The organism is Streptomyces sp. NBC_01077 (genome assembly GCF_045162855.1).
Taxonomy (GTDB): Bacteria; Actinomycetota; Actinomycetes; order Streptomycetales; family Streptomycetaceae; genus Streptomyces.
Genome location: NZ_CP108669.1, coordinates 2,922,468 through 3,149,845 on the forward strand (window position 1 = coordinate 2,922,468; position 227,378 = coordinate 3,149,845).

The 227,378-nt window shown below is 72.0% G+C and carries 205 protein-coding genes and 2 riboswitches (2 of these 207 cut by a window edge); of the genes, 78 read left to right on the forward strand and 127 right to left on the reverse strand.

The window, feature by feature from the left end; translation table 11 throughout:
* On the forward strand, nucleotides 1-554 hold the 3' portion of the coding sequence (locus OG462_RS13030; RefSeq protein ID WP_406057494.1) for a transcriptional regulator. 229 nt of this gene lie to the left of the window's left edge; 554 of the gene's 783 nt are visible here — the last part of the coding sequence; its start codon lies beyond the left edge, outside the window; its stop codon occupies nucleotides 552-554.
* Here OG462_RS13030 and pyk read toward each other — a convergent pair whose 3' ends face one another.
* Entirely contained in the window at nucleotides 555-1,982 is a 1,428-nt protein-coding gene (gene pyk, locus OG462_RS13035) for a pyruvate kinase (RefSeq protein WP_406057496.1), read from the reverse strand.
* Nucleotides 1,983-2,128: 146 nt separating this feature from the next.
* Nucleotides 2,129-2,812: an SIMPL domain-containing protein gene (locus OG462_RS13040; RefSeq protein ID WP_406057498.1), complete on the reverse strand. Its 684-nt coding sequence runs from the start codon at nucleotides 2,810-2,812 to the stop codon at nucleotides 2,129-2,131.
* 158 nt (nucleotides 2,813-2,970) lie between these two features.
* On the opposite strand from OG462_RS13040, the gene OG462_RS13045 reads away from it, so the two are divergent.
* Nucleotides 2,971-4,770: a bifunctional metallophosphatase/5'-nucleotidase gene (locus OG462_RS13045; RefSeq protein WP_406057500.1), complete on the forward strand. Its 1,800-nt coding sequence runs from the start codon at nucleotides 2,971-2,973 to the stop codon at nucleotides 4,768-4,770.
* A gap of 14 nt (nucleotides 4,771-4,784) precedes the next feature.
* On the opposite strand, the gene OG462_RS13050 is transcribed toward OG462_RS13045, so the two are convergent.
* The 6 genes from OG462_RS13050 to OG462_RS13075 all read right to left on the reverse strand — a co-directional run bounded on the left by OG462_RS13050 (nucleotide 4,785) and on the right by OG462_RS13075 (nucleotide 12,751).
* Entirely contained in the window at nucleotides 4,785-6,197 is a 1,413-nt protein-coding gene (locus OG462_RS13050; protein WP_406057502.1) for a lysine N(6)-hydroxylase/L-ornithine N(5)-oxygenase family protein, read from the reverse strand.
* The gene (locus OG462_RS13055; protein ID WP_406057504.1) at nucleotides 6,194-7,573 is read right to left on the reverse strand and encodes a pyridoxal phosphate-dependent decarboxylase family protein; all 1,380 of its coding nucleotides are present in this window, start codon (nucleotides 7,571-7,573) and stop codon (nucleotides 6,194-6,196) included. Before OG462_RS13055 ends, OG462_RS13050 begins: the two co-directional genes overlap by 4 nt.
* A 410-nt stretch (nucleotides 7,574-7,983) precedes the next feature.
* On the reverse strand, nucleotides 7,984-10,470 hold the full coding sequence (pepN, locus tag OG462_RS13060) for an aminopeptidase N (protein WP_406057506.1): 2,487 nt from the start codon (nucleotides 10,468-10,470) through the stop codon (nucleotides 7,984-7,986).
* A 72-nt stretch (nucleotides 10,471-10,542) separates the two neighbouring features.
* The gene (locus tag OG462_RS13065) at nucleotides 10,543-11,529 is read right to left on the reverse strand and encodes an asparaginase (RefSeq protein WP_406057508.1); all 987 of its coding nucleotides are present in this window, start codon (nucleotides 11,527-11,529) and stop codon (nucleotides 10,543-10,545) included.
* Nucleotides 11,529-11,852: a chorismate mutase gene (locus OG462_RS13070; protein ID WP_406057509.1), complete on the reverse strand. Its 324-nt coding sequence runs from the start codon at nucleotides 11,850-11,852 to the stop codon at nucleotides 11,529-11,531. Before OG462_RS13070 ends, OG462_RS13065 begins: the two co-directional genes overlap by 1 nt.
* Nucleotides 11,853-11,863: 11 nt before the next feature.
* Nucleotides 11,864-12,751: a helix-turn-helix domain-containing protein gene (locus tag OG462_RS13075; protein ID WP_406057511.1), complete on the reverse strand. Its 888-nt coding sequence runs from the start codon at nucleotides 12,749-12,751 to the stop codon at nucleotides 11,864-11,866.
* A gap of 119 nt (nucleotides 12,752-12,870) precedes the next feature.
* Between OG462_RS13075 and OG462_RS13080 the strand changes: the two genes are divergently transcribed.
* Entirely contained in the window at nucleotides 12,871-14,631 is a 1,761-nt protein-coding gene (locus tag OG462_RS13080; protein WP_406057513.1) for a glycoside hydrolase family 35 protein, read from the forward strand.
* A 112-nt stretch (nucleotides 14,632-14,743) separates the two neighbouring features.
* Here OG462_RS13080 and OG462_RS13085 read toward each other — a convergent pair whose 3' ends face one another.
* A complete protein-coding gene (locus tag OG462_RS13085) occupies nucleotides 14,744-15,511 on the reverse strand; it encodes a S1 family peptidase (protein ID WP_406066519.1) in 768 nt (255 codons plus the stop codon).
* Between the two features lie 175 nt (nucleotides 15,512-15,686).
* On the opposite strand from OG462_RS13085, the gene OG462_RS13090 reads away from it, so the two are divergent.
* Together OG462_RS13090 and OG462_RS13095 are read left to right on the forward strand one after the other, a co-directional pair.
* The gene (locus OG462_RS13090) at nucleotides 15,687-16,571 is read left to right on the forward strand and encodes a hypothetical protein (protein ID WP_406057515.1); all 885 of its coding nucleotides are present in this window, start codon (nucleotides 15,687-15,689) and stop codon (nucleotides 16,569-16,571) included.
* A 120-nt stretch (nucleotides 16,572-16,691) separates the two neighbouring features.
* Nucleotides 16,692-18,272: an ankyrin repeat domain-containing protein gene (locus tag OG462_RS13095; RefSeq protein WP_406057516.1), complete on the forward strand. Its 1,581-nt coding sequence runs from the start codon at nucleotides 16,692-16,694 to the stop codon at nucleotides 18,270-18,272.
* A 15-nt stretch (nucleotides 18,273-18,287) separates the two neighbouring features.
* On the opposite strand, the gene OG462_RS13100 is transcribed toward OG462_RS13095, so the two are convergent.
* A complete protein-coding gene (locus OG462_RS13100; RefSeq protein ID WP_406057518.1) occupies nucleotides 18,288-18,713 on the reverse strand; it encodes a ribonuclease domain-containing protein in 426 nt (141 codons plus the stop codon).
* Nucleotides 18,714-18,902: 189 nt separating this feature from the next.
* Nucleotides 18,903-20,291 (reverse strand): MFS transporter, encoded by a 1,389-nt coding sequence (locus OG462_RS13105; protein WP_406057520.1) that lies wholly within the window; start codon nucleotides 20,289-20,291, stop codon nucleotides 18,903-18,905.
* A 115-nt stretch (nucleotides 20,292-20,406) separates the two neighbouring features.
* Between OG462_RS13105 and OG462_RS13110 the strand changes: the two genes are divergently transcribed.
* Complete coding sequence (locus OG462_RS13110; protein ID WP_406057522.1) at nucleotides 20,407-20,895, forward strand: MarR family winged helix-turn-helix transcriptional regulator; 489 nt, start codon at nucleotides 20,407-20,409, stop codon at nucleotides 20,893-20,895.
* 21 nt (nucleotides 20,896-20,916) lie between these two features.
* Here OG462_RS13110 and OG462_RS13115 read toward each other — a convergent pair whose 3' ends face one another.
* Together OG462_RS13115 and OG462_RS13120 are read right to left on the reverse strand one after the other, a co-directional pair.
* A complete protein-coding gene (locus OG462_RS13115) occupies nucleotides 20,917-21,792 on the reverse strand; it encodes an SDR family oxidoreductase (protein ID WP_406057524.1) in 876 nt (291 codons plus the stop codon).
* On the reverse strand, nucleotides 21,779-22,558 hold the full coding sequence (locus tag OG462_RS13120) for an SDR family oxidoreductase (protein ID WP_406057526.1): 780 nt from the start codon (nucleotides 22,556-22,558) through the stop codon (nucleotides 21,779-21,781). The genes OG462_RS13115 and OG462_RS13120 overlap by 14 nt, the downstream gene beginning before the upstream one ends.
* Before the next feature lie 67 nt (nucleotides 22,559-22,625).
* On the opposite strand from OG462_RS13120, the gene OG462_RS13125 reads away from it, so the two are divergent.
* From OG462_RS13125 to OG462_RS13145, 5 genes are read left to right on the forward strand one after another with little or no spacing between them, the layout of a single operon-like run.
* Complete coding sequence (locus OG462_RS13125) at nucleotides 22,626-23,375, forward strand: enoyl-CoA hydratase family protein (protein ID WP_406057528.1); 750 nt, start codon at nucleotides 22,626-22,628, stop codon at nucleotides 23,373-23,375.
* Nucleotides 23,372-24,235, forward strand: a complete 864-nt coding sequence (locus OG462_RS13130) for a CoA transferase subunit A (protein WP_406057529.1) — start codon at nucleotides 23,372-23,374, stop codon at nucleotides 24,233-24,235. The genes OG462_RS13125 and OG462_RS13130 overlap by 4 nt, the downstream gene beginning before the upstream one ends.
* Nucleotides 24,232-24,945, forward strand: a complete 714-nt coding sequence (locus OG462_RS13135) for a CoA-transferase subunit beta (RefSeq protein ID WP_406057531.1) — start codon at nucleotides 24,232-24,234, stop codon at nucleotides 24,943-24,945. Before OG462_RS13130 ends, OG462_RS13135 begins: the two co-directional genes overlap by 4 nt.
* A gap of 43 nt (nucleotides 24,946-24,988) precedes the next feature.
* Nucleotides 24,989-26,041, forward strand: coding sequence for an NAD(P)H-dependent flavin oxidoreductase (locus tag OG462_RS13140; RefSeq protein WP_406066521.1), 1,053 nt, complete (start codon nucleotides 24,989-24,991; stop codon nucleotides 26,039-26,041).
* 54 nt (nucleotides 26,042-26,095) lie between these two features.
* Nucleotides 26,096-26,998, forward strand: coding sequence for a tyrosine-protein phosphatase (locus tag OG462_RS13145; protein WP_406057533.1), 903 nt, complete (start codon nucleotides 26,096-26,098; stop codon nucleotides 26,996-26,998).
* Here the strand turns inward: OG462_RS13145 and OG462_RS13150 are convergent.
* The 5 genes from OG462_RS13150 to OG462_RS13170 form a co-directional block, all read right to left on the reverse strand.
* Nucleotides 26,923-28,653: a DEAD/DEAH box helicase gene (locus OG462_RS13150; protein WP_406057535.1), complete on the reverse strand. Its 1,731-nt coding sequence runs from the start codon at nucleotides 28,651-28,653 to the stop codon at nucleotides 26,923-26,925. The two genes, OG462_RS13145 and OG462_RS13150, sit on opposite strands and share 76 nt — an antisense overlap.
* A gap of 333 nt (nucleotides 28,654-28,986) precedes the next feature.
* Nucleotides 28,987-30,144: an acetyl-CoA C-acetyltransferase gene (locus OG462_RS13155; RefSeq protein WP_406057536.1), complete on the reverse strand. Its 1,158-nt coding sequence runs from the start codon at nucleotides 30,142-30,144 to the stop codon at nucleotides 28,987-28,989.
* Nucleotides 30,145-30,197: 53 nt separating this feature from the next.
* Complete coding sequence (locus OG462_RS13160; protein ID WP_406057538.1) at nucleotides 30,198-30,842, reverse strand: TetR/AcrR family transcriptional regulator; 645 nt, start codon at nucleotides 30,840-30,842, stop codon at nucleotides 30,198-30,200.
* 15 nt (nucleotides 30,843-30,857) lie between these two features.
* Complete coding sequence (locus OG462_RS13165) at nucleotides 30,858-31,652, reverse strand: SDR family oxidoreductase (protein WP_406057539.1); 795 nt, start codon at nucleotides 31,650-31,652, stop codon at nucleotides 30,858-30,860.
* Nucleotides 31,649-32,785: an acyl-CoA dehydrogenase family protein gene (locus OG462_RS13170; RefSeq protein ID WP_406057541.1), complete on the reverse strand. Its 1,137-nt coding sequence runs from the start codon at nucleotides 32,783-32,785 to the stop codon at nucleotides 31,649-31,651. The genes OG462_RS13165 and OG462_RS13170 overlap by 4 nt, the downstream gene beginning before the upstream one ends.
* Before the next feature lie 57 nt (nucleotides 32,786-32,842).
* Here OG462_RS13170 and OG462_RS13175 point away from each other — a divergent pair, with 57 nt between their 5' ends.
* Both OG462_RS13175 and OG462_RS13180 read left to right on the forward strand, forming a co-directional pair.
* Nucleotides 32,843-33,988 carry an acyl-CoA dehydrogenase family protein gene (locus tag OG462_RS13175; RefSeq protein WP_406057542.1) on the forward strand — a complete coding sequence of 382 codons (1,146 nt, stop codon included), beginning with the start codon at nucleotides 32,843-32,845 and terminating at the stop codon, nucleotides 33,986-33,988.
* Nucleotides 33,988-34,992, forward strand: coding sequence for an acyl-CoA dehydrogenase family protein (locus tag OG462_RS13180; protein ID WP_406057544.1), 1,005 nt, complete (start codon nucleotides 33,988-33,990; stop codon nucleotides 34,990-34,992). The genes OG462_RS13175 and OG462_RS13180 overlap by 1 nt, the downstream gene beginning before the upstream one ends.
* On the opposite strand, the gene OG462_RS13185 is transcribed toward OG462_RS13180, so the two are convergent.
* From OG462_RS13185 to OG462_RS13195, 3 genes are all read right to left on the reverse strand, one after another.
* Nucleotides 34,987-35,511 carry a pyridoxamine 5'-phosphate oxidase family protein gene (locus OG462_RS13185; protein ID WP_406057545.1) on the reverse strand — a complete coding sequence of 175 codons (525 nt, stop codon included), beginning with the start codon at nucleotides 35,509-35,511 and terminating at the stop codon, nucleotides 34,987-34,989. The genes OG462_RS13180 and OG462_RS13185 overlap by 6 nt on opposite strands.
* Nucleotides 35,512-35,590: 79 nt before the next feature.
* Complete coding sequence (locus OG462_RS13190) at nucleotides 35,591-35,971, reverse strand: VOC family protein (RefSeq protein WP_406057547.1); 381 nt, start codon at nucleotides 35,969-35,971, stop codon at nucleotides 35,591-35,593.
* Nucleotides 35,972-36,022: 51 nt separating this feature from the next.
* The gene (locus tag OG462_RS13195) at nucleotides 36,023-36,388 is read right to left on the reverse strand and encodes a MerR family transcriptional regulator (protein WP_406057549.1); all 366 of its coding nucleotides are present in this window, start codon (nucleotides 36,386-36,388) and stop codon (nucleotides 36,023-36,025) included.
* Nucleotides 36,389-36,456: 68 nt separating this feature from the next.
* Here OG462_RS13195 and OG462_RS13200 point away from each other — a divergent pair, with 68 nt between their 5' ends.
* A complete protein-coding gene (locus OG462_RS13200) occupies nucleotides 36,457-37,362 on the forward strand; it encodes an aldo/keto reductase (RefSeq protein ID WP_406057551.1) in 906 nt (301 codons plus the stop codon).
* Nucleotides 37,363-37,431: 69 nt separating this feature from the next.
* Here the strand turns inward: OG462_RS13200 and OG462_RS13205 are convergent, their stop codons facing one another.
* On the reverse strand, nucleotides 37,432-38,151 hold the full coding sequence (locus tag OG462_RS13205; RefSeq protein ID WP_406057553.1) for a VWA domain-containing protein: 720 nt from the start codon (nucleotides 38,149-38,151) through the stop codon (nucleotides 37,432-37,434).
* On the reverse strand, nucleotides 38,142-38,759 hold the full coding sequence (locus OG462_RS13210; protein WP_406057555.1) for a PadR family transcriptional regulator: 618 nt from the start codon (nucleotides 38,757-38,759) through the stop codon (nucleotides 38,142-38,144). Before OG462_RS13210 ends, OG462_RS13205 begins: the two co-directional genes overlap by 10 nt.
* A 133-nt stretch (nucleotides 38,760-38,892) precedes the next feature.
* Here OG462_RS13210 and OG462_RS13215 point away from each other — a divergent pair, with 133 nt between their 5' ends.
* From OG462_RS13215 to OG462_RS13240, 6 genes are all read left to right on the forward strand, one after another.
* The gene (locus tag OG462_RS13215; protein ID WP_406057557.1) at nucleotides 38,893-40,020 is read left to right on the forward strand and encodes an LLM class flavin-dependent oxidoreductase; all 1,128 of its coding nucleotides are present in this window, start codon (nucleotides 38,893-38,895) and stop codon (nucleotides 40,018-40,020) included.
* A 20-nt stretch (nucleotides 40,021-40,040) separates the two neighbouring features.
* Entirely contained in the window at nucleotides 40,041-40,793 is a 753-nt protein-coding gene (locus tag OG462_RS13220) for an SDR family NAD(P)-dependent oxidoreductase (RefSeq protein ID WP_406066523.1), read from the forward strand.
* Nucleotides 40,790-41,716, forward strand: coding sequence for an alpha/beta hydrolase (locus OG462_RS13225; protein ID WP_406057559.1), 927 nt, complete (start codon nucleotides 40,790-40,792; stop codon nucleotides 41,714-41,716). Before OG462_RS13220 ends, OG462_RS13225 begins: the two co-directional genes overlap by 4 nt.
* 67 nt (nucleotides 41,717-41,783) lie before the next feature.
* Nucleotides 41,784-46,994 (forward strand): caspase family protein, encoded by a 5,211-nt coding sequence (locus tag OG462_RS13230; protein WP_406057561.1) that lies wholly within the window; start codon nucleotides 41,784-41,786, stop codon nucleotides 46,992-46,994.
* Nucleotides 46,991-47,317, forward strand: coding sequence for a hypothetical protein (locus OG462_RS13235; protein WP_406057563.1), 327 nt, complete (start codon nucleotides 46,991-46,993; stop codon nucleotides 47,315-47,317). Before OG462_RS13230 ends, OG462_RS13235 begins: the two co-directional genes overlap by 4 nt.
* A complete protein-coding gene (locus OG462_RS13240) occupies nucleotides 47,314-47,769 on the forward strand; it encodes a hypothetical protein (RefSeq protein ID WP_406057565.1) in 456 nt (151 codons plus the stop codon). The genes OG462_RS13235 and OG462_RS13240 overlap by 4 nt, the downstream gene beginning before the upstream one ends.
* 124 nt (nucleotides 47,770-47,893) lie before the next feature.
* On the opposite strand, the gene OG462_RS13245 is transcribed toward OG462_RS13240, so the two are convergent.
* The 3 genes from OG462_RS13245 to OG462_RS13255 all read right to left on the reverse strand — a co-directional run bounded on the left by OG462_RS13245 (nucleotide 47,894) and on the right by OG462_RS13255 (nucleotide 55,172).
* Nucleotides 47,894-49,354 (reverse strand): glutamate synthase subunit beta, encoded by a 1,461-nt coding sequence (locus tag OG462_RS13245; protein WP_406057567.1) that lies wholly within the window; start codon nucleotides 49,352-49,354, stop codon nucleotides 47,894-47,896.
* A complete protein-coding gene (gltB, locus tag OG462_RS13250; RefSeq protein WP_406057569.1) occupies nucleotides 49,347-53,918 on the reverse strand; it encodes a glutamate synthase large subunit in 4,572 nt (1,523 codons plus the stop codon). The genes OG462_RS13245 and gltB overlap by 8 nt, the downstream gene beginning before the upstream one ends.
* Nucleotides 53,919-54,443: 525 nt before the next feature.
* A complete protein-coding gene (locus tag OG462_RS13255) occupies nucleotides 54,444-55,172 on the reverse strand; it encodes a VIT1/CCC1 transporter family protein (RefSeq protein WP_406057571.1) in 729 nt (242 codons plus the stop codon).
* 255 nt (nucleotides 55,173-55,427) lie between these two features.
* On the opposite strand from OG462_RS13255, the gene OG462_RS13260 reads away from it, so the two are divergent.
* From OG462_RS13260 to OG462_RS13290, 7 genes are all read left to right on the forward strand, one after another.
* Nucleotides 55,428-56,423, forward strand: coding sequence for an ADP-ribosylglycohydrolase family protein (locus OG462_RS13260; RefSeq protein WP_406057573.1), 996 nt, complete (start codon nucleotides 55,428-55,430; stop codon nucleotides 56,421-56,423).
* 131 nt (nucleotides 56,424-56,554) lie between these two features.
* Entirely contained in the window at nucleotides 56,555-57,943 is a 1,389-nt protein-coding gene (locus OG462_RS13265) for an ADP-ribosylglycohydrolase family protein (RefSeq protein WP_406057575.1), read from the forward strand.
* Entirely contained in the window at nucleotides 57,900-59,078 is a 1,179-nt protein-coding gene (locus OG462_RS13270; protein ID WP_406057577.1) for an ADP-ribosylglycohydrolase family protein, read from the forward strand. The genes OG462_RS13265 and OG462_RS13270 overlap by 44 nt, the downstream gene beginning before the upstream one ends.
* The gene (locus OG462_RS13275; protein ID WP_406057579.1) at nucleotides 59,075-60,550 is read left to right on the forward strand and encodes an ADP-ribosylglycohydrolase family protein; all 1,476 of its coding nucleotides are present in this window, start codon (nucleotides 59,075-59,077) and stop codon (nucleotides 60,548-60,550) included. Before OG462_RS13270 ends, OG462_RS13275 begins: the two co-directional genes overlap by 4 nt.
* Nucleotides 60,547-61,485, forward strand: coding sequence for a ribokinase (gene rbsK / locus OG462_RS13280; RefSeq protein WP_406057581.1), 939 nt, complete (start codon nucleotides 60,547-60,549; stop codon nucleotides 61,483-61,485). Before OG462_RS13275 ends, rbsK begins: the two co-directional genes overlap by 4 nt.
* Nucleotides 61,482-62,717 (forward strand): CaiB/BaiF CoA transferase family protein, encoded by a 1,236-nt coding sequence (locus tag OG462_RS13285; protein WP_406057583.1) that lies wholly within the window; start codon nucleotides 61,482-61,484, stop codon nucleotides 62,715-62,717. Before rbsK ends, OG462_RS13285 begins: the two co-directional genes overlap by 4 nt.
* 38 nt (nucleotides 62,718-62,755) lie before the next feature.
* Entirely contained in the window at nucleotides 62,756-63,592 is an 837-nt protein-coding gene (locus OG462_RS13290) for an HpcH/HpaI aldolase/citrate lyase family protein (protein ID WP_406066524.1), read from the forward strand.
* A gap of 90 nt (nucleotides 63,593-63,682) precedes the next feature.
* Here the strand turns inward: OG462_RS13290 and lgt are convergent, their stop codons facing one another.
* The 11 genes from lgt to hisI all read right to left on the reverse strand — a co-directional run bounded on the left by lgt (nucleotide 63,683) and on the right by hisI (nucleotide 73,074).
* Nucleotides 63,683-64,678, reverse strand: a complete 996-nt coding sequence (gene lgt, locus OG462_RS13295) for a prolipoprotein diacylglyceryl transferase (protein ID WP_406057585.1) — start codon at nucleotides 64,676-64,678, stop codon at nucleotides 63,683-63,685.
* 86 nt (nucleotides 64,679-64,764) lie between these two features.
* Nucleotides 64,765-65,607, reverse strand: a complete 843-nt coding sequence (locus tag OG462_RS13300) for a DsbA family protein (protein WP_406057587.1) — start codon at nucleotides 65,605-65,607, stop codon at nucleotides 64,765-64,767.
* Nucleotides 65,608-65,670: 63 nt separating this feature from the next.
* The gene (gene trpA / locus OG462_RS13305; RefSeq protein WP_406057589.1) at nucleotides 65,671-66,504 is read right to left on the reverse strand and encodes a tryptophan synthase subunit alpha; all 834 of its coding nucleotides are present in this window, start codon (nucleotides 66,502-66,504) and stop codon (nucleotides 65,671-65,673) included.
* Nucleotides 66,501-67,739 (reverse strand): tryptophan synthase subunit beta, encoded by a 1,239-nt coding sequence (gene trpB / locus OG462_RS13310; RefSeq protein ID WP_406057591.1) that lies wholly within the window; start codon nucleotides 67,737-67,739, stop codon nucleotides 66,501-66,503. Before trpB ends, trpA begins: the two co-directional genes overlap by 4 nt.
* Nucleotides 67,740-68,196: 457 nt before the next feature.
* The gene (gene trpM / locus OG462_RS13315) at nucleotides 68,197-68,457 is read right to left on the reverse strand and encodes a tryptophan biosynthesis modulator TrpM (protein WP_406057593.1); all 261 of its coding nucleotides are present in this window, start codon (nucleotides 68,455-68,457) and stop codon (nucleotides 68,197-68,199) included.
* Nucleotides 68,458-68,464: 7 nt separating this feature from the next.
* On the reverse strand, nucleotides 68,465-69,274 hold the full coding sequence (gene trpC, locus OG462_RS13320; RefSeq protein ID WP_030314603.1) for an indole-3-glycerol phosphate synthase TrpC: 810 nt from the start codon (nucleotides 69,272-69,274) through the stop codon (nucleotides 68,465-68,467).
* Between the two features lie 155 nt (nucleotides 69,275-69,429).
* A complete protein-coding gene (locus OG462_RS13325) occupies nucleotides 69,430-69,819 on the reverse strand; it encodes a DUF2752 domain-containing protein (RefSeq protein WP_406057595.1) in 390 nt (129 codons plus the stop codon).
* Between the two features lie 329 nt (nucleotides 69,820-70,148).
* The gene (locus OG462_RS13330) at nucleotides 70,149-70,397 is read right to left on the reverse strand and encodes an HGxxPAAW family protein (RefSeq protein ID WP_406057597.1); all 249 of its coding nucleotides are present in this window, start codon (nucleotides 70,395-70,397) and stop codon (nucleotides 70,149-70,151) included.
* Nucleotides 70,398-70,556: 159 nt separating this feature from the next.
* Nucleotides 70,557-71,207 (reverse strand): TIGR02234 family membrane protein, encoded by a 651-nt coding sequence (locus tag OG462_RS13335; RefSeq protein ID WP_406057599.1) that lies wholly within the window; start codon nucleotides 71,205-71,207, stop codon nucleotides 70,557-70,559.
* A gap of 14 nt (nucleotides 71,208-71,221) precedes the next feature.
* The gene (locus OG462_RS13340) at nucleotides 71,222-72,712 is read right to left on the reverse strand and encodes an anthranilate synthase component I (RefSeq protein ID WP_406057601.1); all 1,491 of its coding nucleotides are present in this window, start codon (nucleotides 72,710-72,712) and stop codon (nucleotides 71,222-71,224) included.
* A gap of 11 nt (nucleotides 72,713-72,723) precedes the next feature.
* Nucleotides 72,724-73,074: a phosphoribosyl-AMP cyclohydrolase gene (gene hisI, locus OG462_RS13345; protein WP_406057603.1), complete on the reverse strand. Its 351-nt coding sequence runs from the start codon at nucleotides 73,072-73,074 to the stop codon at nucleotides 72,724-72,726.
* Nucleotides 73,075-73,158: 84 nt separating this feature from the next.
* Here hisI and OG462_RS13350 point away from each other — a divergent pair, with 84 nt between their 5' ends.
* Nucleotides 73,159-73,794, forward strand: coding sequence for a TIGR03085 family metal-binding protein (locus OG462_RS13350; protein ID WP_406057605.1), 636 nt, complete (start codon nucleotides 73,159-73,161; stop codon nucleotides 73,792-73,794).
* Between the two features lie 67 nt (nucleotides 73,795-73,861).
* Here OG462_RS13350 and OG462_RS13355 read toward each other — a convergent pair whose 3' ends face one another.
* The 10 genes from OG462_RS13355 to hisD form a co-directional block, all read right to left on the reverse strand.
* A complete protein-coding gene (locus OG462_RS13355; protein WP_406057607.1) occupies nucleotides 73,862-75,103 on the reverse strand; it encodes an MFS transporter in 1,242 nt (413 codons plus the stop codon).
* A complete protein-coding gene (locus OG462_RS13360; RefSeq protein ID WP_406057609.1) occupies nucleotides 75,100-75,687 on the reverse strand; it encodes an ArsR/SmtB family transcription factor in 588 nt (195 codons plus the stop codon). Before OG462_RS13360 ends, OG462_RS13355 begins: the two co-directional genes overlap by 4 nt.
* A gap of 115 nt (nucleotides 75,688-75,802) precedes the next feature.
* Nucleotides 75,803-76,558, reverse strand: a complete 756-nt coding sequence (gene hisF / locus OG462_RS13365) for an imidazole glycerol phosphate synthase subunit HisF (RefSeq protein ID WP_406057611.1) — start codon at nucleotides 76,556-76,558, stop codon at nucleotides 75,803-75,805.
* Nucleotides 76,555-76,953, reverse strand: a complete 399-nt coding sequence (locus tag OG462_RS13370) for a RidA family protein (RefSeq protein ID WP_406057612.1) — start codon at nucleotides 76,951-76,953, stop codon at nucleotides 76,555-76,557. Before OG462_RS13370 ends, hisF begins: the two co-directional genes overlap by 4 nt.
* Nucleotides 76,950-77,681: a bifunctional 1-(5-phosphoribosyl)-5-((5-phosphoribosylamino)methylideneamino)imidazole-4-carboxamide isomerase/phosphoribosylanthranilate isomerase PriA gene (gene priA, locus OG462_RS13375; RefSeq protein WP_406057614.1), complete on the reverse strand. Its 732-nt coding sequence runs from the start codon at nucleotides 77,679-77,681 to the stop codon at nucleotides 76,950-76,952. The genes OG462_RS13370 and priA overlap by 4 nt, the downstream gene beginning before the upstream one ends.
* 2 nt (nucleotides 77,682-77,683) lie before the next feature.
* Nucleotides 77,684-78,331 carry an imidazole glycerol phosphate synthase subunit HisH gene (gene hisH, locus OG462_RS13380; protein WP_406057616.1) on the reverse strand — a complete coding sequence of 216 codons (648 nt, stop codon included), beginning with the start codon at nucleotides 78,329-78,331 and terminating at the stop codon, nucleotides 77,684-77,686.
* Nucleotides 78,328-78,492: a hypothetical protein gene (locus OG462_RS13385; RefSeq protein ID WP_406057618.1), complete on the reverse strand. Its 165-nt coding sequence runs from the start codon at nucleotides 78,490-78,492 to the stop codon at nucleotides 78,328-78,330. Before OG462_RS13385 ends, hisH begins: the two co-directional genes overlap by 4 nt.
* 2 nt (nucleotides 78,493-78,494) lie before the next feature.
* Nucleotides 78,495-79,088: an imidazoleglycerol-phosphate dehydratase HisB gene (hisB, locus tag OG462_RS13390; RefSeq protein WP_015032911.1), complete on the reverse strand. Its 594-nt coding sequence runs from the start codon at nucleotides 79,086-79,088 to the stop codon at nucleotides 78,495-78,497.
* Entirely contained in the window at nucleotides 79,085-80,194 is a 1,110-nt protein-coding gene (locus tag OG462_RS13395; RefSeq protein ID WP_406057620.1) for a histidinol-phosphate transaminase, read from the reverse strand. Before OG462_RS13395 ends, hisB begins: the two co-directional genes overlap by 4 nt.
* A complete protein-coding gene (gene hisD, locus OG462_RS13400; RefSeq protein WP_406057622.1) occupies nucleotides 80,191-81,528 on the reverse strand; it encodes a histidinol dehydrogenase in 1,338 nt (445 codons plus the stop codon). The genes OG462_RS13395 and hisD overlap by 4 nt, the downstream gene beginning before the upstream one ends.
* A 237-nt stretch (nucleotides 81,529-81,765) precedes the next feature.
* Here hisD and OG462_RS13405 point away from each other — a divergent pair, with 237 nt between their 5' ends.
* From OG462_RS13405 to ybaK, 4 genes are all read left to right on the forward strand, one after another.
* Nucleotides 81,766-83,391, forward strand: a complete 1,626-nt coding sequence (locus tag OG462_RS13405) for an oxidoreductase (RefSeq protein WP_406057624.1) — start codon at nucleotides 81,766-81,768, stop codon at nucleotides 83,389-83,391.
* 147 nt (nucleotides 83,392-83,538) lie between these two features.
* Entirely contained in the window at nucleotides 83,539-84,579 is a 1,041-nt protein-coding gene (locus tag OG462_RS13410) for a hypothetical protein (protein WP_406057626.1), read from the forward strand.
* A gap of 10 nt (nucleotides 84,580-84,589) precedes the next feature.
* The gene (locus OG462_RS13415; protein ID WP_406057628.1) at nucleotides 84,590-85,327 is read left to right on the forward strand and encodes an LON peptidase substrate-binding domain-containing protein; all 738 of its coding nucleotides are present in this window, start codon (nucleotides 84,590-84,592) and stop codon (nucleotides 85,325-85,327) included.
* A 12-nt stretch (nucleotides 85,328-85,339) separates the two neighbouring features.
* Nucleotides 85,340-85,837 carry a Cys-tRNA(Pro) deacylase gene (gene ybaK / locus OG462_RS13420; RefSeq protein ID WP_406057629.1) on the forward strand — a complete coding sequence of 166 codons (498 nt, stop codon included), beginning with the start codon at nucleotides 85,340-85,342 and terminating at the stop codon, nucleotides 85,835-85,837.
* Between the two features lie 110 nt (nucleotides 85,838-85,947).
* On the opposite strand, the gene OG462_RS13425 is transcribed toward ybaK, so the two are convergent.
* From OG462_RS13425 to OG462_RS13440, 4 genes are all read right to left on the reverse strand, one after another.
* On the reverse strand, nucleotides 85,948-86,589 hold the full coding sequence (locus OG462_RS13425) for a DUF2567 domain-containing protein (protein ID WP_406057631.1): 642 nt from the start codon (nucleotides 86,587-86,589) through the stop codon (nucleotides 85,948-85,950).
* Nucleotides 86,590-86,623: 34 nt separating this feature from the next.
* Nucleotides 86,624-87,454 (reverse strand): ABC transporter permease, encoded by an 831-nt coding sequence (locus OG462_RS13430; RefSeq protein ID WP_406057633.1) that lies wholly within the window; start codon nucleotides 87,452-87,454, stop codon nucleotides 86,624-86,626.
* 103 nt (nucleotides 87,455-87,557) lie between these two features.
* Nucleotides 87,558-88,538, reverse strand: coding sequence for an ABC transporter ATP-binding protein (locus OG462_RS13435; RefSeq protein WP_406057635.1), 981 nt, complete (start codon nucleotides 88,536-88,538; stop codon nucleotides 87,558-87,560).
* A gap of 11 nt (nucleotides 88,539-88,549) precedes the next feature.
* Nucleotides 88,550-89,941, reverse strand: a complete 1,392-nt coding sequence (locus OG462_RS13440; RefSeq protein WP_406057637.1) for an NYN domain-containing protein — start codon at nucleotides 89,939-89,941, stop codon at nucleotides 88,550-88,552.
* A 216-nt stretch (nucleotides 89,942-90,157) separates the two neighbouring features.
* Between OG462_RS13440 and OG462_RS13445 the strand changes: the two genes are divergently transcribed.
* Nucleotides 90,158-90,331 carry a hypothetical protein gene (locus OG462_RS13445; RefSeq protein WP_406057639.1) on the forward strand — a complete coding sequence of 58 codons (174 nt, stop codon included), beginning with the start codon at nucleotides 90,158-90,160 and terminating at the stop codon, nucleotides 90,329-90,331.
* A 92-nt stretch (nucleotides 90,332-90,423) separates the two neighbouring features.
* Here OG462_RS13445 and dnaE read toward each other — a convergent pair whose 3' ends face one another.
* Nucleotides 90,424-93,963, reverse strand: coding sequence for a DNA polymerase III subunit alpha (gene dnaE, locus OG462_RS13450; protein WP_406057641.1), 3,540 nt, complete (start codon nucleotides 93,961-93,963; stop codon nucleotides 90,424-90,426).
* A 190-nt stretch (nucleotides 93,964-94,153) separates the two neighbouring features.
* Here dnaE and OG462_RS13455 point away from each other — a divergent pair, with 190 nt between their 5' ends.
* From OG462_RS13455 to OG462_RS13465, 3 genes are all read left to right on the forward strand, one after another.
* Entirely contained in the window at nucleotides 94,154-95,479 is a 1,326-nt protein-coding gene (locus OG462_RS13455; RefSeq protein WP_406057643.1) for a DUF2252 domain-containing protein, read from the forward strand.
* A gap of 70 nt (nucleotides 95,480-95,549) precedes the next feature.
* Nucleotides 95,550-96,236, forward strand: coding sequence for a hypothetical protein (locus OG462_RS13460; RefSeq protein WP_406066526.1), 687 nt, complete (start codon nucleotides 95,550-95,552; stop codon nucleotides 96,234-96,236).
* A 62-nt stretch (nucleotides 96,237-96,298) separates the two neighbouring features.
* Entirely contained in the window at nucleotides 96,299-97,114 is an 816-nt protein-coding gene (locus OG462_RS13465; protein WP_406057645.1) for a thioredoxin domain-containing protein, read from the forward strand.
* 64 nt (nucleotides 97,115-97,178) lie between these two features.
* Here the strand turns inward: OG462_RS13465 and OG462_RS13470 are convergent, their stop codons facing one another.
* On the reverse strand, nucleotides 97,179-98,720 hold the full coding sequence (locus OG462_RS13470) for a PQQ-binding-like beta-propeller repeat protein (protein WP_406057646.1): 1,542 nt from the start codon (nucleotides 98,718-98,720) through the stop codon (nucleotides 97,179-97,181).
* Between the two features lie 193 nt (nucleotides 98,721-98,913).
* Here OG462_RS13470 and OG462_RS13475 point away from each other — a divergent pair, with 193 nt between their 5' ends.
* Both OG462_RS13475 and OG462_RS13480 read left to right on the forward strand, forming a co-directional pair.
* A complete protein-coding gene (locus tag OG462_RS13475) occupies nucleotides 98,914-100,563 on the forward strand; it encodes an alkaline phosphatase D family protein (RefSeq protein WP_406057648.1) in 1,650 nt (549 codons plus the stop codon).
* Nucleotides 100,564-100,899: 336 nt separating this feature from the next.
* A complete protein-coding gene (locus OG462_RS13480) occupies nucleotides 100,900-101,886 on the forward strand; it encodes a zinc metalloprotease (protein ID WP_406057650.1) in 987 nt (328 codons plus the stop codon).
* A 66-nt stretch (nucleotides 101,887-101,952) separates the two neighbouring features.
* Here the strand turns inward: OG462_RS13480 and OG462_RS13485 are convergent, their stop codons facing one another.
* The 6 genes from OG462_RS13485 to OG462_RS13510 form a co-directional block, all read right to left on the reverse strand.
* Nucleotides 101,953-102,531: a dienelactone hydrolase family protein gene (locus OG462_RS13485; RefSeq protein ID WP_406057652.1), complete on the reverse strand. Its 579-nt coding sequence runs from the start codon at nucleotides 102,529-102,531 to the stop codon at nucleotides 101,953-101,955.
* Nucleotides 102,532-102,560: 29 nt separating this feature from the next.
* Nucleotides 102,561-104,147, reverse strand: coding sequence for a Na+/H+ antiporter (locus OG462_RS13490; RefSeq protein ID WP_406057654.1), 1,587 nt, complete (start codon nucleotides 104,145-104,147; stop codon nucleotides 102,561-102,563).
* A gap of 98 nt (nucleotides 104,148-104,245) precedes the next feature.
* Nucleotides 104,246-104,713 (reverse strand): GNAT family N-acetyltransferase, encoded by a 468-nt coding sequence (locus OG462_RS13495; protein ID WP_406057656.1) that lies wholly within the window; start codon nucleotides 104,711-104,713, stop codon nucleotides 104,246-104,248.
* A complete protein-coding gene (locus tag OG462_RS13500; protein ID WP_266890835.1) occupies nucleotides 104,710-105,651 on the reverse strand; it encodes an RluA family pseudouridine synthase in 942 nt (313 codons plus the stop codon). Before OG462_RS13500 ends, OG462_RS13495 begins: the two co-directional genes overlap by 4 nt.
* A 41-nt stretch (nucleotides 105,652-105,692) precedes the next feature.
* A complete protein-coding gene (gene lspA, locus OG462_RS13505) occupies nucleotides 105,693-106,316 on the reverse strand; it encodes a signal peptidase II (RefSeq protein ID WP_406057658.1) in 624 nt (207 codons plus the stop codon).
* A gap of 124 nt (nucleotides 106,317-106,440) precedes the next feature.
* Entirely contained in the window at nucleotides 106,441-107,265 is an 825-nt protein-coding gene (locus OG462_RS13510) for a TraR/DksA C4-type zinc finger protein (protein WP_406057659.1), read from the reverse strand.
* Nucleotides 107,266-107,806: 541 nt separating this feature from the next.
* Between OG462_RS13510 and ileS the strand changes: the two genes are divergently transcribed.
* Nucleotides 107,807-110,950: an isoleucine--tRNA ligase gene (gene ileS / locus OG462_RS13515; protein WP_406057661.1), complete on the forward strand. Its 3,144-nt coding sequence runs from the start codon at nucleotides 107,807-107,809 to the stop codon at nucleotides 110,948-110,950.
* Nucleotides 110,951-111,541: 591 nt separating this feature from the next.
* Here ileS and OG462_RS13520 read toward each other — a convergent pair.
* The 16 genes from OG462_RS13520 to rsmH all read right to left on the reverse strand — a co-directional run bounded on the left by OG462_RS13520 (nucleotide 111,542) and on the right by rsmH (nucleotide 129,232).
* A complete protein-coding gene (locus tag OG462_RS13520) occupies nucleotides 111,542-112,651 on the reverse strand; it encodes a DivIVA domain-containing protein (protein ID WP_406057663.1) in 1,110 nt (369 codons plus the stop codon).
* 55 nt (nucleotides 112,652-112,706) lie between these two features.
* Nucleotides 112,707-112,997, reverse strand: coding sequence for a YggT family protein (locus tag OG462_RS13525; RefSeq protein ID WP_017238790.1), 291 nt, complete (start codon nucleotides 112,995-112,997; stop codon nucleotides 112,707-112,709).
* 80 nt (nucleotides 112,998-113,077) lie between these two features.
* Nucleotides 113,078-113,698, reverse strand: a complete 621-nt coding sequence (locus tag OG462_RS13530; protein WP_266890847.1) for a cell division protein SepF — start codon at nucleotides 113,696-113,698, stop codon at nucleotides 113,078-113,080.
* 139 nt (nucleotides 113,699-113,837) lie between these two features.
* Nucleotides 113,838-114,557: a YggS family pyridoxal phosphate-dependent enzyme gene (locus tag OG462_RS13535; protein ID WP_406057666.1), complete on the reverse strand. Its 720-nt coding sequence runs from the start codon at nucleotides 114,555-114,557 to the stop codon at nucleotides 113,838-113,840.
* Nucleotides 114,557-115,333, reverse strand: a complete 777-nt coding sequence (gene pgeF / locus OG462_RS13540; protein ID WP_406057668.1) for a peptidoglycan editing factor PgeF — start codon at nucleotides 115,331-115,333, stop codon at nucleotides 114,557-114,559. Before pgeF ends, OG462_RS13535 begins: the two co-directional genes overlap by 1 nt.
* Nucleotides 115,330-116,544, reverse strand: a complete 1,215-nt coding sequence (ftsZ, locus tag OG462_RS13545) for a cell division protein FtsZ (RefSeq protein WP_406057670.1) — start codon at nucleotides 116,542-116,544, stop codon at nucleotides 115,330-115,332. Before ftsZ ends, pgeF begins: the two co-directional genes overlap by 4 nt.
* Nucleotides 116,545-116,822: 278 nt before the next feature.
* Nucleotides 116,823-117,626: a cell division protein FtsQ/DivIB gene (locus OG462_RS13550; RefSeq protein ID WP_406057672.1), complete on the reverse strand. Its 804-nt coding sequence runs from the start codon at nucleotides 117,624-117,626 to the stop codon at nucleotides 116,823-116,825.
* A 28-nt stretch (nucleotides 117,627-117,654) separates the two neighbouring features.
* A complete protein-coding gene (murG, locus tag OG462_RS13555) occupies nucleotides 117,655-118,749 on the reverse strand; it encodes an undecaprenyldiphospho-muramoylpentapeptide beta-N-acetylglucosaminyltransferase (RefSeq protein ID WP_030314515.1) in 1,095 nt (364 codons plus the stop codon).
* 6 nt (nucleotides 118,750-118,755) lie between these two features.
* Nucleotides 118,756-120,096 carry a putative lipid II flippase FtsW gene (gene ftsW / locus OG462_RS13560; protein ID WP_406057674.1) on the reverse strand — a complete coding sequence of 447 codons (1,341 nt, stop codon included), beginning with the start codon at nucleotides 120,094-120,096 and terminating at the stop codon, nucleotides 118,756-118,758.
* A 55-nt stretch (nucleotides 120,097-120,151) separates the two neighbouring features.
* Nucleotides 120,152-121,591: a UDP-N-acetylmuramoyl-L-alanine--D-glutamate ligase gene (gene murD / locus OG462_RS13565; RefSeq protein ID WP_406057676.1), complete on the reverse strand. Its 1,440-nt coding sequence runs from the start codon at nucleotides 121,589-121,591 to the stop codon at nucleotides 120,152-120,154.
* On the reverse strand, nucleotides 121,573-122,643 hold the full coding sequence (gene mraY, locus OG462_RS13570; protein ID WP_406057678.1) for a phospho-N-acetylmuramoyl-pentapeptide-transferase: 1,071 nt from the start codon (nucleotides 122,641-122,643) through the stop codon (nucleotides 121,573-121,575). Before mraY ends, murD begins: the two co-directional genes overlap by 19 nt.
* Complete coding sequence (gene murF, locus OG462_RS13575) at nucleotides 122,640-124,064, reverse strand: UDP-N-acetylmuramoyl-tripeptide--D-alanyl-D-alanine ligase (protein ID WP_406057680.1); 1,425 nt, start codon at nucleotides 124,062-124,064, stop codon at nucleotides 122,640-122,642. The genes mraY and murF overlap by 4 nt, the downstream gene beginning before the upstream one ends.
* A 4-nt stretch (nucleotides 124,065-124,068) precedes the next feature.
* Nucleotides 124,069-125,757, reverse strand: a complete 1,689-nt coding sequence (locus OG462_RS13580; RefSeq protein ID WP_406057682.1) for a UDP-N-acetylmuramoyl-L-alanyl-D-glutamate--2,6-diaminopimelate ligase — start codon at nucleotides 125,755-125,757, stop codon at nucleotides 124,069-124,071.
* 16 nt (nucleotides 125,758-125,773) lie between these two features.
* Entirely contained in the window at nucleotides 125,774-127,756 is a 1,983-nt protein-coding gene (locus OG462_RS13585) for a peptidoglycan D,D-transpeptidase FtsI family protein (RefSeq protein WP_406057684.1), read from the reverse strand.
* A 7-nt stretch (nucleotides 127,757-127,763) separates the two neighbouring features.
* Nucleotides 127,764-128,279, reverse strand: coding sequence for a septum formation initiator family protein (locus OG462_RS13590; RefSeq protein ID WP_406057685.1), 516 nt, complete (start codon nucleotides 128,277-128,279; stop codon nucleotides 127,764-127,766).
* Nucleotides 128,276-129,232, reverse strand: coding sequence for a 16S rRNA (cytosine(1402)-N(4))-methyltransferase RsmH (gene rsmH, locus OG462_RS13595; RefSeq protein ID WP_406057686.1), 957 nt, complete (start codon nucleotides 129,230-129,232; stop codon nucleotides 128,276-128,278). Before rsmH ends, OG462_RS13590 begins: the two co-directional genes overlap by 4 nt.
* Before the next feature lie 328 nt (nucleotides 129,233-129,560).
* On the opposite strand from rsmH, the gene OG462_RS13600 reads away from it, so the two are divergent.
* The 4 genes from OG462_RS13600 (at nucleotide 129,561) to OG462_RS13615 (ending at nucleotide 135,050) form a co-directional block, all read left to right on the forward strand.
* A complete protein-coding gene (locus OG462_RS13600; RefSeq protein ID WP_406057687.1) occupies nucleotides 129,561-130,112 on the forward strand; it encodes a beta-class carbonic anhydrase in 552 nt (183 codons plus the stop codon).
* 146 nt (nucleotides 130,113-130,258) lie between these two features.
* The gene (locus OG462_RS13605) at nucleotides 130,259-131,275 is read left to right on the forward strand and encodes an AAA family ATPase (protein ID WP_406057688.1); all 1,017 of its coding nucleotides are present in this window, start codon (nucleotides 130,259-130,261) and stop codon (nucleotides 131,273-131,275) included.
* Nucleotides 131,275-132,627 (forward strand): DUF58 domain-containing protein, encoded by a 1,353-nt coding sequence (locus OG462_RS13610; protein ID WP_406057689.1) that lies wholly within the window; start codon nucleotides 131,275-131,277, stop codon nucleotides 132,625-132,627. Before OG462_RS13605 ends, OG462_RS13610 begins: the two co-directional genes overlap by 1 nt.
* Entirely contained in the window at nucleotides 132,624-135,050 is a 2,427-nt protein-coding gene (locus tag OG462_RS13615) for a DUF3488 and DUF4129 domain-containing transglutaminase family protein (protein ID WP_406057690.1), read from the forward strand. Before OG462_RS13610 ends, OG462_RS13615 begins: the two co-directional genes overlap by 4 nt.
* Nucleotides 135,051-135,532: 482 nt before the next feature.
* Here OG462_RS13615 and OG462_RS13620 read toward each other — a convergent pair whose 3' ends face one another.
* From OG462_RS13620 to OG462_RS13635, 4 genes are all read right to left on the reverse strand, one after another.
* Nucleotides 135,533-135,943, reverse strand: coding sequence for a DUF3040 domain-containing protein (locus OG462_RS13620; protein ID WP_266890881.1), 411 nt, complete (start codon nucleotides 135,941-135,943; stop codon nucleotides 135,533-135,535).
* A gap of 271 nt (nucleotides 135,944-136,214) precedes the next feature.
* Nucleotides 136,215-137,003: a class I SAM-dependent methyltransferase gene (locus OG462_RS13625; protein WP_406057691.1), complete on the reverse strand. Its 789-nt coding sequence runs from the start codon at nucleotides 137,001-137,003 to the stop codon at nucleotides 136,215-136,217.
* 47 nt (nucleotides 137,004-137,050) lie between these two features.
* Nucleotides 137,051-138,004 carry an IS481 family transposase gene (locus OG462_RS13630; RefSeq protein WP_406055974.1) on the reverse strand — a complete coding sequence of 318 codons (954 nt, stop codon included), beginning with the start codon at nucleotides 138,002-138,004 and terminating at the stop codon, nucleotides 137,051-137,053.
* A gap of 178 nt (nucleotides 138,005-138,182) precedes the next feature.
* Entirely contained in the window at nucleotides 138,183-138,701 is a 519-nt protein-coding gene (locus tag OG462_RS13635; protein WP_406057692.1) for an SAV_6107 family HEPN domain-containing protein, read from the reverse strand.
* Nucleotides 138,702-138,865: 164 nt separating this feature from the next.
* On the opposite strand from OG462_RS13635, the gene OG462_RS13640 reads away from it, so the two are divergent.
* From OG462_RS13640 to OG462_RS13660, 5 genes are all read left to right on the forward strand, one after another.
* The gene (locus OG462_RS13640) at nucleotides 138,866-139,816 is read left to right on the forward strand and encodes an ATP-binding cassette domain-containing protein (protein ID WP_406057693.1); all 951 of its coding nucleotides are present in this window, start codon (nucleotides 138,866-138,868) and stop codon (nucleotides 139,814-139,816) included.
* The gene (locus OG462_RS13645; RefSeq protein ID WP_406057694.1) at nucleotides 139,788-141,875 is read left to right on the forward strand and encodes a YhgE/Pip family protein; all 2,088 of its coding nucleotides are present in this window, start codon (nucleotides 139,788-139,790) and stop codon (nucleotides 141,873-141,875) included. Before OG462_RS13640 ends, OG462_RS13645 begins: the two co-directional genes overlap by 29 nt.
* Before the next feature lie 43 nt (nucleotides 141,876-141,918).
* Entirely contained in the window at nucleotides 141,919-142,527 is a 609-nt protein-coding gene (locus OG462_RS13650; protein WP_406057695.1) for a TetR/AcrR family transcriptional regulator, read from the forward strand.
* Nucleotides 142,528-142,842: 315 nt separating this feature from the next.
* Nucleotides 142,843-143,490 (forward strand): DUF4126 domain-containing protein, encoded by a 648-nt coding sequence (locus tag OG462_RS13655; protein WP_406057696.1) that lies wholly within the window; start codon nucleotides 142,843-142,845, stop codon nucleotides 143,488-143,490.
* 42 nt (nucleotides 143,491-143,532) lie between these two features.
* Complete coding sequence (locus OG462_RS13660) at nucleotides 143,533-144,975, forward strand: phytoene desaturase family protein (RefSeq protein ID WP_406057697.1); 1,443 nt, start codon at nucleotides 143,533-143,535, stop codon at nucleotides 144,973-144,975.
* Nucleotides 144,976-145,079: 104 nt separating this feature from the next.
* Here OG462_RS13660 and OG462_RS13665 read toward each other — a convergent pair whose 3' ends face one another.
* The 5 genes from OG462_RS13665 to OG462_RS13685 all read right to left on the reverse strand — a co-directional run bounded on the left by OG462_RS13665 (nucleotide 145,080) and on the right by OG462_RS13685 (nucleotide 149,470).
* Nucleotides 145,080-145,901, reverse strand: a complete 822-nt coding sequence (locus OG462_RS13665) for a hypothetical protein (RefSeq protein ID WP_406057698.1) — start codon at nucleotides 145,899-145,901, stop codon at nucleotides 145,080-145,082.
* A 54-nt stretch (nucleotides 145,902-145,955) separates the two neighbouring features.
* Nucleotides 145,956-146,873 carry a methylenetetrahydrofolate reductase [NAD(P)H] gene (gene metF / locus OG462_RS13670; RefSeq protein ID WP_406057699.1) on the reverse strand — a complete coding sequence of 306 codons (918 nt, stop codon included), beginning with the start codon at nucleotides 146,871-146,873 and terminating at the stop codon, nucleotides 145,956-145,958.
* A gap of 208 nt (nucleotides 146,874-147,081) precedes the next feature.
* Entirely contained in the window at nucleotides 147,082-147,735 is a 654-nt protein-coding gene (gene thiE, locus OG462_RS13675) for a thiamine phosphate synthase (RefSeq protein WP_406057700.1), read from the reverse strand.
* Between the two features lie 102 nt (nucleotides 147,736-147,837).
* Nucleotides 147,838-148,203, reverse strand: a complete 366-nt coding sequence (locus OG462_RS13680) for an Rv2175c family DNA-binding protein (RefSeq protein WP_406057701.1) — start codon at nucleotides 148,201-148,203, stop codon at nucleotides 147,838-147,840.
* 43 nt (nucleotides 148,204-148,246) lie between these two features.
* The gene (locus tag OG462_RS13685) at nucleotides 148,247-149,470 is read right to left on the reverse strand and encodes an NAD(P)/FAD-dependent oxidoreductase (protein WP_406057702.1); all 1,224 of its coding nucleotides are present in this window, start codon (nucleotides 149,468-149,470) and stop codon (nucleotides 148,247-148,249) included.
* 82 nt (nucleotides 149,471-149,552) lie between these two features.
* Nucleotides 149,553-149,666: riboswitch (TPP riboswitch) on the forward strand.
* Between OG462_RS13685 and thiO the strand changes: the two genes are divergently transcribed.
* The 6 genes from thiO to OG462_RS13715 all read left to right on the forward strand — a co-directional run bounded on the left by thiO (nucleotide 149,664) and on the right by OG462_RS13715 (nucleotide 155,945).
* Nucleotides 149,664-150,908, forward strand: coding sequence for a glycine oxidase ThiO (gene thiO, locus OG462_RS13690; protein ID WP_406057703.1), 1,245 nt, complete (start codon nucleotides 149,664-149,666; stop codon nucleotides 150,906-150,908). (Overlaps the previous riboswitch by 3 nt.)
* Nucleotides 150,905-151,105, forward strand: a complete 201-nt coding sequence (gene thiS / locus OG462_RS13695; protein WP_406057704.1) for a sulfur carrier protein ThiS — start codon at nucleotides 150,905-150,907, stop codon at nucleotides 151,103-151,105. The genes thiO and thiS overlap by 4 nt, the downstream gene beginning before the upstream one ends.
* Nucleotides 151,106-151,110: 5 nt before the next feature.
* The gene (locus OG462_RS13700; RefSeq protein WP_406057705.1) at nucleotides 151,111-151,905 is read left to right on the forward strand and encodes a thiazole synthase; all 795 of its coding nucleotides are present in this window, start codon (nucleotides 151,111-151,113) and stop codon (nucleotides 151,903-151,905) included.
* Between the two features lie 596 nt (nucleotides 151,906-152,501).
* Entirely contained in the window at nucleotides 152,502-154,403 is a 1,902-nt protein-coding gene (gene pknB, locus OG462_RS13705; RefSeq protein WP_406057706.1) for a Stk1 family PASTA domain-containing Ser/Thr kinase, read from the forward strand.
* A gap of 5 nt (nucleotides 154,404-154,408) precedes the next feature.
* Complete coding sequence (locus tag OG462_RS13710; RefSeq protein WP_406057707.1) at nucleotides 154,409-155,260, forward strand: deoxyribonuclease IV; 852 nt, start codon at nucleotides 154,409-154,411, stop codon at nucleotides 155,258-155,260.
* 85 nt (nucleotides 155,261-155,345) lie between these two features.
* Complete coding sequence (locus tag OG462_RS13715; RefSeq protein WP_406057708.1) at nucleotides 155,346-155,945, forward strand: DUF4396 domain-containing protein; 600 nt, start codon at nucleotides 155,346-155,348, stop codon at nucleotides 155,943-155,945.
* 43 nt (nucleotides 155,946-155,988) lie between these two features.
* On the opposite strand, the gene OG462_RS13720 is transcribed toward OG462_RS13715, so the two are convergent.
* Nucleotides 155,989-156,633 (reverse strand): sulfite oxidase-like oxidoreductase, encoded by a 645-nt coding sequence (locus tag OG462_RS13720; RefSeq protein WP_406057709.1) that lies wholly within the window; start codon nucleotides 156,631-156,633, stop codon nucleotides 155,989-155,991.
* Between the two features lie 177 nt (nucleotides 156,634-156,810).
* Here OG462_RS13720 and bfr point away from each other — a divergent pair, with 177 nt between their 5' ends.
* On the forward strand, nucleotides 156,811-157,287 hold the full coding sequence (gene bfr, locus OG462_RS13725) for a bacterioferritin (protein ID WP_030314454.1): 477 nt from the start codon (nucleotides 156,811-156,813) through the stop codon (nucleotides 157,285-157,287).
* 23 nt (nucleotides 157,288-157,310) lie between these two features.
* Here the strand turns inward: bfr and OG462_RS13730 are convergent, their stop codons facing one another.
* Nucleotides 157,311-157,556: a bacterioferritin-associated ferredoxin gene (locus tag OG462_RS13730; protein ID WP_406057710.1), complete on the reverse strand. Its 246-nt coding sequence runs from the start codon at nucleotides 157,554-157,556 to the stop codon at nucleotides 157,311-157,313.
* A gap of 132 nt (nucleotides 157,557-157,688) precedes the next feature.
* Nucleotides 157,689-159,041, reverse strand: a complete 1,353-nt coding sequence (locus tag OG462_RS13735) for a class II 3-deoxy-7-phosphoheptulonate synthase (RefSeq protein WP_406057711.1) — start codon at nucleotides 159,039-159,041, stop codon at nucleotides 157,689-157,691.
* Between the two features lie 153 nt (nucleotides 159,042-159,194).
* On the opposite strand from OG462_RS13735, the gene OG462_RS13740 reads away from it, so the two are divergent.
* The 3 genes from OG462_RS13740 to OG462_RS13750 all read left to right on the forward strand — a co-directional run bounded on the left by OG462_RS13740 (nucleotide 159,195) and on the right by OG462_RS13750 (nucleotide 164,098).
* Complete coding sequence (locus OG462_RS13740) at nucleotides 159,195-161,972, forward strand: N-acetylmuramoyl-L-alanine amidase (protein WP_406057712.1); 2,778 nt, start codon at nucleotides 159,195-159,197, stop codon at nucleotides 161,970-161,972.
* 97 nt (nucleotides 161,973-162,069) lie between these two features.
* Entirely contained in the window at nucleotides 162,070-162,126 is a 57-nt protein-coding gene (locus OG462_RS13745) for a trp operon leader peptide (RefSeq protein WP_406066528.1), read from the forward strand.
* Nucleotides 162,127-162,226: 100 nt separating this feature from the next.
* Nucleotides 162,227-164,098 (forward strand): anthranilate synthase family protein, encoded by a 1,872-nt coding sequence (locus OG462_RS13750; protein ID WP_406057713.1) that lies wholly within the window; start codon nucleotides 162,227-162,229, stop codon nucleotides 164,096-164,098.
* A 42-nt stretch (nucleotides 164,099-164,140) separates the two neighbouring features.
* On the opposite strand, the gene OG462_RS13755 is transcribed toward OG462_RS13750, so the two are convergent.
* From OG462_RS13755 to OG462_RS13770, 4 genes are all read right to left on the reverse strand, one after another.
* Complete coding sequence (locus OG462_RS13755) at nucleotides 164,141-165,142, reverse strand: 2-hydroxyacid dehydrogenase (RefSeq protein ID WP_406057714.1); 1,002 nt, start codon at nucleotides 165,140-165,142, stop codon at nucleotides 164,141-164,143.
* A gap of 100 nt (nucleotides 165,143-165,242) precedes the next feature.
* The gene (locus tag OG462_RS13760; protein WP_406057715.1) at nucleotides 165,243-165,917 is read right to left on the reverse strand and encodes a response regulator; all 675 of its coding nucleotides are present in this window, start codon (nucleotides 165,915-165,917) and stop codon (nucleotides 165,243-165,245) included.
* Nucleotides 165,914-167,128 carry a MacS family sensor histidine kinase gene (gene macS, locus OG462_RS13765; RefSeq protein WP_406057716.1) on the reverse strand — a complete coding sequence of 405 codons (1,215 nt, stop codon included), beginning with the start codon at nucleotides 167,126-167,128 and terminating at the stop codon, nucleotides 165,914-165,916. The genes OG462_RS13760 and macS overlap by 4 nt, the downstream gene beginning before the upstream one ends.
* A 33-nt stretch (nucleotides 167,129-167,161) precedes the next feature.
* Complete coding sequence (locus tag OG462_RS13770; protein WP_198955977.1) at nucleotides 167,162-167,908, reverse strand: 1-acyl-sn-glycerol-3-phosphate acyltransferase; 747 nt, start codon at nucleotides 167,906-167,908, stop codon at nucleotides 167,162-167,164.
* 186 nt (nucleotides 167,909-168,094) lie between these two features.
* Here OG462_RS13770 and OG462_RS13775 point away from each other — a divergent pair, with 186 nt between their 5' ends.
* Nucleotides 168,095-168,877 (forward strand): alpha/beta hydrolase, encoded by a 783-nt coding sequence (locus tag OG462_RS13775; RefSeq protein ID WP_406057717.1) that lies wholly within the window; start codon nucleotides 168,095-168,097, stop codon nucleotides 168,875-168,877.
* Nucleotides 168,870-169,553, forward strand: a complete 684-nt coding sequence (locus OG462_RS13780; RefSeq protein ID WP_406057718.1) for a hypothetical protein — start codon at nucleotides 168,870-168,872, stop codon at nucleotides 169,551-169,553. The genes OG462_RS13775 and OG462_RS13780 overlap by 8 nt, the downstream gene beginning before the upstream one ends.
* A gap of 120 nt (nucleotides 169,554-169,673) precedes the next feature.
* On the opposite strand, the gene OG462_RS13785 is transcribed toward OG462_RS13780, so the two are convergent.
* The 6 genes from OG462_RS13785 to OG462_RS13810 all read right to left on the reverse strand — a co-directional run bounded on the left by OG462_RS13785 (nucleotide 169,674) and on the right by OG462_RS13810 (nucleotide 174,658).
* Nucleotides 169,674-170,420: an endonuclease/exonuclease/phosphatase family protein gene (locus OG462_RS13785; protein ID WP_406057719.1), complete on the reverse strand. Its 747-nt coding sequence runs from the start codon at nucleotides 170,418-170,420 to the stop codon at nucleotides 169,674-169,676.
* Between the two features lie 71 nt (nucleotides 170,421-170,491).
* Entirely contained in the window at nucleotides 170,492-171,433 is a 942-nt protein-coding gene (locus OG462_RS13790; protein ID WP_406057720.1) for an ROK family glucokinase, read from the reverse strand.
* Between the two features lie 66 nt (nucleotides 171,434-171,499).
* On the reverse strand, nucleotides 171,500-172,009 hold the full coding sequence (locus tag OG462_RS13795) for a DUF5304 domain-containing protein (protein WP_406057721.1): 510 nt from the start codon (nucleotides 172,007-172,009) through the stop codon (nucleotides 171,500-171,502).
* Nucleotides 172,010-172,052: 43 nt separating this feature from the next.
* Nucleotides 172,053-173,183 carry an ArsA family ATPase gene (locus tag OG462_RS13800; protein WP_406057722.1) on the reverse strand — a complete coding sequence of 377 codons (1,131 nt, stop codon included), beginning with the start codon at nucleotides 173,181-173,183 and terminating at the stop codon, nucleotides 172,053-172,055.
* 174 nt (nucleotides 173,184-173,357) lie between these two features.
* Entirely contained in the window at nucleotides 173,358-173,801 is a 444-nt protein-coding gene (locus tag OG462_RS13805; protein ID WP_383861691.1) for an SRPBCC family protein, read from the reverse strand.
* 89 nt (nucleotides 173,802-173,890) lie between these two features.
* Complete coding sequence (locus OG462_RS13810) at nucleotides 173,891-174,658, reverse strand: metallophosphoesterase (RefSeq protein ID WP_406057723.1); 768 nt, start codon at nucleotides 174,656-174,658, stop codon at nucleotides 173,891-173,893.
* Nucleotides 174,659-174,914: 256 nt separating this feature from the next.
* Here OG462_RS13810 and OG462_RS13815 point away from each other — a divergent pair, with 256 nt between their 5' ends.
* Entirely contained in the window at nucleotides 174,915-176,711 is a 1,797-nt protein-coding gene (locus OG462_RS13815; RefSeq protein ID WP_406057724.1) for an AMP-dependent synthetase/ligase, read from the forward strand.
* A 116-nt stretch (nucleotides 176,712-176,827) separates the two neighbouring features.
* On the opposite strand, the gene OG462_RS13820 is transcribed toward OG462_RS13815, so the two are convergent.
* Nucleotides 176,828-177,970, reverse strand: coding sequence for a glycosyltransferase family 4 protein (locus tag OG462_RS13820; RefSeq protein ID WP_406057725.1), 1,143 nt, complete (start codon nucleotides 177,968-177,970; stop codon nucleotides 176,828-176,830).
* Between the two features lie 88 nt (nucleotides 177,971-178,058).
* Between OG462_RS13820 and OG462_RS13825 the strand changes: the two genes are divergently transcribed.
* Entirely contained in the window at nucleotides 178,059-179,333 is a 1,275-nt protein-coding gene (locus OG462_RS13825; protein ID WP_406057726.1) for a glycosyltransferase 87 family protein, read from the forward strand.
* Here the strand turns inward: OG462_RS13825 and OG462_RS13830 are convergent.
* Nucleotides 179,294-180,820: an MATE family efflux transporter gene (locus OG462_RS13830; protein ID WP_406057727.1), complete on the reverse strand. Its 1,527-nt coding sequence runs from the start codon at nucleotides 180,818-180,820 to the stop codon at nucleotides 179,294-179,296. The two genes, OG462_RS13825 and OG462_RS13830, sit on opposite strands and share 40 nt — an antisense overlap.
* Between OG462_RS13830 and OG462_RS13835 the strand changes: the two genes are divergently transcribed.
* Nucleotides 180,731-181,273 carry a helix-turn-helix transcriptional regulator gene (locus OG462_RS13835; RefSeq protein ID WP_406057728.1) on the forward strand — a complete coding sequence of 181 codons (543 nt, stop codon included), beginning with the start codon at nucleotides 180,731-180,733 and terminating at the stop codon, nucleotides 181,271-181,273. The genes OG462_RS13830 and OG462_RS13835 overlap by 90 nt on opposite strands.
* On the opposite strand, the gene OG462_RS13840 is transcribed toward OG462_RS13835, so the two are convergent.
* The 5 genes from OG462_RS13840 to OG462_RS13860 all read right to left on the reverse strand — a co-directional run bounded on the left by OG462_RS13840 (nucleotide 181,270) and on the right by OG462_RS13860 (nucleotide 186,758).
* Nucleotides 181,270-182,496 carry a hypothetical protein gene (locus OG462_RS13840; protein WP_406057729.1) on the reverse strand — a complete coding sequence of 409 codons (1,227 nt, stop codon included), beginning with the start codon at nucleotides 182,494-182,496 and terminating at the stop codon, nucleotides 181,270-181,272. The genes OG462_RS13835 and OG462_RS13840 overlap by 4 nt on opposite strands.
* Nucleotides 182,497-182,599: 103 nt before the next feature.
* Nucleotides 182,600-183,610, reverse strand: a complete 1,011-nt coding sequence (locus tag OG462_RS13845; protein ID WP_406057730.1) for an NlpC/P60 family protein — start codon at nucleotides 183,608-183,610, stop codon at nucleotides 182,600-182,602.
* 200 nt (nucleotides 183,611-183,810) lie between these two features.
* Nucleotides 183,811-184,860, reverse strand: a complete 1,050-nt coding sequence (locus OG462_RS13850; protein ID WP_406057731.1) for an NlpC/P60 family protein — start codon at nucleotides 184,858-184,860, stop codon at nucleotides 183,811-183,813.
* 257 nt (nucleotides 184,861-185,117) lie between these two features.
* Nucleotides 185,118-186,482, reverse strand: a complete 1,365-nt coding sequence (locus OG462_RS13855) for an NYN domain-containing protein (RefSeq protein ID WP_406057732.1) — start codon at nucleotides 186,480-186,482, stop codon at nucleotides 185,118-185,120.
* A gap of 33 nt (nucleotides 186,483-186,515) precedes the next feature.
* Entirely contained in the window at nucleotides 186,516-186,758 is a 243-nt protein-coding gene (locus OG462_RS13860) for a hypothetical protein (RefSeq protein WP_030314394.1), read from the reverse strand.
* Between the two features lie 158 nt (nucleotides 186,759-186,916).
* On the opposite strand from OG462_RS13860, the gene OG462_RS13865 reads away from it, so the two are divergent.
* Together OG462_RS13865 and OG462_RS13870 are read left to right on the forward strand one after the other, a co-directional pair.
* Entirely contained in the window at nucleotides 186,917-187,651 is a 735-nt protein-coding gene (locus OG462_RS13865; RefSeq protein WP_406057733.1) for a rhomboid family intramembrane serine protease, read from the forward strand.
* Nucleotides 187,648-187,929 (forward strand): Lrp/AsnC family transcriptional regulator, encoded by a 282-nt coding sequence (locus OG462_RS13870; protein WP_406057734.1) that lies wholly within the window; start codon nucleotides 187,648-187,650, stop codon nucleotides 187,927-187,929. Before OG462_RS13865 ends, OG462_RS13870 begins: the two co-directional genes overlap by 4 nt.
* Before the next feature lie 71 nt (nucleotides 187,930-188,000).
* On the opposite strand, the gene OG462_RS13875 is transcribed toward OG462_RS13870, so the two are convergent.
* The 6 genes from OG462_RS13875 to OG462_RS13900 form a co-directional block, all read right to left on the reverse strand.
* Entirely contained in the window at nucleotides 188,001-189,428 is a 1,428-nt protein-coding gene (locus tag OG462_RS13875) for an aminotransferase class V-fold PLP-dependent enzyme (RefSeq protein WP_406057735.1), read from the reverse strand.
* Between the two features lie 236 nt (nucleotides 189,429-189,664).
* Nucleotides 189,665-189,781, reverse strand: a riboswitch (SAM riboswitch).
* Between the two features lie 82 nt (nucleotides 189,782-189,863).
* The gene (gene trpD, locus OG462_RS13880; RefSeq protein WP_406057736.1) at nucleotides 189,864-190,928 is read right to left on the reverse strand and encodes an anthranilate phosphoribosyltransferase; all 1,065 of its coding nucleotides are present in this window, start codon (nucleotides 190,926-190,928) and stop codon (nucleotides 189,864-189,866) included.
* Between the two features lie 132 nt (nucleotides 190,929-191,060).
* Nucleotides 191,061-192,683 carry a cytochrome bc complex cytochrome b subunit gene (locus OG462_RS13885; protein ID WP_406057737.1) on the reverse strand — a complete coding sequence of 541 codons (1,623 nt, stop codon included), beginning with the start codon at nucleotides 192,681-192,683 and terminating at the stop codon, nucleotides 191,061-191,063.
* A complete protein-coding gene (locus tag OG462_RS13890) occupies nucleotides 192,680-193,732 on the reverse strand; it encodes a Rieske 2Fe-2S domain-containing protein (RefSeq protein ID WP_406057738.1) in 1,053 nt (350 codons plus the stop codon). The genes OG462_RS13885 and OG462_RS13890 overlap by 4 nt, the downstream gene beginning before the upstream one ends.
* Nucleotides 193,729-194,538, reverse strand: coding sequence for a c-type cytochrome (locus OG462_RS13895; protein WP_406057739.1), 810 nt, complete (start codon nucleotides 194,536-194,538; stop codon nucleotides 193,729-193,731). The genes OG462_RS13890 and OG462_RS13895 overlap by 4 nt, the downstream gene beginning before the upstream one ends.
* A gap of 74 nt (nucleotides 194,539-194,612) precedes the next feature.
* The gene (locus OG462_RS13900) at nucleotides 194,613-195,233 is read right to left on the reverse strand and encodes a heme-copper oxidase subunit III (RefSeq protein ID WP_406057740.1); all 621 of its coding nucleotides are present in this window, start codon (nucleotides 195,231-195,233) and stop codon (nucleotides 194,613-194,615) included.
* 202 nt (nucleotides 195,234-195,435) lie between these two features.
* Between OG462_RS13900 and OG462_RS13905 the strand changes: the two genes are divergently transcribed.
* Entirely contained in the window at nucleotides 195,436-195,837 is a 402-nt protein-coding gene (locus tag OG462_RS13905) for a hypothetical protein (RefSeq protein ID WP_406057741.1), read from the forward strand.
* Between the two features lie 5 nt (nucleotides 195,838-195,842).
* Here OG462_RS13905 and OG462_RS13910 read toward each other — a convergent pair whose 3' ends face one another.
* The 4 genes from OG462_RS13910 to coxB form a co-directional block, all read right to left on the reverse strand.
* Nucleotides 195,843-197,096: an Ig-like domain-containing protein gene (locus OG462_RS13910; protein WP_406057742.1), complete on the reverse strand. Its 1,254-nt coding sequence runs from the start codon at nucleotides 197,094-197,096 to the stop codon at nucleotides 195,843-195,845.
* 122 nt (nucleotides 197,097-197,218) lie between these two features.
* Nucleotides 197,219-197,617: a cytochrome c oxidase subunit 4 gene (locus tag OG462_RS13915; RefSeq protein ID WP_329277949.1), complete on the reverse strand. Its 399-nt coding sequence runs from the start codon at nucleotides 197,615-197,617 to the stop codon at nucleotides 197,219-197,221.
* Nucleotides 197,614-199,350: a cytochrome c oxidase subunit I gene (gene ctaD, locus OG462_RS13920; RefSeq protein ID WP_406057743.1), complete on the reverse strand. Its 1,737-nt coding sequence runs from the start codon at nucleotides 199,348-199,350 to the stop codon at nucleotides 197,614-197,616. The genes OG462_RS13915 and ctaD overlap by 4 nt, the downstream gene beginning before the upstream one ends.
* A complete protein-coding gene (coxB, locus tag OG462_RS13925) occupies nucleotides 199,347-200,312 on the reverse strand; it encodes a cytochrome c oxidase subunit II (RefSeq protein ID WP_406057744.1) in 966 nt (321 codons plus the stop codon). The genes ctaD and coxB overlap by 4 nt, the downstream gene beginning before the upstream one ends.
* A gap of 356 nt (nucleotides 200,313-200,668) precedes the next feature.
* On the opposite strand from coxB, the gene OG462_RS13930 reads away from it, so the two are divergent.
* Nucleotides 200,669-202,054: a cysteine desulfurase/sulfurtransferase TusA family protein gene (locus OG462_RS13930; RefSeq protein ID WP_406057745.1), complete on the forward strand. Its 1,386-nt coding sequence runs from the start codon at nucleotides 200,669-200,671 to the stop codon at nucleotides 202,052-202,054.
* A 288-nt stretch (nucleotides 202,055-202,342) separates the two neighbouring features.
* Here OG462_RS13930 and OG462_RS13935 read toward each other — a convergent pair whose 3' ends face one another.
* Nucleotides 202,343-203,317, reverse strand: coding sequence for a carbohydrate kinase family protein (locus OG462_RS13935; protein ID WP_406057746.1), 975 nt, complete (start codon nucleotides 203,315-203,317; stop codon nucleotides 202,343-202,345).
* Between the two features lie 133 nt (nucleotides 203,318-203,450).
* Between OG462_RS13935 and OG462_RS13940 the strand changes: the two genes are divergently transcribed.
* Both OG462_RS13940 and OG462_RS13945 read left to right on the forward strand, forming a co-directional pair.
* Entirely contained in the window at nucleotides 203,451-203,657 is a 207-nt protein-coding gene (locus tag OG462_RS13940) for a hypothetical protein (RefSeq protein ID WP_406057747.1), read from the forward strand.
* Nucleotides 203,658-203,723: 66 nt separating this feature from the next.
* Nucleotides 203,724-205,280, forward strand: a complete 1,557-nt coding sequence (locus OG462_RS13945) for a hypothetical protein (protein ID WP_406057748.1) — start codon at nucleotides 203,724-203,726, stop codon at nucleotides 205,278-205,280.
* Nucleotides 205,281-205,358: 78 nt separating this feature from the next.
* On the opposite strand, the gene OG462_RS13950 is transcribed toward OG462_RS13945, so the two are convergent.
* On the reverse strand, nucleotides 205,359-205,715 hold the full coding sequence (locus tag OG462_RS13950; RefSeq protein WP_351220748.1) for an iron-sulfur cluster assembly accessory protein: 357 nt from the start codon (nucleotides 205,713-205,715) through the stop codon (nucleotides 205,359-205,361).
* A gap of 248 nt (nucleotides 205,716-205,963) precedes the next feature.
* On the opposite strand from OG462_RS13950, the gene nadA reads away from it, so the two are divergent.
* Nucleotides 205,964-207,160 (forward strand): quinolinate synthase NadA, encoded by a 1,197-nt coding sequence (nadA, locus tag OG462_RS13955; RefSeq protein ID WP_406057749.1) that lies wholly within the window; start codon nucleotides 205,964-205,966, stop codon nucleotides 207,158-207,160.
* 73 nt (nucleotides 207,161-207,233) lie between these two features.
* On the opposite strand, the gene OG462_RS13960 is transcribed toward nadA, so the two are convergent.
* The 5 genes from OG462_RS13960 to OG462_RS13980 all read right to left on the reverse strand — a co-directional run bounded on the left by OG462_RS13960 (nucleotide 207,234) and on the right by OG462_RS13980 (nucleotide 213,859).
* Nucleotides 207,234-210,356 (reverse strand): efflux RND transporter permease subunit, encoded by a 3,123-nt coding sequence (locus tag OG462_RS13960; RefSeq protein ID WP_406057750.1) that lies wholly within the window; start codon nucleotides 210,354-210,356, stop codon nucleotides 207,234-207,236.
* Nucleotides 210,357-210,543: 187 nt separating this feature from the next.
* Complete coding sequence (locus tag OG462_RS13965) at nucleotides 210,544-211,233, reverse strand: response regulator (protein ID WP_406057751.1); 690 nt, start codon at nucleotides 211,231-211,233, stop codon at nucleotides 210,544-210,546.
* Nucleotides 211,230-212,492, reverse strand: a complete 1,263-nt coding sequence (locus OG462_RS13970) for a sensor histidine kinase (RefSeq protein WP_406066529.1) — start codon at nucleotides 212,490-212,492, stop codon at nucleotides 211,230-211,232. The genes OG462_RS13965 and OG462_RS13970 overlap by 4 nt, the downstream gene beginning before the upstream one ends.
* A 243-nt stretch (nucleotides 212,493-212,735) precedes the next feature.
* Nucleotides 212,736-213,014 carry a PspA-associated protein PspAA gene (gene pspAA, locus OG462_RS13975; RefSeq protein WP_406057752.1) on the reverse strand — a complete coding sequence of 93 codons (279 nt, stop codon included), beginning with the start codon at nucleotides 213,012-213,014 and terminating at the stop codon, nucleotides 212,736-212,738.
* 44 nt (nucleotides 213,015-213,058) lie between these two features.
* Nucleotides 213,059-213,859: a PspA/IM30 family protein gene (locus OG462_RS13980; RefSeq protein ID WP_406057753.1), complete on the reverse strand. Its 801-nt coding sequence runs from the start codon at nucleotides 213,857-213,859 to the stop codon at nucleotides 213,059-213,061.
* Between the two features lie 271 nt (nucleotides 213,860-214,130).
* Here OG462_RS13980 and OG462_RS13985 point away from each other — a divergent pair, with 271 nt between their 5' ends.
* From OG462_RS13985 to OG462_RS13995, 3 genes are all read left to right on the forward strand, one after another.
* Nucleotides 214,131-214,733, forward strand: coding sequence for a DUF3043 domain-containing protein (locus tag OG462_RS13985; protein ID WP_406057754.1), 603 nt, complete (start codon nucleotides 214,131-214,133; stop codon nucleotides 214,731-214,733).
* A gap of 65 nt (nucleotides 214,734-214,798) precedes the next feature.
* Nucleotides 214,799-215,575, forward strand: coding sequence for a class I SAM-dependent methyltransferase (locus OG462_RS13990; protein WP_406057755.1), 777 nt, complete (start codon nucleotides 214,799-214,801; stop codon nucleotides 215,573-215,575).
* A 91-nt stretch (nucleotides 215,576-215,666) separates the two neighbouring features.
* Nucleotides 215,667-216,752, forward strand: coding sequence for a S1C family serine protease (locus OG462_RS13995; RefSeq protein WP_406057756.1), 1,086 nt, complete (start codon nucleotides 215,667-215,669; stop codon nucleotides 216,750-216,752).
* A gap of 509 nt (nucleotides 216,753-217,261) precedes the next feature.
* Here the strand turns inward: OG462_RS13995 and OG462_RS14000 are convergent.
* Nucleotides 217,262-217,468 carry a hypothetical protein gene (locus OG462_RS14000; protein WP_189830705.1) on the reverse strand — a complete coding sequence of 69 codons (207 nt, stop codon included), beginning with the start codon at nucleotides 217,466-217,468 and terminating at the stop codon, nucleotides 217,262-217,264.
* 91 nt (nucleotides 217,469-217,559) lie between these two features.
* Here OG462_RS14000 and OG462_RS14005 point away from each other — a divergent pair, with 91 nt between their 5' ends.
* The 4 genes from OG462_RS14005 to OG462_RS14020 all read left to right on the forward strand — a co-directional run bounded on the left by OG462_RS14005 (nucleotide 217,560) and on the right by OG462_RS14020 (nucleotide 222,526).
* A complete protein-coding gene (locus OG462_RS14005; protein WP_406057757.1) occupies nucleotides 217,560-218,762 on the forward strand; it encodes a bifunctional adenosylcobinamide kinase/adenosylcobinamide-phosphate guanylyltransferase in 1,203 nt (400 codons plus the stop codon).
* Between the two features lie 45 nt (nucleotides 218,763-218,807).
* The gene (gene cobT / locus OG462_RS14010; RefSeq protein ID WP_406057758.1) at nucleotides 218,808-219,887 is read left to right on the forward strand and encodes a nicotinate-nucleotide--dimethylbenzimidazole phosphoribosyltransferase; all 1,080 of its coding nucleotides are present in this window, start codon (nucleotides 218,808-218,810) and stop codon (nucleotides 219,885-219,887) included.
* Between the two features lie 138 nt (nucleotides 219,888-220,025).
* A complete protein-coding gene (locus OG462_RS14015) occupies nucleotides 220,026-221,804 on the forward strand; it encodes a phosphatidylglycerol lysyltransferase domain-containing protein (protein ID WP_406057759.1) in 1,779 nt (592 codons plus the stop codon).
* Entirely contained in the window at nucleotides 221,801-222,526 is a 726-nt protein-coding gene (locus tag OG462_RS14020; RefSeq protein ID WP_406057760.1) for a hypothetical protein, read from the forward strand. Before OG462_RS14015 ends, OG462_RS14020 begins: the two co-directional genes overlap by 4 nt.
* Here OG462_RS14020 and OG462_RS14025 read toward each other — a convergent pair.
* Nucleotides 222,466-223,230 (reverse strand): hypothetical protein, encoded by a 765-nt coding sequence (locus OG462_RS14025; protein ID WP_406057761.1) that lies wholly within the window; start codon nucleotides 223,228-223,230, stop codon nucleotides 222,466-222,468. The genes OG462_RS14020 and OG462_RS14025 overlap by 61 nt on opposite strands.
* Nucleotides 223,231-223,297: 67 nt before the next feature.
* On the opposite strand from OG462_RS14025, the gene OG462_RS14030 reads away from it, so the two are divergent.
* Nucleotides 223,298-224,062, forward strand: coding sequence for an adenosylcobinamide-GDP ribazoletransferase (locus OG462_RS14030; protein ID WP_406057762.1), 765 nt, complete (start codon nucleotides 223,298-223,300; stop codon nucleotides 224,060-224,062).
* A 28-nt stretch (nucleotides 224,063-224,090) separates the two neighbouring features.
* Here OG462_RS14030 and OG462_RS14035 read toward each other — a convergent pair whose 3' ends face one another.
* The 4 genes from OG462_RS14035 to OG462_RS14050 form a co-directional block, all read right to left on the reverse strand.
* On the reverse strand, nucleotides 224,091-225,191 hold the full coding sequence (locus tag OG462_RS14035; protein ID WP_406057763.1) for a sensor histidine kinase: 1,101 nt from the start codon (nucleotides 225,189-225,191) through the stop codon (nucleotides 224,091-224,093).
* Nucleotides 225,184-225,879 (reverse strand): response regulator transcription factor, encoded by a 696-nt coding sequence (locus OG462_RS14040; protein WP_406057764.1) that lies wholly within the window; start codon nucleotides 225,877-225,879, stop codon nucleotides 225,184-225,186. The genes OG462_RS14035 and OG462_RS14040 overlap by 8 nt, the downstream gene beginning before the upstream one ends.
* Nucleotides 225,880-225,888: 9 nt before the next feature.
* Nucleotides 225,889-226,590: a VanZ family protein gene (locus OG462_RS14045; protein ID WP_406057765.1), complete on the reverse strand. Its 702-nt coding sequence runs from the start codon at nucleotides 226,588-226,590 to the stop codon at nucleotides 225,889-225,891.
* Nucleotides 226,591-226,773: 183 nt separating this feature from the next.
* Nucleotides 226,774-227,378, reverse strand: partial view of a spherulation-specific family 4 protein gene (locus OG462_RS14050; protein ID WP_406057766.1) — the 3' portion only. It continues 13 nt past the right edge of the window; 605 of the gene's 618 nt are visible here — the last part of the coding sequence; its start codon lies off the right edge, out of view; it ends in the stop codon at nucleotides 226,774-226,776.

Genomic DNA, 227,378 nt, shown 5'->3' on the forward strand with positions numbered 1-227,378 from the left:
ATCTGGGCGACGGCTGCATCAGCGATCACCCACGAGGTGGTCACCATCTCCGCATCGCATGCGCGGACGCCTGGCCCGGACTGATCGAGGAGTGCCGCTCGGCGATCTTGGCCGTACGTCCCGAAGGAAGCGCCTGCATACTGCAGAAGCAGGGGTGCGTCATGGTCGCAAGCTACGGTCGACACTGGAAGTGCCTCTTCCCGCAGCACGGTCCCGGAAAGAAACACGAGCGGCGCATCGGCCTCGAAGCATGGCAGCAGGCAATCGTCACCGAGCACCCTTGGGAATTCATCCGCGGCCTCATCCACTCCGACGGATGCCGGATCATCAACTGGACCACCCGCCTCGTCGGTGGCGAGCGTAAGCGGTACGAGTACCCCCGCTACTTCTTCACCAACAAGTCCGACGACATCCGAAAGCTGCTCGGTGACACCCTCGACCGGGTCGGCGTCGAATGGAGGACCACCAAGCGCGGCACCGACCCGTACAACATCTCCGTCGCCCGCAAGGCCTCCGTCGCGCTCATGGACCTGCACGTGGGGCCCAAGCACTGACTACGTCAGTGGATCCCCGATGTGGTGGACCCGCACCAGGTTCGTCGAGCCCGCGACTCCCGGCGGGGAGCCGGCGGTGATGACCACGACGTCGCCCGGCTGGCAGCGGCCGATCCGCAGCAGCTCCTCGTCGACCTGCGCCACCATCGCGTCCGTCGAGTCGACGTGCGGGCCGAGGAAGGTCTCGACGCCCCAGGTGAGGTTGAGCTGGGAGCGGGTGGCCGGGTCCGGGGTGAAGGCCAGGAGGGGGATCGGGGAGCGGTAGCGGGAGAGTCGCTTGACCGTGTCGCCGGACTGGGTGAAGGCGACGAGGAACTTGGCGCCGAGGAAGTCGCCCATCTCGGCGGCGGCGCGGGCCACGGCGCCGCCCTGTGTGCGGGGCTTGTTCCGGTCGGTCAGCGGCGGGAGGCCCTTGGCGAGGACGTCCTCCTCCGCGGCCTCGACGATCCGGCTCATGGTGCGGACGGTCTCGATCGGGTAGCGGCCGACGCTGGTCTCGCCGGAGAGCATGACGGCGTCGGTGCCGTCGATGACCGCGTTCGCCACGTCGCTCGCCTCGGCGCGCGTGGGGCGGGAGTTGTCGATCATCGAGTCGAGCATCTGGGTGGCGACGATGACCGGCTTGGCGTTCCGCTTGGCGAGCTTGACGGCACGCTTCTGGACGATCGGCACCTGCTCCAGGGGCATCTCGACGCCCAGGTCGCCGCGGGCGACCATGATGCCGTCGAAGGCGGCGACGATCTCCTCGATGTTCTCGACGGCCTGCGGCTTCTCGATCTTGGCGATGACGGGCAGCCGGCGTCCCTCCTCGTCCATGATCCGGTGGACGTCGATGATGTCCCGGGCGCTGCGGACGAAGGAGAGGGCGATGGCGTCGGCGCCGATGCGCAGTGCCCAGCGGAGGTCCTCGATGTCCTTCTCGGACAGGGCGGGGACGGAGACGGCGACGCCGGGCAGATTGAGGCCCTTGTTGTCGGAGACCATGCCGCCCTCGATGACCAGGGTGTTCACCCGGGGCCCGTCGACGGAGGTGACTTCCAGGGTGACGCGGCCGTCGTCGACGAGGATGCGCTCACCGGCGGTGACGTCGGCGGCGAGGCCGGAGTAGGTCGTTCCGCAGCAGTGGCGGTCGCCTTCCGTCGGCTCGACGGTGATGGTGAACTCGTCGCCGCGTTCAAGGAGTACGGGACCTTCTCGGAAGCGGCCGAGGCGGATCTTCGGGCCTTGAAGGTCGGCGAGGACACCGACGCTGCGTCCGGTCTCGTCGGAGGCTTTGCGTACGCGCTGGTAGCGCTCCTCGTGCTCGGTGTACGAGCCGTGGCTGAGATTGAGGCGGGCCACGTCCATTCCGGCCTCGATCAACGCCTTGATCTGGTCGTATGTTTCGGTGGCGGGCCCAAGGGTACAAACGATTTTCGCTCGGCGCATGGTTCGAGCCTAGGCCTTACCCACCAGTAGCGAGTTGGCGGGACATGACTACTCAACAACCTTTCCGTGAAAGGCTGTTGACAAGTCTTGAATCTGTGCGCCGGGGTGCTCCGATGAGCGATTTTCGCGCCCCGGCGCGCTCCGTCTCAGAGTGCGGGCGGCCGCATCGTGAAGCGTGCCACGACCTCGGCGGTGACGGTCTGGCGCTGCGGTTCGAGGTCCAGCGGCGGGGCCTCCCCTGCCGCCTCGGCCGAGTAGGCCATCGCCGCCGAGCCGAAGGCGGCGCGCCTCGGCATCAGGGGCTCCGCGAGCCCCGCGTCCGACAGTTCGAGGAGTGAGGCGAGCGAGGTGCCGAGCGCCTCCGCGTAGGCCCGCGCCCGCTGGACCGCCTCCGTCACGGCGAGCCGGCGCGCCTCCGCGTACGCCGGGGAGTCCGGCCGCAGGAACCACCACGGTCCGTCGACGCTCGTCAGTTCCAGGTCGGCGAGCCGGGTCACCAGCTCCCCCAGCACGGTGAAGTCGGTCAGCTCGGCCGTGATCCGCACCCGTCCGTGGAAGGCGTGCACCCGTTCCCCCCGTCCCTTGCGGGTGAGCTCGGGAGAGATGGAGAAGCTGCCGGTCTCCAGTTTCTCCACCGCGGAGCCCTGCGCCTTGACCAGATCGAGCACCTGAGCGTTGCGCCGGGTCAGGTCCGCGAGTGCCGCCGACCGGTCGGTCCCTCGTGCGGAGACCGTCACCCAGATCCTGGCGAGCTCCGGATCCACCTCGAGCCGCCCCTCTCCACGGACCGTCACCTGGGGCGCTTCCGGGGTCGCGTGTTCCTGCGTCACGTCCTGGCTCCTCCGTGTTCGGTAACGATCGTCCACCGAACACTTTCCCACTCCGTAACCCGAAAGGTCTGTTGCCGACGTGCTGTCTGAGCCAGAATCTACGCGCGTTGTGCGCCACGGTCGGCGCCGGCGTCACAGAACCAAAGGGGAGAAAACACATGCCGCTGAACCGCAGGACGTTCCTGGAGCGCTCGGCCGCCGCCGGGGCCGGAGTGGCCATCGCCGGAGCCGTCGCCGTTCCCGCCGAGGCCCACGGCCACGGCCGCCCGCGTCCGCAGAAGCGGTACTCCTTCACCGTGATGGGCACCACCGACCTGCACGGCAACGTCTTCAACTGGGACTACTTCACGGACAGGGAGTTCGACGACAAGGCGCACAACGACGTCGGCCTCGCCAAGATCTCCACCCTGGTCGACCAGGTCCGTGAGGAGAAGGGCCGCCGCAACACCCTCCTCATCGACGCCGGCGACACCATCCAGGGCACCCAGCTGTCGTACTACTACGCCAAGGTCGACCCGATCACCGCCCGTCGCGGCCCGGTCCACCCGATGGCCCAGGCCATGAACGCCATCGGGTACGACGCCGCCGCGCTCGGCAACCACGAGTTCAACTACGGCATCCCGGTGCTGCGCAAGTTCGAGGAGCAGTGCGACTTCCCGCTGCTCGGTGCCAACGCGCTCGACGCCAGGACCCTGCGCCCGGCCTTCGCCCCGTACAGCATGCACCGGCTGCGCACCCCGCACGGCAAGGACGTCAAGGTCGCGATACTCGGCCTGACCAACCCCGGCATCGCCATCTGGGACAAGGCGAACGTCAGCGGCAAGATGGTCTTCCCCGGTCTTGAGGAGCAGGCCGCGAAGTGGGTGCCGAAGCTGCGCTCGATGGGCGCGGACGTGGTCGTCGTCTCGGCGCACTCCGGCTCCAGCGGCACCTCCTCGTACGGTGACCAGCTCCCCCACATCGAGAACGCGGCCGGGCTCGTCGCCGAGCAGGTGCCGGGCATCGACGCCATCCTCGTCGGCCACGCGCACACCGAGATCCCCGAGTACCGGGTGAAGAACAAGGAGACGGGCAAGGACGTCGTCCTGTCCGAGCCCCTGAAGTGGGGCCAGCGCCTCACCCTCTTCGACTTCGACCTGGTGTGGGCGAAGGGCCGCTGGACCGTCGAGAAGGTGGCCGCGCAGGTCCTCAACTCCAACACGGTGGCGGAGGACCCGGAGATCACCGGGCTGCTCGGGGACGAGCACAAGAAGGTCGTCGCGTACGTCAACCAGGTGATCGGCACCTCCACCGCCGCCATGACCACGGCCGACGCGCCGTGGAAGGACGAGCCGATCATCGACCTGATCAACATCGTCCAGGCCGAGACCGTGAAGGCGGCCCTCGCGGGCGGCGCCCACGCGGCCCTGCCGGTCCTCTCGCAGGCCTCCTGCTTCTCCCGCACGGCCCGCATCCCGGCCGGCCAGGTCTCCATCAAGGACGCCGCCGGCCTGTACCCCTTCGAGAACACCCTGGAGGCCCGTCTGATGACCGGCGCCCAGCTCAAGGACTACCTGGAGTTCTCGGCGCGGTACTACGACCAGACCCCGGCGGGCGCTCCGGTCGACACCGCGAAGCTCACCAACGCGGACAACACCCCGGACTACAACTACGACGCCGTCTCCGGGCTCACGTACGAGATCGACATCGCGAAGCCGGCCGGCTCGCGGATCGTGAACCTGTCCTTCGAGGGCAGGCCGCTCGACCCGGCGGCGAAGTTCGTCCTCGCGGTCAACAACTACCGGGCGAGCGGCGGCGGCGCGTTCCCGCACATCGCGGGCGCCCAGCAGCTGTGGGCCAACTCGGACGAGATCCGCAACACGATCATCCAGTGGGTGCAGGCGAAGGGGACGGTCGACCCGTCCCTGTTCGCCTCGGTGGACTGGAAGCTGACCCGGGACGGCGTCCCGGTCTTCTAGGACTCGATCGGTTCTCACTGCTGTACGAGAGGCGTCAGCTTCTGGCCCTGGGCCGGGATGCTCGGCGCCTCTCGTGGCTCCAGGCCGAAGCTGGTGAAGGCCGTCCGGCGGGGCAGCGGGTACGGCTCCTTGCCGGTGATCGAGTTGAGGATGGCCGCGCTCCGCCAGGCGGCCAGGCCGAGGTCGGGGGCGCCGACGCCATGGGTGTGCTTCTCGGCGTTCTGTACGTGGACGGCGCCGGTCACGGACGGGTCGAGGACCAGCCGGTACCGCTCGTCGACGCGGGCGCGCCCGGCGGAGTCGTGGCGCAGATACGGGGCGAGGCCGGCGAGCATCCGGTCCACCGGGCGCTCCCGGTAGCCGGTCGCGAGGACGACGGCGTCGGTGGTGAGGCGGGAGCGGGTGCCCTGCTGGAGGTGTTCCAGGTGGAGCTCGACCTGGGTGGTGGCGACGCGGCCGGCCGTACGGACCCGGACGCCGGGGGTGAGGACGGCGTCGGGCCAGCCGCCGTGCAGGGTGCGGCGGTACAGCTCGTCGTGGATGGCCGCGATGGTGTCGGCGTCGATGCCCTTGTGCAACTGCCACTGCCGGGGCACGAGTTCACCGCGTACGGGCTCGGGCAGGGAGTGGAAGTAGCGGGTGTAGTCGGGGGTGAAGTGCTCCAGACCCAGTTTCGAGTACTCCATCGGCGCGAAGGCCTCGCTGCGGGCCAGCCAGTGGATCTTCTCGGCTCCGGCAGGGCGGGCTCTGAGGAGGTCGAGGAAGATCTCGGCGCCGGACTGACCGGAGCCGATGACGGTGACGTGCCCGGCGGCGAGGAGGGTCTCGCGGTGGGTGAGGTAGTCGGCCGAGTGGAAGACGGGGACACCGGGGGCGTCGGCGAGCGGCTTGAGCGGCTCGGGGACGTACGGCTCGGTGCCGACGCCGAGGACGACGTTCCGGGTGTACGCGCGGCCCAGCGCCTCGGCCTCGCCGTCCGGGTCGACCTGGGTGAAGTCGACCTCGAACAGGCGCCGCTCGGGGTTCCAGCGGACCGAGTCGACCTGGTGGCCGAAGTGCAGACCGGGGAGCTGCTCGCTGACCCAGCGGCAGTAGGCGTCGTACTCGGCGCGCTGGATGTGGAACTTCTCGGCGAAGTAGAAGGGGAAGAGGCGTTCGCGGTTCTTCAGGTAGTTGAGGAAGGTCCACGGGCTGGCCGGGTCGGCCAGGGTCACCAGGTCGGCGAGGAACGGGACCTGGAGGGTGGCGCCCTCGATGAGGAGGCCCGGGTGCCAGTGGAAGGCGGGCCGCTGCTCGAAGAAGGTGGCGGCGACGCCACCGGGGACACCGTGCGCGAGGGCGGCGAGCGAGAGGTTGAAGGGGCCGATGCCGACGCCCACGAGATCGTGGGGCCGGTCGAGGTCGTCCTTGGGGGTGCTGCCGGTCATCGCTGCGTGCTGCCTTCCACGAGGGTGATGAGCTGAGCCAGGTCGCCGGGGGTGGCGTGGGGGTTGAGCAGGGTGGCCTTGAGCCAGAGGCGGCCGTCCACCGCGGCGCGGCCGAGGACGGCACGGCCCTCGGCGAGGAGGGTGCGGCGGATCGCGGCGACGGTCTCGTCGTCGGCGCCGCGCGGCCGGAAGAGAACGGTGGTGAGCGTGGGCCGGGCGCGCAGATCGAGGCCCGGCGCCTTCTCCACCAGATCGGCCAGGTCCTGGGCCCGGTCCATGCACGCGTCGACGAGCGCGCCGAGGCCGGTGCGGCCGAGGGCGCGGAGGGTGACGGCGGTCTTGAGGACGTCGGGGCGGCGGGTGGTCCGCAGGGAGCGGCCGAGGAGGTCGGGGAGGCCTGCCTCGGTGTCGTCGTCGGCGTTGAGGTAGGCGGCGGTGTGTCCGAGGACGGCGAGGTCGGCGGCTTCCCGTACGGCGAGGAGCCCGGCGGCGGCCGGCTGCCAGCCCAGTTTGTGCAGGTCGACGGTGACGGTTCGGGCGCGGGCCAGGCCGTCGAGGAGGGGGCGGTGGGTACGGCTGAAGAGGAGGGGGCCTCCGTAGGCGGCGTCGATGTGGAGGTCGGCGTCGCGCTCCTCGCAGAGGCCGGCCAGGGCCGGGATCGGGTCGACGAGGCCCTCGTCGGTGGTTCCGGCCGTGGCGGCGACCAGGACCGGGCCGGTGAGGGTGGTCAGTACCTCGTGGAGAGCGGCGGGGGCGATCGTCCCTCGGGGGGTGGGCACCACGACGGGCTGGGGGAGGCCGAGGAGCCAGGCGGCGCGCTGGAAGGAGTGGTGGGCGTTCGCGCCGACGACGGTACGGACCGCCGGGCCGAGTCGCTCCCGCGCGAGCAGCAGGGCGAGCTGGTTGGACTCGGTGCCGCCGGTGGTGACGAGCGCGTCGGGGTGGGTGGCGTCCGGATAGACCTCGGCGGCGAGGGCGGCCGTGACCAGGGCTTCGACGGCGGAGGCGGCGGGGGCCTGGTCCCAGGAGTCCATGGACGGGTTCAGCGCGGAGGCCGCCAGGTCGGCGGCGACGGCGAGGGCCAGGGGTGGGGTGTGGAGGTGGGCGGCGCAGAGGGGGTGGGCGGGGTCGGCGGCGCCGGCGGCCAGTGCCCGGACGATCGTGGCCAGCGCCTCGTCCGCGCCGGTGCCGGTCTCCGGGAGCGCGGTGCCGAGTGCGCCGACGCGGCGAGCCACCGCTTCCGGGCCACCGGCCGGGAGCGGGCCGCCGCGGTCCTCCGCCCCTGCTCGGAGGGCGTCGAGGACGGTGCGGAGGAGAGGACCGAGGGCATCGGGTCCGGGGGCGCCTCCGGCGAGGGGTGGGGGTGCGGCACGCATGGACGACAGAGTGCCGGGGGTTGTCGGGGAATGTCCGGGGAGTCCGTGGTTGTGACCCGAACGAGGGACCCGCCGCCCCCGCCCCACCCCGTGTGGGCAATCGTCCCGCATGGGGGTCCCCCCTGGACGAAGTCCTTGGGGGAGGGACGGGTGGGCACACGGGACGGCGCCCTCTGGCGGCGCCTCCACCTCTTGTGCCTGGACCCGCACCACCTGGCACGGCGCACCTGTGGTGCGGGTTCAAGCGCGGAAGCCTGGGCCCGGCAAGGGGCGCCGTTCCGTTGTGCCCACCCGTTCCGCCCTGGGGGTCCCCCCGGACGGAGTCTGGGGGAGGAACAGTTGCCCACAACGGGGGGACGGGGGCCCGTGCCCACAACGGGGGTGGGTGGGGGCCCGTGCCCACAACGGGGTCAGGCGTTGCGGGCCGTCAGGGCTCGGTGGAGGTCGTCGAGTTGGTCGATGAGCTTGCGGCGGAGGGCCGGGATCATGGTGTCGTCGGTGAGGTGGGACTCGCCGAGGGCCAGGGAGTCGGCGTCGATCGCGTACGACGGGAAGGCGTAGCGGCCGGCCGCTTCGGCCATCACGGCGCCCCTGCGGGCGCCCAGGGCGATGGCGGCCGGGTAGAAGCGGGGGACGTACTCGCGTACGAGGTCCGCCTGTTCCGGCTGCCAGAAGCCCTGTGCCGTGGCGGTGAAGAGGTAGTTGGAGAGGTCGTCCGTGTCGAAGAGCGCCGACCAGGCCGTCGCCTTCGCCTCTGCCGTGGGGAGCGACGCACGGCAGCGGGCCGCGCCCTCCTGGCCCGTGGCGCTCGGGTCCCGCTCCAGTTCGGCGGTGATCGTGGGCTCGTCGGTGGCGCCGAGGACGGCGAGGCGGGCCAGGATGCGCCAGCGCAGCTCCGGGTCGAGCTCCGGTCCGCCGTGGACGGTGCCCTCGTCGAGCCAGGAGGTGATCTTTTCGGGGGTGCCGGTGCTGTCGATGTACGCGCGGACGGCGGTGAGCCGCAGTCCGGGCGCTTCGCCGTCCTCGGTGCGGCGAAGGAGCGCGCGGGCGATCTCGCAGATGGTGGCGAGGGCGGCGGGCCGCTCGTCCTCGGTGACGTAACGGTCGGCGATCTGGGTCCGGGCGAAGCCGAGGACGCCCTGGACGAGGGCGAGTTCGGTCTCCTCGGTGAGGTGCGCGAGGGCGATCTCCAGGTACTCGCGCGGGGCGAGGTCTCCGTCGCGGACCATGTCGCGGAGCGCGTTCCAGACCACGGCGCGGGTCAGTGCGTCGGGGATGCGGGAGAGGCCGCGCAGGGCGGACTCCTCGGACACCTCGTCGAAGCGGAGCTTGGCGTAGGTGAGGTCCTCGTCGTTGAGGACGATGAGGGCCGGGCGCGGGCCGGTGAGTTCGGCGGGCGCGGTCTGGGGCACGTCGAGTTCGCGGCGCTCGCGCAGGACGAGTTCGCCGGAGGGGTCGCGGTCGTAGAGGCCGGCGGCGATCCGGTGCGGGCGGCTGCCGTCGCGGTCGATCGCGAGCTGCCAGCGGAGGCCCTCGCCGGTGAGGGCGGGCGTCAGGGTGTCGACGCCGGTGGTGCGGAGCCATTGTTCGGCCCAGGCGTGGACGTCGCGTTCGGTGGCGGCGGCGAGGTTGTCGATGAAGTCGGCGAGGGTCGCGTTGCCGAACTTGTGGCGCTTGAAGTGGATGTTGATGCCGGCGAGGAAGTCCTTCTCGCCGAGCCAGGCGACGAGCTGGCGGAGGGCGGAGGCGCCCTTGGCGTACGAGATGCCGTCGAAGTTGAGGAGTGCGGAGGCGGTGTCGGGGACGGACTCCGGGGCGGGGGCGACGGGGTGGGTGGAGGGCCGCTGGTCGGCCTCGTACCCCCAGGCCTTCCTGGTGACGCCGAAGTCGACCCAGGTGTCGGGGAAGAGGTCGGCGCAGGCCTCGTTGATGGTCTGGTAGCCCATGTACTCGGCGAAGGACTCGTTCAGCCAGATGTCGTCCCACCAGCGCAGGGTGACGAGGTCGCCGAACCACATGTGGGCCATCTCGTGGGCGATGATCATGGCGCGGGTCTGCCGCTCGGTGACGGTGACGGCGGAGCGGAAGACGAACTCGTCGCGGAAGGTGACGAGGCCGGGGTTCTCCATGGCGCCCGCGTTGAACTCGGGGACGAAGGCCTGGTCGTAGGAGTCGAAGGGGTACGGCTCCTCGAACTTCTGGTGGAAGCGGTCGTAGCAGGCCTTGGTGACGGCGAGGATCTCGTCGGCGTCGGCGTCGAGGTGGGCTGCGAGGGAGCGGCGGCAGTGGATGCCGAAGGGCAGCCCGGCGTGCTCGGTGCGGACCGAGTGCCAGGGGCCGGCGGCGACGCAGACGAGGTAGGTGGAGAGCGGCGGGGTGGGGGCGGCCTGCCAGCGGCCGTCGGGACCCTGCTCGGTGATGCCGTTGGAGAGGACGGTCCAGCCCTCGGGGGCCGTGACGGACACCTCGAAGACGGCCTTCAGGTCGGGCTGGTCGAAGGCGGCGAAGACGCGCTGGATGTCTTCCATGAAGAGCTGGGTGTAGACGTACGACTCGCCGTCGCTGGGGTCCGTGAACCGGTGCATGCCCTCGCCGGTGCGGGAGTACCGCATGGCCGTACGGATCCGCAGGACGTGCTCGCCCTCGCTCAGGCGCAGCGGGAGGCGGTTGCCCTCCAGGGTGGTGACGTCGAGGGGCTCGTCGTCCAGGAGGGCGGAGTGCAGGGTTTCGGGCTTCAGCTCGACGAAGGTGTCCCCGGCGGTGCGGGCGGTGAACCTGACGAGGCTGGTGGACTCGAAGGTCTCGTCGCCGGTGGTGAGGTCGAGGTCCACGCTGTAGTGCTGGACGTCGAGGAGCTGGGCACGGGTCTGCGCTTCGTCGCGCGTCAGTACGGACATGGCCCTATGCTGCCCGATGCCTTCGGCGCCGGGCAGGGGTGGTGGGGTCAAGACCGTCCGTTCCCGCCGTTCTCAGGCGAGTCCCGAACCGTTCAGGTGGGCGAAGGCGGCGGTGATCCGGGGGCGGTCGTAGCCGGCCGGGCCGGCCGCGCCGCTGGACAGCAGGGTGTGGAGCAGGATCCGGGCCTTGGCGGGGTCGAGGGGGCCGGCCGGGATCAGTCCGTGGTGCAGCAGGTCGTACTCGGATCCGGGGCCGCGGTAGGTGCTCGAGAGGGTCGCGCCGCCGCCCGTACGGGAGGCGAGGACGACCGGGATGCGGCGGGCGATTTCGGCGAGCGGTTCGACCAGCCAGGCGGGGGCGTGACCGGCGCCGAAGGCGGCGACGACGAGGCCCTGGAAGCGGTGGTCGACGGCGTCGAGGAGTTCGCCTCGGTCGCCCAGGGAGAGGGTCACCAGGGCCACCCGTACTTCGGGGTCGAGCTTCAGGGTGCAGAACGCGGCCGGGACGGCGGGGCGGAGCAGGATGCGGGGCTCGCCCTCGACGACCGTGCCGAGCGGCCCCGCGCCGGGTGAGGCGAAGGTGGCGACGGAGGTGGTGTGGGTCTTGCGGACGAGGCGGGCCGCGTGGATCTCGTCGGCGAGGACGACGAGGACGCCGAGGTTCCGGCAGGCCGGGTGGGCGGCGACCGCGAGCGCGGCGGCCAGGTTGGCGGGGCCGTCGGCGCCCGGCAGGTCGGGGCGGCGCATGGCGCCGGTGACGACGATCGGCTGCTCGGTGGTGCAGAGCAGGTCGAGGAGGAAGGCGGTCTCCTCCAGGGTGTCGGTGCCCTGGACGACGACCACGCCGGAGCCGGCGGCGACGGTGGCGCGGACCTCGGCGGCGAGGGCGGCGAGGTCCGCGTGGGTGAGGGTGGAGCTGGGGACGCGGCGGAAGTCGTTGAGGACGACGTCGTGGTCCCCGCCCAGCTCGGCGAGGACCTCCTGGCCGCTCATCCGGGCCGCGTCGCCGCCGCGTGCGGAGATCGTCCCTCCGAGGGTGAAGACCGTGACGCGGGCCATCAGCGTGCTCCGTCCGCAATCGTCTCGTGGTGGCGGATGACCTCGGCGATGATGAAGTTCAGGAGCTTCTCCGCGAAGGCCGGGTCCAGTTTCGCGCTCCCGGCGAGTTCCCGCAGCCGGGCGATCTGCCGGGCCTCGCGGGCCGGGTCGGCGGGCGGCAGCTGGTGCTGGGCCTTGAGGACGCCGACCTGCTGGGTGCACTTGAAGCGCTCGGCGAGCATGTGCACGACCGCCGCGTCGATGTTGTCGATGCTTTCGCGCAGCCGGGTCAGTTCGGCCCGTACGGACTCGTCGACGGGCTGGGACGGGGTGGAGTCACTCATGATCTGCGAGCTTAGACGGATCTCGGGAGGATCGTGGGCGGGTGTTCGGGATCCGGAACGGTGTTGCTCCAGCCGCCGTGCACGGACCGGCCCTGCTGTTCGCGGAAGCGGATGGGGGCGGTGCCGACCCGGCGGGTGAACAGCCGGGAGAAGTAGGCCGGGTCGTCGTAGCCGACGCGGCGGGCGACGGCGGCGACGGGCAGCTCGGTGGCGGCGAGGAGTTCCTTGGCGCGGCCGAGACGCACGGTGAGCAGGTAGTCCTTGGGGCTGCACCCGGCGGCCCGGCGGACGGCCGTCCGCAGTTCGGCGGCGGTCATGCCGTGCCGGGCGGCGTGTTCGGCGACGGAGAGCGGCTGGAAGGCGTCGCGGGCGAGGGCGGCGAGGACGGGGTCGCCGTCGGCGTTGGTGTCGGCACGGGCCCGGCGCAGTGCGACGAGCAGTTCGTGGACGGCGGCGCCGGTCTCGACCTCCAGGAGGGGGTTGCCGGGGCGGGCGGCGCGGGCGATCCGGCTGATGGCGGCGCGGGCGGGGGCCGCGTCGGCGAGGGGGACGACGGGCCGGTCGGGTTCTATGTAGCCGAGCTCGGTGTAGGTGGTGGTGGCCGGTCCGGTGAAGTCGACGAAGGACTCGTCCCAGCCGGTGCCGGGGTCGGCGCCGTAGTGGTGGGGGGTGCCGGGCGTCAGCCAGAGCAGCGCGGGCGCGGTGACGGTGGTGCGGCGTCCGTCGGCGCCCCGGTACCAGCCGCTGCCGGCGGAGACGACGACGGCCACGTGGTGGTCGAGGGTGCGGGGCCCGACGGTCGGCAGGGTGCCGTGCTGGAGTCCGACGCCGAGGCAGACGAGGCCGAGGCGGTGGTGGACGGGGCTGGGCGTGAAGTAGCGCATCCAGGTGTGGTACATGCGGTGGTGCCCCTCCCCAGGGCCGGTCCGGCGGTTCGGGGCCGGGCCGACTCTAACGTCCAAACTGCGACGATCTTTGTCCATGGACCGGTTCGCCGCCAGAGGGCGAGGGTGAGGCCATGAGCACGTTCGCTGTGGGTGACGAGGACTTTCTGCTCGACGGGCGGCCGGTGCGGCTTCTGTCGGGGGCGCTGCACTACTTCCGGGTGCACGAGGAGCAGTGGGAGCACCGGCTCGGGATGCTGCGCGCGATGGGCCTCAACTGCGTCGAGACGTACGTCCCCTGGAATCTGCACGAGCCGGAGCCCGGCCGGTACGCGGACGCGGACGCCCTCGGCCGGTTCCTGGACGCGGTGGCGCGGGCCGGGATGTGGGCGATCGTGCGCCCGGGGCCGTACATCTGCGCAGAGTGGGAGAACGGCGGCCTTCCGCACTGGCTGACCGGCCCGCTGGGGCGGCGCGTGCGGACTCTCGACCCGGAGTTCCTGGCGCCGGTGGAGGACTGGTTCCGGCGGCTGCTTCCGCAGGTGGTGGAGCGGCAGATCGACCGGGGCGGGCCGGTGGTCCTGGTGCAGGTGGAGAACGAGTACGGGAGTTACGGCAGCGACCTGGCCTATCTGGAATGGGTGGCGGAGCTGCTGCGCGGCTGCGGGGTGAGCGTTCCGCTGTTCACCTCGGACGGTCCCGAGGACCACATGCTGACGGGCGGCTCGGTGCCGGGGGTGCTCGCCACGGCGAACTTCGGCTCGGGGGCCCGGGAGGGCTTCGCGACGCTGCGGCGCCATCAGCCCTCGGGGCCGCTGATGTGCATGGAGTTCTGGTGCGGCTGGTTCGACCACTGGGGCACGGAGCACGCGGTGCGGGACGCGGCGGACGCGGCGGAGTCGCTGCGGGAGATCCTGGAGTGCGGGGCCTCGGTGAACGTCTACATGGCGCACGGGGGCACGAACTTCGGGGGCTGGGCGGGCGCGAACCGGGCCGGTGACCTGCACGACGGGCCGCTGCGGGCGACGGTGACCTCGTACGACTACGACGCGCCGGTGGACGAGGCGGGGCGGCCGACGGAGAAGTTCTGGCGCTTCCGCGAGGTGCTCGCGGCGTACGCGGAGGGGCCGCTGCCGGAGCTTCCGGAGCCGCCGGCCCGGCTGGCGGGCCCGGTGCGGGGTGGCTTCGACGGCTGGGCGCCGCTGGGCGGGGTCCTGGGGGTGCTCGGTGGCGAGGAGTCGGTGACGCCGGTGCCGCCGACCTTCGAGCAGCTCCGGGTGGACCGGGGCCTGGTCCGCTACCGGGTGACGGTGCCGGGCCCCCGGCAGCCGTACCCGCTGGGGGTGACGGGGCTGCGGGACCGGGCCGTGGTGTGGGTCGACGGGCTTCCCTCGGGGGTCCTGGACACCGCGGACGGCGAGGACGTGACGCTCGCGGAGCCGGTGGGCGGGTCGGCGGTGGTGGACCTGTGGGTGGAGTCGCTCGGGCGGGTCAACTACGGGCCGCGGCTGGCGGAGTCGAAGGGGATCACGGGCGGCGTACGGCACGAGCGGCAGTATCTGCACGGGTTCCGGGCCCGGGGGCTGCGCCTGGATGCCTTCGAGGCGGCGGCCGTGGACAAGGTGCGGTTCGAGTCCGTGGCGGACCGGAGCGGACCGGGCCTCTACCGGGGGACGCTGGAGGTGACCGGGGCCGGGGACGCGGTGCTGCGGCTGCCGGGTGCGACCCGGGGCTTCGTGTGGGTGAACGGCTTCTGTCTGGGCCGGTACTGGACGGCCGGCCCGCAGGACGCGCTGTTCGTGCCGGGCCCGGTGCTCCGGGAGGGTGCGAACGAGGTGTGGGTCCTCGAAGTGGAGGGGGGCGGGGTGCCGGGCGTCGAGCTGGGCGTCCTCTGAGTCTTCCCACCGGAGATCGGCGTCAGGCGGGGCTTTCCCACCGGACCACGGCGTCAGGCAGGACGGTGCCCCGGAGCCGAGGCCGCTCCGGGGCACCGGTTCGTGCGTTCCGCTACAGCGTGGCCGCCGCGGACTTGATCGCGGCGGCGAAGGTCGAGACCTCCGTGTAGACGCCCGGGTAGCCGGCGCGGGCGCAGCCCTCGCCCCAGCTCACGATGCCGACCTGGGTCCAGGCACCCGCGTTGTCCTTGCGGAACATCGGGCCGCCGGAGTCACCCTGGCAGGTGTCGACCCCGCCCTGGCTGTAGCCGGCGCAGATCTCCTCCGCCGGGACGAGGTCGCTGCCGTACGAGTTCTGGCAGGAGGCGTCCGAGACGAACGGCACGTTCGCCTTGAGCATGTAGCGCTGCTGCCCGCCGCCCTCACGGGCGGCGCCCCAGCCGGCCACGGTGAAGGTGCCGCTGTTGTACGCCGTGGTCTCGGCGATCTTCAGGGTGGGCAGCGAGGTGATCGGGCTGGCGAGCTTGATCAGCGCCCAGTCCTTGCCCTTGCCGTTGTAGCCCGGGGCCTGGAGGACCTTGGTGGACTTGACCTTGATCGCGCTGCTGCTCTGCAGGTCCACGACTCCGGCGGTGGCGGTGATGCTGGTGTTGTTGCCGGAGCCGCTCACACAGTGGGCCGCGGTGAGGACGACCTGCGGGGTGATCAGCGAGCCGCCACAGCCCATGGAGAGCCGGACCATCCAGGGGAACTCGCCCTGGGCGGCGCGGGTGCCTCCGACGACGGGGGCGGGGGCGGCGGAGGCGGTGGTGGGCTGGAGGCTGACGGCCGCCAGGACGACGGCGCCGGCCGCGGCCAGCTTCTGGAGCGCACGGACCATTCGGTTCTGATTCACGTGTCTGCCTTCTTTCATGGGGGGTTGCCTCGACGGGTGATGACATGCGCCCGTCAAGTCATGTCCGGATTATGGACAACGCTCAACTGCCCCCACAAGGAAGCCTTTTCGGCCACACCGAACGGCGGGATCGTACAGTGGACGAGAGGGGGGATCCGGTATGTCGAACCGTCAGGAGGGCGACCGTGTCGCCCACGGCTTCCCGCACCGCACCACGGTCGGGGCCTCGCTCACGGCGCTCTACCGTCGCCTCTCCCCCGACGGCGTACACCGCTACCCGGCGAGCGTGCTCGCCGCCGATGTGGCCCTCGGCGACGACGAGGACCTGCACCTGGGCACCCAGCGGGTGGCCCGCGCCCTCGTCCGGCACCTGCGGCTGCCCGAGGCGCGCCTGGTGGTGAGCTTCCGGCCGATGGAGTACGCGGCGGCCGTCGACCTCGCCGCGGGACCCGAGTACTTCGTGGAGCTCAACGACCGCTTCAGGACCCGCCGCCGGGACATCGGCGCGGCCCTCGCCCACGAGATCACCCATGTCCTGCTGCACCGGCTCGGCCTCGGCTTCCCCGGCACCGCCGAGAACGAGATCCTCACCGACGTCGTCACCACGTACCTGGGCGCGGGCTGGCTGCTGCTCGACGCGTTCCGGCAGGACGGCGTGGAGAGCCAGAAGCTCGGCTATCTGACCCCGGAGGAGTTCGGCTACGTCCTCGCCAAGCGGGCCGAGGTGTTCGGCGAGGACCCCTCGCCGTGGTTCACCAGCGCGGTGGCGTACGAGGCGTGGGTACGGGGCCGGGCCGAGGCCGACCGGGAGCGGGCGGTGCCGCCGCTCGCCGGGGCGGGCTGGGCCGAGCGCCGGCGGTACGGCTGGGAGCGGCGCCGGGGGCGGGCCGGCGAGGAGGCCCCGTACTCCTTCCAGGGCGGGGCGCCCGCGACCGGCGTCTCGTTCCTCTGCCCGGTCTGCCGACAGCGCCTGCGGGTCCCGGCGGGACGGGCGCTGCGGGCCCGGTGCGGGGTGTGCCGCTCGGTCCTGGAGTGCGCGGGTTAGGGGTGTCCGGCGGATGAGGCCGATCGCGCCCGGCTTCGAGCAGCGGGGGCGGCAGCCGTTCGCCGCGCCGGGGCGGGAATCGATTTGCGCCAGGGCCGGACGGCGGGTCAGGGTCGGCGCATGAGCACGCTGTTCGACGCCATCCGTGACGGGGACGAGGACGGGGCCGTACAGGCCCTGCGGGACGGGGCCGACCCCGAGGACCGGGAGGACGGGGAGACCGCTCTGTACCGCGCGGCCGTCGGCGACGAGGCCGGAATCGTCCGGGTGTTGCTGGCCGCCGGGGCGGACCCGGGCCGGGGCAGCGGCGAGGACGGCGACGATCTGCCACTGTGCGGGGCGGCCGTCGGCGGGCACACCGCGGTGGTGCGAGCGCTGCTCGCGGCGGGCGCCGCGCCCGACCAGGAGGAGGCGTACGGCTTCACGGCCCTGGCCTGGGCCCTGCGGCTCGGGCACGCCGACACGGCCCGGGTGCTCCTGGAGTACGGGGCCGATCCCGACCGGCGCGGACCCGACGGGGTCCTGCCGCTCGTGGCCGCCGCCCGGCGCGGCTCCACCGGCTGTGTACGGGCGCTCCTCGATCACGGGGCGAACGCCCGGGAGGCCGCGCTGCGGGAAGCGCGGCGCTGGATCGGCGCCGACATGGCGGCCGAGCTGCGGCGTGGACTCGTCGCCGGGAACGAGGGCGGGCAGACGTACGAGGCGGTGATCCGCCGGGTCCGCGAGGACGGCGGGGTGACGGTCGTCGTCGAACTGCTGCGGGAGGACGGCGCGCCGGGGCGCGGCGACGACCGCCAGACCGGGCACGCGGCGATCTCCACGCTCATCGAGGCGGCGCTCGGCCTGCACACCTCGCACGAGGAGCTGGCGGCGCGGGCGTTGCGCTGTGGCGATCCGGAGCTCGACGACTGGACGACGGCGGTGGCGGAACTGGCGGGCCGGGCCGACGAGGAGACCTTCGTGGCGGCGGCCGCGTGGTGCGCGTACCGCGACCCCCTGCGCCGGGCGCTCGGCGCGCGCGTGCTCGGCGCCCTGCCGGGCTTCGCGCCGAGCGCGGTCCCGGTGCTGCGCCGGCTCGCGGCGGAGGTCGTGGTGGCGGGGCCGTCACGGGAGTCGTCACGGGATCGGGGGCTTTCGGGGCGCCGGCAGGTGCCGTCGGCGCGCGAGCCGGGGCGGGAGCCCGCGGCGCCGGGGCTTGCGGTGGTGTCCGCGCGGGAGCCGGTCCTGTCGGTGGTGTCGGCGCTCGGGGAGTGCGCGGACCCGGCCGCCGTGCCCGAACTCCTCGCTGCGGCCGGGCATCCCGACGCGGCCGTCCGGCGGGCGGTCGCGGGGGCCCTCGCCGGGATCGTGCCGGCCGGGCACATGGAGGCGCTCGGGGTGCTGCTCGCGTTGAGCCGGGACGGTGACGCGCGGGTGCGGGACTGGGCGACGCTCGCGCTCGCCGAGCTGCCCGACGACACCCCTCTCGTACGGGAGGGGCTCGCCGAGCGGCTCGGCGACACCGATCCGGAGACGGCGGCGGAGGCGGCGCGCGGGCTCGCGATCCGTCAGGACCCGCGCGCCGTCGACGCGCTGGCCTCGGTCCTCGCGGACGGCGACCCGGAGGGCGCGGCGCGGGAGACGGCACTCGCCGCCCTGGAGCACGTCCACGATCCCCGGGTCAGGACCCGTCTGGAGTGGACGTCCCCGCGCCGCGGCTGACCTGCTCGGACGTGCTCAGCAGCCGTAGTCGATCAGGTCGAAGGACGCGTAGTGGTCGGCGGTGTAGTAGTCCTCCTGCGCCGAGTTACCGGTCACGACGCGGCGGGCGCCACGGGTGGAGGACCCCGGGGTCTTGACCGTGTACTCGTGGTAGTAGCCCAGCGAGTGGGACGGCAGGACCCCCTCCCGGTTCTGGAAGACGGAGCCGTCCTGGCTGTACGGGAAGGGCCCGCCCGCGTCGATCAGGCGCAGGGTCGTGTACGCCTGGCTGGGGAGGTCGGAGTAGCAGATGTCCCCGACGGCCGCGGTCGCCGCGACGGAGCTCACGACGGTGGCGGGCGCGGGGGCCGGTGCGGCGGTGGCCGGGGCACCGAGGAGGAGGGAGGAGACGAGGGCGGCGGCGACACCGCCGGCGAGGGTGAATCGAGGGGGGATTCGCATGGCTGAGATTTTGACGCGCGTAGATCCGGCCCGGAAGGCCGATTCCCTTCAATTCGCCGGACGTTAACTCCTTGCCCGCGAACGTGCGGATCCCGTGTGCACGCGTGTGACCGGGGGTCGGCGGGGAACGCGGGGCGGCCGCCGAAGCCCTCTCGGACCCGGCGGCCGCCCCGCCTGCACGGCCGGACCTCAGCGACCGCCCGCCGGGAGCCGCAGGCTCAGCAGGGCAGCCGCCGCGTAGGCGGCGAGGACCCACGGCATCGCCGCGCCGAGCGAGAGGTCCGCGAACCAGGCGGTGCCGATGGCCGCCGCGCCCAGGGCGCCGCCGAACTGCTGGGCCGTGGAGAAGACTCCGGACGCGCCGCCGGCCAGTTCGGCCGGGGCGGCCGACAGGACGATGCCGACGAGCGGGACGACGAGGAGGCCGAGGCCCGCGCCCGCGACGGCGAGGCCGGGGACCAGGGGCCAGGCGCCGGTGTGCGTGGGGGCCGCGGCCTCCATGGCGTACCAGACCCAGCCGTAGCCGCCCGCCATGAGGAGCGCGCCCGCGGTCGGGACGTACCGGCCGAGCTTGGCCGCGAGGGGTTCGGCGGCGGGTGCGGTGAGGAAGCCGCCGGCCGAGAAGGCCGCCAGCAGGACGCCGGCCTGGGTCGGGGTGTAGCCCTGGCCGCCCTGCAGCCAGATCGCGAGGACCAGGAAGAAGCCCTGCATGCCGAAGGCGAAGAGGAGTTGGACGGCGAGGCCGTACGAGAAGGCGGGCACGGTGAACATCCGGCCGGGCAGCACCGAGCCGCGTGCCGCGAGCGCGACCACCGCGAGCACTCCGGCGGCGAGGAGGGCCCAGCCCCAGAGCGGCCAGCCCCAGGTGCGGCCCTGGACGAGCGGCAGGACGACGGCGACGAGTCCGGCGGCGAGGACGAGGCTGCCGAGCAGCGGAGGCCGGACGGCGGCGCGTTCACGGGTGCGGGGCACGAGGACGACGGCGGCGGCCAGGGTGAGGAGGGAGACGGGCACGTTGACGAGGAAGACGCTGCGCCAGCCGAGCCCGAAGAGGTCCGCGTCGGTGAGGACGCCGCCGAGCAGCAGCCCGATCGCGGAGGCGAAGCCGGCCACGGCCCCGTACATCCCGAAGACCTTGCCCCGGTCCTTGCCGCGGAAGAGGCTGTGGAAGGAGCCGAGCACCTGGGGCATGAGGACGGCGGCGGTGACGCCCTGCACGGCGCGGGCCGCGATCAGCTGGCCGGGGCTCTGGGCGAGGCCGCAGGCGAGGCTCGCGAGGCCGAAGCCCGCGGTGCCGGCGAGGAAGAGGGCCTTGCGGCCGTAGCGGTCGCCGAGCCGGCCGGCGACGACGAGGGTGGAGGCGAAGCCCAGGAGGTAGGCCGAGACGGTCCACTGGAGGGCGCTCTCGGAGGCGCCGAGGCCTTCCCCGAGGGAGGGCAGGGCGACGTTGACGATGGTGACGTCCACCAGGTCCATCAGGGCGGCGACCATCATCACGACGGCGGCGGCCCAGCGGCGCGGGTGGACGGGGTGCGGGTCGCCGGTGGCGGTGGTGTCGGTCGTGGCTGTCGCGGACATGTCGGCCCCTCCTTTTATTTCGTTCGGCCTAACGAAATAAAAAGTGGCATGAGTCCGCTCGTGATCGCAAGTCTTTCGTTCGGCCGAACTAAATAAATTTTGCTAGGCTGCGGCCATGCCCACGAGCGAGCGGTCGAGCCGGCCGGACACAGGACGACGTGCCGAGGTCGTCGCCGCCCTCACCGCCGCCGGCCGGGACTCCAGCGCCGCCTCCGTCGCCTTCCACTCCGCCGTGGCGGCCCAGCAGGACCTCGGCGCCACCGAGACCAAGACGCTCGACCTGCTGCAACGGCACGGCGCCCTCACCGCCAAGGAGCTGGCCGAGCACTCGGGTCTCGCCCCCGCCTCCGTCACCGGGCTCGTCGACCGCCTCGAACGCAAGGGCTTCGTCCGCAGGGTGAAGCACCCGACGGACAAGCGCCGGGTGCTCGTCGAGCCCCGCCCCGAGAAGCTGGCCGAACTCGCCCCGCTCTTCGACGACTGGGCGCGCGAAGTGCACGAACTCTACGAGGAGTTCACGACCGAGGAACTGGCGACGATCACCCGCTTCCTCACCGGGGCGACCGAACGCCAGCGCGCCGCGACCAGGCGCCTCACGGAATAGCGCCTCCTCGGTACCGGCCGGTCAGGCCCCGTACACCGGGTGCGGCGGCTCCGCCTCCGCGAGGAGGCGCCGGGCCGTCTCCCCCGCCTCCGCCGGGGTCCGGCGCGTGCCCTTGTCCGCGGTCGGGCCGGGTCGCCAGCCCTCCATGACGGTGAGGCGGCCGCCCTCGGCCTCGAAGACCCTGCCGGTCACGCCCTCCGACGCGGCCGAGCCCAGCCACACCACGAGCGGCGAGACGTCCTCGGGCGGCGCGTCGAGACCGCCGAAGACCTGCTCGGTCATCCGGGTCCTGGCCGCCGGGGCGATCGCGTTGACCTGGACCCCGTACCGGGCGAGCTCCGCCGCCGCGACGAGGGTGAGGCCGACGATCGCGGCCTTGGCGGCCGCGTAGTTGCCCTGCCCGACGCTGCCGAGGAGCCCGGCACCCGAGGTGGTGTGGACGACCCGCGCCACCGGCGTGCGCCCGGCCTTCGCCTCGGCCCGCCAGTACGCACCCGCGTGCCGCAGCGGCAGGAAGTGGCCCTTGCCGTGGACCCGCATGACCGCGTCCCAGTCCTCCTCGTCGAGGTTCACGAGCATCCGGTCGCGGAGGAAGCCCGCGTTGCTGACGAGGGTGTCGAGGCGGCCGTACATGTCGAGGGCGGCCGCGACCAGGGAGGCGGCGCCCTCCGTGGTCGCGATGTCGCCACCGTGGGCGAGGGCCTCGCCGCCCGCCGCCCTGATCTCCTCGGCGACCGCCGCCGCCGGACTGTCGGGCCCCGGGCGCCCGTCGAGGCCGACCCCGAGGTCGTTGACGACGACCCGGGCCCCCTCGGCGGCGAAGGCGAGCGCGTGCGCCCGCCCGAGTCCACGACCCGCTCCCGTCACGATCACCACTCGCTCGTCACACAGACCCATCTCGACTCTCCTTGTTGACGGTTGCGACATCCAGGAAGGCGGGGCGCTCCCCGCCGCCGTGCACGAGGAGCGAGGCTCCCGAGACGTAGGCCGCCCGGTCGGAGGCGAGGAAGACGGCCGCCTCCCCGATCTCGTCCGGTGCGGCGAGCCGGCCCAGCGGTACGGTCCGGCCGACGGCGGCGATCCCGGCCTCGTCGCCGTAGTGCAGATGGGACAGCTCGGTCCTGACCATGCCGAGGACCAGGGTGTTGACCCGTACCTCGGGGGCCCATTCGACGGCCATCGAGCGGGCGAGGTTCTCCAGGCCCGCCTTGGCCGCGCCGTAGGCGGCCGTGCCCGGGGAGGGCCGGGTGCCGCTGACGCTGCCGATCATGACGACGGCGCCGCGCGAGGCCCGGAGGAGCGGGTGGGCGGCGAGGCTGACGGTGAGCGGGGCGGTGAGGTTCAACTCGACCACGCGCGCGTGCCGTTCGGCCTCACCCTCCCCCAGGAGGCGGTACGGCGTGCCGCCCGCGTTGTTGACGAGGGCGTCGAGCCGTCCGTACCGCGCGGTGAAGTCGGTGAAGAACTCCCGTACGACGGCGGGTTCCCGCAGGTCGAGGGGGTGGAACTCGGCGGTGCGGCCCGCCGCTTCGACCGGTGCGTCCGGGGGTCTGCGGGCGCAGACGGCGACCCGGGCGCCGGCCCGCAGAAAGGCGCGTGCGATGCCCGCGCCGACTCCGCGGGTTCCGCCGGTGACGAGCACGACCCTCCCGTCCAGCTCCATCGGCTGCTACCTTCCTCCTCAAGAGGGTACCTAACAAACGTTTGGTGGAAAGGTAGCTGATCCACTCATGGGTGTCTGCACCTCGCGCCCCACGACGGGCGTGGCCCTGGTCACCGTCGACTTCCCGCCCGTCAACGCCCTGCCCGTCAAAGGCTGGTACGCGCTCGCCGACGCCGTCCGCGCGGCGGGCCGCGACCCCGAGGTCCGCTGCGTCGTCCTCACCGCCGAGGGCCGCGGCTTCAACGCGGGCGTCGACATCAAGGAGTTGCAGCGCGACCCCGGGCACGCGTCCCTGATCGGCGCCAACAGCGGCTGCGCCGAGGCCTTCGCCGCCGTGTACGAGTGCGAGGTGCCGGTCGTCGCGGCGGTCGCCGGACACTGCCTCGGCGGCGGCATCGGGCTCGTCGGCAACGCCGACGCGATCGTCGCCGCCGAGGACGCCGTCTTCGGACTGCCCGAGCTGGACCGGGGCGCACTCGGCGCCGCCACCCATCTCGCCCGGCTCGTGCCGCAGCACCTGATGCGGGCCCTCTACTACACCTCGCGGACCGCGACCGCCGCCGAACTGCACGCCCACGGCTCGGTGTGGAAGGTGGTCCCGCGCCCCGGACTGCTCGACGCGGCGCTCGACCTGGCCGGGGAGATCGCCGCCAAGGACGGCAGTCTCCTCCGGCTCGCCAAGGCCGCCCTCAACGGCATCGACCCCGTGGACGTACGGCGCAGCTACCGCTTCGAGCAGGGCTTCACCTTCGAGGCCAATCTCAGCGGGGTCGCCGACCGGGTCCGCGACACCTTCGGGAAGGAGAACTCCCCGTGACCGACAAGACGATGACCCCCGAGGACGTCGTGGGCCGGCTCCGCTCCGGCATGACGATCGGGATCGGCGGCTGGGGCTCCCGGCGCAAGCCGATGGCCCTGGTCAGAGCGCTGCTCCGGTCCGAGATCAGCGATCTCACGGTGGTCTCCTACGGTGGCCCCGACGTCGGCCTGCTCGCCGCCGCGGGCCGGATCCGGCGGCTCGTCGCGCCGTTCGTGACCCTGGACTCCATCCCTCTCGAACCCCATTTCCGGGCGGCCCGTGAGCGCGGTGCCTTCGAGCTCACCGAGCTCGACGAGGCGATGTTCATGTGGGGGCTGCACGCCGCCGCCAACCGGCTGCCGTTCCTGCCGGTCCGGGCCGGCCTCGGCTCCGACGTGATGCGGGTCAACCCGGGCCTGCGGACCGTCACCTCCCCCTACGAGGACGGCGAGGAGTTCGTCGCCGTGCCCGCGCTGCGCATGGACGCCGCCCTCGTCCACGTCAACCGCGCCGACCGGCTCGGCAACGGCCAGTACCTCGGCCCCGACCCGTACTTCGACGACCTGTTCTGCGAGGCCGCCGACACGGCGTACGTCTCCTGCGAGCGCATCGTCGACGGCACCGACCGTTTCGGGCCGGACACTGTGCCCCAGACCCTCCTCGTCAGCCGCCACAGCGTCACCGGCGTCGTCGAGACCCCGAACGGGGCCCACTTCACCTCCTGCGTCCCCGACCACGACCGCGACGAGCCCTTCCAGAAGCTCTACGCCACCACCCCCTGGCCCGAGTTCGCCGAGCGCTTCCTGTCGGGCAAGAGCGAGGACGACTACCAGGCGGCCGTACGGGCCTGGCACGACGAGCGCAAGGAGCAGCGGTGACCACCCGAGCCGAATACTGCGTGATCGCCTGCGCCGAGGCCTGGCGCGACAACGGCGAGGTGCTCGCCAGCCCCATGGGCCTGATCCCCTCGTTCGGCGCCCGCCTCGCCAGACGCACCTTCTCCCCCGACCTCCTCCTCACCGACGGCGAGGCCCTGCTCGTCGGCCTCGACGGGGAGCCCGAGGGCTGGCTGCCGTACCGCAGGCACCTCGCCATGGTCACCGGCGGCAAGCGGCACGTGATGATGGGCGCCAGCCAGATCGACCGGTACGGCAACCAGAACATCTCCTGCATCGGCGACTGGCAGCGCCCCACCCGCCAGCTCCTCGGCGTGCGCGGGGCACCCGTCAACACCCTCAACAACCCCGTCAGTTACTGGATCCCCAAGCACTCGCCCCGGGTCTTCGTCGAGCAGGTCGACATGATCAGCGGCGTCGGCTACGACCACGCCGTCGGGCCGTACCACCGTCTCCCCCGGGTCGTGACCGACCTCGCCGTCCTCGACTTCGAGACGTCCGGCCACGCGATGCGGCTCGCGTCCGTCCACCCGGGCGTCACCGTCGACGAGGTCCGGGCGGCCACCGGCTTCGAGCTGGTCATCGGCGACGACGTGCCGTACACCCGCGAACCCACCGCCGACGAACTCCGGCTGATCCGCGAGGTCATCGACCCCCGGGGGCTGCGGAACCGCGAGGTCGCGCCCCGATGAGCGCCCCCATGAATGCCTCCATGAGCGCCCGATGGGCGCCCCGATGAGGACCGCGCTCACCGAACTGACCGGAGTCCGCCACCCGATCGTGCAGACGGGCATGGGCTGGGTCGCCGGTCCCCGGCTCGTCTCGGCGACCGCGAACGCGGGCGCGCTCGGCGTCCTCGCCTCCGCCACGATGACCGTGGACGAGCTCCGCGCCGCCGTCCGCGAGGTGAGGTCCCGCACCGACCGGCCCTTCGGGGTGAACCTGCGCGCCGACGCGGGGGACGCCCGCGAACGGGTCCGGATCATCGTCGACGAGGGGGTTCGGGTCGCCTCCTTCGCCCTCGCGCCCTCCCGGGACCTGATCGCCGAGCTCAAGGACGCCGGGGTCGTCGTGATCCCCTCGGTCGGTGCCCGACGGCACGCCGAGAAGGTCGCGGGCTGGGGCGCGGACGCGGTGCTCGTCCAGGGCGGGGAGGGCGGCGGCCACACCGGCGAGGTCGCGACGAGCGTCCTGCTGCCGCAGGTGGTGGACGCCGTCGACATCCCGGTGATCGCGGCGGGCGGCTTCCGCGACGGGCGGGGCCTGGTCGCCGCCCTCGCCCACGGGGCGGCGGGCATCGCCATGGGCACCCGCTTCCTGCTGACCTCCGACTCGACCGTGCCGGACGCGGTGAAGGCCCGCTATCTGGCCGCCACGGTCAAGGACGTCACGGTGACGACGGCCGTCGACGGGCTGCCGCACCGGATGCTCCGTACCGACCTCGTCGCGTCCCTGGAGAACGCGGGGCGGGTACGGTCCCTGGCCCGGGCCCTGCGCCGGGCGGCCGGCTTCCGCCGGATCTCCGGGCTCTCCTGGCCCGCGATGGTCCGCGACGGCCTGGCCATGCGCCACGGCAAGGACCTGTCCTGGAGCCAGGTCCTGCTCGCCGCGAACACCCCGATGCTCCTGCGGGCCTCGATGGTCGAGGGCCGCACGGACCTGGGCGTCATGGCCGCCGGTCAGGTCGCGGGAGTCATCGACGACCTGCCCAGCTGCGAGGAACTGGTCACCCGGATCATGACGGAGGCCGCGCAGGTCCTGCGGACGCTTCCGCACCCCGAGGAGTGACCCACACGCCGCACCGCCCACCCTCAACCCCTTGAGCCGCAAAGGAGTCCGGCCGTGCACCTGTCTCGACGCGCGCTGCTCACCGCCACCGGCGCCACCGCCCTGCTCACCGCCCTGCCCACGGAGGCGACCGCCCGCCCCCGGTCCGCGCAGGCGCCCCCGATCCGGCAGATCCCGCTCCAGGGCGCCGTCAACGTCCGTGACCTCGGCGGCTACCCCACGTACGACGGGAGCCGGGTCCGGTACGGCCTCGCCTACCGGGGCGACCACCTCGCCAAGCTGACCGACGCCGACGTGACCACGCTCGCCGGGCTCGGCCTCGGCACCGTGGTCGACCTGCGGATCCCGCTGGAGGTCGGGTACGACGGCGCCGACCGGCTGCCGGCCGGTGCCGTCCCGGTCCCCCGGCCCGTCACCGACAACGGCCTGTTCGGGCAGCTGCTCACCGCGATCGGCTCGCGCGACCCGGTGCGGCAGGAGGAGATGCTGGGCGGCGGACGTTCCGCCGCCTTCATGCGCGAGGTCTACCGCACCTTCGTCACCGACCCCGCGAACCGGGCCGCCTTCGCGGCGACCCTGCGGGACCTGGCCGACCCCCGCCGGGGGCCGCTGCTCCTGCACTGCACCTCGGGCAAGGACCGCACCGGCTGGACCGGCTGGCTCCTGCTCACGCTCCTCGGCGTGCCCGACTCCCTCGCCCGCGCGGACTACCTGGCCTCCAACACCTTCCGCGCCACGTACGACGCACGACTGCGGGAGGGATTGAAACAGGCCGGGCTCATGCAGAACCCGGCCCTGATCATTCCGCTCCAGGAGGTGCGGGCGGAGTACCTCGACACCGCCCTGGAGCAGCTGCGCTCCTCGTACGGGAGCGTGTTCCGTTACGTGTCGGTCGGCCTCGGCCTGGAGTTCCGCGAGCTGCTGGCGCTGCGCGAACGGCTGGTGCCCGCGGCCTGACGCCCGGTGCGACCGGCACCGGCGCCCGCGGCGGCACCGCGTCCGCCGCCCGTGCCGGAGCCGGCGCCCCGGCCACCGCCGGACGCGCGGCCCGAGCCACCGGCGGAACCGGCGGTACGGCCGGCGGAGCCCGACGTGCGGCCGGAGGAGCCCGAGGTGCGGCCCGAGGCCGTACCCGTGGCTCCGGAACGGCCGGAGCCCGTGCCCGTACCTGCCGCGCCGCCGGCCGGGGCCGGGCGGCGGCGTCGGCCGGAGGAACGGCCACCGCCGGCACCGGAGCCGGCCGCCTTGCGCGGCTGGGTCGGCTGCGGGGTCTCGACGACGACCGGGACGCCCGAGGGCTCCCGGGCGCCGGTCAGCTCGACCAGCTGGTCGTCGCTGGACTTGATCTGCGCCGTACGGGGGCTGATGCCCGCGTTCGACATCAGACGGCCCATGTCGCGCTTCTGCTCGGGCAGGACCAGGGTGAAGACGCTGCCGGACTCACCGGCGCGGGCGGTACGGCCGCCGCGGTGCAGGTAGTCCTTGTGGTCCATCGGCGGGTCGACGTTGACGACCATGTCGAGGTCGTCGACGTGGATGCCGCGCGCGGCCACGTTCGTGGCGACGAGCGTGGTGACCTGACCGCTCTTGAACTGGTCCAGGGTCCGGTTGCGCTGCGGCTGCGAGCGGCCGCCGTGCAGGCCGGAGGCCCGTACACCGTTGGCGAGGAGCCGCTTGACCAGCCGGTCCACGGACCGCTTGGTGTCCAGGAAGAGGATCGTCCGGCCGTCGCGGGCCGCGATCTTCAGCGTGACGGCCTTCTTGTCGGTCTCGTCCATCACGTACAGGACGTGGTGCTCCATGGTGGTGACCGCGCCGGCCGACGGGTCGACCGAGTGCACGACCGGGTCGTCGAGGAACATCTTGACCAGACGGTCGATGTTCCGGTCGAGGGTGGCCGAGAACAGCAGGCGCTGCCCGCCCGGCTCGACCTGCTTCAGCAGCTTCGTGACCTGCGGCAGGAAGCCCATGTCGGCCATCTGGTCGGCCTCGTCGAGGACGGTGACGGCGACCTGGTCGAGCCGGCAGTCGCCGCGGTCGATGAGGTCGTGCAGCCGGCCGGGCGTGGCGATGAGGATCTCGGCGCCGCGCCGCAGCGCGGAGGACTGCCGGCTGATCGACATGCCGCCGACGACGGTGGTGATGCGGAGCCGCAGCGCGGAGGCGTACGGGGTGAGCGCGTCGGTCACCTGCTGCGCGAGCTCACGGGTGGGCACCAGGACGAGCGCGAGCGGCGCGCCCGGCTCGGCGCGGCGGCCGGCCGAACGGGCCAGGATCGCGAGTCCGAACGCGAGGGTCTTGCCGGAGCCGGTACGCCCCCGGCCGAGCACGTCACGGCCGGCCAGCGAGTTCGGGAGGGTCGCGGCCTGGATCGGGAACGGCTCCGTGACGCCCTGCTCGCCCAGGGTCCGCAGCAGGCCCTCGGGCATGTCGAGGTCGGCGAAGGCGGCCACCGCGGGAAGGGCGGGCGTCACCGTCTCCGGCGGCGTGAACTCGCTCGGCGGCGGCGGCGTGGCGGGACGGCGCCCGCCACGGGAGGCCTTCGGCTGTGACGTGGACTTCGCCTGGGCGGTGCGGGGGCTGCGCTTGTGGGGGCGTTCGGAGCGGGTCATGCGTGCCTTTCTGGCCGGTGCTCGCGGCACAGCCAGGGCCCGCACCTGCACGGTGCGGGCCCCGGCTGCTCTACCCGGAACACGAGATACGGGCCCCGGCTGTTTTCCCGGAACGCGCGATACGAGCCCCGGATGTCTCTACCGGAACAATAGTGCGCCCCGGGACCTTCCCGCCCCGCCCGATCGATCCCCGGACGGATCAGACCTGCCCAGCGCGGTGCGACGTGGGCGACCTCACAGCGAGGCGGTGGTCCATCACCGGCCCGGTCACGGCGGGGCAGTGATCCGTCACCGGCCCGGTCACGGTGAGGCAGTGATCCGTCACCGGCCCGGTCACAGCCTTTCGATGATCGTCACGTTCGCCTGCCCGCCCCCCTCGCACATCGTCTGGAGGCCGTAGCGGCCGCCCGTGCGTTCCAGCTCGTGGAGGAGCGTCGTCATCAGTTTCGCGCCGGTCGCGCCGAGCGGGTGGCCCAGGGCGATCGCGCCACCGTTGACGTTGACCCGGGCGGGGTCGGCGCCGGTCTCCTTCAGCCAGGCGAGGACGACCGGCGCGAAGGCCTCGTTGATCTCGACGAGGTCGATGTCGTCGATGGTCAGGCCGGTCTTCTTGAGCGCGTGGGCGGTCGCGGGTATCGGCGCGGACAGCATCCGGATCGGGTCCTCGCCGCGCGCCGACAGGTGGTGGACGCGGGCCCGGGGGGTGAGCCCGTGCTCCCGTACGGCCCGCTCGCTCGCGAGGAGCAGCGCCGCCGCCCCGTCCGAGACCTGGGAGGAGCAGGCGGCGGTGATGGTGCCGCCCTCGACGACCGGCCGGAGCCCGGCCATCTTCTCCGCGCTGGTGTCGCGGCGCGGTCCCTCGTCGACCCCGACCTCCCCGTACGCCACGGTCTCCCGCGCGAAGCGGCCCCCGTCGATCGCCCGGAGCGCCCGCTCGTGCGAGCGGAGGGCGAATTGCTCCTGGTCATGGCGGGTGATCCGCCATTTCTCGGCGATCAGCTCGGCGCCGTGGAACTGGTTCACGGGCGCGTCGCCGTAGCGGGCGCGCCAGCCCTCGCTGCCGTGGAAGGGGCCGCCGGTGAGGCCGAGGGGTTCGGCGGCCTGCCGGGAGGCGAAGGCGATGGGGATCATCGACATGTTCTGCACGCCGCCGGCGACGACCAGGTCCTGGGTGCCGGACATGACCGCCTGGGCGGCGAAGTGCACGGCCTGCTGGGACGAGCCGCACTGGCGGTCGACGGTCACCCCGGGGACCTCCTCGGGGAGGCCCGCGGCCAGCCATGCCGTCCGGGCGATGTCGCCGGCCTGCGGCCCGACGGTGTCGAGGCAGCCGAGGACGACGTCGTCGACGGCGGCCGGGTCGATCCCGGAGCGGGCGACGAGGGCCTTCAGCACATGGGCGCCGAGGTCCGCCGGGTGGACGGCCGAGAGCCCGCCCCCTCGGCGCCCCACGGGTGTGCGGACCGCTTCGACGATGTAGGCCTCGGGCATGGCGACTCCTCCGGTCGGTCGGTGGGACGCACGGCACCGGGGCCGTACCTCCCTTACGCGTGTGTCTCCTGCGTACGTACGGCGATTCCGTCCAGGACCATGGACAGGTACTGGCGGGCGATCTCCTCGGGGCTGTGCAGGCCGCCCGGGCGGTACCAGGACGCGGCGACCCAGACGGTGTCGCGGACGAACCGGTAGGTCAGGCGGACGTCCAGGTCGGCGCGGAAGACCCCGGCGGCGACCCCGCGCTCCAGGGTGCCGAGCCAGGCCCTCTCGAACTTGCGCTGCGAGTCGGCCAGGTAGTGGAAGCGGGGCTGGTCGGTGAGGTGCCGGGACTCCTTCTGGTAGATGGCGACGGCGGCGCGATGCCGGTCGATCTCGCGGAAGGACTCGGTGACGAGGGCCTCGATGGTCTCGCGGGGCCCGAGTCCGGCGTCGAGGACGGCGTCGTACCCCTCCCACAGCTCGCCGAGGAAGGTGGAGAGGATCTCGTCGAGCATCGACTCCTTGGAGTCGAAGTGGTAGTAGAGGCTGCCGGCGAGCATGCCGGCGGCGTCCGCGATCTTGCGGACGGTGGTGGCGTTGTACCCCTGGGCGGCGAACACCTCGGCCGCCGTGTCGAGGAGTTCACGGCGCCGCTCGGGCCCGCCGCTCACCGGGGTCTTCTTCTTGCTTGAGCTCTGGGGAGTGTTCGGCACGCGTCCATTCTGGTCCTACGGGTGCTGGCTGCTGACGGAGACCGTCTCGCCGGTCATGTAGGAGGAGTAGTCGCCGGCGAGGAAGACGATGACGTTGGCGATCTCCCAGGGCTCGGCGTAGCGCCCGAAGGCCTCGCGCCGGGTGAGCTCGTCGAGGAGTTCGGTGGTGGTGACCTTGGCCAGGTGGGGGTGCATGGCGAGGGACGGGGAGACCGCGTTGACGCGGACGCCGTAGGCGGCGGCCTCGACGGCCGCGCAGCGGGTGAGGGCCATGACGCCGGCCTTGGCGGCGGCGTAGTGGGCCTGCCCGGCCTGGGCGCGCCAGCCGACGACGGAGGCGTTGTTGACGACGACGCCGCCGGTGCCGGTCTCGCGGAAGTGGCGGAGGGCGGCGCGGGTGCAGCGGAAGGTGCCGCCGAGGGTGACGTCGAGGACCCGGCTCCACTGCTCGTCGGTCATGTCGGCGAGGTCGGCGGTGCCGCCGAGGCCGGCGTTGTTGACGAGGATGTCCAGGCGTCCGTGGAGCCGTACGGCGGTGTCGTACAGCGCCTGGACCTGGGCCTCGTCGGTGACGTCGCAGGGCTGGGAGGCGACGGAGCCGGCGCCGAACTCGGCGGCGAGGGCGGTCTCGGTCTCCTTGAGGCGCCGGGTGTGGGCGTCGCTGACGAGGACGCGGGCGCCTTCCTCCAGGAAGCGGCGGGCGGTGGCGCCGCCGATCCCGGCTCCGGCGGCGGCGGTGATCACGGCGGTCCGCCCGCGGAGGAGTCCGTGGCCCGGCACATAGGGGGGCGGAGACGGTGGCGGTGTCACGGTCGCGGCTCCTTCGGGAGGCCGAGCACCCGCTCGGCGATGATGTTCCGCTGGATCTCGCTGGACCCGGCGTAGACGGTGTCGGCGCGGGAGAAGAGGAACAGCCGCTGCCAGTCGTCGAGTTCGTACGGGGCTCCCGCGGCGAGCGTGGCGTGGGGGCCGCACACCTCCAGGGCGAGTTCGCCGAGGTCGCGGTGCCAGTGGGACCAGTACAGCTTGGCGGCGGAGGGGTCGGTGCCGCGCAGGGCGCCGGCGCGGAGGGCTTCGAGGCCGGCCCAGGCGCGGGTGAGGCGGTCGCGGATGTCGGGGTCGGCGGCGGCGCCGTTGCGGCGGGCGAGGGCGACGAGGGCATCGAGTTCGCGGCGGAAGCCGACCTGCTGGCCGAGGGTGGAGACGCCGCGTTCGTAGCCGAGGGTGGCCATGGCGATCCGCCAGCCGTCGCCGGGCGCTCCGACGACGTTCGCCGCGTCGGTCCGGGCCCCGTCGAAGAAGACCTCGTTGAACTCGCTGGTGCCGGTGAGCTGGACGATGGGCCGGATGTCGACGCCCGGCCGGTCGAGGGGGACGAGGAGATAGGAGAGTCCGGCGTGGCGCCGGGAGCCCGCTTCCGTCCGCGCCAGGACGAAGCACCACTGGGCCTCGTGGGCGAGGGAGGTCCAGATCTTCTGGCCGTCGACCACCCACTGCCCCTCATCCAGGGTCGCGCGGGTGCGGACGGCGGCGAGGTCGGAGCCGGCGCCGGGTTCGCTGTAGCCCTGGCACCAGAGTTCCCGGGCGGCGCGGATCGGGGGCAGGAAGCGGGCCTTCTGCTCCTCGGTGCCGTGGTCGATGAGGGTGGGGCCGAGGAGCTGTTCGCCGATGTGGTTGACGCGGGCGGGGGCGTCGGCGAGGGCGTACTCCTCGTGGAAGGCGATCTGCTCCTCGATGCTCGCGCCGCGTCCGCCGTACTTCTCCGGCCAGCCGACGCAGGTCCAGCCGTGGGAGGCCAGGTGCCGCTCCCAGGCGAGGCGTTCGGCGAAGGCCTCGTGCTCGCGGCCGGGTCCGCCGCGGCCCTTGAGGGCGGCGAAGGAGCCGCTGAGGTGGGTCTTCAGCCAGCCCCGTATCTCCGCCCGGAACTCCTCGACGCTGCTCATGGCCGTACGTTAACCTACCAAACACTTGTTAGGGAACGGGTGAGGGCGGGGTGACCGATGGATCTCTCGTACACACGGACCGAGGAGGCCTTCCGGGCGGAGGTCCGGGAGTGGCTGCGGGACCACGTCCCCGCAGTGCCGCTGCCCTCCCTGGAGACGGCCGAGGGCTTCGCCGCCCACCGCGCCTGGGAGGCCGAACTGGCCGCCGCCCGCTGGTCGGTGGTCTCCTGGCCCGAGGAGTACGGAGGCCGGGGCGTCGACCTTGCCCGGTGGCTGGTCTTCGAGGAGGAGTACTGGGCGGCGGGGGCGCCCGGCCGGGTCTCGCAGAACGGCGTCCAGCTCCTCGCCCCCACCCTCTTCGACCACGGCACGGCGGAACAACGGGCCCGGATCCTGCCGTCGATGGCGACCGGCGGGACGATCTGGGCACAGGCCTGGTCCGAACCCGAGGCCGGCTCCGACCTGGCATCCCTCACCTCCCGGGCGGTCCGTGGAGACGGCGGCTGGCTGCTCTCCGGGCAGAAGACCTGGTCCTCCCGGGCCGCCTTCGCCGACCGGGCCTTCGGCATCTTCCGCAGCGATCCGGCGGCCGACCGGCCCCACCGGGGGCTCACCTATCTGATGTTCGACCTGCGGGCGCCGGGGGTGACCGTCCGGCCCATCGGCCGGCTCGACGGGAAACCGGCCTTCGCCGAGCTGTTCCTCGACGAGGTCTTCGTCCCGGACGAGGACGTGATCGGGGAGCCGGGCCAGGGCTGGCGCATCGCGATGTCCACGACGGGCAACGAGCGCGGGCTGATGCTCCGCTCCCCCGGCCGGTTCCTCGCCGCCGCCGACCGGCTCGTACGGCTCTGGCGGACCGAGGGTGACCCGGCCGACTCGGCCCTGCGGGACCGGGTGGCGGACGCGGCGATCGGGGCGCGCGCGTACCAGCTGTTCACGGCGGGCGCGGCGGCCCGGCTCGCGGCGGGGGCGCCGTCGGGGGCCGAGTCCAGCCTCAACAAGGTGTTCTGGTCGGAGTACGACCTGGCCCTGCACGAGACGGCGCTCGATCTCCTGGGCGCGGACGGCGAGTTGACGGACAGCGCCTGGGCCGAGGGGTACACCTTCGCCCTCGCGGGCCCCCTCTACGCGGGCACGAACGAGATCCAGCGCGACATCATCGCCGAGCGGCTGCTCGGCCTCCCGAAGGGGCGCCGCTGATGAGCTTCCTGCCGACCGACGAACAGCGCGCCTTCGCCCGCTCCCTGGACGCGATGCTCACCGCCGCGGACACCCCGGCGGCCGTACGGGCCTGGGCGGGCGGTGACCCCGACCCGGGACGGGCACTGTGGGGGCGGCTCGCGGAGGCGGGCGTGTTCGCGCTCGCGGTACCGGAGGCGTACGAAGGTGTGGGACCACTCCCCGTCGAACTCACCCACGCCTTCGTCGAGTTGGGCCGCCACGCGGTCCCCGGCCCGGTGGTGGAGACGGTGGCGACGGCGGTCCTTCTCGGGGAACTGGCGCGCCTGGGCGAGCCGGGCCCGGCGAAACGGCTCCTGCCCGCCCTGGCGGCGGGCGAGCGGACGGCGACGCTGGCCGTCGCCCGGGCGGAGGCCGTACGGCATGCGGTGCCGTACGCCCTCGACGCCGACCGGGCGGACGCGGTGCTCGTCGTACGGGGTGAGGAGCTGTGGCGGGCGCCCGGTCACGGGCCGGTCCGGGTCTCCGCCGACCCCGCGCGGCGCCTCGCGCGCCCGGCACCTGGCGGGGAACTCCTCGCCGAGGGCCCCGCGGTGGCCGCCGCGGCCGGACAGGCCCGGCGCTGGGCGACGCTGGCGACGGCGGCGCAGTCGCTGGGCGTGGGCCTGGCGCTGCTCGACCGCACGGTCGCGTACGCCCGGCAGAGGACCCAGTTCGGCACCCCGATCGGCGCGTTCCAGGCGGTCAAGCACCGGCTGGCGGACACGCTGCTCGCCCTGGAGTTCGCGCGGCCGCTGCTGTTCGGGGCGGCGGTGACGCTGACGGCCGGAGACGTGGCCGCCGCCAAGGTGACGACCGGCGAGGCGGGGTACGCGGCGGCCCGCACCGCCCTCCAGATCCACGGCGCGGTCGGCTACACGGAGGAACTGGACCTCTCGCTGTGGCTCCGCAAGGCCCGCCCACTGAGGGACGCCTGGGGAGACCCGGCCGCCTGCCGGGCGACCGTCCTCGACCCTCGCTCATGACTCCTGGCGGGGTGGGCTCTCGTCGTTGCCGCGCCGGAAGGTCCGAGCCGGGCGCCCGGCGGACCAGGTGCGGACGACGAGCTCGTCGCCGTCCACCCAGGTCCGTACGACCTCGGTCGGGTCCACCCGGAAGAGGTGGAACGGCTGGGGCTCGCCCGCGTCGGCGACGTACCGGGCGACGGTCTCGGGGTCGGTGATCTCGACCGCCCGCCCGGAGACACGGACGTCGCCGCCGCCCATGTCCGTGCCGGCGCCCAGGTTGGCGAGGAGTGCGAGCCGGGGGTCGCGGCGCAGGTCGCGGGCCTTGCGGGAGCCGGGCATCATGCCGAGCCAGAGCTCGCCGAAGCGGAAGCCCGCCTCGATGCCGCTGAGCCGGGGCGAGCCGTCCTCCCGGACGGTGGCGAGGGCGTGGTGGGTGTACTGCCCGAAGCGCTCGCGCACGGTCGCGGCGAACTCGGGTTCGGCGGCCTCGAAGGCCGACCAGGTGGTTGCGGTTCCGGTGTCTCCCATGTCTCCCATGGATCCAGGAAACACCGGATACCCGACATCCACTGTCCGGATTACTCCGTACGTCTCAGGGCCGGGAACAGCATCGGGATCAGGCGGTGGCGGCGCGCTCGGCGGCGCTGCGCTCGACGCAGAACTCGTTGCCCTCGGGGTCGCCCATGGTCGCCCAGCCGGTCCCGTCCGCGTTCCGGCGGTCGTCGAGCAGGGTGGCGCCGAGGCCGAGCAGCCGCTCGACCTCCTCGTCGCGCGTACGGTCCTGCGGCTGGAGGTCGAGGTGGACGCGGTTCTTCACGGCCTTCGCCTCGGGCACCTGGATGAAGAGGAGACCCGCTCCGGGAGAGACGACGAGCGCCTCCTCGTCACCGGGCTGATCGTCGTCCGAGACCTTGGAGTCCAGGACCTTCGCCCAGAAGGTCGCCAGGGCGTAGGCGTCGGCGCAGTCGATGGTCACGTGTCGTACCAGAGAAGTCATGGGCGTCATGATCGCCCACGGCCACGACCGGAGCCACCGGATTCCCAGCACTCAGTCGGCGGTGGCGAGTTGCCTGCCCTCGGTCGCCGCCACGAGCGCGGCGAGGGAGGAGCGGGCGCCCTGGAGGTCGTGGATCTGCCCGTCGATGGCGTCGAGCCGGGCGACGAGCAGCGGGCTGAGGCAGGGCTCGATCTCCGCCTCGCTGCCGCAGACGCAGTCGAGCACCTCGGCGATGACCCGGGTCGGCAGTCCGGCGTCGAGGAGGGCCCGGATGCGGCGCACGACGGCGGGGGCGTCGGGGCCGTACACCCGCTGCCCGCCGGGGGTGCGCTCCGAGCCGAGGAGACCCTGCTCCTCGTAGTAGCGGAGCAGCCGGACGCTCACCCCGGTCTCGCGCGCCAGTGCACCGATCTTCATGTGACCCCCCTCACCTTCGCCCCTGCGGGCTTGAACCTCACACCCGTGTGAGCTCCTACGGTCCGAGCATGACGAACCACACGAACTCCTCGGACACGACGATATTCCAGCTCGGCGGCGACCTCCCGGTCCGGCGTGTCGGATACGGCACGATGCGACTCGCCGACGGTCCCGGCGACCCGACCGGCCCGGAGGCCCGCATCTGGACGGCCCCGGCCGACCGGGCGGCGGCGGTGAACCTGCTGCGGACGGCCGCCGAGGCGGGCGTCACCCTCTTCGACACGGCGGACGCGTACGCCCTCGGGGCCGGGGAGGAACTGCTCGCCGAGGCACTGCATCCGTACGGCGACGGGATCGCGGTGGCCACCAAGGTCGGTGTGGTCCGGCCGTCCCCCACCGAGTGGGTGCCGCTCGGCCACCCCGCCTATCTGCGCCAGCAGGCCGAGCTGAGCCTGCGCCGGCTGCGCACCGAGCGGATCGACCTCCTCCACCTGCACCGTCTCGACGAGAACTTCCCGGTCGCCGAGCAGGTCGGCGCCCTGCGGCGGCTCCAGGAGGAGGGCAAGGTCCGGCACATCGGGCTCTCGGAGGTGACGGTCGCCCAGCTGGCGGAGGCCGAGACGGTCGCGCCGATCGCGGCCGTGCAGAACCTCTACAACCTGGCGACCCGCGACCACGAGGCCGTCGTCGAGCACACCGCCGGGCGCGGGATCGCGTTCGTCCCCTTCTTCCCGGTCGCCATGGGCGGGCACGCGGGCCCGGACGGGCCGGTCGCCCGGGTCGCCCGGGAGATCGGCGCCACCCCGTCACAGACGGCCCTGGCCTGGCTCCTGCACCGGGCCCCGCACATCCTCCCGATCCCGGGTACGTCCTCGGCCGCCCACCTCGTGGAGAACCTGGGCGCGCTCGACGTCACCCTCACCGAGGAGCAGTTCACGCGGCTCGGCGAGGAGGTGAGGGCAGACGCCTCGTGAACGGACGGCTCACGGCCGGGTGGCTCGCGACCGGACGGCTCACGCCCGGACGGCTCACGACGGGACGGCTCACGACCGGACGATGCCCTGGGCCCGGGCCGCGGCGAGCCAGGCGGGGAAGTCGGCGACGAGCCTGTCGTACAGCTCCGCGTCCGGGACCCGGCTCGGGTCCCGGCCCGCGTGGAAGAACCCGGAGTTGTCGATGGGCCGCTTCGTCGGCACGTCCAGTTCGTCGAGCCGGCGCAGGAACTCGAACTGCCGGCTGCCGGGGTCGCCGAAGCCGATGAACTGCCAGAAGATCGGCAGCCGGGCCGCCTTGCACACGTACCGCTCGGCCGCGAGCTTGTTGATCGGCCCGCCGTCGGTCTGGAAGACGACGAGCGCGGGGGCGGTGGAGCCGCTGTCGAGGTAGTGGTCGATGACGGCGTCCATGGCGAGGTGGTAGCTGGTCTTCCCCATGTGGCCGAGGCCGGCGACGATCCGGTCGATCCGGCCGGCGTGGTCGTCGAGCCGGATCTCGGTCTCGGCGTCGATGTCGGTGGAGAAGAAGACGACCGGCACCCGGCCGTCGTCGTCGAGGTGCGCGGAGAGCCCCAGCACCCGGTCGGCCAGGGCCTGTACGGCACCACTGGTGTAGTACGGCTTCATCGACCCCGAGTAGTCGACGACGAGGTGGACGGCGACGCGCTCCCCGTCGATCCCGGACCGCCGCAGCGACTCCCCCGCCTGCTGGTAGAGGCTCACCAGGGCGGGCGCGGTCTCCTCGACCTTGCGCAGGCTCAGCGCCATGGACGGTTCCTCTCCAGCTCCTCGATGTCCGCGAGCATGGCGTCGGCCAGGTCGCGCTCGGCGGTGTAGTAGCGCTCGGCCCAGGTGAGGGTGAGCCGGGGGTACGCCCATGCCTCGTCCGCCGCCGAGTCCGCCACGTCCGCCTCGGCGCGCAGCCGCATGCTCTCGGCGTACTCCCGGTGCGCGGCGAGGATCTCCCGCATCCGGTCGGGTTCGAGGAGATGGCCGAGCCAGAGCCGCAGCATCGGACCGTGCTTGAGGACGGGCGGGTCGAGGGGGGCCGTGCGGGCCCAGAGCCTGACGGCGGCGAGGCCCTCGTCGGTGATCCGGTACACGCGCTTGTCGCGCGAGCCGGCCTCCGGGGCGACCAGGCGCGATTCGGCGTATCCGGCCTTCTCCAGGCGCTTGAGCTCGCTGTAGATCTGACTGAACGACGGGCTCCAGTAGAAGAGTCCCAGCGACCGGTCCGACCATTTCTTGAGGTCGTAGCCGGACAGCTCACGCCCGAAGGAGAGCAGTCCGAGCACGGCCCAGCTCGTCGCGGGGAGCCCGGGCAGTTCCGCCGGTTCCCGCGACTCCGGCCCTGGGGCCGTCAACTCGTCTGCCACGGACGGCAGTCTACGGCTCTTCCTTCCTCCTCCTATGCCTGCTAGAAGTATTTCGATTAGGCATAGTCGCCGTCAGCGCCTCCGCAGCCGGAGCCGCCGTCGGTGACTCCGCAGCCGCTGGGAGGAGCTCCCGTTGAAGTTCTCCATGATCTTCGAAGCACAGCTCGTCGACCCCACCCCCGCCCGCGAACACCGCGTCATCCACGACTGCGTCGAACAGGCCGTCCTCGCCGAGGAGATGGGCTTCGACCGGATCTGGGCGGTCGAACACCATTCCCTCAGCCAGTACGCCCACATGAGCGCGTCCGAGATCTTCCTGACCTGGGTCGCCGCCCGCACCCGGACCATCCGCGTCGGCCACGGCGTGGTCACCATGCCCTTCGGCTACCAGCACCCCGTGCGGGTCGCCGAACGCGCCGCCATGCTCGACGTGCTCTCCGGCGGCCGGGTCGACGTCGGCGCCGGACGGGGCGCGACCCGCCAGGAGATGCGGATGTTCGGGGTACACCCCGAGGACACCCGGCCGCAGACGGAGGAGGCCCTGCGGATCTTCGCCGCCGCGTGGCGCGAGCCGGAGTTCGAGTGGCACGGCTCGCTCGACATCGGCCCCGGCGCGGTCCTGCCCCGCCCCGCCCAGCACCCGCACCCGCCGCTCTTCATGGCCTGCTCGCAGCACGAGTCGCTCCGGCAGGCGGCCGAACTCGGCATCGGCGCCCTGGTGATGGGGTTCGCGGGCGCCGACGACGTCCGCGCGATGCGCACCGTGTACGACGAGGCCGTCGCCGCGCGGGACGGATCGCGGTTCGTCTCGACCGAGGTCAACGACCACTTCTCCGCCCTCTGCCCGACGATCGTCCTGGACGACGCCGACCGCGCCCTCCGGCTCGGCACCCGCGGCCAGCGCTTCTTCGCCGAGTCGATCGCCCACTGGTACGGCGGTGCGCCCGCCCCCACCGGCTACGCGGAGGACGAGGACCACGCCGGCGCCCTCGCCCGCGAACGGGACGAGCTGATCGCCCGCCTGCACGAGGCGAACGTCCCCGCCCGGCCGGTCGACACCGGCACCTACAACACCGACCACGCCTACGGGGACTCCGCCACGGCGATCGCCTACGTCGAACGGCTCCGGGAGATCGGCATCGACGAGGTGATGTGCCTGATCCAGATGGGAACCGTGCCGCAGGAGGACTGCCTGGAGACCATCCGCCAGTGGGGCACGAAGGTCATCCCGCACTTCCGCGCGCTGGAGATGCAGGCGTGAACGGCGGCCCGGCGACCGGCCTGACGTCCGGCCCGACGTCCGGCCCGACCACGAGCCGCCTCCACGGCAAGGTCGTGATCGTGACGGGCGCGGCGCGCGGCCAGGGCGCGGCCGAGGCCCGGCTCCTGGTGGCGGCCGGGGCGCGCGTCGTCCTCACCGACGTGCGGGAGGAGGAGGGGAGGGCGGTCGCGGCGGACCTCGGCGGGTCGGCCGTCTTCGTCCGCCACGACGTGACGTCGGCCGAGGACTGGCGGACCGTGACGGACAGGGCGGTCGCCGCGTACGGCAGGCTCGACGGGCTCGTCAACAACGCGGCGCTGTGGCGCACGGCGCCCGTGGAGTCGGAGACGTACGAGAACTTCGAACTCCTCCTCCGGGTCAACCTGTTGGGCCCGTTCCTCGGCATCCAGGCCGCTCTCCCGCGGCTCCGGGAGTCGGGCGGCGGCTCGATCGTGAACGTGTCGTCCACGGCCGGCCTGACCGGTGTCCCGGGCCACGCGGCCTACGGCGCGGGCAAGTTCGGCCTGCGGGGCCTCAGCCGCTCGGCAGCACGTGATCTCGCCCCGTACGGCGTCCGCGTCAACTCGGTCCACCCGGGCGCCGTCGACACCCCCATGACCGCGGCGGTCGCGGAGAAGGACTGGTCGCACGTGCCGCTCGGCCGGATGGGCCGCCCGGAGGAGGTCGGGGAGCTGGTCGCCTTCCTGCTCTCGGAGGCGTCGTCGTACGTGACGGGCGCCGAGTTCACGATCGACGGAGGTCTCACCGCATGACGACCGATCCGCTCACCCCGGCCGACCCCCTTACCCCAGCCGACCCCCTCACCCCGACCGATCCCCTCACCCCGGCCGCCCGCGCGCTCTGCGACGCGATGTCGGCCGGCTTCCCCCGCCCGGAGGCGGGCGCGGAAGCGCTCCGGGCAGCGGCCCGGGCCCACCTCGGCGAGATACCGCCCGCCCCTTCCGCCTCGGTGAGCGGAGTCCCGGTCCGCGTGTACGAGGGCACGGACGACCTGGTCGTCGTCTTCGCCCACGGCGGTGGCTGGGTCCTCTGCGACCTGGACACCCACGACCGGACGTGCCGCGCGCTCGCCTCCCGTACCGGCGCCACCGTCGTCTCCGTCGACTACCGGCGCGCGCCCGAGCACCGCTTCCCGGCGGCCGAGGACGACGTGTGCGCGGCCTTGGGGTGGGCGGCCGACAGGTATCCGGGCCGCCCCCTCGTCCTGGCGGGCGACTCCAGCGGCGGCAACCTGGCCGCGGCGGCCGCCCTGCGGGCCCGCGACCGTGGCGGCCCGGTGGTCGCGGGTCAACTCCTCGTGTACCCGGCCCTGGACCACCGCCTGGAGGGGCCCTCGGCGCGGGCCTTCGCGGAGGGCTTCTTTCACACCACGGCCCATATGCGCTGGTACTGGCAGCAGTACGTGGGCCCGGAGGGCGACCCCGCCGCCGCCTCCCCCGGCCTGACGGCCGACGTCACCGGACTGCCCCCGGCCCTCCTCGTCCTCGCCGACTGCGACCCGCTGCGCGACGAGGGCCTCGCCTACGCCCGCCGCCTCTCCGCCGCGGGCGTCCCGGCCCAGGCCCACCTCCACACGGGCATGTTCCACGGCTTCCTCGGCGGAGCGGGCCTGCTCCCGGAGGCGGACGCGGCCCTGGACACGGCGGCGGCCTGGCTGAGGACTCTGCGGCGATGAGCCCCCTGCGACAGTGAGACCGCCGCATCACCCCGGGGCCCCGAGCCCGGCCGGACGTTCTGGAATCATGTCCTTCCAGGGGCGCCACACAGGGGAGTTGGGGGTACGGGTGAGCTCGACGACGGCCGCGCCGGCGGACACGACCGAGGAGCCGGAGACCGGCAGGCGACGGGCGCTGCTCATCGGAGTGGGCCGCACCGCGTTCCTGGAACGGGACGACACCCTCTCCCGCCGCTTCCCCCCGCTCGGCTTCGTCGACCGGGACGTCGAACTGGTCGGGGACGCCCTCGCCGAGTCCGGCTACACGGTCGAAGCGCTGCACCCCGGCCACCGCCTCCCGGAACGGCAGGACACGAGCGTCGGCTCGATCGTGAGCGCCGTGGAGGAGTTCCTCCTCTCCTGCGAGGCCGGCGACACCGCCTTCCTGTACGTCTCCTGCCACGGGGTGACCGTCGGCGAGCGCGAGTACCTGATCACCTCGGACACACGGCCCCGCGCCGACGGTTCCCTGATCGCGCAGACCACTCTCGAGGTCAGCCCCGAGGTCCTGCTCGGCCCCGTACCCGACGGCGTCACGGTCGTCCTCTGCCTCGACACGTGCCGTACCGACCAGCCGCCCTCACCGGCGGACTCCCGCGAGACGCCCCTCGCGACCTCCTCCCACCTCGACGTGGCGTGGCTGCGCGCGAGCGGACGCGGACAGCCGGCCTACGCCGACCCCGAGAAGGGCAGTCACTTCGGCATCGCCCTCTCCGAGGCCCTGTCCCGCAACAGTCCCCCGAAGACCTTCAGGGAGGTCCACGCCTTCGTCCGGGACCGGGTCAAGCGGCTCACCTCCCGGCTCACCGAAGCCCCGCCGACGGTCGACTTCCACTGCGTGGAAGGCCTCGGTGACCGGCTGGTCCTCTGCCGGGGCTCCCGGGTGACCGAGCGCTGGGCCGAGGCCATCGACGCTTCCGCGCTCTGGCAGCACACCTCGCACGAGGCCGGCACGCACGAGCGGGTCAAGGAGAAGCTCGCCGACCTGGCGCGCGAGGTCGCGAAGAGCCGCCTCGTCACGGACTCGGCCCTGGCCACCCCGTGGAGCGATCCGGAGTACCCGATCCGGGTCGTGGAGCGCCTCGGCAGCCTGGTCGAGGCCGCCCGCCTCACCGGCCCCGAACGCCTCTCCCCCGCCGAGACCGCGGCGCTGCTCGCCGCTCCCCTGCTGCACGAGGGCGTCGTCGCCATCGCCCTGAGCGAGCTGGCGGCCCTGCGGCCGGACCGGATCGACCGGCGCGAGGACGGCCGGGGACGGGACGCCGTCACCCCGCACGACCACCTGGTGTGCGACGCCGCACGGGACGTGTCCCGGGCGCACTCGCAGGTCAGTCTGGCGGCCGAGACACTGCGTCGACGCCACCTCCCCGAAGCGGCCACAGCGGCCGACCACTGGCTGCGGCACCGTTTCATCGCCGACTGGGACCGTCTGTGGGACCGTACGGGCGACTACGCGGCGGTCGACCACCTGATCGACATGGTGGTCGGCGCCGTCGCCGTCGGATCCGCCGGCGAACTCACCGCACGAAGCCTGACCCTGATCAGTCGTCAGTTGCGTCAGGTCCTGGCCCACGTCACCGTCGCGCCCGGCAGCAGCCCCCGCATCGACGACAGCGGCGAACTCCGCTGGAGCGAGCACCCCGCGGTGCCCGGCAACGCGTGGCGCGCCCGTGACCTCGCGTATCTCGTCTGGCTGGCCTCCCTCCTCGCCGCGGACCCCCGGCGCATGTCCAGCGTCCTCGTCGACCATCTGGGCGCCCACCGCCGCCTCGTGCCGTCGGACGTCATCGCGGCCCTCTCCGAGTACCGCCTCGACCCCCCTGGCGAGCACACGGGGACCGGCGGCAGCGGCGGGTACGACCTGGCGGTCAACTTCCTCTGCCCGCACCCCGCGCTGCACGCGGCCGTGGAGGAGCTGGCCGCGACCGCCGACGCGTCGGTCCGGGCGCGCCACAAGGGCTGGAAGGAGGCGCGCACGAACGCCCCCGACCTGCTGCGCGGCATCCCGCGCAAGGTGACCACGGAGTTCCTGGAGCCGCTGGAACAGCAGTACACGAAACCGCTGGAACGCTTCCGGCTCGCCGAGGACGAGATCCGCCCGCTGCTCATGGGCACCCAGCTGTACGGTGACAAGATGCTCGCCGTCCGGGAGCTGTACCAGAACGCCCTGGACGCCTGCCGCCACCGGCAGCTGCGCGTCGCGTACGGGCAGCGGCTGAGCAAGTGCGGGGCGAAGGGCCCGGATCCGGAGATCACCTTCGTCCAGGGGTACGACGACGAGGACCGTCCGTACATCGAGTGCCGCGACACGGGAACCGGCATGAGCCGCCGGAAGCTCACCTCGATGTTCGCCCGCGCCGGCAAGCGGTACGAGCAGGACCCGGACTTCGTCCAGGAGCGCCGGAACTGGCGGCGCGCGGGCATCGAGCCGATCCCCTTCAACAGCCGTTTCGGCATCGGTGTGTTCAGCTACTTCATGCTGGCCGAGGAGGTCGTGGTCACCACCTCCACCATCGACCTCCACGGCAACCCGTCCCGCACGGAGGCCCCGCTCCAGGCCACCATCCAGTCCGGCTCGGGCCTCCTGGAGATCGTCGAGGCCCCCACCGCCCCGGAACGCGGCGGCACGGTGGTCCGCCTCTACCTGAGCGCGGACGGCGAGACACCGCCGTCCCTGGTGCAGACGCTGCGGAAGCTGCTGTGGGTGAGCGACCACCGGGTGACGGCGGTGGAACTGGACCGTGAAGGCGACCGGATCCGCTCTGCGGAGTGGACGCCGGGCGAGCTCCACCCCTCGGAGGACTGGCCGGCCTCACCGGCCAGAGCGGGGAAGGACGCGTGGCTCACCCAGGGCAAGGGCCGGCTCCTCCTGGACGGCGTGGTGATCAGGAACGCGCCGGAAGTCGACGGCTACGTCTTCAACCTGCGCGAACGCGACCAGCCGGTCCCGACGGTGGACCGCAACGGGCTGATCGACTACGACGAGGAGGGCGTGGAACGCCGCCTCCTCGCGGCCGTTCCCGAGGCCGTCGGCGCGTTCGAGGAGGTGTCGCTGCGCTGGCTGTGGGACCTCGCCCTGAGCGAACCGAAGCTGGCGGTGAAGATCTTCGACTCACTCGACGAGGACGCGGTGGGGGTCCTGCACACGACGCACGAGGAGCACAGCCTCGCCTCGCCGACCCTTCGCCTGCGCGACGTGGGCTGCCTGCCGTCGGACCGCATGGTGATGCACCGCAATACCTACAACCACCCATACGAAAGCGGCGGGGTGTACGCAGGGACGGCATTGCATCGCTGGAGGCTCTCCTCCCTCGGGGTGGAACGCCAGAGGGACGACCTCTTCGCCCCGGACGGATACCCCAAACCCATCGGCCTGGACACCCTGCTCTTCGCCACCCGCACGCTCAACGGTTCCTGGGCGGCGGCCCTCCGCGCGTCCGCACTGACGGGCGAGTCCCTCGCCGTGAGCGTGCGTGCTCAGCGCCGCTTCGCCGTCGCCGGGGTGCACGTGCCGGAGGTCCCCGAGGTCCGCGCGTTGAGAGAGGTCTTCCCGACCTTGGTGATGGCCGACCTCGCCCACATCCACGATGCCGTGAGTCGTTTCGGTGCCGGGCGCGCAACCCCGAGCCCCGCCGTCTTCGCCCCGCTCCTGGTGATCGCCCTCGACCACGGCATCACCCTGGCCGAGGCGCTTTCCTCTGTGCGGGAACTGACCCGCACCGTGCCGTTGCCCTCTTGGGAGGACGCGCCCCGGGTCTCCGTGGGCGTCGTCTCGGAGACCGAGGTCAGCACACTGGCCACTTCCGAGGAACGGTATCCACGGCACAGGCTGCAGTCCTGGCAGGAGGGGGTCGTCCACCCGGTCGACCTCCTGGTGCGGGCCCCGTCCGTCGCGCAGCGCGAGCACTTCGTCGAGCGGATCGAGCAGCTGAAGGAACTGGGATTCTCCTTGGGCCCCGGGGTCTCCGACGCGACGCTCGGCCATCGGGCCCTGAGCGGCGAAGAGCGCCGCCTCCTCTCACAGAGGATCGACGGCGAGCCTCCCTGGGTCACCGCTCCGCTCACCATGCTGGACGTCCTCGCGCGCTCCGCGACCATGAACATCCCGGTCGGTCGCGTGGCGGCACGGATCAACAGCCTCGCCGCCGCCACCGGCGTGTCGGCACCCCCGGTACCCGACGGGGCCGCCGACTGGACGGCGCCTCCGTGGATCCGTGGCCTCCTTCCCGGCCCTGAGGAGAATCCCGGCCCCATCGGCCCCTGGCGTGTCGTCACGGCGCTCCACCAGTCGCCGCCCGCCGTCGAATCGGCAGAGCAGGATCTACAGCACCTGGATGCCTGTGGTGTCCTCGCCGCCGGCTGTTTCGACCTCGTCGGAGCGAACGCCCAGCAGATCGCCGAGGACCCTCGGCTCGAACGGCTGCTCCTTCTCGTGCGGCCGAACTCGGCCCGCGGCCTGGTTCGATGGGACCTCGACGCGGACGGTTTCGCCTTGGAGCCGCTGATCCACCTCGCCGCCCGGGAACGCACCACCCTGGCTGCTCAGGCCGAGCTGATCGCGGCGCTCCCGCTGCCCCTCCCCCTGAAGGTCGTCGACCTCCCGGAATCGCTCCGGTCGCTGCCCCCGATCGCCAGGATCGGTTTGCTCTTCCCGCCGGTAACCAGCGGGAGAATGGCGTTCGCGGCCACACTCACGTGGCAACGCCTCCTGAGGCATGCCCTTGCCCCGGGCAGCAGCCTCGGCGAGACCGTCCGCACCGTCCTCGCCTTCCAGCCGTTCGGCGGGCCGGTCCTCCCGGGCCCCTTCACCGGCCCCGACGCCGACCTCCTCAAGGACTTCACCCCCGACGAGTTCGACCTGACGGCCTTCGAGGACGGCCTGCTCGGCGCCGGCACCCTCGGGCCCCTCGAACTCGTCCTCGTCGCCGGCCGGTTCGACCGGACGCTCGCGGAGACGTACGAGCGCTACGCACCCTTCCGCTGCCTCGGGCTCGACGTCACGGTCCAGGAGCCGGTCGGCGCCGAGCGGGACCTCGTGCCCGACTGGCGCGACGTCATCGTGCTCACGGCCCGCCTGACCGGGCGTGGCCCCGCTCTCGAGGGCGCCGTCGACCCCGACCACATCACCCTGTGCGCCGAGGAGACGGACCTCTCCGAGACGCAGGTCCTGGACCGGCTGAGCAGGTACGACCGCCTTTTCGACCTCACCCTTCCCGCCATCGGAGACCGCAGCTCATGAGTTCCGCCACCCCCTACCGCCCCAAGGATCTCCCCCTCACCCAGCCCGTCACCACCTTCCTCTGGCAGAACGACGGAACCGGCCGCACGGAGGCCACCGGCGAGTGTCCCGAGTGCCGGTGTGTGACCACCCGGGAGTGGAGGGACATCCAGTACGTCGCCAAGGGCCCGTCCGCACCGGACAAGCACGCGTTCGACAACGGTGAGCCGAAGTTCGCCCAGTGTCATTGCCCCACCTGGCACGTGAACCGGCCCGCCGAGGTCCCCGACGGCTGCGGTACCTCGTTCTGGATCGCGCTCCCGCCGCAGGGCCTTTCGCTGTGAACGAGTTCACCGCCGCGGAACTGCGGGACGCCGACAACCGCGTACGGGCCATGGCGACCCCGCCCGAGCAGCTGCGGGCGGCGCTGCATCAGGCGGAGGGGTACCGGAACTTCCTGACCACGCTCACCGGGCTGCTCACCGTCGTCTTCGTGCTCAAAGGGCAGGAGAACCTGAGCAAGATGACGACCGGCCCGAGGTGGTGGGTGATCGGGCTGCTCACCGGGGCGTTCCTGCTGCTGCTCCTTGCGTCCTGGCTGATGGTCTCGGCCGTCCACGAGCGCCCGGGGAAGAAGCTGCGGTCGGGGGCGGAGTACCTCCTGCGGTACGAGCGGCGGCGGGCCAGAACTGTACGGCGCATGACCTCCTGGGCCCGCTGGATGGGCCTCGTCGGCGTCCTCGCCGTATCGGCCGCCTCGCTGATCACCTGGATCTTCCCGGGCCCGACCGCCTGACCCGCTGTCCACGTCCGCACGCGCAACAGCGCCCACCCAGTCGTCCGGTCGGGGACATTCGGGGGGCGCCGCGCTCAGTTCCGTACGTCGTTGTACGGGACGTTTTCGGGGTGATCCGGTCGGATCAGACCATCAGCGAACGGTCCGTCGGGCGGATCGGGGCCGGCAGGGAGCTGGCTCCGGTCAGGTAGCGGTCCACGCCTCGGGCGGCCGAGCGGCCCTCGGCGATGGCCCAGACGATGAGCGACTGACCGCGGCCGGCGTCGCCGGCGACGTACACGCCATCGACATTGGTGGCGAAGTCCGCGTCTCGGGCGATGTTACCCCGCTCGTCGAGGTCCAGACCAAACTGGGCGACCAGGCCGTTCTCCACGTCCGTGCCGGTGAAGCCCATCGCGAGCGTGACCAGCTGGGCGGGGATCTTGCGCTCCGTGCCCGGCTTCTGGGTCAGCTTGCCGGCGACGAACTCGACCTCGACGAGGTGGAGGAACTGCACGTTGCCGTCCTCGTCGCCCTCGAAGTGGGTGGTGGAGACGGAGTAGACCCGCTCGCCGCCCTCCTCGTGCGCGGAGGTGACCTTGTACAGCATGGGGAAGGTCGGCCAGGGCTGGCCGGCCGCCCGGTCCTCGCCCGGCCGGGGCATGATCTCCAGCTGCGTGACGGAGGCCGCGCCCTGGCGGTGGGCCGTACCGACGCAGTCGGCGCCGGTGTCGCCGCCGCCGATGACGACGACGTGCTTGCCCTCGGCGGTGATCGGCGGGGCCACGAAGTCACCCTCGACGACCTTGTTGGCCAGCGGCAGGTACTCCATGGCCTGGTGGATGCCGGAGAGCTCGCGGCCCGGGACGGGCAGGTCGCGGGCGGTGGTGGCGCCGGCGGCGATGACGACCGCGTCGTAGCGGTTGCGGAGCGCCGTCGCCGGCATGTCGCGGCCGATCTCGACGCCCGTGCGGAACTTGGTGCCCTCCGCGCGCATCTGCTCGATGCGGCGGTTGATGTGCCGCTTCTCCATCTTGAACTCGGGGATGCCGTACCGGAGGAGTCCTCCGATGCGGTCCGCGCGCTCGTAGACGGCGACGGTGTGGCCGGCCCGGGTCAGCTGCTGGGCGGCGGCGAGACCCGCCGGACCGGAGCCGATGACGGCGACGGTCTTGCCGGAGAGGCGCTCGGGCGCCTGCGGCTTGACGTCGTTGGCGTCCCACGCCTTGTCGATGATGGAGACTTCGACGTTCTTGATGGTGACGGCCGGCTGGTTGATGCCGAGCACGCACGCGGACTCGCACGGTGCCGGGCACAGACGGCCGGTGAACTCCGGGAAGTTGTTGGTGGCGTGCAGGCGCTCCTGCGCCGCCGACCAGTCCTCGCGGTAGGCGTAGTCGTTCCACTCGGGGATCAGGTTCCCGAGGGGGCAGCCGTTGTGGCAGAACGGGATGCCGCAGTCCATGCAGCGGCCGGCCTGCTTGCTGATGATCGGCAGCAGGGAGCCGGGAACGTAGACCTCGTTCCAGTCCCTGACACGCTCGCCCACGGGGCGGGTCTTGGCGACCTCGCGACCGGTGGTCAGGAAGCCCTTGGGGTCAGCCATGGGTCGCCGCCTCCATCATCTTCTCGGTGGTCTCGGCCTCGGAGAGACCGGCGAGCTCAGCGGCGTCCTTGGCGGCGAGCACTGCCTTGTACGTGGTGGGGATGATCTTGCTGAACCGGTCCGCGTTCACGGCCCAGTCGGCGAGCAGCTTCTCGGCGACCGTGGAGCCGGTCTCCTCGTGGTGGCGGCGCACGACGTCGTGCAGCCACGCCTTGTCGGTGTCCGACAGGGCCTCGATCGCGCCCAGGTTGCCGGAGTTGACGTTGTCCCGGTCGAGGTCGACGACGTAGGCGACACCGCCCGACATGCCGGCCGCGAAGTTGCGTCCGGTCTCGCCGAGGACGACCGCCGTACCGCCGGTCATGTACTCGCAGCCGTGGTCGCCCACGCCCTCCGAGACGACCAGGGCGCCGGAGTTGCGGACGCAGAAGCGTTCGCCGGTGCGGCCGCGGAGGAACAGTTCGCCGCCGGTCGCGCCGTACCCGATGGTGTTGCCCGCGATGGTCGAGTACTCGGCGAGGTGGTCGGCGCCCCGGTCGGGGCGGACGACGACCCGGCCGCCGGAGAGGCCCTTGCCGACGTAGTCGTTGGCGTCGCCCTCCAGGCGGAGAGTGACACCGCTCGGCAGGAAGGCGCCGAAGGACTGGCCCGCGGAGCCGGTGAAGGTGATGTCGATGGTGTCGGCCGGGAGGCCGGCGCCGCCGAACTTCTTCGTCACCTGGTGGCCGAGCATGGTGCCGACCGTGCGGTTGATGTTGCGGATGGCGACCTGGGCGCGGACCGGCTGGGCCTCCTCGGCGGAGGCGGCGTTGAGGGCCTCGGCGGCGAGCTGGATCAGCTCGTTGTCGAGGGCCTTCTCCAGACCGTGGTCCTGCTCGATCAGGGCGTGGCGGACCGCGCCCTCGGGCAGCTCCGGCACGTAGAAGAGCGGCTCCAGGTCGAGACCCTGCGCCTTCCAGTGCGTGACGGCGCGGCTGGTGTCGAGCAGCTCGGCGTGGCCGACGGCCTCTTCGATGGTGCGGAAGCCCAGCTCGGCGAGGATCTCGCGGACCTCTTCGGCGATGAACTCGAAGAAGTTGACGACGTACTCGGCCTTGCCGGAGAACCGGTCGCGCAGGGCGGGGTTCTGGGTGGCGATGCCGACCGGGCAGGTGTCCAGGTGACAGACGCGCATCATGACGCAGCCGGAGACGACGAGCGGCGCGGTCGCGAAACCGAACTCCTCGGCGCCGAGCAGCGCGGCGATGACGACGTCGCGGCCGGTCTTGAGCTGGCCGTCGGTCTGGACGACGATGCGGTCGCGCAGGCCGTTGAGCAGCAGGGTCTGCTGCGTCTCGGCGAGGCCGAGCTCCCAGGGACCACCGGCGTGCTTGAGGGAGGTGAGCGGCGAGGCGCCCGTACCGCCGTCGTGGCCGGAGATGAGGACGACGTCCGCGTGGGCCTTGGAGACACCGGCGGCGACCGTGCCGACGCCGACCTCGGAGACCAGCTTCACGTGGATGCGGGCGACCGGGTTGGCGTTCTTGAGGTCGTGGATCAGCTGAGCCAGGTCCTCGATGGAGTAGATGTCGTGGTGCGGCGGCGGCGAGATGAGGCCGACGCCGGGCGTCGAGTGACGCGTCTTGGCGACCCACGGGTAGACCTTGTGGCCGGGCAGCTGGCCGCCCTCGCCGGGCTTGGCGCCCTGGGCCATCTTGATCTGGATGTCGTCGGCGTTGACCAGGTACTCGCTGGTGACGCCGAAGCGGCCGGAGGCGACCTGCTTGATCGCGGAGCGGCGGGCCGGGTCGTAGAGGCGGTCCGGGTCCTCGCCGCCCTCACCGGTGTTGGACTTGGCGCCCAGCTGGTTCATGGCGACGGCGAGGGTCTCGTGGGCCTCGCGCGAGATGGAGCCGTACGACATGGCGCCGGTGGAGAAGCGCTTGACGATCTCGGCGACCGACTCGACCTCGTCGATCGAGATCGCGGGACGGTCCGAGGTGAAGCCGAAGAGGCCGCGGAGCGTCATCAGCCGCTCGGACTGCTCGTTCACCCGGTCCGTGTACTGCTTGAAGATGTCGTACCGCTTGTTGCGCGTGGCGTGCTGCAGGCGGAAGACGGTCTCCGGGTCGAACAGGTGCGGCTCGCCCTCGCGGCGCCACTGGTACTCGCCGCCGATGTCCAGGGCGCGGTGCGCCGAGGGGACGCCGGAGACGGGGTACGCCTTGGCGTGGCGGGCGGCGACCTCCTTGGCGACGACGTCGAGACCGGCGCCGCCGATCTTGGTGGCCGTGCCGTTGAAGTACGTGGCGACGAAGGTCTCGTCGAGGCCGACGGCCTCGAAGACCTGGGCGCCGCGGTAGGAGGCGACGGTGGAGATGCCCATCTTGGACATGACCTTGAGGACGCCCTTGCCGAGGGCGTAGATCAGGTTCCGGATGGCCTCTTCGGGCTCCAGGCCCTCGATGAAGGTGCCGGCGCGGACCAGGTCCTCGACGGACTCCATGGCGAGGTACGGGTTGACCGCCGCGGCGCCGTAGCCGATGAGCAGGGCGACGTGGTGGACCTCGCGGACGTCACCGGCCTCGACGAGCAGACCCACCTTGGTGCGCTGCTTGGTGCGGATGAGGTGGTGGTGGACGGCCGCGGTGAGCAGCAGCGAGGGGATCGGCGCGTGCTCGGCGTCGGAGTGCCGGTCGGAGAGCACGATGAGGCGGGCGCCGCCCTCGATGGCGGTGTCGGCCTCGGCGCAGATCGCGTCGATGCGGGCGGCGAGGGCCTCGCCGCCGCCGGAGACCCGGTAGAGGCCGGAGAGGGTCGCGGCCTTCATGCCGGGCATGTCGCCGTCGGCGTTGATGTGGATGAGCTTGGCCAGCTCGTCGTTGTCGATCACCGGGAAGGGCAGGGTGACGCTGCGGCACGACACGGGGGTCGGCTCAAGCAGGTTGCCCTGGGGGCCGAGCGAGGAGCGCAGCGAGGTCACGAGCTCTTCGCGGATGGCGTCGAGCGGCGGGTTGGTGACCTGCGCGAACAGCTGGGTGAAGTAGTCGAAGAGCAGCCGCGGGCGGGCGGACAGGGCCGCGATCGGCGAGTCCGTGCCCATGGAGCCGAGGGGCTCGCCGGCGGTGCGGGCCATCGGGGCGAGGATGACGCGGAGCTCTTCCTCGGTGTAGCCGAAGGTCTGCTGGCGGCGGGTGACCGAGGCGTGGGTGTGCACGATGTGCTCGCGCTCGGGGAGGTCGGAGAGCTCGATCTCGCCGGTCTCCAGCCACTCCGCGTACGGGTTCTCGGCGGCGAGGGCGGCCTTGATCTCGTCGTCCTCGACGATGCGGTGCTCGGCGGTGTCGACGAGGAACATCTTGCCGGGCTGGAGGCGGCCCTTGCGGACGACCTTGGCGGGGTCGATGTCGAGGACGCCGACCTCGGAGGAGAGGACGACGAGGCCCTCGTCGGTGACCCAGTAGCGGCCGGGGCGCAGACCGTTGCGGTCGAGGACCGCGCCGACCTGGACGCCGTCGGTGAAGGTGACGCAGGCCGGGCCGTCCCAGGGCTCCATCATCGTGGAGTGGTACTGGTAGAACGCGCGGCGGGCCGGGTCCATCGTCTCGTGGTTCTCCCACGCCTCCGGGACCATCATCAGGACCGCGTGGGGCAGGGAGCGGCCGCCGAGGTGGAGCAGCTCCAGGACCTCGTCGAAGGAGGCCGAGTCGGAGGCGTCCGGGGTGCAGATCGGGAAGATCCGGGAGAGGTCCTTGCCCTCGCCGCCGAAGACCGTGGAGTCGAGCTGGGCCTCGCGGGCGGTCATCCAGTTCCGGTTGCCCTTGACGGTGTTGATCTCACCGTTGTGGGCGACGAAGCGGTACGGGTGGGCCAGCGGCCAGCTCGGGAAGGTGTTGGTGGAGAACCGGGAGTGGACCAGGGCCACGGCGGTGGCGCAGCGGCGGTCCGACAGGTCCGGGAAGAAGGGCTCCAGCTGGCCGGTGGTCAGCATGCCCTTGTAGACGATGGTGCGGGCGGAGAGCGACGGGAAGTACGTCGCGGCCTCACGCTCGGCGCGCTTGCGCAGGACGAAGGCCTTGCGGTCCAGCGCGATGCCCGTGGCGTCGCCGGCCGCGTCCGAGACGAAGAGCTGGCGGAAGACCGGCATGGTGGAGCGGGCGGAGGCGCCGAGCAGCTCGGGGGCGACGGGGACCTCACGCCAGCCGAGGACGTTCAGGCCCTCGTCGGCGGCGATCGTCTCGATCTTCGCGGCGGTCTCGTCGGTGCCGTCCTCGGGGAGGAAGGCGATGCCGACGGCGTACGCGCCGGCTTCGGGAAGGTCGAATCCGGCGGCCTCGCGGAGGAAGGCGTCCGGGACCTGGAACAGGATGCCGGCGCCGTCACCGGAGTCGGGCTCGGAGCCGGTGGCGCCGCGGTGCTCGAGGTTGCGCAGTACGGTCAGCGCCTGCTCGACCAGCGCGTGGCTGGCTACACCGGTGAGGGTGGCCACGAACCCGACACCACAGGCGTCGTGTTCGTTACGGGGGTCGTACATCCCCTGCGGAGCAGGGCGACCGTCCATGGGCGACCAGGCGTCGGAACGCATCGGCTCTCCCGTCGTCGTCGTGGCTGGGGGCACCTCCCAGACGACGTCTGGGGGAGCTACTGCCGAGGGACGACGTTGGCCCTCCGCGAAATTTCGTGCAGGTTACATCATGGCTGGCTTCTCGCTAAGTGGATAGCTCGTTCCAGCATGCGGACACCACCGACACGGAGCGGTGGTGTGGGTTCACCTGTGGTTTGCGAGGTCAGAGGCCTGCCCCGCGGGGACGGATCGAAGTGATCCGGAGGATCTCCGGGTTTTCGGCGACCCGTCACTGTGTGGGCTTCATTGCCCAGCGACGCTCATGCCTCATTCCCGTTGGTCATGGGTTCGAAACCGCCGAGTAACCGGCTACATATGTGGCGTCCTGCATAGTGTCTCATCGCTGCGGCGGATCGGACCAGGGATATACGTCACAGCCGTTCCGGGGCTTACGTCCCGAAAAGGGGCCACGAAAAGACCGAGAGATCCCCTTTGGGAGCCTCTCGGTCTTCTGCGGAGGTACGGAATCCGCACCGGCCCCGCGGGCTACAACGCGGCCCCGAGGAGCACGCCGAGGCCGTACGTGACGGCCGCGGCGGCACCGCCGAGGACGAGCTGGCGCAGTCCGCTGAAGAGCCAGCCGCGGGCGGTCACCCGGGCCACGAGGGCACCGCAGGCGAAGAGTCCGACCAGCGCGAGCAGCACGGCGGGCCAGAGCGCGGTCGCCCCGAGCAGATACGGGAGCAGGGGGAGCAGCGCGCCGAGCGCGAACGAGCCGAAGGACGAGACCGCGGCGACCATCGGCGACGGCAGGTCGTCCGGGTCGATGCCGAGCTCCTCCCGGGCGTGGATCTCCAGGGCCTGCTCGGGGTCCTTCGACAGCTGCATCGCGACCTCGCGGGCGAGCGCGGGCTCGACGCCGCGGGAGACGTAGAGCGCGGCGAGCTCTTCCATCTCGTCGATCGGGTGCTTGCGCAACTGGCGGCGCTCGACGTCCAGTTCGGCCTGGACGAGTTCGCGCTGCGAGGCGACGGAGGTGTATTCGCCGGCCGCCATGGAGAAGGCACCGGCCGCGAGTCCGGCGAGGCCGGTGATGACGACGGTCTGCGTGGAGACCGCGCCGCCGGCGACACCGGTCATCAGGGCGAGGTTGGACACGAGTCCGTCCATCGCGCCGAACACCGCCGGACGCAGCCAACCGCCGTTCACGTCGCGGTGCGTGTGGTTGTCGCGGTGGGCCTCGTGCAGTGGCGCCTGAGCTTCGATGATGGACATGGCTCTCCCCTCGTTCCGGCGGGCCGGGTTGCACCCGCCGCCCCCAACACCCTCGAAAATACGCGCGATGTAAGGGGCCCGCCAGCAAGGCAGGCCGTACTTACTAAGGCGTGCCTTGCTGCGTGAACCGGGTTCTGGCGTGGTGTCAGGCGGGTGACAGAGACGTTTCTTCGGCGAGTTCGCGGCCCGTGGTGGCACAGATCCAGGCATCGGGGCGCCATCGATGCGCCCCCACCGAGGAAGGGGCCACGAACCATGGTGACCACCACGGCATGCGACACGCGCGAACGGGCGAGAGGGGCACTGCTCGGCCTCGCCGTAGGCGACGCGCTCGGCGCGCCCGCCGAGAACATGCGGCCCTCCGAGATCCGTCGCCGCTGGGGCCGGATCGAGGGCTTCGTGACGGACAGCCCGGCGGGCACCGACGACACCGAGTACGCCATCTTCTCGGCGCTGCTCCTCGCCCGGCACGGCTCGGCGCTCACCGTCCACCACGTCGAACGGGCCTGGCACCACTGGATCGCCGACCTCGACGAAGGCCCGTTCCGCGGCGCGGGCTTCTCGGAGCGCGGCACCCTGGAGAACCTCCGACGGGGCCTCGCCGCGCCGATCTCCGCCCAGCATCGGCACGCCTGGAGCGACGGTCTCGCCATGCGGGCGGCGCCCTTCGGGGTGTTCGCGGCCGGCCGCCCCGCGGAGGCGGCCCGCCTCGTCGCGATCGACGGCAGCGTCAGCCACGACGGCGAGGGCATCTACGGAGGCCAGGCGGTCGCGGCGGGCGTCGCGGCCGCGATGGCCGGGGCGGGCGTGACCTCGGTGATCGCGGCGGCGCTCTCGGCCGTCCCGATGGACTCGTGGACGGCCCGCTCGCTGCGCCGCGCGGTGGTCGCGGCCCAGCGCGTCCAGCCGGACCCGCTCACCCGCGAACGCCAGGTCCGCTCGGCTGTCGTCATCGGCGGCTACCCGTGGACGGACCTGGCCCCGGAGGCGGTGGGCCTGGCGTTCGGCGCCTTCGCGGCGGCGCGGGGCGACTTCCGTACGGCGGTCCTGACGGCCGTCAACATGGGCCGCGACGCCGACACCACGGCGGCGGTGGCGGGCGCGCTGGCCGGTGCGGCCGGCGGACTGCGGTCGATCCCCGAGGAGTGGGCCTCGGCCATCACCCCGGTCACGGGCAGCTGCCTCCCCTCCATGCGCGGCTACCACGTCCTGGACGTGGCAGACCTCCTGACCCCGGACGGAGAGTCCTGATGAGCGGTGACACGACGACTGCTGCTGCTGCAGCTGCTGTGGGCAACGACCCCGCCGCTGTGGGCAATCGTTCCGCAGGGCGGTCGGGGCACCCCCGGACGGAGTCTGGGGGAGGGCGGGCACAGCACCCGTTGCCGGATACCGGCCCCCTGCTCGGCGCCCACCAGGACCTGGCGGCGCCGGTGCCGGACGCCGACTCGCTGGACCTCGCGCCGCGGGACCTCCCATCGGTGCCGGTCACGGACGTACTGGACCTCGCACCACAGGCTCCCGCCCCGCCCCACGGCACCGGTTCATGGGGAGCCGCCCACCAGGTCCCGGTCGAACACCCCACGCCGGCCGCACAGGCCAGAGCCGACCGCGACGCAGTCGAGGGCCTCCTCCTCGGCCTGGCCGCAGGCGACGCCGCCGGATGGCCCGCCGCCAGGCACCGCGCCGCCCGCATGCCCGAGTGGACCCGCCGTCTCACCCGCGAGCTCGACACCTTCGCCGAGCAGAACGCCACGACCACCCTCCCCGTCCCCATCGCCCTCAACCAGCCCCCCGAGCCCCTCCGTCTCGGCCCCTCCGACGACGCCGAGTGGGCGGCCTTCACCGCCGAGGCGATCCTCACCGCCTCCGGCCCGGTCTTCACCGGACTCCCCCCGGAGCGCCGTCTCCGCGCCGCCGTCGACCTCGCCTGGAACGCCCTCGCCGGACAGGTCGCCGCCGCCGCGGACCGCGCCCCCGAGGTCGAGTCCGCCGTGCTCCCGCTCCGCGCCCGGATCTCCGTCCGCGCCGGCCTCGGCAATCTCGCCACCGGTCTGCGGCCGCCCGCCACCGGCCACGACAACCCGCACTTCTTCGACGACGCCGCCTGCGTCCGGGCCGTCGTCCTGGCCGTCGCCCACCCCGGCGACCCCCGCGCCGCCGCCCAACTCGCCGAGTTCGACGCCCGGTACACCCAGGACGGTGACGGAGTCCACGGCGCCCGCGCCATGGCGGCGGCCGTCGCGGCGGCGCTCGGCGGGGCGACGGTCGACGAGGCCGTCGAGGCGGCGCTCGCCGAACTCCCGCCCGTCACCGAGATCGGCCGCAACGCCCGGTACGCGGTGAAGCTGGCCCAGACCGCCGGTTCGGCCTTCGAACTGGTCCCGCTCCTGGAGCACCAGATCGTGGACCACGTGTACAGCTACGGCATCGCCGCCGCCGAGACCGTCCCGGTGGCGCTCGCGCTCGCCACCGCCGCCCGGGGCGAGACGGCGGCCGCCGTCCCGGCCGCCGTCTGTCTCTCCCGGGTCGCCGACTCCGCCCCCGCCCTGGCGGGCGCGCTCACCGGGGCGCTGGGCGGGGGCCGTTCGGTGCCGGCGACCTGGCGCGAGGCGTGCCGGACGCTGGCGGGCTGCGCGCTGCCCCGGCTCGCGGGCACGGATCTGGTCGAACTCGCCGGGCTGCTCGCAGCCACGGAACCGGCCACCCCGGGTGGACAATTCCGACATGACACCCACAGTGGCACCCCCAGTGACACCCACGCTGGATGACCGGATCACCGGAAGTCTCCTCGGGGCCGCCGTCGGCGACGCGCTCGGCGGCCCCGTCGAGGGCTACACCCCCGAGCAGATCGTGGAACGCCACGGCGGCCGCGTCACCGGGATCGTCGGCCCCTGGAACGGCGGCGAGTGGCGCACCGCCCGCCCCATCGCCCCGTACCACAAGGGCGACGGGCACGTCACCGACGACACCTTGATGACCCATGCGCTGATCCGGGTGTACGAGAAGGTCCGCGGCCACCTGGACGCGTACGCGGTCGCGGACCATCTCGTCCCCGACCTGATGGGCTCCCCCGTCTGGATCCCCGAACTGGAGGCGGAGGCCCTCCCGCTCCAGCGGATCTTCCTGGCCGAGAAGTGGCTGGTGGCTCGCCTCCACTACGGCCATGTGGACCCGCGGGAGGCCGGCAGCGGCAACATCGTCAACTGCGGCGCCGCGATGTACATGGCGCCGGTCGGGCTCGTCAACGCCGCCCACCCGGAGGCCGCGTACGCCGAGGCCCTCGACGTCGCGGGCGCGCACCAGTCCTCGTACGGCCGAGAGGCGGCGGGCGTGTTCGCGGCGGCGGTGGCGGCGGCGTGCGTGCCGGGCGCCACACCGTCGTCGGTGGTCGATACGGCCCTGGCGCTGGCGAAGGACGGGACGCGGGCGGCGATCGAGGCGGTGGCGGAAGTGGCCTCACGGCACCGGGACTTCGAGTCGGCGCTGAGCCCGCTCCGCAAGGCGGTGGCCCCCTTCGACTCGGTGGGCCCCGACTACCGCGCGCCGGGCCTGGGCGCCCGGCGCCCGTCCCGTCTCCACGCGATCGAGGAACTCCCGATCGCCCTCGGGATGCTGCTGGTCGGAGAGGGCGACTTCCGGCGTACGGTCCTGGGCTCCGTCAACTACGGCCGTGACTGCGACTCGATCGCCACGATGGCGGGCGCGATCGTGGGCGCGCTGCACGGGGAGCCGGCGGTGCCGTCCGAGTGGGCGAAGCAGGTGGCGGAGGCAAGTCGTCTGGACCTCCACGCCCCGGCGAGGGCCCTGACGCAGGTGACCCACGAGATCTTCGCTCAGGACCTGGCACGCCGCCGAGCCCACGAGTCGGCGTTCACGACCCTGACGAGCGCGGCCGACCGATGAACCTCCGCCTGACGTGGGTCCAGCCGGAGGACCTCCTGGGCCACGAACTCCGCCAGGCGTCGGAGGACGGCCGCGACGCGCGCGCCCTCGCGGCCCGCTGGGCGGCGGCGGGCGGTCGGCCCGCCCCGGAAACGGCCGGGGCTTCCGTCGCCCCCCGCCCGGACCTCCGCCCCCTGGCAGAGGAACTCCTGGACACCCTGGCATCCCTCCCGACCCCCCTGTCGGACAGCGAACCGACCCCCCTCCCCGAGATCCAGAAACTGACGGCCCCCCACACCGTCTCTCCCGCAGGCCCGTTGCCGGATTGCGGCTTCCCGCGCGCAGCGCAGGGTACCCGGGGCTTCGGGAGCGGAGCCCCCGGTCCCGTCAGGGTTTCGGGAAGGGGCGGGGTGGGGGAGAGCGACGCCCTGCGCAACCGACTGCACGCCGCCTGGCTGGGCCGCGCCGCCGGCTGTCTCCTCGGCAAACCTGTCGAGAAACTCCCCCTGTCCGCCATCCGCGCCCTCGCCCGCGCCACCGGCAACTGGCCCCTCTCCACCTGGTTCACCGCCCGCGGCGTCCCGCCCGAGCTGCTCGCCGCCCACCCCTGGAACCGCCGCTCCGCCCCCACCTCCCTCGCCGAGAACATCGACGGGATGCCCGAGGACGACGACCTCAACTACCCCCTCCTCAACCTGCTGCTCCTCCAGCGCTACGGTCGCGACTTCAGCACCGCCGACGTCGCCCGCCTCTGGCTCGACGAACTTCCCGCCGGCCGCACCTTCACGGCCGAGCGCGTCGCCTACCGCAATCTCCTCGACGGGATCGAACCCCCGCTGACCGCCGTCCACCGCAACCCGTTCCGCGAGTGGATCGGCGCCCAGATCCGGGCCGACGTCCATGGCTGGACGCACCCGGGCGACCCGGTCGCCGCCGCCGAGCAGGCGTACCGGGACGCCACCCTCACCCACACCGCGAACGGCGTCTACGGCGCCATGTTCGTCGCCGCCACCCTCGCCACCGCCGCCACCGGCACCGCCGACGTCCATCAGGCGCTCGCCGAGGGACTCGCCGTGATCCCCCCGCGCTCCCGCCTCTCACAGGCCGTCCGCCGGGGAATCGGACTCGCCCGCACCGCACACTCCGAGGGCGCCGACTTCGACACCGTGGTCGACCGCCTGCACGCCGAACTCGGCGGGTACCACTGGGTGCATGCCGTCCCCAACGCCGCTCTGCTCGCCGCCGCCCTCACCCACGCCGACGGCGACTTCACCCGCTCCATCTGCGCGGCGGTCTCCGGCGGCTGGGACACCGACTCCAACGGCGCCACCGCCGGTTCGGTCGCCGGGCTGCTCGCGGGGCACCCGGACCGGCTGCCCGAGCGCTGGACCTCCCCCCTCAAGAACCGTCTCGCGACCTCGGTCCCGTCCTTCGACGGCATCGGCTTCGACACCCTGGCCGAACTGACCCACCTGGAGGCAGTACGCCCATGACCAGCATCGTCGTACTCGGCAGCACCAACATGGACCTCGTCGCCTACGTCCCGAAGGCCCCGGCCCTCGGCGAGACCGTCACCGGCCGCTCCTTCCGTACGATCCCGGGCGGCAAGGGCGCCAACCAGGCCGTCGCCGCCGCCCGCGCCGGCGGCGAGGTGTCGATGATCGGCGCCGTCGGCGCGGACGACTTCGGCGCCCGACTCCGGGCCACACTGGAGCACTGCTCGGTGGACACCGACCTCCTGCGCACCTCCGAGGGCGCCTCCGGCACCGCCCACATCGTCGTCGACGACGAGGGCGGCAACGCGATCGTCGTCGTCCCCGGCGCGAACGGCACCGTCACCTCCCTCAGCCACGGCGACGAGGCCCTCATCGGCACCGCCGACGCCCTGCTCCTCCAGCTCGAACTCCCCTTGTCCGTCGTCGTGGAGGGCGCAGCGACCGCCCGCCGCCTCGGCGTCCGCACCGTCCTCACCCCCGCCCCCGCCCAGCCACTTCCTCCCGAGCTCCTCGCCTCCATCGACCTGTTGGTCCCCAACGAGCACGAGGCCGCCGCGCTCACCGGCCTGACCGACCCCCGCGAGGCCGCCCTTGCCCTGCTCCGGGACGTCCCCGAGGTGGTCGTCACCCTCGGGGCGGCCGGCAGCCTGTACGCGGTACGCGGCGCCGATCCGGTGACGGTGCCCGCGCCCCGCGTCCGGGCCGTGGACACCACCGGGGCCGGTGACACCTTCGTCGGCGCACTGGCGGTCGCCCTCGGCGAGGGCCGCCCCGCGCCCGAGGCCCTCGCCTGGGCGGGGACCGCCGCCGCGCTCTCCGTCCAGCGCGAGGGCGCGTCGACGTCGATGCCGTACCGCGCCGAGATCGAGGCCGCCTTCGGCTCCCTCGACGAGAACGAGGACGAGGACAAGAGGGAGACCGACCGCGTATGACGCCCACGCCGCACACCCCCACGGCACCCACCGCCACTCCCCCGCCCCAAGCACCCCTGCACGGCCTGCGCGTCCTGGATCTCGCGACCCTCTTCGCCGGCCCGCTCGCCGCCACGATGCTCGGCGACTTCGGCGCCGACGTCGTCAAGGTCGAGCACCCCCGCAAGCCCGACCCGTCCCGCGGCCACGGCCCCGCCAAGGACGGCATCGGTCTCTGGTGGAAGGTCCTCGGCCGCAACAAGCGGGCGATCACCCTCGATCTGTCGTCCCCCGGCGGCCGCGACACCCTCCTCGCGCTCGCCGCCGACGCCGACGTGATCGTGGAGAACTTCCGCCCCGGCACCCTGGAACGCTGGGGTCTGGGCTGGGAGGAGCTCTCCACCGTCAACCCGCGTCTGGTCCTCGCCCGGGTCACCGGCTTCGGCCAGTTCGGCCCGTACGCCCACCGCCCCGGTTTCGGCACCCTCGCCGAGGCGATGAGCGGTTTCGCCGCCATCACCGGCGAGCCCGAGGGCCCGCCCACCCTGCCCCCTTTCGGCCTGGCCGACTCGATCGCCGCCCTGGCCACGGCGTACGCCGTGATGACGGCGCTCACCGCGAGGACGACGACCGGTCGCGGCCAGGTCGTCGACATGGCGATCATCGAACCGATGCTCGCGGTCATCGGGCCCCACCCCCTCTGGTACGACCAACTCGGCTATGTCCAGCCCCGCACGGGCAACCGCTCCCGCAACAACGCCCCGCGCAACACGTATCGGACCTCCGACGGCTCCTGGGTCGCCGTCTCCACGTCCGCCCAGTCGATCGCCGAGCGGGTGCTGCGGCTCGTCGGCCGTCCGGAGCTGATCGACGAGCCGTGGTTCGCCGACGGCACGGGCCGGGCCGAGAACGCGGACGTCCTGGACGAGGCGGTCGGCTCGTGGATCGCCCGCCACACCCGGGACGAGGCGATGGCGGCCTTCGAGAAGGCGGAGGCGGCGATCGCCCCGGTCTACGACATCCGGGACGTCGTCGCCGATCCGCAGTACCGGGCGCTCGGCACCGTCACCGAGGTGCAGGACCCCGAACTCGGCCCGATCAAGATGCAGAACGTCCTCTTCCGCCTCTCCGAGACGCCCGGAGCCATCCGCTGGCCCGGCCGCCCCCACGGCGCCGACACCACCGCCGTCCTCTCCGAACTCGGCCTCAGCCCCGCGGAGATCGGCACCCTCCGCGAGCAGGGAGCGGTATGAGCAACGTGAGTGAAGTGAGTGACGTGAGGAGCGCCGCCCTGGCCCGCGCGCACGGCACGGATCGACCCCTGGCCGCCCCCCGCACCCCTCTCACCTGGCTGTACGCCCCGGGCGATCGTCCCGAGATCGTCCGCAAGGCTCTGGCCTCCGGCGCCGACGTCGTGATCGTCGACCTGGAGGACGCGGTCGCCCCGCACCGCAAGGCGTACGCCCTCGACGCCACGGTCGATCTGCTCGGCGACTCCCACCCCGTCCCGATCCACGTCCGCGTCCACACCCCGCGCGACATCCCCACCCTGGCCCTCCTCCCCGGCCTCCGCGGTCTTCGTGTACCCAAGGTGACACACGCCACTGACATCCACCGGATCGCCGAACTCGCCCCCGGCCTCCCCCTCTACCCGCTCCTGGAGAACGCCCTCGCCGTGGAGCACGCGTACGCCATCGCCACCGCCCACCCCGCCGTGCGCGGCATCGCGCTCGGCGAGGCCGATCTCCGCGCCGACCTGGGGCTACGGGAGGACAGCGGCCTCGACTGGCCGCGCGGCCGGGTGGTGGTCGCGGCCCGCGCGGCCGCCCTCCCGCCCCCGGCCCAGTCGGTCCACCCGGACATCGGCGACCTGGACGCGCTGGCCGCCGGCTGCGCCCGGGGCCGGGCCTTGGGCTTCTTCGGCCGGGCGGCGATCCACCCCCGCCAGCTCCCGGTCATCGAGCGCGCCTACCTCCCCACCCGGGAGGAGATCGACGCGGCGCGGGAGGTCGTCGCGGCGGCCGGGACCGAGCGGGGCGCGCTCGCCCTCCCGGACGGGCGCTTCGTCGATGCGGCCGTGGTGGAGGGCGCCCACCGGGTCCTCGCCCTCGCGGCCCGGACGGCCTGACACCCGTACCCCCGACGCCCGTACCCGGGCATGCGAAAGGGCCGCCGGGACCTCTCGGTCCCGACGGCCCTTCGACCGGCTACAGGGGGATCAGCTCTTGGCGGCGGACCCGGCGCCGTTGTCGGCCCCGTGCTCCACGTCCTCGTTCTCGTCCTCGTCGGAGGTGTCGGTGTCGGTGTCCGGAGCGGCGTCCTCGGACTCGCCGTCCTTCGGCCCGTTCTTCGGGGCGTCCGTCTCGTCGGCGTCCTCGGACTTCGCTGCGGTGTCCTTGGCGGCCTTCGGCTCCACGATCTCCTCGCGGCCCGGGCGGATCCGCGCCGAGATCGCCATGTAGAGCACGGCGAGCACGAAGACGATGATCGCGGTCCACACGTTCAGGCGCAGGCCGAGGATGTGGTGGGCCTCGTCGACGCGCAGGTACTCGGTCCAGACGCGGCCCGCGCAGTACGCGGCGACGTACAGCGCGAAGGCGCGGCCGTGGCCGAGCTTGAAGCGGCGGTCGGCCCAGATGACCAGCACGGCGACGCCGATGCACCAGAGCGACTCGTACAGGAAGGTCGGGTGGTAGTACCCGGCCTCGCGGTTCGCGCTCTCGGTGATCTTCAGGGCCCAGGGGAGATCGGTCTCGCGGCCGTACAGCTCCTGGTTGAACCAGTTGCCCCAGCGGCCGATGGCCTGGGCGAACGCGATTCCGGGAGCGATGGTGTCGGCGTACGCCGGGAGCGGGATGCCCCGCCGGCGGCAGCCGATCCAGGCACCCACCGCGCCGAGCGCGATGGCGCCCCAGATACCGAGGCCGCCCTCCCAGATCTTGAAGGCGTCGACCCAGTTCTCACCCTCGCTGAAGTACAGCTGATAGTCGGTGATCACGTGGTAGAGGCGTCCGCCGACGAGGCCGAAGGGCACCGCCCAGACGGCGATGTCGGCCACGGTGCCGGCGGTACCGCCCCGGGCGATCCACCGCTTGTTGCCGTACCAGACGGCGACGAAGACACCGATGATGATGCAGAAGGCATAGCCGCGCAGCGGGATCGGTCCGAGGTTGATCACGCCGGTCGACGGGCTGGGAATGTAGGCAAGGTCCATGGCAGGACCGACGCTACCCTGCCGGGGGGGCGGGACGGCAGCCCACCCGGCAACGTATGGGTAACTAACCCGGCGGAATCGGCGGCTCAGCCCGCCGAAGGGGAGGCCGGGGCGGCCGGAGAAGCCGTGCCGGGCTTCTTGCCCTTGTTGGCCTCGGCGACCCACTTCTTCAGGTTCTCCGGGGAGATCTGCTCGTTGCCCTTCTGCGGGAAGATCGATTCTCCGTTGAGCAGGACGGACGGTGTGCCGCGGAAGCCGCCGTTCTGGAAGGCCTCGTTCGACTTGGCCACCCAGCTGTCGTGCGTACCGTCGTTGACACAGCTGCGGAAGGCGGGGGTGTCGAGCCCCGGGACCTTCGCCGCAAGCTCGATGAGCTTGCTGTTGTTCCCGAAGGCGTCGTCCGTCTCCGGCGGCTGGTTGATGTAGAGCGTGTCGTGGTACGCGGTGAACTTCCCCGCGTCCTGGGCGCACGCGGCCGCGTTCGCCGCGCGCAGGGAGCCGCTGCCGCCCATGTTCCCGTCGATGAGGGTGGCGAGGTGGTACTCGGCCCTGACCGCGCCCGCGGCCTCCAGCTCGTGGATCGTGTCCCGGAACGCGTTCTCGAACTGGGCGCACGCCGGGCAGCGGAAGTCCTCCCAGATCGCCAGCGTCGACGGGGCGTCCGCCTTCCCGGTGGGAATGGCGGGCTTGCCGTCCTCCTCGGTCGCTCCGGTCGGCGCGACGACCGGGCCGGCCTTGTCGGATCCGCTGTCCTTGTCGCCGCCCGCGGCGATCACACCGACGACCGCGGCCAGGCCGAGGACGCCGACCACCGCCGCCGACACGATCAGGATCCGCCGCTGCTTCTCGCGGGCCTTCTCGCGCTCGCGCTGCTGCTGGAGGCGCTCCCGCGCGCTCCGATTACCGTCACCACTGTTCTTCTCGCTCACGCCTCGGAAACGAACCGGGGAGGCACGTGCGCGCCTCCCCGGTCCCAGATCCACCCAAATGGGTTACGAAACGCGCCGGACACCCTCGGAGAGTTCGGCCGCCAGTTCCCTTACGGCGGCGAGTCCCGCGGTCTCGTCGCCGTCCGCGTCGAGAATCCGCTTCACGAACGCCGAGCCGACGATGACGCCGTCGGCGAAGACGGCGACCTCCTTGGCCTGGATGGCGTTGGAGACTCCGAGGCCGACGCAGACGGGGAGGTCCCGGCCGGGTTCGGCCGTCGCGCGGGTGCGGCGGACCAGGTCGGCGGCCTGCTCGCCGACCGACTCGCGGGTGCCGGTGACACCCATGAGGGAGGCCGCGTAGACGAAACCGGAGCCGGCCGCCGTGATGGTGGCGAGCCGCTCGTCCTTGCTGCTGGGCGCGACGACGAAGACGGTGGCGAGACCGTGCTTGTCGGCGTTCTCGCGCCAGACCGCGGACTCCTGGACCGGCAGGTCGGGCAGGATGCAGCCCGCGCCGCCGGCCGCGGCGAGCTCCTCGGTGAAGCGCTCGACGCCGTACCGGTCGATCGGGTTCCAGTACGTCATGACGAGGACCGGCTTGCCGGTGGCCTCGTGCGCCTCGCGGACCGTCCGCATGACGTCGGCGATCTTGACGCCGCCGCGCAGGGCGATGTCGTCGGCGGTCTGGATGACCGGCCCGTCGAGCACCGGGTCGCTGTGCGGGAGGCCGACCTCGACCACGTCCGCGCCGCCGTCGAAGACGGCCTTGATCGCCGCGATGCCGCCGTCGACCGTCGGGAAGCCCGCCGGGAGGTACGCGATGAGCGCGGCCCGGTTCTCGGCCTTCGCCTTGGCGAGGGTGTCGCTGAGCAGCTGGATGTTGCCGGTCGTCACTTGGAGCCCTCCCCGTCGTACAGGCCGAAGTAGCGGGCGGCCGTGTCCATGTCCTTGTCGCCGCGCCCGGAGAGGTTCACGAGGAGCAGGGCGTCCTTGCCGAGCTCCTTGCCGACCTCGATGGCCCCGGCGAGGGCGTGCGCCGACTCGATGGCCGGGATGATGCCCTCGGTGCGGGAGAGCAGCCGCAGCGCCTGCATGGCCGCGTCGTCGGTGACCGCGCGGTACTCGCCGCGCCCGCTGTCCTTGAGGTACGCGTGCTCGGGGCCGATGCCCGGGTAGTCGAGGCCCGCCGAGATCGAGTACGGCTCGGTGATCTGGCCCTCCTCGTCCTGGAGGACGTACGACCGCGAACCGTGCAGGATGCCGGGCTCGCCTGCGGTGAGGGTGGCCGCGTGCTCGCCGGTCTCGACGCCGTGACCGGCCGGCTCGCAGCCGATCAGGCGGACGCCCGCGTCGGGGACGAAGGCGTGGAAGAGGCCGATGGCGTTGGAACCGCCGCCGACGCAGGCGATCGCCGCGTCGGGGAGGCGTCCGGCGCGCTCCAGGATCTGGCGGCGGGCCTCGACGCCGATGACCCGGTGGAAGTCGCGGACCATCGCGGGGAAGGGGTGCGGTCCCGCCACGGTGCCGAACAGGTAGTGCGTCCGGTCGACATTGGCCACCCAGTCGCGGAACGCCTCGTTGATGGCGTCCTTGAGGGTACGGCTGCCGGACGTCACGGCGACGACCTCGGCGCCGAGCATCCGCATCCGGGCCACGTTGAGGGCCTGGCGCTGGGTGTCGACCTCGCCCATGTAGATGGTGCAGTCGAGGCCGAAGAGGGCACAGGCGGTGGCGGTCGCCACGCCGTGCTGACCGGCGCCGGTCTCGGCGATGACCCGGGTCTTGCCCATGCGCTTGGTCAGCAGGGCCTGACCGAGCACGTTGTTGATCTTGTGCGAGCCGGTGTGGTTCAGGTCCTCGCGCTTGAGGAAGATCCGGGCGCCACCGGCGTGCTCGGCGAACCGGGGCACCTCCGTGAGGGCGCTCGGGCGGCCCGTGTAGTTGACCATCAGGTCGTTGAGCTCGCGGGCGAACTCCGGGTCGGACTTGGCCTTGTCGTACTCGACGGCGACCTCGTCGACGGCGGCGACGAGGGCCTCCGGGATGAACTTGCCGCCGTAGGCACCGAAGTAGCCCTCGGCGGTCGGGACCTGACCCTCCGGGTCGGGAATGAAGAACTCGCTGGACATGCGGATGCTCCTCGCGGGGCGGGTGCCCCGTGTTTTACGTGCGGTCGATGGTCACGGTATGCGCACGACCCACTCCCGTCCGCCAACGCCATGGCCGGGCTCACACCCGCGGCGGCCGCCCGCCGTGGGCTACGCCCCCGCCCCCGTTGTGGGCAACTGTTCCGCTGGGCGGAACGGGTGGGCACAACGGAACGGCGCCCGTTGCCGGGCCCAGGCTTCCGTGCCTTGACCCGCCCCCCTTGTGCGCCGCACTTGGTGGTGCGGGTTCAGGCACAGGGGCGGAGGCGCCGCCAAGGGCGCCGTCCCGTGTGCCCACCCGTCCCGCCCCGCGGGACGATTGCCCACACGGCGGGGGTGGCGGCAGCGGTGCGGTGCCCACACGGCGGTGTCGGGCAACGGCGGGGCCACGGCTCGGCGGCCGGGGCACCTGAGGCCTCGGCGACTGGGCGTTGCTGCGTCAGTTCGTGGAGGTGCGCGCGAGGCGCCGGCGCCATCGCATGCCGTTGACCTGGCCCGGCTCGTCCCCGATGACGTACCGCACCCGGCGGCCGTGGACACGGCGGGCGGGTGCGCGGCAGCCACGCGGACGGCAGCCCCGGGCCAGTGGGGCGTGCGGCGCGGGTACGGACGCGGCGGCGATGCGCGGCCTGCCGCCGGGCACGCCGACGGACCCCCGGGCGGTGCCCGGAGGGGTCGGCGTGGCGCGGCGGCGGGTCATGGTGCGGTCAGCTCCGGCCGTGCCGGAGGGCCGGGTGGGCGCCGGCGGCGACCAGGTCGGCGACGGCGGCCTTCGGGTCGCGGCCGGTGACGAGCGACTCGCCGACCAGGACCGCGTCGGCGCCCGCGTTGGCGTAGGCGATGAGGTCGTGCGGGCCGCGGACGCCGGACTCGGCGATCTTGACGATGTGCGCGGGGATCTCGGGTGCGACGCGCTCGAAGGTGGAGCGGTCGACCTTGAGGGTCTTGAGGTTGCGCGCGTTGACGCCGATGATCCGGGCGCCCGCGTCGACGGCGCGCTCGACCTCGTCCTCGTCGTGCACCTCGACCAGCGGGGTCAGCCCGATGGACTCGGCACGCTCGATGAGGGAGACCAGCGCCTCCTGCTCCAGGGCGGCGACGATGAGGAGCGCGAGATCCGCTCCGTACGCCCGTGCCTCCCAGAGCTGGTACGCGGTGACGATGAAGTCCTTGCGCAGGACCGGGATGTCGACCTTGGCCCGAACGGCTTCCAGGTCCGCGAGCGAGCCGCCGAAGCGGCGCTGCTCGGTGAGGACGGAGATGACGGCCGCGCCGCCCGCCTCGTAGTCCGCGGCGAGTCCGGCGGGGTCGGCGATCGCGGCGAGCGCGCCCTTGGACGGGCTGGAGCGCTTGACCTCGCAGATCACCTTGACGCCGTCGCCGCGCAGTGCGGCGACGCCGTCCTTGGCCTGCGGCGCCTTGGCGGCGCGCTCCTTGAGCTCGTCGAGGGTGACCCGCGCCTGCCGCTCTGCGAGGTCGGCGCGTACGCCTTCGATGATCTCGTCGAGCACACTCACGCGAGGGGCCCCCTTCCGGGACGGTGATGGTGATGATGAACCAGGTTCAGCCACATCGATCCTATCCGCAGGACGGCCCCGGACTCGCATCGGCCGGAGTGGCGTCCCACCTGCTGGGACTCCCGTCGGGGTCCCTTCGGCGCCGTACGGGGCCCTCAGGGGGCCAGAGCGGAGCCGAAGGGAAGGTTCCGGACCAGGGTGAAGAGGGCGAGGACGGCCCCGATCCCCCACCACAGGACCGGGGAGACGGCGAGGCGCATCGGCACCCCGCGGATGGCACGAATCAGCCAAAGAACCATGAGGACGCCGAAGAGTCCGTAGCCGATGACGGCGAGGGCATTGGCACCGAGGGCGGCCGGGAGGTCGCCGTGGATGAAGGCGTGGGCGCTGCGGAGTCCGCCGCAGCCGGGGCAGTAGATGCCGGTGAAGCGGAGCAGGGGACAGACGGGGTAGTGCCCGGGTTCGTTGGGGTCGACGGTCCCGACGTACGCGAAGGCGGCGGCCACGCCGGCGAGCGTGGCGACGGGCGGGAACAGCCGTCGCACGGGCGACCGGGTCGGGGGTGGCGACGGTACGGGGCCCCCTGGCGGCCATGCCGGTCCGTGCGGCGGTACGGGACCCCCTGGCGGCCACGCATGCGCGTGCGGCGGCGGTACAGGGCCGCCACCCGGCCACGCGTGCGCGTCCGGCGGCGGTACCGGAGCCTCCTGCCGCGCCGGTTCGCCCGGTGGCACAGGTTCACCCGGTCGGGTGCTGGATGTGTCGGTCACGGCTCCGGCCGTCGGCTGCGGGTCCACCCGGTGATTCTCGCCCCGGACGCGCGAGAGCGCAGCCCGGCACGGCCGGACTGCGCTCTCGGATGCGTCGTGTCGCGTCAGGAACGGGCCTGCGCGGTCGCGGCCTCGCGGGCGGCGGCGACGGCGGCCGACTCCTTCGGCATGCCGAGGCCCGCGGCCTTCATCGCGCCGCCGACGATGCCGCCGAGCACGATGACACCCATGCCGGCCCAGAAACCGGGCTGGTTGGCGGCCACCATGAAGACGCCGGCGATGCAGAAGCCGATGAAGGAGATGATGACACCGGTCCAGGCGGCCGGGGTGTGTCCGTGGGCGCTGCCCGCCATGAGTTGCTCCTCGTTGCAGTTGCTCGATGGTGAGGTCTCGCGTGCGCGGACTCTCGGCGCTCATTGTCCCGCACGCGGGCGCGCGAGGGTGAATCGGGGGTACCGGGACGATCACGCGTCGCGGTCGGCGACGCCGTCGAGCCCAGCGGGTCGGCTCCGTCAGGCGCCGTGCGTGGGGTCCTCGCCGCGGTCCAGGGCCTTCCACAGGTCCTCGGGCCGGTCCGGGTCGGTGGCGGGCGCCTTGCGTCCGGCGCGCGGGGTTCCGGAGCGCTCGTAGCGGCCGCCCATCGCGGGCCAGCTCTTGCCGAATCGCAGCGCGAAGAGACCGGCGAGCAGGATGAGGACGGCGCCCGCGGCGGTCACGTACGGCCAGGCGGTGTGGCTCAGGCCGGCCACGGCGGCGGCGGTGTCGCCGCTGATCCGGGCTGCCTCGGCGTCCAGGGCGGCGCTGTCGGAGGCGCCGAGGACCGCGGCGAGCGCGGCGCCCGCGCCGCTGAGCGCGAGGAGCGCGGCGACGAGGGTGCGGCCGGTGCGGCGGACGGCGAAGACGGCGAAGAGCGCGGCGAGACCGACGATCGCGAGGGCGGTCGGCACACCGGTGACGGTGCCGCCGTCGGCCTCGACGGGGACGGTGCCGCCGCCGACGGACGCGGTGCCCTCCGCCCAGATCTGGCCCGCGGAGAGCAGGACGACGGTGGCGCCGAGGGCGCCGAGGAGGAGGGCCGCGGCCAGGCTGCGGCGGCCGCCGGTGGGGACGGCCGCGCGGGCGGCACGGGGCTGGGGTACGGGTACGGCACTCACGTACCCCACTATCCCCTACGTGCTCAGTTGCCGTTCATCCGGTTGGCGGTGTGGACGGCGCGGAGGACGGCCGCGGCCTTGTTACGGCACTCGTTGTCCTCGGCGACGGGATCGGAGTCGGCGACGACACCCGCTCCGGCCTGCACATACGCGGTTCCGTCGCGGAGCAGGGCGGTACGGATGGCGATGGCCGTGTCCGCGTCGCCGGCGAAATCGAGATAACCGACACATCCGCCGTACAGGCCGCGCCGGGAGGGTTCGAGCTCCTCGATGATCTGCATGGCGCGGGGCTTGGGCGCGCCGGAGAGCGTGCCGGCCGGGAAGCAGGCGGTGAGGACGTCGAAGGCGGTCCTGCCCTCGGCGACCTCGCCGGTCACGGTGGAGACGATGTGCATGACGTGCGAGTAGCGCTCGACGGACATGAAGTCGACGACCTCGACGGAGCCGGGCGCGCAGACGCGGCCGAGGTCGTTGCGGCCGAGGTCGACGAGCATGAGGTGCTCGGCGCGCTCCTTGGGGTCGGCGAGCAGTTCCTCGGCGAGGTCGTGGTCCTCCTGCGGGGTGGCGCCGCGGTGCCGGGTGCCGGCGATGGGGTGGAGCAGCGCGTGCCCGTCCTCGACCTTGACGAGGGCCTCGGGGCTGGATCCGACGACGTCGAAGCCGTTCTCGAAGCGGAAGAGGTACATGTACGGGGAGGGGTTGGTGGCCCGCAGGACCCGGTAGACGTCGAGCGCGGAGGCGGTGCAGGGGGTCTCGAACCGCTGCGAGGGGACGACCTGGAAGGCCTCGCCGGCGCGGATGCGCTCCTTGATGTCCTCGACGGCGTCCTGGTAGGCCGGCCCGCCCCAGAGGGCGGAGAACTCGGGAAGCTCGGAGGCGGGCAGGGCGGTGGGGACGGTGGCGACCGGGCGGGCCAGATCGGCCTCCATGGCGTCGAGGCGGGCGACGGCGTGCGCGTACGCCTCCTCGATGCCGGTCTCCAGGTCGTTGTGGTTGATCGCGTTGGCGATCAGCAGGACCGTGCCGTCCCAGTGGTCCAGGACCGCGAGGTCGCTGGTGAGGAGCATGGTGAGCTCGGGGAGCTCCAGGTCGTCGCGGGTGGAGTCGCCGATCTTCTCCAGGCGGCGGACGATGTCGTAGCCGAGGTAGCCGACCATGCCGCCGGTGAACGGCGGCATCCCGGAAGCGAGGTCGCGCGGGGTGTGGAGGGTCTCGACGGTGGCGCGCAGGGCCTGGAGCGGGTCGCCGTCCGTGGGGACGCCGACGGGCGGGGTGCCGAGCCAGTGGGCCTCGCCGTCCCGGACGGTGAGGGTGGCGTCGCTGCGGACTCCGATGAAGGAGTAGCGGGACCAGCTGCGGCCGTTCTCCGCGGATTCGAGGAGGAAGGTGCCGGGGCGTTCGGCGGCGAGCTTGCGGTAGAGCCCGACCGGGGTGTCGCCGTCCGCGAGGAGCCTGCGGCTGACGGGGATGACGCGGCGGTCGGCCGCCAGCTTGCGGAAGGTCTCGAGATCCATGGCGCCAGACCTTACTGGGAGAGCGGGAGCACATCGGCGTCGAAACAGGTGCGGTCGCCGGTGTGGCAGGCGGCTCCGACCTGGTCGACCTTGACGAGGACGGTGTCGGCGTCGCAGTCGAGGGCGACGGACTTGACGTGCTGCACGTGCCCGGAGGTGTCGCCCTTGACCCAGTACTCCTGGCGGCTGCGGGACCAGTAGGTGCAGCGGCCGGTGGTGAGGGTGCGGTGGAGGGCCTCGTCGTCCATCCAGCCGAGCATCAGCACCTCGCCGGTGTCGTACTGCTGGGCGATGGCGGGGACGAGCCCGTCGGGGCTGCGCTTGAGCCGGGCGGAGATGGCCGGGTCGAGATTGCTGCTCATGTCGCCATTGTGCCGCGACCCGGGGTGGTGTCCGGCGGGGCGTCCACTGGGCGGACGGGCGCGACCCGCCGTACGCTGGCGGTCATGTCGACCCATGCCAAACGTGAACGGCTTCTGCTCGCCGACCTGTTGGAGGCGGCCGGCCCGGATGCGCCGACGCTCTGCGAGGGCTGGCGGACCCGGGACCTCGCGGCCCATGTGGTGGTGCGGGAGCGGCGTCCGGACGCGGCGGCCGGTTCGCTCGTACCGGCGCTGAAGGACCGGCAGGACCGGGTGCAGGCGGAGTTCGCCGACAAGCCGTACGAGGAGCTGATCCAGCTCATCCGAACGGGGCCGCCGCGGTTCTCGCCGTTCACCATCAAGCAGGTGGACGAGGGCGCGAACGTCGTCGAGTTCTATGTCCACGCCGAGGACGTACGCCGTGCCCAGCCCGATTGGTCGGCGCGCGAGCTCGATCCGGTCTTCGCCGACGCCCTGTGGTCCCGTCTGGAGCGCACGGCCCGCCTGCTCGGCCGCAAGGTCCCGGTGGGCCTGGTGCTGCGCCGCCCGAACGGCCAGACGGCGGTGGCGCACCGCGGCACCCCGGTGGTGACGGCCTCCGGGGAGCCGGGCGAGCTGACGATGTACCTGTACGGCCGCCAGGCCTCGGCCAAGGTGGAGCTGGACGGGGAGCCGGAGGCGATCGAGCGGCTGCGCGAGACGAAGCAGCTGGGGCTCTGAGCGGAGCGGGGGCGGCCCCGCCCGCCCTGTACCGGGCGGCCCGCCCCTGAGCTGCCGGACACCCCCGCTAGGCCGGCAGCTCCGCGCGGCGCACGGCCTTGACCGAGAGGCCGTAGACGCCCGCGAGCGCGCAGACCGCCGCGCTGACGGTGAAGACCGGGCCGACGCCCCACAGGCCGATCGCGGCGCCCGTGAGCGGGAAGCTGAGCGGGGCGAGGCCCAGGCTCATCAGGCTGGAGACGGCCGAGACGCGGCCGAGGTAGGCGGGGTCGCACTCGGTCTGGACGAGGGCCCCGCAGAGCGCTCCGGAGAGGCCGGCGAACAGGCCTATGGAGAGGGCGACGGCCGCGGCGACGGGCAGCTGCGGGATGAAGGCGAGCGCGCCGATCGAGACGGCGCCGACGGTCATGGTCCAGCCGAGGACGGCTCCGGCGCGCGGCACCCGTCCCTTGACGCTGAGCAGCAGTGAGGCGCCTCCGGCGCCGACGCCGAAGCCGGCGAGGACCCAGCCGATGCCGGAGGCTCCCCAGCCCCGCTGGTCGGACAGGAGCGCGAGGCCGACGTTGAGGGGTCCGACGAAGCCGAGGTCGCTGAGGGCGATGACGATCATCATCGGCCCGAGGACGCGGTGGCCGCGCAGATAGCGCAGACCGTCGGCGAGGTCGCCGAACGCGGTGCCGTTCTGCTTCTCGGCCTCGCCGGTGAGCGGGCGGAGCCGGAGGGCGAGCAGCAGGGGCAGGGAGAGGGCGAAGAGCACTCCGGCGACGGCGAACGCGACGCCCGGTCCGCCGAGGGCGACCGCGAGGCCGCCGAGGGGGGCGCCGAGGACGGCTCCTGACCGGTAGGCGAGGCCGCGCATGCCCTGGACGCGGGCGAGCTGGTCGCGCGAGGCGATCCGGGGCGGCAGGGCGCCGACGGCGGGCAGGAAGAGCGCGTCGACGATGCCGAAGACGAGGGCCACTCCGGCCAGCATCCAGAGGGTGGGCGAGGTGACGAGGACGAGCGCGGCGACGCCGAGGACGACGACGCAGCGGACGGTGTCGGAGGCGATGACGACCCTGCGCGGGCCGAAGCGGTCGGCGACCACTCCCCCGCCGAGCATCAGCAGGGCGCGCGGTACGGCGCTGACGGCCATGACGAGCCCCGCCTCGGCCGGGGTGCCGCCGCGGACGGCGGCCCAGGACAGGGCCAGGTGGTAGATGCTGTCGCCGAGCGTGGAGGCGGTGTAGGCGCCGAGCCAGCGCAGTACCTGGGGGTCGCGGTGGGCGGGCCGCTCGACCGCGGCGGGCGCCGGGGCGGTGGCGGTCATGAGCGGTAGGGGAAGCCGTTGAGGTGGATGGCGACGTTCTCGCGGCCCTCGATGTCGCCGGCGGCCTCGGCGGCGCGGGCCTGCTGGTCGTACTTGCGCAGGACGCCGTCGAGCTCGGCTCCGAGGGCGGTGAGCTCGTCGGCGGTGAGGCGCGGGAGCCACTCGGCGCTGAGGGAGGCGGAGCGCCACGCGTCGGACCAGGTGTGCCGCTCGTCGAGGAAGCGGGCGTACATCTGCGTGCGCTGCTCGTCGATCGTACGGTTGAAGGCGGCGCTCGCGGCGGCGAGCTCGGGGGCGTCGCGGAGGTCCTCGTCGTGGATGCTGAAGCCGTACGAGGCGGGCTGCCACCACCGCTCCCGGCCGTCCGTCGACTGGGTCTCGGCCTCCTCGATGAGGCCGTGGTCCGCGAGTTTGCGCAGGTGGTAGCTGACCAGCGAGACCGCCTCGTCGACCTGCTCCGCGAGCTGGGACGCGGTGGCGGTGCGGGCCACGAAGAGGGCGCGGTAGAGGCGCATCCGCAGCGGGTGCGAGATGGCTTTCAAGGTGCCGAGATCGGTGATCCGGCGGTTCTCCGGCGAGGTCATGTCCATGACCCTAGATGCGAAAGAAAACTTGCGCAATGAAAATTGCACAACTAATCCTGCGCATCCGGGGAAAGCGAAGGGCCCCCGAGGGGGCCCTTCGTGACATCGGGTCAGATCAGCGGACCGGGTGGCCCGCCCGCCGCAGCTCGTCCTTGACCTGCGAGATCCGCAGATCGCCGAAGTGGAAGACGGAGGCCGCGAGCACCGCGTCCGCGCCCGCCGCCACGGCCGGCGGGAAGTCGGAGAGCTTGCCCGCACCGCCGGAGGCGATGACCGGGACCGTGACGTGCTCGCGTACGGCCGCGATCATCTCGGTGTCGTAGCCGTCCTTGGTGCCGTCCGCGTCCATCGAGTTGAGCAGGATCTCGCCCGCGCCCAGCTCGGCGGCCCGGTGCGCCCACTCGACGGCGTCGATGCCGGTGCCCTGGCGGCCGCCGTGCGTCGTCACCTCGAAGGAGCCCGATGCCGTGCGCCGGGCGTCGACCGACAGGACGAGCACCTGGCGCCCGAAGCGCTCCGCGATCTCCTGGATCAGTTCGGGGCGCGCGATGGCGGCGGTGTTGACGCCCACCTTGTCGGCGCCGGCCCGCAGCAGCTTGTCGACGTCCTCGGCCGAGCGGACGCCGCCGCCGACCGTCAGCGGGATGAAGACCTGCTCGGCGGTGCGGCGCACCACGTCGTAGGTGGTCTCCCGGTTGCCGGAGGAGGCGGTGATGTCGAGGAAGGTCAGCTCGTCGGCGCCCTCGGCGTCGTACAGCTTGGCCATCTCGACGGGGTCACCCGCGTCCCGCAGGTTCTGGAAGTTGACGCCCTTGACGACCCGGCCGTTGTCGACGTCCAGGCAGGGGATCACCCGTACGGCGAGGGTCATGCCGCACCACCCCGGTAGGCCTCGACCTCGACCTCGACGACCAGGCTCGGGTCGACGAAGCCGGAGACGATGATCATCGAGGCCGCCGGGCGGACGGCGTCGAACAGCTCCTTGTGGGCGCGGCCGACCTCGTCCACGTCCCGGGCGTGGGTGATGTACATCCGGGTGCGGACGACGTCCTCCGGGCCCAGGCCGAGCTTCCCCAGCGCGTCGAAGGCCACGTTGAAGGAGTTGATCGTCTGGTCGTACGGGCCGCCGCCGGCGATCTGGCCGCCGATCACTGACGTACAGCCGGCGACCAGGACCAGGCCGTTCGGCAGCTCCACCGCGCGGGAGTAGCCGAACTGCTCCTCCCAGGGAGCCCCGGTGACGACCTTGCGTACGGAATCGGTCATGCCGACGCCACCGCCTCCAGGGCCTCCTCCAGGGTGAACGCCTTGGCGTACAGCGCCTTGCCGACGATCGCGCCCTCGACGCCGAGCGGGACCAGGCCGGACAGGGCCCGCAGGTCGTCCAGGGAGGACACGCCTCCGGAGGCGACGACGGGCTTGTCGGTGGCCGCGCAGACGTTCTTCAGGAGCTCCAGGTTGGGGCCCTGGAGGGTGCCGTCCTTGGCGATGTCGGTGACGACGTAGCGGGAGCAGCCCTCGGAGTCGAGGCGGGCGAGCGTCTCGTAGAGGTCGCCGCCGTCACGGGTCCAGCCGCGGCCGCGCAGGGTCGTGCCGCGTACGTCGAGGCCGACGGCGATCTTGTCGCCGTGCTCGGCGATGACCTTGGCGACCCACTCGGGAGTCTCCAGGGCGGCGGTGCCGAGGTTGACGCGGGTGCAGCCGGTGGCGAGGGCGGCCGCGAGCGAGGCGTCGTCGCGGATGCCGCCGGAGAGCTCGACCTTGATGTCCATGGCCTGCGCGACCTCGGCGATCAGCTGCCGGTTGTCACCGGTGCCGAAGGCGGCGTCGAGGTCGACCAGGTGGAGCCACTCGGCGCCGGAGCCCTGCCAGGCGAGGGCGGCTTCGAGCGGGGAGCCGTAGGAGGTCTCGGTGCCGGACTCGCCGTGCACGAGGCGGACGGCCTGCCCGTCGCGGACGTCGACGGCGGGGAGGAGTTCAAGCTTCTGAGCCATGATCAGAGGGTCTCGATCCAATTGGTGAGGAGCTGGGCTCCGGCGTCGCCGGACTTCTCGGGGTGGAACTGGGTCGCCCACAGGGCGCCGTTCTCGACGGCCGCGACGAAGGGCTCGCCGTGCGTGGCCCAGGTGACCTTGGGGGCGCGGATGTTCTTGTTGCCGACCTCGAGGGTCCACTCGCGCACCGCGTAGGAGTGCACGAAGTAGTACCGGGCGTCGGCGTCGAGGCCCGCGAACAGCTCGCTGTCCTGCGGCGCGTCGACCGTGTTCCAGCCCATGTGGGGGACGACGGGGGCGTTCAACGGCTCGACCGTACCGGGCCACTCGTCGAGGCCCTCGCTCTCCACGCCGTGCTCGAAGCCGTGGGCGAAGAGGGTCTGCATGCCGACGCAGATGCCCATGACCGGGCGGCCGCCGGAGAGCCGGCGGCCGATGATCCAGTCGCCGCGCGCGTCCTTGAGCCCGCGCATGCAGGCGGAGAAGGCGCCGACGCCGGGGACGAGGAGTCCGTCGGCGTTCATCGCGGTGTCGTAGTCGCGGGTGATCTCGACGTCCGCGCCGACCCGGGCGAGGGCGCGCTCGGCGGAGCGGACGTTGCCGAAGCCGTAGTCGAAGACGACGACCTTCTTGGGGGCGGTCACGCTCATGACCACACGTCCAGCCGCAGCACGCCGGCGGAGAGACACATCGCGGCGCCTACGGCGACGAGCACGACGAGGCCCTTGGGCATCTGCTGCTTGACGAAGGAGTAGATGCCGCCGAGCAGGAAGAGCCCGACGACGATGAGGATGGTGGAGAGGCCGTTCACGTTTAGAGCGCGCCCTTCGTGGAGGGGAGGATTCCGGCGGCGCGCGGGTCGCGCTCGGAGGCGTAGCGGAGGGCGCGGGCGAAGGCCTTGAACTGGCACTCCACGATGTGGTGGGCGTTGCGCCCGTACGGCACGTGGATGTGCAGCGCGATCTGGGCCTGGGCGACGAAGGACTCGAAGATGTGCCGGGTCATCGTCGTGTCGTACGAGCCGATCATCGGCGCCATGTTCTCGGGCTCGGTGTGCACGAGGTACGGGCGGCCGGAGAGGTCGACGGTCACCTGGGCGAGCGACTCGTCCAGCGGGACGGTGCAGTTGCCGAAGCGGTAGATGCCGACCTTGTCGCCGAGGGCCTGCTTGAAGGCGGCGCCGAGGGCGAGGGCGGTGTCCTCGATGGTGTGGTGCGAGTCGATGTGCAGATCGCCGTCGGTCTTGACCGTCAGGTCGAACAGACCGTGCCGGCCGAGCTGGTCGAGCATGTGGTCGTAGAAGCCGACCCCGGTCGACACGTCGACCTTTCCGGTGCCGTCGAGGTCGATCTCGACGACGACGGAGGTCTCCTTGGTGGTGCGCTCAACGCGGCCTACGCGGCTCATCGCTCCTGCTCCTTCATCAATTCACGAACCGCGTCGAGGAACGCGTCGTTCTCTTCGGGGGTGCCGGCGGTGACCCGCAGCCATCCCGGTACGCCGTTGTCCCGGACCAGGACGCCCCGGTCGAGGATCCGCTGCCAGGCCGCGTGCGTGTCGGGGAACTTCCCGAACTGCACGAAGTTGGCGTCCGAATCGGTGACCTCGCAGCCGATCCCGCGCAGCTCGGTGACGAGCCGGTCGCGCTCGGCCTTGAGCTGCTCGACGTACCCGAGGAGGGTGTCGGTGTGCTCCAGGGCGGCGAGCGCGGTCGCCTGGGTGACGGCGGAGAGGTGGTACGGCAGCCGGACCAGCTGAACGGCGTCGACCACGGCCGGGTGGGCGGCGAGGTAGCCGAGCCGCAGTCCGGCGGCGCCGAAGGCCTTGGACATGGTCCGGGAGACCACCAGGTTCGGGCGGCCCTCGATGAGGGGCAGCAGCGAGTCCCGGTGGCTGAACTCCACGTACGCCTCGTCGACGACCACCATGGAGGGCTTGGCCGTCTGGGCCGCCTCGTACAGGGCGAGGACGGTGTCGGCGGCGACCGCGGTGCCGGTGGGGTTGTTGGGCGAGGTGATGAAGACGACGTCCGGCGCGTTCTCGGCGATGGCCTGCTCGGCCGCCGCCACGTCGATCGTGAAGTCCTCGTTGCGCGGGCCGGAGATCCAGCCGGTGCCGGTGCCGCGGGCGATCAGGGCGTGCATCGAGTACGAGGGCTCGAAGCCGATCGCGGTACGGCCCGGGCCGCCGAAGGTCTGCAGCAGCTGCTGGAGGACCTCGTTGGAGCCGTTGGCCGCCCACACGTTCTCGACGGCGACCGGGTGCTTCCCGGTGCGGGAGAGGTAGCGGGCGAGCTCGGTGCGCAGCTCTACCGCGTCCCGGTCGGGGTAGCGGTTGAGGCCGCGGGCGGCCTCGGCGACGCGCTCCGCGATCCGGGCGACGAGCGCCTCGGGCAGCGGGTAGGGGTTCTCGTTGGTGTTCAGCTGGACGGGGACGTCGAGCTGGGGCGCGCCGTACGGGATCTTGCCCCGCAGCTCGTCCCGGACGGGCAGGTCGTCGATTCCGAAGCTCACCGGGGCACCTTCCAACCGAACCGGGCCTTGATCGCCGCGCCGTGGGCCGGGAGGTCCTCGGCCTCGGCGAGGGTCACGACGTGGTGGGCGACGTCGGCGAGCGCGTCGCGCGTGTAGTCCACGATGTGCACCCCGCGCAGGAAGGACTGCACGGAGAGGCCCGAGGAGTGGCAGGCGCAGCCGCCGGTGGGCAGGACGTGGTTGGAGCCGGCGCAGTAGTCGCCGAGCGAGACGGGCGCCCAGGGGCCGACGAAGATAGCGCCGGCGTTGCGGACGCGGTCGGCGACGGCGGCGGCGTCGCGGGTCTGGATCTCCAGGTGCTCGGCGCCGTACGCGTCGACGACCTTGAGGCCGTCGGCCAGGTCGCGGACGAGAACGATCGCGGACTGGCGGCCGGCGAGGGCCGGGACGATCCGGTCGTCGACGTGCTTGGAGGCGGCGACCTGCGTCTTCAGCTCGGCCTCGGTGGCGGCGGCCAGCTCCTCCGAGTCGGTGACGAGGACGGAGGCGGCCATCGGGTCGTGCTCGGCCTGGCTGATCAGGTCGGCGGCGACGTGCACGGGGTCGGCGGTGGAGTCCGCGAGGATCGCGATCTCGGTGGGGCCGGCCTCGGCGTCGATGCCGATGCGGCCCTTGAGGAGGCGCTTGGCGGCGGCCACGTAGATGTTGCCGGGGCCGGTCACCAGGTTGACGGGTTCGCAGCCGGGCTCGTCGGCGGTGCCTTCGGTGCCGTACGCGAACATGGCGATGGCCTGGGCGCCGCCGGCGGCGTACACCTCGTCCACGCCGAGCAGGGCGCAGGCGGCGAGGATCGTCGGGTGCGGCAGTCCGCCGAACTCCTTCTGCGGGGGCGAGGACACGGCCACGCCCTCGACACCGGCCTCCTGGGCCGGGACGACGTTCATCACGACGGAGGACGGGTAGACGGCGCGGCCGCCCGGCACGTACAGGCCGACGCGGTCGACCGGGATCCACTTCTCCGTGACCGTGCCGCCGGGGACGACCTGGGTGGTGTGCGTGGTGCGGCGCTGCTCGCGGTGGACGAGGCGGGCGCGCCGGATGGACTCCTCCAGGGCGGCCCGGACGGCCGGGTCGAGCTCTTCGAGGGCGCGGCTGATCTCCCCGGCGGGCACGCGGAGGCCGGTGAGCCGCACGCCGTCGAATTTCTCCCCGTAGTCGATCACTGCCGCCGCGCCATGATGCCGGACGTCCTCGCAGATCGGCCGCACCGTCTCCAGGGCGGCTTCCACGTCGAACTCGGCACGGGGCAGCAGGTCGCGCAGGGCGGAACCCTCGGGGAGGGCCTCGCCGCGCAGATCGATTCGAGAGATCACGGGTCAATTCTCGCAGACGGCCCACAGCGTCGGACGCCCGTATCACTGGCTGATACACGACACACTGGCGTCTTGTCGCCACTCCTGACCGTTAGCGTTCAGCCCGTCACTCAGCGGGAAGAACGGCTGTACGAATCCACGAGACCGCGGGGTGGGGCTGGTGCACGGCCCCGAAACGGATCGAATCCGGAATCGCGGAATCGTGGGAACGGATCGTGGAAAGCGAGGGGGGCGGCAGTGACCGAGCCGCACGAGGACGGGATGCCGGACGGTCTCACAGGCCCGGAGCGGGCTGTGTGGCGGGCGTTCGGCGTCGGCAGGACATGCGATCTGACGGAGGGGATCGCGGAGCGGGACGACCCCTTCGGGGGACGGGAATGGGGGGAGGAGCGGAGTGTCCGCGCGGACGTGGTGGCGCTGCTGCTGCTCGCCGGGCCGCCGGCGAGGTCCGGGCGGGTGGCCGCGCTGAAGCTGCGCGGTGTCCGGATCACCGGCGTGCTGAACCTGGCGGGCGGGACGATAGGGCCGTACGTCGAGCTGCACGGCTGCCGGTTCGACGGCGAGGTGGTGCTGCCCGAGGCCCGGTTCGGCACGCTGCGGATGGTCGAGTGCGCGCTGCCCCGCCTCGAGGCGGCCCGGCTGCACACCGAGGGGGACCTGCATCTGCCGCGCTGCCGGGTGCGGTGGGGCATCCGGCTCACCGACGCGCAGATCGGCACGGACCTGCTCGTCAACCAGATCCAGGTGTGGCCGGACCGAAGGGGACGGGCCATCACGGCGGACGGGATGGTGGTCGCCCAGGACCTCCAGGCCGAACTGATCGAGACGCACGGGGAGCTGAGCCTGCGCGGGGCGAAGGTCGGCGTGTCGCTCAGCCTGCGGGGCAGCGTGCTGCGCGGCGCGCAGGGCCGCCGCGCGCTCAACGCACCGCAGCTGACGGTGGAGCGCTCGCTCTATCTGAACTCGGCCTGGGTGTACGAGGACGCGGGGGCGTACGGGAACTCGGGGTACCCGGGCGGCGGCTCGACGTCCACCCCGCCGTACGGGGTGACGCCCGCCCAGGGCGCCCGCCGCAAGCCCGTCGAGTTCCACGGCGGGGTGCGGCTCGACGACGGCCGCTTCGGCGACGCGGTGGACCTGCACCACGCCCGGTTCCTGCTGAGCGGGGCGCGCCGGGAGGAGGTCTCGCTGCGCCGGATCGTCACGCCTGAGCTCCGGTTCAACGGCGAGCGGCCGGAGGAGGGCCGCGTCGTGCTCAACGGCGCGAAGGTCGTCACCCTGATCGACCTGTCGACCAGCTGGCCGGGCCCCGGCGGGCTCGCGATGGGTGGCTTCGCCTACGAGAACCTCGTGCCGTACGGACACTTCCCGCTGGCCCGGCGCCTGGAGTGGGTCGCGGCGGCGACCCCGGAGTACGCCCCCGAGCCGTACGAGCGGCTCGCGACGGTCCTGCGCAACAGCGGGGAGGACGCCGACGCCCGCGAGGTGCTGCTGGCCAAGCAGCGGCGCAGACGGGAGACGCTGCCGGTGGCGGGGAAGCTCTGGGGCTACCTCCAGGACTGGACCGTGGCCTACGGCTACCGGCCGGGCCGGGCAGCGCTGTGGATGGCGGTCCTGTGGGCGGCGGGCACGGTCGTCTTCTCCCACTACCGTCCGATACCGCTGAAGGCGGAGGAGGCCCCCGCGTGGAACGGCACGCTGTACGCGCTCGACCTCCTGCTCCCGGTGATCAACCTCGGCCAGGACGGCTACTGGCGTCTTGAGGGGATCTGGCAGTGGGTGGCCGCGGTACTGATCCTGCTGGGCTGGATCCTGGCGACGACGGTGGCGGCGGGAGCGACGCGACTGCTGAGCAGGGGGTGAGGCGAGGCGGCGGGGTGACCTCGGTGCCGCGCAGGGGGTGAGTCAGCGGAGGTTCGGTGTACGCGGTGTGCGGCGGCGGAGGTTTGGTGAGCGGGGTGTGAGGCATGCTGCCGGGGCGGCGGGAGGCGGGGGAGAATACGTCGCACCATGTCCTTGCTCCGTGTCCTGATCGGCGCCGTCCGCTCGGCCCGGCACACCCCGCGGCTCGCCGCCGGGTTCGTGCCGGACGACGACGTGCTGCTCGACGCCCCGGACGAGCGGCTCGCTCCCGCCCTGGTCGCCGCCGCCCTCGCCGATCCGGAACCTGCCGCGAAGCTGCTCGCCACCACCCGGGACGCCGGCGAGTGGGAGGACCGCGACCGGTACGTCACCCGGCTCGCCACCTTCGCGTACAGCAGGGGCGACTGGCTGACCCACTGGCTCTCCGTCGCACCCCGCGACCCCGACGCCCTGCTCGTCACGGCGCAGCTCGCCGTCCGCCGGGCCTGGGAGTCGCCCGCGCGGGCCGAGCGGCTGCGCGAACTCGGCCCGCTGATCCACGCGATCGCCGAGGAGGCACCGCACGACCCCGTGCCGTGGCGGCTCGCCCTGGACCACGCGCGCGGGGCGCACGCCGGACCCGCCGTCTTCGAGTCGCTCTGGGAGCAGGCCGTGCGCCGCTCCCCGCACCACTACGGCAGCCATGTGGCGGCGCTCAAGTACCTCTCCGCGCAGTGGTACGGCTCGCACCGGGCCGCCTTCGACTTCGCCGAGCAGGCGGCCGACGACGCCGCCCCGGACTCGCTCGTACGGGCGCTGCCGGTCCGCGCGGCCTACGACCGGCTCCGGGTGCCGCCGGACCGGGACGCGTCCGTGCCGGAGGCACGGATCGACCGGGCCGTGGACCGTGCCCTGGCCGTGTCGGCGGTCTTCCCGACGGGCGACCCGTGGCCGGCCGAGGTCCGCAACCTGCTGGCGTACGTGCTGGTGGAGCGGGCGCGGTGGGCGGAGGCGCGGGAGGAGTTCGACCGGATCGGGGTCCACGCGACCTCGTTCCCGTGGGGATCCGCGCGGAGCGCCGTACGGGAGGATCCGCTGCGCCGGTTCCTCGGCGCGCGGGACCGGGTCAGGACCGAACTGGCCCGCCGTACGCCTCTCTGGGACACCGGAGACGGACGGGCCGGACGGGGCGGGCCCGGCGGCCATTAGGCTGACCGCTGTGACCACCGCTCGCCTGCCTCTCTTCCCGCTCAACGCGGTGCTGTTCCCGGGCCTCGTGCTGCCGCTGAACGTCTTCGAGGAGCGTTATCGCGCCATGATGCGCGAGCTGCTCACGATCGACGACTCGGAGCCGCGCCGCTTCGCCGTCGTCGCCATCCGTGACGGCCGCGAGGTCGCGCCGACCGCCCCCGGCATGCCGGACCAGACGGCGCTGCCGGAGAAGGGCCCGGCCGCGGGCTTCGGCTCCGACCCCATCCAGTCCTTCCACCGGGTCGGCTGTATCGCCGACGCGGTGCAGATCCGGGAGCGCGCGGACGGCAGCTTCGAGGTGACCGCCACCGGCACGACCCGGGTGAAGCTGCTGTCCGTCGACGCGAGCGGGCCGTTCCTGGTCGCCGAGGTCGAGGAGATCCCGGAGGAGCAGGGCGAGGAGGCCGGCACCCTCTCCGAGGGGGTGCTGCGGGCCTTCCGCAGCTACCAGAAGCGGCTCGCGGGGGCGCGCGAGCGTTCGCTGACGACGAGCGAGCTGCCGGACGACCCCTCGGTGGTGTCGTACCTGGTCGCGGCGGCGGCGGTGCTCGACACGCCGTCGAAGCAGCGGCTCCTCCAGGCCCCGGACACGGCGACCCGGCTGCGCGAGGAGCTGACGCTGCTGCGTGCGGAGACGGCGGTCCTCCGGCATCTGCCGTCGCTGCCGGTGGTGGACCTGACGCAGGCCCCGACGTACCCGAACTGAGGAGGAGCGCGCGTGGCGAAGAAGCAGAAGAAGAACAACGGCGGCACCCCGGCGACGGTGGCCCTGACGGCGGCCGGTACCCCGTTCACCCTGCACGCGTACGACCACGACCCGGCCTCCGCCTCGTACGGCGAAGAGGCCGCGGAGGCCCTCGGTGTCTCCCCGGACCGGGTCTTCAAGACCCTCGTGGCGGACGTCGACGGCGAGCTGACGGTCGCGGTTGTCCCGGTGGCGGGCCAGCTCGACCTGAAGGCACTGGCCTCGGCGGTCGGCGGCAAGCGCGCGGCGATGGCGGACCCGGCGGCGGCCGAGCGCACCACGGGCTACGTGCGGGGCGGCATCTCCCCGCTCGGCCAGCGCAAGCGGCTCCGTACGGTCCTCGACGCCTCGGCCTCGGACCACGCGTCCATCTGCATCTCGGCGGGCCGGCGCGGCCTTGAGGTGGAGCTCTCCCCCACCGATCTGGCCGCCCTCACCTCGGCGGTCGTGGCCCCGATCGGCCGCGCCTGACGTATCCGGCGCGGCCGCCGTGAAGGCCGGGGCCGTGCGAGCCGGGGCAAGGCGACCGGGGCGTGCGAGCCGGGGTCATATGCAGACCGCGGCCACACAGCCCGGGACCGTCAGCCGGAGCTCGGGCCCTGCGTGTACGTCTTCGGCGGGCCCCACGGTTCGGGTTCCGGGTCGCGCGGGCCGAAGAGGGCCGTGAGCGCCAGGTGCACGATCATCGCGGCGAGCGGCCAGGCCAGCATCGCGGCGGCCGCCAGGTTCAGTTCGAGCGGTGCCTCGAAGGTGATGTTGGGGCCGACCGCCTTGGCGTGGGCGACCACGTCGCTCGTCGGGCCGAAGGACGTGCCGAGGCCCCAGGCGAGCAGCGAGCCGAGGACGCCGCCGAGCGCGAGACCGAGGACGAGCGGGACGCCGCCCTTGCGGCGGGCGAGGAAGACGACGAGCGCGGCGGCCGCGCCGAAGGCCAGCGCGAGGAGCACAAACGTTCCGTCGGCGCCGATCGCCGCCTCCCCCTCCGAGTTGCGGAGGTAGACGCCCTTGCCGTCGGAGATGAGCAGGACCCGCGGGGCCAGATTCAGCCACAGCACTCCGAGCAGCGCCCCGGCGATCGCCGAGACGACGGTCACCAGGACGCCCTGCAGGACCTCGGCCGCCGTGATCGGGTCTCCGGCCGCGCCGGGCATCGGCGGGGGCGGCGGGGGCCAGTCGGGGTCGTGCGGCGGTGGCTGGTGAGGCGGAGTCAGGGGTGCGGTCACCCCGCCATCGTGCCAGGTGTGTCTGTGGCCCGCCTCAGCGGACGGCGGCCCGCCGGTACGCCCAGGTGGCGACCGCCAGGGAGACCACGCCGACCACCCCGCACACGGCGAGGTCGAGGGCGACGACCGCCCAGTCGGGATGCGGGTCGAAGGTGCGGGCCAGGGCCTCCACGCCGTACGTCGACGGCAGCAGGTCCCGGGCCCAGCCGATGGGCTCCGGCAGCCGCTCCGCCGGGAGCACGCCGAGGAGGAGTGCGGCCGACATGCCGAGCTGGCCGAGGAGGGTGGCCAGTTCCTGACGGGGCGCGAGGAGCCCGAGGGCCGCGCCGAGCCCGGCGAGCGCGGCTCCGGCGAGCGGGACGACGGCGGCGAGGATCCAGAGATGGCCGAGCGGCAGGCCGAAGAGCACGGAGCCCGCGACGGCGGTGACGGCGGTCCCCGGCACGGTGAAGGAGGCGTACGCGCCGGCGGCGCCGAGCACGACGGCGGCGGGCGGCACGGGCAGGGTGGCGTAGTGGTCGAGGCCGCCGGTGGCCCGCAGCTGACCGAAGTACTGGGCGAGCAGGTTGAGCGCGACGAAGGCGACGACGAGGACGGTGGAGCCTGCCACGACGGCGCGCGCCTCGGAGCCCCCGTCGACGACCCCGCGCATCAGGACCATGATCCCGATGGACTGGAAGGTGGCCACGAAGAGCAGCGGGATGCGGGCGACCCGGGCGCGGGAGAGCTGCGCGCGGTAGACGGCGGCCAGGGCCGGCAGCAGTCGGGCGCGCGGGGCGAGGGGCGAGGCGGCCTCGTCGTCGGTGGCGCGGGCCCCGGCGGAAGGCGCGCCGGTCGGCAGGACCTCGGCGGGCACGGTGCTCACTGCGTACAGCTCCTGGGGGTGACGTGCGGTACGGGCAGTACGTGCGGTGCACGGGCCACGTGCGGTGCGTGACGAACACGGGTCACGTGCGAGGCGGGGAGGGTCACGCCTTCACCAGTCCCTCGGTCGCGCCGCCCAGCGCCAGATACACGTCCTCCAGGCTGGGCGTGGCCAGGGTGAAGTCGTCGAGCGCGGCGAACGCGGCCCCGCCGGTGACGGTGGCGACGGCCGCGCGGGCCGCCTCGGGGGCGAGCCGGAGGATCCACCGCCGTCCCGTCTCCTGGGCGAGTCCGCTCAGCGCGGCGACCTCGGGCAGGTGGAGCGGCGCCGACTCGCGCCAGACCAGCTCCACACGGATCTCGCCCGCGACGCGCTCCTTGAGTCCGTTGGGGGTGTCGCAGGCGATGACCCTGCCGTGTTCGAGGACGGCGACCCGGTCGAGGACGGTCTCGGCCTCGATGACGTTGTGGGTGACGAGCAGCACGGTGGTGCCGTGTTCGGCGCGCCGCCGGTCGACGGACGCCCAGACTGCGCGGCGGGCGACGGGGTCCATGCCCGTCGTGGGCTCGTCGAGGACGAGGACGGGGCGCTCGCCGACGAGCGCGGCGGCGAAGCAGGCGAGTCGGCGCTGTCCGCCGGAGAGCTTCCTGAGCGGCCGTGAGGCGAGCGCGCCGAGGCCGAGCTCGTCCAGGACGGCGTCGCGCTCGGCGCGCGCGTCGCGGGCGGTGAGGCCGCGCAGCCGCCCGGTGGTCTCGGCGGCGAGGGCGACGGTCAGCTCGTCGAGGGCGGTGGACTCCTGGCCGAGGTACGCGAGGAGCCGGGCCGCCCGCTCGGGGTGGCGAACGAGGTCGTGGCCGAGGAGCCGGACGCTGCCGGAGTCGGGGCGCATGAGCCCGGTGAGCTGGCGGACGAGGGTCGACTTGCCGGCGCCGTTGGGGCCGAGCAGGCCGAAGATCTCGCCGCCGCGCACGTCGAGACTGATCCCGTCGGTGGCCCGCACCTCGGGTGTCGCGGGCGCACCGCGCCTGCCGCGCGTGGCGGGGTACGTCTTGACCAGATCCCGCACCACGCACACCGTACTCACGGGGGGAGAGCCTACGGGGTCGCCGGGCCCGCTCCGGGCGCGGGGGCGTGTTCGGCGGCGGCCCGGACGTCGATCTCGCGCCAGAATCCCGCCCGGATCGCATATCGGTCGTGCTCGTCGATCTGGTCGTCCTTGTGTGCGAGCAGCCCGAATCGGGCGGCGTAGCGGAGAAGTTCGCCGTCGATGCGGTGCGGGATGCGGGGGTAGAGGGTGGACAGCTTCTGGACGTGGCTCTGCTCGGGGAGCCGTTCCATCCACCGGCGGGCGAACACCTGTCCGACCTCGAACGGATCGCCGCCGACGGTGGTGATGTCCTCCTCGCGGTCCGCCCAGCGCTGCTCGGCGCTCGTGAGGGCGGCGAGGGTGGGCAGGGAGGCGGTCTCGGCCGGCTCGCCGAGGGCGGTGGCGGGGCGCTCGACCCAGCCCCGGTCGGAGGACCAGCGGAGCGCGCTGGCGCCCTGGGGCACGGGGGCGCCCGGAAGGGCGGGGGTGGCGCCGGGGGCGCGCAGCCCTGCCAGGTCCTTGGGGGTGGGGACGCCCCTGCCGGCGGCGGGGGCGGGGACGCCGGTCCCGGCGCGGTGGTCGTGGTCGTGGCCGTCCTCACGGAGGTGGCCGTCCTCACGGAGGTGGCCGTTGCCGTGGTGGACGTGACCGTTGCCGCCGTGGAGGTGACCGTTGCCGCCGTTGCCGTTGGCGGTGGAGACCTCCCCGGGGGAGCCGGAGGCGGCCGCGGCCTCTGCGGCCCGTTCGGCGGAGGCCGCGAGGGCCGCCTCGGGCAGCGGCGCGGAGAGGATGGCGGCGATCTCGGGGCGCGGGGCGGGCGGGGGTGAACAGATCCCGGTGAGGTCCTTGGCGCGGACGGCCCGGGTGATCCAGGCCCGGTCGAGGACCCGCCGTTCGTCGGCCTCGGCGACCAGGTCCTCGGACTGGTTGTAGTCGCCGTCGGCGGCCTGGACGGCCCAGAGGTGGACGGCGACGCCGTGCTCCTTGGCCGACATCAGTCCGGGCAGCAGGTCGCCGTCGCCGGTGACGAGCACGATGTCGGAGCAGGCCCGGTTCCTGGCGAGCTCGGTCAGCTCGGTGTGCATCGCCGCGTCGACGCCCTTCTGGGCCCAGCGTCCGTCGCTCCTCGTCAGGGCGCCCAGTCGGACGGTGACCCGGGGCATCACGCGCAGTCTGCGGTGCTCGGGCTGGGGCACCCGGTCGGGTGCGCCGTCGAACCAGTAGATCCGCAGGAGGGGCAGCGCGGTCTCGGCCTCGGCGCGCTGGCGCAGCTGCTGGATGAGTCCGGCGTGATCGACGGTGATCCTGGAGCGGGCCGGTTCCCCGGCGAGAAGACTGGCGGCGGCTCCCAGCAGGTAGCCGGCGTCCACCAGGACGACGCAGCGGTCCACGTGTTCCACCCTCTTTCGGGAACCTCGGGATCGGAAGTTGCTTCGGATTTCCTTCGAGTCTGCCCGAAGGCCGGGGGCTCGACGGTCGGAACTGGATCATCGGCGTGGCGGATGTCACGTTCCCGGGGTCCTTACACTCCGTAATGATCCAACATGCGGCGGTTCGTACGGTATGTGAGTCTGACAGCGGCCCTGGCCCCTAGGTCCCTTTGAGGAGGCATCCCCATGGCCAAGAACCGCAACCAGAACCGCAGTCAGAAGCAGCAGTCCCCGGCCGAGCGCGGCGCGCAGGAAGCGCAGCAGTCGGCGATGGAGTCCCAGGCCGAGCAGCGCGCCAGCCAGGTCACGCCCGGTGACATGGCGCGCAAGGGCCGTCAGAAGCGCTTCGGCCACAACTGACGGATCCCGAGTACGGCAAAGGGGCGCGCCCGTGACGACGGGCGCGCCCCTTGCGCGCGGACGGAGCGGACGGAGACGGGCTCCGGTGCCGGTCAACCAGCCAGGCAGGACGGGCCGAGCAGCACCTTCAGGTCGCCGAAGAGTGCCGGATCGGCCTGCACCCGGTGCCGGTCGAGCCGCAGCACGGTCGTGGTCCGGGGGCCCTGGAGCTTGATCCGTACCTCGGTGTTGCCCTTGTGGTGGCCCAGGATCTCGCCGAGCCGGGTGACCATCGGCGGGGTCACCTTCACGGTGGGGATGGTGAGGATCACCGGCGCGTTGGTCCCGGCGTTCGACAGGTCGGGGACCATCAGCTCCATGGCGACGAGCCGGGGGATGTCCTCGCGCTTGTCGAGCCGGCCCTTGACGAAGACGACCGTGTCCTCGACGAGCTGGGTGGAGACCAGCTGGTACGTGGCCGGGAAGAACATGCACTCGATGGAGCCGGCCAGGTCCTCGACGGTGGCGATGGCCCAGGCGTTGCCCTGCTTGGTCATCTTCCGCTGGAGGCCGGAGATGATGCCGCCGATGGTGACGACGGCGCCGTCGGAGTGCTCGCCGCCGGTGAGCTGGGAGATCGCCGCGTCCGTCTTGTCGGACAGGACGTGCTCGATGCCGAAGAGCGGGTGGTCGGAGACGTACAGGCCGAGCATCTCGCGCTCCTGGGCGAGCAGGTACGACTTCTCCCACTCGACGTCGGAGAACTCGACGTCGAGGCCGAAGCCGGGCTCGTCCGTCGCCTCGTCGCCCATGCCGCCGAAGAGGTCGAACTGCCCCTCGGCCTCCTTGCGCTTGACCGCCACCACGTTGTCGATCATCGGTTCGTGGTGGGCGACCATGCCCTTGCGGGTGTGGCCCATCTCGTCGAAGGCGCCGGCCTTGATCAGCGACTCGATGGTCCGCTTGTTGCAGACGACGGCCTCGACCTTGTCGAGGAAGTCGGGGAAGGTCGAGTACTTCCCCTTCGCCTTGCGCGACTTGATGATCGACTCGACGACGTTGGTGCCGACGTTCCGGACGGCGGAGAGGCCGAAGAGGATCACGTCGTCGCCCTGGGCGGCGAAGTTCGACTCGGACTCGTTCACGTTCGGCGGGAGCACCTTGATGCCCATGCGGCGGCACTCGTTCAGGTAGACCGCGGACTTGTCCTTGTCGTCCTTGACCGAGGTCAGCAGACCGGCCATGTACTCGGCGGGGTAGTTCGCCTTGAGGTAGGCGGTCCAGTAGGAGACCAGGCCGTACGCGGCGGAGTGCGCCTTGTTGAAGGCGTAGCCGGCGAAGGGGACCAGGACGTCCCAGAGCGCCTGGATGGCCTCGTCGCTGTAGCCGTTCTTCTTCGCGCCCTCCTGGAAGATGACGAAGTTCTTCGCCAGCTCCTCGGGCTTCTTCTTGCCCATCACGCGGCGCAGGATGTCGGCCTCGCCGAGCGAGTACCCGGCGATGATCTGGGCGGCCTTCTGCACCTGCTCCTGGTACACGATCAGGCCGTAGGTGACCGCGAGCACCTCTTCGAGCGGCTTCTCCAGCTCGGGGTGGATCGGGGTGATCTCCTGCTGCTTGTTCTTGCGCAGGGCGTAGTTCGTGTGCGAGTTCATGCCCATCGGGCCCGGCCGGTACAGGGCCGAGACGGCGGAGATGTCTTCGAAGTTGTCGGGCTTCATCAGCCGCAGCAGCGAGCGCATGGGGCCGCCGTCGAACTGGAAGACACCGAGCGTGTCACCACGGCAGAGCAGTTCGTACGTCTTGGGGTCGTCCAGCGGCAGGGCCAGCAGGTCGAGGTCGATGCCCTTGTTGGCCTTCACCATCTTGACGGCGTCGTCCATGATCGTGAGGTTCCTGAGGCCCAGGAAGTCCATCTTGATCAGGCCGAGCGACTCGCACTGGGGGTAGTCCCACTGCGTGATGGTCACGCCGTCCGTGTGCCGCACCCAGATCGGGGCGTGGTCGACGATGGGCTCGCTGGACATGATCACGCCTGCCGCGTGCACGCCCATCTGCCGGACCAGGCCCTCGACGCCGCGGGCGGTGTCGATGACCTTCTTGACGTCCGGCTCGTTCTCGTACATCGCGCGGATCTCGCCGGCCTCGCTGTAGCGCGGGTGCGAGGGGTCGGTGATGCCGTTGAGGTCGATGCCCTTGCCGAGGACGTCGGCGGGCATGGCCTTGGTGAGCCGGTCGCCCATGGCGTACGGGTAGCCGAGGACGCGCGCGGAGTCCTTGATGGCGTTCTTCGCCTTGATCTTGCCGTACGTGCCGATCATGGCGACCTTGTCGGAGCCGTACTTCTCCGTCACGTACCGGATCACCTCGACGCGCCGGCGCTCGTCGAAGTCGATGTCGACATCGGGCATCGAGACGCGCTCGGGGTTGAGGAAGCGCTCGAAGATCAGTCCGTGCGGGATCGGGTCGAGGTCGGTGATGCCCATGGCGTACGCGACGATCGAGCCGGCCGCGGAGCCTCGGCCGGGGCCCACGGCGATGCCCTGCTTCTTCGCCCACATGATGAAGTCGGCGACGACGAGGAAGTAGCCGGGGAAGCCCATCGAGATGATGGTGTCCATCTCGTACTCGACCTGCTTCATGCGGTCCTCGGGGATGCCCCCGGGGAAGCGGCGGTGCATGCCCCGCATGGTCTCCTCGCGGAACCAGGTGGTGTCGGTGTACCCCTCCGGGATGTCGAACTTCGGCATGAGGTTCTTCTCGACGAACATGCCGTCGGTGTTGATCTGCTCCGCGACCAGGAGGGTGTTGCGGCAGCCCTCCTGCCAGGCGTCCGAGGAGTCGATGGCGTACATCTCGTCCGTGGACTTGAGGTAGTAGCCGGTGCCGTCGAAGCGGAAGCGGTCCGGGTCGGAGAGGTTCTTGCCGGTCTGGATGCACAGCAGGGCGTCGTGCGCGGTCGACTCGTGCGCGTACGTGTAGTGCGAGTCGTTGGTGACCAGCGGCGGGATGCCGAGCTTCTTGCCGATCTCCAGGAGTCCGTCGCGGACCCGGCGCTCGATCTCGATGCCGTGGTCCATCAGCTCCAGGAAGTACCGGTCCTTGCCGAAGATGTCCTGGTACTCGGAGGCGGCCTTCAGGGCCTCGTCGAACTGGCCGAGGCGGAGCCGGGTCTGCAGCTCGCCGGAGGGGCAGCCGGTGGAGGCGATGAGCCCCTCCGACCACTTGGAGATGGTCTCCTTGTCCATCCGGGGCCACTTCTGGAGCCAGCCCTCGGCGTACGCGTCGGAGGAGAGCTTGAAGAGGTTGTGCAGTCCGGTGGCGTTGGCCGCCCAGATCGTCTTGTGGGTGTAACCACCGGAACCGGAGACGTCGTCCCGCTTCTGGTGCGGCTGTCCCCACTGGATCTTCCGCTTGTTCCGCCGGGACTCGGGGGCGACGTACGCCTCGATGCCGATGATCGGCGTCACCCCGGCCTTCTTCGCCGTGTGGAAGAAGTCGTACGCCCCGTGCAGGTTGCCGTGGTCGGACATCGCGATGTGGGTCATGCCCATCTCGTTGCACGCGTTGAACATGTCCTTGAGCCGCGCGGCACCGTCCAGCAGCGAGTACTGGGTGTGGACGTGGAGGTGCGTGAAGGGCGGCTTGGTCACGGCGGGAGGCCTCCGGAAAACGGGAGTCGACAGGCTGCGGACAGTCTGGGGGGACAGCGTGGAAGTCTACGTCGGCCGACTGACAGCCGCCGGGCACTCGAAGCTAAGGTCGCGCGTTGAGGGACAGGGAACACCTGTCCCAATTGTCGTGAACATTCTTGCAGCACGTCCGGTACCAGGAGGCACCTCGATGTCGGTCCCCCAGCCCACCGCCGCGGAGCGCGGTGAGCACATTCTCGCCGTCTTCGACACCGCCTTCGGCGAGCTCCTCGCCGCCGACCCCGCGGCCTTCCGCGTCAAGTTCCGGAAGATGGCCGGCTCCGCCTTCGCCTTCTACCGGGGCACGGCCTGCCTGTTCTACGCGGACCTTGAGCGGGAGGCCCACGGCGGCCCCTACCTGGACGAGCGCACCGGCCGGGTCTGGATCCACGGCGATCTGCACGCCGAGAACTTCGGCACGTACATGGACGCCACCGGGCGGCTGATCTTCAACGTCAACGACTTCGACGAGGCGTACGTCGGCCCCTTCACCTGGGACCTCAAGCGGCTCTCGGCCTCGCTCGCCCTCATCGGCTATGCGAAGGCGCTGAGCGACGAGCAGATCACCCACCTGGTCCGGATCTTCGCGGCGTCCTACCGTGAGCGGATCCACTCCCTCGCGACCGGCGCGAAGAACGACGAGCTGCCGCCGTTCACGCTGGACACGGCCGAGGGCGCGCTGCTCGACGCGCTGCGCGACGCCCGCTCCATGACCCGCTTCGGACTCCTCGACTCGATGACGGAGATCCGGGACTTCGAGCGCCGCTTCTCCGCGGGCGGCGGCTCGATCGAACTGGACGCCGCCGCCCGGTACAAGGTCCTGGCGGCCTTCGACGGCTATCTGGAGACCCTGCCGGAGTCCAGCCTCTCCCGCCCCGACTCGTACCGGGTCAAGGACGTCGTCGGGCGGCGCGGGATCGGCATCGGCTCGGCCGGCCTCCCCTCCTACAACATTCTCCTGGAGGGCAACAGCGACGCCCTGGAGAACGACGTCGTGATCTACCTCAAGCAGGCGCAGACCCCGGCGGTCTCCCGCCATGTGACGGACGCGGCCGTACGGGAGTACTTCCAGCACGAGGGACACCGCACGGTGATCTCGCAGCGGGCGCTCCAGGCCCACGCCGACCCGTGGCTCGGCTGGACGGAGCTGGACGGCGCCGGGCAGCTGGTCGCGGAGGTCTCGCCGTACGCGGTGGACCTGGACTGGTCGGACATCGACGACCCCCAGGACATCGCGGCCACGGTCGCCGACCTGGGCCGGGCGACGGCGACCATGCACGCGGCGGCGGACGACTCCAGCGGGCACTCGCTCGTGCCGTTCTCCACGGAGCGGGCCATCGACGCCGCGATCGCCGCCGACGAGGAGGGCTTCGCGGACCTCCTGGTGGACTTCGCGCACAGCTACGGGGCACGCGCGCGGGCCGACCACCAGATCTTCGTGGACCTCTTCCGCAACGGCCGGATCCCGGGGCTGTAGGGACCGCCGGGACCGTTCACAGACTCCCTTTAGGGACGTCTTACGGACCGACATGGGACACTCCACGACGATGGACATGGCAGGGACGCAGCTGAGGGCGCTGCGGGCGGCGTTCTTCACGGCACTGGTCGTGACGCTGTCCGTGGCGTCCCACGTGCTGCTCTCGCGCGTGCCGCTGCCGCTCGGGACGGTCGTCCCGGTCGCGGTCGGTGTCTTCGCCGTGGCGTACGCCCTGGCGGGCCGCGAGCGGGGCCTCGGCCCGATCGCCGGGCTCCTCGTCCCGCTGGAGCTGGCGGCGGACACGCTCTTCACCAGCGGCCAGGCGGTCTGTTACGGCGCTGCCGGCGGCCCGGTCGCCGGTTCGCTGCGCGCGGTGGGCGTGGAGGTGTTCTGCGGCGGCGCCGTCGGCACCCCGCTGCCCGGTGTGGCGGCCCCCGAGAGCGGCACCGCCGCCGCCCTGCTCGACTCCCCCGACCCGGCGCTGCCGTGGCTGCTGCTCCTGGCCCATGTGGGCGTCGGGCTCTTCGCGGCCGTCTGGCTGCGCGGCGGGGAGCGGGCCCTCGCCCGGCTGCTCGGCGCCGTGGCCGCCCTCGCGTTCCGGCCGCTGCTCCTGGTGGCGGCCTTCTTCCGTACCGGTGGTCCGGCGCCGCGGCGCGCCGGGCGGCCCGAGGGACGGCCCCGGCCCTCCCGCACCCGGCTCCTCACGCACTCCGTGGGACTGCGGGGACCGCCGTGCCCGCGATTCGCTCTCGTCTGAGCAGCGCGATCACACAGGCACGCGGTACCCCTCTCCTCCTCACTCCCACGGAGATCACGATCATGAGTGCACGCAACAACCAGGCCAACAAGGCTGCCGCCCGCGAGCGTCTGCGCGTCGAGCGCGAGCGCCAGGCGAAGAAGGACCGGGCGCGCCGGCAGCTCGTCGTCGGCGTCTCGGCCGTGGCCGTCCTGGCCGCCGCCGGCGGCATCGGCTACGCCGTGGTCCAGTCGAACAAGCCCTCCCAGTGGGAGGCGGCGGCGAAGGCGACCACCGTGACCGCCCCGAAGAACACCACGGGCACGAACGGCACGACCGTCGTCGTCGGCAAGTCGACCGCGAAGAAGACCCTGGAGCTGTACGAGGACTCGCGCTGCCCGGTCTGCGCGACCTTCGAGCAGTCCGTGGGCTCCACGGTCGAGAAGGACGTCGAGGCCGGCAAGTACAGGATCAAGTACGTCGGTGCCACCTTCATCGACGACGCCGCCACGGGTGAGGGCTCGAAGAACGCCCTCTCGGCGCTCGGCGCGGCCCTGAACGTGAGCCCCGAGGCCTTCCTGAAGTACAAGGGAGCGCTCTACTCGGCGGACTTCCACCCCGAGGAGAACGACGACAAGTTCGCCGAGGACTCCTACCTCCTCAAGGTGGCGGACTCGGTGCCGGCCCTCAAGGGCAACGCCGAGTTCAAGAAGAACGTCGAGAACGGCACGTTCGACGCCTGGGCGATGAAGATGTCGAAGGCCTTCGACGACAGCGGGGTGACGGGCACCCCGACCCTGAAGATGGACGGCAAGCCGGTGACGGTGGCGGGCACCGACAATCCGCCGATGACGCCGGCCGAGTTCACCACCGCGATCGACACGGCCCTCAAGGGCTGACGCCGCTCCGCTCCTCCGACCCGCCTCCTCGGCGGGTCAGAGGTGGCGGGTCAGAGGAGGCGGGTCAGGGAGCGAAGGAGAGCATGCGGGGCTCGTGCCGGGCGTCGTCGCCGCTCAGACCTGCGGGCGTGATCACGAGCCGGTCGCCCACGTAGGCGTTCTCCCCGACGACCCCCATCCCGAACTCGAGCCGCGCGGTGGACGCGGGGAGCCGCAGCATGTCCTTGACCGTGTCCGCACCGCCGGGGCCGACCCTGAAGACGCGTCCGGGGGCACCGAGGGTGCCCGGCTGGTAGACGAATCCCGTCCTGCCCGGTCCGACGCGCAGGGGGAAGTAGCCGTACGAGGTCCCCTCGGCCTTCACACCCCAGACCAGTTTCCCGGTGCCGAGGTCGTAGGCGCCGACGCGGTCGGTGCCGCCCAGGAGCACGAGGCCCCCGCCGACGAAGGCCTCCCGGCACGACTGGGCGTTGCCGCTGGTGTCCACGGAGTCACCGCAGTGGGTGAATCCCTTCCCCCGGGGGTCGATGGTCCTGCTGACCTTGCCGTCGGGTCCGAGGGCGACGACCCGCCAGTCCTCGGCGGACTTCTCCTTGTACACGGTGGTGATCACGACCGGATCGACGGAGAGCACCTGCCCGACCTGCCGGCCCGGCTCGGTCCGCTGGCGCCACCGGACCTTGCCCGTCGCCGGGTCGAGCTCCCGGACCTGGCTGTACGCCTTCTCCAGCGAGGTGATCGCGCAGTCCGCGATCACCAGCAGCCGGCTGCCGCCCGCCACCCTGCCCGGGTAGCACTTGCCGGGGTTCTCCATGGGGATGTCGTACAGCTTCCTTCCGTCCGCGACGCGGTACGCGGCGGCCTTCAGGCTCTGGACGATCGCGAAGGTGCCACCGCTGACGGCGCTGTCCACCATGATCGTGCCGTCCCCCGAGCCCGTCTCGGTCAGCTCCTTGCGCCAGCCCGCCCTGCCGGTACGCAGGTCGATCATCTGGAGCTGGTTGCACCGGGCACCGGTCCAGGCCTCGACGTTCTGGAGCACGATGACGACCCGGCCGTCGGGGGTCGCGTTGACCGGGGTCTCGCAGACGGGGGTCGGGAGGGCGACGCTCCACAGCTGGGCGCCGTCGCTGAGCCGGTGGGCGACGACCCTTTTGTAGATGGCCTGGACGGCGGTGTCGCCGACGATCCAGAGGTCCTCGGTCGGGATGTTCCGGTGGGGCAGGTCGGTGCGGTCGTCGACGATCCAGGCGCTCGCCTCGCCGGACCGGCGCCGCTGCGCGATCTCCGCGGTGGTGGGGATGCGGGTGGGCGAGGGGGTGGGACGCGCGGTCGTCCTCGGCGGTGCCGTGGTCGTCTTCGGCGGTGCCGTGGCCGGCGGGGCGCCGCTCTCCGGTCCGGCGCGGTCCGACCCGGAGCGCTCACCGAGGACGTAGGCTCCGGCGCCGACGAGGAGTAGCAGCGCGAGGGCCGCGCCGATCAGCGGCCACCGGCGGCGGCGTGGGCGAGGCGGTGGCGGGCCGTAGCCCTCGGGGGCGTACGGATTGTCCGGTACGGGCCAGGACGGCGGATGGTGCCTGTACCAGGGCTCGTGCGACTGCGACATCCGGTTCCCCCCGTGACGTTGCGAGCGGCCTCCCTCTGGAACTGCTTCACGGGAAGCCGTTCTGATCCCGAGTCAGGTTAGCGACCTCCTGGGCGGCCCCTCCGCTGCGGGGGTGCGACCGGCGGGCGACGGCCCGGCGAACTTCCGGGTATCACCTGCCCATCGGGCCTACCAGTCAGTAATCTGACTGCCCGTGACCAGTCGTTTCATATCCTCCGCCCCCACTCGGCGCACGGTCGTCAAGGCCGCCGCCGTCACCGCCGTCACGGCGCCCGCCCTCCTCGGCGCGGCCACCACGGCCCACGCGACCCCCGGGGCACCCGCGTTCCTCCACGGCGTCGCCTCCGGCGACCCGCTGCCCGACGGCGTCCTGCTCTGGACGCGCGTCACCCCCACCCCCGAAGCAGCGCCCGGCTCCGGCCTCGGCCCGGACCTGCAGGTCGGCTGGGAGCTCGCCGAGGACCGCGCCTTCGCGCGGGTCGTGGCCTCCGGCACGACCACGGCGAGCGCCGGCTCCGACCACACGGTGAAGGCGGACGTCCGGGGCCTGCGCCCGGCGACCTCCTACTGGTTCCGCTTCACCGCGGGATCCACCGTCTCCCCCACCGCCCGCACCCGCACCGCGCCGGCCGTCGACGCGGCCGCGCCCGGCGTCCGCTTCGGCGTCGTCTCCTGCGCGAACTGGGAGGCCGGCCACTTCTCCGCGTACCGCCATCTCGCCTCCCGCGCCGACCTGGACGCGATCCTCCACCTCGGCGACTACCTGTACGAGTACGGGAGCGGCGTCTACCCGGAGGCGAAGTACACCGTCCGGCAGCACGAGCCGCGCCACGAGATCGTCTCGCTGGCCGATTACCGCACCCGGCACGGCAACTACAAGACGGACGCCGACCTCCAGGCGCTGCACGCGGCCCACCCGGTCGTCGCCATCTGGGACGACCACGAGTTCGCCAACGACGCCTGGGCGGGCGGGGCCGAGAACCACACCCCCGGCGCCGAGGGCGACTGGGCGGCCCGGGTCGCCGCGGCCAAGCAGGCCTACTTCGAGTGGATGCCGGTCCGTACCTCCACCGAGGGCACGGTCTTCCGGCGCCTGCGCTTCGGCAAGCTGGCCGATCTGCACCTGCTCGACCTGCGTTCGTTCCGCTCCGCCCCGGCGAAGGCCGGCAGCGGCTCGGTCGACGACCCGGAGCGCAGCATCACGGGCCGCGCGCAGCTCGACTGGCTCAAGTCCGGGCTCGCGGGCTCGGACGCGACCTGGCAGCTGGTCGGCACCTCGGTGATGATCTCGCCGGTCGCCTTCGGTGCCCTGCCCGCCCACCTCCTGGAGCCGCTCGCCGAGCTGATGGGCCTGCCGAAGGAGGGGCTCGCGGTCAACGTCGACCAGTGGGACGGCTACACGGACGACCGCAAGGAGCTGCTCGGGCACCTGACCTCGCGGGCGATCCGCAACACGGTCTTCCTGACCGGCGACATCCACATGGCCTGGGCCAACGACGTACCCGTGAAGGCGGCGACGTATCCCTTCTCGGCGTCCGCCGCGACCGAGTTCGTGGTCACCTCGGTGACCTCGGACAACCTGGACGACCTGCTGCACGTGGCCCCGGGGACGCTCTCGGTGGTGGCCGCGGGCGCCGTCAAGGCCGCCAACCGGCATGTGAAGTGGGTGGACATGGACCACCACGGCTACGGCGTGCTCGACGTGACCGCCGAGCGCTCGCAGATGGACTACTACACGGTCTCCGACAAGGCGGATCCGGACGCGACGACGGCCTGGGCGCGCTCGTACCGGACGCTCAGCGGTACGCAGCGTGTCGAGCGGGTGTACCAGCCGGTCCGCTGATGTTTTCCTGACGGTTCATCATGGGCGATTTTCAGCCATGATCTCTTCTGTTAACGGGAGATCACATCGCTACGGCGGGTGGCCGGTTTCGGAGATCGAATCCGGACACACCACCCGCCTCCGTCACCTCACCTGTTACGTCGAGATCTCAAACTCCGGGAACGGCGCAAGAATTTCTTCCCGATGACCCGAATTGCCCCATGGATGATTGGGCTTGATCACTCCTCAACAGTGTCTGACATGGACGCGTAATCTCCCCGGCGTGGCGGAGGAAGTTCCTCCCCCCACCCCCCACGAGGAGTCACCATGCGTGCTCTTGCCCGTATATCCCCGCGTATGTCACGTCGGATGCTCGGTACGGCTGTCATGGCCGGAACCCTGGCCCTTGCCCCGCTCTCCGCTCCGGTCGCGAGCGGAACCACCACGGCCACCCTGGCCGGCGCGTCGGCCGAGGAGTGCGCCGACGGCACCGCCGACGCCACCGCTCTTTCCGGCGCCCGCAAGGCGCGCGGCGCCGACAGCCACGCCGCCGAGCCGAACGAGGTCACGGCCGCCAAGGCCGCGGCCATGGACGCCGACTTCAAGAAGAAGCTGTCCGCGGCCCGTTCCGAGGCCCGCCTCGGCGCCTCCGCCGGCAGAGCCGCCGCGGTGGTGAACATCCCCGTCTACTTCCACGTCATCCACTCCGGTACGACGGGCAAGCTCTCCGCGACCGCGATCAACAACCAGATGAACGTCCTGAACGCGGCCTACTCGGGCCAGGGCACCGGCAACGTGAACTCCAACTTCCAGTTCACGCTGGCCGCCACCGACTACACGGACAACGCCTCCTGGTACAACCTGTCCTCCGGCTCCACCGCCGAGAAGCAGATGAAGCAGACCCTCCGCAAGGGTGGCGCGGGCGCGCTGAACTTCTACACCGCGAACCTGGGCGGCGGCCTCCTCGGCTGGGCGACCTTCCCGTCCTCGTACGCCTCGAGCCCGTCCATGGACGGTGTCGTCGTCCTCGACGCCTCGCTCCCGGGCGGCTCCGCGACCAACTACGACGAGGGCGACACCGCGACCCACGAGGTCGGCCACTGGATGGGGCTCTACCACACCTTCCAGGGCGGCTGTAACGGCGCCGGCGACTCCGTGGCCGACACCCCGGCCGAGAAGACCCCCGCCTACGAGTGCCCGACCGGCCGTGACTCCTGCACCAGCAAGGCCGGCGTGGACCCGATCCACAACTTCATGGACTACACGTACGACGCCTGCATGTACCAGTTCACCTCGGGCCAGGTGACCCGGATGAACGACTACTGGACGGCGTACCGCGCCTGATCCGGCCGAACAGAGGTGTGGCCCCCGGGGGAACTCCCCCGGGGGCCACACCCGTTCGACACGGTCCTACAGATCCTCGATGAAGGCCAGCGCCACCGACCAGGTCTGCTCGGCCGCCTCCTCGTCCCAGTCGGGCAGCTCCGGGTCCGTGAACACGTGCCCCGCGCCCGGGTAGCGGTAGATCTCCACATCCGCCCCCGCCTTGCGCATCTGGAGGTACCAGGACGACAGCCAGTCGTGCGTCTCGAACGGGTCGGGATCGGCCACGTGCAGCTGCACGGGCAGCTCGTCCACCGAGGCCGACTCCGCGAGGTCCGAGGTGCCGTGGAACAGCAGCAGCCCGCGCGCCTTCTCGTCCCCGAGCGCCAGGGTCTGCGCGATCGAGGCCCCGAGGGAGAGGCCCATGTAGACCAGGCCGCGCTCGGAGTACGGCGCGGCGGCGAGGACCGCCCGCTTCAGCAGCTCGTCCTTGCCGATCTCGTCCCGGAGCTCCACGCCCTCCTCGACCGTCCCGACCGTCCGGCCCCCGTAGAGGTCCGGGGTCCAGACCTGGTGCCCGGCAGCGCGGAGGCGCTCGGCAGCGGCCGCGACGGAAGGGGTCAGCCCGTAGGCCGAGTGGAAGAGCATGATGTCCATGCGTCCCATCCTGCCACCCGGCCCGCGGGGCACCGGCCTCACCGCATGCTGCGCACGTCCAGCTGCCGCAGCACCCGGTCCACCACCTCCGGATCGGCGCCCGGCTCGCTGCGGGCCGAGAGCACCTCGTGCCGGGCGGCCGACATCAGCTCCCGCTGGATCCGCTGCACCGCCTTGAACCGCTTCGTCCGCTCGACGAACGCGGCCCTCCGCTCCTCGTCGACCATGTCCGGACTGATCCGCGCCCCGATGTCGTACGCCCCGCGCAGCAGCCGCTCCTGGACCTCCTCGGGCAGCTCCTCGACCTCCTCGATCTCCTTGAGCCTGCGCCTGGCGGCCTTCGCGGCGCGGATGGCCAGATCTCGCTCAAGGGCCCGCTCGGCGTCCGCGTCGGCCCGTACGCCGAGCCGTTTCACCAGCCACGGCAGGGTGAGGCCCTGGAAGACGAGCGTGGCGATGATCACGCAGAAGGCGATGAAGATGATCTCGTCACGGCCGGGGAAGGGCGAGCCGTCGTCGGTGCGGAGCGGGATGGCGAGCGCGAGCGCCACCGAGGCCACTCCGCGCATCCCCGCCCACCACATGACGATGGTCTCCCGCCAGCTGGTCGGGATCTCCTCGTCGATGTCCCGGCGGGTGTGCAGCCGTTTCGCGAGCCAGGTGGCCGGAAGCAGCCACAGCAGCCGGACGCCGACGACCACCCCGACCACGGCGGCGCCCCAGCCGAGCATCTCCCAGCCGCGCCCCTCGGCCACGCCGAAGACATGAACGAGTTCGAGGCCGATGAGGCCGAAGGCGATACCGGTGACCAGGGTGTCGACGATCTGCCAGAACGTCTGACCGGCGAGCCGGCCCATGACGTCGTCGGCGTCGGCCGCGTGCTCGGCGAGGAAGAGCGCGGTGACCAGGACGGCGAGGACGCCGGAGCCGTGCAGCTCCTCGGCGAGGACGTAGCTCACGAAGGGCACGAGGAGGGTGAGGCCGGTCTGGAGGGTGGCGTCGCCCAGGAGCCCGATGAGCTTGTTGGCGAGCCAGCCGAGCGCCAGACCGAGGACCATGGCGACCACCGCGGACAGGACGAGTTCGCCGACCGCCTCGGGCCAGGAGAAGGAGCCGCTTACGGCGGCGCCGATGGCCACGTGGTAGAGCACGATCGCGGTCACGTCGTTGAAGAGGCCCTCGCCCTCCAGGATCGACACGAGCCGCCGCGGCAGCCCGAGCGAGCCGGCGACGGCGGTCGCCGCGACCGGGTCGGGCGGAGCGACGAGGGCGCCGAGCGCGATCGCGGCGGCCAGCGGGAGACCGGGCACGAGGGTGTTGGCGACCGCGCCGACGGCGGCCGTGGTCACGAACACGAGGGCGACCGCGAGCAGGAAGATCGGCCGCCTGTTGGCCGCGAACTGACGCCAGGAGGTGCGCTGCACGGAGGCGTAGAGGAGCGGCGGCAGCACCAGCGGGAGGATGAACTCCGGCGGGACCTCGACGTTCGGTACGAAGGGCAGGAAGGCCAGCGCGATCCCGATGAGGGTCATCAGGACGGGCGCGGGCAGTCCGAGCCGGTCACCGAGGGGGACGGTGAGCAGGGCGCCGAGCAGCAGCAAGAACAACAGGGCCAATTGATCCACGGGCACACCCTGCCACGTATGTCCGTTTTAGCTGCGACTGCCCCCTGTGCACGCCCGCACGCGGCGGGTGTCAGGGGCAGCAGGCGCCACCGGTACCGCTACAGCGAGCGCCTCATGGCCCGGTGCGGCATGTCCGCGTCCGGGAACTCGGGGCCGTACGCCTCGTAGCCGAGCCGCTCGTAGAAGCCGAGCGCGTGGGTCTGCGCGTGCAGGTCGACGGCGGACAGACCGCGCTCGCGCGCCACGACCTCGATTCCCCGCACGAGGGCCGCGCCGACGCCGAGACCGCGCGCGGCCTTGGAGACCGCGAGCCGGCCGAGCGAGCCCACCGAGGCGTCTGAGCCGGTCTTGCCGACCGCGTCCGCCCCGAACAGCAGACGGCCGGTGCCCAGCGGCAGGCCGTCCTCGCGCAGGGCGAGGACGTGCACCGCGGTGGCGTCGTACGTGTCGTACTCCAGCTCCTGCGGGACGCCCTGCTCCACGACGAAGACCTCGCGGCGGACCGCGAAGCAGGCCTCCCGGTCCTCGGCGCCGAGCGCCTCACGGACGCTGTACGCGGTGCTCACTGGCTCTCCGCCGCGATCCGGTCCAGGGCCTTCTGGAGGTCCTCGGGGTACGTGCTGGCGAACTCGACCCACGAACCGTCGCCCGGGTGCTCGAAGCCCAGCCGGACGGCGTGCAGCCACTGCCGGGTCAGACCCAGGCGCTTGGCGATCGTCGGGTCGGCACCGTAGGTGAGGTCACCGACGCAGGGGTGGCGGTGGGCGGACATGTGCACCCGGATCTGGTGGGTGCGGCCCGTCTCCAGCTTGATGTCGAGCAGCGAGGCCGAGCGGTACGCCTCGATGAGGTCGTAATGCGTGACGGAGGCCTTGCCGTCGGCGGTGACCGCCCACTTGTAGTCGTGGTTGGGGTGCCGGCCGATGGGGGCGTCGATGGTGCCGCTCATCGGGTCGGGGTGACCCTGCACCAGCGCGTGGTAGCGCTTGTCGACCACGCGCTCCTTGAACTGGCGCTTGAGCGAGGTGTACGCGTACTCCGACTTGGCGACCACCATCAGACCGGAGGTGCCGACGTCGAGGCGGTGCACGATGCCCTGGCGCTCGGCGGCGCCGGAGGTGGAGATGCGGTACCCGGCGGCGGCGAGGCCGCCGATGACCGTGGTGCCGGTCCAGCCGGGGCTGGGGTGCGCGGCCACGCCGATCGGCTTCATGATGACGACGATGTCGTCGTCGTCATGGATGATCTCCATGCCCTCGACGGGCTCGGCGACGATCTGCACGGGCGCAGCCGCGCCGGGCATCTCGACCTCGAGCCACGCGCCGCCGCTCACCCGCTCGGACTTGCCGACGACGGAGCCGTCGACCTGGACCTTCCCTGCGGCGGCCAGCTCGGCCGCCTTCGTACGGGAGAACCCGAACATACGGGCGATGGCGGCGTCGACGCGCTCGCCCTCCAGGCCATCGGGAACGGGCAGCGTGCGGATCTCGGGACTCGTACTCACTCGTCGAGTATGCCTTGTGCCGGACGCACTCGGTTCTGGGCTCAGTCCTTGTGGACGGTGCCGTCGGGGTCCAGACCCCGGAACGACAGGATCACAATGAGGATGCCGCCGCAGACGATCGCCGAGTCGGCGAGGTTGAAGACGGCGAAGTGCGCGGGGGCGATGAAGTCGACGACCGCGCCCTCGAAGACGCCCGGGGAGCGGAAGATCCGGTCCGTGAGGTTGCCCAGCGCGCCGCCGAGCAGCAGACCGAGCGCGATCGCCCAGGGCAGGCTGTAGAGCTTCCGGGCCAGCCGGATGATCACGACGATCACGGCGGCCGCGATGCAGGTGAAGATGATCGTGAAGGCCTCGCCCATGCCGAACGCCGCACCCGGGTTCCGGATGGCGTCGAAGCGCAGCAGATCGCCGACCACCCGGATCGGCTCGCGGCCCTCCAGCTTGGCGACCACGAGCATCTTGCTGCCCAGGTCGAGCAGGTAGGCGAGCACGGCCACGACGAACAGGGCGAGGATCCTGCGCCTGCCCCTGGGCCGCTCCTCGGGAGCGGCCGACCCGTCGTCGGGCGTGGCCGCAGCGTCGGCGGCCACCGTCTCGTCGGAGGAAGCCGGCTCCTCGGCCCCTGCTGAATCCGGCGTACCGATGATGCGCTCCGCCTCTGCCACGTGAGTGAGTCCCTCGACCTCGATGCCTGACCGTGCCCCGAGGGTACGGCACAGGCGTGCGAGACCGGCAGCCGAGATCGCCGGCCGCGCCGCTCCCGATCGACGGCCGCGCCGCCCCGGCCCGTCAGCCGCGCCGCTCCTGTCGCTGCTTGTCCTCGACGCAGAGCGTGGCGCGGGGGAAGGCCTGCATCCGCGCCTTGCCGATCGGCTTCCCGCACACCTCGCAGAGGCCGTACGTGCCGGAGTCGAGCCGTTCCAGGGCGTGCTCGGTCTGTTCCAGCATCTCCCGGGCGTTGGCGGCCAGGGCCAGCTCGTGCTCCCGGGTGATGTTCTTGGTGCCGGTGTCGGCCTGGTCGTCCCCGGCGCCGTCGCCCGAGTCCCGCATGAGGCCGGTGAGCTCCTCCTGGGAGTGCGCGAGCTCGCTGCGGAGCCGCAGCACCTCGGACTGGAGCTCGTTACGGGCCTCGGTGACCTCTGCGGGGGTCCATGGGTCCTCGCCGGGACGCACCGCGAGCTCACCGGTACGGGCGGGAGGCACGGCGGCCTCGTCGCCGGCGGTCGTGACGCCCCCCGCGGTCTTCTTCGCTGCCACCGTCCTGGCTCCTGTCTGCTTCTTGGCGGCGGGCGCCTTCTTGGCGGCCACCTTCTTCGCCGCGGCCTTCTTGGCGGGCGTCTTCCTGGCGGCGGCCTTGGGGGCAACCGTCTCCCCGGCGACCGGTTCCGCGGCGACCGACGCGTCGGTCGCCGCCTTCTTCCCGGCGGTCTTCTTCACGGCGGTCGTGTTCGCCGTTCTCTTGGCGACCGCCTTCCGGGCGGCGGGCGTTTCCCTCGCGACCGTCGGCGGCTCCGCGACCGTCGTCTTCTTCCCGGCCACGTCCTTGGCGCCCTCCGCCGAACCGGTGGAACCGGCGGCCGAGGGCTTCTTCGCGGCGGTCTTCTTCGCCACCATGTCGCGGCCCCTTCACATTTTGTGATCTTGCTCGCGAATCGTGCTGGGACGATAAATCGGCCCAAGGCCCGCGGCAACGGGGCACGCCGCCGTTCCCACCCGCCCCCCGCACCCCTCGGGGCAGGCCTGCCTCCGTTGTGCCCAGCTCCCCGCCGGGTAATCCGTCCCACCCCTCCCCCACATGGCCGCACACCAAGTCCGAGCCGCCCCTATGGCCATTCGGGTCACGGGAAAACCGGTCTGCCACCCTGCGTCGGGCCCCGTACACTGGGCCTAGCGAAAGGCTTGGATGGGGACGAGTAGCGTCGTACGCAGTCATGAGCGACCCGGGGACGGTGAGAGCCCGGGGGCGAGCCCGATGTGAAGCATCACCCCGGAGCCGTCGGAAGAAAGCCGCAGGACAATGCGGTGACTAGACCCGGCGTCGCGACCCCAATGAGGGGGCTCAGGGCATGCGTGCCCGGGGCCAAGGAGGGTGGTACCGCGGGAGCAGCGCTCTCGTCCCTCCGACGGAACGACGACAGTCCGCCGGAGGAACTCGATGACACCGCCGCAGTACCGCCAGGTGCCCGCCCAGGTCGACCTGCCCGCGATGGAGCACGCCGTGCTCGATTTCTGGCACGAGAACAAGGTCTTCGCCAAGACCCTTGAGCAGTCCGAAGGACGCCCCGAGTGGGTGTTCTACGAGGGCCCGCCGACCGCCAACGGCATGCCGGGCGCGCACCACATCGAGGCCCGTGTCTTCAAGGACGTCTTCCCCCGCTTCCGGACCATGCGCGGCTACCACGTGGCCCGCAAGGCCGGCTGGGACTGCCACGGCCTCCCGGTCGAGCTCGCCGTCGAGAAGGAGCTCGGCTTCTCCGGCAAGAAGGACATCGAGGAATACGGCATCGCCGCGTTCAACGACAAGTGCCGCGAGTCCGTGACCCGGCACACCGACGCGTTCGCCGAGCTCACGACCCGTATGGGCTACTGGGTCGACCTGGACGACGCGTACCGGACGATGGACCCCTCGTACATCGAGTCGGTCTGGTGGTCCCTGAAGCAGATCTTCGACAAGGACCTGCTCGTCCAGGACCACCGGGTCGCCCCCTGGTGCCCGCGCTGCGGCACCGGCCTCTCCGACCACGAGCTGGCGCAGGGCTACGAGACGGTCGTCGACCCCTCGGTCTACGTCCGCTTCCCGCTGACCTCCGGCCCGCTGGCCGGCAAGGCGGCGCTCCTCGTCTGGACGACGACCCCGTGGACCCTGGTGTCCAACACGGCGGTCGCCGCCCACCCCGAGGTCACCTACGTGGTCGCCACCGACGGCGACGAGCGGGTCGTCGTCGCCCAGCCGCTGGTCGAGAAGGCGCTCGGCGAGGGCTGGGTCACCACGGGCGAGTCCTTCACCGGCGCGGAGATGGAGCGCTGGACCTACCAGCGCCCCTTCGAGCTGGTTCCCTTCGACGCCCCGGCGCACTACGTCGTCAACGCCGACTACGTGACGACCGAGGACGGCACGGGTCTGGTCCACCAGTCCCCCGCCTTCGGTGAGGACGACCTCAAGGTCTGCAAGGCGTACGGCCTGCCGGTCGTGAACCCCGTCCGCGCCGACGGCACCTTCGAGGAGGACGTGCCGCTGGTCGGCGGCGTCTTCTTCAAGAAGGCCGACGAGGCGCTCACCGCCGACCTGGACGCGCGCGGGCTGCTCTTCAAGCACATCGCGTACGAGCACAGTTACCCGCACTGCTGGCGCTGCCACACGGCGCTGCTGTACTACGCGCAGCCGTCCTGGTACATCCGCACGACCGCGGTCAAGGACCGCATGCTGGCGGAGAACGAGAAGACGAACTGGTTCCCGGAGTCGGTCAAGCACGGCCGCTTCGGCGACTGGCTCACCAACAACGTCGACTGGGCGCTCTCCCGGAACCGCTACTGGGGCACCCCGCTGCCGATCTGGCGCTGCGAGGACGACCACCTGACGTGCGTGGGCTCGCGCGCCGAGCTGACCGAGCTGACGGGCACGGACCAGTCCGAGCTCGACCCGCACCGCCCGTACATCGACGCGGTGACGTTCGGCTGCCCCGCCGAGGGCTGCGGGAAGACCGCGACCCGGGTGCCGGAGGTCATCGACGCCTGGTACGACTCGGGCTCGATGCCGTTCGCGCAGTACGGCTACCCGCACGAGAACAAGGAACTCTTCGAGTCCCGCTACCCCGCGCAGTTCATCTCCGAGGCCATCGACCAGACGCGAGGCTGGTTCTACACGCTGATGGCCGTCGGCACCCTCGTCTTCGACAAGTCGTCCTACGAGAACGTGGTCTGCCTGGGCCACATCCTCGCCGAGGACGGCCGCAAGATGTCCAAGCACCTGGGGAACACCCTCCAGCCGATCCCGCTGATGGACCAGCACGGCGCCGACGCGGTCCGCTGGTTCATGGCGGCCGGCGGCTCCCCGTGGGCGGCGCGCCGGGTGGGCCACGGCACGATCCAGGAGGTCGTCCGCAAGACCCTCCTGACGTACTGGAACACGGTGGCCTTCCAGGCGCTGTACGCCCGCACGTCGGGCTGGTCCCCCTCGGCCGCGGACCCGGCGCCCGCCGACCGCACGGTCCTCGACAAGTGGCTCCTCTCCGAGCTGAACACGCTGGTCGCCGAGACGACCGAGGCGATGGAGTCGTACGACACCCAGCGCACCGGCAAGCTGATCTCGGCCTTCGTCGACGACCTGTCGAACTGGTACGTACGCCGCTCGCGCCGCCGCTTCTGGCAGGGCGACAAGGCGGCCCTCCGCACCCTCCACGACGTGGTGGAGACGGTCACCCGCCTGATGGCCCCCCTGACCCCCTTCATCACGGAGCGGGTCTGGCAGGACCTGGTGGTGCCGGTGACGCCGGACGCGCCGGAGTCCGTCCACCTGGCGGGCTGGCCGGAGGCGGACACGACGCGGATCGACAAGACGCTGTCGGAGCAGATGCTGCTGGTCCGGCGTCTGGTGGAGCTGGGCCGCGCGACGCGCGCGGAGTCGGGCGTGAAGACCCGCCAGCCGCTCTCCCGGGCGCTGGTGGCGGCGACGGGCTTCGCGGCCCTCTCCCCCGACCTCCAGGCCCAGATCACGGAAGAGCTGAACGTCTCGTCCCTGGCGTCGCTGTCCGAGGTGGGCGGCTCTCTCGTCGACACGACGGCGAAGGCGAACTTCCGCTCCCTGGGCAAGCGCTTCGGCAAGGGTGTCCAGGACGTGGCGAAGGCGGTGGCGGCGGCGGACGCGGCGGCGCTGTCCCTGGCCCTCCGCTCGGGCGAGGCGGTCCTCACGGTCAACGGCGAGGACGTGGCCCTGACCCCCGAGGAGATCATCATCACGGAGACCCCGCGCGAGGGCTGGTCGGTCGCCTCGGACGCGGGCGCGACGGTCGCCCTCGACCTGGAGATCACCCCGGAGCTCCGCAAGGCGGGCCTGGCCCGTGACGCGATCCGCCTGATCCAGGAGGCCCGCAAGAACAGCGGACTGGACGTGGCGGACCGCATCGCCCTCCGCTGGCAGGCGGACTCCCCGGAGACGGTGGAGGCCCTGACGGCCCACGCGGCCCTGATCGCGGACGAGGTCCTGGCGACGGACCACGCGCAGGGCGAGGCGGACACGACGTACGGCCAGGCGTTCACGGACGAGTCCCTCGGCCTGACGTTCCGCCTCCGCAAGGCGTAGGCGGTACGCAGAAGGGCCCGGCACCAACACTGGTGCCGGGCCCTTCGCCATCCCCCCATCACAGGCACTCGCCCCGCCCACCCCGTCGCGAGCACTCGCCCCGCCCACCCCGTTGTGGGCGACTGTTCCGTCCACCCTGTTGTGGGCGACCGTTCCGTCCACCCCGTTGTGGGCACTCGCCCCGCCCACCCCGTTGTGGGCAACTGTTCCGTCCACCCCGTTGTGGGCGACCCTTCCGTCCACCCTGTTGTGGGCACTCGCCCCGCCCCCCGTTGTGGGCAACTGTTCCGCTGGGGCGGAACGGGTGGGCACAACGGACGGCGCCCCTTGCCGGGCCTAGGCTCCCCGCGCCCTGACCCGCACCCCGTGTGCGCCGCGCTGGTGGTGCGGGTCGGTGCAAGGAGCGGAGGCGCCGCCAGAGCGCGCCGTCCCGTGTGCCCACCCGTCCCGCCCCAGCGGGACGATTGCCCACACGGCGGTGGGGGTGCGGGGGCGCCCCCGGCCACGGCAAAGGGCCGGGCCCCCGGTTTCCCGGGGGCCCGGCCCTTCAGCCTGCCGACGGCTACGCGCTCATCGCGCGACCGCGCGCCGTCAGTTGTCGTCCTCGTCGATCAGGAAGCCGCGCATCGGCGCCGGCGCCTGCTGCATCGGCTGCGGTGCCTGCGGGCGGACCGGAGCCATCGGCTGGGTCATCGCCGGGGACATCTGCTGCTGGCCGCCGTAGGACGGGGCACCGCCCATGGACGGTCCACCACCCATCGCGCCGCCGCCGTAGGACGGCGCACCGGCGCCGGCCGAGGCCATCGACGGGGCCGGCGGCAGGGAGGCCGTGGCCGGGGTGCGCGGCGGGGCCAGCGAGTCGTCGGCCTGGGTCTCCAGCTGACGCAGCTGCGACTCCAGGTACGACTTCAGACGCGTGCGGTACTCGCGCTCGAAGCCGCGCAGGTCCTCGACCTTGCGCTCCAGCGTGGCGCGGGCGGACTCCAGGGAGCCCATCGCGACGCGGTGCTTCTCCTGCGCGTCCCGCTCAAGAGCGTCCGCCTTGGCGCGGGCGTCCCGCTCCAGGCCCTCGGCGCGCGAACGCGCCTCGCCGACGATCTTGTTGGCCTCGGAGCGGGCCTCGGCGATCGCCTGGTCGGCGGTCTGCTGGGCCAGCGAGAGGACACGCGCGGCACTGTCGCCACCGGGACCCTGCGCGGGCTGCTGCTGCATCTGCGGCGGCATCTGCTGCTGCATCTGCTGCTGCGGGTGACCCATGGGGCCGCCCTGCATCGGGCCGGGACCCATCGGGCCGCCCTGCATGGGGCCACCCTGCATCGGGCCGCCCTGCATGGGGCCGCCCTGCATCGGGCCGGCGGGAAGCTGGGGGGCACCGGACGGCAGCTGCGGCGGGCCCATCTGCGGCGGCTGCTGCTGCTGGACCGGCGGTCCGGATATGGCGGCGGGCACGGGCGCGCCGGGACCGACGGGACGATCCTGCTGCTCCGGGGGCTTGCGCATCCCCTGCTGCTGCTGGTTCTGCGCGGCGGCACGCGTCGCGGCGGCCAGCTTGGCGCGCAGGTCCTCGTTCTCGCGGAGCAGGCGGGTCAGCTCGGACTCGACCTCGTCGAGGAAGGCATCGACCTCGTCCTCGTCATAGCCTTCTCGGAGGCGGACGGTCGTGAACTGCTTGTTCCGCACGTCCTCGGGGGTCAGCGGCATCTCTTCTTCACCTCTACGTAGTCGTCGGCAGTCGGCAAGACCGTATCGTCCACATTCACCTCGCGAAGCTGCTCACGATGGAGATCAGGATGTAGACAATGATCATCAGAACGAAGAAGGACAGGTCGAGTGCCACGCCCCCGAGACGCAGCGGCGGGATGAGTCGCCGCAGAAGCTTGAGCGGTGGATCGGTGACAGTGTAGGTGGCCTCAAGGACGACCACCATCGCCTTACCGGGTTGCCATGAACGGGCGAACTGGAAGACGTAGTCCATGACAAGTCGGACGATCAGGAGGACGAGGAAGCACATCAGCACGATGTAGACCACCTGTAGTGCGACGCCCATCCCGCGTTTCCCTCTCCCCTGACTTACGTGCTCTCACTTGTCCGGCCGCTTCGCGACCGGCCCGTCCGGTTCTCGTGTTCTCAGCTCTGGTTGAAGAATCCGCCCTCTGCGATCCGGGCCTTGTCCTCCGCCGTGACATCGACGTTAGCAGGCGACAACAGGAACACCTTCTGCGTCACGCGCTCAATGCTGCCATGGAGCCCGAAGACGAGTCCGGCGGCAAAGTCGACAAGTCGCTTCGCGTCCGTGTCGTCCATCTCCGTGAGATTCATGATCACCGGGGTGCCCTCACGGAAGTGTTCCCCGATGGTACGGGCCTCGTTGTAGGTCCGGGGGTGCAGCGTGGTGATGCGGTAGGGCTCCCGCTCGGACACGACCTTGGGCATGATCACGGGCGCGTTCTTCTCCATGCTCGGGCGTTCGGGTGTGATGGATGCCACGGGGGCAATTCGGGCCGGACGTCCGCTTTCGGCGAGTACAGGGACAGAATGGGGCATCGGCTCACGGGGGGCCGGAGGCTGCACCACTCGTACCGGTTCCTCACGCTCGATCTGGCGCGGGGGGGTGTGGCGCCGGTCGCGCTCGGGCTCCGGCTCCAGCTCGGGTTCGAAGTCGTCGTCGGGGTCGAAGCCCCGGCCGTCGTACCCATCGTCCTCCACGAGGCCGAGGTAGACCGCCATCTTGCGCATCGCGCCGGCCATTCTCTGAGTCCTCCGCTCTGTGGTGGATCGCCATACTGGCCAATGTCGCAGCGTCACCAAGTGCCCGCGATCCACGGGTCGTCCCGCCGTTCTGCGGAATGACCATATTTTCTGCTGTGGTCCGACTTGCTTCGCGACGTTACCCGAGCTTCGGGCGGACTCCGAGTACCGCCGTACCGACGCGTACGTGTGTCGCCCCGGCCGCGACGGCCTCCTCGAGGTCCGCACTCATCCCTGCCGACACCATGTTCGCAGCCGGACGGGTCGCGCGCAGGGCAGTCGACAAATCCATCAACCGGTCGAAGGCGGCGCGTTGCCGGCCCTCGTACGGACCGGAGAGCGGGGCGACGGTCATGAGTCCGTCGAGCCGCAGTCCGGGGGCGGCGTCCACCGCGGCCGCCAACTCCTCGATCCCGTCGGGTGCGACGCCGCCGCGGTCGCCCCGCTCGCCGGACTCGGCGTCGAGCGCGACCTGGAGGAGACAGCCGACTTCCCGGCCCTCCTTCTCCGCGGCCGCGGAGAGTGAGGAAACGAGCTTCAAGCGGTCGACAGACTGCACCACATCGGCATAACCCACCACGGATCTGACCTTGTTGGTCTGCAACTGGCCCACGAAGTGCCAGGTCAGATCAAGGTCGGCACAGGCCGCCGCCTTGGGGGCGGCGTCCTGGTCCCGGTTCTCGGCGACGTGCCGGACGCCGAGTCCGTGGAGGATTCTCACGTCGCTCGCGGGGTAGGTCTTGGTGACCACGATGAGCGTCACCTCCTCCCGCGCGCGCCCGGCTGCGGTACAGGCGGCGGTGATGCGCGCCTCCACCCGGGCCAGATTCTCGGCGAGTTCCGACGTGCGGTCCGTCATCAGTTCTTTCCTGCCGGGGGTCCGGGGGGCGTCCCCGGGGTGGATACAGCGTCCAACCAGACATATCCCGCGAGTCGCCCCGTGGTGCGATCGCGGCGGTACGAGTAGTGGTCACCGGATTCCCGGGTGCAGACCGTACTGGCCTGCCGGTCGGTGACGCCGAGCCGTTCGAGCTGGGCGAGCACTCCGGCGGTGACGTCGACGGCCGGGGTGCCCCAGCTCGTCTCGGCCCAGGCGGCCGGTTCGGTCTCGGCGACCTCGGCCCGCATGGCCTCCGGCACCTCGTAGCAACGCCCGCAGACGGCGGGGCCGGTGCGGGCGACGATACGGGCGGGGTCGGCGCCGAGATCGATCATGGCCGCGACCGCGGCCGGAACGACTCCGGCGACCATCCCGGGGCGCCCGGCGTGGGCGGCGGCCGCGACGCCGGCCACCGGATCGGCGAGAAGGACCGGGACGCAGTCCGCGGTGAGGACGGCGAGGGCGAGTCCGGGCCGGGAGGTGACGAGCGCGTCCACCGACGGGATCCCGTCGGTGCCCCACGGCTCCTCGACCTCGGCGACGTCCGCGCCGTGCACCTGGTTCATCCAGACCACCGCGCCGGGCTCGAGTCCGAGGGCGCGGGCGGCGAGCGCCCGGTTGGCCAGTACGGCCTCGGAGGCATCACCCACCGCGCCACCGAGGTTGAGCTCCTCGTACGGAACGGCGCTCACCCCGCCCCACCTGTCGGTGAAGGCGAAGTGCGCGCCGTTCGCGTCGAAGCGCTGTCCTATCACTTCAGGAAATCCGGGACGTCCAGCTCTTCGGCCTGGCTGTCCGCGTACGGACGGGCCGGCGGGACGACCGGAGGGGCGGGCGACAGCGGGGCCTCGTTGATCGCCGGGGCGGGCTCGACCGGAGCCTGGACCGGCTCCTCGCGCGGGGCGACCGTGCCGAGGCCGCCCAGCGGGCGGGAGGTCTCGACGTGGCGGGGCGCCGGGGCCGGCTCCTCGCGCTTGGCGGAGACCGAGCCGATGATGTTGTCCCGGCGGGCCGGCGGCTGGCCGCCGTCGAAGCCGGCCGCGATGACGGTGACCCGGACCTCGTCGCCGAGGGCGTCGTCGATGACGGCGCCGAAGATGATGTTGGCCTCGGGGTGGGCCGCCTCGCTGACCAGCTGCGCGGCCTCGTTGATCTCGAAGAGACCGAGGTCGCTGCCGCCGGAGATGGAGAGCAGTACGCCGCGGGCGCCGTCGATGGAGGCTTCGAGGAGCGGCGAGGAGATCGCCATCTCCGCCGCCGCCACCGCGCGGTCGTCGCCGCGGGCGGAGCCGATGCCCATCAGGGCCGAACCGGCCTCGGACATGACCGACTTGACGTCGGCGAAGTCGAGGTTGATCAGACCCGGGGTGGTGATGAGGTCGGTGATGCCCTGCACACCGCTCAGCAGCACCTGGTCGGCCGACTTGAAGGCGTCGAGCACGGAGACCTGACGGTCCGAGATCGACAGGAGCCGGTCGTTGGGGATGACGATGAGGGTGTCGACCTCTTCGCGGAGTTCGGCGATGCCGTCCTCCGCCTGGTTGGCGCGACGGCGACCCTCGAAGGTGAACGGCCGGGTGACCACACCGATCGTCAGGGCGCCGAGCGAGCGCGCGATGTTGGCGACGACGGGTGCGCCGCCGGTGCCGGTGCCGCCACCTTCGCCTGCGGTGACGAAGACCATGTCGGCCCCCTTGAGGACCTCCTCGATCTCCTCACGGTGGTCCTCTGCCGCCTTGCGACCGACGGCCGGGTTCGCCCCGGCCCCGAGGCCACGGGTGAGTTCACGGCCGACGTCGAGCTTGACGTCGGCGTCGCTCATCAACAGCGCTTGCGCGTCGGTGTTGATGGCGATGAACTCGACGCCCTTGAGACCGACCTCGATCATTCGGTTGATGGCATTGACACCACCGCCGCCGACACCGATGACCTTGATGACTGCGAGGTAGTTCTGCGGTGCTGCCACGTCGAAGGCCTCTCGCCTCGAGTTACGTGTCGTCGCTGCGCGGTTGGTCGCGCCGCTCCGACGGATGCCGATTGGGACGGTCCGAAACGCCGACCCGAACCCTAACGTTGAAGTTTAGGGTTACCAGTGTCTCTGTTCGCTGGACTCTTCCGAACAGGACACTAAGTCGACAAGTGGCGCACGTTCAACGAACACGCCGAACCTCCCGTTTTTCTTTTCACCCTATGTGATCACCCGTAGCGCTGGCCAACCAGGGTGCTGGCCAGGGGTGATACCCGTCAACTCCCGGACGAGGCGGGCGCCGTGGGGGCACTTACATCGAAGTGCCCCGCTTTGGGAGTGGCCTTCAGGAGCGCGGTGAGAACCCGGGCCTTGACGGGACCGTGTTCTCCGCTGCCCCAGAAGACGGTGCGCCCTCCGGTCAGCTCCAGAGTGACGGAGTCGTACGAGGTGACGCGCACGACACGAGCGTTCCGGGCGATTTCCGCCGGGAGTTCACCCCGGACGCGGACAGCTTCCCGGAGCAACCGGTCCGCACCGAACCGGCGCAGGCTCGGGGAGGAGGTGCTGTCGAGGACGAGTCGGGGAACGCCTCGGGGGGCGGTGTCGACGGTGGCGAACCGCATTCCGGTCGCGTCCACTTCGATGAACTTTCCGCCCTTTTCCATGAGAAGAACCGGCTTCCGTTCCGTCACTTTCAGCCCGATTCCGTGCGGCCAGGACCGCACGACGTCCACCGACTCGATGCGCGGGAACCCCTCCCGCAGCCGCGCCTCGATGGCCTCGGTGTCGACGGTGACGAGCGGGGCACCCATCGGGACGGCGGCGACGGCCTCGACCTCGCGCGGGGGCAGGACCCCCACGCCGGAAGTCTTCACACGTTCCACACGGAACCAGTTGGAGCCGTAGAGCGCCCAGATCCCGCCGGCCGCGAGCAGGAGAACGGCGAGGGCGATGAGGAGCACCCGGGTGCCGGGCACCCGGAACTTACGGTTCCGGGTGCCCGTGCGGGACGGACCCTCCGACGACCCCTTCGACGTGCTCGCGCCGCTCTTCTCCGCGGTCGTCGGTCCGGCTGCCACGTGGCGCCTCCTGCCCTCAGCCGCCGCGCTACGCCTGTCGGCGGGCGGCGATCGCCTCGTACACCATGCCGACGAGCAGGTCGTCGGCGTCCCTGCGGCCGAACTCGGCGGCGGCGCGGGACATCTCGTACAACCGGTGCGGATCGGCCAGTACGGGCAGGACGTTGCCCTGCACCCACTGCGGCGACAGCTCCGCGTCGTCGACGAGGAGTCCACCGCCGGCCTTGACCACCGGCTGGGCGTTGAGCCGCTGTTCGCCGTTGCCGATCGGCAGCGGTACGTACGCGGCGGGCAGCCCGACGGCGGAGAGCTCGGCGACGGTCATGGCGCCCGCGCGGCAGAGCATCATGTCGGCCGCGGCGTACGCGAGATCCATCCGGTCCACGTACGGTACCGGCACGTAGGGCGGCATTCCGGGCATGTTGTCGACGCGCGGCATTTCGTTCTTCGGGCCGACCGCGTGCAGGATCTGGATGCCGGAGCGCTGGAGCACCGGGGCGATCTGCTGGATGACCTCGTTGAGCCGACGGGCGCCCTGCGAACCGCCGGAGACGAGCAGCGTCGGCAGGTTCGGGTCGAGCCCGAACGCGGCGCGCGCCTCGGGACGCACCCGCGCCCGGTCGAGGGTCGCGATGGTGTGCCGCAGCGGGATGCCGATGTAGCGGGCGTTGCGGAGCTTGCTGTCCGGGGTGGCGACGGCGACCCCGGCCGCGTACCGCGAACCGATCTTGTTGGCGAGACCGGGCCGGGCGTTGGCCTCGTGGACCACGATCGGCACCCCGAGGCGCTTGGCCGCGAGATACCCGGGCAGCGCCACATAGCCGCCGAAGCCCACCACGCAGTCGGCCTTGGTGCGCTCCAGGATCTGCTCGGCCGCCTTGATGGTGCCGCGCAGCCGCCCGGGAACGGTGATCAGCTCGGGGGTGGGCTTGCGGGGCAGCGGTACGGCGGGGATGAGGGCCAACTCGTAGCCCCGCTCGGGCACGAGCCGGGTCTCCAGACCCTTCTCCGTGCCGAGCGCCGTGATCCCCACGCTGGGGTCCTGCCTGCGCAGGGCGTCCGCGAGGGCCAGCGCGGGCTCGATGTGGCCGGCGGTCCCCCCGCCGGCGAGTACGACATGCACCGAAATTCACCGCTCTCCGGACGGGCGCTTCTTGACGCGCCGTCGCATCGACTTCCATCTCACCCCGGCCCGCTTGCCCCAGCCGGGGCGGCGCATGGCCAGGGCCGCTTTCGCGGCGGGTTCCTGTCGCGCGAAGGCGATGAGGAGCCCGACGGCGAACATGGTCGGCAGCAGGGCCGACCCACCGTAGGAGAACAACGGGAGCGGGACACCGGCGATCGGCAGCAGACCGAGCACCGCACCGATGTTGATCACGGCCTGAGCCGTGATCCAGGTGGTCACACCTCCCGCGGCGAACCTCACGAAGGGGTCCTCCGTGCCTCCGGCCACGCGGATACCCGCATAGCCTAGAGCCGCGAACAGGGCGAGTACCGACAACGTCCCCGCGAGACCCAGTTCCTCACCGGTGACCGCGAAGATGAAGTCGGTGTGCGCCTCGGGCAGTTGGCCCCATTTCTCGACGCTCGCACCGAGTCCGGAACCGAACCATCCACCCGACGCGAGAGCATAGATTCCGTGCGCGGCCTGCAGGCAGGGGGCTCCCTCGCCGCCGGGGTCGGAGGCCCCGATGCACTGGAAGCGGTCCATCCGGTGCGGGCTCGTCTTGATGAGCAGCGCCCCGAGGGCGCCGGCCACCGCGAGCACCCCGACGAAGAGCCGGGTGGGGGCACCCGCCGTCCACAGCAGGCCGAAGAGGATCGCGGTGAGGATGATCGCGGTGCCCATGTCGCCGCCGAGCATGATGAGCCCGAGCAGCATGAAGGCACCGGGGACCAGCGGCACCAGCATGTGCTTCCACTGGGTGAGCAGCCGCATGTCGTTCTTACGGGCCAGCAGGTCGGCGCCCCACAGGATCAGCGCCAGCTTGCCGAACTCGCTGGGCTGGAGCATGAACGGGCCGCCCAGCGAGATCCAGTTCTGGTTGCCGCCTACGGAGTGCCCTATCCCGGGGATCTGCACCAGCACCATCAGGAAGACCGCGCCGACCAGGATCGGGTAGGCGAGGGCCCGGTGGAGTTTCACGGGCATCCGTGAGGCCACCAGGAGCAGTCCGGTGCCGAGCAGCGCGGCGAAGAACTGCTTGCGGAAGAAGTAGGAGGGCACCAGCTCGTAGCGGAGTGCCGTGATCATCGACGCGGAGTAGACCATCACGAGGCCGAGCGCGGTGATGAGCATGCCCGCGCCGATGATCACGTAATAGGCCGTGAGAGGCCGGTCCCAGGCCTTCAGCGCCCGCTCGTGGAGCCGTCGTAGACCCCCGCCGCGCACCCGCCGTGGGGTCGCGGAGACCCGCCCTCCGCCGCGTGCGGCGGAGGGCCTGCGTGTCCCTGCGATCTTGCTCGGCATGGTCGCTGCCCCCTCCGGTCGTGCCCGGTCCTGCCGGACCCTCCCACTGGTCGGGTCAGGCGTCCCCGGTGGCGGCGAGGGCGCGGACCGCGTCCGCGAAGGCCTCGCCGCGCTTGTTGTAGTTGGTGAACATGTCCATCGAGGCGCAGGCCGGGGCGAGGAGGACCGTGTCCCCCGCTTGGGCGAGCCGGGTCGCCTCGCGGACCGCCTCGGACATCGCCCCAGTGTCGGTCCGGTCGAGGTCCACCACCGGTACTTCCGGGGCGTGTCGCGCCAGGGCTTCGCGGATCAGGGCCCGGTCGGCGCCGATCAGGACGGCCCCGCGCAAGCGCTTCGCCGACTTCTGGACGAGCTCGTCGAAGGTGGCGCCCTTGGCGAGGCCGCCGGCGATCCAGACGATCGGGTCGTAGGCCGCCAACGAGGCTTCCGCGGCGTGGGTGTTGGTGGCCTTGGAGTCGTCGACGTACGCGACTCCCTGGACCTCCTCGACCAGTTCGATGCGGTGCGGGTCGGGCCGGAAGGCCTTGAGCCCGTCCCGTACGGCCTTGGCGTCGACGCCGAAGGCGCGGGCGAGGGCGGCCGCGGCGAGGGCGTTGGCGATGTTGTGCGGGGCCGGCGGCTGGACGTCGGTGACCTCGGCGAGCTCCTGGGCGTTCTTCTGCCGGTTCTCGACGAAGGCCCGGTCGACGAGGATGCCCTCGACGACGCCGAGTTCGGACGGGCCGGGGGTGCCGAGGGTGAAGCCGATGGCCCGGCAGCCCTCCTCGACGTCGGCCTCGACCACCAGGTCCTCGGTCGCCTTGTCGGCGACGTTGTAGACGCAGGCGACCTGGTTGCCCTCGTAGATCCGGCCCTTGTCGGCGGCGTACGCCTCCATGGAACCGTGCCAGTCGAGGTGGTCGGGCGCCAGGTTGAGCACGGCGGCCGAGTGGACGCGGACGGACGGCGCCCAGTGGAGCTGGTAGCTGGAGAGTTCGACGGCGAGCACGTCGTACTGCTCCTCGCCGAGGACGGCGTCGAGGAGCGAGACCCCGATGTTGCCGACGGCGGCGGTCCGCAGTCCGGCCGCCTCCAGGATCGAGGCGAGCATCCGGACGGTCGTGGTCTTGCCGTTGGTGCCGGTGACCGCGAGCCAGGGGGCCGCTCCCGGCCCCCTGAGCCGCCAGGCGAGTTCGACGTCGCCCCAGATCTCCACGCCCGCCTCGGCGGCGGCCGCGAAGAGCGGTTTGTCGGGCCGCCAGCCGGGGGTGGTGACGATCAGCTCGGTGCCGGACGGCAGGGTCGCCCCGTCGCCGAGGCGGACGGTGATGCCCTCCGCCTCCAGCTCGGCGGCCTGGGCCCGGGAGCGCTCGTCGTCGCCGTCGTTGACGACGGTCACGAGCGCGCCGAGGCCGTGCAGGACGCGGGCGGCCGGGATGCCGGACACCCCGAGGCCCGCGACGGTGACCTTCTTGCCGTTCCAGTCGAGCTGTTCTGTCACTTTTCCGATGCCCATCCCGCGTAGAAGAGACCCAGGCCCACGATCACGCACATGCCCTGGATGATCCAGAACCGGACGACGACCAGGACTTCGGACCACCCCTTGAGTTCGAAGTGGTGCTGGAGTGGCGCCATCCGGAAGACGCGCTTGCCGGTCATCTTGAACGAGCCGACCTGGATGACCACGGACATCGTGATCAGCACGAACAGGCCGCCGAGCAGCGCCATCAGGAACTCCGTGCGGGAGCAGATGGCGAGACCGGCGAGGGCGCCGCCGAGGGCGAGCGAGCCGGTGTCACCCATGAAGATCTTGGCGGGCGAGGTGTTCCACCAGAGGAAGCCGAAGCACGAGCCCATGAGCGCGGAGGCGACGACGGCGAGGTCGAGCGGGTCGCGCACCTCGAAGCAGGCGTTGGGGTTGGTCAGGGTCATGGCGTTCGCACAGGACTCCTGGAACTGCCAGAGTCCGATGAAGGTGTACGCGCCGAAGACCATCACCGAGGCGCCGGTGGCGAGGCCGTCCAGACCGTCCGTCAGGTTCACACCGTTGGACATGGCCAGGATCATGAAGAGCGCCCAGACCACGAACAGCACCGGTCCGATGGCCCAGCCGAAGTCCGTGATGAAGGAGAGCCTCGTGGAGGCCGGGGTGAGCCCGCGCAGATCCGCGAACTGCAGCGAGAGCACGGCGAAGGCGATGCCGACGATCAGCTGGCCGGCCATCTTCGCCTTGGCCCGCAGACCGAGCGAACGCTGCTTGACGATCTTGATGTAGTCGTCGAGGAAGCCGACGAGGCCCATGCCCGCCATCAGGAACAGCACCAGGACGCCCGAGTACGTCGGGTCCTCACCGGTGATGACCTTCGCCAGGGCGTACGCGATGAGCGTGGCCAGGATGAAGGAGATGCCGCCCATGGTGGGCGTGCCCTTCTTCCCGGCGTGGCCGCGCGGGCCGTCGTCGCGGATGAACTGCCCGTAGCCCTTGCGCGCAAGGAGCTTGATCAGCAGCGGGGTGCCGATCAGGGTCAGGAAGAGCCCGATGGCCCCCGCGAAGAGGATCTGCCTCATCGGACGGCGACCTCGCCCTCGGTGTCGAGGAGTGCCAGGGCGACCTGTTCGAGGCCGACCGACCTGGAAGCCTTCACAAGGACGACGTCCCCCGGGCGCAGCTCACTGCGCAACAGGTCGACAGCCGCCTGCGCGTCGGACACGTGCACCGACTCCTCACCCCACGAACCCTCGTTATATGCGCCCAGTTGCAGCCAGGACGCTTCCCTGTCCCCGACCGCGACGAGCTTGCTGACGTTGAGCCGGACGGCGAGCCGTCCGACCGCGTCGTGCTCGACGAGCGATGCGTCACCGAGCTCGGCCATCTTGCCGAGCACCGCCCACGTACGAGCCCCTCGGGCCTGTGCGGCCCTGCCCATGGCCGCGAGCGCGCGCAGGGCGGCTCGCATGGACTCGGGGTTCGCGTTGTAGGCGTCGTTGACGATCGTCACGCCGTCCGGACGCTCGGTGACCTCCATGCGCCAGCGCGACAGGGTGCCGGCCTCGGAGAGCGCGGTGGCGATCTCTTCGACAGGCATGCCCAGCTCGTGCGCGACGGCGGCCGCTGCGAGCGCGTTCGACACGTGGTGCTCACCGTACAGGCGCAAGGTCACGTCGCTGCACCCGGTGGGTGTGTGGAGCCTGAATGAAGGCTGTCCGCTTTCTGTGAGGCGGACGTTCTCGGCCCGTACGGCCGCTTCGTCCGCTTCGCCGAAGAAGGTCACGCGGGCCTTGGTGCGGCTCGCCATCGCGCGGACGAGCGGATCGTCGGCGTTGAGGACCGCGATGCCGCCCTCCTCGGCCGACGGAAGCGCTTCGACGAGCTCGCCCTTGGCCTCGGCGATCTGCTCCCGGCCGCCGAACTCGCCGATGTGGGCGGTGCCCACGTTGAGGACGAGGCCGATACGGGGCGGGGTGAGGCCGGTGAGGTAGCGGATGTGCCCGATGCCGCGGGCGCCCATCTCCAGGACCAGGTGCCGGGTCTCGTCGCTCGCGCGGAGCGCCGTGAGCGGCAGGCCGATCTCGTTGTTGAGCGAGCCGGGCGTCCAGACGGTGGGCGCGTGCCGGTCGAGGACCTGGGCGATCAGGTCCTTCGTGGAGGTCTTGCCGGCCGAGCCGGTGAGGGCGACGACATCGGTGCCGAGCCGTTCGACGACCGCTCGGGCGAGGGCCCCGAGCGCCGTCTGGACGTCGTCGACGACGATGGCGGGGACGCCGACGGGGCGGGCGGCGAGGACGGCCGCCGCACCCGCCGCGACGGCGCGTTCCGCGTAGTCGTGGCCGTCGACGTGCTCACCGGCGAAGGCCACGAAGAGGCTGCCGGCCCGCACCTCGCGGGAGTCGATGACGACGGGCCCGGTGATCCGGGTGGCCGGATCCGGTATGTCGTGCGGCTGCCCGCCGACGATTTCGGCGATCTCGGCGAGGGAGAGGGCGATCACTGCTTCATCCCTGACTGTTCTGGTGGCTGTCTGTTCCGCTCGGCGCGGAAGCCCGGGTGGGCGAGCGGTCGGCGATGGCCTCGCGCAGGACCTTGCGGTCGTCGAAGGGGCGTACGACCCCGGCGATCTCCTGGCCCTGCTCGTGGCCCTTGCCCGCGACGAGGACGGTGTCGCCCGGCTGTGCGCGGGCCACCGCCGCGGCGACGGCCGCGGCGCGGTCGGCGAGGACGAGCACCTCGCCGCGTTCCTCCGCGGGCACCTCGGCGGCGCCCGCGAGCATGGCGGCGAGGATCTTGAGCGGGTCCTCGGAGCGGGGGTTGTCGGAGGTCAGTACGGCGGTGTCGGCGAGCCGGGCCGCGGCGGCACCCATCGGGCCGCGCTTGGTGGTGTCCCGGTCGCCGCCGCAGCCGATGACCACGTGCAGCTTGCCCTCGGTGACCTCGCGCAGGGAGCGCAGGACCGATTCGACGGCGTCCGTCTTGTGCGCGTAGTCGACGACGGCGAGGTACGGCTGGCCCGCGTCGACCCGCTCCAGGCGGCCCGGTACGCCGGGGACGGCGGCGACGCCCTCGGCGGCGCTCTTCGGGTCGATGCCCGCGGCGGCGAGGGTGGCGATCGCGGCGAGGGTGTTGGCGACGTTGAACGGGCCGGGCAGCGGGGCGGTGGCCGGAATTCGCTCGCCCCCGGGGCCGACGGCGGTGAACGTCGAGTCGTGGGAGCCGAGGACGAGGTCCTCGGCGCGCCAGTCGGCGTCGGCGCGGCCCTCGGCGGAGAAGGTGACGACCGGGACGGTCGCCTCCCCGGCGAGCCTGCGGCCGTACGCGTCGTCGAGGTTGACCACTCCCAGGCGGCTGCGCTCGGGCGTGAAGAGCCCGGCCTTCGCCCGGTAGTAGTCGTCCATGTCGGAGTGGAACTCCATGTGCTCCGGGCTGAGGTTGTTGAAGACGGCGACGTCGAAGACGCAGCCGTCGACCCGGCCGAGCACGAGGGCGTGGCTGGAGACCTCCATGGCGACCGCGTCGACGCCTCGCTCGCGCATGACGGCGAAGAGCGCCTGGAGGTCGGTGGCCTCGGGGGTGGTGCGCTCCGACTTGATGCGCTCGTCGCCGACCCGCATCTCGACGGTGCCGACGAGGCCGGTGCTGTGCCCGGAGCCGCGCAGGCCGCCCTCGACGAGGTAGGCGGTGGTGGTCTTGCCCGAGGTGCCGGTGATGCCGATCTGGAGGAGGTCGGCGCCGGGCCGCCCGTAGATCTCGGCGGCGAGTTCGCCCATCCGGCCGCGCGGGTTCTCGACGACCAGGACCGGCAGGCCGGTGGCGGCGGCGCGCTCGGCGCCCGTCGGGTCGGTGAGGATCGCGGCGGCGCCGAGTGCGGCGGCCTGGGCGACGAAGTCGGCGCCGTGGGCGCGGGCGCCGGGCAGGGCCGCGTACACGTCGCCGGGGCGCACGGCCCGGGAGTCGTGGGTGATGCCCGAGATCTCGGCGGTCTGGGGGATGTCGACCCCCAGCTGCGCGGCCAGGTCGCCCAGGGGTGTGGGGCGGGCCTGCTCCGGCCGGGGCGGGGCGGTTCGGTACTGATCAGCGTGTGGCACGGCGGTGAGCGTACCGGGCGCACCCTGTGGGGGGCCAAAAGAGCCCGGGGCCTCGCCGGAGTTCGATTTCCGGTTCCCGGAATGGGGGGTGATCGTTGTCACTGGTGCTCCCGGAGGGTCACGGGGTGGGGTCGAAGAAGACCGGCAGTCGGGCAGGCTCGCTGCCCGTGGGGGCGACGTGGAGGGTCTTGAGGGCGAACTCCATGACCTTCTTGTAGATGGGGCCGCAGATCTGGCCGCCGAAGTAGCTGCCCTTGGTGGGGTTCTGGATGGCGCAGTAGACGGTGATCTCCGGGTCGTCGGCGGGGGCGAAGCCGGCGAAGGAGGCGGTGTAGCCCTTGTAGCGGCCGAGTTCGGGGTCGACGCGGTTGGCGGTGCCGGTCTTGCCGGCGACGCGGTAGCCGGGGATGGCGGCCTTGCTGCCGGTGCCCTCCCGGTCGTCGACGACGGACTCCAGCATCTTGGCGAGGGTGTCGGCGGTCTTCTCGCTGACGACCCGGGACTCCTTGGGCTTGGGGGCCGGGCTGAAGCGCCCGTCGGGTCCCTTGGTGCCGCGGACCAGGGTCGGCTCGACGCGTACGCCTCCGTTGGCGATGGTCGAGTACACGGAGGCGGCCTGCATGGCGGAGACGGAGAGGCCCTGGCCGAAGGGGATCGTGTACTGCTGCGAGGTGGACCAGTCCTGCGGCTTGGCGAGGATGCCGGGGGTCTCGCCGGGGTAGTTCAGGCCGGTCGGGCTCCCCATGCCGAACTTGCGCAGATAGGAGTGGAGGACCTTGTTCGACTCGGCCTGGGTGGCCCCCAGCCGGCCGGTGGCGAGGATGGTGCCGATGTTGCTGGACTTGGCGAGGACGCCGTTGAGCGTCAGGTGCCAGGTCAGGTGGTCGATGTCGTCCTTGAAGAGCCGGTCGCCGCGGTGGAGCCGGTTGGGGACGGTGACATGGGTGTCGGGGGCCGCCTTGCCCTCCTCCAGGACGGCGGCCATGGACATGACCTTGCTGGTGGAGCCGGGCTCGTAGGCGTCCTGGAGGGCCGCGTTGCCCATGGAGGCGGCGTTGGCGGCCGAGAGGTCGTTGGGGTCGAAGCCGGGGGCGTTGGCCATCGCGAGGACCTCACCGGTCCGCGTGTTCTGCACGACGACGTAGCCCCGGTCGGCCTTGGACTTCTTCACCTGCTCGGTGATGGCCTGCTGGGCGGCCCACTGGATGTCCCGGTCGATGGTCAGCTCGATGTCGGAGCCGGGGACGGCCGGGGTGCCCTGGGAGCCGGCGGTGGGCACCTGCCGGCCGCCGGACTGGGTGAAGCGGATCTTGCCGTCCTTGCCGGCGAGCTCCGGGTCGAGCATGGACTCCACGCCGCCGGCACCCTTGCCCTCGGCGTTGACGTAGCCCAGTATCCCGGCGGCGAGCTCGCCGTTCGGGTACACGCGCTTGGTGCTGGGCTCGCTGAGGATGCCGCCGAGGAGGTTGACTCCGTTGCCGCCGGCGGAGCGCTGGGCCTTCTGCCCGTAGACCCGCCGGAGGTCCTTGATCTGGTTCCAGACCTGCGGGGTCTGCTTGCGGGCGAGCAGCGTGTAGCGGGACTTGGGGGTACGGAGCTTCTTCGCGAGCTCCGCGGGCTCCTTGCCGAGGAGGGGGGCGAGGAGGGCGGCGGCCTGCTCGGGCGCGTCCGGGACCTTGGCCACCTCGGGCGTGAAGAGCTGGGGGTCGGCGGTGATGTCGTACGCGTCGACGCTGGCGGCGAGCGCGATGCCGTTGCGGTCGGTGATCTCGCCCCGCTCCGCGGAGAGCGTGTACTCCTGGAAGCGGTACTTGTCGGCCTTGGCCGCGTACGCGCTGGCGTCGACGGCCTGGACCTGGAGCAGCCGCACCACGAAGGCCGTCATGACCAGGGTCAGACCGAGGGAGACCAGCCGCAGCCGGGGCCGGGGGCTGCCGAGCCGGATGGTGCGGGGCCGGCGGGCCGGGGGCCGGGGCGCGGTCCGCTTCGCCGCCGGGCGCGGGGCGGGACGGGGCGTGCGGGCCCCGGCGGAGGCGGGCCGGGGACGCGCGGGCCGGGCGGGTCCGGGGACGCGGCGGCGCGGGGGCTCCTTGGGGGGCACTGCTCGGTCACCTGCCGGAGGTCGTCGGGGCGGTCACGGGCACGGTCGTCTTCGGTGCGGTGGTGGTACGCGAAGGGCTGCCGGCGCCCGACGACGGTTTCGGGGAGCCGGAGGAGACGGGCAGCGTGGCCTTCGGGGTCGGGCTCGGCTTCGGCGCGACCGCCTCCGAGGGCTCGCCGAGCACCTTGCCCTCCGGGCCCAGGAAGACCGGACTGCCGCCCGGGACCATGCCGAGCTCACGGGCCCGCCGCTCCAGGGCGTCGGGGGCCGCGTAGTCGTCGACGTCCCGCTGGAGCGCCTGCTCCTCGTCGGTGAGCTCGGTGGTCCTGTCCTTGAGCTCGTTGAGCTGGAAGGAGCCCTGGTTGAGGGCCGAGTTCAGCAGGAGCAGGCTGATCAGACCGCCGCCGAGCAGCACGACGACCAGCAGGACGAAGGGGGTGCGGGCGGCCGAGCTGGGCCCCGACGGCATGAGCCGTCCGAGCCGCGCGGCCCGCCCTTTGAGCGGCCCCTTCGCCGTGCTCACAGGACGTCTTCCCGGATCCGCTCGGCGCCCCGGAGCCGGGCCGGGGCGGCGCGCCGGTTCTCGGCGACCTCTTCCTCGGTGGGCAGCTCGGCGCCCCGGGTGAGGAGCTTCAGGCGGGGCTGGTACTTCTCGGGGACGACCGGCAGGCCGGGCGGGGCGGTGGTCGCCGCGCCGGCCGCGAAGACCTGCTTGACGATGCGGTCCTCCAGGGACTGGTACGAGAGGACGGCGACCCGTCCGCCGACGGCGAGGGCCTTCACGGCCGCCGGGATCGCCTTCTCGACGCTGTCGAGTTCGCCGTTGACCTCGATGCGCAGGGCCTGGAAGGTGCGCTTGGCCGGGTTGCCGCCGGTGCGCTTGGCGGCCTGCGGCAGGGAGTCGCGGATGAGCTCGACGAGCCGGGCACTGTTGCTGAACGGCTCCTTGTCGCGCTCGCGCACGATCGCCGAGACGATCCGCTTGGCCTGCTTCTCCTCGCCGTACGCGCGGAGGATGCGGACCAGCTCGCCGGGCGCGTAGGTGTTGAGCACCTCGGCCGCGCTGATGCCGGTCGTCTGGTCCATGCGCATGTCGAGCGGGGCGTCCTGCGCGTAGGCGAAGCCGCGGTCGGCCTCGTCCAGCTGCATGGAGGAGACGCCGAGGTCGAAGAGGACGCCGTCGACGGTGGGGAGGCCGAGCCGGTCGAGGACCTCGGGCAGCTCGTCGTACACGGCGTGGACGAGGGTGGCGCGCTCCCCGTACGGGGCGAGCCGCTCGCCGGAGAGCCGCAGGGCCTCCTTGTCCCGGTCGAGGGCGACGAGCCGCGCCTCGGGGAACCGCTGCAGGAGTGCCTCGCTGTGGCCGCCGAGGCCCAGGGTGCAGTCGACGACGACCGCGCCGGGGCGCTCCAGTGCGGGGGCCAACATGTCCAGGCACCGCTGGAGCATGACCGGGACGTGTCGGTCGTTGCTCAATGCGCCCTCTCAGATCCGGCGCGGGGGTACGGGCGAGCGGGTAAGGAGGCCGAGCCGTAGGTACCGCCGCACACACGGGGGGAGAAACCGCGGAAGTCGCTCGTTGTCTCCGTGAACTTCGCGTCACTTTAGTCCACGGGACCCGCCGGTCAATCAACCGGCTGGCGCGTCGCACGGCGCCGGAGGCCGGGTGGGACATTCCGGACGGCTCACCCGTTCGGGGCGGGGCCGCCCAGGCCTGTGGGTTAGCTCACAACAACACTCATTGAGGTTCTTTGTCCCCTCTCACAGCGGGCCTGGAAGGCCTGTGACCATTAACGTCGGAACCATGTCGACTTCCGCGCACCCCTCTGCCGACGCCATACGCACCGGCGGCACGGTCACCGACCGTCTCGTCGGGGCGAACGCACGTTACGCCGCCGACTTCACCGACCCGGGAATGGACGCGCGGCCCGTGCTGCGCGTCGCCGTCGTCGCCTGTATGGACGCCCGTCTCGACCTGCACGCCGCCCTCGGTCTCGAGCTCGGCGACTGCCACACCATCCGCAACGCGGGCGGCGTGGTCACGGACGACGTGATCCGGTCACTCACCATCAGCCAGCGCGCCCTCGGCACCCGCAGCGTGATGCTGGTGCACCACACGAACTGCGGCCTGGAGTCGCTGACCGAGGACTTCCGGCACGAGCTGGAGGACGAGGTCGGCCAGCGTCCGGCCTGGGCGGTCGAGGCCTTCCGTGACGTCGACCAGGACGTACGGCAGTCGATGCAGCGGGTGCGGACCTCCCCCTTCCTGCTGCACGCCGACGACGTCCGGGGCTTCGTGTTCGACGTGACCACCGGCCTCCTGCGCGAGATCGACCCCACGACCGACCCGTCTTAAACACCCAAAGCCCGGCATTTCCCTCGCACTTGTCCACCGGCAAGTGACACAACCCGGCCATGCGAACAAGAATGCTCGGGTGTGACACCCCCCGACGATTCCCCCGGGGGCAGGTGTCCGTGTTCCGGAAGGCCGAGGAGGGCCGGGTGACGACCTATGACGATCGAGCGAGCCTCACTGATCTGACCACCACTGTGGAGAGAGTCCGCAGATCGGTGGAGAGTGTGATCGAGGGCAAGCCCGAGGTCGTACGGCTTTCGCTGACCGTGCTGCTCGCCGAGGGACACCTCCTCATCGAGGATGTCCCCGGCGTCGGCAAAACCATGCTGGCCAAGACCCTGGCCCGGTCCATCGACTGCTCGGTGCGCCGTATCCAGTTCACCCCCGACCTGCTGCCCTCGGACGTCACGGGCGTGTCGATCTTCGACCAGCAGCGCCGGGACTTCGAGTTCAAGCCGGGCGCGATCTTCGCGCAGATCGTGATCGGCGACGAGATCAACCGCGCCTCGCCGAAGACGCAGTCCGCGCTCCTGGAGTCCATGGAGGAACGCCAGGTCACCGTCGACGGCCAGACCTACGAGCTGCCCAGCCCGTTCATGGTGGTCGCCACGCAGAACCCGGTCGAGATGGAGGGCACCTACCCGCTGCCCGAGGCCCAGCGCGACCGCTTCATGGCCCGGGTCTCCATCGGCTACCCGAGCGCCGAGGCCGAGCTCCAGATGCTCGACGTGCACGGCTCGGTCTCCCCGCTGGACGACCTCCAGCCGGTCGCCCACGCCCACGACATCATGAAGCTGATCGAGGCCGTGCGCGCGGTCCACGTCGCCGACGCCGTACGCCGGTACGCGGTCGACATCGTCTCCGCCACCCGCACCCACGCCGACCTGCGGCTCGGCGCCTCCCCGCGGGCCACGCTGCACCTGCTGCGGGCCGCCAAGGCCTCCGCCGCGCTCAGCGGCCGCGAGTACGTGCTGCCCGACGACCTCCAGGCCCTCGCCGCGCCCGTCCTCGCCCACCGGCTGCTGCCGACGGCGCAGGCCCAGCTGAACCGCCGTACCGCCGAGCAGGTCGTCCAGGACATCCTGCAGCGCACCCCCGTCCCGGCCGCGGCCCCGCCCGCCGGACCGCTCTACGGCCAGCAGCCCGGCGCCCGGCGGCTGTGATGACCACCGCTGCCGTGCCGGACGGACAGCGGGGCGACGAGGACGACCGGGGCGGTCTGCGGGCCGCCCTCGGCGGTCTCACCACCCGTGGCCGTTCCTTCCTCGCCGCCGGGGTGGCCGCCGCCGCCTGCGCGTACGTCCTCGGCCAGGCCGATCTGCTGCGCGTCGGGCTGCTGCTCGCCACGCTGCCGCTGATCTGCGTCCTCGTGCTGCACCGCACCCGCTACCGGGTCGCGGCCTCCCGCCGGCTCACCCCCCAGCGGGTGGAGGCGGGCACCGAGGCCCGGGTCCAGCTGCGGATGGAGAACGTCTCCAAGCTCCCCACCGGGCTGCTGATGCTGCAGGACCACGTGCCGTACATGCTGGGCCCCCGCCCCCGCTTCGTCCTCGACCGGGTCGAGGCCGGCGGGCGGCGCGAGGTGTCCTACCGGGTCCGCTCCGACCTGCGCGGCCGCTTCCCGCTGGGCCCGCTCCAGCTGCGGCTCAACGACCCCTTCGGGATGTGCGAGCTGACCCGCTCCTTCAGCGCGTACGACACCCTCACCGTCGTACCGAAGACCGAGGCGCTGCCGCCGGTGAAGCTCCTCGGCGAGGCCTCGGGGTACGGCGACGGACAGCAGCGCTCGCTCGCCCTCGCCGGCGACGACGACATCATCCCGCGCGCCTACCGCCACGGCGACGACCTGCGCCGGGTGCACTGGCGCTCCACCGCCCGCTACGGCGAGCTGATGGTCCGCCGCGAGGAGCAGCCGCAGCGGGCCCGCTGCACCGTCCTCCTCGACACCCGGCGGATCGCCTACCAGGGCTCCGGCCCCGACTCCGCGTTCGAGTGGGCGGTCTCCGGCGCCGCCTCCGCGCTGATCCACATGCTGGAGCGCGGCTACGCGGTCCGGCTCGTCACCGACACCGGCAGCGCGGTGCCCGGCGAGGGCACCGAGGGCTTCGCCGGCTCGGCCCAGGACTCGGCCGAGTCGGCCGGTCTGATGATGGACACCCTCGCGGTCGTCGACCACTCCGAGGGCGGCGGTCTCTCCCGCGCCTCCGACATGCTGCGCGGCGGCGGCGAGGGGCTGCTCATCGCCTTCGTCGGCGACCTCGACGAGGAGCAGGCGGCCCTCACCGCCCGGATGCGGGGCCGCGCCGGCGCGGCCTTCGCCTTCGTCCTGGACTCCGGGACCTGGCTGACCGGCGGCGCGGTCGCCGGGGCCGTCGAGAACCGGGTACAGCAGCTGCGCGAGGCGGGCTGGACGGCGCTGGCCGTACCGCCCGCTGCCAAGCTCGCCGACCTGTGGCAGCAGGCGGCCGGAGCCCGCGCGGAGTCCGCCGCCGACACCTACGGAGGATGGTCATGAGCGGGCGCACACGGCTGACCCTGGCCGCCTGGGGCGCCACCCTGATGGCGGCCGGAGCACTGCTCCCCCTGGTGAAGCCGGCGACCTGGATCTTCACGGCGGCCTTCATCCTCGCCCTGGTGAGCGGGGTGGGCACGCTGGCCCGGCGGGCACCGCTGGCCCGGCCGCTGACCCTGCTCGCCCAGGTCGCCGTCACGCTGCTCGCGCTGACCGTGATCTTCGCCCACGAGCAGGCGATCCTCGGGTTCCTGCCCGGCCCGCAGGTCTTCACGCACGCCCTCGACCTGTTCACGGCGGGCGCCGAGGACGTCGGCCGGTACGCGATCCCCGCCCCGGACACCGAGGGCATCCGGCTCATGCTGGTCGGCGGCGTCGTCGCCATCGGCCTCATCGTGGACGCCCTCGCGGTCACCTTCCGCAAGGCCGCCCCGGCCGGTCTTCCGCTGCTCGCCCTGTACTCGGTGGCGGCCGGTCTCTCCGGCGGCGGCGCCGGCTGGCTCTGGTTCCTCCTCGCGGCCACCGGCTATCTGCTCCTGCTCCTCGCCGAGGGCCGCGACCGGCTCTCGGCCTGGGGGCGGGTCTTCGGCGGCGCCCAGCGCTCCGGCCGGCCCGGCTCGTCCGTCGCGAGCGGCGGCGCCGCGTTCGCCCCGGCCCGCACCGGCCGCCGGATCGGCGCCGTGGCCATGGGCGTCGCCATGGTGGTGCCGTTCGCGCTGCCCGGCTTCACCGGCGGTCTCTTCGGCAGCGGCGACGGCGAGGGGACGGGCGGCACCGGCAAGGGCGGCACGATCTCGGCCGTGAACCCGCTGGTCTCCCTCCAGGACAACCTGCGCCAGCCGGAGGACCGGGAGGTCCTGCGCTACCGGACCAACGCCCGCGACAACTCCGGCATGTACCTGCGGCTCGTCGCGCTCGACCAGTTCGACGGCACCTCGTGGAAGTCCTCGGTCCGCCCGATCGAGGACGTGCCCAAGCAGCTCCCCTGGCCGGAGGGGCTCTCCCAGAGCGTCCGGCTCACCGAGGTGACCAGCAACTTCGTCGCCTCCGAGGGGTACGAGCAGAAGTGGCTGCCGATGCCGTACCCGGCCGGCCGCGTCGACATCGACGGGCGCTGGCGGTACGAGCCGGCCGGCCGGATGCTCGTCGGCGACGACAAGCAGACGACCCGCGGCGCCCGCTACACGGTCTCCAGCCTGGACGTCCAGCCGACGTCCGGGCAGCTCGCCGCGTCCGGTGACGCCCCGGAGAAGCTCCGCCGCGAGTACACCAAGGTCCCGGCCTCGCTGCCAGCCGACGTGAAGGCGACCGCGCTCGAGGTCACCAGGGGCGCGCGCAACGACTACGAGCAGGCGGTCAAGCTCCAGGACTGGTTCGCCCGCGACGGCGGCTTCCGCTACGACGTCGAGGTCGAGTCCGGCACCGGCGTGCAGGCGATCTCCCGCTTCCTGAAGGACAAGGAGGGCTTCTGCGTCCACTTCTCCTTCTCCATGGCGGCGATGGCCCGCTCCCTCGGCATCCCGGCCCGCGTGGCCGTGGGCTTCATGCCGGGCACGACGCAGACCGACGGCTCGGTCTCGGTCGGCATCCGGGACGCGCACGCGTGGCCCGAGCTGTACTTCGAGGGTGCGGGCTGGACGCGGTTCGAGCCGACCCCCTCACGGGGCTCCACCCCCGCGTACACCCAGGACAACACGCCCTCGGGTTCGGCCACGGGTCCCGCCCAGCCGCAGCAGAGCGCCTCGGCGCAGCCGTCCGCCGCACCGAGCGCCTCGGAGAGCTGCACGCCGCAGGAGCGCAAGCTCGGCGGCTGCGGCCCGGAGGAGGCACTGGCCGGCGCGGAGTCGTCCGGCGGGGGCCCGAACCCCCTGACGGTGGTCCTCATCGTCGTCGCCGCCCTGGCCGTCCTCACCCTGCCCCTCCTCCCCCTGCTCTGGCGGACGCGGGTACGGGCACGACGGCTCGGCTCGGCCGGGGCACGCGGCCCCGAGGAGACGGCGGCGCGGACGCTCGCGGTCTGGCAGGAGATCAACGACACCGCCTGGGACTACGGGGTCGAGCCGGACGAATCGCAGACGCCGAGAAGGACGGCGGCGCGGATCGTCCGGCTGGGTGAGCTGGCCGGCGAGCCGGCGGACGCCGTGCACCGGGTGGCACGGGCGGTGGAGGAGGCGCTGTACGCGCCGAACCCGCGGCCGGCCGCGGGCCTGACGGAGGAGGCGGCCCGGATCCGGGCGGGCTTCCACACGGCGGCGGACCGCCGAACCCGCCTCCGCGCAACGCTGGCCCCCCGCTCGGCGGCCCGCCTCCGCTGGTCGACGGCGGCGCGCTGGTCGGAAACGACGACGAGGTGGTCGGTCCAGCGGCACGCTCTGGTTGCCCGTGCGACGCTCCCGTTCCGCCGCACGCCGCGCGAAACGGGCTGACCGTACGAGGCCCGGGCCACAGCACACCGCCCGGGCCTCGGCCCCGCCCCGTAACGGGCCTCCGCCACCACCGTGTGGGCCGCGCCCGCTCCCCCGCCCCCCGTGTGGGCAATCGTCCCGCAGGGCGGGACGGGTGGGCACACGGGACGGCGCGCTCGGCGGCGCCTCCGCCCCTTGTGCCTGGACCCGCACCACCTGGCACGGCGCACCTGTGGTGCGGGTCCAGGCGCGGAAGCCTGGGCCCGGCAAAGGGCGCCGTTCGTTGTGCCCACCCGTTCCGCCCCAGCCCACAACGGGGTGGCGGCCACGACGGGCGGGGCGCAGGCCCACAACGGGGCGGGCCTAGGTCCGCACGGGCTGGCGGCGGCCACGACGGGTGGCGCGCAGGCGCATGACGAAGCCCCGCGCGGCCGGCGCAATCGCGCGGGCCTCACGGGGCTCGGTCACACACATAGGGTGCGGGGCCTCCGCTCAGGGGGCCGTCAGTGGCCGCCGCCCTGCTGCTCGTCGCGGCGGCGCTGCCACCGCTCTTCCATCCGGTTCATCATGGAGCGTCGCTGCCGGGTCTGACGGCCACCGGCCGTCGTCCCGCTCCTGGTGGCCTGCTGCTGCTCACCCGGCTTCGGCGCCTTGCGCCATCCGGTGACCGCCAGGACCGCGCAGCCCAGCATGACGAGGAATCCCACCACGCTGATCCAGATCTGCTGTGCGACCATTCCGGCCATGAGGAGCGCGATACCCACCAGGAAGCCGGCGACTGCCTGGTAGACCCGTCGCCGGGTGTACGTACGCAGTCCGCTTCCCTCGAGCGCTGTCGCGAACTTGGGATCTTCGGCGTACAGCGCTCGCTCCATCTGCTCGAGCATTCGCTGCTCGTGCTCCGAGAGCGGCACGGAGTCCTCCTAGTCGTCGGTCGCGGGGGCGACCGGTTTGCGGCCCTTTCAGGATAGGCAGGGAATCGCCCCCGTGAAACCCGCCCTCAATGCCGAATAGCCAATCCGGGCCGCCATGCGGATCGGTTGCTGAGGCGTTGATTCCCCAGCCCCTCCTCCGTCATGCCGGATGCTGTCCCCCGATCATACGGGGAGAAGGCCGTTACCGGGCGGGCTGTGGCGTACTGCATGGGGTGCCGCCGCCCGCACCGCCGAACGGTGGCCGTCCAGCTCAGGCCCGCTTCTCGCCCAGTACGTGCAGCTGGGTGGCGATGGCGTGGAAGGAGGGCAGCTCGGCGGCGGCCGCCTCCAGCTTGAGGAGGGCCTCGGCCGCACCGGGTTCGGTGTCGACGAGGACGCCGGGTACGAGGTCGGCGAAGACCCGGACACCGTGTACCGCGCCGACGTCGAGACCGGCCCCGTCGGCCAGTTCGGTGAGCTGCTCGGCGGTGAAGCGTCGGGGTACGGGGTCGCCCGCGCCCCAGCGGCCGGCCGGGTCGGAGAGCGCGTGCCGGGCCTCGGTGAAGTGTCCGGCGAGGGCGCGGGCCAGGACCGCGCCGCCGAGTCCGGCGGCGAGCAGGCTGAGGCTGCCGGCGGGCCGGAGCGCGGCGACCGCGTTCCGTACGCCCTCGGCGGGGTCGTCGACGTACTCCAGGACCCCGTGGCAGAGCACCGCGTCGTAGCCCTCGCGGCCGACCACGTCGAAGAGGCCGCTGATGTCGCCCTGGACGCCGGTGACGAGGTCGGCGACCCCGGCCTCGGCGGCCCGGCGCTCCAGCGCGAAGAGGGCGTTGGGGCTGGGGTCGACGACGGTGACCCGGTGGCCGAGTCGGGCGACCGGGACGGCGAAGTTCCCGGAGCCGCCGCCCGTGTCGAGGACGTCGAGGCTGTCCTTCCCGGTGGCCTCGACCCGGCGGTCGAGGGCGTCCTTGAGGACGTCCCAGACGACGGCGGTACGCAGGGAGGCGCGCGACGGGCGCGAGGTCGCCTCTCGACCGAAGACAGGGGAAGGGTCCGGCACGGCTGTTGACTCCTCGGTGACGGGTACGGACGTCCCCACCCTATGGCCTAGGTGTATTGACCCGCAGCGTTGTTGACGCGGCTGATGGGTGGCTTGCCGTCGAGTGCTGTGTGGCAGCGGTGATGGTTGTAGGTGTGGAGGAAGTCTGCCAGGGCTTCGGTCCGCTCGTTGTTCGAGGTGTAGGGCCGCAGATAGGCCCACTCATCGAGCAGGGTGCGGTTGAAGCGTTCGACCTTGCCGTTGGTCTGCGGCCGGTAGGCCCGGGTGAGTTTGCCGGTTGCGCCGAGGTCGGCGAGGACGGTCTTCCAGGCCAGGCCCTTGCGGTAGGCCCAGGCGTTGTCGGTCAGGACCCGTTCGATCCGGTCGATGCCGTGGGTGTGGAAGAACGCGGCCGCGCGGGTGAGGAAGCTCGCGCAGGTCGCGACCTTCTCGTCGGGGTGGATCTCGCTGTAGGCCAGGCGGGAGTGGTCGTCGACAGCGGAGTGGACGTAGTCGAAGCCCATGCCGCGGATTGGCCTGCCGGCCTCGCGGCCGTTGGTTTTGTGGCCGCCGCCGTCGGGGATCCGGCCGAGTTTCTTGACGTCCACGTGGATCAGCTCGCCGGGCCGGTCGCGCTCATAGCGGCGGATCACCGTGCCGGTCGGCCGGTCCAGCCAGGCCAGCCGATTGAGCCCGTGGCGGGTCAGGATCCGGTGGACGGTCGAGGTGGGCAGGCCCAGGACCGGGCCGATCCTGGCGGGGCCGAGCTTGCGGGTGCGGCGGAGATCGCAGACGCGGGCCTCGACGGCCTGGGGGGTGCGATGCGGTGTGTGCTGCGGCCTGCTGGAGCGGTCGACCAGGCCCGCGTCGCCTTCCATCCGCCAGCGGCGAATCCACTTGTGGGCGGTGGGCCTCGATATGCCCATCTCGGCCGCCACATGAGCAACCGGCCGTCCTGCCAGGACGCGTTCGACCAGGATCCGCCTGCCGTGAACGGTCAGCCGGGCATTACGGTGGGACACGAAGACCTCCGTGTGCGGTGTGGAGCCTAGACACCTCCACCACACCGGAGGTCTTCGCCATGATCAAGACCTGCGACTGTCAACAACGCTCGTGATCAATACACCTAGGGGGTGCCTTGCCGATCACGCCGCGAGCCCGGCCCGATCGGCGGCGCACACCCCGCACCCGCCCGTCGGATCATCCGCCCGCCTCGTCCGCCCCTGGCTGGCGGGGCAGCACCGGCTGGAGGGTGAGCAGCCGCTCGACCAGGCGCAGGAAGTGCGCGGAGTCCCTGAGCAGGTCGTCGGCCTCGCGCCGGGTCGCCGCGGCGGCGATCCCGGCCTCGGCGCGGGCCCGGCGCGGGGCGCCGGAGGCGAAGAGGGCGCTCCACTCGGTCAGCTCGGGCGCCAGCTCGGCGAGGAGCTCCCAGGCGCTCCGTATCCGCTGCCTGCGGCGGGGGCCGGTCTCGGGCCTGGCCCGGGCGGCGAGCACGGCGGCGGCGGCCCGCAGGGCGGCGAGGTGGGCCGCGGCGTACCGCTCGTGGGGGCGGTCGAGCGCGGCGGCCTCCACGAGCCCGGCACGGGCCTTGGTGAGGAGGTCCAGGGCTGCCGGTGGGGCGGCGGTGCGGCGCGGGACGGGGTGGATGTCGGACGCGGGTCCCGCCTGCACGGGGGCGGGGCGTCGGCGGGGCGCGGCTGCTGCGGAAGGGCTTGCCATGACGAGTCCTCCTGTCGTCGCGTGACGGCTTCGTGGCCGTATGTGTCCATCGTGCCCGCCCCCACTGACAATCCCGCTGACCTGGGGTTTTGCCGGGAAACCCCACTCGGGGGTATTTTTGCACTGACCAGTCAGTTCAAAAAGGGGAATCGGGGGGTGGGCCCGTGGGAGCGGAAGCTGAAGAGCAGCCGCACGGCGCCGCCGTCGTCGCGGACGGCTTCGGACTGAAGGGGCCGCGCGGCTGGGCCTTCCGGGAGGTCTCCTTCCGGGCCGGGCCGGGCGCGCTGGTGGCGATCGAGGGGCCCTCGGGCTCGGGCCGCACGTGCCTGCTGCTCGCGCTCACCGGCCGGATGAAGGCCAAGGAGGGCACCGCGGAGGTCGGCGGCCTGCCGCTCCCGCGGAAGATGGGCGCGGTACGCCGGATCAGCGCCCTCGGGCAGGTCCCGGGGGTCAGCGAGCTCGACCCCGCCTTCACGGTGGCCGAGCATCTGGGCGAGCGGGCCCTGCTCCAGCGCCGTTACGACGGCTCCGTCCGGGCCCTCCTGCGCCGCCCGTCGGAGCGGCGCGCGTCGGCCCGGGCCCGGATCGACGAGGCCGTGGCGGCCGCGGGGCTCGACCTCGCCGCCCTGCCGAAGGGCGAGCGGACCTCCGTACGGGATCTGGAGCGGCTCGAAGCGCTGCGGCTCTCGATCGCCCTGGCCCTGATCGGCCGGCCCCGGCTGCTGGCCGTGGACGACACGGACCTGAAGCTCTCGGACGCCGACCGGGCCGAGGCCTGGGCGCTGCTGCGCTCGGTGGCCGATTCCGGGACGACCGTCCTGGCGGTCTGCAGCGAGGCCCCCGAGGGCGCCCTGAGGATCACCACGCTCGACGGCGCGACGGAGTCCGAGGACGCCCAGGAGGCCCGTGAGGGGGCCGCCGGGGACTCCCGCCCCACCGCCGCAGCCGACGAGGCCGACGAGGCCGACGAGGCCGACGAGGCCGACGAGGCCAAGGCTCGCACCGAAGACGACACCGACGCCGACACCGACGGCAGCAAGGCCGAAGGCGACGTCACCGAAGACACGACCGAGGAGGGGGCGGCCGATGCGCTCGCCGAAACTGGCCGCGCTTGAGCTGAAGCGCTTCGGCAGGGGAAAGCTGCCGCGCGCCGCGCTCGTCGCGATCCTGCTGCTGCCCCTGTTGTACGGCGCCCTGTACCTGTACTCGTTCTGGGATCCGTACAGCAGGCTCGACAAGATTCCGGTCGCCCTCGTCAACGAGGACCGGGGGGCCACCACCGACGGCAAGAAGATCAACGCCGGTGACGACATCACCAAGGGGCTCCTGGAGAGCAACACCTTCGCCTGGCACCGGGTGAGCGACGCCGAGGCGCGCAAGGGCGTCGAGGACGGCACGTACTACCTGTCCCTGACCATGCCCGGCGACTTCAGCTCGCGCATCGCCTCCAGCTCCGGCGACGCGCCCGAGACCGGCGCCCTCCGGGTGCGGACGAACGACGCCAACAACTACATCGTCGGCCAGATCTCCCGGACGGTGTTCTCCGAGGTCCGCACCGCGGCCTCCACCAAGTCCTCCCGCACCTTCCTCGACAAGATCTTCATCTCCTTCTCCGACATCCACGACGCCACCGCGAAGGCCGCCAAGGGCGCGGACGACCTCAAGCAGGGCGTCGACAAGGCGAAGAAGGGCTCGAAGGACCTGGCGAACGGTCTCAAGGACGCCAAGACGGGCAGCGGCGACCTGGCCGCCGGCCTGAAGAAGCTCGACAAGGGCGCCAAGGACCTGGAGAGCGGCTCCCGCAAGGTCGCCAACGGCACCCAGACGCTCGCCGACAAGGTGAACGGCACCGCCGACAAGGTCCGCCCCTATCTGGCGAACAACGGCAAGTCGATCCGCGACACCGCGCGCCTCGTCTCCGACTCCGCCACCGCCGTCCGCCACAACCTGGACGACCTGGTCAGGCGCGCCCCGCTGGTCCGCAGCGCCGCGCACAAGGCCGACGACGGCCTGGCCACGATCCACCGGGAGGAGTGCGAGCTCAAGCCGGAGGCCGACGCCAGGATCTGCGCCAAGCTCAAGGAGGCCTCGGTCACGGCCGACGACGTGGCCACCATCGCGGACGACGTCCACGAGCTCACCAAGGGCAGCACCGACGACCTCAAGACCCTGGACGCGCGCCTTGTCAAGCTCACGAAGCAGGCCGACGAGCTGGCCGCCCGCGCCCCGCACCTCGACGAGGACGTCGAGGACGCCATCCGGAAGATCAACGAGCTGAACGCGGGCGCGAAGAAGGTCGCGGCGGGCGCGGACAAGCTGCACACCGGCATCACCGACGCCAAGACCGGTTCCGTGAACCTCGACACCGGCGTCGGCAAGCTGAAGAAGGGCGCGGGAGACCTCGACGGCGGCCTGTTCAAGCTGGCCGACGGCTCCGGCGAGCTGGCCGGCGGTCTGCACGACGGGGTCGAGCAGATCCCCGACTACGACCAGCAGGACCGCGACCGGCGTACGGAGGTCATGGCCGACCCCGTGCAGCTGGCCTCCCAGTCCCTGCACAAGGCGCCGAACTACGGCACCGGTTTCGCCCCGTACTTCATCCCGCTCTCCCTCTGGGTCGGCGCGATGGTCGCGTACATGATCATCCAGCCGCTCAACCGCCGTGCCCTGGCCGCCGGCGGCTCCGCCTGGCGGATCGCGCTCGCGGGCTGGCTCCCGGTGGCGGCGATCGGCATCCTCCAGGTCGCGGCCCTCATGTCGGTCCTGCACTGGGGCCTCGGACTGCAGATGGACCGGGCCGCCGGGACCGTCGGCTTCCTCGCCCTGGTCACCTGCTGCTTCGCCGCGATCATCCAGTGGCTCAACGCCCGCTTCGGCGCGGCCGGCCGGATCCTGGTCCTCGCGGTCCTGATGCTCCAGCTGACCTCGGCGGGCGGCACGTACCCCGTCCAGACCAGTCCGGGCTTCTTCAACGCCGTCCACCCCTTCCTGCCCATGAGCTACGTGGTCGAGGCGCTGCGCCGGCTGATCACGGGCGGTGGGATCGGGCCCGTCTGGCAGGCCTGCGCGGTCCTGACCGCGTTCACCCTGGGCGCCCTGGCCCTGACCGCCGTCTCCGCCCGGAAGCGGCAGGTCTGGACGCTCGATCGGCTCCACCCCGAACTGACCCTGTGAGACAGGGCCGGTGACACCCGCGACACCTGTGAGAATCGACCCCATGGACAGCAGCAGCACCCGACGCCAGGCCACGCGCGCGAAGCTCTACGAGGCGGCCGTCACCCTCATCGCGGAGCAGGGCTTCTCCGCGACGACGGTGGACGAGATCGCCGAGCGGGCCGGCGTGGCCAAGGGCACGGTCTACTACAACTTCAAGAGCAAGACCGAGCTCTTCGAGGAGCTGCTGCGCCATGGGGTGTCGCTGCTCGCGGCCTCGCTGCGGGCGGCGGCCGAGGAGACCGCCGAGCGCGGCGGGAGCCGGGTCGACGCGCTGGACGCGATGATCCGGGCGGGTCTCGTGTTCATCGACCGCTACCCGGCCTTCACCCAGCTGTACGTGGCCGAGCTCTGGCGCACCAACCGGGCCTGGAACTCCACGCTCCTGGTGGTCCGCCAGGAGGCCGTCGCGGTGGTCGAGGGGGTGCTGCGGGAGGCTGTCGCGGCCGGTGAGCTGAGCGAGGAGATCGACGTCCAGCTGACGGCGGCGGCGCTCGTCGGGATGGTGCTCGTGGCGGCGCTCGACTGGCAGGCCTTCCAGAGCGAGCGTTCGCTCGACGACGTGCACGCGGCGCTTTCGCGGCTGCTGCACGGCCGGGTGGGCGGTCGCTGACCACGCGCCCGCGTGGAGCCCCCGTAACCCCCGTTCGAACAACCACGTCGTACGCACGACGAGAAGGCCGGTCCGTCGAGGCTCGATCCCCCCGAGCCCCGTCGCACCGGCCTTCCTCGTACTCCCCCGTGACACCCCCGTGCCCCGTTGCGGCAGGCACGCGGCCCCGGTTCCGCCGCCCCGTGTCGGCGGTCCCCGGGGCCGCGCCCCTTCCGTGGACCCCACTCTTCCGTCCAGGGGGTCCGGAGCCCATCCGCACACCTACTCATCTCGCCCCCTAGGTACGGGTACTCAGACCTGGTTACGATCGCGGGCGTGTCCGTACTCCCCCTGGTGTTCACCAGCGGCTGGGCGAGCGGGATCAACGCGTACGCGGTGGTCCTGCTGTTCGGCGTCTTCGGCGCGACCGGGCTCACCGACGAGGTGCCCGAGTCCTTGCAGCGCACCGATGTCCTCGTCGTCGCCGGCGTGCTCTTCCTGTGCGAGGCGGTGGCGGACAAGATCCCGTACGTCGACTCGATATGGGATTCCGTCCACACGGTGATCCGGCCGATCGCCGGGGCCGTGGTCGGCGCCCTGCTCGCCGGACAGAACGGTTCCCTGCCGGAGCTGGCGGCGGGCGCGGTCGGCGGTTCGACGGCCCTGCTGAGTCATTTCGTCAAGGCCGGGACGAGGATGGCGGTCAACACCACGCCCGAGCCGTTCTCCAACGTCGCGCTGAGTCTGGCGGAGGACCTCGGGGTGGCGGGCATCGTCACCTTCGCGATCTTCCATCCGCTGGCGGCGTCGATCATCGCGGCCGTCCTGCTCACCCTCGGCCTGGTGATACTGGTCTTCCTCGCCCAGCGGATCCGCCGCTTCCTGCGCCGCAGGTCGCAACGGCGTGAGGAGAGACAGCTCGCCGACGTGGAGGCCCGCACGCGCGCCCGGGCGCCGTCCGAGGACGGGTCGGAACACTTCTGAGCCCGTTCAGGGCTGTCCGAGGCGCCGGATAAAGTCGCTGGCATGGCACGGATTGTGGTGATCGGCGCGGGACTCGGCGCCATGGCGGCGGCGGCCCGGCTGGCCGTGGCGGGCCACCGGGTGACGGTGTACGAGCGGGGCGCGACGTACGGCGGCGCGGTCGGCCGCTTCGCGCGCGACGGGTTCGCCTTCGACACGGGCCCGGGGCTGCTGCATCTGCCCGCCGTGTACCGGGACCTGTTCGTGAAGACGGGCAAGGAGCCGCTGGAGGACTGCGTCACGCTGACGCAGGTCGACCCGGCGAGCCGTCATGTCTTCGCCGACGGCACCCGCGTGGACCTGCCGAACGCCTCCCGGGCCGGCACGGTCGCCGCCCTGGACACGGCGCTCGGCGCGGGCGCGGGCGAGCGCTGGGGCGACTTCCTGGTACGGGCCCGCGAGGCCTGGGACCGCACCCGCCGCCCGCTCCTGGAGGAGCCGCAGCCGGCCGACCCGGCGCCGCTGGCCCGTGAGCCGTATCCGGCCCTGAAGGCGGGCCTGTTGCGGCGCCCGACGACGACGCTCGCGCAGGTCGGGGCGCGCGAGCTGCGCGACCCGCGGCTCGTCGCCCTGCTCGACGCGCACGCGTGGGCGTACGGCTTCGACCCGGCGACCGCCCCCGCCTCGGCCGCCGTCCTGCCGTACATGGAGCAGACCTTCGGCAGCTGGTACGTGGGCGGGGGCCTGCGGGCGCTCGCCGACGCGGTGTACGAGCGCTGCCGGAAGCGGCGGGTCGAGTTCGTCTTCGACACACCCGTGGAGGACGTCCTGGAGAAGGACGGCCGGGCGGTGGGTGTCCGGCTGGCCGGGGGCGAGACCGTCGAGGCCGACCACGTCGTCTCCGGGGCCCCGGTGCCCTCCCTCTACCACGAGCACGTCGTCGAGTGGGGCGACGGCGACGACTGGCCGCACTTCCAGCTCACCTGGACGAGCCGGGTGACGGTCTGTCTGGCGCTGCGCGGGTCCCGGGAGGCGGAGGCGGTCCACCGCACCGTCGTCCACGCGGAGGGCGGGCGGCCGACCGTGACGGTGCTGCGCCCGGACGACCCGGCGCTGCGTCCGGACGCGGATCACGAGTCGGTGACCGTGACGGCCACCGTCCGTACGGCTCCGGATCAGGACGCGGCCGCGTGGGAGACTCTCGCCGGGCGGATGGTCGAGGCGGCCGAGCGTGCGGTCCCGGGGCTGCGGGAGCGGCTGTTGTGGCAGCACGTCCGCACCCCGGAGGACGTACGGCGGGACACCGGCGCCGCCGAGGTGCCGGGGCCGGCGCTCGCGGGGGCCGGCGGGCAACTGCTTCCGGCCGACAACCGCTCCCCGCTGCCGGGCCTCTGGTTCGCGGGCGGCTGGTCCCACCCGGGCGGCGGGCTGGCCCACGCGGGCATGTCGGGCGCGCTGGTGGCGGGATTCATCGTGGAGGGCGCGGAGTTCCGCGGCTCCCGGTAGCGGGCTCTTGCGGCTCCCGGTAGCGGGCTCTCGCGGCTCCCAGTGGCCGGATAGCGCCGTGGGGGCCGCCGGACTCGCCGGGGCCCCCACGATCACACGGTCACTCAGTACCGGTACTGCTGCTGGTCGTCCGGGTGCGGCTCGTAGCCGTACGGGGCCTGCTGCTGCGGCTGGGGCGCCTGCTCGGTGTCGCGCTGCTGCGGGACCCAGACCCCGCCGGGCGGCGTGTCGTAGGTGTACGAGGGGGCGTACGGGTCGCCGTAGTACGAGCCGTACTGCTGGCCGTCCGTGCCGGGCCCGATGTACGGGTCGGAGTAGGCGGCGTACTGCTGCTGCCCGGCGGCCTGCCCGTAGTCGTAGGCCGGCTGCTGCTGCTCGTACGCGGGCGCGTAGGGGTCGTACCCGGTCTGATAACCCGTCTCGTAGCCGGTGCCGGGATGCGGGGAGGCACCGTGACCCGAGTCCTGGCCCATGTTGTAGACGCCGTACTGGCCGGTGTCTTCAGGCATCGGCAGGGGCTCGTAGACCGCGGTGGTCTCGGCGGACGGAGCCTCCGCCCCCTCCGGCACGGCGTACGAGGTGTCCTCCGCCTCGTAGGAGAGCTCGGTGACCTCGAGCGTGGGCCCGGCCTCCGCCGGAGCACCCGACCTGCGGCGACGGCTCGCGCCCGGACTGCCGCCGATCGCCCAGCCGGTGGAGAAGCCACGGCGGAAGGAGAGCGTCACATAGGTCTGGCCGACGGCGAAGGCGACCGCTCCGACGATGATCACCGCCACCGAGGGCAGCAGGACGCCGAGGACCACGCCGAGGAAGCCGCCGAAGGCGAGCACCCGCCAGCGCAGTCGCGCCTTGTACTGCAGGAGCACCTCCCCCAGCAGCCACAGCGCGACCACGCCGAACGCGATGTAGAGGACCGTCCACCCCATGCCCCGCCGCCCCTCTCCACGGTCACCGCCGCGGGTCGGGGCGGGTACGACCGGTTACGACTGCTGGTGCAGTCCGAGATTCTCGTAGATCTCGAGCGTCGCGGTGGAGCTGTTCAGCGTGATGAAGTGCAGTCCGGGGACACCCTCGGAGAGCAGCCGCGCGCAGAACTCCGTCGCGAACTCGATACCGATGGAGCGTACAGCGGCGGCATCGTCCTTGACGGCGAGGATGCGCTCTTTCACATCCGCGGGGAACAGCGCGTTGCTCAGCTGGGGCAGTCGGCCGAGGGTCTTCACGTTCACGACGGGCATGACTTCGGGGATGATCGGGGTCTCGCAGCCGGCCTTGGCGACGCTGTCCCGCAGCCGCAGATAGTTCTCCGGGTCGAAGAACATCTGGGTGATCGCGTAGTCGGCACCCGCGCGGCACTTGTCCACGAAGTGCCGGATGTCCTTGTCCCAGTCGGTGGAGCGGGGGTGCATCTCGGGGAAGGCGGCGACGCCCACGCAGAAGTCGCCCGATTCCTTGATCAGCCGTACGAGGTCGGCGGCGTACCGGACGCCCTCGGGGTGCTCGACCCACTCGCCCAGCGGGTCACCCGGCGGGTCTCCGCGGACGGCGAGCATGTTGCGGATACCGGCGTCGGCGTACTGGCCGAGAATGTTCCGCAGCTCGGCGACCGAGTGGTCGACGGCGGTGAGGTGCGCGACCGGGGTCAGCGTGGTGTCGGAGGCGATCTTCTGGGTGGCCTTGACGGTGCCGCCGCGGGTGGAGCCGCCGGCGCCGTAGGTCACGGAGACGAAGCTGGGGCCGACCGCCTCGACCCGGCGCATGGCGTTCCAGAGGACCTGCTCGCCCTTCTCGGTCCGGGGCGCGAAGAACTCGAAGGAGTACGACGTGCCGCCGGAGGCGAGGATCTCGCGGACCGTGCGGGCGCGGTCCGAGCGGATGGAAGCGGTACCAAGGGCCATACGGGCAGGTTAGACGGGCCGCGGGGACGGGTGTAAACGGTGTCCGATTGATGGACACCTTTTCGGACAGGTGGCCGGGCGGTTCTTCGGAGGAACCGCCGGACGGATCGCCGGACGGGCCGCCGGACACCTCACCGGTCCCGCCGGAGCGGCCGGAAGGTCCCGGCGGATCCCGCCGGACACCCCACAGGCCCTGCCCGGGCAGGGCCTACTCCCCCGCGCGCTCGCGGACCCGCTTGGCGAGGGCGGCCGTCGCGGCGGCCGGGTCGTCGGCCTCGGTGATCGCCCGGACGACGACGATCCGGCGCGCTCCGGCGTCCAGAACCTCGTCCAGATTCGTCTCGTCGATGCCGCCGATGGCGAACCAGGGGCGGTCCTGGGCCAGGCCCGCCGCGTACCGCACGAGGCCGAGGCCCGGCGCGTACCGTCCGGGCTTGGTGGGGGTGGGCCAGCAGGGCCCGGTGCAGAAGTAGTCCACGCCCGGTTCGACGGCGGCCGCGGCCGCCTCGGTCTCGGCGTGGCAGGAGCGGCCGATCAGGACCTCGTCGCCGAGGATCGCCCGGGCGGCGGGCACGGGCAGGTCGCCCTGGCCCAGGTGCAGCACGCCGGAGCCGATGGCGTGGGCGACGTCGGCCCGGTCGTTCACGGCGAGGAGCTTGCCGTGCCGACGGGCGGCGTCGGCGAAGACGGCGAGGTGCTCCAGCTCCTCACCCGCCTCCATGCCCTTGTCGCGGAGCTGCACGATGTCCACGCCGGAGGAGAGCACGGCGTCGAGGAAGGCGGGCAGGTCGCCCTGGCGCTTCCGGGCGTCGGTGCACAGGTAGAGCCGGGCGTCGGCGAGCCGCTCACGAGGCGTGGGCATGGGTGGGTTCCCCCCGTCGGTGTCACGGGGGCCACGGCGGCCGGCCCGTGGGGCCGGTCGCGCCGTGACACCCGCTCGTGGTGTCTTCGGTGTGTGCGGGCGTCAGATGGCGAGCGCCTGGGCGCGGCGCTTCACCTCCGTGCCGCGGTTCTCGTTGAGTGCCTGCGCGGGCGTGCCCGGCAGGCTCTCGTCCGGAGTGAAGAGCCACTCCAGCATCTCTTCGTCGCTGAAGCCGTCGTCCCGCAGCACGGTCAGGAGCCCGACGAGGCCCTTGACGATCCTGTCGCCCTGGATGAAGGCGGCGGGAATCTGCAGGGCGTTGTTCTCTCCACGGCGCACGGCGATGAGCTGACCATCCTTGATCAGCTGCCGCACGCGCGTCACCTCGACATCGAGCATCTCCGCGATGTCGGGCACGTAGAGCCAGGCGGGGACGAGCGCATCGATCTTTACGTCAATCTCGGTCACAGGACAAGCCTGCCATCCCGGACTGACAGCCGGTAGTCGGGCCCTACCGGACTGCCGCCTTCAGAGGTACGGAGGGGTCCGCCGCGCGCGTGGGATCGACCGCGGTGGCCGTCTCGATGAGCTTGCGGCCCTGGGCCAGGTCACGGGGGCGGCCGACGGCGAGGACGGCCACCGGCACCCCGGCGCGCAGCCACAGCACGGACCAGGCCTCCTCCGCCGGGTCGCCGCGCCAGAGCAGTGTGTCCGCGCCCGCGTGGTGACCGGCGTACTGGACGAAGCGGCCGAACTGCTCGGACCAGAAGTACGGGACGGGGTCGTACGGCCCCGAGTCGGCCCCGGTGATCGTCGCGGCGACCGTGCGGGGGCCCTGGAGCGCGTTGTCCCAGTGGTGGACGAGGAGGCGCCGGCCGTAGCGGGCGGACGGGAAGGAGGCGCAGTCCCCGACCGCGTACACATCGGGCAGGTTGGTGCGCAGCCGCTCGTCGGCGGTGACTGCGCCGCTCGGGTCGAGGGCGATGCCCGAGCCGGCGAGCCAGCCGGTGGCGGGGAGGGCGCCGATGCCGACGACGACGGCGTCGGCGGGCAGCTCGCGGCCGTCGGCGAGGACGACCCTGCCCGGTGCGCCGGGCTCGACGGTGCGGACGCGCGCGTGGGTGAGGAGTTCGGCGCCGTTCTCCCCGTACCACTCGGCCATGGGGGCGGTGACTTCGGCGGGCAGGGCTCCGGCGAGGGGACGGTCGGCGGCCTCGACGACGGTGACCGCGCAGCCGGCCTCGCGCGCGGCGGTGGCGAATTCGGCGCCGATCCATCCGGCGCCGACGACCACGACGCTGTGGCGGCGCTCCAGGACGGGCCCGAGGCGTACCGCGTCGTCGAGGGTCCGCAGCAGATGGATCCCGGGGACGCCTTCGGTGCCGGGCAGGGTGACCGGCTGGGCGCCGGTCGCGACGACCAGGGTGTCGTACGCGACGGGCCCGGCCTCGGTGTCGATCTCGTGGTCGGCGGCGCGCAGCCCGGTGACGTCCAGGCCGAGGCGGAGCTCGACGCCGAGCTCCTCGAAGTCGACGTCGAAGGCGGAGTCCTCGGCCTTGCCGAGGAGGATGGCCTTGGAGAGCGGGGGCCGGTCGTAGGGCTGGTGGGGCTCGGCCCCGATGAGGGTCACCGGGCCGGTGAAGCCCTGTCCGCGCAGGGCGACGGCGGTCTGTACGCCCGCCATGCCGGCGCCGACGATCACGACGTGCTGCTGTGCCTGCTTCTGCTCGCTCACCCGACCACCTTACGCATCTGACGGACCGTCAGGAAGGGAGGGGTCTGTGGCCCCCCGGAGGCGGAAGCTAGTGTGTCGGGCGTAAAGCACTCGCGGGAGCCCGGACGCACCGGGCTGAGAGGGAGGCTGGGACGGCCTCCGACCGTACGAACCTGATCCGGGTCATGCCGGCGAAGGGAGGGGCTGGACGCCCATGCGTTCTTCCGATGTCCACGTGTCCGAAGTCGAAGTGTCCGAAATCGATGCACCCGACGGCCGTCCGTCCGATGTCCGTGGATCCGATGTCCGTGGATCCGATGTCCTCGTCGTCGGGGGCGGCATCATCGGACTGGTCACGGCCTGGCGGGCCGCGCGGCGCGGCCTGCGCACCGCAGTGATCGACCCGGCCCCCGGCGGCGGCGCCGCACGGGTCGCGGCCGGGATGCTCGCCGCCGTCACCGAACTCCACTACGGCGAGGAGACCCTGCTCGGGCTCAACCTCGCCTCCGCCGCCCGCTATCCCGCGTTCGTCGCGGAGCTCGAGGAATCCACCGGCCACGACGTCGGCTACCGCGCCTGCGGCACCCTCGCCGTCGCCCTCGACGCCGACGACCGGGCCCACCTGCGCGAACTGCACGCCCTGCAGACCCGCTGCGGACTCACCTCGGAGTGGCTCAGCGGCCGCGAATGCCGCCGCCTCGAACCGATGCTGGCCCCGGGCGTGCGCGGCGGGCTCCGGGTGGACGGCGACCACCAGGTCGACCCGCGCCGGCTCGCCACCGCGCTCCTCGTCGCCTGCGAACGGGCCGGGGTGGTCTTCCACCGCGCCCTCGCGCAGAGCCTGACGGTGGTACGGGACCGGGCGCGCGGAGTCGTGCTCGCCGGAGGCGAGGAACTGACGGCCGACCAGGTCGTCCTCGCCGCGGGCAGCCTCAGCGGGCGCCTCGCGGGCGTGCCCGACGAGGTGCTGCCGCCGGTGCGTCCGGTGAAGGGCCAGGTACTGCGCCTGCGGGTACCGGCCCCGTACGCCCCCTTCCTCTCCCGGACCGTCCGCGCCGTCGTCCGCGGCAGCCACGTCTACCTGGTGCCCCGCGAGAACGGCGAACTCGTCATCGGCGCCACCAGCGAGGAACTGGGCTGGGACACCACGGTGACGGCGGGCGGCGTGTACGAGCTGCTGCGCGACGCCCACGAGCTCGTCCCCGGGCTCACCGAGCTGCCGCTCACCGAGACCCTGGCGGGACTGCGCCCCGCGTCCCCCGACAACGCACCCCTGCTCGGCCCCACCGCCCTGCCCGGCCTGCACCTGGCCACCGGCCACTACCGCAACGGGGTCCTGCTCACCCCCGTCACCGGCGACGTCATGGCCGAAGTGCTCACCACGGGCTTCCTCCCCGACGAGGCCCGCCCCTTCACCCCCCGCCGTTTCTCTCCCGTACGTCAGGAGCAGCCCGCATGAACGTGTCCGTGAACGGAGAACCGCGCGTGCTCTCCGGCCCCCTCTCCCTCGACGCCCTCGTCGCCACCCTGACCACGGCCCACTCCGGAGTCGCCGCCGCCCTCAACGAGACGGTCGTGCCGCGCGGCGAGTGGGCGGCGACGCTGCTCGGCGAGGGCGACCGCGTGGAGGTCCTCACCGCGGTGCAGGGAGGCTGAGCGCGATGTCCGACGACGTGTTCGCCCTCGGGGGTACGGAGTTCTCCTCGCGCCTGATCATGGGCACCGGCGGGGCGCCCAGCCTCGACGTCCTGGAGCGCTCGCTCATCGCCAGCGGCACCGAACTGACCACCGTCGCCATGCGGCGGCTCGACCCGACCGTCCAGGGCTCGGTCCTCTCCGTCCTGGAGCGGCTCGGCATCCGGGTCCTGCCCAACACGGCGGGCTGCTTCACGGCCGGCGAGGCCGTCCTCACCGCCCGGCTGGCGCGGGAGGCGCTCGGCACGGACTGGATCAAGCTGGAGGTCGTCGCCGACGAGCGGACCCTGCTGCCGGACGGGGAGGAGCTCCTCGAAGCGGCGGAGACGCTGGTCGACGACGGCTTCACCGTCCTCCCCTACACCAACGACGACCCCGTCCTCGCGCGGAAGCTGGAGGACGTGGGCTGCGCGGCGATCATGCCGCTCGGCTCCCCGATCGGCTCGGGGCTCGGCATCCGCAACCCGCACAACTTCCAGCTGATCACGGAGCGGGCGGGGGTGCCGGTGATCCTCGACGCGGGCGCGGGAACGGCGTCCGACGTGGCGCTCGCGATGGAGCTGGGGTGCGCGGCGGTGATGCTCGCCTCGGCGGTGACGCGCGCGCAGGAGCCGGTCCTGATGGCCTCGGCGATGCGGCACGCGGTGGAGGCGGGCCGCCTCGCGCATCGGGCGGGCCGCATCCCCCGCCGCCACTTCGCGGAGGCGTCCTCCCCGACGGAGGGCCGCGCAACCTTGGACCCAGAACGCCCGGCGTTCTGAACACCCGGGGTCCGACCCCCCGAGTGGACCTACGCCCCACCCACCGTGGGCCTGCGCCCCACCCGCCGTGGCCGTCGCCCCCCGTCGTGGCCGTCGCCCGCCGTTGTGGGCATTCGTTCCGCTGGGGCGGAACGGGTGGGCACAACGGACGGCGCCCCTTGCCGGGCCCAGGCTTCCGCGCCCTGACCCGCACCACAGGTGCGCCGTGCCAGGTGGTGCGGGTCCAGGCACAAGGGGCGGAGGCGCCGCCGAGCGCGCCGTCCCGTGTGCCCACCCGTCCCGCCCCAGCGGGACGATTGCCCACACGGGCAGGGGAGCGGGCACGGCGAGCCAGGCCCAGCGAGGCGCGGGGTCGCACGGCCGAGGTCTCGGCCCGCGAGGCACGTGCCCCACACGGGCAGGGGAGCGGGCGCGGCGAGCCAGGCCCAGCGGGGGGCCGGGTCGCACGGCAGGGGGGCTCGGGCCCGTGAGGCGGGTGGCCCGCGCAGGGGCGGGGGCGGGCGGCGCCCCTGCGCGGGGGCAGGGCTCGTCACAGGTGCGTCGCAGTCGAGGCCACCCGGACGAGGCCCCATCGACCGGCTCGTAGACTCGACGCCGTGGACACGACCCTTCAGGACCCCCTCGTCGGGCGGCTGCTCGACGGCCGCTACCGCGTCGACGCGCGCATCGCCGTCGGCGGGATGGCCACGGTCTACCGGGCCGTGGACACCCGCCTCGACCGCGTCCTCGCGCTCAAGGTGATGCACCCCGCCCTCGCCACCGACGCCGCCTTCGTGGAGCGCTTCATCCGCGAGGCGAAGTCCGTCGCCCGGCTCTCGCATCCCAACGTCGTCGGCGTGTTCGACCAGGGCGCCGAGGGCGCGTACGTCTATCTGGCGATGGAGTACGTCGCCGGCTGCACCCTCCGTGACGTCCTGCGCGAGCGCGGCGCCCTCGCGCCCCGGGCCGCCCTCGACATCCTGGAGCCCGTGCTCGCCGCGCTCGGCGCCGCGCACCGGGCCGGGTTCGTGCACCGGGACATGAAGCCGGAGAACGTCCTGATAGGGGACGACGGCCGGGTCAAGGTCGCCGACTTCGGTCTCGTACGGGCCGTGGGCTCGGCGACGGCCACCACCGGCTCGGTCCTCGGGACCGTCTCGTACCTCGCGCCGGAGCAGATCGAGCACGGCACCGCCGACACCCGTGCCGATGTGTACGCCTGCGGTGTCGTGCTGTACGAGATGCTGACCGGCGGCAAGCCGCACTCGGGCGACACCCCCGCCCAGGTGCTCTACCAGCACCTCAGCACGGACGTGCCCGCTCCTTCCGTGACTGTTCCGGGCCTGGCCCTGGAGCTGGACGAGCTGGTCGCGGCGGCGACGGCCCGTAACCCCGAGGTCCGCCCGTACGACGCGGTCGCCCTGCTCGCCCTCCTCCGGGAGGCCCGCGCCACGCTCGGCGAGGAGCAGCTGGACGCCGTACCTCCGCAGGCGCGGTCCGAGGTCCGGGACACGACGGACGACCGGACCAGTGTGATCGCCCGGCCGGTACCGGCCGAGGGCGACGCCCAGCAGGTGCTGCACACGAACCGACTGCCGGCCCCGGAAGCTCCCGCGACCGCCCGTCGCCGGCCTCCGCGCGGCCCTCTTCTCCTGGTCCTGGGGGTCCTGCTGGCCCTCGGTCTGGGCGCCGGTGTCTGGTACATCAATTCCGGCCAGTTCACCCGGGTCCCCGCCGTGCTCGGCCAGACGGAGACCGAGGCGACGAAGCGGATCGCCGACGCCAGACTGGAGGTCGGCACCACGAAGCGCGCGTTCAGCGACGTGTACGAGCGCGGCACCGTCATGGCCGTCGACCCGGCGCCCGGCGAGCGTCTCCGGGACAACGGCACGGTCACCCTGACCCTGTCCCGTGGTCCCGAGATCGTGAAGGTGCCCAACCTCAAGAACAAGCCGCTCGCCGAGGCCAAGCGCGCCCTGGCGCGGGAGGGCCTGGTCGCCGGGGTGGTCACCCACACGTTCAGCGACTCCGTCGCCCAGGGCTCGGTGATCAGCTCCGACCCCGAGCCCGGCACCGAGCGCGCCCCCGACTCGGCCATCGCCCTGGTGGTCAGCAAGGGCTCCCCGATCGACGTCCCCGACGTCACCGGCGAGACCGTCGCCGGCGCCACGGCCCTGCTCCAGGACGAGGGGCTCAAGGTGGTGCTCGCCCCGGAGCGGATCAACTCCCCGGAGGCCGCCGGGTCCGTCGCCGCCCAGTCCCTCGCCGAGGGCAGCCGGGCCGCCGAGGGCGACACGATCACCCTGACCGTCTCCAAGGGCCCGAGGCTCGTGGAGGTCCCGGACGTCGTCGGCGAGACGGTCGACGACGCGCGTACGGCCCTGGAGGACGAGGGCTTCGAGGTGGAGGTCAAGAAGTCCTTCCCCTACCTGGGCGACACGGTCACGGGCCAGTCCGTGGAGGGCGGTTCCACCGCGCCCGAGGGCTCCACCGTCACGATCACGATCAAGGGACTGTAAGACTGATGCGCAACCCCGTCGGCGGCCATGTCCCCGTGGCCGGTGGCCTCGCCACGATCGGCCTCGGTTACGCCCGTGAGCTCGGCGCCGAGACCGTGCAGGTCTTCGTCGCCAACCCGCGCGGCTGGGCCACCCCTCCCGGGAACCCCGCCCAGGACGAACGGTTCCGCGCCGAGTGCGCCGCCGAGTCGATCTCGGCCTGGGTCCACGCCCCGTATCTGATCAACTTCGGCTCGCACACCGAGGCCACCGCGGAGAAGTCGGTGGAGTCGCTGCGGCACTCGCTGCGGCGGGGCCGGGAGATCGGCGCGAAGGGCGTGGTGGTGCACACCGGCTCGGCGACCGGGGGCCGCCCGCGCGAGGTGGCGCTGGCGCAGGTACGGGAGCGGCTGCTGCCGCTCCTCGACGAGCTGACGCACGACGACGACCCGGATCTGCTCCTGGAGTCGACGGCCGGGCAGGGCTTCTCGCTCTGTTCGCGCGCGGAGGACTTCGGGCCGTACTTCGACGCGCTCGACCGGCACCCGAAGCTGGGGATCTGCCTCGACACCTGCCACATCTTCGCCGCCGGCCACGATCTGACGGGGCCGCACGGTGCGGCGCAGACGCTCGACCAGCTGGTGGAGACCGTGGGTGAGGGACGGCTGAAGCTGATTCACGCCAATGACTCCCAGGACGTCGTCGGCGCGCGCAAGGACCGGCACGCGAACATCGGCGTGGGGCACATCGGCGAGGACGCGTTCCGGAACCTTCTCCACCACCCGGCGACCGAGGGCGTGCCGCTGATCATCGAGACGCCCGGCGGTACGGCGGGGCACCTCGCGGACGTGGAGCTGCTCAAGAAGCTGAGGGGCTGACACGCTTTCCCGTTGAGGAATACCCCAGGGGGGTATACGGTTCCTGTAACGGCAGGAACCGCTACCCGACCATGGGGGGCACCCGATGCAGCACGACGCGCACGCCCATCACGATCACAGCAGCCACGAGGGCCACACCGACCACGGCGCTCACGCCGGCCACGAGGGGCACGAGGGGCACACGGACCATGCCGGCCACACGGCGGCGGGCCACGAGGGCCACCACGGCGCCCACCACACCCCCGGCAAGGTCTCCTGGTCCATGGCCGCAAAGGCCACGCTGCACTGCCTCACCGGCTGCGCCATCGGCGAGGTGCTCGGCATGATCATCGGCACCGCGCTCGGCTGGGGCAACATGCAGACGATGATCCTCGCGATCATCCTGGCCTTCTTCTTCGGCTACGCGCTCACCCTGCGCGGCATCCTGTCCGCCGGCGTCGATTTCAAGACGGCCTTCAAGGTCGCGCTCGCCGCCGACTCCCTCTCCATCGCGGTCATGGAGATCATCGACAACGGCGTCATCGCCCTCTGGCCCGGCGCCATGGACGCCCACCTCTCCGACCCGATCTTCTGGATCGTGCTCGCCATCGCGCTCGCCGCCGCCTTCGTGATCACCACGCCGGTCAACAAGTGGATGATCGGCCGCGGCAAGGGGCACGCGGTGGTCCACCAGTACCACCACTGAGCGACGGAACCACGCCACACCGACGGACGGGCGGTCCGGAGCGCTACAGCTCCGGGCCGTCTCCCGGTTCCTCCTGGTACGAGTACCGCTGCTCCAGCCAGGGGTCGCCGAGGTTGTGGTAGCCGCGCTCCTCCCAGAAGCCCCGGCGGTCGGCGGCCATGTACTCCACGCCCCGGATCCACTTGGGGCCCTTCCAGGCGTACAGATGCGGGACGACCAGGCGCAGCGGGAAGCCGTGCTCGGCGGTGAGCAGCTCCCCGTCCATGTGAGTGGCGAAAATCGTGCGGTCGTCGGCGAAGTCGGAGAGTCGCATGTTGGCGCTGTAGCCGTACTCGGCCCAGACCATCACATGGGTGACCTGCGGCGCGGGCGGGGCGAGCTCCAGGACCGTACGGGCCGGGACGCCACCCCATTCGGCCCCGAGCATGCTGAATTTCGTGACGCAGTGCAGATCGGCCACGACCGTGGAGAACGGAAGTGCCGAGAACTCCTCGTGGTTCCAGCACCGCTTGTCACCGTCGGCCGTCGCCCCGAAGACGCGGAACTCCCAGCGGTCCGGCTTGAACTTGGGGACGGGCCCGTAATGGGTGACCGGCCAGCCGCGCTGGAGCCGCTGACCAGGCGGAAGGTCCGGTGAACGATCCGGCTGCCCCGCTTCCCGGTGTACCCCGCTCTCCGGCTGACCCATGTCATCCATGGTGACAGACGGCGAGGGGTGGTCATGACCAGGCGACCTTCCGCGCGACCGGATTCGGGCAAGTCCCACTAAGCCTGCACTTACTGGACGCCCCCCATTCGGGGTGCGAGGATGCGGCCATCCTGCCCAGTGACGGCGTAGACACGTAACGTGGAAGGAGCCTCTGCGATGCAGGGCGACCCCGAGGTCCTCGAGTTCCTCAACGAGCAGCTGACCGGCGAGCTGACGGCCATCAACCAGTACTGGCTGCACTACCGCATCCAGGACAACAAGGGGTGGACGAAGCTCGCCAAGTACACCCGCGAAGAGTCCATCGATGAGATGAAGCACGCGGACAAGCTGACCGAGCGCATCCTGATGCTCGACGGCCTGCCCAATTACCAGCGGCTCTTCCATGTACGGGTCGGCCAGACCCTCACCGAGATGTTCCAGGCGGACCGCCAGGTCGAGGTCGAGGCGATCGACCGCCTGAAGCGCGGGATCGAGGTCATGCGGGCCAAGGGGGACATCACGTCCGCCAACCTCTTCGAGGAGATCCTGGCCGACGAGGAGCACCACATCGACTACCTGGACACTCAGCTGGAGCTGATCGAGTCCCTGGGTGAGGCGCTCTACATCTCGACGCTCATCGAGCAGCCCAGCTGACAGCCGCCGGCGCTCCGGAGGGCTCAGGCGGCCTCTGAGAGCCCCTCGGGCTCGACGGCGTCGGCCGTCAGGGCGGGCATCCCCTGGTTCAGGAGGTCGCGTCGCGGGCAGTTGCCCCGGCCGAGGATGGCCTGAATGCGACGGACGCAGGAACCGCAGTCGGTGCCGGCCTTACAGGCGGAGGCGATCTGGCGGGGCGTGCAGGCGCCCGCGTCGGCATGCGCCTTGACCTGCTTCTCCGTCACACCGAAGCATGAGCAGACGTACAACGCGGTTCACCTCCCGCTGTGATCGATAAGGCTAACCTAACCTTACCCGGCACGGCGGGACCGCAAAAGCCCTGGATACGACGATGGGGCGCGGATCACATGGATCCGCGCCCCATCGTCGTAGGTACCTACTTACTGATCGCGGTACATCTCCGCCACCAGGAACGCCAGATCGAGGGACTGGCTGCGGTTGAGACGCGGGTCGCAGGCCGTCTCGTAGCGCTGGTGCAGGTCGTCGACGAAGATCTCGTCGCCGCCGCCCACGCACTCGGTGACGTCGTCACCGGTGAGCTCGACATGGATGCCGCCCGGGTGGGTGCCCAGCGCCTTGTGGACCTCGAAGAAGCCCTTGACCTCGTCGAGCACGTCGTCGAAGCGGCGCGTCTTGTGGCCGGAGGCGGCCTCGAAGGTGTTGCCGTGCATCGGGTCGGTGACCCAGGCGACGACCGCACCGGAGGCGGTGACCTTCTCGACCAGCTCGGGGAGCTTGTCGCGGACCTTGTCGGCGCCCATCCGGACGATGAAGGTCAGCCGGCCCGGGTCGCGGTCGGGGTCGAGACGGTCGATGTACGTCAGCGCCTCGTCCACCGAGGTGGTCGGGCCCAGCTTGATGCCGATCGGGTTCGAGATGCGCGCGGCGAACTCGATGTGGGCGTGGTCCAGCTGGCGGGTGCGCTCACCGACCCAGACCATGTGGCCGGAGGTGTCGTACAGCTTGCCGGTGCGCGAGTCCGTACGGGTGAGGGCGCCCTCGTAGTCGAGCAGCAGCGCCTCGTGGGAGGCGTAGAACTCGACGGCCTTGAACTCGGCCGGGTCGGTGCCGCAGGCCTTCATGAAGTTCAGCGCGTTGTCGATCTCGCGGGCGAGCGCCTCGTAGCGCTGGCCCGAGGGGGACGACTTCACGAAGTCCTGGTTCCAGGCGTGCACCTGGCGCAGGTCGGCGTAGCCACCGGTGGTGAAGGCGCGCACCAGGTTGAGCGTGGAGGCGGAGGCGTTGTACATCCGCTTCAGGCGCTCGGGGTCCGGGATGCGGGACTTCTCGTCGAAGTCGAAGCCGTTGACCGAGTCGCCGCGGTACGTCGGCAGGGTCACGCCGTCGCGGGTCTCGGTGCCCTTGGAGCGGGGCTTCGAGTACTGGCCGGCGATACGGCCGACCTTCACCACGGGCACGGAGGCCGCGTAGGTGAGGACGGCGCTCATCTGGAGCAGCGTCTTGAGCTTGGCCCTGATGTGGTCGGCGGACACGGCGTCGAAGGCCTCGGCGCAGTCGCCGCCCTGGAGCAGGAACGCCTCGCCACGGGCGACGGCTCCCATCCGGGCGCGCAGCTGGTCGCACTCGCCGGCGAAGACGAGCGGAGGATACGACTCGAGGTCCGCGATCACATCGCGCAGAGCCTCGGCATCGGGGTACTCGGGCTGCTGCGCCGCGGGCAGGTCTCGCCAGGTCGCCTTGGCGACGGCGTGGGAATCAGCGTTCACGGTCACACGCACAACATTACGGGGTTCTTCGTCCTGTCCTGTCCCTCTGCCCAGTGGCTGAGACGCGCGCCCGTTATGTCCAGCGGAGATCTTCACGCCATCGAGTGGTGTTACCCTCTGGCCCGTTTCACTTTGAACAGTCGAATCACAGGGGTGGGCGTGACCCAGAGGCACCGCAGGGACCGCAAGAAGAGACGACTCATGTACGGAGCGGCGGCCGCGGTCGTCGCCACCGCAACGATCGGCACCATCGCGGTCGCCTCGCCGGGCCTCCTCGGCGCGACGGGCGACAAGCCGTCCGGGGGTGACCCTTCCCTCCAGTCGCAGTTCGCAAACGCGGCGCGTGAGTTCGATGTGCCGCAGAGCGTGCTGATGGCCGTGTCGTACCAGCAGACCCGCTGGGAGTCGCACGACGGCGAGCCGAGCACGACCGGCGCGTACAACGTCATGGGTCTGACGAAGGTCGACCCGGAGGACGTGAACCAGAAGGTCACGGACGAGCAGATCGATCACTTCAACGGCAGTGGCCGTCCGGAGATCGAGAAGAAGTTCGACCGTGAGCTGATCCGGCGCATCCTGGAGAAGGCGCTCGTCGACACCGACGACCCCCGCCTGCACACCCTGGACAAGGCCGCCGAGCTGATCGACAGCTCCACCGAGACCGTCCAGAACGACACCGCCGCCTCCATCCGGGCCGGTGCCGCGCTGCTCGCCGACTACCAGAAGCAGGCCGGCGCCGAGCTGTCCGACGAGCCGGGCGACTGGTACCCGGCCGTGGCCCGCTACAGCCAGTCCCCCGAGAAGAAGGGCGCCGACCTCTTCGCGAAGCGCGTCTTCGAATCGATCCAGGAGGGCGAGCGGGCGGTCACCCTCGACGGCGAGCAGGTCGCCCTGCCGGCCGATGCGTCGGCCGAGCCGGTCAAGCCGTCGAACGTGCCCCTGGCGGCGAGTTTCGCGAGCACGACGGCGGCCCCGACCACCGAGTGCCCCGCGAGCCTGACCTGCAACTTCGTGCCCGTCCGCACGGACCCCGGCGGCGCGCGGAACTACACCCTGGGCGACCGCCCGAACCAGGGCGTGGACATCCGCCAGATCGTCATCCACGACACCGAGGGCGCCTACGACGGCTCGCTCGACGCGCTGACCAACCCGAAGGGCTCGGGCAGCGCCCACTACCTGATCCGGGCGTCCGACGGCCAGGTCACCCAGATGCTGGAGAACAAGCAGCTGGCGTGGCACGCGGGCAACTGGACCCTCAACATGCACGCCATCGGCGTGGAGCACGAGGGCTTCGCCATCAAGGAGGGGAGCTGGTACACCGAGCAGCAGTACCGTTCCTCCGCGGAGCTCGTGAAGTTCCTGGCGAACAAGTACGGCGTGCCGATCGACCGTGAGCACATCATCGGTCACGACGAGGTGGCGCTCCAGACGGACAACCGCCTCGACAGTCTCCACTGGGACGCGGGCCCGTACTGGGACTGGAACTACTACATGTCCCTGCTCGGCGCCCCGCAGGGCGACAAGGGCGCGGGCGGCCTGCTCAAGGCCGGCCAGGTGGTCCGTGTGGTGCCGCCGTTCACCACGGCGAACCAGCCGAAGCTGAGCACCGGTGGCACGGCCGTCCCGGCGCGTCCGTCCAACTTCGGCTACCTGTACACGTCGCCCTCGACGAGCGCGACGACGCTGAAGGACCCGTACTTCAATTCCCTCTGGTCCGAGGGCTCGAACTACGGCAACAAGGTCCGCGCCGGTGGCTCCTACGTCGTGGCCGAGAGCCGGACCGACTGGACGGCGATCTGGTTCGCCGGCGAGAAGGCCTGGTTCTACAACCCCGGTGGCCAGTACACGGTGCCGGTGGCCGGCGCCACGACCGTGAAGCTCAAGTCGGGGCTGCCCTCGATCAAGGTCTTCGGCCGCTCCTTCCCGGAGACCGCCGCCTACACCGCGGCCGGTCTGACCGCGCCGGGTGACGAGAACGACCCCCTGTCGAAGTTCACGTTCGCCGCCGACCAGGCCTATGTGAAGGCCGGCCCGGCGGTGAAGGGCGACGACTGGTTCGGCTCCGCCCAGAAGAACGTCATCGGCACCACGCTGTTCGTGCCGATCCGCTTCCACCACAAGATCACCTGGGTGAAGCAGTCCGACATCGTGGAGGCGCCCGGCGTCGCCCCCGTCGCCACGAACAACCGCTACAACCTCCTCGCCCGTGACACCTCCGGTGTCCTCTGGCAGTACCAGGGCACCGGCGCCAACGCGTTCCTGACCCGGTACCGGGTCGGGGCCGGCTGGGGTGTCTACAACGCCGTCACGCCGATGACCGCGCTCCGCGCCGACGGCACCGGTGACGCCGTGGCCCGCGACACCTCCGGCCTGCTCTGGTACTACCAGGGCAGCGGCAACCCGTCGGCGCCGTTCAAGGCCCGTCTGCGGGTCGGCCCCGGCTGGAACATGTACGACCAGATGCTCGGCGTCCGCGACCTGACCGGGGACGGCAAGCCGGACCTGATAGCCCGCGAGAAGTCCGGGGCCCTGTGGCTGTACAAGGGCACCGGCACCCCGGCCACGCCGTTCGCGGCCCGGGTGAAGATAGGCACCGGCTGGCACATCTACAACAACATCGTCAGCACCGGCGATCTGACCTCGGACGGCAAGCCGGACCTGATCGGCCGCGACAGCACGGGCGCGCTCTGGCTGTACAAGGGCACCGGCAGCGCCACCGCCCCGTACGCCGCGCGCGTCAAGGTGGGCACCGGCTGGCAGATCTACAACACCATCGTCGGCCCGAGCGACCTCACCGGTGACGGCAAGGTCGACTTCGTGGCCCGCGACGCCGCCGGCGCCCTGTGGCTGTACAAGGGCACCGGCTCCGCGACCTCCCCGTACGCCGGGCGCGTGCAGGTCGGCCCGGGCTGGCAGATCTACAACCTGATCTTCTGATCCCGATCGGGTAGTTCAGGGCCCCGGGGCCCGGCTCGCACCGTCCACGGTGCGGACCGGGCCCCGTTTCCGTGTCCGGCTGGGTTACAGTGCTCGCATGTTCGCGCCTCAGATCCAGAACTGGTGGTGGCCCGCTCCTCCGGCGGCCCACTGATCGCGCGTACTCCGAAAGACGCCAAGGCCGCCCCGAGGGGCGGCCTTTCTCGTGCCCGGGCCGTTCCTCTCCGCACACCAACGGAAGGAACCACGGACCCATGGACCTCTCCCGTCTCCTCGCCCCCTCCTGCCCGCCCTTCGCCCTGCTGCGCCGCCGTACCCCCGGCCGGGACCACGACACCGTCGAGGTGCTGATCGGTCGGGTCCACGAGGCCGAGCGCCTCGCGGAGCTGCCCCTGGGCCCGCTGCCGACACTCGCCCTGGTGCCCTTCCGGCAGATCCGGGAGCGCGGCTTCGACGTGCGCGACGACGGCACCCCGCTCTCCGTCCTGGTCGCCGAGGAGTCCTACGAGCTGCCGCTCGCCGACGCCCTGGAGCAACTGCCCGCGCACGACGTGGCCGTCGAGAACGGCGGCTTCGACGTCTCCGACGAGGAGTACGCCGGGATCGTGCGGCGGGTCATCGACGAGGAGATCGGCTCCGGCGAGGGCGCGAACTTCGTCATCCGGCGGACGTACACCGGGGAGATCCCGGGCTTCGGGCGGGCCGACGCGCTGGCCCTGTTCCGGCGGCTGCTCGCCGGCGAGCGGGGCGCGTACTGGACCTTCGTCGTGCACAGCGGCGACCGGACCCTGGTCGGGGCGAGCCCCGAGGTACATGTGCGGATGTCGGGCGGCACGGTCGTCATGAACCCGATCAGCGGCACGTACCGCTACCCGGCCGGGGCCGCCCCGACCACCGAGGGCCTGCTCGCCTTCCTCGCCGACCGCAAGGAGACCGAGGAGCTGTCGATGGTCGTCGACGAGGAGCTCAAGATGATGTGCACGGTCGGCGACATGGGCGGGGTGGTGATCGGTCCGCGGCTGAAGGAGATGGCCCATCTCGCGCACACCGAGTACGAGTTGCGGGGCCGCTCCACGCTGGACGTGCGCGAGGTGCTGCGGGAGACGATGTTCGCGGCGACCGTCACGGGCTCGCCCGTGCAGAACGCCTGCCGGGTGATCGAGCGTCATGAGGTGGGCGGGCGCGGCTACTACGCGGGCGCCCTCGCCCTGCTCGGCACCGACGAGAGCGGCGCCCAGACCCTGGACTCCCCCATCCTGATCCGTACGGCCGACATCGCGTCCGACGGGCACCTCCGGGTGCCGGTCGGCGCCACGCTCGTACGGCACTCGGATCCGGCGGGCGAGGTCGCCGAGACCCACGCCAAGGCGGCCGGGGTGCTCAGCGCGCTCGGGGTACGGGAGGGCCGGCCGGCCGGTGGTTCGGGACGGGACTCCGCGTCACTCGCCGACGATCCGCGGGTACGGGCCGCCCTGGACGCGCGCCGGGCGGATCTCGCGCCGTTCTGGCTGAAGATGCAGGTCAGGTCGGCCGAACTCGCCGGCCACGCCCTGGTGATCGACGCCGAGGACACCTTCACGGCGATGCTGGCGCACGTGCTGCGCTCCTCGGGCCTCGACGTCTCGGTGCTCCGCTACGACGAGCCGGGGCTGCGTGAGCTCGCGCTCGCCCACGAGGGTCCCGTGGTCCTCGGCCCCGGTCCCGGGAACCCCTCGGACGCCGCCGACCCCAAGATGCGCTTCCTGCGCGCGCTGACGGCCGAGCTGGTACGGGAACACCGGCACGGTCTCCTCGGTGTCTGCCTCGGCCACGAGCTGATCGCCGCCGAGCTCGGCCTGGAGATCGTCCGCAAGCGGACCCCGTTCCAGGGGGCCCAGTTGCGGATCGACCTCTTCGGGCAGCAGCGGACGGTCGGCTTCTACAACAGCTTCACCGCCCGTTGCGACGACCGGACGGCGACGGAGCTGGCGCTGCACCGGATCGAGGTGAGCCGCGACACGGAGACCGGTGAGGTGCACGCGCTGCGCAGGCCGGGCTTCGCGGGGGTGCAGTTCCACCCCGAGTCGGTCCTGACGACGGAGGGCGCGGCCCTGACGGCCTCGCTGCTCGCCGGCGTGCTGGTCTGAGGGCGGTCCGTTCCCCGGTGGCGGCGAGCTCTTCGGCTTCCGTCACCTGGGGGTTCGGGGCACCAGGACGTTCTCGCCGCGTCGGCCGGCGGTGTAGTCGAGGACGTTCCGGACGGTGGTGTCGATGATCTGACCGACGGCGTCCTCGGTGTAGTACGCCTGGTGCGAGGTGACCACCACGTTCGGGAAGGTGACCAGGCGGGCCAGGGTGTCGTCCTCGACGACCTCCAGGGACTTGTCGAGGAAGAAGAGCCCGGCCTCCGCCTCGTACACGTCGAGGCCGACCCCGGCGAAGCGTCCGGCCCGGATTTCGGTGACGAGCGCCTCGGTGTCGATGAGGCCGCCCCGGCTGGAGTTCACCAGGATGGCGTCGTCCTTCATGGTCTTGAGGGCGGCGGCGTCGATGATGTGCTGGGTGGACGGGAGCAGCGGCACGTGGAGGCTGATGAGGTCGGCCTCGGCGAGGAGCTGCTCCTTCTCGACGTACCGCATGCCGAGTTCGGCGCAGGCGGGGTTCTCGGCGACGTCCCAGCCGAGGAGGTGCATGCCGAAGCCGTGGGCGATCCGGGTGAAGGCCTCGCCGATCTTGCCGGTGCCGAGGACGCCGACGGTACGGCCCCGCAGGTCACGGCCCATCAGTCCGTCGAGGCGGAAGTCGAAGTCGCGGGTCCGGTTGGAGGCGCGGACGATCCGGCGGTTGACGGCCATCGCGAGGGTCCAGGCGAACTCGGCGACGGAGTACGGCGAGTAGTACGAGACGCGGGCGACGGTGAGGCCGAGACGCTCGGCCACCTCCAGGTCGATGTTGTTGAAGCCCGTGGAGCGCTGGGCGATCATCTGGGTGCCGCCGGCGGCGAGGGTCTGCAGGACACGGTGGTCCAGGCTGGCGTTGACGCTGGTGGAGATGACCTCGTACCCGGCGGCGATGGGGGCGGTGTCCTCGGTGAGGAAGACGCTCAGACAGCGGACGTCGTGGTGCCCCGCGAAGGCCTTCTCGATCAGGGGCTTCTCGTCCGCCTGCACGCCGAATGCCAGGATTTCCACGAGATTCCCCTCAATGACGATGATGGGCCGGATATGCGCGATCTTCGCGAATATACGACCCATCCCGTCGCGGCGCCCGGCACACCGGGCGCCTGTTGCCTCAGGCGTCGTCGAGGCCGCGCTCGATGGCGTACCGGACGAGCTCCACCCGGTTGTGCAGCTGGAGCTTGCCGAGGGTGTTCTGGACGTGGTTCTGCACCGTGCGGTGCGAGATCACCAGGCGCTCGGCGATCTGCTTGTAGCTGAGCCCCTTGGCGACGAGCCGCAGGACCTCGGTCTCGCGCTCGGTCAGCTGCGGGGCCTTGGGCTCGTCGGCGCCGGCCGACGGGGCGGGCTCGGAGGCGAGCCGGCGGTACTCGCCGAGGACCAGTCCGGCGAGGCCGGGGGTGAAGACGGGGTCGCCGACGGCCGTCCGCCGTACGGCGTCGATCAGCTCCTCCGTACTCGCCGACTTGAGGAGATAGCCGGTGGCACCGGACTTGACCGCCTCCAGGACGTCGGCGTGCTCACCGCTCGCCGAGAGGACCAGGACCCGCAGCCCCGGCCTGCCGCCGACGAGTTCCTTGCACACCTGGACGCCCGGCTTCACCGGCAGGTTCAGGTCCAGGACGAGGACGTCGGGCGTGACCGCGAGGGCACGGCGCACGGCCTGCTCGCCGTCGCCGGCCGTGGCGACCACGTCCAGGCCCGCCTCGGCCAGGTCGCGGGCGACCGCGTCCCGCCACATCGGATGGTCGTCGACGACCATCACCTTGATCTGCTGCTGCTCGCTCATCTTCCTTGTCCTGCCTTCCCCCGTGGAACCTTCAACTCGACTTCCGTGCCCTGTCCGGGGACCGAGATCAGCTCGGCCTCGCCGCCCAGGTCCCGCAGTCTCCCCCGGATGGAGAGGGCGACGCCCATCCGGCCCTCGACCTCCGCCTGCGCGAGGCGGCCCTCCGGGATGCCGGGGCCGTCGTCCCGGACGGTGACGATCACCTCGTCAGGCCAGTCCTCGACGAGGATCCAGGCCTGGGCGTCCTCCCCGGCGTGCACCCGGACATTGTCCAGGGCGGCGCCGACGGCGGCGGCCAGCTCGCGTGCGGCGGGCGGCGCGAGCAGTACGGGCGCGCCCGGCTCGGAGAGGGTGACCTTCGACCCGGCGCGCGGGGCGAGCAGGAGCCGCAGGTCGACGGGTGTGTCGTCGTCCGGCTCCTCGTCCACCTCGACGACCCGGACGACGGCCCCCTCGGACTCGTCCTCGGAGACCAGGCTGGGCCGGATCAGGCCGCCGGCCACGAGGGTACGGAGGGCCACCTCCTGCTCCCCCGCCATCCGGCCGAGCTCGGCGGCCTCGCCGCCGAGGGCGGTGCCGCGCCGCTGCACCATCGCGAGGACCTGGAGGACGCTGTCGTGGATGTCGCGGGCGAGCCGTTCCCGTTCGCGGGTCGCGGCCTCGATCTCCAGGGCGCGGGCGAGGGTGCGCTCGGAGGCGCGGGCGACCTCGACGACGTATCCGATGGCGATGGAGGCGACCCAGACGAGGAGGACGTTGTGGAAGGTGTCCCGACTGGGGTGGCCGCGCTCGACGATGTTGGCGACGGCGACGAGGGAGGAGGCGACGCCGGCCCAGCGCCAGCCGCCCTTGATCGCGTACGCGAGGACGGAGCCGGCGGTCCATATCGACGGCAGGGTGGGGCCGTCGACGGTCTGGGCCTGGGCGTCGGCGAGCGGGGTGAGGAGGATGCCGACGAGGGCGACGGTGATGTCGGCGACGAGGAAGCGCCTGGTGCAGCTGGCCGCGTTCGCCACCTTGGGGAGGGTCGCGAGGGTCCAGACGCACATCACGGCCAGGTAGGCGACGGCGATCCAGGGCCGCTCGTACCGGTCGGTACCGAAGGCGAACAGCAGGACCGCGTAGACCATGGTCAGGACGCGGTAGCCGGTCAGTGCCCGCCACAACGGCTGCTCGACCGACATGCGTACGACACGCTCGCGCTTGGCCATCTCCCCCACCCCCGGACGTCCCGTGCGGGACGCCTACGCGCCGGACTCTTCCCGAGCGGCGATCTCGGCCTTGACGGCCTCCTTGGCCGCCTTCTCCGCGTCCGCGATCTGCCGCTTGGCGGCGGTCGCGTAGATGTCGACGTACTCCTGGCCGGACAGCTTCATGATCTCGTACATGACCTCGTCGGTCACCGAGCGCAGGATGAAGCGGTCCCCCTCCATGCCCTGGTAGCGGGTGAAGTCCAGCGGCTTGCCGATCCGGATCCCCGGGCGCATCAGCTTGGGGACGACCTTGCCGGGCGGCTGGATCTTCTCGGTGTCGATCATGGCGACCGGGATCACCGGCGCGCCGGTGGCCAGGGCCACGCGCGCGAGGCCGCCGGGCTTCCCCCGGTAGAGGCGGCCGTCGGGCGAGCGGGTGCCCTCGGGGTAGATCCCGAAGAGGCCGCCGTTCTCGATGACCTCGATACCGGCCTTGATCGCCGCCTCGCCCGCGCCGCGGGCACCCGAACGGTCCACCGGGAGCTGGCCGACGCCCTTGAAGAAGGCGGCCGTGAGCTTGCCCTTCACACCCGGCGAGGTGAAGTACTCCGCCTTGGCGATGAAGGTGACCTTGCGGTCGAGCACGGCCGGCAGGAAGAAGGAGTCGGAGAACGACAGGTGGTTGCTCGCAAGGATCGCGGGCCCCTCGGCGGGAATGTTCTCCAGACCCTCCACCCAGGGCCGGAAGGCAAGCTTCAGGGACCCTCCGAGGGAGAACTTCATCGCGCCGTAGATCAACTCGCCATGCCTTCCGTGTGCCGTCGCGACGACTTTATCCCGTACCGGCGTACGGCCCCCGCTACGGCCCTGGTCGGTGTCGGTCCGGTCGCGTACCGTGAAGGTCCTTCCCCATTTTCCGTCGCTGCGGCGCACCCGAAGGCGCACCCGAAGGCGAACGCGAAGTCGAGCGAACAGGAGACCCCGGTGCCGGTCCTTCCCGGAGCCGAGCCGTACCGCCATGAAGGCGGAGAGGTCGGCGTCCTTCTCTGTCACGGATTCACCGGTTCCCCGCAGTCGATGCGCCCGTGGGCCGAGTATCTGGCCGCACGCGGTCTGACCGTGTCACTGCCACTGCTGCCCGGCCACGGCACCCGCTGGCAGGACATGCAGCTCACCACCTGGCACGACTGGTACGCGGAGGTCGACCGGGCCCTGAGCGAGCTCCTGGAGCGGTGCGCGACCGTCTTCGTCTTCGGTCTCTCGATGGGCGGGGCACTGACCCTGCGGCTCGCCGCCCGGCACGGGGACGCCGTGAAGGGCATCGTCCTGGTCAACCCGGGCAACAAGGTGCACGGCCTGGCGGCGCACGCGCTGCCGGTCGCCCGTCATCTGGTCCCGTCGACCAAGGGCATCGCCAGCGACATCGCCAAGGAGGGCGTGACCGAGGTCGGCTACGACCGGGTGCCGCTGCACGCGGCGCACTCCCTGCGGCAGTTCTTCCGGACCGTGGACGCGGAGCTTCCGCAGGTCACGCAGCCGGTGGTGCTGCTCCACAGCCCCCAGGACCATGTGGTGCCGCCCGTCGACTCGGCCCGGATCCTCTCCCGGATCTCCTCGACGGACGTCCAGGAGATCCTGCTGGAACAGAGCTACCACGTGGCGACGTTGGACCATGACGCGGAGCGGATCTTCGACGAGAGCCTGGCTTTCGTCGAGCGTCTCGCGCCGGGTCTGGTCGACGAACAGGGGAGCAGGAGCGGTGGCTGAGGAGCAGGACGGCGGCGGTCGGGAGCCGCAGCCCATCGACGAGGAGGCGGCCTGGGCCGCGATCGTCGCGGGGTACGGCGAGGAGCCAGTGGACCCGCCGGGGGCGAAGCCGTTCCGGACCGTCGAGAACCTGTCGCTTCCCGAGCCGGAGGCCGACGGCGACGAGGACGAGGAGGCCGGGGAGGTCCGGCCGGTGAAGCCCAGGCCGACCCTCGGGGAGGGCACGCCCTGGAAGCCGAGGCCGGCGACCGGGCCGACCCCGCCGGAGGCCTCCGAGGAGCCCGCGGCGGAGGAGGAGCCGGAGGCCGGTCCCGAGCGGCCCGCCCTCGGCAGTTCCGTCGTCTTCGCGCCCGGCATCGGCCCCAGCGGCCCCCGGGACTACTCGCCCGCCGAGCCGGACGACGCCCCCGGTGGTTCGGACGAGGGCCACTTCGTACCGCCGGAGCCGCCCCCGCTGCCCGAGGCGGACGCGACGACCAAATTCGCGTGGCTCGCCGTGGTCGGCGGACCGGTGCTGATGCTGGTCGCCGTGCTGCTCGGCTGGGACATGACCTGGTGGCTGACCACGCTCTGCATCGGCGGCTTCCTGGGCGGCTTCGCGACCCTGGTGGGGCGCATGAAGCACGACGACGATGACGACGGCTTCGACGACCCGGGCCGCGGCGCGGTCGTCTGACTCTCCTGACGCCGCCCTCGCACCGCTCGGCGCCTCTCGGGCTTCGGGCGGCTGCGGCTGCGCCGGACTCCGTCCGTCGAGCCGGTGGCCCGGGGGCCCCGGCCGACGGCGGTGCGGCCCTCAGGGCACTGCGGGCACCCGCACCGCCGCGAGCACCGGAAGGTGATCGGTGGCGGCCCGCAGATCCGCCGGGTCGAGGTCCGTCGGCACCCCGCAGCCGAGGAACTCCACGCCCGGGGTGGCGAGGATCGCGTCGATCCGCTGGTTCGGATCGGCCGGGGTGGAGGTGTACTCGCCTCCCCGGGGGCTGACCTCCCACCCGTCCTGGAGCTCCTTCGCCAGCCGGCGGAAGGCGGGTCCTTCGGGCCGTTCGTTGAGGTCCCCGGCGACGAGGGTGTACGGGGTCCCCAGGGCGGCGACCCGGTCGAGGACCATCCCGGCCTGGGCGTACCGCTCCTCCTTCCGCAGGCTCAGATGGCAGCTGATGAGCCCGACGCGGGCCCCGGCGAAGCGGACGACGGCGGTCGCGAGACCGCGCCGGTGCAGGCCGGGGCTGAGCGGCAGCAGCACGTCCTCGGTGCGTTCCACGGTGGCCCGCAGGGAGCAGAGCAGCATCGGTCCGGCCGCGGTGGCGCCGCCGCTCAGCATGACGAGCTCGCTCTTCGCGGCGAGCCGGGCGGCGTGCTTGCGCCAGCGGAAGAAGCGCGGGGCCTCCTGGACGAAGACGAGGTCCGGGGCGCAGGCCCGGATGACCCGGGCGAGGGCGTCCTCGTCGTCGCGCATCGAGCGCACGTTGTAGCTGAGGACCCGGAGGACGGCCGAACCGTCCGCCTCGGTGCGGGAGTTGGGCAGCTCACTGATCGCCATGACACGTAACGTACGACAACCGCCCGCCGCGTCCACGAGGACGCGACGGGCGGTTGTCGTACGAGGACCGGTCAGCCCTGGCGGGCCAGGTCCGCGGCGCCGACCAGGCCGGCCTTGTTGCCGAGCTGGGCCGCGAGGACCTGCGCGTGCGGGCGCCACTCGCCGCCGATCAGCCAGCGTCGGAAGGACTTGCGGATCGGGTCGAGGACGAGCTCGCCCTCGTCCGAGACGCCGCCGCCGACGATGAACGCCGAGGGGTCGAAGAGCGAGGCCAGGTCCGCGAGGCCGGCGCCGGCCCAGCGGGCCAGCTCGCGGAAGGAGTCGACGGCGACCGGGTCGCCGGCGCGGGCGGCCTGGCTGACGTGCCGGCCCTCGATGCCCTCGGGGGTGCCGTCACCGAACGCGAGGAGGACCTCGGCGTTCTCGGGGGTGGCGGCGGCGCGCTGCTTGGCGTAGCGGACGAGGGCGCGCCCGGAGGCGTACTGCTCCCAGCAGCCCTGGCTGCCGCAGCCGCACAGCAGACCGTCCGGGACGACCCGGATGTGGCCGAACTCGGCGGCCACGCCGAAGCGTCCGCGGCGGAGCTTGTTGCCGATGATGATGCCGCCGCCGAGGCCGGTGCCGAGGGTGATGCAGATGACGTCCTCGTGGCCCTGGCCGGCACCGAACCGGTACTCGCCCCAGGCGGCCGCGTTGGCGTCGTTCTCGACGACGACGGGCAGGCCGACCCGCTGCTCGACCTTGTCCTTGAGCGGCTCGTGCCGCCAGTCGATGTTCGGCGCGAAGAGGACGGTGGCACGCTTGTCGTCGACGTAGCCCGCGGCACCGATGCCGACGGCCTCGATCGTGTGGCCCTTGCCGGCCTCGGACACGGCCGCGCAGATCGCGTCGACGATGCCCTCGGGGGTCGGCGGGGTGGGCACCTTGTGCGTGTCGAGGATGTTGCCCTCCTCGTCGACCACGCCGGCCGCGATCTTCGTGCCGCCGATGTCGACGCCGATGGTGAGTCCCATGTGTCCCTCAGTTTTCGGTCGAGCCCCGCTAAGGCCCACCGTACCCGAGGGGGACGGGCGTACCGATCAGTCGAGGTCGATGTGCTGGCCGGTTCCCGGCCCCTCGTCGTCCTTGCGGTCGTCGTCGTGCTTGTCGTCGCGCTTGCTGTCAGGCGCGCTGTCGTGCTCGGCGTCGCGCGGCCCGTCCGCGTCCCGGCGAGGATCGCGCGGGTCGTCCGGGGTCACCTTCTCGTCGCGGGTCCAGCGGCTCTCGTGGGACTCGACGGCGGAGCGGTAGGCGGCGAGCAGTTCGTTCCCTGCGGCGGCGAGGTGGTCGAAGACCTGCGGGTTGCGCTCGATCACGGGCTCGACGACGGACTTCGCCTGGTTGACGAGCTGCTGCACGGTCTGCGCGGCCTGGCCGCCGAGCAGCGGGTTCCCGAGACCCCCGGAGACCTTGTCGGCGACGGCCTCGAAGAGCTTGCGGAACTCGTCGGCGGCGGAGCCGGTCTCCGCACCGCGCTGCGCCCGTCGGCGGGCCTTCTCCGCCTCCAGGTCCTCGGCGCACGCCTTGGCCCAGGCATCCGAATCGCTCATGGCGTACTCCTCAGTGGCTGGTACTTCGACGGTACACGCCTCCTCAAGGGGTACGGGGCCAGAGCCCGGGGTCGGGCGTGAAGCGCACCCGGAGGTCCCCGTCGACGAGGCCCGCGCCGGTGACGGTGCAGCGGCGCAGGGCGGCCGGCAGGGGGACGTTGCGACGGAAGGCGCCGACGGTCAGGAGCAGTTCGTCGCCCCTGCGGACGAGGGACAGTTCCTCCTTGACGGCCCCGGGGAGACCGATGTGCCACACCAGGACCCCGTCCTCCTCCCGCCGGTCCTCGACGGCCCAGTCCGGTACGGGGGCGGGGACGGCCGCGGGCCGGGCGGGCGCGAGCAGCGCGAGGTCCTCGGGCCCGCGCGGGTCCCGGCCCAGGTGCGGGAGCTCGTCGACGACGTCGCCCGCGGTACGGAGCTCCGCCAGGTGCCGGTGCTGCTGGACGGTGAGCCCGGCGAGCCAGGGGTCCTCGGAGTCGGCGGGCAGCAGCCGGTTGGCGACGACGGAGTCGAGGACGAGGCCCTGGAGGGCGAGGCCGAGCCGTGCGGTGCGCAGAGCACGGACGGCCGCGGGGCCGGGTTCGAGGACCAGGCGGACGCTGGTGGTGGGGGCGTCGACGACGGCCTGGACGGCGGCCAGCTCGGCCTCCCAGCGCCCGGTGGTCTCGTACAGCCACTGCGCGGGCATGGGAACCCCGGCTAGCTGGGCGAGCAACGGGCGCAGGGCGCGGGCGGCCTGCCGTTCCGGCGGCAGGAGGCGGCGCAGATAGCGGCGGAGCTGCTCGGGCAGGGCGAGGACGGCGAGGGCCTCGGGGAGCGGCGGCAGATCGACGACGGCGAGCTCGTGGTCGCCCTCGGCTGCGTCGCGCAGGGAACGCAGCAGGGCGAACTGGCGGCTGCCGGGGAGTTCGGTGAGCTCGGCGTCCTCGAAGGGCGCGGCGCCCAGCAGATCGAGGGCGGCGGAGGAGCGGGCCTGGAGGGCGAGGAACTCGCGGCGGAAGTCGGCGGCCGGCTCGGGCCGCAGAACCCGGAGGCCGCCGCCGCTCAGGAGCGGGTCGGCGTCCTCGGAGACGAGCAGGACCCGACGGCCGGCGCGCGCCTCGGCGAGGGCGGTCGCGGCGGCGACGGTGGTACGCCCGGCGCCGCCGGTCCCGGTGACAAGAATGATCCGCATGCGCGGGAACGTTACCTGGGCCCCTCGTCCACCCCGTTGTGGGCAACTGTTCCTCCCCCAGACTCCGTCCGGGGGGAGGGACGATTGCCCACACGGCGGGTGGGGGCGGAGGTCATCCTCCGGTGTGGGCGCGGCCCTCAACGGCTCGTGTGGACGCAGCCCGCGGGGGAGGTGCTACGCGCCCGACTCGACGCGCTTCTTCAGGCCGGCGAGGGCCCGGTCGATGATGACCTTCTCCGCCTTGCGCTTGATCATGCCGAGCATGGGGATCTTGACGTCGACGGTCAGCTGGTAGGTGACCTCGGTGCGGTCGCCGCCGCCGACCGGGGCGAGCCGGTAGGAGCCGTCGAGGGAGCGGAGCATCTGGGACTTGACCAGCGTCCAGCTGACCTCGTTGCCACCGGTCCAGGTGTACGCGAGGGTGTGGTCGTCCTTGATCGCGCCGGCGTCGAGGAGCAGCCGGACCTTCTCGGCGCGGCCGGCGTCGTCGGTCTCCAGGACCTCGGCCTCCTTCACCTCGCCCGTCCACTCGGGGTAGCGGGCGAAGTCGGCGATCACGCCCATGACGTCGGCCGGTGCCGCCTCGATGGTGATGCTCGAGCTGGTGTGTTCGGCCATCGTGGTGGCTCCTCCACTGTGCGGTCCGGCGGAAGTAAAAGGGCACAGACGTGCCGACGGAAGGCTATCGCGCTGTGACGCGGGGCCCGTCACCACTCCAGCGCGAAGGGCCTGCCCGTCGAGGCGAAGTGGCCGACGTTCACGCACTCGGTCGAGGCGACCCGCATCCGCCGGGCCAGCGGTTGATGGACGTGGCCGAAGAGGGCGTAGCGGGGCCGGGTGCGCCGGATGGCGTCGAGCAGGGCCCGGCTGCCGCGCTCGAAGCGGCGGGCGACGGTGTCGTACGTCAGGTCCGGCACGTCCGGCGGGATGTGGGAGCAGAGGACGTCGACGTCGCCGAGGGCCTCGACCTTCGCCGCGTACTCCTCGTCGGAGATCTCGTACGGGGTGCGCATCGGGGTGCGGAGGCCGCCGCCGACGAAGCCGAAGACGAGGCCGCCGAGCTCGACCCGCTCGCCGTCGAGGACGGTCGTCCCGGGTCCGGCGAACTCGGGCCAGAAGCGGGGAATGTCGACGTTCCCGTAGGTGGCGTACGTGGGGGTGGGGAAGGCGGCGAAGAGTTCGGCGTACTGGCGGCGGACCGCGCCCTCGATCGCGGTCTCACGGTCGACGTCGAGCTCGGCCCAGAGACGGCGGCCCAGGTCACGGGCCTCTTCGAAGCGGCGGGCGGTGCGCAGCTCGACGAGCCGGTCGGCGTTCTCGACACCGAAGAGGTCGGGGAAGATCCCGCGGCTGTGGTCGGCGTAGTCGAGGAAGAGGACCAGGTCCCCCAGGCATATGAGGGCGTCGGCCCCGTCCCCCGCCCTGGCGAGGTCTCCGGCGTTGCCGTGCACGTCACTGACCACATGGACTCGCATGGGCCCCACCTTAGGGGGTGTCACCTGCGGTTACTTCCGAGTCGGGAAACCTGTGGATTACTGTGCGGAGAGCACCGTCACACATGTGTGACGCACGGAACATCTGGCCGGAACCCCCTATCCGGAACCATGTACTGATGGGTAACGTCCGGGCAGTCCAGTCGTGCTCACCCCCACGGAGCACCTGCCAGTTCTTGGACTTCACCGGTGCATCACACAGAGCCGTGGCGCCGGCGCCCGATGAGGAGCAGCAGTCTTGCGCGAGTTCAGCCTTCCGGCCCTGTACGAGGTCCCCGCGGACGGCAATCTGACGGATCTCATCCGCCGCAACGCCTCCCAGCACCCAGATGTCGCGGTCATGGGCCGCAAGGTCGACGGCGTGTGGACCGATGTGACCGCGACGCAGTTCCTCGCGGAGGTCCGCGGGGCCGCCAAGGGCCTGATCGCGGCCGGCGTCGAGCCGGGCGACCGGGTCGCGCTGCTGTCGCGCACGCGCTACGAGTGGGTGCTCCTCGACTTCGCGATCTGGAGCGCGGGCGGCGTGACCGTGCCCGTGTACGAGACGAGCTCGCCGGAGCAGATCCAGTGGATCCTCGGCGACTCGGGCGCGACGCTGGTGCTCGTCGAGAGCGCGGCGCACCAGGAGTCGGTGGAGTCCGTAAGGGCGGACCTGCCGGAGCTGAAGGGCGTCTGGCAGATCGAGGACGACGCGGTCGCTCAGCTCACCGCGACCGGCGCGGACGTGTCCGACGAGCTGCTCGACGAGCGGATGTCGGCGGCGAACGCGGACGACCCGGCGACGATCGTCTACACCTCGGGCACGACGGGCCGCCCCAAGGGCTGCGTCCTGACCCACCGGGCGTTCTTCGCCGAGTGCGGCAACGTGGTGGCGCGGCTGAAGCCCCTCTTCCGTACCGGTGAGTGTTCGGTGCTGCTGTTCCTGCCGGCCGCGCACGTCTTCGGGCGGCTCGTCGAGATCGCGTCCGTGATGGCGCCGATCCGGCTGGGCTGCGTCCCGGACATCAAGAACCTCACGGACGAGCTGGCCTCGTTCCGGCCGACGCTGATCCTGGGCGTGCCCCGGGTCTTCGAGAAGGTCTACAACTCGGCTCGGGCCAAGGCGCAGGCCGACGGCAAGGGCAAGATCTTCGACAAGGCCGCGCACACGGCGATCGCGTACAGCAGGGCGCTGAGCACCCCGCAGGGCCCGTCCTTCGGCCTCAAGCTGAAGCACAAGATCTTCGACAAGCTGGTCTTCAGCAAGCTGCGGGCGGTGCTCGGCGGCCGTGGCGAGTACGCGATCTCGGGCGGCGCGCCGCTGGGCGAGCGGCTCGGCCACTTCTTCCGGGGCATCGGCTTCACGGTCCTGGAGGGCTACGGCCTGACGGAGTCGTGCGCGGCGACGGCGTTCAACCCCTGGGACCGGCAGAAGATCGGCACGGTCGGCCAGCCGCTGCCGGGCTCGGTGGTGCGGATCGCCGACGACGGCGAGGTGCTGCTGCACGGCGAGCACATCTTCTCGCGGTACTGGAACAACGAGGCGGCGACGGCCGAGGCGCTGGCGGACGGCTGGTTCCACACGGGCGACATCGGCACCCTCGACGAGGACGGCTACCTCGCGATCACCGGCCGGAAGAAGGAGATCCTGGTGACGGCGGGCGGCAAGAACGTCGCCCCGGCGGTCATCGAGGACCGGATCCGGGCGCACGCGCTGGTCGCGGAGTGCATGGTGGTCGGCGACGGTCGCCCCTTCGTGGGCGCGCTCGTCACGATCGACGAGGAGTTCCTGGGCCGCTGGGCTTCCGAGCACGGCAAGCCGACGGGCTCGACGGCGGCCACCCTGCGCGACGACGCGGACCTGATGGCGGAGGTCCAGCGCGCGATCGACGACGGCAACGCGGCGGTCTCCAAGGCGGAGTCGGTCCGCAAGTTCCGTATCCTCCCGGCCCAGTTCACGGAGGAGGCGGGCCACATCACCCCGTCCCTGAAGCTGAAGCGGAACGTGGTGGCGAAGGACTTCGCGGACGAGATCGAGGCGATCTACCGGGCCTGATCCCGGACGTCACGTACGTACGGCCGGAGGCCCGGAGCGATGTCGCTCCGGGCCTTCGGCCGTTCTCCGTGCCTCCGTGCCTCCGTGCCCTTTCTCCGGGCCTCCGGCGGCTGGACCTACAGCAGCTCCTTGAGCCGTTCCGCGAGGAGGTCCCAGCGCCACTTCTCCTCGACCCAGGCGCGGCCGCGCTCGCCCATGCGGGCGCGGAGTTCGGGGTCGAGGAGGAGGGTGGTGACGCGGTCCGCGGTGTCCTCGGCGGATTCGCCGCGGACGACCCAGCCGGTCTCGCCGTCGAGGACCGCGTCGGGGGCGCCGCCCGAGTCGCCCGCGACGACCGGCAGGCCGGTCGCGGAGGCCTCCAGGTAGACGATGCCGAGGCCCTCGACGTCGAGGCCGCCGCGCCGGGTGCGGCAGGGCATGGCGAAGACGTCGCCGGCCCCGTAGTGGGCGGGCAGCTCCGACCACGGGACGGCCCCGGTGAAGCGTACGGATCCGGCCACGCCGGTTTCGGCGGCGAGGCGGTGCAGGTCCTTCTCGTACGGGCCGCCGCCGACGATCAGGAGGACCGCGTCCGGAACCCGGCGCAGGATCTGCGGCATGGCCCTGATCAGGGTGTCCTGGCCCTTGCGCGGGACGAGCCGGGAGACGCAGACGACCACCGGGCGGTCGCTGAGCCCGAGGCGGGCGCGGACCTCGGCGCCGCCCGAGTCGGGGTGGAACGTCTTCTCGTCGACGCCCGGCGGCAGCTGCACCATCCGGCCCGCGGCGGCGGGTGTGAGGGCCGCCGCGATCCGGGAGCGGGTGTACTCGCCGAGGTAGGTGATCGTGTCCGTGCCCTCGCCGATCCGCCGCAGCAGCTGCCGGGAGGCGGGCAGCTGGGCCCAGCCGGCCTCGTGGCCGTGCGTGGTGGCGACGAGGCGCCGGGCGCCGGCCCTGCGCAGCGCGGGGGCCATCAGGCCGAGCGGCGCGGCCGCTCCGAACCACACGGACTCGCAGCCGTGCTCGCGCAGGAGCGCGGTCGCACGGGCGGTGACCCGAGGTGTGGGCAACAGCATGGTGGTGCGATCCCGGACGACCGTGAAAGGCTGTTCGGCGTCGAACGCGGCCGTCGCCTCGATTCCCTCGCGGCTGCGCTTCCAGGTGGAGGCGTAGACCACGATCTGTTCGGGATCCAGGCGGAGAGCCATGTTGTGCAGGAAGGCCTGGATTCCGCCGGGACGCGGCGGGAAGTCGTTGGTTACGATCAGGGTCTTGTGCATCGTGGCCGAATCTACCGCGAGCGCACCCACCGCCCAGCACCACCACTCCCCCGCGTGAGCGGGCCGACAGGACAAGGACGAGCCAGTGATGACGGGCGCAGTGGGGAAGTGGTCACGCACGGGTCTGCGACTGCCGGTCGGCCTCTGGGCCCTGACCCGGGTGGTCCTTCTGCTGTGCGTCTTCAAGGTCGTGGTCATCCCCGGACCGGACATCACGTTCGACATCGAGGAGATCTACCAGGGCTGGTACGAGGTCCTGCGGACGGGCACGTATCCGCTGGACGACGTGACCTGGCAGTACCCGCCGGCCGCAGCGTTCGCGATCCTCGCCCCCGGACTGCTGCCCTTCCTCGGCTACTCGGCCGCCTTCTTCATACTCGCCTTCCTGTGTGACGCGCTCGTCTTCGGGCTGCTCCTCCACACGGGCCGCCGGGCCGGCCGCTCGCTGCGTGGTGCCTGGATCTGGATCGCGGGCGTCGCACTGCTCGGCCCGACCGTGTACGCCCGGTACGACGTGATGGTGACCGCCGTCGCGGTGGCGGCGCTGCTCGCGGCCGGCCGGAGCCCGCGGGTCCTCGGCGCCCTCGCCGGGTTCGGCGCGGTCCTGAAGGTGTGGCCGGCGCTGCTGCTCGCGGGCACCCCGAAGGGCCGGGCGACCTTCCGCTCCTGGCCCGTGGCGGTGGGCGCGGCGGCCGCGGTGCTGCTGTTCTGCGTGCTGTGGATGCCGGGCGCCCTCGCCTTCCTGTCCTTCCAGCGCGACCGGGGCACCGAGGTCGAGTCGCTGGGCGCGATGGTCTTCCACGTGGCCCGGCACTTCGGCTGGAGCGGCGAGGCCCAGATGAACTACGGCTCGATCGAGTTCCTCGGCCCGTACGTCTCCACGGTCTCGACGGCCGCGATGCTGCTCACCTTCGTCGCCTTCGGCTGGCTGCTGCTCTGGCGGTTCAAGGCGCGCCGCTTCACCTCGTCGACGGTCGCGGACGCGGGCTTCGTGGCGGTGCTGCTCTTCACCACGACGAGCCGGGTGCTGTCCCCGCAGTACATGCTGTGGCTGGTCGGCCTGGCGGCGGTGTGTCTCGCGTACCGGTCGAGCCGGATGGAGCGGCCGGCGCATCTGATCGTGTGGGCGGCGGCGGTGACGCAGTTCGAGTTCCCGGTGTGGTTCTCGCACGTGACCCGGAGCGATCCGCTGGGCATCGCGGTGCTGTTCACCCGGAACGGCCTCCTGATAGCCGCCACGGTCATCGCCTGCCGCATCCTGTGGCAGCAGACGGTGACGGAGCCGCGTCTCGCCGGGTCCGCGGTCGTGCCCGCGCAGGCGACTCAGCCGGAGCGCGAGAAGGTCCTGTCCGGCTCCCGCTGAGAAGCGACGAGCGTACGACGGTGCAGCAGGCCCAGTGCCGCGCACTGGGCCGCCATGGCGAGGGCCATGGCCAGGCAGATGCCGGGCAGTCCGAGACCTGAGAGGCCGTACGCGAGCGGCAGCTGGACGAGGACGCCCGCGACGGTGATCCGGGCGAGGTACGGGCTCGCTCCGGTGCCCTCGAAGACCCCGGCGAGCGCGATGTACCCGGCCATGAGCAGCAGGTAGGGGCCGAGGCAGCGCAGGAAGAGCGCGCCCGCCTCCGCCACGGCGGAGTCGGCGCCGAAGGCCCCCATGACGGGTCCCGCGCCGAGGAACAGCGCTCCCGCGGAGCCGGTGCCGAGGATCCCGCCGAGCAGCAGGGCCTGCCGTCCGACGGCCCGGCGTTCGTCGTGGCCTGCCCCGAGCAGATGGGCGCTGTGGATGGCGGCGGCCTGGCGGACGGCGTAGAAGGCCATGGTCGCGACGTACATGGCCTTGGTGGCGATGCCGTAGGCGGCGATCTCGGTCACGCCGAGCCGGGCCACGACGGAGACGAGTGCGAGGGCCCCCGCCATCCGGACGGCGAAGTCGACGCCCATCGGCAGTCCGGTGACCGCGGTACGGCGCAGTGCGGCGGCGGTCCGCTCGGCAGGGCGGGCCGCGCGGGCGGCCTTGAGCAGGGGGTTGCGGCGCAGGGCGAGCAGCCCGGCGGCGAGGGCGACGGCCCGGCCGGTGACGGTGGCGAGGGCGGCGCCCTGCACCCCGTACGCGTGGATGAGCAGCGGGTCGAGGACGAGGATCAGTCCGTTGGCGAGGAAGGCGAGCCTCATGGGCGTGCGGGTGTCGCCCGCGCCCTTGAGGATCCCGTCGAGCACGTTCATGGCGAAGAAGACGGCCGTGCCGGGGAGCGAGATCGCGAAGTAGGCGGTGGCCAGGGCGTGGGCGGGGTGGTCCGGGCCGCCGAACAGCAGGGCCGCGAGCGGTTCGCGGAGCAGGTAGCCGCCGAGGGCGACGGGCGGCACGAGCAGGGCGCCGAGGACGGCGCCGCCCCGGACGGCGGCGCGGACGGCCCCCGGGTCGGCGGCGCCGCGGGCGCGGGCGACGAGCACGGTGGTGCCGGAGCCGGCCACGAGGACGACGCCGAGGAGCAGGTTCTCGACGTTGGTGGCGACCGCGACGGCCGCGACGGCGTCCCCGCCGAGCCGGGCGACCCAGACCATGTTGATGATGCCGGCGGCGACTCCGGCGAGGAGTTCGAGATAGACCGGGCGGGCGAGCCGGACGAGCGTGCGACGGTGCGCGGACGCGGACATACGAAAGAGTCCCCCCTCTTTTCGATGTACCTCGATTAGAGGTACATCGAAAAGAAGTAACATGACGACCGGTCCGACGACAAGCGCGAAGGAGGACACCCCGTGCTGGAGCTGTCGATCCTGGGCTTCCTGTACGAGAAGCCGCTGCACGGGTACGAGCTGAAGGAGCGCATCCACGGTCTCAGCGGCCATGTGCGCCCCGTCAGCGACGGCGCCCTCTACCCGGCGATCACCCGCCTGGTGAAGAACGGCCTGGTCGACAGCCGTACGGAGCCGGGCGCGAGCGCGGCCCCACGCCGGACGCTCTCCCTCACCCCCGAGGGGCGCCGGGAGCTGCTCGCCCGGCTGCGCGCCCCGAAGGACGCCGAGATCACCGACGGGCAGCGCTTCTTCACCCTGCTCGCCTTCCTGGGCCACCTCCCCGACCCGGCGGACCAGGCGGCCGTGCTCCGGCGCCGCCAGGAGTTCCTGAACACCCCGGCCAGCTTCTTCTACGAGGACGGGACCCCGGTCAGAGCCGAGCGGGAGCCGGATCTCTTTCGCCAGGGCATGCTGCGCATCGCCCGTGCGACGGGCACGGCGGAGAAGGCCTGGCTGACGGAGGCCCTGGCCGAACTCGAGGACACCCCACCGGACGGGCGCTAGCCGAGCCGCTCCCGCAGAGAGGCGCGCCAGTCGGCGGTGAACTCCTCCGGGGTGGTGCCGAGCACCTCCTTGAGGGCCTTCTCCACCGCGCCTTCCCGGCCGGGGTGCGCGCCCACCGCCCGGTAGAAGTCCGTCAGTTTCGCCTCGCCCCAGCGGTCCGCGATCAGCGCGCAGGCGAGCCAGCCGCCCTCGTACGCCCGGGCCAGCGCCTCCGCGTCCCCGCCGAAGGCGAAGTCGGGGTCCTCGGGGAGCCGGGCGGGCAGCTCGCCCGCGCGGACCGCGCGGCGCAGCTCGGGGGCGGCCTGGGCCGGGGTGCGGTCGGCGTCGCGGTAGGCGACCCAGTCGGCGAAGCCCTCGGAGAGCCAGACCGGGGTCGACGGGGTGGTGGCGGCGCGGGTGGCGACATGGACGGTCTCGTGGGTGAGGACGAGCTGCCGGCCGAACTCGCCGAGGACCCCGTACGCCTCCGGGTTGACGATCACCCGGTCCGCGGGCGCGTCCGCGCCGCCCCGGGTCTCCCCCGTGGTGACGGCGGCGATGCCCCGGTAGGAGCTGCCCGGCGCCCCGAGGAGCTCCCCCATCCCCTCCAGCGACCCGGGGACGAGGACGACCACGTCACGGGCCCAGGTGGCGGGCCAGGAGGCGGAGACGACGGGGACGGCCCGGTCGGCCGCAGCGGCGATCTCCCGGAGCCGCTCGGGCTGCTGCCCGACGCCCAGGACGAGCGAGTGGGCACCCCGGACGGTCGCGACGTCGCCCTGCTCCCAGAGGTGCCGGGGCGCACCCTGCGCCGGGCGGTCACCGGTCACGTACCAGCGTCCGGCCCGCTCGGTCAGGTCGAGGACCCGGTCGCCGGTGGCGGGCCGCTTGTCGTGGCCCTTGAGCCGGTAGCCGAGCTCGGCACGGACGGTGACGCGGTCGGCGGCCGTGTGGTCGACCCCGGTGAGCCGGTACGTCCAGCCGTCGACGGGAACCGTCGCGAGCCGCTTGAAGACGGTGAGGGCGGTCGGGGCGTACACAGGGTCGACGGCGGCCAGGTAGCCGGGCCTGTCACGGTCGAGGAGCGCCCTGGCGTGCCGGTCGAGGAGCGCCTGTATCTCCCGGGTCGCCGTGTCGGCGGGCTCGACCCGCGTACCGCAGCCGACGAGCCCCACGAGCACGAGCAGCAGGGCGGCCAGGCAGGCCGTCGCCGGCCTCCGCGCTCCACACCCCTGACCTGCCACGCCTCCGATCGTACGGTCGGAACGGCACGACCTGCTTCCGGTACGGGGTCGGACCCGGGGCGAACCCGCCCAAGGCCCGGCCAGGACCCGGGTCAGACCCGGGTCAGACCCGGGTCACCGTCACGTGCGACATCATGTTCACCGGGTCGTAGCGCACCCGCGCGCCCGGGTAGGGAGCGTGGATGACCTGCCCGTTGCCCGCGTAGATCCCCACATGGCTGGCGTCGCCGCGGTAGGTGACCAGGTCCCCGGGCTGCGCCTGCGCGAGCGGCACCTGCCGGCCCGCGTACCGCTGCGCGGAGGAGGTCCTCGGCAGGCTGATCCCGGCCTGCCCGTACGACCAGACCATCAGGCCCGAGCAGTCGAAGGCGGAGGGGCCGGTCGCCCCCCACACGTACGGCTTGCCGATCGCGCTGCGGGCGGCGATCACCGCGGCGGCGGCCCGCGACGAGCCCGGGGCGACGTCGGCCATGGGCGGCAGCTCCTCCGCGCGCCCGCCGGAGCGGGAGACGCGGTCGAAGTCGGCGCGCTCCTCGACGGTGAGGCTCGCCAGCACCCGGCGGGCCTCGGCGAGCTTGCCCTCGACGACGCGCTTGTGGCGGGCGACCTCGGCCCGGCTGCGCTCCAGCTCGACCAGGGCCGTACGGGCCTCGGACCGCTTCTGGTTCAGCCGGCGCTGCTCCCGCTGGAGTTCGCCGAGCGCGGCGCCCTGCCGGGCCGTGACCCGGTCGAGCGCGGAGGCCCGGTCGAGGTAGGTGTCCGGGTCGGAGGAGAGCAGCAGGGCGAGGGCGGGGTCGATGCCACCGGAGCGGTACTGGGCGCCGGCGACCGAACCGAGCGCGCCCCGCATGCGGTTGATGCGCTCCTGGCCCCGGGCGAGACCGTCCTGGGCCTGGGAGACCGTCCGGCGCAGCGCGTCCGCCTTCTCGTCCGCCCGGTTGTAGCCCTCCGTGGCCTTCTCGGCCTCCTCGAAGAGACGGTCGACCGTGGCACGGGTGGCCGCGGGTCCGGCCCCGGGGTCGGCGCTCGCGGGGACGGCCCCGAGGGACGCCGCCGCGGTGGCCGCGGCGGCGGTGAGGACGGTGACCCTGGCGGGTCGGCGGTGGGACGCCACGAATCGCGCTCCGTTCGGCTCGACGCAGACTGGCGCGGCAGACAGTAGCCGCTGATCACTCCGCGTCCAACGAAGCCGCCGGGCACACAAAGTGACGCCCCGCCGGAGATCACAGGTCACCGGCGGGGCGTCAGGTCAGCTTGCGTCGCGCCGAACCACCCGATTGGGCGGCATGGCGGCGCGGGTCGCGTCGGGGCGGGTCAGCCGCCGATCCGGACGCCGAACTGGAACGTGCCCATGTAGTCCATGGACTCGTAGCGGACGTAGGCGCCCGGCTTGGGGGCGTGCAGGATCGTGTTGTTGCCCGCGTACAGGCCCACGTGCGACAGGCCGTTGAAGAAGACCAGGTCGCCCGGCTTGAGCTGGCTGCGGCCGATCTTCGTGCCGTCGTTCTGCTGGGTGTACGTGGTGCGCGTGAGGTTGACACCGGCCTTGCCGTAGGACCACTGGGTCAGACCCGAGCAGTCGAACGAGCCGGGGCCCTCCGCTCCGGGGTCGTACGGCATGCCGACCCGGGTGGCGGCGGCGCTGAGCGCGGCGGCGCCGAAGCCGGACGCGGGGGCCTCGTTGCCGAGGTCGAGGCGCTCGCCGGCGGCGCGGCTGGCCCGCTGCTCCTTCGCCCGCTCCTCCTGCTCCAGCTTGGCCTGCTGGGCCGCCGTGAGGGTGTTGAGGAGCTTCTTCGCGTCGGCCAGCTTGCCCTGGTAGCTCTTCTTCTTGGCACCGAGGGCCTTGCGGACGTCCTCGAGGTCGGCGAGCTTCGTCGTGGCCTCGGCGCGCTGCTGCGCGAGGCTGCGCTGCTTCGACTGGATCGAGGTGAGGACGTCGGCCTGCTGGGCACTCAGCTGGTCGATCGCGGACGCCTTGTCGAGGTACGTGTCCGGGTCCGCCGAGAGGAAGAGCTGGAGCGCCGGGTCGATGCCGCCGGAGCGGTACTGGGCGCTGGCCACCGAACCGATCTGGTCGCGCAGGGTGTTGAGCTCCTGCTGCCCGCGGGCCACCTTGTCCTGGAGGTTGCCGACCTCCTCCTGCAGCTTCCCGCGGCGCTCCTCGGCCTGGTTGTACTGCTCGATGGCCTCTTCGGCCTCGTGGTGCAGCTTGTCGACCTTCGACTTGACCTCGTCGATCGAGGGCTTGGCGGGGGCCGCCTGGGCACCGGTCTGGGCGGTGAGAGCGACGGCTGCTGCCGCGGTCGCGGTGAGCACGGTCACGCGCATGCGGCTCGGCTGCTTGGGTCGACGGTGGGACGCCACGAAGGCGAGCTCCTTCTTCCTCAGAGCCGCCCAACCGGTAAGGGGCAGGCGGTTCCTCCGCCGCCACCCCGGATGGGTGATCAACCGCGCGAAGGTTCGATGCCCGACCCTAGTGACCAAGTTGTGATCAGTTCAAATCCCACTGGCAAAAATATCGCTCACGGACCACTTAATTTACACACACCGCACGGGCAGTGATGGGCACTTGACGGTCTGCCCTCCAGAATTCGGGCATAAGACCCAGGAGTTGCGATGCGTCACGAGAGCCGCGAAAGCCGCTTCAGCAACAAGGCGGACGCCACCGGGCGCGCACCCGCCTTCGCCACCCCGTCAGCCACCTCACGGTCGGTGGAGACCACCACGACAGGCCGACCGGGCGGCTCCGCCCGTACCAGCTGACGGATCAACTCGTCGGCCGTCACGCCGGGCTTGGAGAACAGCACCCGCACCCCGCGCGGCGGCGCGAGGAGCACCGGGGCCGCCAGCTCCGCCCCGTCGAAGACACAGGTGACCTCGGCGCCCGAGCGGGCCGCGAGGGCCGACAGGCTGCCGAGCAGCCGCAGCCGCTGCTTCTCCAACGGCATCGTGGGATAGCCGGTCTTGGTGACGTTGTAGCCGTCGACGACGAGATGGGCCTGCGGCAGTGCGAGAAGCTGGTCGAGCAGCGCCGGGTCGGTCTCGGAGAGCGCCCGCGCCGCGATGTCCTTCGGGGACATCCGCCCCGGCTCCACCGCGTCCACGGTGTCCGCCGGGTGCACCGACACGGGGGGCAGCGCGAGTTCACGGCGCAGCCCCTGGGCGGCGTCGAGGACGGTGTCCAGCAGCAGCCGCAGCCGCATGTCCTCCACCGAACGCCCCTCGCGGGCGGTCCTGCGGCTCGCCTCCAGGGCGGCCTCGACCTCGCCGAGCCGGGCCTTGAGCCGACGGCTCTCGCTCTCGGCGGACGACACCTGGGCCGCCGCCTCCGCCTTGGCGACATCGATCTCGCCCTGGACCCGGCGCAGCGCGGCCTCGCCGCGCTTGACGTCGCTCTGGGCGCTGCGCAGCTTGCGGTGAAGCGATTCCGCTTCCTTCCGGGCCGCTTCGAGGTCGTGGCGCAGCTGCTCGGTCTCGCCGCGCGAGCGGTCCCGGGCGACGGCGAGTTCCTCGCGCAGCCGCTCCAGCTCGCGCCGGCCCGCCTCGTCGGCCCGCTCGGCGTCGACGCGCTGGGCCTCCTCGCCCGCGGCGGCCACGAGCTTGACCCAGCCGGGCGGGCGCAGCACATAGGCGGCCGCCGCCACGTCGACGGGGTCGGCGGCGGCGGGCGGGATGCCGGTCTCGACGGCTCCGGCCAGTTCGGGCTGGCCCTGCTTGAACCGTTCGCCGATCCGCTGCCGGAACAGCGGGTCGCTCTCCAGGGCGGCCGCCATCGCGTTGCCGGCGAACTTGGCCCGCCGGGTCGCGGTGAACCGGGCGTACTGCCTCAGGGGCGCGGGCAGCTCCGCGACGGTCAGCCCGCCGAAGGCGTCGGCGACCAGCGCGACGACCCGCCGCCGTACGCCCTCCGGCAGTGGGTGGTCGAGCGCCTCGGCAGCGTCACCTGCCGCGCCGGTCGGCTCTCCACCGTGCGCGGGCTGCTCCACGATCCGTCACCCCTATGTCGTCCGCGCCGTCCCTCAGGAAGCGGCGCCCGGCCTGTCCACCAGTTCGATCTGGTCCACCGCGTTGCACCAGCGGCAGCGGACCGACTCGATGGTCTCACTGACCACCTGCCGCTCCTCGACCGTCGGGTCTCCCGCGAGGTCCAGATGGACGTACTCGACGACCTTGGAGGAGCGCGTCACGTCGAAGCGGGTCAGGTTGCCACAGAGCGTGCAGCGCCACCGGGTGTCGGCGGTCGGCAGGGGAACCGTCGTCATCGTGCCGTCCTTCTTCCTGTTGCGTGGTACCAGGTGCGGGAGCCGCGGTGCGCCGTCGAACTGCGGTCGTACTGCCCGTTACCCTACGGCCTCACCGGTACGCGGGGGCACGGCGAGGCACTCTGTCCAGTTCGGCCCCGGTACGCGATGATCTGTCCATGATCGACTGGCGAGGGTCGGCCCTCGGAGCCTGGCGGGGCGCCCGCGGTGGACCCACGGTGACGTACGGACTGATCGCCGCCTGCTGTCTGCTCTTCGTGATCGGCCCGGTCTCCGGACTCAACCCGGCGTACGGCGTCGGGGACGAACTCCTCGCGGCGCAGGGCGCGTACTTCCGTCGCTGGGGCGTCGTCCCCGCCGAGCTGATGAGCGGCGAGCCCCGCGCCCTGCTCACCCCGTTCACCGCGCTCTTCGTCCACGGCAGCTGGCTCCACCTGCTGGGAAACATGCTGTTCCTGTACGTCTTCGGGGCGATGGCCGAGGAGCGCATGGGTCCCGTCGAGTTCGCCCTCTTCTACCTGGGCACGGGCTACCTCGCGCTGCTCGGGTACGCGGTGGCCCACGCGAACAGTGAGCAGACCCTGGTCGGGGCGTCCGGGGCGATCTCCGGGGTGCTCGGGGCCTTTCTCTTCCTCTTCCCGCGCTCCCGGGTCACCAGTCTCTTCCCCTTCCTCTTCTTTCTGCCGCTGCGCTTCCCCGCCTGGATCGTGCTGATCTTCTGGTTCGTGCTGCAGTGGCTGGCCGCGCGGGCGGCGGGCGCCGGTCCCGGCGTCGCCTATCTGGCCCATGTGGTGGGCTTCTCCGTCGGCTTCCTCTACGCCTGGGGGCGCTACCGGGGTGGGGATAGAGTGAAAGCCCAAGCCGCGGCGACCGAGGGAGAAAGCCAGCCGTGATCACCGCGATCGTGCTCATCAAGACCAGCGTGGACCGCATCCCCGAGATCGCCGAGGCGATCGCCGCGCTCGACAGCGTCAGCGAGGTCTTCTCGGTGACCGGCACCTACGACCTCATCGCCATGGTCCGCGTGCCCCGTCACGACGACCTGGCGGACGTGATCCCCGGCAGCATCAGCAAGATCCCGGGCGTCGAGGCCACGGACACGCATGTCGCCTTCCGTACGTACTCCCAGCACGATCTGGAGGCGGCCTTCGCCATCGGTCTGGAGTCCTGAGACCTCGTACACGGCAAGAGTGAAGGGGGCCTCCCGCTCGGGAGGCCCCCTTCACCCGTACGAGTGAGTGCTCAGCCGCGGTCGGGGACGCAGCGGCCGTCCTCGGTACGGTACTTCCACTGGGCGCCGTCCCGGACGAGCTCCTTCACGGCGCCGACGAACCGCTCCACGTGCTCGTCCGGCGTACCGGCGCCGAAGCTCACCCGGATGGCGTTCAGGGAGCGCTCACCGGGCGCCGCCTCGGGGGCGCCGCACTCGCCCGGGTCCTGCGGGTCGCTGCCGAGCAGCGTGCGGACCAGCGGGTGGGCGCAGAAGAGACCGTCGCGGACGCCGATGCCGTACTCGGCGGAGAGCGCGGCGGCGAAGTGGGAGCTGTTCCAGCCCTCCACGACGAAGGAGATGACGCCGACGCGGGGGGCGTCGTCGCCGAACAGCGACAGCACCTTGACCTCGGGCACCTCGGCGAGGCCGGCGCGCACCGTGTCGATCAGGTGCTGCTCACGGGCGACCAGCTGGTCGAAGCCGGCCTCGGTCAGCGCCTTGCAGGCGGAGGCGATGGAGTACACGCCGATGACGTTCGGGGAGCCGGCCTCGTGCCGGGCCGCGGTGGTGTGCCACTCCACGTCCACACCGCCGTCGGCCCGACGCGCCACCTTGCGGGAGGCGCCGCCGCCCGCGAGGTAGGGCTCGGAGTCCTGGAGCCAGTCGGCGCGGCCCGCGAGGACGCCGGAGCCGAAGGGCGCGTACAGCTTGTGCCCGGAGAAGGCGATCCAGTCCACGTCGAGGTCCTGGACGGAGACCGGGTGGTGGGGCGCGAGCTGGGCGGCGTCGAGCACGATCCGGGCACCGTGGGCGTGCGCGGCGGCGGCGAGCTCCTTCACCGGCCACAGCTCACCGGTGACGTTCGAGGCGCCGGTGACGCAGACCAGGGCGGGACCGTAGGGGTCGCGGTCGGCGAGGGCGCGCTCCAGGGTGGCGACGGCCTGCTCCGGGGTGCGCGGCGCGTTGAGGTAGGTGACGCGGGCGTCGCGCCACGGGAGGAGCGAGGCGTGGTGCTCGGTCTCGAAGACGAAGACCTCGCAGCCGGCCGGGATGGTGGCGGCGAGCAGGTTGAGCGAGTCGGTGGTGGAGCGGGTGAAGACGACCTGGTCGCCGGGGCGGCAGTCGAGGAACTCGGCGACGGTGGCGCGGCTGTTCTCGAAGAGGTCGGTGGAGAGCTGGGAGAGGTACCCGGCGCCGCGGTGGACGCTGCCGTAGTAGGGGGCGTAGGCGGCGACGTCGTCCCACACCCGCTGGAGGGCCGGGGCGCTGGCCGCGTAGTCGAGCGCCGCGTAGGTCACCTCGCCGCCGGTGACGAGCGGGACGGTGACGTCCCGGCCGAGGACGGGCAGCGGGGCGGCGCAGCAGGGGTCGGCGGACTCGGCGGCGGTCTCGGCGGTCGCGGTCACGACGGCGGCGGACTCGGCGACGGCGATGGCGGCGTCAGGGCGTGCGGACATGGCGGTATCTCCCGGCGGGCGGTGCTGAATGGCTTCGGTGATCCCGTACGCGGCCGGACACGGCGGGGTACGGGTGAGGCCTCGGAGGACATGGGAGGGCACGGCAGTACACGCGGGTACGCGGAAGTGACCCTGATCCGATGATCCGAGGGTGAAGAAGGGGCGTATTCGCCCTATCGCATTCGCTTGCTCACGGAAAAAGCTCCTCGAGAGACCAGGACCCCTGGTGTTCGAGGGGTCCGCGCTTGCCGTAGACCTCGCTGCCTACGGCCTGGTCATCACCCGGGGCACCCCGCCACGGACGGAGGGTTGCCGGACAGCAAGCCGGGGCCAAAACGCTGTCACTCGTGACCTGTAGAGCATCCTGCCACATGATCGACGAAGCACAAGACCCCGGTCCGCATGCTGGACCGGGGTCACACGTCGGGACGATCGCTACGCGTTGCTGGCGGCGATCCAGCGCTCGAGGGACCGGAGGGCCGCGCCGGAGTCGATCGACTCGGCGGCCTTCGCGATGCCCGCGCTCAGCCGCTCCGCCAGGGTGCCGGTGCCGGGCTCCAGGGCGGTGAGCGCCGCGGCCGCGTTGAGCAGCACCGCGTCCCGTACCGGACCGGTCTCGCCCGCGAGCAGCCGGCGGGCCACGTCGGCGTTGTACGAGGCGTCGGCGCCGCGCAGGGCCTCCAGGGGGACGAGGTCGATACCGACGTCCCGCGGGTCGAAGCGCTCCTCGGTGACGCCCCCGTCCCGGACCACCCACACCCGGGAGGTCGTGGTGGTCGTCAGCTCGTCGAGTCCGTCGTCGCCGCGGAAGACCAGGGCGGAGTTTCCGCGCTCGGCGAGGACCCCGGCCACGATCGGCGCCATGCGCGGGTCGGCGACCCCGACGGCCTGGGCCCGTACCTTGGCCGGGTTGGTCAGCGGACCGAGGACGTTGAAGGTCGTACGGATGCCCAGCTGACCGCGCGCGGCGGCGACGTGCCGCAGCGAAGGGTGGAACTTCACCGCGAAGCAGATGGTGATGCCGGCTTCCTCGGCGACCTCGACGACCCGCTGCGGGGTCAGGTTCAGGTTGATGCCGAGCTTCTCCAGGACGTCGGAGGAGCCGGAGGCGGAGGACGCGGCGCGGTTGCCGTGCTTGACGACCTTCGCGCCCGTTCCGGCGACCACGATCGACGCCATCGTGGAGATGTTCACCGTCTTGGCGCCGTCGCCGCCGGTGCCGACGATGTCGACGGCGGGGCCCGGTACCTCGATCACGTTGGCGTGCTCGTACATGGTCCGTACGAGACCGGTGATCTCCTGAACGGTCTCGCCCTTGGCGCGGAGCGCCACCATGAATCCGGCGATCTGTGCGTCGGTCGCCTCGCCGCTCATGATCAGGTCCATCGCCCAGGCCGTGTCGTCGGCGGACAGGTCCCTGCCGTCGAGCAGCCCGTTCAGCAGGACGGGCCAGGAGCGGCCCGCCGACGTAGGTCCTCCAGCGGGGGTCGCAGCGCTCATGGCAGCTCCTGGTGAGTCCGTAACGGCTAGGGCTCCACCCTATCGACCCGCGGGGACGGCAAAGAGCCCCGTCCATCGAATGGACGGGGCTCTCGCCGTGGCGACTTGTCGTAAGTCAGAGGTGCGAGGTGATCAGTGGTGGCCGTGGCCGCTCTGGATCTCCTTGTACTCCTCTGCCGTGGGCTTGGCGATCTGGCTGTCGTCGCCGTAGTAGCCCTTGTTGAGCTTGACCCGGAGCTTCTCCATGCGCCCGACCTTGCGCTCCACGCCGTTCTCGTCGACGGCCGGCGGAAGCTCCGCCGCGTCGTACTGCTCGTGCGCGGTGAGGCGGTGCCTCTCGCCCTGGCTGAGCGGCTCGTGGATCTCGACGAACTCACCGTGCGGCAGGCGCTTGATGATGCCGGACTCGCGTCCGTGCAGCACCTTGTCCTTGTCGCGGCGCTGGAGGCCGAGGCAGATCCGCTTGGTCGCGATGAACGCGATGACCGGGCCGAGGAAGAAGAAGATCCGCACGAACCAGGTGATCGAGTTGAGCGACAGGTGGAAGTGGGTCGCCCAGAGGTCGTTTCCACCACCCACGAGCATGATCATGTACGCGGTGATCCAGGCGACACCGAAGGCGGTGCGCGTCGGAGCGTTGCGCGGACGCTGCGCGATGTGGTGCTCGCGCTTGTCGCCGGTGATCCAGGACTCGATGAACGGGTAGACCGCGATCGCGGCCAGGACCGCCGGGAAGATCGCCAGCGGGATCATCACGCCCAGGACCAGCGTGTGGCCCCAGAGGTTGATCTCCCAGCCCGGCATGACACGGATCAGACCCTCGGCGAAGCCCATGTACCAGTCGGGCTGGGCGCCGGTGGACACCTGGTCCGGACGGTACGGGCCGATGGCCCAGATCGGGTTGATCGAGGCGATCGCCGCGATGACCGCGATGACACCGAAGACCAGGAAGAAGAAGCCTCCGGCCTTGGCCATGTAGACCGGCAGCAGCGGCATGCCCACGACGTTCTTGTTCGTACGGCCGGGGCCCTCGAACTGCGTGTGCTTGTGGAAGAACACCAGGATGAGGTGGGCCACCACGAGGCCGAGCATGATGCCGGGCAGCAGCAGGACGTGGGCCGAGTAGAACCGGGCCACGAAGTCGCCGCCGGGGAACTCCCCGCCGAACAGGAACATCGACAGGTACGTGCCGACGACCGGCACGGACAGGATCGCGCCCTGCATGAAGCGGACACCGGTGCCGGAGAGCAGGTCGTCCGGGAGCGAGTAACCGGTGAAGCCGGTGAACATGCCCAGGAAGAACAGCAGGAAGCCGAACAGCCAGTTGATCTCACGCGGCTTGCGGAACGCGCCCGTGAAGAACACGCGCATCATGTGCACGAACATGCCGGCGAGGAAGATCAGCGCCGCCCAGTGGTGGATCTGCCGGATGAGCAGACCACCGCGCACCTCGAACGAGATGTGCATGGTCGAGTTGAACGCCTCGGACATCAGCTGTCCCTGGAGCGGGACGTACGGTCCGACGTACTCCACCTCGTTCATCGACGGGTGGAAGAACAACGTCAGATAGACGCCCGTCAGGATGATGATGAGGAAGCTGTAGAGGCAGATCTCGCCCAGCATGAAGGACCAGTGGTCCGGGAAGATCTTCCGCATGTTGGCCTTGGCCAGCGTGTAGATCCCCAGGCGTCCGTCGGCCCAGTCGGCGACCCGCTCACCGGCGGGTGCTTTCTTCGAATCGGTCACGGTGCTCATCCGCGCTCCCAGAAGGCAGGACCGACGGGCTCGTCGAAGTCGCCGAGCGCCTCCAGGAAGCCCTTGTCGTTCACGCCGATCCGCAGCTGCGGGAGGGCGTGACCGGCCGGGCCGAAGATGACGCGGGCGCCGTCGGAGAGGTCGAAGGTGGACTGGTGGCACGGGCAGAGGACGTGGTGCGTCTGCTGCTCGTACAGGGAGATCGGGCAGCCCACGTGGGTGCAGATCTTCGAGAAGGCGACGATGCCGTCGTGCGACCACTCGAGCTCGCGCTTGTCCTTGATGTCCTCCGGCTGGATCCGGACGATCATCAGGGCGGCCTTGGCGATCTCGACCTGGAAGTGGTGGTCGTGCTCCGAGAGGCCTTCGGGCATCGCGAAGGTCAGCGAACCGACCGCGACGTCCTCGGGACGCAGCGGCTCGTTCGTGTTCATGTTGATGAGCTGAAGACCCTTGGCCCACATGGTGGTCCGGAGCTTCTTCTCGGGCAGCGGGCCCATGTCACGCAGCAGCACGAGGCCGGAGAGCGGGACGAGAGACAGCGCGCCGAACATCGTGTTGCGGATGAGCTTGCGGCGGCCCATGCCCGACTCGGCGGCACCGGCCGCGAAGTCCGACATGACCTTCGCCTTGGTCTCGGCGTCGGCCGCGATCGGGTGCCGCTCGTCCGCGATCTCGACGTCGGACATCAGGGTGCGGGCCCAGTGGACCGCTCCCGCGCCGATGAAGAAGAGCGCGAGGCCCAGGGTCCAGCCCAGTGCGAAGTTGAGCGCGGACACCCGGCCGAAGGGCCAGATGTACACGATCTTGTCGACCGGGAAGATCACGTACGAGGCGATGAAGCCGACGGTGGCCAGCATCGACAGCGTGAACATGAACGCCACCGCGCGCTCGGACCGACGGGCGGCCCGCTCGTCGATGTCCTGGATGCGGGGCTTGTGGGGCGGGAGCCCCGGGTCGGCGAACGGGTCGTCGGCGACCTTCACCGCGCCGTGCGCGGTGTCCTGCCCTGCCGGCAGGTTCTCTTCTGGAATCTCTTGGCTACTCATGACTTCTTGGCCTTAGCGGTGTGGGCCGCGACCCAGATGGCAACTGCGATCAGCGCGCCCAGACCGAAGACCCAGGCGAACAGGCCCTCGCTGACGGGGCCGAGGCCACCGAGCTTGAGACCGCCCGGGCTGTCGGCCTTGTCGCTGTTGACGGCCTGGACGTACGCGATGATGTCCTTCTTCCCCTTCTCCGGCATGGTCGTGTCCGGGAAGGAGGGCATGTTCTGCGGGCCGGTCTGCATGGCCTCGTAGAGGTGCTTCGGGCTCACGCCTTCGAGGTTCGGGGCGTACTTGCCGTAGGTCAGCGCGCCACCCTCACCGGTGAAGTTGTGGCACTGGGCACAGTTGGTGCGGAACAGCTCGCCGCCCTTGGCGATGTCAGCGCCGTCAGGGCTGTACTGGCCCTCGGTCGGCGTGATCGGACCGGCACCGAGAGAGGCGACGTACGCCGCGAGCTGATCGATCTCAGCCTGCGAGTAGATGACCTTCTTCTTCGGGACCTGGGCGCCCGGCTGCTGGGCCGGCATGCGACCCGTGCCGACCTGGAAGTCGACGGCGGCCGAACCGACGCCGACGAGGGAGGGGCCGTCAGTGGTGCCCTGACCGCCGGTTCCGTGGCAGCTGGCGCAGCCGACGGAGTAGAGCTTCTTGCCCTCCTCGATGGCGAGGGACTGGGCGGTTTCATCGGCCTTCGCCGTGCCCGCGGGCGCGAACGCGGCGTACAGCCCCCCAGTGGCCGCCAGCGCGAGAAGTAGGACGACGACCGCCGCCAGCGGATGGCGTCGTCGTGCGGAGAGCTTTTTCACGGATTACCCCGGTGTCAGGATCTTCTGCGTCGATGCTTGCTGGATGTCTCGGTCCGCCGTGTCGGCGGCGCCGATTACTTGATCATGTAGATCGTGGCGAAGAGGCCGATCCAGACGACATCGACGAAGTGCCAGTAGTAGGACACGACGATGGCGGCGGTTGCCTGCTCGTGAGTGAACCTCTTGGCGGCGTACGTCCGGCCGAGGACCAGCAGGAAGGCGATGAGACCGCCCGTCACGTGCAGGCCGTGGAAGCCGGTGGTCAGGTAGAACACGGAGCCGTACGGGTCCGAGGACAGCGAGAGGCCGTCCTTCTTCACCAGCTCGGTGTACTCGAAGACCTGGCCGCCGATGAAGATCGAACCCATCACGAACGTGATGATGAACCACGACCTGAGCTTCTTCACGTCGCCCCGCTCCGCGGCGAAGACGCCGAGCTGGCAGGTGAGCGAGGAGAGCACCAGGATCGTGGTGTTGGTAGCCGAGAACGGGAAGTTCAAGGCCGAGGCCTTTTCCGCCCAGAACTCGGCTCCCATCACCGATCGCAGGGTGAAGTACATCGCGAAGAGGGCCGCGAAGAACATCAGCTCGGAGCTCAACCAGATGATGGTTCCGACGCTGGTGAGGTTCGGTCGATTGACCGACGGGTGCGCGTGCCCTGTTTCTACTGTCGTTACTGTCGCCACGACCGACATTATGTCGGTCGCTTATCCCGCCCTCACTCCGGGGGGTGCCGTTCGGAGTGTCAGAGGGGTGTGTCCAGCCCGAACGGCCCAGCGCGAGGCCCCCCGGGCGCCCTTCGAACAGGTGTTGAACGGGTGTTGACGGGGTGTGGACCGGAGTAGCATCCGCGCATCGGTCGACGACGACCCACCCGCCTTCCCAGCCGGAGGAACGATGCAGTCGAGTGCCACGGTCCTGGTCTACAGCGACGACGCGAACACCCGCGAGCAGGTACGGCTGGCGGCCGGGCGCAGGCCCGCGTCGGACGTCCCCCCGGTCGAGTTCGTGGAGTGCGCGACCCTGCCGGCGGTGCTGAAGCGCCTGGACGAGGGCGGCATCGACGTGTGCGTCCTGGATGGCGAGGCGGTGCCCGCGGGCGGCATGGGTGTCTGCCGGCAGATCAAGGACGAGGTCTTCCAGTGCCCGCCGGTGCTGCTGCTCATCGGCCGCCCGCAGGACGCCTGGCTGGCCACCTGGAGCCGTGCGGACGCCGCGGTCACCCTTCCGGTGGAACCGGTCGAGTTCGCGGCGTCCTTGGCGTCCCTGATCCGCTCGCGCCTGTCGATCGACGCGTGAGCTGATCAGATCGAGGGCCTGAGGCGGGCCTTCTCGGTGGTGGCCATCGGGTTCCCGGTGGCCTCCACCAGGGCGCTGCCCTCGCGCCACTTGGTCCACGGCAGGTTCCAGTCGCCGAAGCCGTTGCCGAAGGTGTCCATCGTGTCGCCGTAGCTGTTGACGACGCGGACGATGTCGCCGGGGCGGACGGTCTCGTAGAACCAGGCCGCGTTCCCGGTCGACATGCCGACACAGCCGTGGCTGACGTTCTCCACGCCCTGCGAGCCGACCGACCAGGGCGCGGCGTGCACGTACTCACCGCTCCAGGTGACCCGGGTGGCGTAGTAGACCGGCAGGTCGTACGACTCGGAGCTGCCTTCCGCGATGCCGATGCTGGTGCCCCGCATCCGGACGTAGTACTCCTTGCCGAGCACCACTTTGATGCCGTTTCGGGTGGAGAAGCCCGGCTTGCCGGTGGTCACCGGAATGGTGTTGATCACTTCTCCGTTGCGCCGCACGGTCATGTAGTGCGACCCGGCGTCCGCGACGGCCTCGATCCGGTCGCCGATGGTGAGATTCACCGGCTTGGACGCGCCGCCGTAGAGCTTGTCGCCGACCTTGAGGCCGTCCAGGTTGCCGGTGACCGTGACGCGCGTGCCGGCCGGCCAGTACTCCTTCGGGCGGAAGTGCAGCTTCTTGTCGTCCACCCAGTACCAGGCGCCCTCGACGGTGGGCGTGGAGCGGACCTTGAGGGCCCGTTCGACGACCGCGCGGGCCTTGCGGTCCTTGACGGGGAGGCTGAGCTCGGCCGTGATGGGCTGCCCGACGCCGTACGTGCCCGCCTCCGGGCCGAAGGTCGCGGTCAGGGCCCGTTTGGCCGGGGCCGTCTCGAACGTGAACGTACGGGCGCCTGGAGCGCCGTCCTCGTCCTCGGTGGCCACCCGAACGGTGTAGCGGGCGCCGGCCGCCAGGGCGGCCGTGGAGCGCCAGCGCTGCCCGTCGGCGGTGAGTTCGCCCGCCAGGTGGTGGCCCGAGGCGTCGGTGGCGGTGACGTCGGTGATCCGGCCGTCCTCGCCCTTGGCGGTGATCTCCAGGGGCTTCTCGGGGTCCGCCTTGGCGCCGTCCGTGGGGGCGCTGACCGCGAGCTGGTCCTCCGCGTCATACGCCCTCGCCGACAGCGGATGGCCGTCGGAGCCCGCACACGCCGTGGCGCCTGCGGTGACGGTGAGGGCCAGAAGAGTGCAGCTCAGAACAGTCCGAATGCGCGGCGTGTCGTTCATGACTTCACGCTAAGGACAATCCTCGCCACCAGCGCGTCGAGTGCTGCAAAAGAGGGGCCCGGACACTTCGGTGACGAAGTGTCCGGGCCCCTCTCGGTGCTCCGGTGCGGAGCGGGGTACCGCTACTGGTTCTGGTTCTCGCCGCGGTAGAACTCGAAGACCCAGCCGAAGAGGCCGACCAGGATCAGCGGGGCGGAGAAGTACAGGATCCACCAGCCCATCGCGATGGCGAGGAAGGCGAGCGCACCGCCGACGGCCAGCGACAGCGGCTGCCAGCTGTGCGGGGCGAAGAAGCCGACCTCACCGGCCTCGTCCGCGACGTCGGCCTCCTTGTCGTCCTGCGCCATCGCGTCGACACGCCTGGCCGTGAAAGCCAGGTAGTAGCCGATCATGATGGACAGGCCGAAGGCGAGGAACAGCGCCGTCGTACCGACCGGCTCCTTCGACCAGACGCCGTACAGGACGGCCATGGCAAGGATGAAGACGCTCAGCCAGATGAACATCTTGCCCTGGATCTTCACTTGCCGGCCTCCTTGCTGCCCGCGAGGGCCTCGGCCGCGTGGCCCTTGTTCTCGAGCTGGTCGAGAGCCGCGATCTCAGGGTGGTGCAGGTCGAACGCCGGGGATTCCGAACGGATCCGCGGCAGGGTGAGGAAGTTGTGCCGCGGCGGCGGGCAGGACGTCGCCCATTCGAGCGAACGGCCGTAGCCCCACGGGTCGTCGACCTCGATCTTCTTGCCGTACTTGGCGGTCTTCCAGACGTTGTAGAGGAACGGCAGGATCGACAGACCGAGCAGGAAGGAGGAGATCGTCGAGATCGTGTTCAGCGCGGTGAAGCCGTCGGCGTCGAGGTAGTCCGCGTAACGACGCGGCATGCCCTCGGCACCGAGCCAGTGCTGCACCAGGAAGGTGCCGTGGAAGCCGATGAACAGCGTCCAGAACGTCATCTTGCCGAGCCGCTCGTCCAGCATCTTGCCCGTGAACTTCGGCCACCAGAAGTGGAACCCGGCGAACATCGCGAAGACCACGGTGCCGAAGACGACGTAGTGGAAGTGCGCGACGACGAAGTACGAGTCGGAGACGTGGAAGTCCATCGGCGGCGAGGCCAGGATGACACCCGTCAGACCACCGAAGGTGAAGGTGATCAGGAAGCCGATCGTCCAGAGCATCGGTGTCTCGAAGGACAACGAGCCCTTCCACATCGTTCCGATCCAGTTGAAGAACTTCACGCCCGTCGGTACGGCGATGAGGAACGTCATGAAGGAGAAGAACGGCAGGAGCACGCCGCCTGTGACGTACATGTGGTGCGCCCACACGGTCACGGACAGGCCGGCGATCGCGATGGTCGCGGCCACCAGACCGATGTAGCCGAACATCGGCTTGCGGCTGAAGACCGGGATGACCTCGGAGACGATGCCGAAGAAGGGCAGGGCGATGATGTACACCTCTGGGTGTCCGAAGAACCAGAAGAGGTGTTGCCACAGCAAGGCGCCGCCGTTGGCCGCGTCGAAGACATGGGCACCGAACTTGCGGTCCGCCTCCAGGGCGAACAGCGCGGCCGCCAGGACCGGGAAGGCGAGCAGGACCAGAACACCGGTCAGCAGCACGTTCCAGGTGAAGATCGGCATACGGAACATCGTCATGCCCGGAGCGCGCATGCAGATGATCGTGGTGATGAAGTTGACCGAACCGAGGATCGTGCCGAAGCCGGAGAAGGCCAGACCCATGATCCACATGTCGGCGCCGACACCCGGCGAGCGGACGGCGTCCGACAGCGGGGAGTAGGCGAACCAGCCGAAGTCGGCCGCACCCTGCGGGGTGAGGAAGCCGGCCACCGCCATGATCGAGCCGAAGAGGTACAGCCAGTACGCGAACATGTTCAGCCGCGGGAACGCCACGTCGGGCGCGCCGATCTGCAGCGGCATGATCCAGTTCGCGAATCCGGCGAAGAGCGGCGTCGCGAACATCAGCAGCATGATCGTGCCGTGCATCGTGAACGCCTGGTTGAACTGCTCGTTCGACATGATCTGCGTACCCGGACGGGCCAGCTCGGCGCGCATGAAGAGCGCCATGAGTCCGCCGATGCAGAAGAAGACGAACGACGTGACCAGGTACATCGTCCCGATCGTCTTGTGATCGGTGGTGGTCAGCCACTTGATCACGACGTTGCCGGGCTGCTTGCGCCGTACGGGCAGCTCGTTCTCGTACGAGTCCTCAGCTGCGGCGGCACCCTGGGTTTCGTTGTGGATGCTCACAGTTGGTTCTTCTCCGCATTCCTGGCCGGGTCCGTCTGCTCGATGCCAGACGGGATGTAGCCGGTCTGCCCCTTCTCGGCCAGCTCCTTCAGGTGCTGCTGGTAGCGCTCCGGGGAGACCACCTTGACGTTGAAGAGCATCCGGGAGTGGTCGACACCGCACAGCTCGGCGCACTTGCCGAGGAAGGTGCCCTCCTGGTTCGGGGTGACCTCGAAGGCGTTGGTGTGACCCGGGATGACGTCCTGCTTCATGAGGAAGGGGACCACCCAGAAGGAGTGGATCACGTCACGGGAGGTCAGGACGAACCGGACCTTCTCGCCCTTGGGCAGCCACAGGGTCGGACCCGGGTTCCCGGTCTGCGGGTTCCGGTCACCGGGGATACCGGCGTCGTAGACACCGCCGGCGTTCGCCGGGAAGTCGTCCTGGAACTTGTCCGGGATGGCGTCGAGGTTCGGGGCCGTCTGCGCGTCACCCGTCACACCCGGCACGTTCTCGATGTAGTTGAAGCCCCAGCTCCACTGATAGCCGACCACGTTGATGGTGTGGGCCGGCTTGTCGGTGAGCGACAGGAGCTTCGACTCGTCGCGCGCGGTGAAGTAGAAGAGGACCGACACGATGATGAGTGGCGTCACCGTGTACAGCGCCTCGATGGGCATGTTGTACCGCGTCTGCGGAGGTACCTCGACCTTGGTGCGGCTGCGCCGGTGGAAGATGACGGACCACAGGATCAGCCCCCAGACCAGGACGCCCGTGACGAGCGCAGCCGCCCACGAGCCCTGCCAGAGGGAGAGGATCGTAGGAGCCTCCTCCGTGACCGGAGTGGGCATACCAAGGCGGGGGAAGTCTTCCCAGTTGTACGAGCAGCCCGTGGCTGTCGCCAGGATCAGGCCCGCAGTCAGCACCTGCGGCAGCTTCCGCCGCATCGGGCGCCGCGACGAGCGGTCGGAGCCGTTGGGACTCACGTAGCGCCTTCCCGAGAGTCTCGGCCCGCGTTGGTCGGCCACGGCCGTCCGTCTCGCTGGTCGGTCGCCGCCCCGGCCGCGGGCAGGGGTTTGGATGTTTATGCGGACCAAACCCTACTGGACGCTATTTGGGGTCGCGCGGGGAGGGTGCCCAACGCGCCGTCCGAGTCCCCGAAGGGGTGGACTCCGGGGTTCCGGAGGGGGGTCGGGCACGTCCGTTCGGCGGTCTGCCGGTGCGCCGCGGTGCGGTTCTGACGAGGGCTCACCCCGACCTCACCCCGGCCTCACCAGGGACTCGCCAGGGACTCGCCACGGGCGGACGAAGCCCGCCCACCGCCAGGCCCTACCGTGGGCGGATGCCGTACTTCGACGCCGCGTCCGCCGCCCCGCTGCACCCCGTCGCCCGCCAGGCGCTGCTCGCCTCCCTGGACGAGGGCTGGGCCGATCCGGCCCGGCTGTACAAGGAGGGACGGCGGGCCAGGCTGCTCCTGGACGCGGCGCGGGAGGCCGCGGCGGAGGCCGTGGGCTGCCGTCCCGACGAGCTGGTGTTCACTCCTTCGGGGACGCGCGCGGTTCACGCGGGCATCTCGGGATCTCTCGCGGGGCGTCGGCGTGTCGGGAACCGGCTCGTCGTCTCCGCGGTCGAACACTCCTCCGTACTCCACACGGCCGAGACCCACGCGGCCGCCGGCGGCGCCGTGACCGAGGTGCCGGTGGGGCGGACGGGGGCGGTGGACGCGGAGGGCTTCGCGGCGGCCCTCGACTCCCGGACGGCCCTGGCCTGCCTCCAGTCGGCCAACCACGAGGTGGGGACCGAGCAGCCCGTGGCGGAGGTGGCCGAGGCCTGTCGGGCGGCGGACGTGCCGCTCCTCGTGGACGCGGCCCAGTCGCTCGGCTGGGGACCCGTGGAGGGCGGCTGGTCGCTCCTCACGGCGAGCGCGCACAAGTGGGGCGGACCGGCGGGCGTGGGACTCCTCGCCGTACGGAAGGGAGTCAGGTTCGCGCCGCAAGGGCCGTCGGACGAGCGGGAGTCGGGCCGGGCACCCGGCTTCGAGAACCTGCCGGCGATCGTGGCGGCGGCGGCCTCGCTGCGGGCCGTACGGGCGGAGGCGGTGACCGAGGGGGCGCGGATGCAGGCCCTGGTGGACCGGATCCGGGCGCGGGTGCCGGAGCTCGTACCGGATGTGGAGGTGGTGGGCGCCCCGGTGCGCCGGCTCCCCCACCTGGTCACCTTCTCCTGCCTGTACGTCGACGGGGAGACGCTGCTGCACGAGCTGGACCGGGAGGGTTTCTCTGTTTCGTCCGGTTCGTCCTGTACGAGTTCGACGCTGACGCCCAGCCATGTGCTGCGCGCGATGGGGGTACTGAGCGAGGGGAACGTCCGGGTGTCCCTGCCGGCCGGGACCACGGCGGAGGACGTGGACCGCTTCCTCGACGTGCTGCCGGGAGTCGTCGCGGGGGTCCGGGAGCGGCTCGGCGCGCCGGCCGCGACTCCGGTGGCCGCGCCGGGGCCGGACTCCCTGGTGGTGGACGCGCTCGGGCGGCGCTGCCCGATCCCGGTGATCGAACTGGCGAAGGTCATCGGCGACGTGCCGGTGGGCGGCACGGTGACGGTCCTCGCGGACGACGCGGCGGCACGACTGGACATTCCGGCGTGGTGCGAGATGCGGGGGCAGGAGTACGTGGGCGAGTCACCGTCGGAAGGGGGCGGCGTGGCGTACGTGGTACGCCGCGTGACCTGAGCCGGCGGTGGCCTGCGGCGCACGTCGCGGGCCCAGCGGCCCCATGCGGGCCGCGCGCCGCCCGGACTGACACCCACCCCCGTGCGGGCCGCGCGCCTCGCGGGACCCACGCCCCGCCTGCCCGCCGTGTGGGCCGCGCGTCACGGGGCGGACATTCACCCGCCGTGCGTGCCGCGCGCGTGACGGGGCGGACGCCCCCCGCCCGTGTGGGCAATCGTCCCGCGGGGCGGGACGTATGCCCACAACGGGGGGATGGACCAGCCGGGCCGGGGCCCTGGGCCCGAGGGGTCAGGCCAGGTGGGACTGGACCTCTGTCGCGGCGTCCTCGCCGTACGCCTTGGTGAAGCGCTCCATGAAGTTCGCGCGCCGCAGCGTGTACTCCTGCGTGCCCAGGGTTTCGATGACCAGCGTCGCCAGCATGCAGCCGACCTGCGCCGCCCGCTCCAGGCCCACTCCCCAGGAGAGACCCGTGAGGAAGCCCGCGCGGAACGCGTCGCCGACGCCCGTCGGGTCGACCTTCGCGGTCTCCTCGGGGCAGCCGACCTCGATCGGGCTGTCGCCGACGCGCTCGATGCGCACACCGCGCGAGCCGAGCGTGGTGACGCGGTGGCCGACGCGGGAGAGGATCTCGGCGTCGGTCCAGCCCGTCTTGGACTCGATGAGGCCCTTCTCGTACTCGTTCGAGAAGAGGTAGGTGGCGCCCTCCAGGAGGGTGCGGATCTCGTTGCCGTCCATGCGCGCGATCTGCTGCGAGAAGTCGGCGGCGAAGGGGATCTCGCGGGTCTTGCACTCCTCCGTGTGGCGGAGCATCGCCTCGGGGTCGTCGGCGCCGATGAGGACCAGGTCGAGCCCGCCCACCCGGTCGGCGACGGCCTTGAGCTCGATCAGCCGGGCCTCGCTCATGGCGCCGGTGTAGAAGGAGCCGATCTGGTTGTGGTCCTTGTCCGTGGTACAGACGAAGCGGGCCGTGTGCAGGACCTCGGAGATGCGCACCGAGCCGGTGTCGACGCCGTGGCGGTCGAGCCAGCCGCGGTACTCGTCGAAGTCGTAGCCGGCCGCGCCCACGAGGATCGGGCTGCCGCCGAGCTGACCCATGCCGAAGCAGATGTTGGGGCCGACGCCGCCGCGCCGGACGTCGAGGTTGTCGACGAGGAAGGAGAGGGACACCGTGTGCAGCTGGTCGGCCACCAGCTGGTCGGCGAACCGGCCGGGGAAGGTCATCAGGTGGTCGGTGGCGATGGAGCCGGTGACTGCGATACGCACGGCGGGGTGCTCCTGCGGGAAGGCGGCAATGACGAAGATTCACGCTACCGGGTGGGGGCCTCACTGCCGACCATAGGAAACTACCCCAGAGTAGGTCTTTTCCCTGGGGGCGTGCGGTGCATACGGTGCGCCCATGACCATCTACCCCGCTTCACGTGAGCGACACGAGTCCGAGCTGAGCCTCGCCGACCTGCGGGGCGACGGCGCACGGATGGCCCCGCACTGGGTCACCCCGGTCTCCCCCGCGCCCGCTCCGGTCTCCCCCGCGCTGATCCACGGGGTCGTCGTACCGGCGGCCTCGGCCCGGCTGATCGACGCCACCGCCGAATACGGGGGCTGACGGACGGAACCGTCCGCCCACCCGCTCCGTCCCATCGGCGTCCGGTCGAGACGAGGGAGCGTTGCGGTGAGCGGTACGGAGAACGTACGGAGGCGACGGGGCGTCGTCGCCGCCTCGGTGGCGGCGGGTGTGCTGCTCGCCGGCGGCGGTGGCGTCTACCTCGCCACCACGGCGTCCGGTGACGGCAGCGGCACCGGGACCCGGGCCGTCGACGCGGCCGGGCCGCCCCCGCCGCTGCGCCTGGAGGGCGACGGCGGGAACACCGGCGGCGACACGCGGGGCGGCCCCGGCATCGCGCCCGGCGAGCCGGACCCCGGCGACACGCGGGGCGGTCCAGGGATCGCGCCCGGCGAGCCGGATCCCGGTGGCGGCCCGAACGGGACCGTCTACACAGCCAAGGGCCCACTCCCCCAAGGGCCCTCCTCGGCCGCGGTCCACCGGCCCGAGGGCCTGGTCACCTCGGCGGAGGTGACCAGGCTGGCCGAAGCGCTGGGCATCTCCGGGAGTCCCTCCCTCGTGGGTGAGGTCTGGACGCTCCGGCCCGAGAAGGACGGTTCGGGGCCCCGCCTCGACGTGTCGCGGAAGGCGCCGGGGAACTGGACGTACTCCTGGTACGACGGCGGCCCGGCGGGCGATGCCTGTCTCAAGGGCAGGGCGTGCCCGCCTCCGGGCGAGTCGAAGCCCGAGCCGGGCGGTACGCCGCTGAGCGAGGCGGCGGCGAAAGCGGCGGCCGCGCCGATCCTGAAGGCGCTCGGCCAGGACGACGCGAAGGTCACCGCGACCCAGGTCATGAACGGTTCGGTACGGGTGGTCAACGCCGACCCGGTGGTGGGCGGGCTGCCGACCTACGGCTGGTCGACGGGGCTGCACATCGCGCGGGACGGCCGGCCGGTCGCCGGGAGCGGGATGCTCAAGGACCCGGCCGAGGGCGCCACGTACCCGGTGATCGGGGCGGCGAAGGCGCTCGCCCGGCTGAACGAGGACTCGAAGGGCACCGGCCCGATCGGCATCGGGCACTGCCCCACCGCCCCGTCGGCGGTGGACGGGAACGGGAGGCCCGAGGACACCCGGACCGGCGGGAAGCCGGCGCCGGGACACGTCGAGCCGACCCCGCCCTGTCAGACGATCGTGGACATGGCCGCGCCCGACCAGGTGCCGGTGACCGCCGCGGTGTTCGGTCTCGCCGCGCGGGACGTGGACGGTGAGCGGCTGCTCGTACCGTCGTGGCTGTTCACCGCGGACCCGGCGGACGGCGCGCCGTACACGGTGGCGCGGACGGCGGTGGCCCCCGAGTACCTGGCGCCCCCGACGAAGCCCTCGCCCGCGCCCACGCCTTCTCCCGGGGACGGTACGGCGGCCGCGCGAGCGGTCGAGTCCGTCAAGGTCCAGGGGGACGGCAGGGAGCTGGCCGTCACCTTCTGGGGCGGGGTGTGCAGCACGTACACCGTGAAGGCCGAGGAGCAGCCGGACCGGGTGACGGTGCGGATCATCGAGAAGTCCGACCCCGAGCGGGTCTGCATCATGATCGCCAAGGACTTCACGAAGACGGTGACGCTGCGGAGCCCGCTGGGTGACCGGCCGGTGATCGACGCCGCGAGCGGGGAGTCGGTGCCGCGCCGCTGAGTCCGGCGGGACATGCGCGAGGGCGGCGGCCCGGGATCACTCCCGGGCCGCCGCCCTCATGCGTACGACGTGTGCGACTTAGCTGAACGAGTCGCCGCAGGCGCAGGAACCCGTGGCGTTCGGGTTGTCGATGGTGAAGCCCTGCTTCTCGATGGTGTCGACGAAGTCGATCGAGGCGCCGCCCAGGTACGGGGCGCTCATGCGGTCGGTGACGACCTTGACGCCGTCGAAGTCCTTCACGACATCGCCGTCGAGCGAACGCTCGTCGAAGAACAGCTGGTAACGCAGGCCGGAGCAGCCGCCGGGCTGTACGGCGACGCGCAGGGCCAGGTCCTCGCGGCCTTCCTGCTCGAGGAGGGCCTTGACCTTGCCCGCGGCGGCGTCGGACAGGAGGATGCCGTCGCTGACAGTGGTCTTCTCGTCCGATACGGACATCTGCTTCTCTCCCGGTGTGTACGGAGACTGCTTGCCGACGGTTGCAACCGACGGTGCCCCGGATTCATTCCGGGCCGTGTGGGTCTTTCTCTCTTCATGCTCGCACACCCTGTCCAGCGACGGGGACGGCTGAGCCCCACAGCGGCGACGGCGAATTCGTCACATCGACACTATGGACATCGTCAACGTGACGTGAAGCGGTTATGATAGATAGCGTCATTTAGACGAAAAGGTGCTACGAAGAAAGGGTGCGTGACGTGACCACGGCCCAAACCCGTCATGAACTCGACGTTCAGCCGTCGCCGCTCGCCCTGCTCCTGCTCGGTCGCGAGGCCGACCCGAAGAGCGAGCGCGGCGTGGAGTGTCCCGGCGACCTGCCCTCGCCCTCCGACCCGGACCTGGTGGAGCGCGCCCGCGCGGCCAAGGAGAAGCTCGGGGACAAGGTCTTCGTGCTCGGCCACCACTACCAGCGCGACGAGGTCATCCAGTTCGCCGACGTCACCGGCGACTCCTTCAAGCTCGCGCGCGACGCGGCGGCCAAGCCCTCGGCCGAGTACATCGTCTTCTGCGGTGTGCACTTCATGGCGGAGTCGGCCGACATCCTGACCGGCGACGAGCAGAAGGTCGTCCTGCCCGACCTGGCGGCCGGCTGCTCGATGGCCGACATGGCCACCGCCGAGCAGGTCGCCGAGTGCTGGGACGTGCTGACCGAGGCCGGCATCGCCGAGCAGGTCGTGCCCGTCTCGTACATGAACTCCTCGGCCGACATCAAGGCCTTCACCGGCAAGCACGGGGGCACGATCTGCACCTCGTCCAACGCCGAGCGGGCCCTGAACTGGGCCTTCGAGCAGGGCGAGAAGGTGCTGTTCCTGCCGGACCAGCACCTGGGCCGCAACACGGCCGTCCGCGACATGGGCATGTCCCTCGACGACTGCGTCCTGTACAACCCGCACAAGCCGAACGGCGGGCTGACCGTCGAGGAGCTGCGCGCCGCCAAGATGATCCTGTGGCGGGGGCACTGCTCGGTGCACGGCCGCTTCTCGCTGGACTCGGTCAACGACGTCCGCGAGCGCATCCCCGGCGTGAACGTGCTCGTCCACCCCGAGTGCCGGCACGAGGTCGTCGCCGCCGCGGACTACGTGGGCTCGACCGAGTACATCATCAACACCCTGGAGGCGGCCCCGGCCGGTTCCAAGTGGGCGATCGGCACGGAGCTGAACCTGGTCCGGCGGCTGGCGAACCGATTCGCCGACCAGGACAAGGAGATCGTCTTCCTCGACAAGACGGTCTGCTTCTGCTCGACCATGAACCGCATCGACCTGCCGCACCTGGTGTGGACCCTGGAGTCGCTGGCCGAGGGCAACCTCGTCAACCAGATCCAGGTCGACAAGGAGACGGAGAGCTTCGCGAAGCTCGCCCTGGAGCGGATGCTCGCTCTGCCGTAACGGTTCTCCGTTACGCACGCCGGAAGGGGCGCCCCACGTGGTCGTGGGGCGCCCCTTCCGTTTGCCGTACGGCTCAGGCGCCAAGGACGTCCAGGACCTTGTCGGCCCCGTCGACGACGTCGGCGGCGGCCTTCCCGGCCTTCTTCAGCCTCCGGCGCTCCTTGCGGAGCTCCACCATCGCGTAGAGCGTCGGGACGAGGAGCAGGGTCAGCAGCGTCGACGTGATCAGACCGCCGATCACCACCACGGCCAGCGGCTGGGCGATGAAGCCGCCCTCGCCGGTGATGCCGAGCGCCATCGGCAGCAGGGCGAAGATCGTCGCCAGGGCGGTCATCAGGATCGGGCGGAGCCGGTGCCGGCCACCCTCGATCACCGCTTCGACGACGCCCAGGCCCTGCGCCCGGTACTGGTTGATCAGGTCGATCAGGACGATCGCGTTGGTGACCACGATGCCGATGAGCATCAGCATGCCGATCATCGCCGGGACGCCCATCGCGGTGTCGGTGACCACCAGGAGACCGATCGCGCCGGTCGCCGCGAACGGGATCGAGACCAGCAGGATCAGCGGCTGGATCAGCGACCGGAAGGTCGCGACGAGCAGCATGAAGACGATCGCGACGGCCGCGAGCATCGCCAGGAACAGGTTGAGGAAGGCCTCGGACTGGTCCTCGGAGACACCGCCGATGCTGGCGGTGGCACCCTCGGGCAGGTCGAGCGCGTCGATCTTCTGCTGCAGGGTGGCGCTCACGGCCCCGGTGTTGTCGCCGGCCGGCTTGGCCGTGATCGTCGCGGCGCGGGCGCCGTCGATCCGGGTCATGGACACCGGGCCGGGGACCAGCTCGACGGTGGCGATGTCGCCCAGCTTCACCGGGCCGAGGGGCAGCGCCTTGAGCCCGGCCAGGGTGGTGACCGGCCGCGCCGAGGTGATGAGGACGTCCCGCTCGGTGTCGTCGAGGATCGCCTTGGCGGCCGGGGTGCCCCGGACGGCCTGGGCGACGATCATGCCGAGCGAGGCGGAGTCGAAGCCGGCGTCGGCCGCCTTGGCGTTCGCCTTGACGGAGATGCGCGGGACGGACTGCGAGAGGTCGCTCTGGACGTCGGTGACGTCGTCGATCCCGGCGATCGCGGCCCGGACCTGCTCGGAGGCCTTCTTGAGGACCTCCGCGTCGGCGGCCTTGACGACCACGCTCAGGTCCTGGCTGCCGAAGCCGTCGCCGGCGGCGAGCTTGGTGTCGCCGATCCCGTCGAGGGCGGCGAGGCCCTTCTCGATGGCGTCACGGGTCTTCTCGAACGAGGCGGACTCCTCCAGGCTGACCTGGTAGGAGGCCTGGTTGGTGCCGGTGCCGCCGCCGAAGGCCGCCATGAAGCCGGACGAGCCGACGTTGACCTGGTAGTCCTTGACGCCGTCGGTGTCCGCGAGGAGCTTCTCGATCTTCTTCGCGGCCGCGTCGGAGGCGTCGAGGCCGGTGCCGGGCGCCAGCTCCTGCTGGATGCTCAGCACCTCCTGCTCGCCCTGGTCGAAGAAGTTCGTCTTCAGGAGCGGGGCCATGCCGAAGGTGACGATCAGGACGGCGAACGCGATGGCGAGGCTGGTCAGCCGGCGCCGGGTCGCGAACTTCAGGACGGGCACGTACAGCCGCTGGAGACGGCTCTTCTCCTCCTTCTCCTCGGCCAGCCTGCGGGCCTCGGCCAGGTCCTCCGAGGTGCCCTTGGGGGCGCGCAGGAACCAGTACGAGAGGACCGGGACGACGGTCAGGGAGACGAGCAGCGAGGCGAGCAGGGCCGCCGTGACCGTCAGCGAGAACGAGCCGAACAGCTCGCCGATCATGCCGCCGGTCAGACCGATCGGCAGGAACACGGCGACGGTCGTGAGGGTCGAGGAGGTGACGGCGCCCGCCACCTCGCGGACCGCGGTGAGGATGGCGGCCTGCCGCTCCTCGCCGTAGCCGAGGTGACGCTTGATGTTCTCCAGGACCACGATCGAGTCGTCGACGACCCGGCCGATGGCGATGGTGAGCGCACCGAGCGTCAGCATGTTGAGCGAGAGGTCACGGGTCCAGAGCACGATGAGCGCGAGGACGACCGAGAGCGGGATGGAGACCGCGGTGACCAGGGTGGAGCGGATCGAGGCGAGGAAGACCAGGATCACCAGGACGGCCATGACGAGGCCGAGCGCGCCCTCGGTGGTCAGTCCGGAGACGGCCTTGGCGACGGCCGGGCCCTGGTCGGAGACCACGGTCAGCTCGGCGCCCGCGCCGAGGTCGGCGCGCAGCTCGGGCAGCTTCTCCGCGACGGCGTCGGAGATCGCGACGGCGCTGCCGTCCTTGTCCATGGTGGCCATGACGGCGAGGCTGGGCTTGCCGTTGGTACGGGTGAGGGAGACGCGCGGCGACTCCTCCTGGCGAACGGTGGCCACGTCTCCGAGGCGGACCGCCTTGCCCTTGCCGGGGGTGGCCGCCGGGATGCGGAGGTCCTCGATCTGCTTCAGCGAGGTGTAGCCGCCGCCGACCTGGATGGTGCGGCTCTTGCCGGCCTCGGAGAAGGAGCCGGCCGGGAGGGTGCCGCCGCCGGAGCGGAGGGCCTCGGCGAGCTTCATGGAGCTGAGTCCGGCCGCGGCGAGCTTCCGGTCGTCCGGGGTGACGGAGACCTGGAGGTCCTGGACGCCGGTGACGGAGACCTGGCCGACGCCCTCGATGCCCTCCAGGGCCGGCACGACGGTCCGGTCCAGCAGGTCGGCGAGGGCCTGCGGGTCCTGGTCGGAGGCGGCGGCGAGGACGACGGTGGGGATGTCGTCCGTGGAGCCGGCCACGACCTGCGGGTCGACCGTGTCGGGCAGCTGGGCGCGGGCCCGGTTGACCGCCTGCTGGACGTCGGCGACGAGCTGCTTCGTCGATTCGTCGCCGTAGTCGAAGGAGGCCATGACGAGGGCCATGCCCTCGGAGGCGGTGGAGGTGACCGACTTCAGGCCGTCGACGGCCTTGAGGTTGTTCTCCAGGGGCTCGATGACCTGCTTCTCGACCACATCGGGAGAGGCACCCTGGTACGGGGCGAGGACCGAGACCATCGGCAGCTCGATCGAGGGGAACAACTGCTGCTTCAGTTGCGGTATCGCGATCGCCCCGAACACCAGGGCGACGATGGAGATCAGCCCGATCAGGGCCCTTTGCGCGAGGCTGAATCTGGACAGCCAGGACATGGGGTCTCTCTTCTGTGGCGTACTCGTCGGCAGGCGGGAGCAGCCAAGACCCCGGCCCGGATCCGCTGGATCCGCCGGAGGTGCCCCCCGTCTATACGATCTGCCATCGAGGACCGGAAGTCCTCGCCCCCCGGGTCCACATCCTTATCCCGCGCATACCGCGTCTGGAGTACGCCGGAGCACCCGGTCACTCCACCCTTGGGCGTACCAGTCCCGATTCGTAGGCCGTGACGACCAGCTGGGCCCGGTCGCGGGCGCCGAGCTTGGCCATGGCCCGGTTGACGTGGGTCTTCACGGTGAGCGGGCTGACGTCGAGGCGCTCGGCGATCTCGTCGTTGGAGAGACCGCCCGCGACGAGGACGAGGACCTCGCGCTCCCGGGCCGTGAGCGCGGCGAGGCGCTCGGTACGGCCCCGGCCGCCCTCGCCCACGACGTCCACGCCGGGGCCCTGGGCGAGGAACGTGGCGATCAGGCCCTTGGTGGCGGCCGGGGAGAGCAGCGCCTCGCCGGCGTGGGCGATCCGGATCGCGCCGAGGAGTTCCTCGGGTTCGGCGCCCTTGCCGAGGAAGCCGGAGGCTCCGGCGCGCAGCGACTGCACGACGTACTCGTCGACCTCGAAGGTGGTCAGCATGACGATCCGTACGTCGGAGAGCTCCGGGTCGGCGGTGATCATGCGGGTGGCCGCGAGGCCGTCCGTGCCCGGCATCCGGATGTCCATCAGGACGACGTCGGCCCGCTCGGAGCGGGCGAGGGCCACGGCCTGGGCGCCGTCGGCGGCCTCGCCGACGACCTCCATGTCCGGTTCGGAGTTCACCAGGACCTTGAAGGCGCTGCGGAGCAGGGCCTGGTCGTCGGCCAGCAGAACCCGGATCGTCATGTGTCCTCCCCCGTACGGGACGTCACCGGCAGTATCGCCTGGACCCGGAAGCCGCCGCCGTACCGGGGGGCCGCGGTCAGGGTGCCGCCGAGCGCGCCGACCCGCTCGCGCATGCCGAGCAGCCCGTGGCCGCCGTTGGGGACGGGCTCCTGGGCGGTGGCGGACGGGCCGTTGTCGAGGACGGTGATCTCGACCGTACGGCCCACCCGGACGACGCTCACCTCGGCCGCGGCGTCCGGTCCCGCGTGCTTCTGCACGTTGGTCAGCGCCTCCTGCACGATCCGGTACGCGGCCAGGTCGACGGTCGCGGGCAGCGGCCTGTCTCCGTCGGTACGGGCCAGGGCGACGGGGAGCCCGGCGTGGCGGAAGCTGTCGAGCAGCCCGTCGAGGACGGCGAGGCCGGGGGCCGGCTCGGTGGGGGCCTCCGGGTCGCCTGACTGGCGCAGCAGCCCGACAGTGGCGCGCAGCTCGTCGAGTGCGGAACGGCTCGCCTCCCGCACGTGCGCGAGGGCCTCCTTGGCCTGGTCGGGGCGCTTGTCCATGACGTGCGCCGCGACGCCGGCCTGGACGTTCACCAGGGCGATGTGGTGGGCGACGACGTCGTGGAGGTCGCGGGCGATCCGCAGCCGCTCCTCCGCGACCCGGCGGCCCGCCTCCTCCTCGCGGGTGCGCTCGGCCCGCTCGGCGCGCTCCCTGATGGCGTCGACGAAGGCCCGGCGGCTGCGGACGGCGTCCCCCGCGGCCGCCGCCATGCCGGTCCAGGCGATGAGGCCGAGGTTCTCCTGCGCGTACCACGGGGTCGCGCCGAAGACCATGGCCGTGGCGGTCAGCACCGCCATGGTGACGAGGCCGACCCGCCAGGTGGTGGGCCGGTCGGTACGGGAGGCGACCGTGTAGAGCGCGACGACGGCGCTCATGGCGACGGTGGCCGGGCGGGTGTCGTTGAGCAGCTCGAAGAGGCTGACCGCCACCGTGAAGCAGAGCACGCGGAAGGGGTAGCGCCGGCGCAGCACCAGGGCGGTGGCCCCGGCGACCATGAGCAGCACGCTCGCCATACTCGGCACCCGGTCGCCGAAGGTCGGCCCGTTCGGGCCGCCGTGCGGGTCCGTGAAGGACCCGGCGATCATGCAGACGAGCACGCCGAACGCGAGCGTCGCGTCGAAGGCGAGAGGGTGCGCGCGGAACCGGTCACGGAGACGGGCGAAGAAGGTGCCGGGTCCGGGGACGGGGGCGGGTCCGGTGGGGGTCACGGGGAACAACGGTACGGGGCGGGGCTGGGCGGCGGTGCCGGTACGGGGCGGACCGGGCCGGCGGTGCCGGTACGGGGCGGACCGGGCCGGCGGTGCCGGTACGGGGCGGACCGGGCCGGCGGTGCCGGTACGGGGCGGACCGGGCGGCCCTGCCCGCGCCGGCGCGGCGGCCGGACCGGGACCGGGAACGGGAACGGGAACGCGCGACGGTCCCGGCACCCCTGGGGGTGCCGGGACCGTCGTACAGGGTCGTCAGCCGGGGATGAGGCCGTCGTCGGAGAGCATCTCCTTGACCTCGTCCAGGCCCGCGTCCGGAGCGGGAAGGATCAGCTCCGAGGGTTCGAGCGCCTCGTCCGGCAGTGGCTCACCGACCCGCCGGACCGCGTCCAGGAGGGCGTTCAGCGTGCGCCGAAAACCTTCCTCGTCCCCCGATTCCATCTCTTCGAGCAGCTCGTCGTCGAGCTTGTTCAGCTCCACGAGGTGGCTGTCGGCCAGCTTCCACTGGCCCTCCCCCATGATCCGTACGATCATGACGCGTCCTGTCTGTTCGCGGGCTGTCGCCTACATGCCGTCGCCTACTTCTCGAAGCGCGGGTGGGACTGCTGCTGCGTGTTGGTGTCCTGCGGCGCGGCCGCGCCGCCGCCCTCGAGCGCCTGCTGCTGGGCAGACGGCCCGCCGGCCAGCTCCGCCTTCATCCGCTGGAGCTCCAGCTCGACGTCCGTACCGCCCGAGAGCCGGTCCAGCTCCGCCTGGATGTCGTCCTTCCCGAGCCCGGACTGGTCGTCCAGGGCGCCCGAGGCGAGCAGCTCGTCGATCGCGCCGGCGCGCGCCTGGAGCTGGGCGGTCTTGTCCTCGGCCCGCTGGATCGCGAGACCGACGTCGCTCATCTCCTCCGAGATGCCGGAGAAGGACTCGGCGATCCGGGTCTGCGCCTGGGCCGCCGTGTAGGTCGCCTTGATGGTCTCCTTCTTGGTGCGGAAGGCGTCCACCTTGGCCTGGAGACGCTGGGCGGCGAGGGTGAGCTTCTCCTCCTCGCCCTGCAGCGTCTGGTGCTGCACCTCCAGGTCGCTGACCTGCTGCTGGAGCGCGGCGCGCCGGGACAGCGCCTCGCGCGCCAGGTCCTCGCGGCCGAGTGCGAGCGCCTTGCGGCCCTGGTCCTCCAGCTTGGCCGACTGACCCTGCAGCTGGTTCAGCTGGAGTTCGAGCCGCTTGCGGGAGGTGGCGACGTCGGCGACGCCCCGTCGCACCTTCTGCAGCAGCTCCAGCTGCTTCTGGTAGGAGTAATCGAGCGTCTCGCGCGGATCCTCGGCCCGGTCAAGGGCCTTGTTCGCCTTCGCGCGGAAGATCATCCCCATACGCTTCATGACACCGCTCATGGGCTTCGCGCGCCCCCTTCTGACGGACTTCGGCTCCAGCTCTTCGACAGGTCCACAGTACGGGCCCTGCCTCCATTACCGCACTGTTCGGAGCCGGATGCGCTCCTCCCAAAGGACGACTACGCCCGGCGGTCCCTCCCGCGCAGGGAGTAGATGGATCTAGGGGAAACCGCGCCTGTCCTGCGTACGTACCGCCGTAGACGCACTCCGTTAGCGGATCGTTCCCGCCCGGCATGGGGTTCATGCCCGCCACCCCGTACCCTTGGGTTTTGTGTTCCGTAGCCGTTCGAAGGACGAGAAGGCCCCCACCGACAAGGTGACGGCGGACCTCTCCAAGCAGCCCCGCGACCCCGAGGCCCCCAAGGGCCGCCCGACCCCGAAGCGGAGCGAGGCGCAGGCCCAGCGCCGTCGCGCCGCGACGGTGCCGACCGACCGCAAGGAGGCCTCCAAGCGCCAGCGCGAGGCACGCCGCTCGGACCTGGCCCGTCAGCGCGAAGCGCTGGCCAGTGGTGACGAGCGTTATCTGCCGGCCCGCGACAAGGGTCCGGTCCGCCGCTTCGTGCGCGACTTCGTCGACTCGCGGTTCGCGATCGCCGAGTTCTTCCTGCCGATGGCCGTGGTGATCCTCGTGCTGTCGCTGTTCGGCAACGCCAACCGGTCGCTGCAGAACATCTCCCTGCTGCTCTGGCTCGGTGTGATCGTGCTGATCGTCATCGACTCGGTCGGCATCTGGATCCGGCTGCGCAAGCAGCTCGCCGTGCGCTTCCCCGACGAGCCGAAGCGCGGCGCCATCGCCTACGGCCTGATGCGTACGCTCCAGATGCGCCGACTGCGACTGCCGAAGCCGCAGGTCAAGCGCGGAGAGCGGCCCTGAGCGCCGACAGTTCGGAGCCCGTCGAGCGCGCTTTCGGCGCGGCGACGTCGGAGTCGGGCGGCCCCGTGCTGCCCGTCGTCGTGCACTGGCCCGCCGGTTCCGGCGGGCTGCGCGACACCATCCGGCAGGAGATCGTCGCCCGCCAGCTCGACGAGCAGATATCCGGCCGCTACCCCGTGGGACAGCGGCTCCGGATCCTCGACGCCGGCATGGGCCAGGGCACGCAGGCGTTGCGCCTCGCACGCGCGGGGCACACGGTGACCGGCCTCGAAGCCGATCCCGATCTTCTGAAGGCGGCCCGTGAGTCGCTGGCGACCGAGCCCGCCGGGATCCGTGAGCGGGTCCGGCTGATCGAGGGCGACGGGCGCGAGACCGGGGTGCACTTCCTCCCCGGCAGCTTCGACGTCGTCCTCTGCCACGGCGTCCTCATGTACGCGGACGAGCCCGACGCGCTGCTCGCGGGCCTCGCCCGGATGCTCGCCCCCGGCGGGCTCCTCTCCCTGGTCGTACGGAACGCGGAGGCCCTCGCCATGCGGCCGGGGCTCGCCGGGGACTGGTCCGGTGCGCTCACCGGCTTCGACTCGGACGTCTACACCGACGACAACGGCGTGAAGGTGCGGGCCGACCGCCTCGACGCGCTCACGGCGACGCTCGCCGGCATCGCGGCGCCGCTGCACGCCTGGTACGGGGTACGGGTCTTCACGGACGCCGTCCCGGCCGAGGCGGGCCTGCCGGCCGCCGAGGAGCTGGAGCGGCTGCTCGCCGCCGAGGACCGGGCGGGCCGGACGGAGCCGTACCGACGGGTGGCGGCGCTGCTGCACCTGTGCGGCGTACGGGGCTGACGGGACGTCGCCGTCCGCGCCCGGCGGTCGCGCACCCCTGATCGGGTGCGCTCGCCGGGCCCGGGGTGGGGATGAAACAGATACTCCGGACATGGATGCCTCCCGTGGCCATGCCCGTGCCGCCGCCATCATCCCCCGCCTCCTTTTTTCCCTGACCGCCGCCGCGTGCGCCGTCGCGCTCGTCGGCGGCTGCTCCTCCGGCGGGAACGCGGCCGCGCCGGAGCGGTCCACACAGGCGGCGGCGCCGCTCTCCGCCAACGAACTCCAGGACGACTACCAGGCCGTCATCAAGAACGTCCTGCCGTCGGTCGTGCAGATCGAGGCGACCGAAAGCCTCGGCTCCGGGGTCGTCTACGACGGCAAGGGCCACATCGTCACCAACGCGCACGTGGTCGGCCAGGAGAAGACCTTCAAGGTCGCCGCCGCCACCGGTGGGCAGCCGGTCACGGCCCGGCTCGTCTCCTCGTACCCCGAGCAGGACCTCGCGGTGATCAAGCTGGAATCGCTGCCGCAGGGGCTGAAGCCCGCGAAGTTCGGCGATTCGGCGGCCGTCGACATGGGGCAGATCGTGCTCGCGATGGGCTCACCCCTCGGCCTGTCCGGCAGCGTGACCCAGGGCATCGTCTCGGCGACCGGGCGCACGGTCAGCGAGGGGCGGACCGGCGGCGGCACGGGCGCGACCATCGCGAACATGGTCCAGACGTCGGCCGCGATCAACCCCGGAAACAGTGGGGGCGCCCTCGTGAACCTGGACAGCGAGGTCATCGGGATCCCGACGCTCGCGGCCATCGACCCGGAGATGGGTGGCGGCTCGGCGCCCGGGATCGGATTCGCGATCCCCGCGTCGATGGTGCGGACGGTGGCGGACCAGATCGTCAAGGACGGCAAGGTGACGGACTCGGGCCGCGCGGCCCTGAACATCACCGGCCGTACGGTGCTGAACGACGCCTACGAGCCGGCGGGCGTGGCCGTGGTCGAGGCGCCCGCGAACGGGGCGGCGGGCGAGGCGGGGCTGAAGTCGGGTGATGTGATCACGCGGCTCGGCGACACGGACATCACGACGATCACGTCGCTGTCGGAGGCGCTGGCCTCGCGTCGGCCGGGCGACAAGGTGACGGTGACGTATGTCCGGGGGACTGCGACGGAGAAGACGGTCGTCACGCTGGGCGAGCTGTAGCAGGCGCGGGGCCGGCGGGGCCTCGGCGCTGTGTGGCCGGGCAGCATCGGCCTCTGCGGGCCGCGCCCTTCCCCACCCGCCGTGTGGGCGATCGTCCCGCCCCCGCCCACCTCCGTGTGGGCAATCGTCCCGCTGGGCGGGACGGGTGGGCACACGGGACGGCGCCCTTGGCGGCGCCTCCGCTCCTTGTGCCTGGACCCGCACCGAGCAGTGCGGCGCGCCCGGGGTGCGGGTTCAGGCGCGGAAGCCTGGGCCCGGCAAGGGGCGCCGTCCGTTGTGCCCACCCGTTCCGCCCCTGCGGAACATGTGCCCACAACGAGGTGGGAGGCGGGCGGGGTGGGCACCGCCCCAGCGGAACAGATACCCACAACGGGGTGGACGGGCGGATGGGGGTGGGTACCGCCCCAGCGGAACGCATGCTCACAACGTGGGGTGCGGGCCCCGGGCGCAGGCCGGGAGGGGTGGGGGGGCACGAGGCCCCCCCACCCCTCCCTGGGTCGCCGGGCGCTCTAGCCCTCCGCGTTCAGGGGCATCGGGCCGTAGATCTTCGCGCCGTCCTCCGACAGCGTCACCTGGTCCGCGCCGCCGCCGAGGAGGTCGCGCCAGTGTTCGCCGATCCAGCTCTCCGCGTCTCCCTGGGTGGTGAACTCCTCCGGAGTCACCACCGGCTCGACCTCCGTGCCGTCGGACTTCTCGAACCGCCACGTCCATGCCATGTCCGCCTCCTGGCGCTCACCGGATGATCGGTTTCCTGCCCGCAGAGTAGCCGGGCGCGCACGGCTCGCGGTGGCGCGGGAGGATCTGAGGGTGGAACTGACTCTGCTCGGCACCGGCGCCCCGCTCGGGCTCCCCCGCCCCGACTGCCCCTGCGCCGTGTGCGCGCTCTCCCGTGGGCCACGGGTCCGCGCCGCGACGGCGCTGCTCGTGGACGGGGCCCTGCTGCTCGATCTGACGCCCGGGGCCGCCCTCGCCGCCGCCCGGTCGGGGCATTCGCTGGTGGGCGTACGGCAGGTGCTGCTGACGCATCCGCACGACGGGCCCGCCGTGGAGGTGCCCGCGGGGCTTCCCACTGCCGGGCGGGTGCCGGACGGGCGGGAGTTGACGCTGATCTCCGGGCACCGGGTGCGGGCCGTTCCGATGGACTCCCCCGGTACCGGGTACGAGGTGACCTCCGCGGACGGCGAGCGGCTGCTCTATCTGCCCCCGGGCGGGTCCCCCGCCGGGCTTCCGGACGATCACCGGGTGCCGTACGACATGGTGGTCGCCGATGTGACGGGCCGGCCGGATGCGCTGGCCCGGCTGCGCGCGACCGGGGCCGTCGGGCCGGCGACCGACGTCGTCGCCGTACACCTGGACCATGACGCGCCCACCGGAGCCGAGCTGGACCGGCGGCTCGCGGCGGCGGGCGCGCGGGCAGTGCCGGACGGGACGACGCTGTACGTGGGCGAGTACCACGAGGTGCCGGACGTGCCCCGGCGGACCCTGGTGACGGGCGGGGCCCGGTCCGGGAAGTCCGTGGAGGCAGAGCGGCGTCTGGAGACCTTCTCCGAGGTGCTGTACGTGGCGACGGGCGGGAGCCGGGAGGGCGACCCGGAGTGGGCGGAGCGGGTGGGCCTGCACCGGGAGCGGCGGCCGGGGTCCTGGCGTACCACCGAGACCTGTGACCTCGTACCCCTGCTCGAAGAGGACGGGCCCGCGCTGCTCGTGGACTGTCTGTCGCTGTGGCTGACGGACGCGATGGACCGGGTGGAGGCCTGGGACGACGGGCGGTGGGCGGCCGGCGGTCAGACGGCGCTGCGGAAGCGGACGGCCGAGCTGGTGGCGGCGGTGCGGGCGACCCGCCGTACGGTCGTGGCGGTGACGAACGAGGTCGGCTCGGGCGTGGTGCCGGCGACGGCGGCGGGGCGCCGCTTCCGGGACGAGCTGGGCCGGCTGAACGCGGCGTTCGCGGACGAGTGCGAGGAGGTCCTCCTCGTAGTCGCCGGTCAGGCGATCGTGCTGCGCGGGTAGGGTGCGAGCACCGATGGCCCTCGCTGATCCACAAGGCGGAAACCCGTGAACCTGGACGACTTCTCCGATCTGATCGAGCGCCCCGACGGGGGGATCCGGCGTGACGCCGAGGAGCGCCGTGAGCGGCTGACCGTGCCGCCGGGGGCGCTCGGTCGGCTCGACGAGCTCGGCGAGTGGCTCTCGGCCGCGCAGGCCTCGGTCAAGGTGCGGGCGATCGAGCAGCCGAAGGTGGTGCTCTTCGCGGGCGACCACGGGGTGGCCTCGCTCGACGTGTCGGGCCGCCCGGCGGGCAGCGCGCACGAGCTGGTGCGCGCGGTCCTGGAGGGAGCGAGCCCGATCGCGGTGCTCGCCCGGTCGACGGACGTGCCGGTACGGGTCGTGGACGCGGGTCTGGACTGCGACCCGGAGCTGCTGCCCGCCGAGGTGGTACGCCACCGGGTGCGGCGCGGCAGCGGCCGGATCGACATCGAGAACGCGCTGACGGTCGAGGAGACCGAGGCGGCGGTCCGGCTCGGGATCGCGATCGCCGACGAGGAGGCGGACTCGGGCACCGATCTGGTGGTGCTCGGGGATCTCAGCGTCGGCGGGACGACGCCGGCCGCCACGCTGATCGCGGCCCTCTGCGGGACGGACGCGTCGGTCGTGACGGGCCGGGGCGGCGCCGGGATCGACGACCTGGCGTGGATGCGGAAGTGTGCGGCGATCCGGGATTCGCTGCGGCGGGCCCGGCCGGTCCTGGGCGATCAGCTGGAACTGCTCGCGGCGGTCGGCGGGGCGGATCTGGCGGCGATGACCGGGTTCCTGCTCCAGGCCTCGGTGCGGCGGATGCCGGTGATCCTGGACGGTGTGGTGGGCGCGGCCTGCGCGCTGGTGGCGCAGCGGGCGGCGTTCCGGGCGCCGGACTGGTGGTTGGCGGGTCAGGTGAGCGGGGAGCCGGCGCAGGCGAAGGCGCTGGACCGGATGGCGCTCAACCCTCTGCTCGACCACGGCGTCCATGTGGGTGAGGGAACCGGGGCATTGCTCGCACTCCCCCTCGTCAGGGCCGCGGCGGCGTTCGCCGCGGAGCTGCCCGAGCGTCCGGACCCGACCACTGCGGACGACGAGAGCGAGGCCCCCGAGGCCTGACGGCCCTCGGGGGAGGAAGACGGACTCGTCGGCTCCGGAGGCGGCCGCACGCGTGGCGCACGTCGTGTGCGCACGACGCGCGCGTGGCCGCCTCCGGCGTCGCCGCCCGGCAAGCGCCGCCCCATATGATCGCTTTTCATGGGAGAGGTCCGTTTGTCCGCCGAAGGAGCGCCCCGGGGCACCACCACCCGATCGCGGCGCAGCGCCGCGTTCGCCGTCTGGTACCTGCGCGTCGTCACGTTCATCAATTTCCTGAGTGCCGTCTGGGTCTCCTTCGGGCAGGACCTGCGCCGTCACAACGAGGACAACTACTTCACCCCGTACCTGCTCACCGCCGGTTTCGCCTCGGGGGTCTTCACCCTCTTCCTGGCGATCACCATGCGGCGGCGCAAACGGGCCGCGTGGATCCTCAATCTGGTGCTCGGCGGTCTTTTCCTGCTGCTCTTCGCGCTGGTGATGTTCTTCCCGGAGATCCGGCAGCACGCCCAGAACTGGATCTCGCTGGTCCTGACCGCCGCGTTCGTCCTGGCGCTGCTGCTCGGCCGCAAGGAGTTCTACGCGAAGGGCGACCGCTCCAATCCGTGGCTCGCGGCCATCGTCGCGGTCGGCGGACTGCTCGTCACCTCGCTGCTCGCCGCCGTCCTGGTCACCGTCACCAACACCTCCGCCGCCCACTCCACCTTCCTGGAGCGCTGGCGGTACGGCGTGATGCGGCTGATCACCCTGGCCAGCGACGACTCGCGGTTCGCCGGGATCACCACCCCCGGCTGGGTCGACGTCACCATCAACGTCCTGTCCACGCTGCTGCTCTTCGCGGTGCTCTTCGCCGCGTTCCGCTCCCGCCGGGCCGTCGATCCGCTGACCGAGGAGGACGAGGAGCGGCTGCGGAACCTGCTCGACAAGCAGGGGGACCGCGACTCGCTCGGCTACTTCGCGCTGCGCCGCGAGAAGAGCGTCGTGTGGTCGCCGAGCGAGAAGGCCGCCGTCACCTACCGGGTGGTCGGCGGGGTCTCGCTCGCCTCCGGCGACCCGATCGGCGACCCCGAGGCCTGGCCCGGCGCCATCGAACCCTGGCTGGCCGAGGCGCGCGAGCACGGCTGGATCCCGGCGGTGATGGGCGCGAGCGAGGAGGCCGGTGTCATCTACGCCCGGCACGGTCTGGACGCCCTGGAGCTGGGCGACGAGGCGATCGTGGAGACGGACGAGTTCACCCTGGACGGCCGGGCCATGCGGACGGTCCGGCAGGCCTTCAACCGGGTCAAGCGGGCCGGGTACGAGGTCCGGATCCGGCGCCACGAGGACATCCCGGCCGAGGAGATGGCCGAGTTGTTGCGCAAGGCCGACGACTGGCGGGACGGCGCCACCGAGCGCGGCTTCTCGATGGCGCTCGGCCGGCTCGGCGACCCGGAGGACGGGCGTTGCGTGATGCTGGAGTGCAGGGACGCCGGCGACGGGGAAGGTGCGGGGAACCTGCGGGCCGTGCTGTCCTTCGTCCCCTGGGGGCCGAAGGGGCTCTCGCTCGATCTGATGCGCCGGGACCGCGAGTCGGAGAACGGCCTGATGGAGTTCATGGTCATCGAACTCCTCCAGCGTGCCAAGGAGATCGGGATCACGCAGGTCTCGCTCAACTTCGCGATGTTCCGTTCCGTCTTCGAACGTGGCTCGAAGCTCGGGGCGGGACCCGTGCTGCGCATGTGGCGTTCACTGCTCAGCTTCTTCTCCCGCTGGTGGCAGATCGAGTCGTTGTACCGCGCCAACGCCAAGTACCGACCGATCTGGGAGCCCCGATACATGCTCTTCGAGAAGAGTGCGGACCTGCTGCGCATCGGCCTCGCCGCCGGTCGGGCGGAAGGGTTCCTGGAGGCTCCGGGGCTGCCGAAGTGGATGCACCGCAGGCACCTGGAGAGCGGCCGTTGAGCCGCACACGCCACGAAGGCACCCTCCGCGGGTTCGCCCGCCGCGAGTGGGGCCCGCTGTTCACCACCGTACGGTCGGCGCTCGTGACCCGGCGGTGGAGGGCGGCGCCCATGACGGTGGCCGCCGTCTGTCTCACCGCCCTCTTCCAGCTGGTGCAGAACCAGGACTGGGGCTATCAGCCGGTCCAGGACATCGGCTCCGTACGGGCCGAGGACCCGCTGTGGCAGTCGCTGCTCCGGACTCCGCTCTCGCTGTTCGTGCCCGCGCTCGACCTGCCCGTGTGGGGCGCGCTCGCGCAGGTCCTGCTGGTCTTCGGGATCGCGGAGATCTGCCTCGGCCGGTGGCGCACCCTCGCCGTCGCCTATCTGGCCACCCTCTGCGGGACGTTGTACGCGCGCGTGGGCATCGCCCTCGGCCCGGACAGCTCCTTCGGGCTGCCCGCCACCGACGCGCAGGTCGTCGACACCGGGCCCTCGGCGGCCGTGGTCGGCCTCGCCGTCTACGTCTGCTGGCGGTACGGGGCCCGGTGGACGGGCACGCTCGTCGTCGTGGCGATGGTCGTCGAGGTGATCGTCAAGCCGAACCTGGCGGGCAAGGAGCATCTGGCGGCCATCGTCGGCGTCCTCGTCCTGATGGGGATCCAGGCCTGGCGCGAGCGCGGTCAGGAGGGCGTGGAGCCCCGCCCGGGGACCCGCTCCTGGAAGCCGCCGATCAAGTCCTGAGCCCGGCGTCGGACCTTGGTCCAGCGCTTGTCGTGGCGGTAGGTACGGATCCGGGAACGGGCCCGTGCCTTGTGGCGGCGGCCGTAGAACCGGCGGGACCACCAGGAGCCGGGGCGGGCGAGCCGGACGGCGCCGACGATCGCCACGAACGGGATCAGGGTCCCCATCACGGCCATCCGGAACTTCCCCTTCACCAGGGTGATCAGGATGAAGAGGAAGTTCACCACCAGGGTCAGGATGAAAGTGGCCCGGTCCTGGCGTTCGTCGGCGGTCATGTCGTCGACGCCGAGCGGCGAGAAGCCGCTCAGGGCGAGGCCGACCAGGGCGGCGGTGAGGACGACCACCTCGACGCTCTTGCGGCCCTCGTCGGTCCAGTACACGTCGTCGAGATGGAGGATCAGCGCGAACTCGTCCAGGACGAGTCCCGCGCCGATCCCGAAGACCACGGCGAAGAGGGCCGCCCCGATCCCGTGCCGGTCGCTGCCGACCGCACCGAACCCGCCGATGACGGTGAGGACCACACCCGGGACGACGTGATGGATGTGGAGCCCGCCGGAGGAAACGTTCCGGAAGGGCCCCTTCCCCGCGCGGATGAGACGGACGATGGTCCTCGTGACCAGGAACGTCACGATGAACGAGGTCAGCGCGAGGAGCAACGGGAGCTTGCCCGGCTCGACGATGTTGCGGGAGAACCAGTGACCCATGCCACCCCGTTCCGATTTGCGCGATATGCGCAATCTACCGTCCGGGGGCGGCGATTACCCTGCCCGGATGGACGGCCTGCGTTTCGCCTTCGGCACCCTCACCGTGTTCCCCGCCCGCATCACCCGCTGGGACCGGGACGCGGCGCGCGCCGGCATGCTCTGCGCCCCCCTGGCCGGTCTGGTCGTCGGACTCTTCGCCGCCGGGCTCGGCGGCGGGTTCCTGGCACTCGGCTCGGGTCCGCTGCTCGCCGCCGTCGCCTCCACCGCCGTCCCCGCCGTCCTCACCCGCGGCCTCCACCTCGACGGCCTCGCCGACACCGCGGACGGCCTGGGCAGTGCCAAGCCCGCCGAGGACGCGCTGCGCATCATGAAGCAGTCGGACGTCGGCCCGTTCGGCGTCATCGTGCTGCTCCTCGTGCTGCTCGCCCAGGTCGCCGCACTCTTCGAGCTGTACGGGGAGAGCTGGGCGCACGGCGCGGTCGGCGCCGCCCTCGCCGCGACCGTCGCCCGCCTCGCCCTCACCCACGCCTCCCGCCACGGCGTCCCGGCGGCCCGCCCCGAGGGCCTCGGCGCGATCGTCGCCTCGACCGTCCCGGTCCGGTCCGCGACGCTCGCGACGGCGGTGGTCCTGGTCCTCCTCGCCGCGACGGGCCTGCTGTTCTCCCCGTACGACGCGGTCCACAACGTCCTGGCGGCGGGCGCGGCACTGGGGGCGGCGGCACTGCTCCTGCGCCGGTGCGTACGGCGGTTCGGCGGGGTGACGGGGGACGTGTTCGGGGCGGTGGAGGAGACGGCGGCGACGATGGCGCTCGTGGCACTGGCCCTGGGGTGACGCTGCCCAGGCCGTGTCCGGACACCTCCTACGGGGTGCCGGGCAGCCGGACGGTGACGAGGAGACCGCCGGCGGGACGGGGGTCGAGGTCGAGGGTCCCGTCGTGGGCGCGGACGACGCTGTGCACGATGGCCAGGCCGAGGCCGACGCCGGCGTGCTCGTCGGTGCGTACGCGTTCCGTTCCTCGCCGGAAGGGTTCGGTGAGGGTCGGTACCAGTTCCGGTGGGAGCCGACGGCCCGTGTTCTCGACCCGCAGCTCGCTCGTGTCGCCGTACGCCTCGGTGTGGACCGTCACTGTGCCGCCGGCGGGGAGGTTGTGGACGACGGCGTTCTGGACGAGGTTCGTCACCATCCGCAGCAGGAGCTCCGCGGAGCCGCTGGTCCGGGCCGCGCCGCCGGTGACGTCGAGCGTGATCCCGCGCTGTTCGGCGAGGGGGAGCAGGGTTTCGGCGGCTTGTTCGGCGACGAGGGAGAGGTCGACGCTCTCGCGGGTGAAGTGTCCGCGGTCGCCGCGGCTGAGCAGCAGGAGGGCCTCGGTGAGGGCGATCGCCCTCGTGTTGACGGCCTGCAGGCGTTCGAGGAGTTCGTCCCGGTCCCGCGTGGGGTCCTTGCGGGCGACGTCGAGCAGCGTCTGCGAGATGGCCAGCGGGGTGCGCAGTTCGTGGGAGGCGTTCGCGGCGAACCTCTGCTGCTCGGCCACGTGCGACTCGAGTTGGCCGAGCATGGTGTCGAACACGTCGGCGAGGTCACGGAATTCGTCCTGGCGGCCCTCCATGCGGATCCGGTGGGACAGCGACCGGTTTCCGGCCCTCTGTGCCGCATCCGTGATCTGTGTGAGGGGAGCGAGCATCCGGCCCGCGAGGATCCACCCTCCCCCGAGGCCGAGCACCAGCAGGAACGCCAGTACGGCGGCCGCCCTCGGAGCGAACTCGCGCAGGAGGTTGGACCGGATGGGGAAGACGCCGGGGGTGGCGGTGCCGGAGGGGACGATGAGCGTCGCACGCTCCGGGACGTAACGCAGGAGGAACACCCACACCGCTGCGAGCAGGAGGACGCCGGCGAGCAGGAGGAATCCGGCGTAGCTGAGGGCGAGCTTGGAGCGAACGCTCAACCCGGGCGTCCTATCCACCGTCCCCTCCCTCGTGTCCGGCCTCCGGCTGCGCGTCGATGCGGTACCCGACACCCGGCACCGTGGCGATGATCCAGGGTTCGCCGAGCCGTTTGCGCAGCGCGGAGACGGTGATGCGTACGGCGTTGGTGAGGGGGTCGACGTTCTCGTCCCAGGCCCGTTCGAGGAGCTCTTCGGCGCTGACGACCCCGCCCTCGGCGGCGACGAGGACGTCGAGGACGGCGAACTGTTTGCGGGTGAGCGCGACATAGCGTCCGTCGCGGAAGACCTCCCGGCGGAAGGGGTCGAGCCGGAGGCCCGCGATCTCGCGGACGGGGGGCCGGGCGTACGCGCGTCTGCGGTCGAGCGCCCTCAGCCGCAGGACGAGCTCCCGCAGCTCGAACGGTTTGGTGAGGTAGTCGTCGGCACCGAGCTCGAACCCGGAGGCCTTGTCGTCGATCCGGTCGGCAGCGGTGAGCATGAGGATCGGGATGCCGCTGCCCGAGGCGACGATGCGCCGGGCGACCTCGTCGCCTGAGGGTCCGGGGATGTCACGGTCGAGGACCGCGAGGTCGTAGGAGTTGACGCTGAGCAGTTCAAGCGCGGAGCCGCCGTCGCCGGCGATGTCGGCGGCGATCGCCTCCAGGCGCAGACCGTCACGGACGGCTTCGGCCAGGTAGGGCTCGTCCTCCACGATCAGTACGCGCATGACCGAAGCCTAAGCCGGTGCCGGTACGGGGCGAGGGCCGTCCGACGGCGCCTCCGCCGTGGTGCGCCACCAGCGGCGCGACGCCAGTCCGGCCAGCACGGCGCCGGCCGCGTTGACCAGGACGTCGTCCACGGACGACACCCGGTCGAGCCGCAGGACGTACTGCGCGGTTTCGACCAGGACCGAGCAGCCCGCGCCGAGCGCCAGGATCCGCGGCACGGACGCCAGCGCCGCGAACCGCATAGGGGCGAAGAACCCCAGCGACGCGAAGACCAGCAGGTTGCCGACGATTCCGAGCGGCCCCATCGTGACCAGGTCCCGCAGGGGCACCAGGCTCAGCCGGCCCGGAACGATACCGGCCCCGGCGCCCGGCATCATGGTCAGCCACACGAACGGGACCGTCCCGTGGACCATGCCCACCTCGGCCAGCGACATCGGCCACGCCGATGAGACACCGGCCGCACGCCGACGCCACGCCAGGGCACCCGCCACCAGGACCGCCAACGGCAGGGCGACCAGGGTCATGAGCACCACACCGTTGAACGTGTCGAAACAGCCGTGCCACCGCCCGGCCATGCACCGCGGCGCGGACATCATGAGCATCCTAGGCCTGGCGAGCAGGGCGCTCGCCACGCCGAGGACCGCCAGGCTGAGGAGCACGATCCCGCGGGTGCGTCGGGGCGGTGCCGGGCGGGATGTGCTGGGGTTCATGCCGCCATTGAAGACGGCGGGCCGTTGCGGTGGCGTATGCGGTTTTCGATACGCCCGCGATACACGAGACCCCCGGTACCGGGCGGGTTCCCGGCGGCCGTCGTCTCACCGGGTTCTCGGCGGCCGTCGTCTCACCGGCTTCCCGGCGGCCGTCGTCTCACCGGCTTCCCGGCGGCCGTCGTGTCACCGGGCGGGCTCCGGGAGGTGCGGCAGGGTGCCCCAGGGGTGCGTGCCCGCGCCGGGGACGGCGCAGTGCACCCGGGTGACCGGGCGGACGCCGGCCGGAGCCGCGTACACGAGGTGGCAGTAGTGGGCGGCGACCGGCAGTTCGAGCGTCCGGTACGTGTCCCAGGGGCCCTCGAAGGTGACGAGGAGGTCGGCGAACTCCTCGTAGCCCGGGTCCGGATGGGCGCCGTGGTTGAGCACCAGGGTCGCGGCCCCGGCCGACCGGGCCGCGACCGCGACCCGGCGGTAGTGGGGGAGGGCGGCGGGCGTGGTGGAGACCTGGTCGAGGAAGGCGCCGTCGGTGCCGTACCAGTCGCGGTGGCGGAGCAGGTCGGTGACGACCTCGGCGTGCGGGCGGCGCCCGTAGGCGGTGTCCACATAGCCGAGGAGCCGTACCCCGGCCGCCCGCAACCGGTCGGCGGCCTCCGCGAACGCGGGGTCGGGGGTGTCGCCCGCGCCGCTCGCCGGGTTGACGACGACGCCGTACAGGGACGGCGCCGCGTCGACGAGGGCCGACCAGGCCTCGGGCCGGTCGGCCGGGTGCTCGTAGAACGGCACCAGGA

What these genes read in the sequence shown, in the direction of transcription:
- pyk (WP_406057496.1), bottom strand. Translation starts at nt 1,982, where the DNA reads ATGCGCCGAGCGAAAATCGTTTGTACCCTTGGGCCCGCCACCGAAACA.
- OG462_RS13045 (WP_406057500.1), top strand. Translation starts at nt 2,971, where the DNA reads ATGCCGCTGAACCGCAGGACGTTCCTGGAGCGCTCGGCCGCCGCCGGG.
- OG462_RS13050 (WP_406057502.1), bottom strand. Translation starts at nt 6,197, where the DNA reads ATGACCGGCAGCACCCCCAAGGACGACCTCGACCGGCCCCACGATCTC.
- OG462_RS13055 (WP_406057504.1), bottom strand. Translation starts at nt 7,573, where the DNA reads ATGCGTGCCGCACCCCCACCCCTCGCCGGAGGCGCCCCCGGACCCGAT.
- pepN (WP_406057506.1), bottom strand. Translation starts at nt 10,470, where the DNA reads ATGTCCGTACTGACGCGCGACGAAGCGCAGACCCGTGCCCAGCTCCTC.
- OG462_RS13065 (WP_406057508.1), bottom strand. Translation starts at nt 11,529, where the DNA reads ATGGCCCGCGTCACGGTCTTCACCCTCGGAGGGACGATCTCCGCACGC.
- OG462_RS13070 (WP_406057509.1), bottom strand. Translation starts at nt 11,852, where the DNA reads ATGAGTGACTCCACCCCGTCCCAGCCCGTCGACGAGTCCGTACGGGCC.
- OG462_RS13075 (WP_406057511.1), bottom strand. Translation starts at nt 12,751, where the DNA reads ATGTACCACACCTGGATGCGCTACTTCACGCCCAGCCCCGTCCACCAC.
- OG462_RS13080 (WP_406057513.1), top strand. Translation starts at nt 12,871, where the DNA reads ATGAGCACGTTCGCTGTGGGTGACGAGGACTTTCTGCTCGACGGGCGG.
- OG462_RS13085 (WP_406066519.1), bottom strand. Translation starts at nt 15,511, where the DNA reads ATGGTCCGTGCGCTCCAGAAGCTGGCCGCGGCCGGCGCCGTCGTCCTG.
- OG462_RS13090 (WP_406057515.1), top strand. Translation starts at nt 15,687, where the DNA reads ATGTCGAACCGTCAGGAGGGCGACCGTGTCGCCCACGGCTTCCCGCAC.
- OG462_RS13095 (WP_406057516.1), top strand. Translation starts at nt 16,692, where the DNA reads ATGAGCACGCTGTTCGACGCCATCCGTGACGGGGACGAGGACGGGGCC.
- OG462_RS13100 (WP_406057518.1), bottom strand. Translation starts at nt 18,713, where the DNA reads ATGCGAATCCCCCCTCGATTCACCCTCGCCGGCGGTGTCGCCGCCGCC.
- OG462_RS13105 (WP_406057520.1), bottom strand. Translation starts at nt 20,291, where the DNA reads ATGTCCGCGACAGCCACGACCGACACCACCGCCACCGGCGACCCGCAC.
- OG462_RS13110 (WP_406057522.1), top strand. Translation starts at nt 20,407, where the DNA reads ATGCCCACGAGCGAGCGGTCGAGCCGGCCGGACACAGGACGACGTGCC.
- OG462_RS13115 (WP_406057524.1), bottom strand. Translation starts at nt 21,792, where the DNA reads ATGGGTCTGTGTGACGAGCGAGTGGTGATCGTGACGGGAGCGGGTCGT.
- OG462_RS13120 (WP_406057526.1), bottom strand. Translation starts at nt 22,558, where the DNA reads ATGGAGCTGGACGGGAGGGTCGTGCTCGTCACCGGCGGAACCCGCGGA.
- OG462_RS13125 (WP_406057528.1), top strand. Translation starts at nt 22,626, where the DNA reads ATGGGTGTCTGCACCTCGCGCCCCACGACGGGCGTGGCCCTGGTCACC.
- OG462_RS13140 (WP_406066521.1), top strand. Translation starts at nt 24,989, where the DNA reads ATGAGGACCGCGCTCACCGAACTGACCGGAGTCCGCCACCCGATCGTG.
- OG462_RS13150 (WP_406057535.1), bottom strand. Translation starts at nt 28,653, where the DNA reads ATGACCCGCTCCGAACGCCCCCACAAGCGCAGCCCCCGCACCGCCCAG.
- OG462_RS13155 (WP_406057536.1), bottom strand. Translation starts at nt 30,144, where the DNA reads ATGCCCGAGGCCTACATCGTCGAAGCGGTCCGCACACCCGTGGGGCGC.
- OG462_RS13170 (WP_406057541.1), bottom strand. Translation starts at nt 32,785, where the DNA reads ATGAGCAGCGTCGAGGAGTTCCGGGCGGAGATACGGGGCTGGCTGAAG.
- OG462_RS13175 (WP_406057542.1), top strand. Translation starts at nt 32,843, where the DNA reads ATGGATCTCTCGTACACACGGACCGAGGAGGCCTTCCGGGCGGAGGTC.
- OG462_RS13180 (WP_406057544.1), top strand. Translation starts at nt 33,988, where the DNA reads ATGAGCTTCCTGCCGACCGACGAACAGCGCGCCTTCGCCCGCTCCCTG.
- OG462_RS13185 (WP_406057545.1), bottom strand. Translation starts at nt 35,511, where the DNA reads ATGGGAGACATGGGAGACACCGGAACCGCAACCACCTGGTCGGCCTTC.
- OG462_RS13190 (WP_406057547.1), bottom strand. Translation starts at nt 35,971, where the DNA reads ATGACTTCTCTGGTACGACACGTGACCATCGACTGCGCCGACGCCTAC.
- OG462_RS13195 (WP_406057549.1), bottom strand. Translation starts at nt 36,388, where the DNA reads ATGAAGATCGGTGCACTGGCGCGCGAGACCGGGGTGAGCGTCCGGCTG.
- OG462_RS13200 (WP_406057551.1), top strand. Translation starts at nt 36,457, where the DNA reads ATGACGAACCACACGAACTCCTCGGACACGACGATATTCCAGCTCGGC.
- OG462_RS13205 (WP_406057553.1), bottom strand. Translation starts at nt 38,151, where the DNA reads ATGGCGCTGAGCCTGCGCAAGGTCGAGGAGACCGCGCCCGCCCTGGTG.
- OG462_RS13225 (WP_406057559.1), top strand. Translation starts at nt 40,790, where the DNA reads ATGACGACCGATCCGCTCACCCCGGCCGACCCCCTTACCCCAGCCGAC.
- OG462_RS13230 (WP_406057561.1), top strand. Translation starts at nt 41,784, where the DNA reads ATGTCCTTCCAGGGGCGCCACACAGGGGAGTTGGGGGTACGGGTGAGC.
- OG462_RS13235 (WP_406057563.1), top strand. Translation starts at nt 46,991, where the DNA reads ATGAGTTCCGCCACCCCCTACCGCCCCAAGGATCTCCCCCTCACCCAG.
- OG462_RS13245 (WP_406057567.1), bottom strand. Translation starts at nt 49,354, where the DNA reads ATGGCTGACCCCAAGGGCTTCCTGACCACCGGTCGCGAGGTCGCCAAG.
- gltB (WP_406057569.1), bottom strand. Translation starts at nt 53,918, where the DNA reads ATGCGTTCCGACGCCTGGTCGCCCATGGACGGTCGCCCTGCTCCGCAG.
- OG462_RS13255 (WP_406057571.1), bottom strand. Translation starts at nt 55,172, where the DNA reads ATGTCCATCATCGAAGCTCAGGCGCCACTGCACGAGGCCCACCGCGAC.
- OG462_RS13260 (WP_406057573.1), top strand. Translation starts at nt 55,428, where the DNA reads ATGGTGACCACCACGGCATGCGACACGCGCGAACGGGCGAGAGGGGCA.
- OG462_RS13270 (WP_406057577.1), top strand. Translation starts at nt 57,900, where the DNA reads ATGACACCCACAGTGGCACCCCCAGTGACACCCACGCTGGATGACCGG.
- OG462_RS13275 (WP_406057579.1), top strand. Translation starts at nt 59,075, where the DNA reads ATGAACCTCCGCCTGACGTGGGTCCAGCCGGAGGACCTCCTGGGCCAC.
- rbsK (WP_406057581.1), top strand. Translation starts at nt 60,547, where the DNA reads ATGACCAGCATCGTCGTACTCGGCAGCACCAACATGGACCTCGTCGCC.
- OG462_RS13285 (WP_406057583.1), top strand. Translation starts at nt 61,482, where the DNA reads ATGACGCCCACGCCGCACACCCCCACGGCACCCACCGCCACTCCCCCG.
- lgt (WP_406057585.1), bottom strand. Translation starts at nt 64,678, where the DNA reads ATGGACCTTGCCTACATTCCCAGCCCGTCGACCGGCGTGATCAACCTC.
- trpB (WP_406057591.1), bottom strand. Translation starts at nt 67,739, where the DNA reads ATGTCCAGCGAGTTCTTCATTCCCGACCCGGAGGGTCAGGTCCCGACC.
- trpM (WP_406057593.1), bottom strand. Translation starts at nt 68,457, where the DNA reads ATGACCCGCCGCCGCGCCACGCCGACCCCTCCGGGCACCGCCCGGGGG.
- OG462_RS13330 (WP_406057597.1), bottom strand. Translation starts at nt 70,397, where the DNA reads ATGGCGGGCAGCGCCCACGGACACACCCCGGCCGCCTGGACCGGTGTC.
- OG462_RS13340 (WP_406057601.1), bottom strand. Translation starts at nt 72,712, where the DNA reads ATGGATCTCGAGACCTTCCGCAAGCTGGCGGCCGACCGCCGCGTCATC.
- hisI (WP_406057603.1), bottom strand. Translation starts at nt 73,074, where the DNA reads ATGAGCAGCAATCTCGACCCGGCCATCTCCGCCCGGCTCAAGCGCAGC.
- OG462_RS13350 (WP_406057605.1), top strand. Translation starts at nt 73,159, where the DNA reads ATGTCGACCCATGCCAAACGTGAACGGCTTCTGCTCGCCGACCTGTTG.
- OG462_RS13355 (WP_406057607.1), bottom strand. Translation starts at nt 75,103, where the DNA reads ATGACCGCCACCGCCCCGGCGCCCGCCGCGGTCGAGCGGCCCGCCCAC.
- OG462_RS13360 (WP_406057609.1), bottom strand. Translation starts at nt 75,687, where the DNA reads ATGACCTCGCCGGAGAACCGCCGGATCACCGATCTCGGCACCTTGAAA.
- hisF (WP_406057611.1), bottom strand. Translation starts at nt 76,558, where the DNA reads ATGACCCTCGCCGTACGGGTGATCCCCTGCCTGGACGTCGACAACGGC.
- OG462_RS13370 (WP_406057612.1), bottom strand. Translation starts at nt 76,953, where the DNA reads ATGACCGATTCCGTACGCAAGGTCGTCACCGGGGCTCCCTGGGAGGAG.
- priA (WP_406057614.1), bottom strand. Translation starts at nt 77,681, where the DNA reads ATGGCTCAGAAGCTTGAACTCCTCCCCGCCGTCGACGTCCGCGACGGG.
- hisH (WP_406057616.1), bottom strand. Translation starts at nt 78,331, where the DNA reads ATGAGCGTGACCGCCCCCAAGAAGGTCGTCGTCTTCGACTACGGCTTC.
- hisB (WP_015032911.1), bottom strand. Translation starts at nt 79,088, where the DNA reads ATGAGCCGCGTAGGCCGCGTTGAGCGCACCACCAAGGAGACCTCCGTC.
- OG462_RS13410 (WP_406057626.1), top strand. Translation starts at nt 83,539, where the DNA reads ATGTCCTTGCTCCGTGTCCTGATCGGCGCCGTCCGCTCGGCCCGGCAC.
- OG462_RS13445 (WP_406057639.1), top strand. Translation starts at nt 90,158, where the DNA reads ATGGCCAAGAACCGCAACCAGAACCGCAGTCAGAAGCAGCAGTCCCCG.
- OG462_RS13455 (WP_406057643.1), top strand. Translation starts at nt 94,154, where the DNA reads ATGTCGGTCCCCCAGCCCACCGCCGCGGAGCGCGGTGAGCACATTCTC.
- OG462_RS13460 (WP_406066526.1), top strand. Translation starts at nt 95,550, where the DNA reads ATGGACATGGCAGGGACGCAGCTGAGGGCGCTGCGGGCGGCGTTCTTC.
- OG462_RS13465 (WP_406057645.1), top strand. Translation starts at nt 96,299, where the DNA reads ATGAGTGCACGCAACAACCAGGCCAACAAGGCTGCCGCCCGCGAGCGT.
- OG462_RS13470 (WP_406057646.1), bottom strand. Translation starts at nt 98,720, where the DNA reads ATGTCGCAGTCGCACGAGCCCTGGTACAGGCACCATCCGCCGTCCTGG.
- OG462_RS13480 (WP_406057650.1), top strand. Translation starts at nt 100,900, where the DNA reads ATGTCACGTCGGATGCTCGGTACGGCTGTCATGGCCGGAACCCTGGCC.
- OG462_RS13485 (WP_406057652.1), bottom strand. Translation starts at nt 102,531, where the DNA reads ATGGGACGCATGGACATCATGCTCTTCCACTCGGCCTACGGGCTGACC.
- OG462_RS13510 (WP_406057659.1), bottom strand. Translation starts at nt 107,265, where the DNA reads ATGGTGGCGAAGAAGACCGCCGCGAAGAAGCCCTCGGCCGCCGGTTCC.
- ileS (WP_406057661.1), top strand. Translation starts at nt 107,807, where the DNA reads ATGACACCGCCGCAGTACCGCCAGGTGCCCGCCCAGGTCGACCTGCCC.
- OG462_RS13520 (WP_406057663.1), bottom strand. Translation starts at nt 112,651, where the DNA reads ATGCCGCTGACCCCCGAGGACGTGCGGAACAAGCAGTTCACGACCGTC.
- OG462_RS13525 (WP_017238790.1), bottom strand. Translation starts at nt 112,997, where the DNA reads ATGGGCGTCGCACTACAGGTGGTCTACATCGTGCTGATGTGCTTCCTC.
- OG462_RS13530 (WP_266890847.1), bottom strand. Translation starts at nt 113,698, where the DNA reads ATGGCCGGCGCGATGCGCAAGATGGCGGTCTACCTCGGCCTCGTGGAG.
- OG462_RS13535 (WP_406057666.1), bottom strand. Translation starts at nt 114,557, where the DNA reads ATGACGGACCGCACGTCGGAACTCGCCGAGAATCTGGCCCGGGTGGAG.
- ftsW (WP_406057674.1), bottom strand. Translation starts at nt 120,096, where the DNA reads ATGCCGAGCAAGATCGCAGGGACACGCAGGCCCTCCGCCGCACGCGGC.
- murD (WP_406057676.1), bottom strand. Translation starts at nt 121,591, where the DNA reads ATGGGCATCGGAAAAGTGACAGAACAGCTCGACTGGAACGGCAAGAAG.
- mraY (WP_406057678.1), bottom strand. Translation starts at nt 122,643, where the DNA reads ATGAGGCAGATCCTCTTCGCGGGGGCCATCGGGCTCTTCCTGACCCTG.
- OG462_RS13600 (WP_406057687.1), top strand. Translation starts at nt 129,561, where the DNA reads ATGTCGACTTCCGCGCACCCCTCTGCCGACGCCATACGCACCGGCGGC.
- OG462_RS13610 (WP_406057689.1), top strand. Translation starts at nt 131,275, where the DNA reads ATGACCACCGCTGCCGTGCCGGACGGACAGCGGGGCGACGAGGACGAC.
- OG462_RS13615 (WP_406057690.1), top strand. Translation starts at nt 132,624, where the DNA reads ATGAGCGGGCGCACACGGCTGACCCTGGCCGCCTGGGGCGCCACCCTG.
- OG462_RS13635 (WP_406057692.1), bottom strand. Translation starts at nt 138,701, where the DNA reads ATGGCAAGCCCTTCCGCAGCAGCCGCGCCCCGCCGACGCCCCGCCCCC.
- OG462_RS13645 (WP_406057694.1), top strand. Translation starts at nt 139,788, where the DNA reads ATGCGCTCGCCGAAACTGGCCGCGCTTGAGCTGAAGCGCTTCGGCAGG.
- OG462_RS13650 (WP_406057695.1), top strand. Translation starts at nt 141,919, where the DNA reads ATGGACAGCAGCAGCACCCGACGCCAGGCCACGCGCGCGAAGCTCTAC.
- OG462_RS13660 (WP_406057697.1), top strand. Translation starts at nt 143,533, where the DNA reads ATGGCACGGATTGTGGTGATCGGCGCGGGACTCGGCGCCATGGCGGCG.
- OG462_RS13665 (WP_406057698.1), bottom strand. Translation starts at nt 145,901, where the DNA reads ATGGGGTGGACGGTCCTCTACATCGCGTTCGGCGTGGTCGCGCTGTGG.
- metF (WP_406057699.1), bottom strand. Translation starts at nt 146,873, where the DNA reads ATGGCCCTTGGTACCGCTTCCATCCGCTCGGACCGCGCCCGCACGGTC.
- thiE (WP_406057700.1), bottom strand. Translation starts at nt 147,735, where the DNA reads ATGCCCACGCCTCGTGAGCGGCTCGCCGACGCCCGGCTCTACCTGTGC.
- thiO (WP_406057703.1), top strand. Translation starts at nt 149,664, where the DNA reads ATGCGTTCTTCCGATGTCCACGTGTCCGAAGTCGAAGTGTCCGAAATC.
- thiS (WP_406057704.1), top strand. Translation starts at nt 150,905, where the DNA reads ATGAACGTGTCCGTGAACGGAGAACCGCGCGTGCTCTCCGGCCCCCTC.
- OG462_RS13700 (WP_406057705.1), top strand. Translation starts at nt 151,111, where the DNA reads ATGTCCGACGACGTGTTCGCCCTCGGGGGTACGGAGTTCTCCTCGCGC.
- OG462_RS13710 (WP_406057707.1), top strand. Translation starts at nt 154,409, where the DNA reads ATGCGCAACCCCGTCGGCGGCCATGTCCCCGTGGCCGGTGGCCTCGCC.
- OG462_RS13715 (WP_406057708.1), top strand. Translation starts at nt 155,346, where the DNA reads ATGCAGCACGACGCGCACGCCCATCACGATCACAGCAGCCACGAGGGC.
- OG462_RS13720 (WP_406057709.1), bottom strand. Translation starts at nt 156,633, where the DNA reads ATGGGTCAGCCGGAGAGCGGGGTACACCGGGAAGCGGGGCAGCCGGAT.
- bfr (WP_030314454.1), top strand. Translation starts at nt 156,811, where the DNA reads ATGCAGGGCGACCCCGAGGTCCTCGAGTTCCTCAACGAGCAGCTGACC.
- OG462_RS13750 (WP_406057713.1), top strand. Translation starts at nt 162,227, where the DNA reads ATGGACCTCTCCCGTCTCCTCGCCCCCTCCTGCCCGCCCTTCGCCCTG.
- OG462_RS13760 (WP_406057715.1), bottom strand. Translation starts at nt 165,917, where the DNA reads ATGAGCGAGCAGCAGCAGATCAAGGTGATGGTCGTCGACGACCATCCG.
- macS (WP_406057716.1), bottom strand. Translation starts at nt 167,128, where the DNA reads ATGGCCAAGCGCGAGCGTGTCGTACGCATGTCGGTCGAGCAGCCGTTG.
- OG462_RS13785 (WP_406057719.1), bottom strand. Translation starts at nt 170,420, where the DNA reads ATGGCGATCAGTGAGCTGCCCAACTCCCGCACCGAGGCGGACGGTTCG.
- OG462_RS13790 (WP_406057720.1), bottom strand. Translation starts at nt 171,433, where the DNA reads ATGGGACTCACCATCGGCGTCGACATCGGCGGCACGAAGATCGCGGCC.
- OG462_RS13795 (WP_406057721.1), bottom strand. Translation starts at nt 172,009, where the DNA reads ATGAGCGATTCGGATGCCTGGGCCAAGGCGTGCGCCGAGGACCTGGAG.
- OG462_RS13800 (WP_406057722.1), bottom strand. Translation starts at nt 173,183, where the DNA reads ATGCGGATCATTCTTGTCACCGGGACCGGCGGCGCCGGGCGTACCACC.
- OG462_RS13805 (WP_383861691.1), bottom strand. Translation starts at nt 173,801, where the DNA reads ATGGCCGAACACACCAGCTCGAGCATCACCATCGAGGCGGCACCGGCC.
- OG462_RS13810 (WP_406057723.1), bottom strand. Translation starts at nt 174,658, where the DNA reads ATGCGAGTCCATGTGGTCAGTGACGTGCACGGCAACGCCGGAGACCTC.
- OG462_RS13820 (WP_406057725.1), bottom strand. Translation starts at nt 177,970, where the DNA reads ATGCACAAGACCCTGATCGTAACCAACGACTTCCCGCCGCGTCCCGGC.
- OG462_RS13825 (WP_406057726.1), top strand. Translation starts at nt 178,059, where the DNA reads ATGACGGGCGCAGTGGGGAAGTGGTCACGCACGGGTCTGCGACTGCCG.
- OG462_RS13830 (WP_406057727.1), bottom strand. Translation starts at nt 180,820, where the DNA reads ATGGCCGCTGAGACCGTGGATGCGCTCCTTCAGCTCGTACCCGTGCAG.
- OG462_RS13860 (WP_030314394.1), bottom strand. Translation starts at nt 186,758, where the DNA reads ATGACGACGGTTCCCCTGCCGACCGCCGACACCCGGTGGCGCTGCACG.
- OG462_RS13865 (WP_406057733.1), top strand. Translation starts at nt 186,917, where the DNA reads ATGATCGACTGGCGAGGGTCGGCCCTCGGAGCCTGGCGGGGCGCCCGC.
- OG462_RS13875 (WP_406057735.1), bottom strand. Translation starts at nt 189,428, where the DNA reads ATGTCCGCACGCCCTGACGCCGCCATCGCCGTCGCCGAGTCCGCCGCC.
- trpD (WP_406057736.1), bottom strand. Translation starts at nt 190,928, where the DNA reads ATGAGCGCTGCGACCCCCGCTGGAGGACCTACGTCGGCGGGCCGCTCC.
- OG462_RS13885 (WP_406057737.1), bottom strand. Translation starts at nt 192,683, where the DNA reads ATGAGCACCGTGACCGATTCGAAGAAAGCACCCGCCGGTGAGCGGGTC.
- OG462_RS13890 (WP_406057738.1), bottom strand. Translation starts at nt 193,732, where the DNA reads ATGAGTAGCCAAGAGATTCCAGAAGAGAACCTGCCGGCAGGGCAGGAC.
- OG462_RS13900 (WP_406057740.1), bottom strand. Translation starts at nt 195,233, where the DNA reads ATGTCGGTCGTGGCGACAGTAACGACAGTAGAAACAGGGCACGCGCAC.
- OG462_RS13905 (WP_406057741.1), top strand. Translation starts at nt 195,436, where the DNA reads ATGCAGTCGAGTGCCACGGTCCTGGTCTACAGCGACGACGCGAACACC.
- OG462_RS13910 (WP_406057742.1), bottom strand. Translation starts at nt 197,096, where the DNA reads ATGAACGACACGCCGCGCATTCGGACTGTTCTGAGCTGCACTCTTCTG.
- OG462_RS13930 (WP_406057745.1), top strand. Translation starts at nt 200,669, where the DNA reads ATGCCGTACTTCGACGCCGCGTCCGCCGCCCCGCTGCACCCCGTCGCC.
- OG462_RS13940 (WP_406057747.1), top strand. Translation starts at nt 203,451, where the DNA reads ATGACCATCTACCCCGCTTCACGTGAGCGACACGAGTCCGAGCTGAGC.
- OG462_RS13950 (WP_351220748.1), bottom strand. Translation starts at nt 205,715, where the DNA reads ATGTCCGTATCGGACGAGAAGACCACTGTCAGCGACGGCATCCTCCTG.
- OG462_RS13960 (WP_406057750.1), bottom strand. Translation starts at nt 210,356, where the DNA reads ATGTCCTGGCTGTCCAGATTCAGCCTCGCGCAAAGGGCCCTGATCGGG.
- OG462_RS13965 (WP_406057751.1), bottom strand. Translation starts at nt 211,233, where the DNA reads ATGACGATCCGGGTTCTGCTGGCCGACGACCAGGCCCTGCTCCGCAGC.
- pspAA (WP_406057752.1), bottom strand. Translation starts at nt 213,014, where the DNA reads ATGATCGTACGGATCATGGGGGAGGGCCAGTGGAAGCTGGCCGACAGC.
- OG462_RS13980 (WP_406057753.1), bottom strand. Translation starts at nt 213,859, where the DNA reads ATGAGCGGTGTCATGAAGCGTATGGGGATGATCTTCCGCGCGAAGGCG.
- OG462_RS13995 (WP_406057756.1), top strand. Translation starts at nt 215,667, where the DNA reads ATGGATGCCTCCCGTGGCCATGCCCGTGCCGCCGCCATCATCCCCCGC.
- OG462_RS14000 (WP_189830705.1), bottom strand. Translation starts at nt 217,468, where the DNA reads ATGGCATGGACGTGGCGGTTCGAGAAGTCCGACGGCACGGAGGTCGAG.
- OG462_RS14015 (WP_406057759.1), top strand. Translation starts at nt 220,026, where the DNA reads ATGGGAGAGGTCCGTTTGTCCGCCGAAGGAGCGCCCCGGGGCACCACC.
- OG462_RS14025 (WP_406057761.1), bottom strand. Translation starts at nt 223,230, where the DNA reads ATGGGTCACTGGTTCTCCCGCAACATCGTCGAGCCGGGCAAGCTCCCG.
- OG462_RS14030 (WP_406057762.1), top strand. Translation starts at nt 223,298, where the DNA reads ATGGACGGCCTGCGTTTCGCCTTCGGCACCCTCACCGTGTTCCCCGCC.
- OG462_RS14040 (WP_406057764.1), bottom strand. Translation starts at nt 225,879, where the DNA reads ATGCGCGTACTGATCGTGGAGGACGAGCCCTACCTGGCCGAAGCCGTC.
- OG462_RS14045 (WP_406057765.1), bottom strand. Translation starts at nt 226,590, where the DNA reads ATGAACCCCAGCACATCCCGCCCGGCACCGCCCCGACGCACCCGCGGG.